Genomic DNA, 230,686 nt, shown 5'->3' on the forward strand with positions numbered 1-230,686 from the left:
CAGATCCTTGAGCGATTCATCCTGGCCGAGTACCGTTATATCGGTACCATGCAGGGTCGTAACGACCTTCATATCATTGCCCAGCATCTGCTTGGCAAGAAAAGCGCAGACCGCATGCGGTACAGCGTAATGGACATGCAGCAGATCCAGTCCCTGCATTTTGGCTACCTGGGCCATCTTGGTTGCCAGCGCCAGATCATAAGGCGGGTAACGGAATACATAATAATCGTTAACCTCAACCTCATGATAAAATATATTCTTTTGAAACGTTCCAAGCCGGAACGGGATACTGTGTGTAATAAAATGGACTTCATGGCCCTTTTCGGCCAGAAGCTTGCCCAGTTCAGTCGCCACTACGCCCGAGCCGCCCAGAGACGGATAACAGGTGATGCCTATTTTTAGCCGGTTCATAGCTCCGTCCCCTTCGTAGACTGATCTCTTACTTTAAGTAATGTCATGGATTTATTATAGTTGCATCTCGGCACGAAAGAAAGCTTATTCCGGTTTATTCCCGTTCAGAAACAAATCGACGGCATGGGGAACCTTGGTGGCAAAGCCTTCGGCAAATGGAATCAGCCGGCGCTGGCCGAGCAGCATATCCCGCGAACAGACGCGTTCGATATATCCTTCATTAAGCGGTGTTGATACCACATCTTCACCGGGTGCCTTCTCAAACTGGGAACGGTAGCAGGACAGCGCCTGCTTCTTCACGTCATATTGCTCCGTTACATCCACAATAAGGTCGGTGCGGCCCAGATCGTTAATGAAATAAAAATACAGCAGCGGCGCAGGCACCGCAGGCTTGTCCGGCATATATTTGCGCAGCTTGGCATTAAACACAGCCTCTTCCACCAGCTTGCTGCAGGCGATATGATCGGGATGCCGATCCTCCCAGTAAGGCGCGAACACAACAGCCGGAGCAAAACGGCGGATTTCTGCAGTCACAGCCGCCAGATGCTCCTCTGTCATGTACAGGCCGCGGTCAGGCAGTCCCAGATTTGTCCGCACAGCAGCACCCAGCACATCGGCCGCCTGCTGCGCTTCCTGCTTGCGGCGCTCCACTGTGCCATTCGACGACATTTCCGCAGCGGTCAGGTCACACAGGCCTACCTTCAAACCTGCTGCAGTATGCTTGGCAATCGTTCCTGCCATGCCGATCTCGGCGTCATCTGCATGCGCCCCGAATACAAGAATGTCCAGCTTCATTATTCGCCCACACCCGGTTTATATTTATGTACCAGCTCCCGCCAGCCGAAATCCCCGCGGTCAATGGCCTTCACTAAAATTTCTGCGGTAGCGATATTAGTCGCCACCGGTATGCCGTATACATCGCACAAACGGAGCAGTGCCGTAATGTCCGGCTCGTGCGGCTGGGCCATCAGCGGATCGCGCAGGAAAATAATCAGGTCCAGCTCATCCTTTGCAACCAGCGCACCGATCTGCTGGTCCCCGCCCAGCGGACCGGACATAAACCGGTTGATCTGCAGCTCGGTTGCTTCCATAATCCGCTGGCCTGTTGTACCTGTCGAATATAGCTCCAGTCCGGTAAAAACATTCTCGTAGGCCGTAACGAAATTGACCATTTCTTCTTTTTTACGGTCATGTGCGATAAAGGCAATCTTTAGCATGTTGGTTTCTCCCCTGTCTATTCAATAAAATGCTCAAAGCCGTAGATCAGCCCTGTATAACCCATTACCTTCTGGATCCCAAGCTTCACCCCAGGCATGTAGCCTGCCCGTTCGTACGAATCATGACGGATTTTGAGAGACTGCCCGTAGCCGCCAAACACCACTTCCTCCTGGGCAAAAACACCCGGAAGACGGACGCTGTGAATACGGAAGCCGTTATAATAACCGCCGCGCGAGCCCTCAATAAGCTCTTCCTCGTTAGGATTCCCCTGGCGGAGCTCTTCTCTGGCTTCAGATATCATTTCCGCCGTCTTAATCGCTGTACCCGAAGGGGCATCCAGCTTTTGATCTCCATGGTACTCGATAATTTCCAGATGCGGGAAATATTTCGCTGCCTGCGCGGCAAATTTCATCAGCAGAATCGCACCGATAGAGAAGTTCGGGGCAATCAGCCCGCCGATTCCCTGCTCCTGACATTGCTTGTCCAGCTCGGCAATCTGCTCCGGAGTGAATCCGGTTGTCCCGATAACCGGCCGCACCCCGTGTTTGATTGCAAGCGAAGTATTGGCATAAGCCGATTGCGGAATGGTAAAATCAACCATCACATCTCCACGGCTCCCTGCTAAGGCAGCTTCCAGATCGGAAGTAACGGTTATTCCGCATTCCTCCAGCCCTACCATACGGCCCGCATCACGCTCGCCTGCGGAACGGTCTACCGCTGCTGCCAGCTCCAGTTCTTCATCCTGCAGCACCAGCTTAACAACCTCTTTACCCATTCTGCCTCCTGCTCCGGAGACAATCACTCTGATCTTGTCGCTCACCTTTAAGTCCTCCTCGCTTTTACTGGTTCCATTTTTAATGGATATATTTTTGCAATGATCTTTGCAGGTCTTTCATCAGCTGGCGCAATCCGCTGTCATCCGGATGAAGGGCAATGACTTCTTTCATGGCAGCTATCGCCTGTACATGCTCATTCATCCGGCTGTGCGCAATCGCCAGCCATACATAGGCGTCACCATATAAGGGGTCCAGCGTAATCGCTTCTTTAAGAAGTGTAACCGGATGATACGGATTGAATGTCCCGCCTGCATCTTCTTCCAGCAGATGTTTGGCTTCCTGTACAAGCTGAAGCGCCTGCAGATGCTGGAGATGCAGACTGTATTCGGGCTTTGTACCATCAAGTTTCACCGCTGCGACCGCATGCTCCAGCGCCTTCTCCGCCATTCCGCTGCGGGCATAAGTAATGGAGCACCGGTATCTGACCTCGGCATCATCCGGACTGGCCGAAATTGCAGCCTCAAAAAAATCAATCGCCTGCGCGAAATCACTGCGCAGAATGGAGCGGTATGCCGCTTTGACATAATCGTTATGATTCATATGATCACCATCCTTACGGCTAAATCCCGTTCGTTTGGTACAGCATATGATATAAGGGCCTAATCGGTGTTTTTGGGAGTCCAGCGGTTTGCATCACGGGTATTGAACTTATGCATCACTTTATTGTGAGCTTCGGCCAGGTCAATGCCAAGTGAATTAGCAAAGCACACCGTAATAAACAAAATATCGCCCAGCTCCAGTTCAATGGAGTTATCGGCTTCATCGGCTTTTTTAGGCTTTTCACCAAACTGATGGTTCACTTCACGCGCCAGCTCCCCCACTTCCTCGGACATCCGGGCCAGCATGGACAGCGGGCTGAAGTAACCTTCCTTAAACTGTGAGATATAAGCGTCAACTTCACGCTGAATTTCGGCTAGACTTTTTTCCATAATTTGCAGCTGCGCCCCCTGTATGATCTTGCCTTATGTTTGCCCCTATGTTATCGTAAAGACGTTTTGAAGACAAATCTTTTTTATATTTACAGCTTCACCCCATGAAAGCCAAGCTAGAATATTCTGCCCTTATAAGGGCTTAGGCGAGGGATTAAATGAATTCTTCAAAAGTTATGAATATCGGTAAAACCATAGCCCCCATCATGCTGGGTACGGCGGTTTATGCGTTCGGGCTCCTCTACTTTATTGTACCCAATCAGCTGATGGAGGGCGGCGTAACCGGGATCACCATCCTGCTTAATTACGCATTCAGCATTCCGATCTTCCTCACAACGCTGCTGCTGAACCTCCCGCTGTTCCTGCTGGGCTGGAAAGTACTAGGCTCGAATCAGATCGTCTATACCGGACTAGGCATCGGGTCCCTGACTTTCTTCCTCTGGGTATTCGAACAGGCAATTGACAAGGGCTGGCTTGTCCCGTTCAGCACAGAACATGATTTTATTCTTGCTTCATTATATGCCGGCGTGACGCTCGGCCTTGGTCTGGGCATTGTTTTCCGTTACGGCGGGACTACCGGTGGAGTCGACATTGTTGCACGTATTCTGGGCCGTAAATTCGGCTGGAGCATGGGCCAGATCATTTTGGCTATCGATATTATCATTATCGGCGCTTCCCTGTTCTACATACCCCGTGAAAAGATTTTGTACACCCTGGTGGCCGTCTTCATCTCATCGCGGGTGATCGACTTTATCCAGGAGGGAGCTTATGCCGCCAAAGCGTTCACTATCATCAGTGACGATGCGCCGCAGATTGCCGACCTGATTACCGCAGAGATGGAACGCGGCGTAACGCTGATTCCGGCCATAGGTGCATATTCCAAGCAAGCCAAGCACATGGTCTACTGCGTAGTCTCCCGTCAGGAGATCCACAGGCTCAGCCAGCTGGTCAAATCCATCGACCCTACGGCGTTTGTTATCATCAGCGATGTTCACGATGTGATGGGCGAGGGCTTCCGGGAGTCCTGAGTCGGGGTTAGAGATAGGGTCGGAGTTGGGTCGTTGAATTGAGGTTGGTGTGTTAATTGGATTTTTTGTCTGATAAAGCTGCGTTAGACTGGTATGATTAGCAGGCTGTGCGGAATTAGTGTTGGTTTGAGTTGGTGCTAGATGAGTTTGGCGGACTAAACGAGTTTAGACGAATTTGTTAGAGCTAGACGCGTTGGTGAGTTAGACGAGTTTTGGTTGAGCTTGACGAGTTTTGGTTGAGCTTGACGAGTTGAGTTGTTTTTTACCTTTATAAAGTCTCGACCCCGCCGTTTTAGTGTAGTTTGTACAACTATATCTCACGTTTTTAAGCCTGCAGCAACTTTAAGTGTATTCTGTGCAACTAAATCCGGTCTTTTTAAGTAAGAATTGCTTTTTCGGCCGCTTTAATTGCACGAAATACACTTATTCCTGTATTAGCGGCTTTTTCGCCACTTTTAGTTGTACAAAATACACTTATTCCATCAAAACCTACCTGGAATCTACTAGACATATCCGGTCGTCCATACCCGCCAGAAGTCTCACACTATAGTACACCGCACAAGATTACCATAAAGATCACCATGTGGATTACCATAAAGATGACAAGCAAAAGCTCCCCTTCCCGCGCCTAACGGAAAGGGGAGCTTTTCTTGTAGAATCAGCTGGTTTATAACTCGCACCAATGGGAGCAACTCGTGCAGGCAAGCCAGCACAAAAGCACAACATCTGTGGTTACACTAGCTTCAGATCCTCACACTCGCCCCGGTACTCCTCTAAGCCTTCATCAGCTTAAGATCCTCACACTCTACCAAGGTACTCTCTAAGCCTACACCGGCTTCAGATCCTCCTGCTCACCCCGGTACTTGCGGTAAGCGGCGTAGGCCAGGGCGGTGATAATGAAGGCACCGCCCAGGAGTCCCCAGGCCCCGTATTCTCTCGGAGCCAGCGGCAGGGATAACGCCGGTTCATCGCGTTCCTTGCCGAATAGCACCCTTACTGCGTCCTGGCCGTAGGAGACAATCTCCAGCAGCCGGGAACGGCCGGGAGGCTGCGAGGAGGCGGAAACTCCGGCTGCATAAGACAGCCAGGAGTCAAACGCATTAACCACTTCCGGGCGGCTGGAGATGACGACCGCCGGGCGGATTGTGTCATACCTGCTCTGCAGCCGGGAGACAGCAGAGTTCCAGCGTTCCGGATTGCCGGCCGCAGCGCTTTGCTCCATATCGTTCAGATCCTCGCGGATCAGCTTATAATACTGCTGCCACATCGGCTGGCGCGGGTGATTCAGGCTGTTGGCGGCGAGCCGCAGCCTGGCCGCAGCCGCTTCCCACTTCCCGGGATCGATCTGGGCTGCCGACAGGGTTGACTTGAGGTCCATAATAACCCCGGACAGCGCATTTACGCCTTCGACTGAAGTCAGGCCTTCAAAAGAGGAAGACACAAAGATCTCCGAGATCTCAGCGCTCTTCTGCCTTGCCTTCACCACATCGCCTTCCAGCACGTAGCTGTATAAGGCTTCAGCCGCCTGCTCCAGCCGTTCTGCCCCGTTCCTGCCGGTCAGCGCCGGCGCTTCACTCCCGGTTACAGCTGTCTGCCCGGCTTCACTGCCTCCGGCGGCACGGCTGCCCTCAGCAGATACTGCCACGCCGTTCACGCCGGCAAGCAGCCAGCATAATATGAATCCAGTCAGCATCATATATCTCTTGCGCGGCATGAGACATCCCTCCTGCCTTTAATGTATGGCAGGAGGACAAGAGTTAGAACAGCCTGTCAGCGCCGGATTCCGGTCCGCTGCAGCGGCTCGTACCGCCTTACTTTTGGACCTGCTATCCAAGCTGCCGCAGCACTCAGCAGAGTCAGGAGAATCGTAAGATACTGCACCTGGGTAACATCATCGTCCAGAACGGACGGCAGCCAAGGATAGACTCCGGCCGAATAATCAACCATATCATTGGCCAGCGTCCAGAGCAGCGCCACCGGCAGCATCCGCCGGAACGAGAAGAACCGCGCATAGATCAGCGCCTCAACCGCCATTCCGGTGTGCGACACTACCAGCATCCAATCCTTCCAGTTCAGCGTATCCCCCTGGTATCCTCCGGCAAAAATAACACTAACCGCCCAGATCCCGTACTTAACAGAGGTTACCACAGCAAGCGCCTCAATCAGTTCCCGTACAAGCGTCCCCTTCAGGCCTTTAGGAGGATACAGCAGGAGGAACAACGCAAGGGTAAAGAACAGGCTTGCCGTCGGACTGTCCGGTACGAACGGCAGCAGCCAGGCCGGGTAATTCTGCGCTGTATACTCCAGCTGATTGCCATACCATATGTATCCGTAAATCGTGCCGAGGACATTGACGATAAACAGCAGCCATATGATTCCCCGGTGCTTGAACAGCTTGTCTAACATGTTAACCGGCATACACAGTTTCACCCTCCCAGGTCAGAACATTTCACAATCTATACACGACAAAAACCTGACCGCAAGAATACGATCAGGTTCGCGTTATCATTATTTTACTGTTCGCTTTTTTGTTTGGCAAGCCAGGCGGCCAGCGAATCGATATCCTGGTCCGTCAGCCCTGCACCAAGTGCCGTTTCATACATTGGCGGCATTTGGCCCTGACCGTCCTTGATAATTGCAAGAATAGCAGCCTGGTCATGAGTATCTCCTACACCACGCAGCGACGGCCCGCCTCCGCCTTTAAGATCTGCAGCATGACAGCTGATACAGGTCGCCTGCTTAAACAATGCCATCGCCGGGTCATCCTTGTCCACGATTGCGATATCCTCGGTCTGTATAGCGCTGGTGGTGGGCAAGCCTTTGGCCCTGTTCTCCGCCGCCTTTTCCTCACGCTGCACATCTTCCGGGATCTGGTTCGTTTCAGCCATTTCATGCTTGTACTCAGTCCAGGCCGTATTGGTTAAATAGACGATGGCTGCCAGTGACAGGATCATCAGCGACGAAGCAATCGGCCGTCTGTAGAAGCGCCGTTCATGGCCGGTGTCCAGAAACGGGGCGAGCAGGAGTGCTCCGAACGCCACACCCGTGACTCCCAGAGTTCCCAGTACGATATAATCACCCGAAGCATAAGGCAGCTTCAAATATTGATAGAGAAAAAGAAAGTACCAGTCAGGAATCGGAATGACGGTAGCCCTGGCATCTGCCGGGAATCCGAGCGGTGCAGGCTCTGAAATCGTGAGCACGAGAATGCCTACCAGCACAACTACCCCGACCATCCATTCCTTGAGCAGAAAGTTCGGAATGAACGCCTCCGACTTACCAGGGTAAGCCGTATAGTCAGGCGGTGTAATAAATCCGCTGCCTTTTTTCACACGCGAGTCTCCGACATACACAACCTTTTCCCCGGAGCCCTCCTTGCCTTTATGTGCCATTCCGTATTCCCTCCTTTCGTCGTTTGGCTTACAGCGGTCCGGATATACCCTGTCTGCGGATCATAATAAAGTGTCCAACGAGCAGTATAAGCAGCACTGCGGGGAGGAAGAATACATGAAGAGCGAAAAAGCGGGTCAACGTCTCTGCACCGACAATCGTTCCGCCCTGCATCAGCTCTTTTAGCACAGGACCCATAACCGGCACGGAATTGGCGATTTCCAGCGTTACTTTGGTAGCAAAATAAGCTTTGTTGTCCCAAGGCAGCAGATAACCGGTCAGACCCAGGCCCAGCATGACAAAAAAGATCAGCATCCCCACTACCCAGTTCATCTCACGCGGCGCTTTGTACGAGCCGGTAAAGAAAACGCGCATCGTATGCAAAAACATCATAACAATAACCAGACTTGCCCCCCAGTGGTGCATACCGCGGACGATTTGCCCGAAAGCAACTTTGGTTTGCAGATATTCCACACTGGCATAGGCATTAATAATATCCGGTACATAATACATAGTCAGAAACATGCCTGACAGAATCTGAATGACGGTGATAAAAAAGGTAAGACCGCCGAAGCAGTACACGAATGCCGAGAAGTGATGGGCCGGGTTGACGTGCTCGGGGACCTCATGATCCGCGACATCTCTCCAGATCGGCGTAATATCCAGACGTTCATCAATCCAGTTGTAGATATTTTTAAACATCAGAGTTACGCCTCCTTGTTGGCTTCCGTATTAGGGACGATATCGCCCAGATACACCCATCCGCCGTCAATCTTGGTCTTGTACTGATCAAGCGGCTTCGCCGCGACCGCCAGCTGCTTACCGAGTTTCGTGTAGCGTGCACCATGACAGGGACAGTGATATTCATCGGGGTAAGCCTTATCATTGTTCCAGCCCACCGTACAGCCCAGATGCTTGCAGATCGGTGAAAGCGCATAAATATTCCCGTTCCCGTCTTTGCGGATCCACGCCGTCAGTGTAGCTGTACTGGCATACCACCCGTCCTGCTGCTTAAGCTCAAAGTTAAATTCCTGCGGAACATCGGTAATTTGCGAGACTTCTGCGACCTTGATGAAATCCCCTTCCCCCCGCTTATGTAAAATAGGGTCTACAGCAAAACGCGCCATTGGAAGAATGACTCCGGCTCCCATAAAGGCAGTGGCTCCGCCAAGGGTGTAGGTCAGAAACTGCCTGCGGGACATCTCCTTGCGGCTGGGCGGTTTGGGCGGATTAACTTCAGGCTCTTCATTGTAACTGCTCATACGGTGTGTAACCCCCTTATCAAAAATGGAGAAGGCACCTGCAGGTAAATATACAGTAAATTAATGTAAAGAATCCGGTTACAATGACATAAATCACATGTCATATCAATTCACCCTTATCATAGCTTAGCCCCCAATACCCGTCAAGAATTTTGTCTATTTTGTGACAGGCACTTTTCCTGACTTTCATAAAATTGTTGTTTTTCTGTCACATTTAACCTATGCTTCACCTTGCCATAACGTCTGGATTTTCTCCTTTATTTCTGATCTTAACGGGATCATACGATCCGTACTAACCTTAGGCGGGTAAAGGACTAAATCGCTTTCATAAAAATCCTCAACCGATACTCCCGGCACTGCTGAAGCTATAATTACGTACTGGAACAGATTGGATTTGACTTTACGGCAAACCTCGTTTACATATTGTGAATTTTGCCCTGCTGCATACTGTATAGCCGGATATATTACGATACGCCCCCGGAAGGGCAGTTCTATCAGATCCAGCAAATCGCGGAGTCCCTCCAGTGCAGCTGCCGCCTCAGGCGGACTTTCCATTCCCGACAGTCCCGTATACGGGATAAGACAGGTATCATAATATTCTCCGTTTTCTTTCCAGCTTTCTTCCGTAAACTCGCTGAACTTCATTGCTGTCACTCCTTCTGCTTGAATGCCTTTTTATATATTTAATATGGCCTGCCCGGATAAGTCAAAAAAAAAGAAATGCGCTTAGCGCATTTCTCTGCATTTCTTATGCGAGACTCTTCAGTTCTTCAGTCAGATAACGGAAAGCCGCTTTGTCTCCGGCCGCCAGCGCCGTGTCGATCTCCCGGTACAAGATGTCGGTACGACGCTTTCGTAGCGCTTCATCCCACACCATTTCTGCCGCAAGCCCTAGCATCACTTCATAGGTAGCCTTCATTTTGTCCATTCGATACACCTCCGCTGTTTAGAAGATTCCATATTCTTTGGCTTTGATCACATAACTTTCATTGGTCTGCTTCATCCGGAGCAGATCCTGCTCCGTCAGTTCACGGACGACTTTTGCAGGAGAACCCAGACACAAGGTGTACGGCGGGATCACTTTGTTTTCGGTTACAATTGAACCGGCTCCTATTAAAGCATATTCACCAATTTCAGCTCCGTTCAAAACAATTGCACCCATTCCGATTAATGTGCCTTTGCCTATCCTACAGCCGTGGATAATAGCGGAATGCCCGACCGATATCCCGTCTTCCAGAATCAGCGGCAGGTTATTGCCGACATGTCCCACAGCCCCGTCCTGAATATTGCAGCGTTCCCCGATGACTACCGGAGCAAGATCTCCCCGCAGCACAGCATTAAACCAGATGCTTGAATGCTGTCCAACCGTCACATCGCCTACCAGCTTTGCGCCTTCTGCCACGTATACAGATTCGTCAGTCCGCGGTATGTACTTCCCGTAAGCAATCCGCATGTTCCTCCCCCTTACTTAGGCAGCCGCTTTGGTGTAGCTGCATCCATTCCCCATGGAGTCATCATGACAGCCGGCCCGTCAGGGGTCTCCCCCAGCCGGATCATCCCCAGATGAAGCATCATTCTCAGCACACGCTGCTCCAGAATCGATGCGGCATCATCATAGTAGAAGGGCTTGATCAGCCAGCTTATTCCTTCCGTTAAGGAAGAGATGCTTACCCACCCTCCTGCGCTCTTACTAATCCAGTATACGATTGATGGAAGATTTGGAATAGCACCTTTATAGAGTTTTAACCAAAAGAGGAATATCTGCATCAGTCTTTCGGTTTTTCCTTCAGCGAGCAGTGTCTCTCCGGCAGCTGTCAGCTTCAGGCGGAAGCCTTCTTCGGAAATAAAACGGCGGTGTCTGGCATAATCATACAAAAGGGCCATTCTGGGCGGATAATGCTCACATGCTCTGCCGTAACCGAATCTCCACCCGCCTTTTCCAAGCAATGGCTCCGGGATTTGGAGCGCATTCATCAGTCCCTGCTGATAGCGTTTATAGAGAGCGCCCTCCTGGTTCAGCTCAGGTTCATTCTCCTTCACGTAACGCAGAAACAGCAGCAGATCACCCTCCAGCAAATTACCCTCACCCCGGTACACCGGCGGCTCACTGGCACAAAACACTTTTTCGCGGATATAACTGCCCATCGTCTCAAGGAACCGGCGTTTCAAATCTTCCGGAACCCGGTACAGGTACTTGCTTTGCTGTGATGCACCGCTAAACAGCCAGCCTCCGTTTTTGAACCTGCTGACCATTTCACGGGATCCGCCGTTTTTACCCTCAGGAATATCGAAGGTAGCCTGCTTTGCTGCGGCCAGCAGATCCTCCAGACTAAAGTGGCTGCGTTCGTCAAAAAGCAGTGTGTTCAGAAACCGCAATTCCTCCGGCTTACAGCTCCGGATATGGGAATCCATGAAATCCCGGCTTCCAAGCAGGATGAGAAGACTCTGGATCAAATCATGTTTTGAGTTTCGTTTACAATCGCACTGGTAGCGTCCCGCTATCGCGGTAAGCTGGCCAATGTCTGCATATGTGAGCATATCCGCCAGATTCATCATTCATCGCCTCACTGTTTTACTACCATTATGGGAAATACAGCCCTTTTTATTCCTTTTTTCTCAAAAAAAAATAACCCGAAAACTCGGGTTACCGCTGATTCTGCAAAATATGGCGTGTACAATTATACAAAAGCGCGTTCCATTCCTGCTCGCTTTTCTCAATAATGGTCAGGGACAGATTGCCAAGACGTTCTGTGTACTTGTCTTTGTATAGCGCTACATAGAGCTGGGCCAGGAATCCTCCATGGGAAATGACCAGGATGTTACTGTCCGGATAACGGGCGGTAATGTCCTCCACAAACGCAAGACCGCGCAGCTGCAGCTGGGCATCGGTCTCCTGCCCGAGCTCAAGCAGATTCCACTCCTTGCCCCACTTAGCCTCGCGCTCCAGCGCCGTCATGCCCTCAACCTGTCCGTAAGCACGCTCCCGGATCCGCGCATCCGGCTCAATCAGCGGGATACCCAGCTTCCCGGCAATAATCTTCCCTGTCTCTTCTGCGCGGGACAATCCGCTGGTAATACAGAAATCCCACTGGTAGGGTTCACTCAGCAGCCGCTCACCCAGCATTTCAGCCTGCCTCCGGCCTTCATCATTAAGCGGAATATCACTTTGTCCCTGAATTCTACCTGCTGCGTTCCAATCCGTCAGTCCATGGCGTATCAAGCCGATCAGCATCGCCTATCACCCTTCCATCCAGTATGTTTGCTTTATAATGTATCATGAATGCAAACAAATGTCTTCTTTTTGAAGTATTATCAGCGTTTCTAAAAAGATTTCAAGGACAAGACCAACAAAAAAAGTCCCTTTTACCAGAGGTAAAGGGACCTTGTCATTGTCTGCGGTAACGGTTAAGCCGGGTTAGTAAAAAGATGGACAACGCCACACCCAGCATAGATAATACCATCCAGTATTGCGGATGCGTCGGCCCAATGTTCACCACCAGCGGCTCAATGATGCCGCCTCCGGATTCTGTAGCGGGATAGGAAGAAGTCCACTCCAGTGTTAGTCCCGCTACACCTGACTCAATAATACCGCTCTGTGCCGAGCTCGTATTGGCAGGCGTCTTGAACAGGGTAAAGTATAAAAAGCTTGATAAAAATACGGCCAGAAAGCAGGCGATCCACAGGCTCAGCCGGCGGCGGAACATGGTCGTGCTGCCGGCGGATTTCCCGTCCCCGGGCATCAGCCAAGGACTCTCCAGATAAATCCGCTCCATAACCTTCTGATTAACAGCTTCAGCACGTTCCGCACTGATTTCCATCCTCAGGTCCTGCATAAGCTCGTTGCTCTCCTGCCATATAGCCCATTCAGCAGCACAATAAGAACAACCGGCGATATGCCTTTCCAGCTCAATCCGCTTAGGATCAGTGGGGGGAGCGTCCCACAACAGCGGAATGAAATCCTGCGCTTCCCTGCAGTTCATAGGCCTTACACCCTCTCAGCCTGCTCTTCCACTTCAGGCTCATAAAAATAGGATTCGAGTTGGAGCTTCACACTGCTCCTTGCACGAAACAACAGTGATTTCACGGAGCTGACACTCTGATCCAAAATGACGGCAATTTCCTGATAGTCCATCTGATCGTATTCACGCAAAATCAGCGCCGAGCGCTGCTTCTCCGGGAGATTATTAATCGCTTCGCGGACCAGATTCATCCGTTCCTTGCGCAGTGCAGCCTGTTCGGGCGCTACCTCCGCCGGTGCCACAGGCGTATATCCACTCTCCTCAAGCGAGACATTCCCCGCACGGTTCTTGCGCAGCTCACTGAGCACGGTATTGCGGGCAATCGTATACAGCCATGTAGAAAACGATGCGTCCACTTCGCGGAAGGAATGGAGGCTGCGGAATGCTTTATAAAATGTCTCCGAGCAGAGATCCTCTGCGATTAGCTCCATATGCGAATTTTTGAGCATATGATACACAAAAGCCAGTATCTTTCGTTGGTATCTTCGCATCAGTTCCGAATATAGCTCTGTGTTTCCTTGCTTGATTAACTGGATCAACTGGGAATCCGTCATGGTGAGTTCGGCCCTCCTCGCCCTTGCACGTTTAGCCCCGTCCGGTCCGTAATTGTATATACCGGCCTGGGATGAAAAAGTTGCGGTGAATCCTCTAAATTTGCAATACCATAAAACGTGCAGTCAGGTTCATATAAACAACGCAATACTTCTATGTATATTCAGCGTTCCGGCAAATAAGATATGCTGTATGTAAATACAGAAATAAAAACGCATATTCATAAATTTCCAAATGAAATCTATAAACATACTTAACCAAGTATAGCATACATTCTATCAGGATGAAATTAGTAGAGATATGTAGATCCATTCTTTACCATAACGCTGAAAAAGTCGAAAGCCGGAAAAGCCCTGCCGCTTTAAAATAGTTTTAAGAAAGTGTTGACAAAATGTAAACGGATACATATAATAAAAGTACAGTATGGTTTCTCTCCACTCCTATCCAAACACTGTACGATTCCAATACCCATTGTGAATTGTAGCCGCTTACTTTGTAAGCGGTTCTTTTTTTTGTTAAAAATCTTTTTCCAGCTCTCCCCCTTGCCTTCTCTTGGTCATATAATTAAAAAGAGCGCATACCGGCTTGGACCGGCATGCGCTCTTTTTTTACGACGACAGCTATGCTGTCCTCTATACGTATACTGTGTAATCGTTATGCTGCAGAAGCACCTTGGCCCGCTCCATGTCGCTCTCCTGGCGGAACGACAGGCGCATGATCCCCGGCACATCCTCCCGGCTCTCAATAATCTGCACGTTGCTGAGGTTGATGCCCTGATCCCCGAGCTCGGTGGCGATCCGGCCGATAATCCCCGGATGATCGGGAACATCGATATGCAGATCGAACAGCGGGGCAATCATACCCTTACGCCGTTCCGGCAGCTGGCTGCGGAAGCCGCCCGCTTCATGGAAGGCTTCCTCTATGCCGGCCCCGTCTGAGCGCTCCAGCATCTGAATGAAGGAGGAGACCTCCTCGTTCCAGTCCTTAAGCAGCCGCAGCATCACCGAACGGTTATTCAGCAGGATATCGCGCCAGATAATCGGATCACTGGAGGCAATCCGGGTTATATCGCGGAATCCCCCGGCAGCCAGCGTGCTGTATAGCGAATCCTCAGAATCATAAGCATGTACCTGATTCACAAGAGCAACAGCGATAATATGCGGCAGATGGCTGATAGCCCCGACAATTTCATCATGACGTTCCGGATCGAGCCGGACGATCTGAGCTCTCGTATGTATTAACAGGGATTTCAGCGCCTCATAGGCTTCGTCCGGCACGCCCGGCGGCGGGGTCAGCACATAGTAGGCATTCTCAAACAGCAGGGATGAAGCTGCTTCCACACCGGACCGTTCCGAGCCGGCCATCGGATGGCCGCCAATGAAATGAACACCGGGAATATCCAGGGATACCGCACAGGCCGCGATGCTGGCTTTGGTGCTGCCTACATCTGTAATGATACAGCCCGGCTTGAGCGGAAGCCTGCTCAGCTGCTGCAAATACTCTTCCAGCATACCGACCGGTACGCACAGGAAGATATAATCGGCGTCAAGCGCCGCTTCCTCAACAGAAAGCGTAGCCTGATCCACTACGCCCCGGCTGACATATTTAACTGCAGATTCAGGACGGTGGGCATGGCCGACGACGGTCAGGCCCTCCTTGCCTTTGAAGCAAAGGGCCAGTGAGCCTCCGATCAGACCGACACCGAAGATTGCTATTTTTGTCGTCATATCTAAGCACTACCTGCCTTCTATTGTTTCGTCTAAGAATGTATGCTGTTACGCCCGCACTTCCTGCTCGGACAGCGTCTGCTCCAGGGCAGTAATAAATGCCTTGTTCTGCTCGGCAGATCCGACAGTCACACGGATATAATTCGGGTACAGGCGGTGGCCGGCCCGGACAATAATACCGAGACGCAGCAGCGCATCAAATACCTCTACTGCCGGTTTACGTACATCCACCATGATGAAATTGCCGTTCGCCGGGAAGGAGCGGAGACCCAGACGCCGGAATTCACCCTGCAGCTGTACAATCCCCTCACTGTTAAGACGGCGGCATTCAGCCACATAATCCTGATCAGCCAGCGCGGCCAAGGCTCCGGCCTGAGCCAGACGGGATGTGTTGAACGGCTCGCGCACCTTGTTGATCAGATTGATAATCTGCGGGCTGGCCACACCATATCCGATGCGCAGGGCTGCGAGGCCGTAAATCTTGGAGAAGGTCCGCAGCACAACCAGATTAGGATATTGCTCCAGCAGCTTGATACCATCCGAGTAGGACGCATCTGTCACATATTCAAAATAGGCTTCATCCAGCACTACCATTACTCCGGCAGGTACTGCATCCAGGAACTTAACCAGTGCATCGTGCGGGACGATCGTTCCGGTCGGGTTGTTCGGATTGCAGATCCAGATGACCTTGGTCTTGTCTGTAACACGGGCAAGCATGCCGTCAAGGTCGTGAGTTCCGTCTGCCAGCGGGACTTCAATGGTCACAGCCCCTTCAATATCCGCATTGCTCTTATATACGGAGAAGGTCTGATCAGCCATGATTGTCTCGTCACCCGGCAGGAAAAAGGCACGGCAGATCAGCGCAATAATTTCGTCCGAACCGCAGCCGAAAATAATATTCTCGCTCTGCACGCCGAGATGTCCGGCCAGTGCGGCTGTCAAATCAGCAGCTGAGCCGTCGGGATACAGAAACAGATTATCGAGGTCTGCGATTATGGCTGCTTTGGCACTCGGCGAAGCCCCGTAAGGATTTTCATTGGATGCAAGCTTGATTACCTCTTCCAGGCCAAGCTCTTTTTTTACCTCATCAATGGGTTTTCCCGGTTTGTAGACAGGAAGGTTAACGATATTTGGTTTCGGATTCATCTGTAGTCCTCACTCTCCGTGAATAGTTAAGGCCTGTATCAGATCAGGCTGACTGTTATGCTTTTAATTGTGCCACAAATTCACGAATTTGCAACAGCCCGTCACTGCGGGTGGCAGGGTTATCCAGCAGCGGGATGACCTCTTCCACCTTGCGGACGATTGCACTGCCTACTACAACACCGTCGCAAATCTGTGCAAAGCGGGCTACCTGCTCGCCGGTGGATATTCCGAAGCCTACAGCTACCGGCAGATCTGTTGCACGGCGTACTGAGGCAATAAACTCATCAACACCGCTATGAAATGAGGACCGTTCCCCCGTCACACCAAGCGAGGAGACGCAATAAACAAAACCGCTCGCGCCGGATACGATCCGTTCAATCCGCTCACTGGAGGTTGGCGCAACCAGCGGAATGAGATTCACGCCTGCTTCACGGCTGCGCCGCCGCATGTCCTCTGACTCCTCTACAGGGAGATCAGGAATGATCAGTCCGCTGATCTCATGTGTATCCAGCTCGGCAAAAAAGGTATCGAGGCCCATCTGCAGCACCGGATTGTAATAGGTGAACAGGATGAAGGGCAGTTTGCTGCCATTCTGCCGGGCTCTCAGTGCAGTCTCCATACAGGTGCGGAGGTGAACCTTGCCGCGCAGCGCTCTGGATGAAGCCCGTTGGATCACCGGACCGTCGGCCAGCGGATCGGAATAGGGAACGCCAAGCTCCAGGACATCCGCTCCGGCTGCCTCAAGCTCAGCGATAATATCAAGCGTGGTTTCAAGATCAGGATCACCTACGGTCAAAAAAGGGATCAGGGCCGTTTTGCCTTCCGCCTTAAGCTTCCGGAAAGCCACATCCATCCGGTTTGTCGTTTCTGTGGTCATTACAAATCCGCCCCTTCCGTATAAGCCATAATGGACTCCACGTCTTTGTCCCCGCGTCCGGAAAGGCAGATTACCACGATGTCATCCTGTCTGAGGCCGGGAGCTATCTTCGCAACGTGAGCGATGGCATGCGCCGATTCCAGTGCCGGGATGATGCCTTCCGTTACACACAGCAGCTTAAGCGCGTCGAGCGCTTCCTTATCGGTAACAGGGACATACTCAGCCCGTTCGATATCCTTGAGATAAGAATGCTCCGGACCAACTCCCGGATAATCCAGACCTGCCGAAATGGAATGGGCTTCGGTAACCTGACCGTATTCATCCTGCAGCAGATAACTCATCGAGCCCTGGAACACCCCGTGGGAGCCTTTGCTCATGGTTGCCGCATGGAACGGAGTATCGACACCCTTGCCGGCAGCTTCCACCCCGATCATGCCTACACGCTCATCTTCCATGAACGGGTAGAACATGCCGATGGCATTGCTGCCGCCGCCGACAGCGGCCACCAGCAGATCCGGCAGACGGCCTTCGGCCTCCAGGATCTGACGCCGCGTTTCATCGCCGATAACACGCTGGAAATTACGGACCATCATCGGGTAAGGGTGAGGGCCGACTGCCGAGCCCAGAATATAGAAGGTATCCTCAACATTGCTGACCCAGTAACGCAGCGCTTCATTACCCGCATCCTTAAGGGTACGTGAACCGGAAGTCACAGGGATAACCTCAGCGCCAAGCAGCTTCATGCGGAACACATTAAGCGCCTGGCGGCGGGTATCCTCTTCGCCCATGAACACTTTGCATTCCATACCCAGTAGTGCCGCCACCGTTGCGGTAGCTACCCCATGCTGGCCGGCGCCTGTTTCGGCGATAACCTTGGTTTTGCCCATCTTTTTGGCCAGAATCCCCTGCCCGATTGCATTATTAATTTTATGGGCTCCGGTATGGTTGAGATCCTCACGTTTAAGATAGATCTTAGCCCCGCCGAGTTCCTTAGTGAGCCGCTCAGCATAGTACAGGGGAGTTTCACGTCCGGAATACTGTTTCAACAAATACTCTATTTCTTCCTGAAAAGCCGGGTCTGCCGAAAATTTGGCATAAGACTCCTCCAGCTCAATCAGTGCATTCATCAAGGTTTCAGGAACGAAGCGGCCTCCGAAAGAACCAAAACGGCCGAATTTGTCCGGTACTTGTATCATGATTGCTTCACCCTTTCCATGAAAGAAGTCATTTTGGCAATATCTTTTATTCCGCTGCTCTCCACACCGCTGGAAACATCCACTCCGTCAGGACTGTAGCTCTTCAGGAGTTCACCCACATTATCCGGATGAAGCCCGCCGGCGACAAATAAAGGCAGGCCGTGCCTGGCGGCAGCCTGCTGGAAGAAGGGAATCCGGTCCCAGTCAAAGGTACGGCCGGAGCCGCCGCTTGCCTGCGGATCATACGTGTCCAGCAGCAGTCCGTCAACAGTGTCCGCATAGCTGTCCACAATGCTTCCGCTCTCAGTGCCTGCCGCTTGTCCGCTGCCGGTCACAGTAATCGCTTTCCACACCTTCGCCTGAGGAAAAGCCTGCTTGACCTTTCTGCAGTACTCCGGACTCTCCTGACCGTGCAGCTGGATGACATCCAGCGGGACAACGGCCAGGAGCTCCTGCAGCTCCTGCAGCTCAGGATTGACAAATACTCCGGCCGCTCCGGGAGGCTTGCCATTCTCCCAGCCGGACAGCTCGGCAGCCAGCAGAGCTGCCTGTTCAGCTGTGACTCTGCGGCGGCTGGGCGCAAATACAAAGCCAATGTAATCGAGCGGTAATGACTTCATAGATTTTAGCACTTCAACGTCCTGAAGTCCACAGATTTTTACCAGCGCTTCAGCCATGCAGGGCACGATCCTTTCCTGCAGTAACCGGTCCGAGCAGCCCGTATACGGCTTTTTCCACATTATCCTGCCGCATCAGGTATTCCCCGACGAGCACGCCGATAGCACCGCTTGTGCTTAAATAATCAATATCAGCAGGACCGGCAATTCCGCTCTCGCTGATTACAGGCACACCGGCCGGCACCAGAGCCGCCAGCTCTGCCGTTGTCTCCAGACGTGTCTCAAACGTGCGCAGATTACGGTTATTAATGCCCAGCAGCACGTGCGGCTTTTCTATTTTACCGGTGCTTATCACCCTTTCGAGTTCACTCTGGTCATGGATCTCAATCAGCACATCCAGACCGAGGGAAGCTGCCAAATCTGTGAAGAAAGCCAGCTGCTCTGCTGTCAGAATCGCCGCAATCAGCAGTATGGCATCCGCACCCAGTATCCGCGCTTCGTAAATCTGGCGCTCATCAATGATAAAATCCTTGCGCAGCAGCGGAAGGCTCACCGCTTCTCTCACCTGCTGGAGGAATGTATTGCTGCCCTGGAAATAGTCCTGATCCGTCAGCACCGACAGACAGTCGGCTCCGCCAGCTTCATATCCCCGGGCAATAGAGACCGGATCAAAGTCCTCACGAATCAGACCCTTGGATGGTGAAGCCTTTTTCACCTCGGCAATCAGCCCCATCTCCCGGTTGCGGCGCTTCACCAGCGCCTCCCGGAACCCCTTCGTAGCCGGTAGACCGGCTATAACCTCCTCAGCCGCTGTTATAGAGAACACCTTGCCCAGAGCTTCAACCTCTTTCACTTTGGTAGCGACAATTTTATCAAGATACATAGTCAAGCTCCTTTGTCATGGCTTTCAGCTGCTCCAGCTTGAGCAGCGCTTTGCCGGAATCGATCATCTGGCGCGCCTGCGCCACACCTTCACTCAGGCTATCCGCCAGCCCGGCAACATAGATGCAGGCTCCCGAATTGGCCAGAACAATATCACGGTACGGGGTAAGCTCTCCCTGCAGCACAGCTGTAATGATGGCCGCATTCTCGGCTGCATCACCGCCGAGCACAGCCTCCAGCGGATGACGGCTGAGGCCGAGGGCTTCCGGCGTAATTTCATACGTGGTTACTATCCCGTTCTTTAACTCCGATACCTGTGTAGGTGCCGATATGCTGATTTCATCAAGGCCGTCCAGACTGCTTACGATCATCGCCCGCTTGGAGCCCAGCTCCTTCAGCACATTAGCTACAATCTCCGTCTTATTCCGGTCATAGATGCCCATCAGCTGCCGGTCAGCGCCCGCCGGGTTGGTCAGCGGACCCAGCATATTGAATACGGTCCGCACGCCAAGCTCACGGCGCGGAGCTGCGGCATACTTCATGGACGGATGATAAATCTGCGCGAACAGGAAGCAGATTCCGATAGTGTCCAGGCACTGGCGGGCCTGCTCTGCATTCAGATGAATGTTCACACCCAGCGCTTCCAGCACATCCGCACTGCCTGCTCTGCCGGAGGCGGAGCGGTTGCCGTGCTTCGCGACGCGTACAGAAGCCGCTGAGGAGATAATGGCAGAAGCCGTGGAAATGTTAAACTTGTGAATGCCTGATCCGCCGGTACCGCAGGTATCCAGCAGCCGGGTGCGCTCTGTAAGCACCGGCGTTCCAAATCCGCGCATCGCCTCGGCAAAGCCGGTAATCTCTTCAACGGTCTCGCCCTTAATCCGCAGTGCGGTCAGCAAGGCGCCGATCTGCGCCGCCGAGGCGGTTCCGTTCATAATAGTTCCCATTATTTCACGGGCCTGCGCCCGGCTGAGGTCGTTTCCTTCGATCAATCCCGCAATTCCTGATTGTATTAACTGGCTTGCTTCCATAGTTTTAGTCCTCCTAAAAGTTTTATGGAGCATTCTCTGCTCGGCTCTTCTTCGTAATAAAACTAGCTTCGAAAGCATCAGCTTAGTTTTATGGAGCATTCTCTGCTCGGCTCTTCTTCGTAATAAAACTAGCTTCGAAAGCATCAGCATAATTTTATGGAGCATTCTCTGCTCGGCTCTTCTATTTGCACTGACTCTCTCACTTACGGGGTATATTCGTACATGTAATCCTGATTGATTACCTGGGGCTCTCTGATCTCTGCCGGGAACATGGCCTCTGCCATCCGGATTGCTTTTAACATTGCCTTCGCTTTGTTCAGGGTCTCTTCATATTCCTTCTCCGGCACCGAATCCCAGACAATACCCGCTCCGGCCTGCACATAGGCCCGGCCTTTACGGAAGATGATGGTGCGGATCGTGATGCAGGAATCCATATTTCCGGAGAAGCCGAGGTAGCCGATCGCTCCGGCGTATGCACCTCTGGCTTCCCGCTCCAGCTCCGAGATGATCTCCATCGCCCGCAGCTTCGGCGCACCCGAGACGGTTCCGGCCGGCAGGCAGGACAGGAAAGCATCAAAGAAATCTTTATTGTCGTCCAGTGTTCCGGACACGTTGGATACCATGTGCATCACATGGGAGTATTTCTCTATCTCCATAAAGGAGTCGCATTTCACTGTGCCGAACTTCGATACCCGGCCCAGATCATTGCGGCCCAGGTCAACCAGCATCAGATGCTCCGCCCGTTCCTTTTCATCCTCCAGCAGCTCCTGGGCCAGCGCCCGGTCCTCCGCTTCATCTGCTCCCCTCGGCCTGGTTCCCGCGATTGGCCGGGTTGCCACCCGGCCGCCGTCCACCTTCACCAGCGCCTCCGGGGAAGTGCCGACGATAATCTCTTCATCCATCTTGAGATAATACATATATGGCGAAGGGTTCAGCGTACGCAGCATCCGGTACACATGCAGCGGGGATACCTCTGTCTCGATATGCAGCCGCTGCGAAAGCACTACCTGAAAAATATCACCCGCCCGGATATACTCTTTGGCCTGTTCCACATTGGCAATGTATTGCTCTTTGGTCAGGTTGGAATGAATCTGCCCCAGTCCGATATCTTCCGGGATACTGCGGCGGTTGACGTTTTCTTTGGGACCTTCCTTTTGCAGTTCTTCCGCGAAATCTTCCAGCTTGCGGTTCAGGACTTCATAGGCAGCGCGGATATCGGAGTCCGTGTCGCCGTCCTTGATATGCAGGTTGCCTATCAGCAGGATCTGCTGCTTCACATGATCGAATACAATGATGCGGTCGCAGAACATAAACCGGATATCATCCGTTCCCAGATCATCAACCGCGTGCGGGGACAGCTTCTCGTAATATTGCAGCAGGTCGTATCCAAAGAATCCGATCGCCCCGCCGGTAAAAGGAGGCATCCCGTCCAGCTTGGGGCTGCGGTAGGAGCGGAGCAGCGCTTTTAGCTCCTCAATCGGTTTGCCGGTGAGCCGTCTCTGCTCCTCTCCCACTTTTACATGGATGACGTTCTTTTTTCCCGAAATGGTCAGAAACGGGTTACTGCCGATAAAAGAATACCGGGCCCATTGGATGCCGCCCTCTACACTTTCCAGCAGGAATGCATGCGATTCTTCGGCAAACCGCTGAAACAGCCGGATCGGTGTCTCCATATCAGCCAGCAGTCTTTTTACAACAGGAATCAGGTTATACTCCCGCGACAGCTTTACCGCTTCTTCAATGCCAGGGTTCGTCATTTGGGATACCTCCTTGGAATGGTTAAATATATAATCCGAAATACAAAAAAACCTCTACCGGAGTAGAGGTTGTGTAGGCAAGTATAAGAAAAAGCGCACTGGATCAGGCCTATTCTCCGCAATAAACATAATTGTCCACTTAAGGATAGACGGGTAGCGCAAACACTACCGGAATATAATCCATACAGACATATGCAAATAAACGGAATGCCTCAGATGTAACATCCTGCACTCATCTCAGCTATACTCAACTAGGCTCAAACTAAACTCTACTTCTCTCGGCTAACTACACTATACATGATGACGGTGTTCATTGACAACCCGCAGCAGCAAATTAATTACTTACTCTGTGAGAGATCAGGACGAAGCTTCTTCGCTTCATTGAGATAGACGTGGCGGATATCCCGCTGCGACTTGTCCGTATTGACCTGTACCATCAGGCGTATACACTTCGGCAGCCCGCCTTTGACAGGAATCTCCACGGAACACATGAGCGGTACCAGCTCCCAGCCTTCAATTTCACGGATTGCCCGTGCAGGGAATGTCGCATCCAGATCACCGGTCACAGTAATCCATACGCTGCAAATATCCTCGGCAATCACATCGTTACGCTCCACGATTTCCCGCAGCAGCACTACGGTTTCACGCAAAATTTCATTTTCCTCATTATTGACAACGGTTGTTGCACCGCGGATCCCCCGGTTTACCATGGGCTCCCCTCCTTCTTAAGCTGTGCGATAACTTCACGCACATCACTCTGCTGTATATCATTAATGATGCTCACAGCACCAATTGAATCCGGTATGATAAAGGTCATTTTACCTTCTTTGAACTTCTTGTCATGCATCATCGCTTCCATCAGCTCGTCTTCGCTGTACTCCGCCGGCAGTTTGACCGGCAGTGACAGCGCGGACAGCATGGATACGGTATCCTCATAAATACCGCGGTCCTTGCCCAGCTTGGCCGCCAGCAGCGCCGAACCGGCCATGCCGATGGAAATCGCTTCTCCATGCAGGAACACACCATAGCCGCCTACTGCTTCAATGGCATGGCCGATTGTATGCCCCAGGTTAAGAATAGCCCGAAGGCCGTTCTCGCGCTCGTCTGTACCGACCACCCTGGCCTTAATCGCACATCCGCGTTCCAGCGCATAGCCCAGTGCTTCCACATCCAGAGCCAGCAGCTCTGAAGCATGCTCGCGGCACCAGTATGCAAATTCCTGATCAAGAATAAGGCCATGCTTCACCACTTCAGCCAGCCCGGAAGACACCTCGCGGGGCGGAAGCGTACGCAGTGTATCAAGATCATACAGGACCATCGACGGCTGATAAAAGGCTCCGATCATGTTCTTGGCCAGCGGATGGTTAACGGCTACCTTGCCGCCTACGCTGCTATCATGAGCCAGGATAGTCGTCGGAATCTGGACGAATCCGATTCCCCGCATATAGGTAGCGGCAACATAACCAGCAAGATCGCCGACCACACCGCCGCCAAGCGCCAGAACCGCAGAGCTGCGGTCCAGCCCGGCCTGAATAGCCGTTGTAATGACTTGTTCGTATACTGCAAGCGACTTGGATGCCTCCCCGGACGGAATAACATGGCTAACCACGGTATATCCCTGTCCGCGCAGCGAGGCCTCGACCACGCCCAGATAACGCGGGGCTACCTCGCTGTCACTGACCACCAGCAGCGGGCTGCGCAGCGGATAACCCGCATCCTGACAGCGCGAACCGATTGTCTTCAGCAGTCCGCTGCCGATCAGGATCGGATAGGAGCGCTCGCCCAAATCCACCGTAATGCTGCGCATCTCAGTAGCTCTCCAGCTGAGCCAGATAATTGTTGTAATTGGCTCTAATCTCCTCAAGCGAATCCCCGCCGAACTTATCGAGGAATGCCTTGGCAAGCTCCCAGGCTACAACACTCTCCAGCACGACACAAGCTGCTGGAACTGCACAGGCATCGGAACGCTCCACCTGAGCCGTGAACGGCTCCTTCGTGTCAATGTCCACGCTCTGCAGCGGCTTGTACAGTGTCGGGATCGGTTTCATGACGCCGCGCACGACAACCGGCATTCCGTTGGTCATGCCGCCTTCAAAGCCGCCCAGCCGGTTGCTGGCCCGGTAGTATCCGCGGGACGGATCGTACATGATCTCATCATGCACCTGCGAGCCGCGCAGAACGCCTGCTTCAAAGCCGATGCCGATTTCCACGCCCTTGAACGCGTTAATTGACATAACCGCTCCGGCAATTGCCGCGTCCAGCTTGCGGTCATACTGCACATAGCTGCCGAGGCCGATAGGCAATCCCTCAACGACGCATTCCACAATCCCGCCGATGGAGTCGCCTTCCTCCTTGATCTTGTCTATGTATGCTTCCATCTTCTGCTCGGTCTCTTTATCTACGACTCTTACAGAAGATTCTTCCGTCTTGGCAATCAGCTCATCGATCGGCAGATCATTCGCCGGCGCTTCAATCTCGCCGATCCGGATAACCTGTCCGGCAATTTTCACACCGAATTCAGCCAGCAACTGTCGGGCTACAGCCCCTACAGCTACTCTTGCAGCTGTCTCACGGGCACTGGAGCGCTCCAGCACATTGCGCAGATCGGTATGGTTATACTTAAGTCCGCCGTTAAGGTCCGCATGTCCCGGACGCGGGCGGTTCACACGCCGTTTCTCCTCATCACTGCCGGGAATCGGTTCGATGTTCATAATATTTTTCCAGTGTGTCCAGTCCTTGTTCTCGACTATAAGGGCGACCGGGGCACCTGTTGTATACCCGTGGCGTACTCCGCCGGCGATTTGTGCGGTATCCTTCTCGATCTGCATGCGGCGTCCGCGGCCGTAGCCCTTCTGTCTGCGGTGCAGCTGAAAATTAAGCTCTTCGAAATTAAGTGTCAAATTGCTGGGCAATCCCTCGATAATAGCTGTAAGCTGGGGGCCGTGCGTTTCCCCTGCTGTTAAGTAGCGTAAACTCATGACGCGTTCCCCTTTCGCACTTTTAAACTGTAAACCGCTAAAATATTAAAACTCTTGACTCATTATAGTATAGCCTACACGCTTTGACAAGAAAGGATAGGCTCCTGAAGGCCGGAACCTTCCCATTACAAGAACAGCGCCGCCCTACTCTTTCGAGCTCAGGGCGGCGCTGCGGCACACTACGGTTCAGAGCTTCCAATCAGCTTCCGATCCTCTGCTGCGCCTCAGGTATGCTCTGCCTGCCTTCCTCCTGCCTGAGCAGGCTCTGCAGCTGCAGCTCTTCGACGCCAAGAATTTGTCCGCACTCGCGGACGGTCAGAAACCCGCGTCTGTACGCGGCAATGACCTTGCTTTTGTCCATGTGGATTAACGACCTTTCGCTTAGCATACGTATCTACTTTTCAGTATCACTGAAAAGAGGATAAAGTATACCCGGCTCCTGGAAGAACGCCGGCTGGACGGGACCCGGCATTATTTTTTGCGGTAGAAGAAGGTCTCTGTCGATTCAAATCCGAATTGTGCCGGAGTAAAAATCTGCTCCGTACTGCCCACAAACAAATATCCGCCGGGGCGCAGACTGGCTGAAAATTTGTGATACAGCTTGTTCTTCGCTTCCTCTGTGAAGTAAATCATCACATTACGGCAGATAATCAGGTCAAAGCCGTCATCAAATTTGTCGAGCAGCAGATTCTGCTTGCGGAATTCAATGCTTTTCTTGAGGCCTTCATCGACTTTAAATACCGGACCTTCCGGCTTAAAATAGCGGGCGGCGACATCCTTCGGCACATCCTTCAAGGAACGCTCCAGATAGAGGCCCTGCTTGGCCTTGGATAGCGCCCCGTCATCAATATCGGTGGCGAGGATACCCGTCTGGGTCAGCAGATTTTTGTCCGACAGAATCATAGCCAGTGTATACGGCTCCTCCCCTGTAGAACAGGCGGCACTCCACAGCTTCATCCGGCGGCCGGAACGCTGAAGCTCGGGCAGAATGACATCCCGCAGCACCTCCCAGCGGTTCGGATTGCGCCAGAATTCAGAGACGTTAATTGTCATCCGGTCCAGAAATTCATAGAATAGAGCCTTGTCCTTCATCATTGCGGCAAAAAAATCAGTAAAGGTATGATATCCGTTCTTCATCCGCAGCGTTGTGAGACGGCGCTTCATCTGTGCTTCCTTGTATTGGGCAAGGTCAATTCCGGTGCTTTGCTTCACGTTATGAATAAAGCCGGCATAATCCGGGTCTTGCACGGTTGTTGTTTCTTCACGGTCAGCCATTATTTATCCCTGCCTCCTGCCCGGATTTACATCCAGACTGCGATGTCTTTATTGTAGTCGGTCAATTCATCAGGAGCAAAGAAGTTGGCTATTTCCCGTGCTGCACTTTCCGGGGAGTCCGAACCATGAATCAGGTTAAGCGGAGTGTGGCTGGCAAAATCACCACGGATCGTTCCCGGGAGCGCTTCGCCCACTTTGGTTTTGCCGATCAGCAGACGGGACAGGGCGATTACATCATCGCCTTCCCAGACCATGGCGAACACTGGACCGGAAGTTATAAAGCCAACAAGCTCAGGGAAAAAGTCCTTGCCTTCATGCTCTGCATAATGCTTCTTGGCCTGTTCTTCCGTAACCTTAATCAGCTTGGCAGCAACCAGTTTAAATCCCTTATCTTCCAGACGGGTTACAATACGTCCGATTAATCCGCGCTGTACACCATCAGGTTTGATCATCAGATACGTCTTTTCCATAAGGCCACTCTCCAATTTCGCTTTTTATTTTCTGATATTATCAGAAAGCATGCCATCTGTGAACGCTTAATATTCGCCTGCCTGGCAATTAGTAAGCACGTCCGGTCACAAAATAGGCAATATCGCGCAGATTGCGTCTGGTCTTGTTGCTTGGAAGCTGCTCCAGCGCGGCCAGCGCCTTGTCGATATAGCGGGACGCCAGCTCCTCTGCCCGGGTAATCCCGTCACCGGACAGAATCAGATCGATAGCCCGGCCGACTCCGGCCTGCTCATTACGGATCAGTGCAAGCTCGTCCAGCAGCGGTGAACGCAGCCGGCTGTCTTCCAGACTGTAAATGACCGGCAGCGTAATATTTCCCTGCCGCATATCACTGCCCGGAGGCTTGCCGATTTGCTTCTCTGTTCCGGACAGATCCAGCAGATCATCCCGGATCTGAAAGGCCATTCCGACGTTATATCCATAGTTGTAGAGCAGCCGGGCCGTTTCCGGCTCTGCGTCTGCAGCCAGCGCACCGAGTTCACAGCTGATGGCGATCAGCAGCGCTGTTTTGCGGCGGATCCTGCGCAGATAATGGCGTACGCTCTGCCCGCTGTTAAAGAAGTCGCGGATCTGCTCCATTTCACCGATCGACATCTCCACCATTGCCTTGGACAAAATGTGATGGATCCGCGGATTCGGGAGCTCCGAGGCAATTACCAGCGCTTTGGCATAAATATAGTCACCGGTGTACATGGCGATCTTGTCGCCCCATTTGGCCTTGACGGTTGGCTCGCCGCGGCGCAGCTCGGCATCGTCGATTACATCATCGTGAACCAGCGAAGCACTGTGTATAAGCTCCAGCGGAATGGCCACTCGCTTCAGCTTCTCCAGATCATACTTCCCGAACTTGCCGCCCATCAGCACAAACACCGGACGCAGCCGCTTGCCGCCTGCTTTCAGCAGATGGAGCGAGGTCTCCTCCAGCAGCTCATCATCACCCTGGACACTGCGGTACAGCTCTTTCTCAATATGATCCATGTCCTTACTCAGCATTCCGAAAATTTGCATTCGCTTCATTCTTTCACCCGTGTCAGCAGATTACGGCTCCATAGCTCCATCTTCACTTCCTGCGGCAGCAGGCCCATTTCATAGGCATAGCGGAAATAGAGGTTCAGACCTTCCTGCTGCCTTTCCCCAAAGTCATAACATAAATTACTGAAATAGCCGCCCCAGTATCCGGCAGTGCCGCCGACCCGCGAGCAGGCCTCCTGGATAATCGGCGCAGGATTGCGCACACCGCGCTGTTTGCTCTCCACAAAGGCTGCGGCAATCTCGGCAATAGCCTCCGGATTGTTACTCGCCGCTTCACGGTTAACTGCCCAGACGGCGAAGGTCATGCTGTGTCCCGTCCAGTCTTTCCAAACCTGCCCGAGGTCAGTAACCAGATAACCCTGATCCTGCCAGGCTGCCTTGATGGCATGGTCACCAATCAGGAGACAGGCATCCGCCTGGTCCATCATACTGTCCAGCTCAGGTTCAGCAGTAATGTATTCCGGTTTGCCGCCAATGGCCTTTTCCATCAGAATCTTCAGCAGATTTACCGAGGTGGCCGAGGTATTCGTGACGGCAATCCGGCCGTTGCCTATTTGCCCCGCCGGAACTCTTGAGAAGAGCAGGATGGACTTGACCGGCCCGTCTGCACTAACTGACAGATCCGGCAGCAGCAGCAGCCGGTCGCTTGCCTCCGCATACGCAAAGGAGGATAAGGCACCGACATGGATAGTTCCCCTGGACATCCCCTGATTAAGAATGGCAGGTACTTCACTCACCATCTCTGCCGGATGCTTAAGCGCAGAGGGGTTAAAATTGTGAAATACCGGCCATGAGTTGGTGTAGCTGATTTTACCGATTACCGTATGCTGCCGGCCCTTCATTCTTCTTCCCCCCATCTGCGGAATAGGCTGTGTTCAATGCCAAAGCTGTCGAGTACCTTGCCGACCATGAAGTCGACCAGATCATCCATGCTGCGCGGGCCGAAATAAAAGGCCGGCATCGCCGGAATCAGCTTCACGCCAAGCCGGGACAGCTTCAGCATGTTCTCCAGATGAATGGCATGCAGCGGGGTTTCGCGCGGCACCAGCACCAGAGGGCGCCCTTCCTTCAGCATGACATCAGCAGCCCGGGTCATCAGATTGTCCGAGCTCCCATGTGCTACAGCAGACAGGGTCCCCATTGAGCAAGGCATAATGATCATTCCCTCCGTACGGAAGGAGCCGCTGGCTATGGAAGCCCCGATATCTGCAACCGGGTGGTAAAGCAGAGAACCGGGATGCCCCTTGAACTGTTCGTTCAAAAAGCCTTCCCGGTCTGAGACGCCAAAACCCAGCTCTTCCTTGAATACCCGCCAGCCTGCATTGCTGACTACAAGATGAACGGTGTATCCCAGCGACAGCAGGGTTTCTGTCAGACGGATTCCATAAATTCCGCCGCTTGCACCGGTAATGCCAACTACGAAGTGTTTAGGTTTCGGTCCGGTCATCTGAACTGCACCACCAGGTCAATCAGAGTGAACGAAAAGACAACAATGCTGAGCACACCGTTCATTGTGAAGAACGCTGTCTGCAGACGGCTCAGGTCGCTAGGTGACACAATATGATGCTCATAGAACAAGATGATATAAGCGATGATCATGCCGGCCACATACCACCAGCTCAAGTCCGCCATAAAGAGCAGCGAAATGAATCCGATTCCGGTTAGAAGGTGGAACGCCTTGGCAATCAACAGCGCACGGGCAACCCCGAAGCGTACCGGAATGGAATAAAGGCCCTCACGTTTATCAAACTCGACATCCTGGCAGGAGTAAATAATATCGAAGCCGGCGGTCCAGAACACAATCGTGAAGTAAAAGATCATCGCCGTCCAGTCCACATTGCCCGTAACCGCTACCCAGCCGCCCAGCGGGGCAAGTGCAATCGTCAGCCCGAGAATCAGATGACAGGCCCAGGTAAAGCGTTTGGTGAAGGAATAGAACACAAGCAGAAAAACAGCAACCGGCAAAAGCTTCGCCGACAGAGGATTCAGCTTGAAGGCAGCCCAGAATAATAAGAAGAAGGAAATGGCAATAAATACCGATACTTCTCCGACCTTGAGCAGGCCGGCGGGGATAGCTCTTCCGGCAGTCCGGGGATTCTTCGCATCACTGATCCGGTCGATCAGCCGGTTCAGCCCCATGGCCGCGCTTCTTGCTCCGAACATGGCCACAATAATCCAGCCGATCTGCGGCCATGACGGCAATTTGCCGAACATCACGACCGATCCTAAGAGTGCGCCCATAAAGGCGAAAGGCAATGCAAAAACAGTGTGTTCAAACTTGATCATTTGCAGAAAAACGCCGACTTTTTTAAACATTACAGTTCTCCTTGAACCCAATATGTAGTGCTGCGATACCTCCGGTCAAGGGGAAGGATTCCACTTTTGTCAGTCCGGTTTCACGGAAAATCTCTGCAAGCTGCTCTCTGTCCGGGAAGAGTGCCAGTGATTCGGGTAGCCATTTGTACTGCTCATACCGCTTGGCAAACAATTTGCCGAGGAGCGGAAGCACCTTTTGGAAATAAAAATAATAAATACCCTTGAACGGCTGCTTCATCGGCTTGGACAGCTCCAGACAGACAACCATTCCTCCAGGTTTCACCACACGCTTCATTTCGTTCAGCACTTGAACGAGATCAGGCACATTGCGAAGCCCGAAGCCGATTGTTGCATAGTCAAAAGAATTATCGCCGAACGGCAGATCCATCGCATTGCCCTGAATCAGCGAAATTCGGTCCTGCAGTCCCTGCGCCTCAACCTTGCCCCGGCCGACCTCCAGCATGCCGGCACTGAAATCCAGACCCACTACAGAGCCGGTGCGGCTTGCTTCAGCCAGTGCAATGCTCCAGTCACAGGTACCGCAGCACAAATCGACCGCCGAATCCCCGCGCTTCATCGCCATCTTGCGCATTGTGAATTTACGCCAGGCTTTGTGCCGGCGGAAGCTCAGAATATCATTCATCAGATCATATTTGCCGGCGATGCTTTCGAAAACAGAGTGCACAAACTGCTCTTTCGGTTTGGCGTTCGTATCTCCCAAATTCGTATCTCCCAAAGCGGAAGTTTTCTCTATAGTCATCCTTTACCCCTCCACGGCTGCTTGTCCGGAAATTTTCATCTGCAGGAGGAAGCGGTCCAGGGCAGTGCTGAGCCCACTGGCCAGATGCTCATCCTTAATACCCTGTAGTAGTCCTTGGATGGACTGAATCGACTGGTGCAGCTTGTCGGTCAGCAGGGTGTCGCATTTATATTTCATTTTGAGCTTTTTCCAGTCCTTCAGATCCAGCTCCTGTTCCTGGAGCAGCAGCGCCTCATCTTCAGAAGCATTCTCCAGTATCCTCCAGTAACTATAACCGTCCCGTGCAGCCGCCGGGTCATTGCCGCGCCGCAGCTCGGAGCATAAGGTTTCACAATGGCTGAACTCGGCCAGCAGCTTCTCCCACAGACCTGCAAAGCTCTCTTCAATGTGCGGTGTAAAAGAAAGGAACAGCCGCATATTGAGCTGTACCGAATGCCGCAGATATTGTTCTGAGGAGAGCAGCGACTCCTTCATCTTGCTGTACAGCCGGGCTTTCAGCACATTAAAATCGGCGATAGCTGAGCTCAGGGTCCCCACCATGGCGATCTGTCCGCTCTTGGACAGCAGGCGGTAGAACCAGCTGCTGAAATAATCGCCGGCCAGCACCTTCAGCTGCCGGGAACGCATGACGTCCCCTCCGGGATCATGACTCAGATGCTCAATGCTCTCATGCGTGTCAAGAGCAAGCTGCACCAGACCTGTAACGAGCGTATAGAGCTCCTTGTTACGGTCTTGGTCTGCACTTCCGTAACTCAGAAAAATATATAACAAATGACTGCGGCCATCAGAAAACGGCGGCAATTCCGTATGCCGCTGAATCATGTCGTAGTCGGTGTAGGGTTTAGCTAATTGCGGTATACGGTACGGTATCATTTCAGCCTCCGAAGCCATTCGACGTTATTACAAATATCTTTGTTCACAATCTTGTCTATTATATCACATGTTTTTTTGTCACGCACATGCACGTCCTAGTTTCTTTTACCCACATCAGGGATGAATGAACTGCTTGCGCCACAGCTCGCTTTCACTAATGCGGAAGCCTTCCTTCAGAACATCCGGCAGCGGCCGGTTACCCGTGTTCTGCAGCAGCTCCTGCAGCTGGAGCGACCACTCCGTACGGCGGATATCCCCGGCAAGCAGCAGCCGGCGGCTGTCCAGCCACTTATCCTCCGCAACAATCCGCAGCAGCAGCTGATTGACGTTGTCCGTCTCCTGAAAGGCAAAGGATACTGCCAGGGCCATGTTCCGGTACAACTCCTCCGGATCATGGTCATTACCGGTTACCTTGAGGTCAAGCGACAGGATCCCGGTTTTCCAGCCGGCGCTCCCGACAGTCAGGCTAAAGGGCAGGCTGCTGATCGTATCCACGATATTCTCATCTGCAAGCGTGATTCCGTCCGCACCAAGCGTCTCCACCGCATGCTGCGGCAAGACTGAATCAAGAGAAGCCGCCTGCGGCAGAAGTACAGCAGAAGCAGCAGTCACCAGCAATACGGTTCCAATCAGCCAGCTCCGGTTCATAGCCTGCCCCCTTATCCATCGTTTCCGCCAAGCCGTGACATTATACGAATATGCCGGCTTGCCTATATCTAGTTATATTTTGAAAAAAAGCAGGCTATGCCTGCTTTTCAGCTTTCACTTTCCAGTTGTCCGTGTTTGCTCCAGATTTCTGCCTTGCCGCGGATTTTCATTGCTGAGGTATGGTCGGTAAACTGGGCGATGAGCACCTCGCCTTTATCCAGCTTCTCCGTGTGGTGAAACCGTGTATCCAGTCCCCGGGTAAGACCGATGACCTGTACGCCGTTCTCCTTGGCTTTGATTACGATGTACTCGCTGCCTGCAGGTGCCGGAACCGCACCGGTGTTCTTCTCAGTCATGGCTGATCCTCCTAAAAGTTTTGTGAGCTTGGCTTCAAGAGCAGCTTCGTACAAAACTGGCTTTGGAAGCGTACGCTTGGTTGAGACTTCGGAAAAACAAATGCCGCCTTGAAGGGCGGCATCGTTATAACTCGGAAAGACTATAGGATCGATATGTAGAAATCTCTATTTGATTCCGTCTTTGAGTGCTTTACCTGGTTTGAAAGCAGGCACTTTGCTGGAAGGAATTTCGATTTCTTCACCAGTCTGCGGGTTGCGGCCTTTACGTGCGGAACGTTCGCGCACTTCAAAGTTTCCGAAGCCAACCAGCTGTACTTTGTCACCGCTCTGCAGGGCATTGGTAATTGCTTCGAAAACGGCATCTACCGCTTTAGTAGCATCCTTCTTGGGAAGTTCAGTTGCTTCTGTAACCACGTTGATCAAATCTGATTTATTCATGTCTTCTCACCTCCCTGGGTAAAATTCCGGTATCATACACTGTTTCCGTTTCAACGCAAAATATACGTGATAATCCCGTTAATTACTAGATACGGACGCCTCTCTTCCAGAAGCGCAACAAACTTATAGTAATACAGCCCACCCATAATTTCAAGGCGTTACTCAAAAAAGGAGCAGAAAGTATCATTTCAGTGGGCCTCTTTAAAAGAAATGATAGACTAATAATGTTAGATTCTTCTACGAGAGTACAAAAAAGAGAGCAGATGATTCCGCTCTCCTGATTGTGTGCTGTCTTGCTCTTCACTTGCCTTATAAAATGATGGCGATCAGTCCGCCAGAGCCCTCGTTAATAATCCGGCCCAGCGTCTCCTGCAGCTTATAGCGGGCATTGTCCGGCATCATAGCGATTTTGCCCTGAATGCCTTCACGGACAATGGAATGCAGCGAGCGGCCGAAAATGTCGGACTCCCAGATTTTGATCGGATCGTTCTCGAAGTCCTGCATCAGATAGCGCACCAGCTCTTCACTCTGCTTCTCTGTACCGATAATCGGCGAGAACTCCGATTCCACATCGACACGGATCATATGAATGGATGGCGCTGTCGCTTTCAGCCGGACCCCGAAGCGCGAGCCCTGGCGGATCAGCTCCGGCTCATCGAGGGCCATTTCAGCCAGCGACGGGGCGGCGATGCCGTATCCGGTTGTTTTGACCATCTCGAGCGCCTCCGAGAAGCGGTCATATTCACGTTTGGCATGCGAGAAATCCTGCATCAGCTGCAGCAGATGATCCTTGCCGCGGATTTCCACACCGACCACTTCCATCAGCACCTGATCATACAGCTCTTCCGGTGCGTAAAGGTCAATTTCCGCCACGCCCTGGCCCATATTCATGCCGCTGAGGCCGGCACGGTCAATGAAGTCGTATTCGGTAAACTGGGAGACCAGACGGTCTACATCCCGCAGGCGGCGGATGTCTTTTACCGTATCCCGGACAGAGTTCTCATAGGCGCTGCGCAGCCAGTGGTTCTCGCCCAGCACCATCACCCAGCTCGGCAGATTGACGTTGACTTCATGTACCGGGAACTCATAGAGCACTTCGCGCAGCACGCCGGTCACATCATCCTCCGACATATTGGCAGCGCTGAGTGTCATTACCGGAATATCATATTTGGCAGCCAGCTCACCCCGGAGCTGCTGGGTCTCCTCGCTGCGCGGACGGGTGGAGTTAATCACAAGCACAAACGGCTTGCCGACCTCCTTCAGCTCTGCAATTACACGCTCTTCTGAGTCAATGTACGAGTGCCGCGGAATTTCGGCGATGGTACCATCCGTAGTCACAACTACACCCAGTGTGGAATGCTCCTGGATGACTTTGCGGGTGCCAATCTCTGCCGCTTCCTGGAAGGGAATCGGTTCCTCAAACCAGGGGGTGGAAATCATGCGCGGGCCGTTTTCATCCTCGTAGCCCTTGGCGCCCTCAACAGCGTATCCTACACAGTCGACCAGTCTTACGTTTACTTCAAGGCCCTCCGCAACCTTGATCTGCACCGCGTTGTTCGGCACAAATTTCGGCTCGGTGGTCATGATTGTTTTGCCGGCTGCGCTCTGAGGCAGTTCATCCACAGCTCTTACCCGGTCTGCTTCGCTGGTAATGTTCGGCAGAACAATTGTCTCCATGAAGCGCTTAATAAATGTCGATTTTCCCGTGCGAACCGCGCCGACGACGCCAAGATAAATGTCTCCGCCGGTACGCTCGGCAATGTCCTTGAAAATATCCACTTTTTCCAAAAGAGATCCCCTCCTCATATTACTCCGAAGAAAAAATGCCTGAAGAGCATCGACTTCGCGTTCCGCCGGTAAACGGACCCTTGCAGGACATCCACCGGACTTTGGCATTGCCCGCCAGGGAGCCTAGCCTGCCTTAGCGGAACAATCTTGCCCCGCGCTAAACTCCGAATGCTCGGACATGCATTTGGACTAGTATCATCATATGTATCCGGAACGGATTTATGACCCGCAGCTGCGCATTTTATGCAGGAATTTCACATGTGTCAGCAAATGCGCACGGAAAGGGCGTCTCGATGCCCGGAAACCTTCTCATCCAGCATATGAATGGAAAATAGCAGATAGAACTTACCATAGCTCATCGATTGAAAGATAAAAAAGCCCCCGGTTAAGGGGGCTACGGGAACATAACTATAAATTGCCCTCAGGCTGTGGGACCGGCTCGCCGCCCATCCACAGATAAGGCAGGGATTTCACCGGCACATAATAGGATGCTGCCTCAAGCACCGTCCGCAGATCCTGGTCTGCCGCGGGAGTGCTTCCAGACTGTTCTACAGCGTACATAATATCAGCCGAATAATCAGCATAGATGTTGCCGTTGCCATCCATAATGAATTCCTGCGGCTGGCCGGAATAGACACTGCTGAGGGCAACGGCTGTTGTCCCCGCTGATTTGGCGTCAACCGTGTAGATCCCGGGATAACGTTCTTCCCCTGCCGGAAGACTGCCTCCGTGAGCAGATTTGTAACGGTTCACCTGACGCTGCACATCATTAACCTTCTGGACGGTGACCAGATCCATCAGTTTCACTGCAGGTGTAGTCTCCTCATCCAGAATCAGAAAATAAGCATTTCCGCCCTGCTCAAACGCTGCGGACGGAATCTCATCCAGGTAACCTTCTGAGCGCAGCTTCTCCAGATCAACTACGAACTTCTCATAACGCGGTGTATCTGCATCACTGTTAAGAATCGGCAGCAGTCCTTCTTTTCCCTGATACTCATCTACAGCAGCCTGCACGCGCCGGACGCTCTCACTGCTGCCGCCCCCAGGCCGCTGTTCTTCCCCCGGATACATGCAGCCTGCAAAGACAGACAGCAGCACCGGCGCTGCCAGGTGCAGGATGAAGGATACTACGCTGCGCTGCCGCAAATTATCGTTCACAAACATCGCCTCCCGTCCGCTCAATAGGTGATGTATTACTATATTTGATATATCGTATTATCCATTAACGGTAACGCCCTACCACAGCTCGTCCATTCCGCCGCGCCGCGCTGCTTCGAGCCTGCGGCGTACAGCAGCCTTAAGCGGGTCTTCAGGCACAGTAACGCTCAGATCCTTCCACACGGCCGTCTGGCAGGCCAGACGTATCCCCTGCTCCAGCAGGCTGCCCAGCTTGCGGCTCTCCGCCTCATCCGGCGGACGTACTGCATCCTTACTGTCCTGGCTGACTGTAACCTTACACATCAGACAGGCTGCTTTGCCGTCGCAGCGTGTAGGGATCACAACACCGGCTTTGCGTGCTGCCTCCAGCAGCGTCGTGCCTTGCTTGACTACAGCCCTGCGTTCATCCGGCTGAAACGTAACCGTAATTCCTTTTTGCGATTTCATCGTGCAGTATCCTTCCTGATTTCTGTTTCCGGCAACTGGCCCAGCAGGCCGTACAGCTCCGCGCGGCAGGACGGGCCGAGCCCGTTTCGTTCAGCCAGCTGATCCAGCAGTGCTGCATGCAGCGGCAGGCTGCTGTGCATTCTACCGGCAATGGCCCGGCAGCGTTCGGTTCTGCCCCGCAGCATGTTAAACAGCAGCTCATGAGCCAGCGGCATCAGCCGGATCAGGCTGACGCCGCTGATCCCGCTGACAGGGGCATGGCCGAGCAGCGAATGTACATCCACGGTGTAACCATACGGCGGAATGCCGATCCGGAACCCGCAGACCAGCTCCACCTTGATTCCTTTTACTATATATCGGCTCCTTCTGGAGTAGCAATTGCTGCTGTAATCCTCCTCAGGGCCATCGCCCTCCGAATAACCGCTGAGTGCCCTATGCAGCACTTCAGCATCCTCCAGATCAGCGTAAAGATCAATATCTACAGGAGGCTTGCTTAATAGAACACCCTGCAGCAGCAGACCGCAGCTCCCGCCCAGCAGCCAGACTGGCGGCTTCTCCATCCAGCTTAGATCAAGGGCCTCCGCAACCTTTAATACGGCTGTCCCCTGTATGTATGACATTTCCGTCCCTGCCATCTGCACACGCCCCATTCTGAGAAATCGTCAAACGATAATCCAGAAATACATCTGACTGAGCCAGGCTGTAAATGCTTACATAATTGAAGCCGCTCCGCTGAGCAAACCGATCAGCATGATGACAAAAGCAATGATCGATAATAACGCTCTGAGCAGGCCCTTCGTCCTGCTGCGGGCAAATGTGATCAGAAATACGGATACCCCCATAATCAGTATCGCAATCAGCGACAACCACATCTTAGTCATCGGGTCCATAGCCACTCCGCCTCCTGCCGATTATATTGAATTGCAAATATTATAGCATGAACTATAAACCGCGAAAGCTAAAAAGTGTTATCAGCAGAAAAAAAGAGCAAAAAAACCGGAATCTGTTAGATACCGGTTCTTTGCTCCTTGATTGACAAAGAGGGCAAGCTATTTTTTCATCAGCATTTTCATTAAAGACTCCATTGTACCGGAATTTGTGCCGCCTTTTTTGACCGCATTTACAATTTCCTGCACAGTAGCTTCAGTGACCGGCACTTTTGCCATTGCTGATACCTGCTTGATCAACTGGCGGAGCTGGGCTTCATTCTGCGTCGTTCCCGGCTTCACTGTACTTGCCAGTTTTTTGACTGCGCCAGGTGTTATATTCTTGCCAGTCTTTTTGTTGATGGCATTCAGGGCATCCTTGGAAAAATCTCTGTTCACTCTTCTTCCCTCCTCCGTCAATCCCCACTACAACATATGAGAATCTCCGGCAAAAGGTGAACATTCTCAGGAATGCCACTGCTCCCATGTTTCCTGTGAAATAGCTTCCATCTCCGTTTTACGGTCACGGCCCATCAAGGCTTCCACTGCATTACGGGGTGTTCTGCCCTTGAACAGCACATGATAGATCTGATCCGTTATCGGCATCTGTACGCCCAAATTGACAGCAATGGCGTAAGCGGCCTCAGTTGTCCTGATTCCTTCAACCACCATGCCCATGGATTCCAGTACCTCCGCGAGCGGCTTGCCCTGTCCCAGCATCGATCCGGCCCGCCAGTTACGGCTGTGCTGGCTCGTTGCTGTCACCACGAGATCGCCGAGCCCGGCCAGACCGGAGAAGGTCAGCGGATTGGCGCCGAGCTCGACCCCGACACGGGAAATCTCGGCGAGCCCGCGGGTGAGTAGTGCTGCCTTGGCATTATCACCGAAGCCCAGACCATCGGATAATCCTGCCCCCAGGGCGATAATATTCTTCAGCGCTCCCGCCAGCTCGACACCAAGTTGATCGCGGTTGGTATACACCCGGAAATCGTTGTTGATGAACAGTCCCTGTGCAGTGACAGCGCGCGCTTCATCCGCAGAAGCGACAACAACCGTTGTCGGACACAGCCGGACGACCTCCTCGGCATGGCTCGGTCCCGAGAGGACAACAACCTCACCCTCCCTGCAGCCGAGCTCCTCGGAAATAACGGTGGACATCCGTTTCATCGTCTCCGTCTCGAAGCCTTTGGTGGCATGGATGCAGAGCATATCATCCTTCCAGTAAGGCTTCAGGCTGCGCGCAACCTGCCGCATACCGGAGGAGGGCGAGACGATGACTACCGCCTTGGAGCCGGCAACCGCCTGTTCCATATCCGTAGTGGCGATGATGTTCTCAGGCAGGCTTATGCCCGGCAAAAAGTGTTCATTTGTATGGTGTTCATTAATCTCGGCAGCTTGTTCGGGCCTGCGTGTCCATAGATAAACTTCCTTGTGGTTAGCCGCCAGCACAGAGGCCAGCGCAGTTCCCCAACTGCCTGCGACCAGCACGGTTACTTTATCAGACAACACGATTCCCCTCCTTGGCCTTAGAGCCGATTTTGTTCTCTCTTCCCTGTGAGAGCTTCACGATGTTGCTGCGGTGCCTCCAGAAGGCAAAAACTGCGATAATCAGACTGCCCCACAGCTCCGGCGATGTATAATCAGCGAACAGCAAGAATACGGGAGTGAGCGCGACAAAAATAAGCGAGCCGAGTGATACATAGCGGGTGATGACGATAGCCGCAATGGCAAGAACGCCCGCAGCCAGCGCGGGCCAGAAGAACAGTGTCGCCATGACGCCGATCGCCGTAGCAATCCCCTTGCCTCCGCGGAAGTGGAAATACACCGGCCAGTTATGACCGATAATCGCCGCAATCCCGCAGATGACCGCAACCCAGCTTCCCCAGCCGCCGGCCCATGTTCCCAGCCAGACTGCGCCGATGCCCTTCAGCACGTCCAGAACCAGCACGAGAATCGCCGGTCCTTTTCCAAGCACTCTCAGCGTATTGGTCGCTCCGGCATTCCCGCTGCCATATTGGCGGATATCAATCCCCTTAAGCAGACGGGCAAGTAATACGCTGAAGCTGACAGAGCCAAGCAAATAGCTTACTAGGATAACCAGAAGTTCAAACGCCACTACTCTTCTCCCCTAACCTTCGTTATCAGATTTACGCCGCGTAAAGAGACGGATCGGTGTGCCTTCAAAATTGAACGCTGCACGGATTTTGTTCTCCAGATAACGCTCGTAGGAGAAGTGCATCAGCGACGGATCATTTACGAACACCACAATCGTCGGCGGCTTCACGGCAACCTGGGTTACGTAGTTAATACGCAGACGGCGTCCTTTATCGGTAGGCGGCGGATTAATAGCCACGGCATCGGATACTACATCGTTAACCAGATGGGTGGTAATCCGCAGAGCATGCTGCTGCGCAACATGCTGCACGACCGGCAGCAGCTTCTGCAGGCGCTGTTTCGTTAATGCTGACAGGAATACAACCGGCGCATAGGTCATGAACAGGAAGTGATCGCGGATTGTATTTTCAAAATTCTGCATCGTCTTGTCGTCTTTCTCCACAACATCCCACTTGTTTACGACAAAGATAGAAGCTTTACCCGCATCATGGGCATAACCGGCAATGTGCTTATCCTGATCGATGATGCCTTCCTGGCCGTTAATGACAACCAGTACAACATCCGCCCGCTCTATAGCACGCATTGCCCGCATAACACTGTATTTCTCCGTACTTTCATAGACCTTTCCGCGCTTACGCATACCTGCTGTATCGATCAGGACATACTTCTGGCCATCCCGCTCAAAAGGAGTATCAATTGCATCGCGAGTGGTTCCCGCTACATCACTGACAATAACGCGTTCTTCACCAAGAATGGCATTCACCAAAGAGGATTTGCCCACGTTTGGACGTCCAATCAGCGCTACACGGATAACATCTTCATCGTATTCTTCATCGGCTTTGTCCGGCAGCTTCTCAACAACCGCATCCAGCAGATCGCCGACACCTGTACCGTGGCTGCCGGAAATTCCGATCGGATCGCCGATACCGAGGCCGTAGAATTCGTAAATATCTTCTGCACGCTTCATATTATCCACTTTATTAATCGCCAGTACGATCGGCTTGCCGGACCGGAACAGAATCTGAGCTACCTCTTCGTCCGCATTTGTAAGTCCGCTCTTGGCCTCACACATGAAAATAATGACATCTGCTTCCTCAATCGCCAGCTCCGCCTGAACCCGGATGGATCTCAGGATGAAATCCTCTCCATCGACCTCAATCCCTCCGGTATCAATCACGCTGAAGGATTTACCGTTCCAATCGGAAATACCGTAAATCCGGTCACGGGTAATTCCCGGTTTATCTTCTACAATGGCCAGTTTATCACCAATCAGCCTGTTAAAAATCGTCGACTTTCCGACGTTAGGCCTGCCTACTATGGCCACAACGGGTCTTGCCATAATCCATTCCTCCTGTCTTCCTTACGTCTCTCATCATAGCAAAAAACATTACAATTGGCTAACTGCCTTGAAAACACAATCGGCGAACCCTCAAATGAGGGCTCGCCGATTACTTTACCCGGTATGACACCACATATAAGAGGACATAAGTCGCCTTATGCAGCATTCTTAGATTGCGGTGCAAAGCTTAATTTAAGGGATTAGTTATTGCCCTTGAATTTATCAAGCTTGTCTCCGAAACGCTCAGCCAATGTGAAGCTGAGGCCTTCGTTGCTAAGCGATACGTTAGGATTGTTCAGCACTTCTTTAGGAGCTCTGTCCTGTCTCTCTCTGCGTTCAGGTCTAGCCGTAGGAGCCGGAGCTTCTTCGGTTTCCTTGATGCTGAGGCTAACACGTTTCTCGGATGGATTGAAGTCCAGAACCTTAACCTGAACCTCTTGTCCTTCTTTAAGCACCTCGTGTGGAGTACCAATGTGCTTGTGGGAAATTTGCGAGATGTGCACAAGGCCTTCTACTCCTGGAAGCAGCTCAACAAATGCGCCGAAGTTTACAAGGCGTTTAACTTCGCCTGTTACTACATCGCCAATGTTGATTTTGCCTGCAGCGGAATCCCAAGGACCTGGAGCAGCAGCTTTGATGCTGAGGCTGATTTTGCCTTTTTCCGGATCAACTTTAAGTACTTTAACAGTAACTTTGTCGCCTTCGGATACAACATCGGATGGTTTCTCAACATGGTTCCAAGCGATCTCGGAAACGTGAACCAGACCGTCAACGCCGCCCACATCAACAAATGCGCCGAATTGGGTCAGACGTTGTACTGTACCTTCGATGACCTGTCCTTCAGTCAGCTCGGACATGATCTTCTGTTTGTTAGCTTCGAATTCTTCTTCCAGCACTTCTTTGGCGGAAAGAATAACCTTGCTGTTCTCACGGTCAAGTTCTTTCACTTTTACGCGAAGTGTGCGGCCTTTATAGTCGCTGAAATCTTCTACGAAGTGACGTTCAACCATGGAAGCAGGAATAAATCCGCGCGCGCCGACATCAGCTACGAGACCGCCTTTGACAACGTCAGCCACAGTAACTTCGAACGCTTCCTGGGAAGCAAAGTACTTCTCAAGATCTTCCCATGATTTTTCGCTGTCAATGGCACGTTTGGAGAGCACAAGGCTTTCCTTGTTGTCGTTGACGCTTACTACTTTGCACTCCACTTCTTGTCCAACTTCTACCGCTGCAGCAGCGTTGTCAAGCTGTACGGAAGAAAGTTCGCGAATCGGAATCACACCGTCGTATTTATATCCAATGCTTACATAAGCTTGGTTATCTTCGATTTTGACGATTGTTCCTTTCACGGTATCGCCTTTTTTCACAGAAATGATTTCCAAACCTTCTTGGCTAGTCACTTCTTCTTCGTTGCTGGCAACAGGTGCAGCGGTTTCCACAGCTTCTGTCGCTTCTACGGCTTCGTTGTTCTCAACATTAGCCGCAGCTTCCTGATTTTTAATTTCTTCAGACATGTGATTACCCTCCTCGATTCAAAACCCCATTTATTTAAACCCGCGTAAGAGCAGGGTTCAAAACAATCACTACCTGTATAACATTTACAGTATTAAAATAGTATGTGCCAAAAAATAGCGGTTATGCCGTTATCCTTAAGCAACTGTAAAAACCTTAAATTTACCGGAATTATCTTACGCTGGGCTTGCCGGTCTTGATCATCTCATGAATCCGTCCCATAATGACATCGGTAACTTCTTCAAGAGAATCACTTCCCGCTCCGTCAAAGGCACTCAGATCAATAGGCTCTCCGTAAATAACGGTCATCCGGCGGAACGGCTTGTAGGAACCGATAATAGCGGCCGGGACAACTGCTGCCCCGCTGCGGAGCGCAAAGCTTGCCGCACCCTTCTTCGCTACTCCTGTATCGGAGTTGCGTGTTCCTTCCGGAAAGATACCCATAATATGTCCGCCGCGAAGCGTATTAAGGGCCGTTTTAATGGATTCTTTGCTTACGCCGCCACGTTTGACAGGGAAAGCGCCCAGCTTCCCGATAAGCCAGCCCAGCACCGGAACTGTAAACAGCTCGGCCTTGGCCATATACTTGACCTGTCGTTTCAGCTTGATCCCGATCGTAATCGGATCGAGCAGGCTGATGTGGTTCGCGCAGAGCAGTACCCCGCCCTCCTTTGGCACATTTTCTTTTCCCACAATTCTAAGCGGGAACAGGATGGCATAAATCAAGCGAAGCAATCCACGGCAAATTACATAAATCATGAATGATTTCTCTCCCCGTCAACATGAGATCTGCAGTGGGAGACAATGGCTTCCACGGCTTGATTGATATCCATAAAGGTCGTGTCCAGAAGAATAGCATCCTCTGCACGGCGCAGCGGTGAGATTTCCCGCCCTTCATCAAGACGGTCACGCGCCGCAATATCGTGTTCAAGCTGCTCGAGTGTCACTGTTTCCGTATCCTTCAGCTCTTTGTAACGCCGGAGAGCCCGTTCCTCCACACTTGCCGTCATGAAAATCTTCACTTCGGCATCCGGCAGTACGGTCGTACCGATGTCACGGCCGTCCATGACTACCCCCTTGCGGAGTGCCATCTGACGCTGCAGATGACTAAGTCTGGCGCGTACCCCTTCAAGCTTGGAGTACTGCGACACCTGGCCGCTGACCTGCAGACTGCGGATATGCGGGGTTACGTCTTCCCCACCCAGCAGCACCTTCTGCACATCCTCCTCCGGAATAAGCTCAATCACCAGGTCCCGGACAATCCGGTCCACCTGACTCTCATCCTCGGGCGGTATGCCTTCACGGAGCATATACCAGGTAATTGCACGGTACATGGCACCGGTATCAACATAAATGTAAGAAAGCTTGTTTGCTACCAATCGGGCAACAGTGCTCTTACCTGCCCCGGCAGGTCCGTCAATGGCGACGTTAATTCTGTCGTAAGTATGTGTACCCTGCCTGTCCAACGGGGCATTCCTCCTCAAACACTCTTTCAGCCGTAAATAAGGCTGGCTGCAAATTCCCGAGGAACCTGCTATATTATCAAGAAAAAAGCAGGCATTGCCTGCGACTTATAAAATTATACCACAGTTTGGAACGCAGTGCAAAACAGCATAATGCGATAATCATCTAAATTTATATGAAAAAATGTTCAGCGGTTGCGGAAATCGAACTGCCGTTCGAAACAATAGCGGATAATTTTTTGCCGTTCGGTATCTGAAATCGACGAGAACTTCAGCATGATCAGGTTGCGGCTGTTGTCAAGCTGCTTCATCCTTACAATCTCCGCCTCAAAATAAGCGTGCTCTATACTGCCGTTGCGGTATGGCAGAAGAATCCAGCAGCTCAGCTTGTCGGCCACCGCAAACTTAACCTTGCCGTCGCTGAGAAAAGAAGTCCCTCCTCCGCCGACATCATCAGTACGGACAAGAACCCGGCTGCCCAGCGCATCCTTGACGGCCAGCTCCAGCTCAGCGCTAACCCGCAAAAAGCTGCGGCGCTGAATTTTGAAGATATCCTCCTCTTCCGGCTTGCGGATTTTGATCATCCGGATCACGTCTTCTTTAAACCCGATCACATGGGTATTGAAATAATTTTTGATGCCGCCTTCAGTCAGAAAATAAACGGAGAGCTCATCCCCCATATACAGCTTTTTCAGCCGGGCTTTCCCGATCTGCATCGGAATTTCAATCAGAATCGCATCATCCTCGATGTCGGCAATTCTGGATCTGTATTCGATCTCAGCTTCCGCGGCATCGCTTGAAGCTACCTGTATGTAAAGATGCTCATTAATTTTGGGATACAATCCGGTCACCGCCACAGAGTTAGTAATTAATCACATTACCGATTATAGCATGGCCTTTTGGCACCGGGTTAGTAAAAGTTACAGAGAAAACAGCTAAATGTCCAGCCGCAAAAAAGAAGGAGGGCTCCCCGCGGAAGCCCTCCTCACTTATTTTATTTATCCTGTGCTCCGGAGGAGGTACGCACCTCTTCCACCGCTTCTTCGTTCCCGTCGGCGGCATTCAGGTAAATCCGGTACTGGGAACCGTTGATTTTGCCCCCGAATTCATAAGTCAGCAGTTCCACCGAATCTTCATTCTCGATCCAGGCAAGCCGGTGGTACAGCTCCCGGAACTCAGGATTCAGATGCGTTCTCGCCTCTGCAAGAGATAAGCCGGGCTTAGGAATCTCCCGCTTGTCCTCATGCTCCTTGGCATAATCGCTGGCCTGAAACCCTGTCGGCTCACCGGTGTCCAGCCCGACGCGGACCGTTATTTTCTCCGGATAGACCAGCACTCCATCCTGGCTGCCCACAAAAGTCAGGTTGCCGAGGTTATCGTATCTGTCAGCGCTGACTGCAGTCATGCCGGGGTACCCCTTTTTGTCCAAAAACTCGCCCGCCTTAACCACTGCCTGTCCAAGGGATACTTTCGCTGCGCCAACCTCCCGGTTATCGTTGTAGCCGATCAGCAATCCGCCCTCTTTGGTGAAATTCATGGTGATAGGCTGCTTATGGCCTGGGCTGGTCACTGTCGCGGTATAGGATGCCCATTCGGTTCCTTTCCCGTTCTCGCGGATTTCCACCTGCCCGTTGCCGCTGATGCCTGCAAGCTTCAATGCCTTGGCCTTGATTTCCTCTGCACTGACCGGCTTGCCGCCGAGCTTCTTCACAGAGCGCTTGTCATAGATACTTGCAACAGAAGGGCCCCAGTCAAGCTCGGGATATGCGGCAACCCGTTTGTCTACGGTCTTGAACCCGTCAATAATCGTATTATCCTCAGCCTTCTCCTCGGTGGCCAGCGCTGTCTCAACATCCATCCAACGCAGCTTTTTGCCGATTACCTTCTGCTGCACCTCCTGCAGATCCTTAGAGATCTCACCGGAGTTTTTGTAGAGGGCCATGAGGTTGGCCATTTCTCCTTCAGTCAAAGGCTTTTTGGTGAAATCACGCACAGCAGCTTTGTATGAAAAGTTGGAGATTTTGGACAGAAACTCCTCGGTTTCACTGAACGGCAGCAGCGTAAGCGGCAGCTGGTTGATTTCATTCTGCGCCTCGCTTGTAAGCCGCCACACATTGACCAGACCTTTGCGGTGCATTCCGTTAGATGCTGAATTTACGGCGAGAGTATTCCCCAGTTCACCATGAAGCCGCTCCACGTGATAAGACAAATCATGAAACGCACGCTGGTACTGGTTTTCCGCCTTGATCAGAATCGAATTTTTCTCCTGGTTCTCCTGATACCCCCAGACCAGCGCTCCAATTAGCAGCAGCGCGGTAAGCGGGAACATTATGGCACTTAATCTTCTGTACATAGGGCTGCAAGACTCCTTTCAGTAGCTTATTGCCGTTAGTTTGACAATAACTGAGAAGAGTTATGCACCCGAAGGGCCCGCAAAAAAAAGAGAATACTTCCAGAGCAGCAGGGTCAGGCCCGCTCCTCAATATCAAAGCCGCTGTTGCTGCTGCACAGGCACTGTTTGAAGCCGGTCTGGACAACCCCTTGTTCCTTGCTGCCTCTCAATATGTAGGATTCGCCACACTGTCTGCAAACAATCCGGACTTTTACACGCAAAAAAGACACCTCTCTCCTCTCTGGAATCCTTGTCAGGAACTTTCCTCGTAGATTTAAGTGTGTCCATCTCTTTTAAAGGTTAACCTCTTCTTCACGTTTCAGAAAACGGAAGGGTGAGCGGCTGTTGGCCAGCGCCACTTTCCCCATGCCTCCATACCACAATACCGCCATCAAAGGCACGATGAACCAGATCCAGTAGTTCGCCGTTGTACTGAGTATGAAATCATAGATTCCATGCCACAGCCAAGGCAGCAGCAGTGAGACCAGCAGGATGCCTCTTGTCCGGGTTCCTTTTGTGAACTTGGCCCGGCCCATGTGATAGCCCATAATAACACCAAACATCGCATGACCCGAGACCGGAAGCAGCGCCCTGATAAACATGGAGCCAAGCGAAGCATGGCTGTACCAGGCATACATCACATTCTCAATTGTTGCAAAGCCGAGCGAGATCGCTACAGCATATAGTATTCCATCATAAGGCTCGTCAAATTCGGTATGATTGTAGATCATATGGTACAGCACAAACCACTTCAGGCACTCCTCGACTCCCGCAGAAATCAGGAAAGAATCCACGTATGCTCCGCCGCCAAGCCCCAGTACCATGCCCCGCTGAATAATCATAACCGGAAAAACAATCAGCAGCCCGAGCAAAAATACCTTGAGGACCATATGCAGCGGTTCCTGGTCATACTTGTCTTTCAAATAGAAAAAAGTCAGCAGTGCAAGTCCAGGTGCTACTGCCGACGTAATAACCGATAACAAAAGCACCCAACTTTCCTCCCCCGAAACTTTCTCCCCAGCACATCTTCACAAAAGGGGCCCGGCTAATGCCCAGGCCCGCTTCCGCTCTTTATTCCTGGCGTTTGAAATGAGTGCACAACAGCCCTATAGCATTCTCAGCCATTACCGTCTTCCCGTATTCGTCCAATACAGCTTCCGTTACCGGGGAAGAATCCCCGAACTCGGACAATACGGCAATCAGTCCCGTAAGCACAGATTCCTCATATTCCTTTGGATCGAAATAGAGATACCATTTATCATTATAAGAATACAGCTTTCCTTGGGAAGTAATATTGCCGATGAGTACATGTGCCGCTTCGACCAGAATCTCAAAATCGCGGAATGCATACACAATGGAGTCGCTTTGTTCTAGTGTAACTTCCATTTCGTAAATCTCTTCAGGCATTTCTTCTTCCCCGGCTCCACCGTATTGATGGTGATCATATTTTCCCCGGGTCACAATAACGACCATACCTTGCGCAGGCAATGCGAACACTTCAACGGCAAGCGGACCGGTAGCGTCAAAACCTAATTCACTGTAAGCCTGGTCCATCATTTCCGTGAAAAGGTCATGCACCTTGGGAACCTCCTGCCACATATCTTCCTTCTGGATGCCCCGCTCGCTCAGGTCGTCAAAAGTGAGGAAAATCCGTATCTTATCTTGACCTAATCGCTCTATTCTCATGACAGGATCCTCCTTTTGCAAGCTCATTTAATATTAATGTATGATGAGTCCCGAGTAATGAGCCAAAAATGGTTACTATGTAAGTATGTTATCATTTTGGCGCATTAATTGCACGCAAATAAATATATTTAATCATTCATTACCACTATACCTCATTTTTGAACAAAAAAAGAATCATTCTGCGGATGGAATCATCCCCAAAATGATTCTTAGCTGCTGCCTTGCGGTTACAAACCCGGTATGACTGTATGCGTATCCTTTAGAATCTGCTCCACTTCATGTTTTACATCGGGATTTGTACGGATAAAATCCTTCAGCATGTTCAGGTTGGATTCCTTGGACTGTAGCGCCGTGTCGTCTTTAAGCGCGGACTGTCCTGCTGTCTTATGCTCCGGTTTGTCTGCTTGGTCATGTGATCCGTCCGCTGCCGTGCTGCCAAACCCGGTCATCGCCATGCCCACAATTTTGTCCCGCGCCTTTTCCCCGGCCCCCTGGAACTGGCCGCCCGGCTGCATGAGCGAGGACATCATGGCACTGCGCTTTTTGGACATAATCATACTGGCGGCTGCACCAAGCACTACTCCGCACAGAAATGACGAAGTATTCATATCTCTAACCTCCTTGTATGGTAAAATCATGCTTAGTGTTCGCGGAAAGATTACGGCTCATACAGCCAAACAACAAGAAAGCGAGATGAAAAAAGTGGGTAAAGCAATTTCAGCACTGCTGCTGGCAGCTCTGCTGCTGTCAGCCTGCAGCAGCGGCAACAACAACGGAGACCTTGCACAGGGCAGCACTGCAGCTCCGGCAGCAACAACAGAGGCGTCAGCCCTGCCGGCATCCGATGCCGCAAGCACCACGGCGCCCGCCGCAACCCCAAGTCCGGCAACGGCGGAGGGAGCGGAAGCAACCGGCACACCGGCGGCTCAGTCAACCAGTACAGCCATTCCTCCAAGCAGTGAAGCGGCGGCTGCCGAAATTCCGCTGCTGTACCATATGAACAAAAATTACGATATTGTCCCCAATGTGGAAGGCACGAACAAAAAGGTTGTCCTGCTGACATTTGATGACGGCCCCAAAGAAGCGGAAATGATCAACGCGTTGATGGATACGCTGGACAAGCACCAGGCTAAAGCCATCTTTTTTGTTAACGGTTACCGGGTGAAGGAGCATCCCGAGCTGCTGGAGCTGCTGCATGAACGCGGCGGCATTATCGGCAATCACAGCTGGGACCATATTGTGCTCAAAGATAAGAGTTTAGGAGAAGTGCAAAAACAAATCGGGGATGTCCAGACCATCGTCAAGGATATTACCGGAGAAGCTCCTGTATTCTTCCGTCCGCCGCATGGTGCAGGCGGAGATGTCGGCAAGCAGGTAGCCGCCGAGAACGGCATGCTCTACATGACCTGGTCTGTCGGCTCACTGGACTGGGAGATGAAGGAAAAGGACACAGCAAAAACAGAAACATTAATCAAGAATGTGACCGATCAGCTCCACTCCGGGAGCAACATCCTGATGCATGAGTTGCCCTGGACAGTCGAGGCACTCGACACGCTGCTGACCACGCTTGAAGGCAAAGGCTACAGCTTTGTCGATCCGCGCAGCATCGAACTGAAGATGCGCTGAGCACAAAATACTCATATGTTTCCATAAAAAGGGACCCCTGGCACTATTGCCAGGGGCCCCTTTTTTACGTTTACATTAATATCATACATATAGCTTTATCCAGATAATGCAGGTGCGGGCTTTTTTAGGCGCCGCCTCTGCCGCTGTCTTCGCCCCGGCGCAGGGTAAGCACATGAATTTCTGCCGGACTCCGCCACCGCAGCGGAAGATGTGCGGTGCCAAAGCCCCGGCTGATCAGCAGCCTGGCCTCTTCTCCGCTGCCGTCTTTCCTTGGGATGCTGAACTTGCCGGCATTGTATCTGCGGTAGAACGGATCAGCATGCATCTGCAGGCCGAACGGGAGCACAACCTGGCCGCCGTGGGTATGGCCGGCAAGAATCAGGTCGCAGGGAACGGTATCCTGACTGGTGAGCCACAACGGGTCATGTACAAGGATGATCCGGCATAACTGAGTTTGCCGGGAAGGTACAGCCGGTAAAGGGGCATACCCCTTCTTGCCTCCCTGCCGTGGGAAATCAACTCCTGTCAGCACCAGCTTCTGCCCATTATGCTCAATAAAGACATTTTCGTTGATGAGCAGTCTTGCTCCGCTCGCCCGGATGACATTATCCGCCAGGTTAGTCTTTGCCTTGTAATCATGATTGCCGTGGACCGCGTAGACCGGGGCCAGGGAGGACACAAGCTTCATATTATCTGCAAGCCTGGACAGCGGATTGCCCTTTTCTGTCATATCGCCGCCAAGGAAGACTGCGTCAATCTTCCCGGCCAGCGGTGCAAGCAGTGCTTCAGGAAGCCGCCGGCGGTGGATGTCGGTAATAAACAGGATACGGAAGCCGTCAAATTCCGCCGGCAAGGCTTCCAGGGATATTTCCTCGGCAATAATGTTGCGTCCAAAGGCGGAGAACACCATGATTATCCCCAGAATAAACAGCCCAAGCAGAAGGGCTGCGGCTGCACCGAGAACCCAGGCGGTTACCATAACGTCCTCAGATCAGGGGCGTCTTCGATCCCCCACCAGACAAGGAAACCCAGCAGCAGGATAAACAGCACACTCAAGGTGTTGACAAATATTTTGCTCCAACGGACACGCTCGGAGGAATAGCTCTCGGAACGGGAAGGTGTCTCCCCATCCTGGGCGGTGTTCAGCTGCTGTGAATCTGTTTTTGCGGAGCCCTTTGCCGCATATCTTGCTTTTCTGGATAGGCCTCCTGACGCTTTGACACCTTGTTCCTGGTAAACTTCAGTTGTTGCGGTTGCGCGGACCGGTTGCGCTTTACTGGCTCCTGCCGGCGGCCGGCTTTGGCGGTCTGCAGACTTGCGGCGGGATTTAACCCTGCTTAATTCTTCGTTCATGACTCCCTCCTGTAGCGGATGATCAGACCGGAGAACAAATCGATCAGAAAATGGCACAGGATCGGTGCCCATAATGTTCCGGTATGAATGTAAATATAGCCAAGCCCGTAGCTGCTGAGAAACACCCAGGCGGTCGGAATCCAGTGGCGGAGATAACGCACATGAATGACTGCGAACAGAATACTCGTCCAGTAAGGACCGAAAGTATGCTGTATGGCACCGCGGAACAGCAGCTCCTCGCACACGGCAACCATTGCCGCAATGATGATAATATGCCAGAACGGTCGGTTGCCGAACAGGAGCTCGTTTATCCCTCCGTCATCCATGCTGTCCTGCGGGACAATATGCGTTAACACAAAATCCACAACCAGCATAATACCCGCCAGTCCAAGGCCCCAGAGCACGAATTGTGCATTGTCCGGAAAATTTAATATGTCAATGGGATTTCTTTTCTGCAATAATATCCATATCAGACCGATAAATAAAGTAAGGCCCTGTGTAATATAGAGATTCAGCAGAAGCAGCTTGTCCGTCAGCTGCTGCGGATCGGCCTTTTTGATTTTGATGTTGCCAAATTTGAATTTTTTCATTGTAACCTGCCTGTTCTAATTTGTTTTTACATAAGATAATTTCCCCACAAGAAGGAGCACTAAATTATGAATAGCCGTAACTCCCGCACTCAAATGTTATACACACTAGGCTTTCTGTTTTTCCTGATCTGCGCATTTGCCGCATTTTTTACGGGAGTGAAGGTTGGAGCTGACAAGACCGAGGCGAAGTACGCCCACTTGAACGATGCTGAAGGGGCTGTGGAGGAATTTTCCGGGTCGTACCAGCAGCAGGATCTTGTTGCTTTCTATCATAACGTATTTTTGCCTTACCGGGAATTCAAGCGAAATTGGAATAACGAAGTGGATAATCTGGCCCGCAGCACGGATGCCCGCACAAACGCGGCAGCACTGAAGAATCTCAGTCTCCTGGCTGACAAACAGTATGATAAGGTCAGCAAGGATTCCCTGTTCACCAGTTCACCGCTGCTGTCCCAGTCCCAGCTGAATATCCTTAAAAGTCTGACGCTCTTCTCCCAGGCTTCAAGCAAGGTGACTGCGGGCACTTCAGGCTCCGAAACCGCCAAAGCGCTGAAGAATGACAATTTTACAGCAAGCGCCATCAAATTCGGGCTGCTGGCGCAGAAAGACTTCTATGATTCCATGCTTAAATGGGGCTCCAAAACGAGCAGCAGCATTCCTGCTGAGACAGGTGCGCTCAAGACAATGTCCTTTGTAACGTGGAAAAAGATGCCTCTCCTGCTCAAGAACGCAACGGTTGCAAATATCATGCTGAACCGCAAAATATACGGCGCGTACGATCCGCAGGATATTACAGCCAAAGTCGATGATATGATTTATTCCGGCACTGCTAGCTCGCTCGGCCTGAAGGACGTCCAGGCCTCCATCACGCTGCTCATCTCCACTGGCGCAGTGCAGGAGCAGGATTTCGTAAAGTGGCGCGAGCAGTATTACGGCAAGGAAATCGTGCCGCAGCTGCCGTTCTTTTATGAGTAGAACCAGCTATTGCATCATAACGAAAAACAAAGCTCACTTCAAGGCAAGCCGGCTAGAATAAGCCTATTGACACAGTTGGCATCACCATGTTACATTATGAAAAATTAATCAAGCAAAACCGATGAAGGAACAAAGATTCTGAAAGTCTACAGAGAGCCGGTGGATGGTGCAAACCGGTGGCGGACAGTGTTCTTTAGCGCTCCCGAGATATTGTATCGAACGAATAGTAGATGCAATCGGATCATCTCCGTTATCAGTGTGGCCTTCTAGGCCAATGAGGCTGCTTCTTTAACCGTTGCAGTGAATTAGGGTGGTACCACGACAACTCTCGTCCCTTACTACGGCAGTAGTATGGGGTTGGGAGTTTTTTTGTTACCCGGATTCCTAACAATTGGTCTAAAAGGCCCATATCCCGAGCTACGCGTACATCTGCATCCTCTTTCTTTTATGCGACAACGCGTTGCCCCGTTATTTCGGCAATGGTTGTCAGCCAGTTTGACCGCTTCCGGTACTGCGGCTGCCTTTCGAGGGCATCCTTAGGCATATTAAGCTTTTTAACTTTTAAGGGGGATAAGAAACCATGTTTAAAGTATTAGTGTCGGATCCGATCAGCGATTTGGGTATTCAGCAATTGATGGACGCAAGCGATGTAATTGTGGATAAGAAAACAGGACTGAGCGAAGACGAGCTGATTGCCATCATTGGCGAATATGACGGTCTGCTTGTCCGCAGCCAGACAACGGTTACTGACAAAATAATCGCTGCCGGCACCAACCTGAAGGTTATCGGCCGTGCCGGAGTCGGAGTTGACAACATCAAGCTGGAGGCGGCTACACAGCACGGTGTCGTAGTTATAAATGCTCCGGACGGAAACACCATCACTACCTGTGAGCATGCCTTTGCGATGATGATGGCTCTGGCCCGCCACATTCCGCAGGCTTATGCCAAGACCATCAACGGTGTCTGGGACCGCAAAACGTTCCTCGGCGTTGAACTGCGCGGCAAGACACTCGGTGTACTCGGCATGGGACGGATCGGCAGCGAGGTAGCCAAGCGTGCCAAAGCGTTCGGCATGGACATTCTCGCCTATGACCCGTTCCTGACAGCTGACCGTGCGGAAAAGCTGGAAGTGAAGCTGGCCTCCGTTGACGACATCGTGCGCGGTGCTGATTTCATTACTGTACACACTCCACTCACACCTGAAACACGGCACATGATCTCCCGTCCGCAGTTTGAGGTTATGAAAAAGGGCATGCGCATCGTAAACTGTGCCCGCGGCGGTGTTATTGATGAAATGGCGCTGGTTGAAGCGATTGACAGCGGCATCGTTGCCGGAGCTGCCTTTGACGTATTTGAGAAGGAGCCGCCGCAGGCTGATCACCCGTTCCTGTCGCATCCAAAAATCATTGTAACGCCGCATCTCGGCGCTTCGACTGTTGAGGCCCAGGAAAACGTGGCGATCGACGTATCGGAGCAGGTTCTGCATATCCTGCGCAACGAGCCGTTCATCAATGCCGTCAACATTCCGCCGGTTGCTCCGAGCGTAATGAACAAGCTTCAGCCGTACTTTACGCTCGGTGAGAAGCTGGGAAGCTTCGCAACACAGCTTACCCACGGCGCAATCAGCGAAATCAACGTCGAGTATGCCGGTGACCTCTCCGATGTGGATACCCAGCCGCTGACCCGTTATATTGTCAAAGGCGTGCTGTCCCGTCACTTCGCCGGCGATGTCAATATCGTCAATTCGATGCACCTGGCCAAAACCCGTGACGTGAACGTTGTCGTGACCAAGTCGCCTAAGACCAAAGGCTTCACGAACCTGATTACCGTTACACTGAAAGCCGATCCGGACGAAGTACGCCTGGTAGCCGGCACGCTGCTGCAGGGCTACGGTGAACGCATTGTCAAGGTAAACAACTTCCCGGTTGATATTGCGCCTGAAGGTCATCAGATTCTGATCTCCCACAACGATAAGCCGGGGATCATCGGTCTCGTCGGAACCCTGCTCGGCGAAAATGACGTCAACATCGCATCCATGCAGGTAGGCCGTAAAATTGTCGGCGGTGCCGCGATCATGCTGCTGACCGTAGATAAAGCGGTACCGCAGGATGTGCTGGTGAAGCTGGCCGGACTTCCGCAAATCAACACCGCTGAAGAAGTTATTCTGCTGTAGAAGAAACGGCTTATATCTATAAAATAATGCCCGTCCGGAACGTGCTCCTGTCAGCACTGTTCCGGACGGGCATTTTTACTAACCCGGTCTTTCCCCTTTATTCTGTCAACTGAAAGACAGGAATTCTGCGCCCGTCCGAATCCGTGAAGCCGTACTTCTCAGCCAACGCTCCCACCTGCTGGGTTATTCCCGAGAGCGCCAGCTTGTCAGCATCTGCGGCCAGCGCCACAGCAGCGCGGCCGACATAAGACGTCGATTCAGTGTTCTTCAGTTCCTCTACCTGCTGCCAGTGCTCCTCATCCGTCCCGAAGGCCTCCAGCACCAGCTCAGTCCGCATCCAGCCCGGCGACAGCGGCACGACCGTAATGCCGTCAGCTGCAAGCTCGATAGACAAACCGTAAGCCATGCGGATCAGTGCATTTTTGGCCAGGTCATAATACAAATTACCGGTATAATTATCTCTGTCCCAAAAGGTGGTATGGATAATCAGCCCGCCGCTCTCCTTAGTCCTGCGCATCAGCGGAACCGCATAATAGTTCGTCATCAGCTGTGCTCTGACCCCGGCATCAAACATATTGTCCCAGTGCGCCGGCGGCTGCTCCCAGAACGGCTCGTTGCTGATCGGAAGCTGATTGCCGCCCCAGACATTGTTGACCAGGATGTCCAGCCTGCCTTTTTCTTCAGCAATCTGGCGGATTGCTTGCTCCGTTTCCTGATCGTTGGTATGGTCGCAGCGGATAATGGCCGCCTCACCGCCGCTCTCCAGAATCTCTTTGTGAACCGTATCTAATGTCCCATTAAGCTGGCTGGCCTGCTGAATTCCCGTGCTTCTGCCGGTGATATAAACAAACGCGCCCGCCCGGGCCAGCTCGATGGCGATTCCCCGTCCTGCCCCTCTGCTTCCGCCAGTAACCAGTGCCACTTTTCCTTGCAGTGCTGTCATCCTTCATCCCGCTCCTCTCGGTTATCATGCCTAGTTTGCGCTTCCCTGCTGTCTTTCATCATTATAACCTTTATATATGTCACCAATTGTCATATATAAAGGATACAATGAAATAAACTGTCCGCTTCAGGACAGCATTCGGAGAGGAGAAAGGAACAATAATGAGGGCAGACCGTTTATTATCCATCGTGCTTCTTCTGCAGGCCCGCGGCAAGCTCAGCTCCCGCGAGCTGGCCGGACTGCTTGAGGTTTCCGAAAGAACCGTTATGCGTGACATGGAGGCGCTTAGTGCCTCAGGAATACCGGTCTTAGCTGAAAGAGGCCGTGACGGCGGCTGGTTGCTTCCTGAAGGCTACAGAACGACTTTAACCGGCATGAAGCCCCGGGAGATCGGTTCACTGCTCCTGACTGCGGACACTGCCGTTATAGAGGCACTGGGGATACAGGAGGACTTTTCTGCTGCTGTCCGCAAGCTGGAAGCGGCGGCGGCAGTGAGGCCGCAGGATTCCCCGCTGCAGCTGCTTACTCAGCGCATTCATATCGACGGTGCAGGCTGGCACCCTTCCGGCGAAGCCTACCCTCACCTTGCCCTGCTGCAGGAAGCGTTATGGACAGACCAAAAGGTCGCTATGGTCTACAGCAACAATGGTGAGCATAAGGAGCGGCTGATTGCGCCGCTTGGTCTGGTAGCCAAACGCGGTGTCTGGTATGTTGCTGCCCAATGCGGGGGAGAGATGCGGACCTACAGGGTCTCGCGCATAACAGAGGCCCGCATGACCGGCGAAGCTTTTATCCGGCCGGCAGGATTTGACCTGGCACACTACTGGGAGGAGTCCACCGCTTCTTTCAAGGCAGCCCTGCCCCGTTATCCTGTTACCCTGCTGCTTAGCAGCTCCGGCCTGAACGATCTTCAGCGGGAGCGTTACGTTACCATCCTTACAGTGCAGCAGTCCTCCAGAGCAGACTGGGTAGAGGTTCAGGCAGAGTTCAACACCCTGGAATCTGCCTGCAAAATAATCTTGTCTTTGGGGCAGACAGCTATGGTGGCTGAACCCCGGGAACTGCTCGACAGGCTGATAACCGCTTTGCGGGAGACCTGTGTTTTATATGAAAAGGTTACGCAAAACTATCCATCCGGGGAAATGGAATTTTGAAGTTTTATGTCAGTTTTTACAGTAGACTGTTCCCCCGCATATCACCTATACTATACCAATACACACCATTTTTTTAGGGGGAACTTTATTATGGATTGGATGACCAAGCTTCCATTAAAGCAGAGAATTGTAGCCGGCTGTTATCTTGTCGCCGCTTTGTTCGCTGTTCCGGTTTTGATTACATTGGTAATCATGGGCAAAATCATTCTCGGCATTATTCTTATTGCAGCACTTGCCGGACTTACTTATCCTCTGGCACGTTTTGTCGAGAGAACGCTTACATCTTCTTTTGACGAGTTCTCCAATGTTACCCACACTATTGCCAAAGGCGATTTTACAAGCCGCGCGGATGAAAGCGGGTCAATGGGTGAAGTAAGCCGCTCCTTCAACATTATGATCGACAAGCTCAAGAAAATTTTGACCGAAGCCTCACAGATCACCCGCCATGTTATGGATGCCAGCAGAGGGATTGAAGACAAGAACCACAGCCTCAAAATCGTAATGGCCCAGGTTGCCTCCTCCTCCAATGAACTGGCTGTCGGTGCCAACGAAATTTCGGCAGATATCGCCGACATGACGGAATCGATCAAGGACATTGAGACCAAAGTAGCCAACTATACGCATTCCACCAAAGAAATGAATAAGCGCTCTATACATACGCTCGAACTGGTTGAACAAGGACGGCTGTCGGTAGATACCCAGGCTGAAGGCATGCGCAAAAATATCGAAGCTACGAACAAGGTCGCGGATACGGTTGAGGCCCTCTCGCAGAATGCCCGCGGCATTTCCATGATTGCCAAAACCATCAATGAAATCGCAGAACAGACCAATCTGCTGTCCTTGAATGCTTCGATTGAGGCAGCACGCGCCGGTGAGCACGGCCGCGGCTTTGCCGTGGTCGCCCAGGAGGTGCGCAAGCTGGCCGAGGAATCGACAGCATCCACCAAAGAAGTATTCAGCCTGATCCGCAGCATCGAATCCGATATCAAGCAGGCTGTGGAGAATATCGCCATCAATGAAGAAGTTGTACAGGTGCAAAATGAGCTGATCGTAGAGACTGCCCACATCTTCTCGCAGATTGTACAAAGCGTCCAATACATAACGGAGCAGATCTCCTCCTTCTCGCAGGAAAGTGACCTGATGCTGGAGAGCGCACTCAAAATATCCGGCGCCATCGAGAATATATCCGCGATTACCCAGCAGACAGCAGCCGGCACCGAGGAAGTATCCGCGGCAATGAACGAACAGATCAACGCCCTGCAGTCTGTAGCCGATGAAACCGATAAAATGACCCAGGCAGTGTTCCAGCTGCAGAAAACTATCCATATTTTCAAATTCTAAGCTGGTTCCCAAGCCCTAAAGCTGCCGCTCAAAATGAGCGGCAGCTTGTTTATATTTAGGCTCCAGGATTCACCAAATCGTACTGCAATTCGTCAAATTTCGTATATTTCCGCATTATTGTATTGACAATGATAGAGCTATAAATATATTGTAAAAGTAAATTTAACCAATAAATATTATCCATAGACCCAAATCAAATATCAGCAAAATTCTCCGAAAGGAAATGACGCAAAGCCATGGATCTACAGTCTCAGTTTCTGGGACCAGGATAGCCAGGTTGCAGCCGGGACGTTAGAATCATTACGTCCCTTAAGGTTATATGTGCAACTGGCCTGTGCTCATTTGAGCACAGGTATTCTATTGTCTGTCGCTAGAGTCGCTAGAATCGCTAGAAAAATACACAACGGATAGGGTGGAGCATTTGAAAACAGTCGCAGATTATATGGCAGAGGCGCTTCGCAGCCTCGGCGTTACACATTCCTTTGGTATTATCGGCAAATCTATTTGTCCTATAGCTCTTAAGATGGTTGATTACGGCATCGAATTTATTCCGAGCAGACATGAGTCCAGCTCCGGCTTCGAAGCCGCCGGCTATGCACTCAAAACCGGAGGACTCGGAGTTGCCTTCGGTACATCAGGTCCCGGAGGCACTAACCTGCTCACCGCAGCAGCACATGCCAAAGCCAATAATCTTCCTGTCCTCTTCATTACTGGACACCAGTCGATTAAAGAGCTGGGAATTCCGCAGTGCCAGGATTCCTCTTCATATCTCGCTGATCTGGCGGATATGTTCAGACCCGCTACGCTCTTCAGCAAGCTGGTAGAGCGCGGTGATCATTTCAGCACTATTTTTAATCATGCCATTTCTATTGCCCTTAGCGGCAAACGCGGTCCGGTGCATCTGTGCATTCCATTTGATGTCCAGACAGAAATGCTCGAAGAATGCCGGATTGTTATTCCTGAACACGAGAAGCTGGTCAGCATCGGTAATTTTGAACGCGTAATTGCAGCAATCAACGAATCTTCGCGTCCGCTGATCATTGCGGGTAAAGGTATAAACCGCTCCGGTACCCACCAGGAGCTGGTACAACTGGCTGAAACCTTCAACATTCCTGTCGTCACCAGTCCTGGAGGAAAAGGCGCCATCGCCTGGGATCACCCGCTGTATCACGGTCCGGTAGGTGTAGGCGGCTGCAAGCACGGGGATGACCTGCTGAACAACAGTGATCTGTATATTGTGCTTGGTTCCCGTCTGAGTGATATGACGATCTGCAACCTCAAAGCAGAGAATCATCCGGCCAAGCTGATCCAGTTCGATTCCGACCCTACCTTTGTCGGCAAGATTCTTCAATCGCAGACCATATCGGTCAGCGGGGACTTGCGTGACAATCTGAGCTATTACCTGGAGAAGATCGACAGAGATACGGTTGTCAGACATGAAATAACAGTAGAAGCTAATTACCGGGACGAGCTGCCAGAGCTGCCTAAGCTCTCCATCGCTTCAGTCCTGAGCACTTTAAGCGATCAGATTCCTTATAACAGCTCGGTATTTGTAGATGACGGCAGCCACGGCTTCCATGCTGTGAAATGGTACAACGTCAAGAAGCCGGGAAGCTTTATCTTTGATGCCTACTTTGCCTGCATGGGCAACTCCATCGGCATGTCAATCGGGGCCAAGGCTGCCGCCCCTGACGAAACTGTCTTCTGCATTACCGGTGATGGCTGCTTCATGATGCTTGGTGCTGAAATTAACACCGCTGTGTGCAAGGACCTTCCGGTTATTTTCATCGTGGTCAACAACATGCAGCTTGATATGGCCCTTAAAGGCATGGAGAAGACAACCGGCAGAATCGACGGCACCCTCTTCGAGGTTCCGATGGATGCAGCGAAATTCGGTGAATCCCTTGGAGCTGTAGGCTTCAAGTGTGAAACGGCGGAACAATTCGCGGCAGCTATTGAAGATGCGGTAGCCTTGAACAAAGTAGCCGTAATCGAGCTGCTCACTGACCGTGACGAGATGCCTCCGACAGCGCACCGTGTATTGAATCTTTAATTAACATCATTCAGGGGGTTTTTTAAGTGGAAAGTTCAGTGAACAGCGGACTTAAGCATTTTACCAATCTGTCCGGGGATTATGGCAATAAACAGCTGGCGCCGATCAAAGAGCATTTTCCGGAGCTGGCTGAATATATTATGGGCAATGCCTATGGCGATATTTTTCAGCGGACCACAATCGGTGCCGACTGGAAGGAAATTGCTGTCATCTCGGCCCTGATTACGATGGGCCAATATGAACAGCTGGGTGTTCATTATGTAATGGCACTGCGTGTCGGCATGACGGTCGACCAGATTAAGGGCATTCTGCTGCACCTGGTACCGGCAATCGGCGCTCCGCGGATAATCTCGGCTTTTAATGTATTGCTTGCTACTCTGGAAGAAATCAAGTAATTAAAGAACCGGCAGTCTGATTGTATATCTTTCGTTTTGGGGGCTGGAAGGAATGGGCAGGTTTGTTCTGAAAACAGATTCCGTGAGTAAGATTGTTCATATACAACTGGAAGGTACCTTCTCCAACGAGGATGGCCTCAAAACAATGCAGGCCTATCAGCAGACAGTCAATCCGATTACAGCTTCTGAGTATTCCCTGCAGATTGACTGCCGCAAGCTGAATGTCACCGCTCCGGATGTTGTGCCTCTGCTGGAGAGCTGCTTCAAAATGTACAAGTCGGACGGCTTTCAGCAGGTGACTTTGGCGCTTGAGAATAACCCGCTGCTTAAGATGCAGCTATCCCGTCTTGGCCGCAGAGCGGGACTGGAGAACATGCAGATCGTCCCTTCCTTTCCGGGATAGCTGCATCTGCAAATGTCGGCTTAATCAAAAAGCAACCTGCAGGCAAGGAAAACCTTGTCCGCAGGTTGCTTTTGTCTGTAATTCTAAATTATAAGGTTCCAAGTATGATATCCTGTGCTAATGCCGTGCCTCATGCTTCTCCCAGCCCATAGTCCGTTCTACAGCATCCTTCCACACGCTATAGCGGTGTTCCCGCTCTTCTCCGTCCATCCGGGGCATAAAGTCCCGCTCGGCTTTATTAAAGCTCTCCAGCTGCTCTCTTGACCAGACTCCGGAAGTTAATCCGGCCAGCAGTGCAGCGCCGAGCGCCGTTGTCTCCGCATAGGTCGTACGGGTCACAGTACTGCCGAGGATATCTGCCTGGAACTGCATCAGCAGGTCGTTACGGACAGCACCGCCGTCTACACGCAGCCCGGTCAGGGGCATGCCGGCATCCTTCTCCATTGCGCCAATGACGTCACGGGACTGGAAGGCCAACGCTTCCAATGTTGCCCGGACCAGGTGTCCCGCCGTTGTCCCCCGGGTCAGGCCAAAGACAGCCCCGCGGGCATACATATCCCAGTACGGAGCACCAAGACCCGTGAAGGCCGGCACCACAACCACACCTTCACTATCTTCTACTTCTGCAGCCCGCTGCTCGGAGTCAGCCGGTCCTTCAATCAGGCCAAGCCCTTCATGCAGCCATTGTACTGCCGCTCCGGCAACAAAGACGCTGCCTTCAAGCGCAAAATACAGCTCGTCCCCCATACCCCAGGCAACGGTTGTCAGCAGGCCGTGTTTGGAGACGACCGCTTCTGTTCCTGTGTTCATAAGAATGAAGCAGCCGGTACCGTAAGTATTTTTGGCACTGCCTGCTTCAAGGCATGTATGGCCGAACAGCGCTGCCTGCTGGTCACCGAGTACAGAGCGGATCGGAATCTCCGCACCGAACCAGCGGGCATCCGCTGTACCAAAGTCACCGCCAGACATCCGGATTTCCGGCAGGATGGCACGCGGAATGCGCAGCTCCTGCACAAGCTGGTCGTCCCAACTGCGTTCATGCAGGTTAAACAGCATGGTCCGTGAGGCATTAGTCACGTCTGTAGCGTGCACAGCGCCGCCTGTGAGCTTCCAGATAAGCCAGCTGTCAATCGTCCCTGCCAGCAGCTCCCCGTGCTCTGCACGGTCCCTTGCGCCCGGCACATGATCGAGAATCCAGGCCAGCTTGGTGGCAGAGAAGTAGGCATCCACAACCAGTCCCGTCTTGTCCGCAATCTCCCGGTCCAGGCCCAGGCGCTTGATTTCCTCACACTGCTGTGCGGTCCGCCGGTCCTGCCATACAATAGCCGGATAAATCGGCTCTCCCGTCTGCCGGTCCCAGATCAGGGCGGTTTCACGCTGGTTAGTAATACCGATTGCCGTAATATCCGCTGCAGCTGCCCCGCTGGCCTGAATAGCATCTCTGGCTGCAGCCAGCTGGCTTTCCCAGATCTGCTCCGGATCATGCTCTACCCAGCCGGGGCGGGGAAAGGACTGTCTGATTTCATACTGCCCCTGGGCAACCATCCCTGCGTCCAGATTGAACAGTATAGCCCGGGAGCTCGTAGTCCCTTGATCCAATGATAAAATCATGAATAATGCCTCCTAAAGTGACGGGTATTGTGTTCCACGATGAACAAGATTAAAGGAGTCCTTTCAACAAAAAGCACCTCTGCATTCAGAGGCGCTGTCAGTCTAAGTCTGCATTTACTGTTTTTCGACAGGAAGCCGTAGCGTAAAGATCGTGCCTTCGCCAAGCCTGCTGGCAGCAAAAATCTGTCCATGGTGTGATTCGACGATATTTTTGACAATGGCCAGTCCAAGTCCGGTGCCGCCGGATTCACCGCGTACACGGGCCTTATCGGCCTTGTAAAAGCGTTCAAAGATGTAAGGCAGGTCATCCGGATGAATTCCCGCTCCCTGGTCACGGATTGCAATTTCCAAGTAACGGCGGCCTTCAAGCACAATAGAACCGGTAATGATCGAAATCTGCTTGTCCGCCGGCGTATGCCGGAACGCATTGTCCAGCAGATTCGTCAGCACCTGCTCCAGCTTATCCATGTCTGCGGACTTCAGCAGCAGCAGTCCATCAGGTCTCTGCAGTTCAAGTAAAATGTCACGTTCCTTGGCACGGACAGAGAATTTGCGGTAGATCCGGTCGAGCAGCTCGCCCATATCCACCTCGCCCATCATCATGTCCGTATGCCCGGCTTCCATCCGCGCCAGATCAAGCAGATCCTTGACCAGCCGCCCCATCCGCAGTGATTCATCATGAATGACCTGAACCAGCTCATTTCGCTCCTCAGGGGAATCGGCCATGCCGTCCAGCAGCGCTTCACTGTAGCCCTGCATCATGGAGAGCGGCGTGCGGATCTCATGCGATACATTTGCCACAAAGTCACGGCGCATCTTCTCAAGCTTTACTTCCTCCGTTACATCCCTGAGTACAGCTACGGCCCCACGGATGTGATCCTCAGAATAGAGCGGGGCCATATGTACAGACCATACGCCCTGGCGGACATGCACATTGGCACGCTGATCCCCGCCTTGACTGAGCGTATCCATGAGTAATGGCCGCAGGGGAACCGGAACTGCGCTGAAGACGGCCTGTTCCGCTCCAGGCCCGCCGTCGCCCTCCTCCTGATGCTCCAGGTTCAAATCGCTCCAGGTTTCCAGCAGCTTCTGCCCGTGCGGATTCGTGAGGATAACCTGTCCTTCATTATCAAAGGTAATCACAGGATCGGTCATACTGCGCAATACGCTGGACAGATGCCCCTTTTCATGATTCAGGCTGCGGATATTCTCTTCCAGCTCTGCCGCCATATGATTAAATGAGGTAGCCAGCTGGCCGATTTCATCACTGGTGCGGAGCGTCAGCCTTGTGCCGTATTGCCCGCGGCGGATATTGTTAGCCGCTTCAATGACCTGCTGCATCGGCTGTGTGATTTTGGTGAACAGGAACAACGCAAAAAACGTTGTCAATGAGAACCCGATCATACAGGCATACGTAAATAAACGTTTGATCGCCCCGGAATTGGCGAAGTTACTGTCGATATAAGGGAGCAGAAACAGCCCTACAGTTATGAGTACGACAGCAACAAGGCAGATAATCGTAGCCCACAGCTTGCCGACAAGGCTTCTCCAGAAGTTCACCTATTTGGGTACCTCAAGCTTGTAGCCTACTCCCCATACGGTGGTGATCATTGCTGCCGATTCCGGTGATACTTTATTCAGTTTCTCGCGGAGTCTTTTCACATGTGTGTCCACGGTACGTAAATCTCCGAAGAACTCGTAATTCCATACATCCTTGAGCAGCTCCTCGCGGGAGAATACCTTATCAGGCGAAATGGCCAGATAATGAAGCAATTCATATTCCTTTGGAGTCAGGCTTACTTCCTGTCCGCCGGCCGTTACACGGTGGGCATCATGCTCAATAATCAGATGCGGAAACACAATATTGTTGCTGGAGTTGCTCTCTTTGGATAAAAAGGCAGTCGCCGAGGAACGGCGCATAATCGCCTTAACCCGATAAATCACCTCACGCGGACTGAACGGCTTAACCACATAATCGTCAGCTCCCATTTCAAAGCCCTGTACACGGTTGATTTCTTCGCCCTTGGCAGTCAGCATCAGAACAGGTGTGGATTTGACGCCTCTAAGTCTGGTCAGCACCTCGATCCCGTCGATTCCAGGCAGCATCACATCCAGCAGGATCAGGCCGTAATCATTAGCTGTAGCTTTGCGCAGAGCCATTTCGCCGTCTTCCGCCTCGTCGATTTCATAGCCTTCTTTTTCAAGATACATTTTTAGCAGGCGGCGAATGCGCTCCTCGTCATCCACCACCAGAATTCTATTCAGATGCTCAGCCATTAACAACAACCCCTTCATCAAATACAGTTGAACAATACCCTAGTACGCATCACGCCTGAGGCATGGAATTTACATTCATGGATTTACATTAATATAACGCAAAATAAAACCGGATAAACGAATGATTCTAAACTTGCAGGTGTACATGACTCCTGTTCAAGGGCTGAAGGCCCTGTTGATTTAGTCCGTCCCCGCATAGGAATGAAGTCCGGCAATCACCAGATTTACGCCTACCAGGGTGAACATGACTACCAGAAAGCCCAGCACGGCCAGCCACGCCGACCTGCGTCCCTGCCATCCGCGCGCCAGCCGCAAATGCAGATAAGCACTGTAAAACAGCCAGGTTACCAGCGCCCAGACCTCCTTAGGGTCCCAGCCCCAGAACCGTCCCCAGGCAATCTGCGCCCAGATCATGGCAAAGATCAATGCCCCCAGCGTAAAAATCGGAAAGCCGATGGCGATGGCCCTGTACGTAATCTCATCCAGGTCATTTTCGTCAATTCCATCCATTACCGGATGAATGGCCTTGCCCAGCGGCTTGCGCACGATCAGCCGGAGTATGAGATATAAGACCAGGCCGGATAAAAGCGACCAGATTACGGTATTGAACTTCCGTCCGGCGTTTACACCATTCATCCAGGAGGGCGCTTCAAACAACGGCTCCGTTAAGCCGAGAAAAGGCTGGAAACGCTCTGTTTCGCTCTGGTAGGGTGCCACAATAGGCGGCATTTTATAGCTCACCGTCTCTATTGTACTATCTCCCTGCACTGCGCTGTCAATCGTTACGTTGCTGCGGACAAAAACAGATTCATACCCGGCTCCGCGGAAGGCAAATACACTGCCGAGAAACCCAATTATAACAATGATTGAGAAGAGAGTAAATTCAACCAGCCGCTGCTGTTTGCGGTCCTCGCGCGCCTTACTGTTAAAATCCACTGTGCGCAGCAGGTACATTAGCCCTGCCGCAAAGCCGACAGCGAAGAAGGATTCTCCAAGCGCCGCAAGCGTGACATGGATATTCAGGTAGATGGATTTCAGCGAAGGAATCAGCGGCTGGACCTCCTGCGGGAATACCGCCGCGTAAGCCATCACTATGATTGAAATCGGAACCGCAAAGACGCCGAGAATAATTTTGCGGTAGATGGCAAATATTACAGTGAAGGCCACCATAATCATCATCGATAAGAAAGTCATGAACTCATACATATTGCTGACCGGAATATGGCCTGAACCCATCCAGCGGGTTATGAAATAAGCGAGATGGCAGAGAAGCCCGAGTGATGAGGCGATAAACGCAATCCTGCCAAAACGGGCAGTATGCTCCTCCGGCTTGCGGCCGGACCAGCGGCGCCCCATAATAGCAATCGTGAACAGCATAAAAGCACCGCTGTACAAAAAGAAGGCAACAATAAACACATCACTGCTGAAATCAAGCAGGCTCATGCCAGACCTCCCCCGTTGTCCAATGATTTTTCATCGACTATCAGGTCTACCTTATGCAGAATTGCAGCAATCTCCCGGCGGAAGCCGAACCAGTTCTTGTTGGTGTGACCGCCCAGCACCAGCTCCCCGTCCTCTACACGCAGCCAGATGCGTCTGTGCTGCCAGTAGAAACCGAGAATAAGCCCCAGCATCACAATCCCTGCCCCGACCCATACAAACGGCATCGCCCGGTCTATCCGGATATTAAGATACGAGGTCGATACCGCAAAATCAACATCGCTCATATCCTGTACCGCAAGCTCCAGAAAACGCCCGTCTCCGCCAAGCCTGTCATTGATCGCCTGCTGCTGAAACTGTTCCTTATCCACCTGCTTCGGAAAATAAAAATACTGCTGGCCTTCTTCCGGCAGCCCGGGTCCGGTTATCAGAAACAGAAAAGCCGGCGCATTCGGATAAGGCGACTTGGATACCGGCTGTCCCTCATCATTAAGGCCGAAATCCATGTATTTCTCTTTCAGGGAAAGGGTATATGGTCCAGACTTGAACGCACGCTCTGTATCCTTCATATCCAATTTGAATTTGCCGTAGCCTTCTCCGGTGGCGGCATTTACAAGCTCCGGCTGCACCGAACGCAGCACAGGAGTCAGATCATAATCAAACTGATACGCTTTCAATCCTTTGTAGCTTAATGGAGAATTCACTCTGATGTCATGACTGGCGGCCTCCGCGAGCTCAGGCTCTTTGGAAGGATCTGTACAGTCCGCCGTACACTCATACAGCACCGCCTTGGTCTCAAAGAGCTTAGGCAGCACTTTTTTCCCGCGGAACTCCTCAGGCATTTCTTCATCACTGTAAAATTCCACAGTAAACTGCTCATTCTTCAAATAGTAGGTTGTATCCGGAATCCGTGTGATCTCACCCTCCTGAAAAGCAAGATGCTGATCCATATTGAGTCCCGGCAACCCGCGCGCCAGTACGGCGAGTAAAAAAATAATAAGTCCGATATGTATTACATAAGGTCCCCAGCGGCTGAAACGGTGCTTCTCGGCCAGCAAAGCTGCCCCGTCCGTTTTGACACGGTACCCTTTTTTCTTCAGCGGTTCGATCAATCCTGACACCCAGGCTTCCGGCTCTGTAATTACTGGTGCTACCAGCACGGCCTTTTGACGGGTCAGAAACTGGCGGTGCTTGCGTACCTTTTGACGGGTAAGCGCCTTATACAGCGGAAGCACACGGTCCAGACTGCAGATCACGAGCGAAGCTCCGATCATCACCAGCAGGGTAACGAACCACCAGGATTCATAGGTGTGCGAAAGGCCGAGTCTATAATATATATTCCCGGCTGTTCCGTACATCTCTTTGTAGTAGGTTGATGCATCAATGTTAAGAAAAGTACTCTCCTGCGGAAAAACCGTTCCCAGCATGGAGCCCAGCAATGTCAGCACTATCAGGTAGATTGCTATTTTGACGGAGGAAAAGAAGTTCCACACCCGGTCAATCACACCCGGATTGACACGCTGCGAGCGGCGGGCAACACCGTCATAGCGCATCTCCAGGTTCCCCTCAGCTCCCAGCTCCTTCTCATCGAGCGGTTTGCCGCAGGCCTCACAGAGCACCGTTCCAACCGGGTTCTGATGGCCGCATTCACACTTGGTGTTACTGACAAGAGGTTCCCTAGGGGTCATGGGTCCACCAGCCTTCCGATTTGAGACTCAAGCGAGTCCAGATCCAGCTGCCCGATATGAATGCTGTCTACTTTTCCCTTGGCATCAATGAAAAAGGTAGTCGGTAGCGGGGAGACACCATAGCTGCGCACCGCGTCACGTCCGGTATCCATTACAACAGGGAAGTTGATATCGACCTGCTGGACGAAATTCTCCACAGTCATCTTGTCTTCCCCGACATTTACGCCTACAACAACTACCCCCTGCTCCCTCCACTTCTCATACTGGGCCTGCAGAGCAGGCATTTCCTTCACACAGGGACCGCACCAGGAGCCCCAGAAATTCAGCACGACCGGCTGCCCCTTGTATTCGTTCATTGTATGAGTCAGCCCGTCAAGCCCCAGCAGCTCAAAGGAGGGTGCTTTACTGCCTTCATGCGGTTTTCCGTCTCCACCGAACACCGAAGTGCCGATTGCATAGCCTCCAAGCAAAAGTATCAAAAACAGAATTACGATTTGAATCGGCTTTCTCGCTTTGCCCACACGCGAAGCCCCCTTCTGTGACGCAATTCATACTTTAGTTGTCAGGTGTGAACATCCTATGAACATTATACCGAATATTGTCACAGTTTTAGGAGAGGGAATTGTGAACTTTATGTGTCTTTGCGGGTCTGATTTGTCTTAAGCGCCCCGGCTTTCGCAATCTGCTGCAGATGGTTAATTTCATCTTTGGTCAGATGGCGGTAGGAGCCGCGCTTGAGATTCTGCAGCAGGATATCGCCGAAGGAAATCCGCTTCAGCCGGATTACAGGATGGGAAATCGCCTCAAACATCCGGCGCACCTGACGGTTGCGTCCTTCATGGATGGTAATGCTGATTACCGTTTCCTTGTTAGCTTCATCGACATCCTTGTACTCTACTTCAGCCGGTGCCGTCATACCGTCTTCGAGCTTGATACCGGCTTTCAGCTTGTCCAGAGCAGTACCGTGCGGGACACCCTTGACCGTGGCCAGATACGTCTTCGGCACATGGTGCTTCGGATGAGTCAGCAGATTCGCAAATTCGCCGTCATTCGTCAGCAGCAGAAGCCCTTCCGTATCATAATCCAGCCGGCCTACAGGGTATACCCGCTCTTTAATTCCTTTTAAATAATCCGTTACTACCTTGCGGCCCTTGTCATCGGATGCGCTGGTAATGACACCCTTGGGCTTGTTGAACATAATGTAGATTTTATTTTCGCCCCGGATCAGTCTTCCGGCCACCTTAATAATATCCTGTTCGGGGTCCACCTTTGTGCCAAGCGTAGTTACGAGTTCCCCGTTGACCTCCACTTTACCGGCCAAAATCAATTCTTCACACTTGCGTCTGGACGCAACACCTGCTTGCGCCAAAATTTTCTGTAATCTTTCCATTTTCGACTACTCACCTCAGGTTAATGATAACCATCAGCGGGATAAATCACAAGTTCATTCCACGGAAAAAATGCTCCCGGACATGTTTTATTATGCGGCTCGATCAAGAGCGGTGAAATCTGATAGCGTGCAGCCAGCTCCAGAATGAGCTTTCCGGCGGCAAAAAGCTGCTCCCGCCTGCCCGGCAGCTGCGGAATGGCATCCTCTTCCCCGTAATTTCCTTCCAGACAGATGTGGATATAATCCGGGTCCGTCAACAGCGGAGCAGCGTAAATCCCGCCATCCGTCCCTACCCAAAAATCAAATCCCTTGCCGTTTATCGACGGACAGCGGGAATGATGCAGAATAAATCCTTTATATTCCAACGCATGCCGGCCTCCCTCCGTATTGCTGCAATAGCATATGATTTGGGGGAGGGCGGGGTGACGGGTTGTTTTTTTTAAAAATGGGGTGGATGGGCGGGGATGGGCTGCAGCCGTAACTGCGGGAACTTTTGGACTTCCAGCCGCTGTTAGGTTTGGATTTCCTGATTAAACAGCTGTTCGCGGTAGAAATCTGCAGACTAACCATGCTTCCGTAGCGAGCTTTTCTCCGAAAAGCTTTCAGGCGGACGCTGCGCTCCTACAGTTCCAAAATCCCCTCCGTTACTCCCGCCCATTCGCTGCGCTTGAAGGCAAAAACAAACCCTCACTCCGCCGAGGGGTGAGGGAAGAATGAGGGCAAGCGGCTTGGCAGTGTTTGCCGGAACCACGCAGGCAGAGTTAAAGTTCCTCTGCCTGTGAAGACACAAGATGTAACAACAGCAAACTCCAAAGATTCAGCTGAGTGGCCTGCAAGTCCATGCGGTGATCACTACCTAATCCGCACGTATTATCAGAAGAAAGCATCTACCATACCTAAGTGCGAATAAGACAACTAAATTACTCTTTTTCAGACAAATCCAGCATTTAGGTGGAAAAAGCACACTTAGATCATCGAAAAAGCATCATTTTAGCCAAAACAGGGGGAATTAGATGTCTTTTTTCCAACTAGGTCCAGCAACTGGGTGAGAACGCATAATGTAAGTGGTTTAATTCCAACTAATACAGCTCACACCAAAAACTGGTGCCCGAATACCCGCAAATGCAGGTACCGGAACACCAGTATTTCATCCGTCTGTGACAAGGTCAGTGTGATGCGCGGGCGGCACTCAGCCAGCTTACTCCTGCACCTCTCCCAGCCCTTCCTTAATCATAACGTCCTGCAGCGCGCTCAGCGCTTCTTCAGCCTGGCCGCCCTCAGCAATCAGGCTCAGCGTATCGCCGGGCTCCAGGCCGAGCGACAGTACGCCGAGAATCGATTTCAGGGTTACCTTCTTGCCGCCGCTCTCCGCGAAGACCTCGGTATCTTTAAATTGGGTTGCAGTGTTAACCAGTGCTGTGGCCGGACGGGCGTGGATACCGTCCTCATCAACGATTTTGAATGTTTTTTGCATAACAGATTCACTCACTTTCTTCTATTGGAATGGTGTAGGGTTTAGGCCTGCACGGTGTAGAGCAGCTCCTGCTCCTTCACTGTGGAACGGCCTGCAGGCTTGATGGAGCTGTACTCGGCAATGTTAGTGATAATCACAGGTGTAATGGTGCTGTAGCCTGCTTTTTCAATTTCGGCACGGTCGAATTCCATCAGCAGGTCACCAACGGATACTTTGGTGCCGGCAGTCACTTTAGGCGAGAAATGCAGTCCTTTCAGCTTCACGGTATCGATGCCGATGTGAATCAGCATTTCAGCACCGTTGTCGCTGACAAGACCAATGGCATGTCCGCTCTTCGACAGGGAGAATACCGTACCGTTTACAGGAGATACTACCCGTCCTTCGGACGGCTGAATCGCAAAGCCTTTACCCATAATTTCTTCAGAGAATGCCGGATCGTTCACTTCGCTCAGCGGTTTAACTTCACCGGTAATCGGGCTGTAGATCTCTTCTGTAACCTTTGGAGCCGCTTCAGCTTCCAGCGCATCAGCAATTACAGCTGAATTGGAAGAAACATTTGCATCAGCCGTTGCAGCCGGAACCGCTGCTGCTGCTGCTTCAGGCTCATCTTCAAAGCCCAGAATGTAAGTTACAATGGCTGCCACAACAATACCGATAGCAAAGCCGATCACGGAGTAGACAAAGGTTTCACCAATAACCATCGGAATACCGGACAGACCGGCCAGACCGCCGATAACATAAGCTTTTACTTTAAACAGGCTCAGGAACGCTCCGCCCGCTGCTCCGCCGATCAAAGCGCCGATAAACGGCTTTTTGAAGCGCATATTAACACCGTACATGGCAGGCTCGGTAATCCCCATCAGTGCAGTTACACTTGTCGAAAGGGCCAGCGGTTTCAGCTTGCTGTTTTTCGTTTTCAGGAAGACTCCGAAGGTTGCACCCGCCTGGGCAAAGTTGGCAACCATCATGATTGGAATGATGTAATCATATCCAAGGCTGGCAATGGAGGCGATCATGATCGGAATCAGCGCATAGTGCATACCTGTAATAATCAGCAGGGACATGGTACCGCCCAGCAGGAGGCCGGCGAACAAGCCTGTATTGTTAAACAGCCAGGAAATACCGTCAGTCAGACCGTTACCGATGATAACGCCCAGCGGACCTACAGCAATCAGGGTCAAAGGTACAATTACGAGCAGTGTAACGGTTGGAACAATAATCAGCTTAAGCGAAGCATGCGTAATTTTATCGACTGCTTTTTCCACATAGGAAGCCAGCCATACCGCGATAATGATCGGAATAACCGACGAGGAATATGTTGCTGCAACAACCGGCAGGCTGGCAAAAGTAACCGGCTCACCTGAGCCCAGCAGCGTCGTTACCGTCGGGTGTAAAATGGCAGCACCTATTGCGGCACCAATATACATATTGCTTCCCAGCTTACGGGCCGCGCTAACCGCCAGAATGATCGGCAGGAAGTAGAAGGCACCGTCACCGATCGCCGATAGAATGGTATAGGTTGAACTGGTGGTGCCCATCCATCCCGCTGCTACCAGCAGGGCGATGATCCCTTTGATCATACCTGCGCCGGTAATCGCCGGCAGAATCGGCGTGAAGCTACCGGAGATGAAATCGAGTATGCTGCTAAACGCATTCTTTTTCTTCTTGGCTCCGGCATCAGCTGAGGACGAGCTTACTTTCCCCTCAGGAGCCCCCTTCATATTCTTTACCAGCTCGTTATATACGACCGGCACATCGTTACCGATGATAACCTGGAACTGGCCCCCGTTGATCATGACACCCATAACACCATCCGTTTTCTGCAGAGCCGCTTTATCCGCTTTATTGTTGTCGTTAAGGTTAAAGCGCAGGCGGGTCATGCAGTGGGTAACCTGTTCAATATTCTCTTCTCCGCCCACCAGCTTCAATATGTCTTTGGAGAGTGCTGTTTTATCCATCTTGATATGCTCCTTCAATCCGAGTTTTTTTGGAACAAAAAAACCTAAACACCCATAGTATCGCGATAATATCGCATATACTATTCAGCGTTTAGGTTTTGCCTGCTTAGAGTAACAATCCCGTCCTTGCTCTTATTCAGTTGTTTCTTCATTTCTGACAATCCGCTCAATGTGAATCGTCATGTACAAGATTTCTTCCTTGGACAAATTCCGCTTATAAATTTTGCGGGTGTAATCCGCAATCTTCTCTGCACAGGTGTAGGCTTCCGGATATTGAACGCGGACCAGATCGTGCAGCGTATGATCCCTGTCCCGGTCGTCAACCGGTGAGCCCTGAACCACGCGCTGGGCAAAAAACTTCAGATGCGTCAGAAAGCGGTAATAGCTGAGCGACTCCTCGTCGAGCTCGATTAAAAAGCTGCGTCTCACGATATTCGAGATGTCCTTCACGATATTCGTGATGCTGACCGTTTCACGCATTTCCCCGTTCAGCTGGGCGTTGACCAGATGCATCGCGATGAAAGCGCACTCGTCTTCCGGCAGCAATACACCGAGCCGGTCTTCAATAATTTGCAGCGCTTTGAGGCCGATCGAGAATTCTTTGCGGTACATTCTCTTGATCTCCCACAGCAGCGCATTCTTGAGCTGAAGCCCCTGACGGTGCCGGTCGATGGCGAAATGGATATGGTCTGTAAGCGAGATATACACGCTGTCGTGGAGCTTCTCGCCCAGCACCGTCTCCGCATAGCGGATCACTTCATCGGAGCACTCAACATATTCAATTGGAATGTCCGACAGCAGCGTCATAAGCTTTTGTGAGACTTCTTTGTTATCCAGTGAGAATACCTTTTCAATCTTGTCCTCATCAATGGCGTCGCCGGTATGCTTCTTAAAGGCAATTCCCCGGCCCATGATGACCAGCTCATTCTGGCTGGCATCCAGCACGGTCACGACATTATTGTTGAGCACCTTCTCAATTTTCATTCCATCACCTTACGCCGTCAAAGTAGTAAAAAGGCAAAACCAAAACAGGCACTTAATACTTAATGCCAGCTTCTGGTTTTGCCTGAAAGTTCAGTAACAATCCAGCTTTAGTTTTCCCGTAAATGCATATTATCACATTGCCGGCAGATTGACAACAATATTATGAAAACGTTTTATAACACTTCACCATTCGATTCAATCACCTGTTTATACCAGTCAAAAGAATCCTTTTTACTGCGTGCGAGCGTACCGTTGCCTTCATCATCCAGATCGACATAAATGAAGCCGTAACGCTTGGACATTTCGGAAGTGGACATGCTCACCAGGTCAATCGGACCCCAGGCTGTATACCCCATCAGCTCAACGCCGTCCTTAACTGCTTCTTTCATCTGGATAATGTGCTGCTTCAGGTAGTCGATCCGGTAAGTATCATGGATGGAGCCGTCAGCTTCAACATGGTCGATGGCGCCCAGCCCGTTCTCAACAATAAAGAGCGGTTTCCGGTAACGGTCATACAGCGTGTTGAGAGTGATGCGCAATCCTACAGGATCGATCTGCCAACCCCAGTCGGAAGCTTCGAGATAAGGGTTTTTGACGCCCCCGATCAGGTTGCCTCCGGTCACATCACCTTCCGGTCCGGCTGTTACTGTAAGTGTCATGTAATAGCTGAAGGAGATGAAATCGACAGTGTGCGCTGCAATGATCTCGTCATCCCCAGGCTCACGAGCGATCACGATATTATTTTCGGCAAAATAACGGTTCATGTAGCTCGGATATTCACCGCGGGCATGCACATCAGTAAAGAACAGGTTCATCTGGCTTTCGAGCTGGCTCTTACGGACATCTTCAGGGTTACAGGTATGCGGGTAGGATTCAATGCGGGCCAGCATGCAGCCGATCTGTGCACCCGGTATGATCTCATGACCCAGCTTTGTCACCCTCGCACTTGCCACAAATTGATGATGCAGCGCCTGATAGATGGTCTGCAGCTTGTGCTCAACCTTGTCAGACAGGATGCCTCCGCCGGTGTATGGGCTCATTGTCATCACATTAATTTCGTTAAACGTCAGCCAGTATTTCACCTTGTTCCGGTATCGTGTGAACACGGTTTCGGCGTATTTTACATAATGACCGATCACTTCACGGCTGGCCCATCCGTTATATTTCAGGGTCAGACCAAGCGGAGTCTCATAATGGGACAGCGTTACCAGCGGCTCAATACCATATTTAAGCAGCTCATCGAACACATTGTCGTAGAACTGTAAGCCAGCTTCGTTCGGCTCGGCATCATCACCGTTCGGGAAAATACGCGCCCAGTTGATCGACATGCGGAATACTTTGAAGCCCATTTCGGCAAACAGGGCAATATCCTCTTTATAACGGTGGTAGAAGTCAACCCCTTCACGTTTGGGGAAACGCTCGCTGAGGTCACCCGCCAGAATCTCGGCAATACGCTCCGAGGAAATCTCCATCGAGTGATCCCCTTTACGCAGCGCCTTCGGCACATGGGCAATCATATCGGCGGTAGATAAGCCTTTGCCGTCCAAGTCAAAACCGCCTTCAAGCTGATTGGCTGCCGTAGCGCCGCCCCACAAAAAATTCTTCGGGAATCCTGTGTTTGCTGTAGCCATGAACATAACCTCTTTCTGTTATTTTATAGGTATGATGCCCGAAAACAAGAAAAACCTAAACCGCTAGTAAAGAAATCCGCCACCTCCAAATAGAGAAGACAAATGCTTTACCATCAGTTTAGGTTTTGCCTGGCCCGGCCAGTAACAATCCATTAAACGATGAATTTAAGGATTATTTAATTACGTTAATCCTAACACAGCCATTCCGGAATTTCAAATCCTCATTTTCAACCGCCCAGCTCCCGCTTAGCCGAAGACCAATAAACATACGGCAATCGCGGCAATGAAGCCGACTATGTCGGAGAACAGGCCTACTTTAAGCGCATAACGCCCGTTGCGGATTCCCACAGCTCCAAAATAGACTGTCAGCACATATAATGTGGTGTCTGTGCTCCCCTGAATGGTGGATGCGATCATGCCGATCAGAGAATCCGGCCCGTGGACCCGGATCAGATCCGTTGTGTAGGCCAGCGAGCCGGTGCCGGTCAGCGGACGCAGCAGGCCGAGCGGCAGCACCTCCGCCGGTACACCGAGCCCTTCCAGCGCCGGGGCAATAAAGCCCATCAGGAAATCCAGTGCCCCGGAGGCCCGGAACACGCTGATAGCCACAAGCATGCCGACCAGATGCGGGATGATGGCAATCGCCGTGCCGAAGCCGTCCTTGGCTCCTTCTACAAAGGATTCATACACGGGAACCTTGCGGGTAAAAGCATACAGCGGGATAAAGGTGATCATGACCGGAATGGCCCAGGCCGATATGAGGCTGATTAGCTGGAACAAGGCAAGCTCACCCCTTCATCGAAGTATGCGGGAGGGCGCGGCCTCCGGCGGCATGATCACCCGGCCTGACGGCCGGCGGCTTCGGCGGCCTGCGCAACAAGGTCAGCCTGCGCATCAGCCTGTCCGCGCCGATCGCGGCCAGCGTTGCTACGGCAGTTGCCGCCAGTGTCGTGCCGACAATGCCGGCCGGGTCAGCCGAACCGTAGTTGAGCCGGATCGCGATCAGCGTGGCCGGAATCAGCGTAATGCTGGCTGTATTCAACGCAAGCAGGGTGCACATAGCCGGAGTTGCCGTCTCCTTGTCCGGATTCAGCGTCTGCAGCTCCTGCATCGCTTTGATACCCATCGGCGTCGCCGCATTGCCAAGACCAAGCAGGTTGGCGCTCATATTGGACAGAATATAGCCGATCGCCGGATGGCCTTTGGGCACATCCGGGAACAGGAAGCCTACCACCGGCCCGAGCAGCCGGGCTATTTTGCGCAGGAGGCCGGCATCCTCGGCCACCCGCATCATTCCCATCCAGAATACCAGTACACTGATCAGCCCGAAGCTTACTGTTACCCCGTTCTTGGCGCCGTCAAAGACAGCAGCGGTAAAAGCATCCATCCGGCCGTTCACGGCTGCAAATACAAAGCCGATCACGATCATCCCCAGCCAGATTCCATTAATCATCCCGGTCCCTCCTCTGTCCTGCTCTCTCATTGCCCGGTGCGTTTACTATCTTCCCATCTGCAGCAGTGCCCGCAGTGCACTTCCCAGCGCCTGCAGCCAGTTGTCTGCCGGATATACAGCCGTTCCCGCCGGGCTATAACGCTTCGTATAAGACGATTCTTCAGGCGGGAGCCGGTCCGGCTCATAGACCGGCACCCGGCCGATCTCCTTGCCGCCAAGCTGCAGCACCACTGTGCCCTTCAGTCCGAAGCTGCTGCTGCGGACTGTCTTATCACCGCGGGCTGCAGGCTCTTCGTTCAGCACCAGTTTTGTGGTGATTCTCGCTTCTTCCCCCTGGCCCAGCGGGTAAGCGAATTTACGCGACGTAAGCAGGCTGTAACCGCTGATGCCCTCCCCGCGTTCGATTAAGGTTTTGAGCGGGTAGTGGTTAAATCCGAAGTTCAGCAGGGCGGCATGGTCATTCCAGTCATTGCCGTCATTCAGCGTCACCGCAACCAGCTGCTGGCCGCCGCGGGTAGCGGAGCTGACCAGGCAGCGCAGCGCTTTTTTGGTATAGCCGGTCTTAACCCCGTCTGCACCTTCATACAGGCGCAGCATTTTATTTTTATTGGCCCATTTATAATCCCACTTCTCGTACGGATTGTCGGCCGTTTTCTCCTGTGTCTTCACTATTTCCTTGAATACAGGATTATGCATGGCATAAGCGGTCAACACAGCCATATCATTGGCACTGGAGAAATGCCCCTCTGCATCCAGCCCGTGCGGATTGGCAAAATGGGTATTCTTCAGCCCCAGCTCCTCCGCCTTGGCGTTCATCAGATAAACGAATCCCTGTTCTGACCCGCCGACATGCTCGGCGATTGCCGTGGCCGCATCATTTCCCGAGCGCAGCATCAGGCCGTAGAGCATATCCTCCAGCAGCATCTCTTCGCCCTGCTTCAGATACAGCGACGAGCCCTCCTTGGCATAAGCATTTTTGCCTACTTTGACTTTGGAAGTCAGGTCTCCGTTCTCTATCGCCACGATCGCTGTCATGATTTTGGTCAGGCTGGCAATCAGCATCGGCTCATCCCCCCGGCTGCTGTACAAAAGCCTTCCGGATTCAACATCAATAAGTGCTGCCGCCCTGGCATGGGTTGAGATGGAAGCATTCTCCGCAAAGGCCGGATGAACCGGAACAAGCACTGCCAGCAGCATGCACAATATCAGAATTAACGACGGCTTCACAGTTATCACAGTTAATGGTTTCATGTTCATCCTCCGGTTTTGATCAGTTCACCTGTCCTTATCCTCCTGCCTGTACAATTGTATGCAGAGCGAAAGGCAGGTATGTCCTTCCCCTGAATAGCAAAAAGGGATACCGCCTCCAAAAGGCGGTATCCCGGGCAACGGATATGCAGCTCCATTTTTGTTACAGCCGCATTCCGTCAGTAGTCACAGGCCGCTAGTGGGCTGATGAATTCGGATGCACGGCTTCTGTTTTTACCGGTGTCGCTTTTGCTGCCGGAGTTCCTACGATCTCTGCCCCGACCGGTGTACCGTTACTGTTCGGGAACATGTTCTGAATTTTGTCGATCAGGTTTGGAGCAGCATCGATGATTTTTTCAAACAGATGTGTCTGATTATCAAGCGGCACAATATGTACCCCTTCTTTGCCGACAACGAGAAAAGCGATCGGACGGATCGATACCCCGCCCCCACTGCCTCCCCCGAACGGAAGCATTTTGACTCCGCTGCCGCTGCCGTTGATTCCGGGAGCATCATCCTCTACCCGGTAGTCACTGCCCCCTGCAGCAAACCCGAAGGCCACTTTACTGATCGGCAGAATGACACTGCCGTCCGGAGTCTCCACCGCATCTCCTACAATCGTATTTACATCCACCATACCCTTGATATTTTCCATCGCCGTCTGCATCAGACCCTGGATCGGATGGTCGCTCATATTGATATCCTCCTTTGGCTTCTAAAGACTTCTCAATCTTTCACAGATGATATCATCCCCCATGCGCCGCATTTGTATGTAAGATGTTTCTTAGGATAAGCTTCCGGTCCGTAATCAGCCACTGCGTTTAAGGAGGCGTTTCCAGCGGGACAGCCCGCCCTTCACCCGGACAATACGCCACAGCAGCTGAAATCCCGCATACAGGATATAGGCGAGCGGTATTTTTCCGGTACAGACAGCTTCTGTAGAAAAACACATCTCATCGCGGAACACAGGGACCACGAACATCCGCGGGCTGCGCTGCAGCCTTACAACACGCGACATCCAGCCGACCAGACCCCATTTCAGTCCGGACGCTACACCTGTAGCTATGGCAGTCGTGGCCGCATCGCCCAGTGAGAAATCTGTCGACCAGTCGAACCGGGTGATCCGGACATGGGAAAGAACCTGTTTGCTCCAGCTTTTTAATCCGCGGGTTGCCTTCAGCGCCTCCTTCACTTCCTCTCTCCAGCCCTCCACCTTATCCTTGTCGATTTGTTCTTCTGAATCATTCTCCTGACGAACCGGGGTAACCCCGCTTTGTTCGAGCTTCACCTTCACACCCCGTGCAATCCCCTCATAGACCAGCTTGGGCAGCTCATAATGGAATTTGACCAGTCCGAACAAGGCCTTAATATCGAACTCCACGCGGTCATCCTTGCCGATTCTGTTTAAACGGAAGTGAAAATGAATAGAAGAAGACAGCACCAGTACGATCACAACCAGCAGCAGGGCTAAGGGTATAGCAAGCCATAAAGTCACGGATTAACCTCCAAGCAGCCTTTTTGTAGAATCCTTGGATTAGTATGGCAAACTGGACTGGAAAACATTCGGATGAAGACAAATAGCAGCTGAATAATGTTGAAAAGCCCAAAAAACCGTTGCCCCTTAACGGGACAACGGCTTAAAAAGAAGGATAATGGCTCTATTGCTCGACATCAGCGTTAACATCATCGAACGACATCTGGCTGTCCAGCTTGTTGAACAGCAGCTGTGTCTCTTCTTCCAGACCCTCAGAGGTATCAAAGCTCGACGGTTCCGGCAGCTCCTTCAGGCTGGCCAGCCCGAAGCTGTCCAGAAAGGATTTGGTCGTTCCGTACAGAATAGGCCGGCCTACAGCCTCTGCCCGCCCGACCTCATGGATCAGATCCTTGTTGTTCAGCGTCTGGATCGCCCGTTCCGACTTCACGCCGCGGATTTCCTCGATCTCCACCCGGGTAATCGGCTGACGGTAAGCCACTATGGCCAGTGTCTCCAGCGCCGCCTGGGACAGGGAAGACCGTGCCGGCGAATAAGCCAGGCGCTCGAAATACGGGGCATGATCCGGCAGAGTTGCCAGCCGGTAATTCCCGGCAATCTGCACCACCTGCAGACCGCGCTCCTGAGTCACATAGTCGTCTTTGAGTTCCTCCAGTGCTCTGGAGGCCAAGTCCGGGCGCTGCTCGGTGATATCGGCAATTTGCCGGGCGGACAGCCCCTCATCCCCGGACAGGAACAGCAGACCCTCAATAATTGATTTCAGCGTTTTGTAGTCCACCGAAGTCCTCTCCTCCTCTCCACTCCATTACAATGTCTTCAAACAGATTTTCCTGGTAGCAGAAAATCGCCTTCATCTTCATCAGCTCCAGAATCGCCAGGAAGGTCGTTACGATCTCATGCCGGTCCATACTCTCATGCAGCAGGGCTGAAAAACGCAGCCGGCCGCCTATTCCTTTGCGCATCAACGCCTCCGACACATCGCGGATCCGGTCTTTGACCGAAATTTCATCACGGGTAATCCGCTGGTAGGATGTTCTTTTGGCAGCCTTGCTGAGCGCCTTGCGGAAAGCGGCTATAAGATCCGAGGTATGCAGGCCTTTGAGCGTATGATCAAGATTGGCGGGCACAAAGGGGCCCAGATCCTCAGGCTCTTTTGTAAAAATCAGGCTGCGCTCGCTCTCCATATCCATGAGCTGCACGGCAATGCTTTTGATTTTGCGGTATTCGATCAGCCGCTCCACCAGCTCTGCACGCGGGTCATATCCGTCATCCTCGTAGTAATCGAAATCTTCAATTTCAATCACCGGAGGCTTCGGCAGCAGCAGCTTGCTCTTGATCGACAGCAGCGTTGCCGCCATAACGAGAAATTCACTGGTGATGTCCAGCTCAAGCTCCTGCATGCTGTGCAGATATTCCATATACTGCTCGGTGATCTCGCTGACCGGAATGTCCTGGATGTCGATTTCCGCCTTGTCAATTAAATGTAAGAGCAGATCGAGCGGACCTTCGAACGTCTCCAGCTTGTACAATACAGTCACGCGATTTCCCCCTGCTAAAAAAAGTAAAGTGCAGCGCCGCTAAAAGGACGCTACACAAGTAGAAAGATTTCTTATAGTCCATGCTTTCTTCTTATACATATAAATAAGCACGAATCCGGTTAATCCGTCAAGAGGGGGAGCTTACTTCCGCTTACTTAAACAGCTTGTTCAGGTTAGCCATCTCGATCGCCGAGGTAGCTGCATCCCAGCCCTTATTGCCGGCTTTGGTTCCGGAGCGCTCAATTGCCTGCTCGATATTTTCGGTAGTTACCACACCAAAGATCGTCGGCACGCCTGTCTTGAGGTTGATGGCAGCTACACCCTTGGCTACTTCGTTGCATACATAGTCATAATGCGTTGTTGATCCGCGGATAACCGTACCCAGGGCGATTACAGCATCATATTTGCCGCTTTCGGCCATCTTTTGGCAGATCAGCGGGATTTCAAATACGCCTGGAACCCAGGCCACATCCACCTCATCATCAGCAACACCATGGCGTTTGAACGCGTCAAGTGCGCCGGACAGCAGCTTGCTCGTAATAAATTCATTGAAACGTCCTACCACGACACCATAACGCAATCCTTCAGATACTAAATGTCCTTCAAAATAATTCGGCATAATTCATCATCAACCCTTCATTTATAAGTTGGTATTATATAGTAAAATAATTAAGCTTTGGAATCTTCATTCTGTTCAATATTGTCAAAAGACAGCAGGTGGCCGAGCTTGGCCTGCTTGGTATGCAGATAGCCGGTGTTATCTTTGTTCTCCGGCATCTGGATCGGCACACGCTCAACCACCTCAAGGCCGTAGCCTTCGAGCCCTTTGATTTTGCGCGGATTGTTGGTCAACAGCTTGATCTGGCGGACACCCAGGTCCTTCAGAATCTGCGCACCGATGCCGTAATCCCGCAGATCAGCCGGGAAGCCGAGCCTCAGGTTGGCATCCACTGTATCCAATCCCTCTTCCTGCAGCTTATAGGCACGCAGCTTGTTAATCAGCCCGATGCCTCTGCCCTCCTGGCGCATATACAGCAGCACACCCCGGCCTGCCTCCTCGATCTGGCGCAGCGCTGCCTCGAACTGCGGGCCGCAGTCGCAGCGGTGCGAATGAAAGACATCGCCGGTCAGGCATTCGGAATGGACACGCACGAGCACCGGCTCATCACCGGAGATGTCTCCTTTTACCAGAGCGACATGCTCCTTGTCATCCACTTCATTTGTGTAAGCAATGGTCTGGAAGATGCCGAAATCGGTCGGCAGATTGACGGATACTTCACGGGTGACCAGCTGCTCCTTCTCATTGCGGTAATGGATCAGATCCTGGATACTGATCAGCTTGAGATCATGCTTCTTGGCGATTTCCACGAGATCGGGCAGACGGGCCATCGTGCCGTCCACCTTGACGACTTCGCAGATCACGCCGGCCGGATAGGAGCCGCACATGCGGGCCAGATCGACAGCAGCCTCGGTATGGCCGGAGCGGCGCAGTACGCCGCCTTTTTTGGCGATCAGCGGGAACATATGGCCGGGTTTGCGGAAATCCGCCGGCTTGGCATCCGGGTCCATCAAGGCTTTGATCGTCAGAGAACGCTCGCCTGCAGAAATACCGGTGGTCGTACTGGCATGGTCAACCGAAACCGTAAAGGCTGTACCGTGGTTATCGGTATTATGGGTAACCATCGGCTGCAGATCCAGCTCTTCCGCACGCTCTGCCGTAATCGGCACACAGACCAGACCACGGCCTTCCGTAATCATAAAATTAATAACCTCCGGTGTGGCCCGTTCGGCCAGGGCGACGAAATCGCCTTCGTTCTCCCGGTCCTCGTCATCGACTACAATGACAACCTTGCCGCGCATCAGATCATAGATGGCATCTTCAATCCGGTCCAACACGCTGTCCTGCTTGCTGTGCTCGCTCATGATTCTGTCCTCCTGTCAGCTCTATATTTGACTTATTTTATCCTTCTCACAGAACCGGACACTATCCTGTTCAGGACGGCGCAGCCGCTTCTGCTTGTTATACAAACCCGTTGGCCGCCAAAAAATCATGGCTGATCCGGGAGCTGCTCTCTTCTTCCTTATTATCCGCTCCCCTGTAGTGCAGGAGATGATCGACATATTTGCCCAGCACATCACATTCAATATTGATGCTGTCACCAGGCCGCTTATGGGCAAGCACCGTTTCCCCCAGTGTATGGGGAATGATGGATACGGTGAAGGCCGAGGACGAGGTGCCCACTACAGTAAGACTGATGCCGTCAAGCGTTATGGAGCCTTTGGGAATGATGTATTTGAACAGTGATTCCCGGTCCGGTGTAATCTCGAAAACCACGGCATTCTGGTCACGCTTCACGCTGCGGATCTCACCTGTCCCATCCACATGTCCCTGGACGATATGCCCGCCAAAACGGCCGCCGGCCGCCATCGCCCGTTCCAGATTCATCCGGCTTCCGCTGCGCAGCTCCTTCAGGTTACTGTTACGGTAGGTTTGCGGCATGACATCCACGGTAAAAGAATGCTCACTGATCGTAGTCGCAGTCAGGCAGACGCCATTGACCGCTACACTGTCGCCGATCTTCAGATCACTCATAATCAGCGAAGCCCCGATATTCAGTACCATCATCTCTCCTCCGCTGCTGACGCCCCGCAGTACCCCGATCTCCTCAATCAATCCGGTGAACATGTTATCCCCTCCCGAAAGATTACTTCTGTGACATTTGCTAAATCGATAACTTTTTGCCAAAATACCCGTCTGTCCTAGCGCACCGGGGTTCCGCTGATACAGACATTATCCCCGAGCACTTCAACTTCCAATCCCTCGAGCGTGATTGCCTCCTTCATCAGGGCCACGCCCGGGAAATCAAAGGTCCCAGGAGCTTCGGCTCCGCCGCCGACAATCTTCGGCGCATAGAACAGAACCACCCGGTCCACCAGTCCGCTCTCCAGCATTGAGCCGTTCAACGTCCCGCCGCCTTCAAGCAGAATGGAGCTGATCTCCATTTCGCCGAGCTTGACCATCGCCACCTTGAGGTCTACGCGCGGCCCGTCTCCGCTGATTACAACCGTAACGCCAGCATCTTCCAGTGCCGCTTTCCGGGCTGGATCAGCTGCTGCTGTCGTCACGATTACCGTCGGCGCCTGTCCGTCGGCAACAACATTTGCATCAAGCGGGGTACGCAGGCTGGAGTCAATAACGATGCGCACCGGATGAAGCCCCGGAACCTCCAGGCGTGTAGTCAGTGAAGGATTATCGGCGATTACTGTGCCTACCCCTACCATAATCCCCTGATGGCGGTGCCGCAGCGTATGTACAATTTCCCGTGCCTGTCCGTTTGAGATCCATTTGCTGTCCCCGGTTCTGGTAGCCAGCTTGCCATCCAGCGTGCTTGCACTCTTCAGGGTTACAAACGGCTGCTTGGTCAAAATATACTTGATGAACCGTTCATTGAGCCGCAAGGCACGGCTTCTGAGCAGCCCGACCTCAACCTCGATTCCCGCTTCCCGCAGCATCTCAAAGCCCCGTCCCGCCACCTGCGGGTTAGGGTCCTCACAGGCAACAACTACCCGGGCAACCCCTTCGTCAATCAGCCGCTGGCTGCAGGGCGGCGTCTTGCCGTAATGGCTGCACGGCTCCAGTGTGACATAAGCGGTGCTCCCCTGTGCCTTGCCTGCAGCCATATTTAATGCGTGCACTTCAGCGTGTCCCGTACCGCGCTGCAGATGTGTACCCAGGCCGATCACAGCCCCGTCCTTTACAACTACACAGCCGACAACCGGGTTAATACCTGTCTGTCCCTGTGCTCTTTCCGCCATGTCCAGCGCAAGCGACATGTAGAACTCGTCATTTAAAATATCCATGATCTGCCTCCCACCCTGATAAATTACCTTCAGTAAAAACAGAAAAACCCGTCTTAATCTCCAGGCGGAGTTCAAGACGGGATATACGAGAGTTTGCCGGTAATCCTAATAAAATGGTGCGTAAATAAACCCCTTCACCAATGATTGTGAAAGTTCGCACATAATATTATGAAATACACCATCACGCCTGCCCGTTCAGGGGCAGAACGCTATTCTCTCCTTCTTCCATCCAGACTATACTGTCGGTCCCGGAATTGCACCGGGTCCACCGTCCGTATCCGAAGGATACGACGCGGGTAGCGGACTAAGCACGTAAAGGCTGTAACAGCCATTACAGTGACATCACCGCCGGTAGGGAATTACACCCTGCCCTGAAGGATCAAACCAGTATGAAATTAGTAACATCTAAACCTGCACGTCATTCTCTATGACTAACATAAAGTTAGCACTATACGGTGAAAAAAGCAAGCAGATCGTAGACTGCGGGCAATACTACAGCATAAGCAGCCCCCTGCCGTCTATACCTCACCTTGCTTATTCACTTTCAGCAGATCGCGGATTTCCGTCAGCAGGGCAATTTCAGGATCAGGTGCCGGAGTCTCTACAACCTCAACTTTTACCGTCTCCTTATGCTTGAAGCGGTTGGCCACTTTGACCACCATAAAAATCGAGAACGAAATAATAAAGAAATCCACTACACTCTGCAGGAATATCCCGTATTTCACCTCGGCATCGAGATAGGTAAAGGTCAGTTTTCCCAGATCTATCCCTCCGCTAAGTAAACCCACAAGAGGCATAATAATGTCGGCAACCAGCGAAGAGACGATTTTGCCGAATGCTGACCCGATGACTACGGCAACTGCCAGATCCAGCACGTTCCCCTTGATCGCAAAGCTTTTAAATTCCTTCCACATTCCATTTCCCCCGATCATTGAATTTTAGTTATTATAGCATTACCGCAATGAATGACCAATAAGCCGGCCTCAAAAATGCTAAATCTGAAGATTTGTTAAGAATATATTAAGCTTTTATACAGATGCGCTCCTGCCGGCGTTAAGATTCCCGCGCTACAATGAACAGGCGGCGGCAGATCATGTATAATCCGGATAGGCAAGACAAGGCTGTCTGGACAAGCAGGAAAGGATGTTGAACCATGAATAACGGAACACTGCTGCTCGTGGATGATGAGCCGGGCTCAGCGTGGGCGCCGACGATTATGTCACCAAGCCGTTCAGCCCGCTGGAGCTGGTAGCCCGCATCAAATCACAGCTGCGCCGGACAAGAAGTTATCTGGGTGAGGCTGCCGCCAGAGACAGCGAGATGATTATCGACGGACTGTCGGTTAACTCCGCTACACATGAGGTAAGTGTCGATGGCCAGCCGGTCAAGCTGACACCGCGGGAATTCGCCATTCTTGAGCTGCTGGCCCGAAACAGCGGACAGGTGATGAGCATGGAGCAGATTTACTCCAAGGTCTGGAAGGAGCAGTATCTGGACAGCAACAATACACTGATGGTCCATATCCGCAAAATCAGGGAAAAAATTGAAGACAACCCGCGCCAGCCGAAATATCTGAAAACAGTCTGGGGCGTCGGCTACAAATTGAAAAGGGAGGTTAAGCTGCTCTGAATACGAAGCGGTTCAATACATTATCCTGGCGGCTGGCCGGATTTGGCCTGGCCAGCATTGTGCTGGCTGCATTCATCATTATCCTCCTGTTCTGGGGGGCTTCCATGCTGCTGTGGCTCAATCCCTCCCGCTCCTTCTGGGGGGTCAAGCTGATCCGCTGGGTGATTAACAATATCGGCTCCCTTCCCGTTGTGCTGATTATCGGCCTCCCGCTCTACACTTTCTTCTTCCTGAAGCTGACCAGAAACACAATGAGCTATCTGCGCAATATATCAACCGGCGTGCAGCATATCGCGGGCGGCAATCTTTCGTACCGGATCGCCGTCACAGGCACAGAGGAGCTCGGAACACTCGCCGATAACATCAACAAGATGGCCGGAAAGCTCAAGTCAGCAATGGATGAGGAACGGGCGGCAGCCAAAGCCAAGGATGAGCTGATCACCGGCGTATCGCATGACCTGCGGACACCGCTGACCTCTGTGCTGGGTTTTCTCGAATATGTCGAAAAAGACCGCTATGCCGATGAAATTGAGCTGCGCTATTATGTCAACATCGCTTATGATAAATCGCTGACGATCAAAAAGCTGATCGACGATCTGTTCGAGTATACCCGCATCACCTCAAGCGGCCTGCCTCTCCGCCAGGAGCCGGTCAATCTAGGCAACCTGCTCGAACAGCTTGCCGAGGAATTTGTCCCTGTACTTGAAGCAGCGGGCATGAGCTACAGCATCCGGATAGATCCTGGTCCGCTGGTCATTCAGGGGGATGCCGATGAGCTGGTCCGGCTGTATGAGAATCTGTTCACCAACGCGGTGCGTTACGGAAAAGAAGGCAAGCAGCTCGATATCTCCGTCTTCAGCAGGCAGGATCAGGTCGTAGCTGTCTACACCAACTACGGGCCGCCAATCCCGGCTGAGGATCTCCCCCATCTGTTCAAACGCTTCTACCGGGTGGATAAATCCCGCTCACGGAAGACTGGCGGCAGCGGACTCGGCCTGGCGATTGCCAAGAGCATTGCCGAGCTGCACGGCGGGGTTATTACCGTTAAAAGCTCACGTAAACAAACGGAGTTTGAAACAAGCTTTCCGCAAAGCAAACCGTAAAGTCATCTTCAATAGCCGAGCTTCCGCCAGCACAAAAAGAGCAGAGCCGGTATTTTTCCGGCTTGCTCTTTTCGTACTGCGGTTATACTTAACTCTCCTATGTGCTACTGCTGATGCAGCTCACGGTAAGTATCGCGGATGAACGTGCAATAGACGGAGGGCGGATAATGCTGCACACGCTCGTAAGCGATCTGCGACTGCTGGCGTGCTTCCTCCATCTTCCCCGCCCTGGCATAGATTCTGGCTTTATAGGCATAAGAAGTGAATACGGCCGCCCGGTCCAGCGGATGGTGGACGTCATCAGTCAGTGTCACCCTGGACAATGCCGCCAGCGCCTCATCATCACGTTGCAGATGATACAGCGCTATGCCCGCCGTTAAGTTACGGCTTGATAAATAACGGTCCCCCGTAACGTGGAAGCTGCTGCCCAGCTCAAGCGCCTCTTCATACCGCTGCTCCGCATTCGCCAGCCTGATCTCAGCCAGTCTGAGCAGCTGTACAGACTCTTCATTCTCCGACAGCTCCACATACAGCCGCGCCTTCTCCAGATTCTGCTTCGCCCCGTCCAGGTCTCCCGACATGAGGGCAAGATTGGATAACACCCGGTACAGGTGGTCTGTCAAATAAAAGACGTTTTCCTCGCGGGATAATGCAACAGCTGCCTGGGCAGCTTCCTTACTTCCGTTGTAATCACCGAGGGCGGACAAAGTCACACTCTCTGCATAATGGAGGTCGAGCTCGAACAGAAAGTTGTTGCCTACCTTTTTGCTCCTATACTTTTCCCGTACACTCCGGATCAGCTCAAGGCTTTCCTTGTACCTTCCCTGCGTGAACAGCAGTGCATACGTCAGATATTGTACTTTGGCGCTCTCCACAAATAAGCCGAAGCGCTCGTATATTTCTGCCGCCCGGGCAACCGCTTCTTCTCCTCCGGCACTCCCGGTATAGTAACAGGCAGCCACATAGAACTCCATCAGCCGGGCGGCATCAACGGTTACCGGCAGCTTTCCGTCCAGCAGCGGCTGCACCCTGGCGATAACTGCCTTATAATTTTTCTGCTTGAACTGTACTTCGATATCACGCGCCATTGTGGCCAGCTCTGCGCTCTGGTCATCCTCCAGGAAGTAGCCGGCATCCACCCCAAGGCGTTCGGCCAAAATCTGCAGACTGCGCATGGAGGGCAGTGCCCGGCCGTTTTCAATCTGGCTGAGCATGCTTTTGGTCATATCTTCTCCGGCCAGCTCGCTCTGTGTAAGCCCTTTGGATAGACGCAGCGCTTTTATCTTATCCCCGATCGCCTGCTTATTCGTCATCTGTTTAGCCATCCTTCTGTCTGTCTTTCTCCCAGTATAACTTAATGTACCGTGAAGAAAAAACAAAGTTTAATTAAATTAAACTTATAGTTGCACTCTAGAGTTTAAAATTATACAATTAGTTTAATATAATTTAACTTTTTCTTCTGAAGGAGTGCTGTTAATGGTTAAACTAAGAAGCTTATGGGCTAATCCAGGCAACCGTAATATGCTGCTGTTCTTCACAGCCAAACTAGCTTCAATCCTCGGCTCCGGCATGTTTACGTTTGTAGTCTGCTTATACATTCTGAAAGTGACAGGCTCCGGAAGCAGCTTCGCGGTTACGATGGTCTGCGGAATGCTGCCCCGGATTATACTGGCCCCTTTTGCCGGGGTGATGGCCGACCGGATGAACCGCCGCAGGCTGCTGATCTGTTCTGATCTTGCCGCTGTAGTGTCACTGCTGCTTGCGTATCTGGCCGTCTCGCTGAACGGCGTTACCCTGACGCCTGTTTATGTCACCCTCGTTCTGCTGTCTGTATGCTCCACCTTTTACAGCATCGCCGTCTCCTCTTCCCTGCTCCAGCTTGTAGAGCCTGACTCCCTCCAGCGGGCGGGTTCACTTAATCAGATTGCCGGCTCCATCGGCAATTTGCTCGCCCCTGTGCTCGGCGGCATGCTTTATGCGGTGATCCCGCTAAAGCTGTTCCTGCTGCTGAATGCTGCAGGCTTTGCTGTCTCCACCCTCATGAGCATCGGTCTCAAGTTCAATTCGGCGGCTGACCCGGCTGATCCCGCCGAGCAGCAACAACCGCAGCATCCCGCCCGCACTAGACCTCAGGTGTGGGCAGAGTTCCGCAGCAGTCTTGCCGAAGGCATGTCTTACGCGTTTAAGAAGCCCGTTATCCGCTCTGTCCTCGTTATTGTTTTCTGGGTTAATTTTTTCGTCGTCGCCTTAAATGTAGTGCTTCCATATGCCGTTGTGCAGACCCTCTCCCTCGGCTCCGGACAATACGGCACCATTAACGCGATGCTCGCTGCCGGCATGCTGGCGATGTCTCTGCTGCTGACCGTCCGCCGGCAGGGCAGCAGTCCAACCGGCTCGCTGATCCGCGGACTTTTCATGCTCGGACTGCTTTTCCTTGCCCTGGCCGTGCCGCTGATTCTGGATTTGAGCCGCACCGGGGCTTATGTTTATCTGATGGTCATGCTGTTTATGGTCGGCTGCACAGTGATGAATATTAACATACCTGTGCAGGTGTATCTGCAGCAGAGTGTTGAACCGGCATATCTCGGAAGAGTGTTCGCAGTGGCGGAAACAGCTTCAGGTGCGATTGCACCATTAGGAATGGTCCTCTATGGTGTGCTTGTGGACCGGGTTCCCTCCTTCCTGCTGCTGGCGGCTTCCGGCATGTCGATCCTGCTGGTCACTCTGCTTGGCTCCAGAAATTTAAAGCAGGGCACCCGGCGGGAAGAACAGCAGATGCTCGAAGCAGGGGTACAGCTTCGTCCCTAAGAAAACCTTTATACCTGTTAAGGAAATGATAAGATTTCTACCCGGCCGCTCTTAAAAACTGTCGCTTATAGTGAATGCTATACGTACTTCTGCTGCCAATAACAGAAACGGGATTCATTACGTGCTCACTTCATCGGACCCTCTCCTGCGCTAAAAAAAGAGCCTGCGGCATTCTTCTGCCGCAGGCTCTTTGCTATAGATGATCATAAGATCAGTTTGTTTCTCAGCGCTATTCCTGATTACGTCTGCGTCTGAACACCCGGTTCAGCATAACACCTGCCGCAATCAAGCCCAGCCCTGTCAGATAAATCGGAAGCGGACTGTTCTCACCGGTCTGCGGCAGCTGGCCGCCAGTGCCCGGATCCGTTACTGTTCCCCTTGGAATACTGTCATCTGTAATATCGATTTCCGGGGTAGTAGTATCCGGGGTACCAGGGGTACCGCTATCCGGATCACCGCCTCCGAGCGGAATCTCTCCGGCCGGGATATCCACCGGACCTTCACCCGGAGTTCCTGTCTGTCCCGGCGTTGCCGAAGGTATGATTGCCGGACCGCCAGGAATTTCGTCATCCACTACAATTACACCAGGTACTTCAGTCCCTGGAGGCGGCGTTCCCGGTGTCCCTCCCGGAATTGCCGGGGACGGAGCCGGAGACGGTGTTACTCCCGGTGAAGCCGATGCAGTAGGTGCAGCTGACTCTGTAGGAACCGGTGATTCCGTTGGCACCGGTGATTCCGTCGGTGCCGGTGTGACTGTTGCTGACGGAGTTTCGGTCGGCGCAGCCGTCGGTGACGGCGTCGCTGTTGGCGTTACTGTCGGAGTTGGCGTTACTGTCGGTACCGGTGTAGCTGTCGGCTGCACAGCGGTATTGTATACCGTCAGATTAATACCTGCCACCGAGCCAATGGTCACCGGATATTCCTTAGTATCCAGTACATACCCGCTCGGCGCTGCTGTTTCAATCAGGATATAGCTGCCCAGCCAGATGTTATTGAACACTGCACTGCCTGCCGCGTCTGTAGTGCGCGTGTTCACCAATACGCGCTCCGGCCCGTTCAGCCGGTACAGCTCGAAAGTCGCGCCAGCTAGTACTTTACCCGTGTTCTGGGCATCCAGCTTGCTGACGGTAAGGGTTCCCCGCTCCCCGCTGCCTGTGCCCGAACCGCTGGATACGCCGACAATGACCTCTGTCGTAGTATTCTTTTCAACATTAACTACATTATTTCCGGTGAATGTCGCAGTATTGGTCAGCTTGTCGCCTGTCTTCGCTGCAATCAGCGACTGATATTCCAGGATATAAGCCCTGTCGATGTCACGGGCAAAGCTTAGCTCAAAGCTCTGTCTGCCGTCATCATCGGCCAGGATCTGCAGTGCATAGTCCACACCCTTAACCAGCTCTGTGCTGCTCTTTGTGATAGTACCGTTTGCAGCTGCGGTTCCGGCATAGAGATGGAAGGAATCCGGCAGCAGAATCTGGTTAATGCTTGGTGTGTCAATAATTTTGGCATCTCTGACATGAGACTGGCTGCGGTTCACCGCAAGGCTCCAGTCGACCTTTTCCCCGCTTTGCAGCCCGCTCTTCAGGACATATTCCCCGCCGTGCGGAATATTTACGGTAGCGGTCAAGTCTTTGGATACCTTTTTGTCACCATCCAGCAGATGCGCTGTATTGACTACGGTATTGCCGATCAGCTGACCGGCCAGACTGGTCTTAAAGACAACAACATACGCTTCGCTAATGCTGTCAGCGAACACGATTCTGAGCTTGCCATCGTTTCCTACGCTGTAGGAATAAGCACTTCCGGCCAGTTCAGCCCCTTGTTTGTAGTCTCCCTTGGCATCCAGATTCAATTTATAAATCTTCAGTGAATCCGGCACCAGCTTCTGCCCGGCAGTCAGAATATCGGATACGACAGGAGCTGCAACAGCTTTGGATGTATAGTTCACGCCTACAGTCCAGGTCAATTCCTTGCTGGAAGCATCGTATACTCCGGTCTTGAATCCGTTGTTCTTCCACTCGGTCCGCGGAATAAACTTCCCGTCTGCACTTGTGCTCTGCTTGACGCCTTCAATATCAGTCCAGTCAATCTTGGCTGTGTTAATAAAATCATCCGTGTTGCCGTTCAGCCAGTCATTGCTGAATTGGGTAGTATAACTGATTGTGTAGGAACCGGTAATCGAAGTTTTGAATTTCACTTTGAAGCCGGCATTCGGGACAACCGGAGTAGCATATTCCAGCGTATATGCTGAAGCTTCAAGCACGGTATTGCTGCTGTTCCGCACAACGATTGTTTCCGGAAGCAGCTTCTGGCCGCCCTGAGGGAACAGATCAGTAACCACAACATTCTTCATCGGATAGTTGTCGCCGTTCAGCGTGATTTTCCAGTTAGCGGTGTGATCAGAATAATTCGCTCCGGAAAATGTTTTGTAAACAATGATCGGTCTTACAAGCTGGGTTGCGGATTGGCTGTACGTGCTGTCTGAAACGGTATTCGTAACCGTATGATCCTTGAATACCCGGCCCACCGCTCCTGTTTTGTATTCAATCAGGTAGGCGGAGGTGATGCCTCCGGTAAATTGCAGCCTGAAGCCCTGCTTCTTCTCTCCGGTAATGGCCGTTACTGTATAATCGGTGTTCTCGGTTAAAACAGTTCCCTTAGTGGCCTTTCCGGAGGAATCCAGCGTTACCGGATATACCTTTAGGGATCCCGGCACAAGCTGCTGCGTATCATCAAACAAATCATTCAGCACAGCGCTCTGCTGCGGAATATTTTTCAGGTTATAATTGTATTCGATGGCCCAGGTAATCACCTGAATACCCCAATCATAATTTACCGCTTTTTTCTTCAGGCTGCCGCCGCGCTCTACGGTAACTGTCGCCGATGCACTGGCCGGATCACGCCCGTCTCCCGTAAAGGTGGCACTGTTCGTATAGCTCGCTTCATCCCCGGTAATTAACGTAGTATAGACAATCCGGTATGCGCCGTTAATGACCGGATCGGCAAAACGCACGGAAAGCACGCCTCCGGCTACTTCGGCAGTATACTTCCCGGAATCCACAAGATCACCCTGCAGCACTGTACCGTCAAGCTGTACATTCAGCTGATAAACGGCCAGCGAAGCAGTGTCGTCCAGCTTTAGGCCGGCCGGGACAGGATCGGTGACAACTGCATTTTTTACCGGCTCCAGCCTCTTGTTTACATCAACCGTCCAGTCAATCTTGCCGGCATTAAACCCGCTGGCTACGCCTGTCTTGGCGATGGTTGAGCCCACCTCAGGCTTGAACGTAACGGTTATGGTCTGCGAGCCGCCGTTAACAGGGAAAATAATCTGTTCGGTGGTGCTTCCGCTGACTGTCGTACGGTCAAACTTCGTATTCACCCTTAGCGTTCCTTTAACATTGCCGTGATTTTCAATATAGCTGCTAAAGGTCATCGTCACTTGATGCGTTGACTTGCTGACAACAAATTCGCCTGCCTGCCCGTCATCCGAGACCAGCGCTCCGCTGATGTCGTTATACAGCTGGAACTGTTCCGGCAGCTTAAAGGTAAAGGTATCTCCGGCGCTATAGCTGTGTCCGTCTTGAAGCGCCCACGTATAGTCCAGCGTTACATTTGAGTTCACATCATAGACGCTGTCCGTTACCGTGCTTCCGTCAGGTGCGTATACTGCCATAGACACGCTGGTAATGATGTCTGCCTCTTTTTCGATGGCTCCTGCATTAACCTGTGTAATAAACCCGATTCCATTAGCGTACTGCACAAACAGCATAAGAATCACAATAGCCAGACTGAACCTCTTTTTGATCATTCCCCGGTAGCCCCCCAATCCTGATATTCGTTTCAGCTCTCACCAAGGCTTCTGTTCAAGATGGCGCCGAACCTGCTGGTAATGGCACACTCCGCCCCAAGTCCAGTTATGTAATTCGGTCGCAAAGCGTCCACCTTATGTAAACTTGCAGAATTCCTTCCTTTTCTGGTCAGAGTGAGCGTTATATACTTATATCACCTAAGTATAGAAGCTTAGAATCAGATTCATGTTTAAAATCAGAATATTTATTTTAAAAAGCAGGCTTTATCAAAAGGGAGAGAAACTCGTGGATCTGATAAGCTTTTTTGCACGGCAGCGTGAGACCGATTTCATCATGTTCTCGGCGCCGCATTTCATTGCTCTGGCAATAGCTGCAGGACTCTGTCTGCTGCTGTTTGCCGCAAGGTTTGCCCTGCGGACCCGCCCGGTTCTGCGGAATTCGGTCCGCTGGCTGCTGATTATTGTGCTGCTGGCTTCAGAAGGCGGGCTGCATGTGTGGTATTTGTCCCATGATATCTGGACCAGCCGCAATTCACTGCCGCTGGAGCTCTGCGGAATTACGCTCCTGCTGTCAGCGGTCATGCTGCTCACCCGCAGCCGGCTGCTCTACTCTTTTCTCTATTTTGCCGGGATCGGCGGAGCCTGTATCGCTCTCCTGACACCTAATCTGGTCTACCCCTTTCCGCATTTCCGCTTTCTGCTGTTTTTTACCGCACATATTGCGATTGTACTGGCTTCCCTGTTCATGACCTGGGCTTACGGATTCCGTCCTGTCTGGCGTTCTCTGCTGTTCACCATGCTCTGCCTCAACCTGATCGCCGTTATAGTGTTTGGACTCGACAAGCTGCTTGATGCCAACTACATGTTCCTGGCCCATAAGCCAAGCACCTTCTCCGTCCTTGAATACTTCGGCCCTTATCCGTACTACCTGCTTGTAGAAGAGGCCTTTGCCTTTATCATCTTCCTGCTGATGTTCCTCATTTTCTTCAAGCTGCCGGAGATGATCAGAAGCCGCCGGAATACCTCCCGAAGCAGAAATTTATAAGCTTGTACGTCAAAAAAGCACCACGCCGGAATAACCGGCATGGTGCTTTTTAATGATCCGAAAAGGGCCTCGCCCTCATCCGGAATGAATTAAGCTTCGATGATTTCGACCGAAGTCATTTTGTCGCGTCCCTGGAAGGTGTCAACCAGCTCCATGCCTTGGACAACCTTACCGAATACAGTGTGGACTCCGTCAAGGTGCGGCTGCGGTGCATAGCAGATGTAGAACTGGCTTCCGCCTGTGTTTCTGCCGGCATGTGCCATTGCCAGGGTTCCGCGCTCATGCTTGTTCGGGTTGATCTCGCAGTTGATGGTGTAACCAGGACCGCCTGTGCCTGTTCCGTTCGGACAGCCGCCCTGTGCTACGAAGCCAGGGATGACACGGTGAAATACCAGACCGTTGTAGAAACCGTCGTTAGCCAGCTTCTCGAAGTTAGCTACAGTATTAGGAGCATCGTTTTCAAACAGGTCGATCAGCACTACGCCGCCGTTTTCGAGTGTAACTTTCGCTTGCTTTGCCATATGTAAATGACCCCTTTCAAATTTTCAGATATAGAACACGTTTATTAGTTTACTATGAAACTCCGTACAAAGCAAAAGCAAAGCAAGCGGGAGGGTTTCCCGCTTGCTCAGCAAACGTACATAGCCTGAAGGCCTCTCAAGGAGCACCTGATTTATTTCGTTACAGCATTCTTTGCAATGCGCTCTGGTACAATATCGTTAGCTACAATGTCACCATGACTCTCACGGCGCACAACTACATCGCTCTGGCCGTTCTGTACAAAGACTACTGCCGGACGGCGGATCCGGTTGTAATTGCTGGCCATCGAATAGTTGTAGGCTCCTGTGCAGGCAACAGCTAGCAGATCCCCGCTGTTAACGGCCGGAAGCTCTACATCCCAGATCAGCATGTCGCCGCTCTCGCAGCATTTGCCGGCGATGGAAACCGTTTCTTCGTTAGCTTCTGTAGCCCGGTTAGCCAGCAGCGCCTCGTATTTGGATTCGTAAAGCGCCGGACGCGGATTGTCTGTCATACCGCCGTCAACGGCTACATATTTGCGTACACCCGGAATTTCCTTGTTTGTGCCCACTGTGTACAGCGTAGTCCCGGCATCGCCGACGATGCTGCGGCCCGGTTCCACCCAGATCTGCGGCAGGGAGCTGCCGATTCCGCTGAAATGCGTCTTCACGGCATCTGTGATGGCAGCAACATATTCCGATACGAGCAGCGGCGTGTCACCGTCCACATAACGGATACCAAAGCCGCCGCCGAGATTGACGACAGGGAAATCAATGTTCAGCTCTTCCTTCACCTTGCGGGTGAAATCGGCAATCCGTTCAACTGCCAGCTGGAAGCCTTCGGTTTCAAAGATCTGTGAGCCGATATGCGAATGAACGCCCAGTAATTGCAGATTGGCTTTGTCCGCCGCCTGCTGTACGGCAGCATAAGCGGAGCCGTTGCCGATATCGAAGCCGAACTTGGAATCAGTCTGGCCGGTAGAAGCATAGGCATGGTGTGCATGGGCTTCTACGCCTGGCGTTACGCGCAGCAGCACATTCACAGTCACTTCCTTGCTGGCGGCAATAGCCTGCAGTAGGCTCAGTTCAACCAGGTTATCGACTACGAAGCAGCCGATTCCCGCATCAATTGCCATTTCAATCTCGTCCGGCGTCTTGTTGTTACCGTGGAAGTGAATGCGCTCAGCCGGGAATCCGGCCTGGAGTGCTGTGTACAGCTCCCCGTCAGATACTACGTCCAGTGACAGCCCTTCTTCATCAACCAGCCGGCACATAGCCATGATCGAGAACGCCTTGCTCGCATAAGCAACCTGGAAGCCCAGACCGGATGCTCTGAAGGCATCCATGTACTCGCGGCAGCGCTGACGGATCAATTGCTCGTCCATTATATATAGCGGGGTACCATATTCCGCCTTCAGTTCGGTCACATCACATCCGCCGATTTCCAGATGTCCTGCATCATTAATCCGGCTCGTCCCGTGTAAAAACATTGTCCAGTCCTCCAATTTCCGTGGAACGTCTTGATTCCACCCTGTCTATTGTATGATTTTAAGCCCCGCAGAGTTCCATAATCAGGCTTCAGGCTGAAACCCGGACTTCACAGGGGCTATTTAGTGTATTCAGTATAACAGACAGTGGGAACTTCATAGAATGGACTAATTTGCAGTTGATTTGTATTTTTTGTACGGCTACTTTTCATTCTCCTGAACAGGCGGCATCCTTGTGTTATCGCGTGTTTTGTTAAAAGACGGCCTTGCTTTGGAGCTAAGCACCGGCTGCCGCACCAGAATGGCCCCCATCGCCTTTGCATTAAATGGTATAAACGGCCACAAATATGAGGAGTTATAGGACCGGTGCGTAGTCAGCAGTATGACAAGAAGCGTTGACCCGATCATAAAGCCCTGCACCTGGAAAGCGGCCACAGCAAGCAGCAGCGCAAGCCTGACAATCCGGTTGGCGAGTCCGAGCTCATAGCTCGGGGTTGCGAACATCCCGATTGAGGCAACCGCCATATACAGTACGACCTCGTTCACAAAAAGCCCGGTCTGCACAGCAATGTCTCCGACCAGTATCGCGGCAATCAGACCCATCGCCGAGCCCAGCGGTGTCGGTGTATGCACGGCGGCCATACGCAGCAGATCGACCCCCAGCTCAACGATCAGAAACTGGGCCAAAATCGGGATTTTCGCCATTTTCTGCGGGCCGATGAACTCCAGCATGGCCGGCTTGAGCTCGGGATGGATAACCATCAGCATCCACAGCGGGAGCAGAAACATGGAGGCGAACACGCCGATAAACCGCACCCAGCGCAGATAGGTGCCCATGAACGGGGTCTGCCTGTTCTCCTCGGCATGCTGGCAGAGATCAAAAAACGTCGTCGGCAGGACAATAACGCTCGGCGAAGTATCCACAAAAATGACAACCCGGCCTTCCAGCAGGTGCGAAGCCACGGTATCAGGGCGTTCTGAATACCGGACAAGCGGATACGGATTCCAGCCTCTGCCGACAATCGCCTCCTCCAGCTGTTTGTCCGCCAGCGGAATACCGTCAATATCAATGCTTTTGATTTTGTCGGTAACGGCCTGTACCTGTGTCTTGTCCACAATATCATCAATATAGGCTACACAGACATCAGTCCGCGTCCGCCGGCCGACCTGGTGCATCTCATATTTCAATCCGGGATCGCGGAGCCTTCTGCGTACCAGTGCTACATTGCTTAGCAGTGTTTCGGTAAACCCGTCACGGGCTCCGCGCACCACCCGCTCAATTGAGGGCTCATCCGGGCCGCGTGCCGGATAGGCACGGGTGTCCATGATGATAACCTGGTCTTCACCCTCAATAAAGAATACACTCATCCCCGAGAGCACTTTATTGATGCTCTCGCTCAGCAGCTCGCCTTTTTCCACCTGAATATGAGGGATGTATTCGGTCATAAAGCTGCTTAGCGCACCAGTCGATACCTCATCAGGGGTCAGATAGGTCAGCCTCTTCAGGATTTCGTCAATGATCGTATCCTTGGCGAATCCGCTGATGCACAGCAGCGCCGCTTTACGGCCCCCAAAGGTCATTTCGCGGAAAACGATATCAAAGGAGGACCCCAGTCCTAACACTTCTGTCAGCGTCTTCTTCGTGTCCTCCAGACGCTCGGGAATTTTATCATTCCCCTGCCAGTAGATAATGGATTGCTCCAGCGAATCTGAACGCTCTGAATCGCGCTTTTTTTGCAGCGGATCATCCTTTTTCTCCTGCGGCTCTGCTGCCTGCTTCCGCGGCTTCTTCGCCTTTTCCCCGGCCTGACTCTGCCTTTTATCCGCCTTCATCCCCTGCTCCGCTTCAGACTCCCCGTCCTCGTCCTCCTCATCCGGTTCCTCACCGAACAGTCTGGCGAAAAAGCCTTTCTTCCCGCTTTCAGGCTCCTCTGTACCGAGTTCACTGGAGATCTCGGAATCCTGCGGGCCGGAGTCTTCGGTTTCCTGTTGACCATTGGCAGCAGCAGCATCCTGACTATTCGAAGCTTCAGCATCCTGATTACCGGAGTTTCCGGAATCCTGTGTGCTAGATCCGGCTGTGCCGGATGCTTCTGCCGGGTCACTTTCATCGCCGAACAGCGTAGACAAAAAGCCTTTTAGTCCGCCGCCTTTCTCCTCCGTATCCGCAGGTTCATTTGATTCGTCTGATCCCTCTGATTCCCCGGACTCTTCTGTGTCCTCCTGCTGCTGTGCATCCTGCGGCTCCCCGCCGCCGTTATCCGCAGCTCCGGTATCACCAGCACCGGAAACAGCCTGCGTCTCTGTATCCTCTGCCTTAGCCCCCTCCTGATCCGGCGTGCCTGCTCCGTCAGAGGGCTGCAGATCATGGCCGCTATACCCTGTCACACCAGCGTCCACACCGATATCGGCCTGCTTGCTGTTCTCCGCGTCTGCCGTCCCTTCAGCCGGCCCTCCGCTGCTGTCCGCATAGCTGGGATGAACATCCCTGCCGCTCTCTTCTCCGCCGCTTTCAGCTGCAGACGGTCCGGCTCCGGCTTGCGGAAACGACTGCCCCTGCTTAAGCAGAGCGCCAAGCTCATCTGATGACTCGGACTTATCATCCGGCCGTCCCTTAGTCCCGGAAGCAGCAGCCTTTATTTGCTCAGACTTCACCTGATCCCCGCTGTGAATATACCTCGCCACTTCATTACCCCCTAATGTTCAATATGCCTTTAGACCTTCAAAGACCTTCCCAGTTCTATCAGCAGCCCGCTTAACGCTGGTACACAAACCAGTCGAACAATGAGCCCGCAACCTTCCCGCAGACCATCGCCATCAGCAGGCCAAACAGATAATGCGTCATATGCAGCCGTTTAGCCAGAATGGGCAGCACGTTCAGAACTTCCGTCAGGGCAGCAGCCAGCATGCCGACAAAAACCCCGTCAAGCAGGCCCACTCCCAGCTCAGCCAGCGGACCGGCCGCTATTTTCCAGTTCCAGAAATCACTAACCGTTCCAAGCAGCGAGCCCCCGACCATCGCTCCCTCATACCAGTGCACCTTATCGTAGGATGAAGTCAGCTGGGCAAGGCGCGGTACCATATCGAGTACGATAAAAAGAGCAATGACCCCACCGCCTACGGCAATTCCGGCCGCCACCCCAAGCAGCAGATGAAGGCCAAGGGAGAGCGGCGCGGTCATGGCACTTCCTCCTTCTTCCCGGAAGAACCACTCCGGTGCTCCAGCTTGCTGTATTCCTCATGCACTACGTAATGATCGATATTTTTCTGATACAGGAACATTTCCACTTCCAGCGGTGTCGGCTCCTCATTCCATTTTTTCTTGAACAAATGATTAAAAAAAACGACCATCCCAAACCCGATTCCCAGCGAATAAGCTACCTGAAAAACATAAGGATGCTCATCGCGCCGCCCGGTCAGCATCTCCACGATCCGTACATGCACCTCCTGCATGCTGACATCGGCATGAAAATTCATAATCGTCAGCGCCGAGCCGAAAAACAGCAGCAGCCAGACCAGCACAAACAAGGCAATGGACGGCTTGCGCGCCTCAAGCGGGCCTTTAATCTGGACAATCGTCCGGCCCTCGCCGATCGGCTGGATGTCGGCACCGGGCACCAGCTCATGGATCCGCGGGATAATGGTCAGCAGATCGATCAGAATCAGATTTCCGTCACTTTGCTCCGGCTGGAACAGCAGAATTGAGTCCAGTTGCTCTCTGAGCTCAGGAACGGCTATCAGATAGGCCACATCACGCAGCATAACCCCCCGGCCTTTGGGTACCGTAACCCGGTTCTTCAGCTGTATGTAAATTGCGGGTGCCGGCTTATCGTTCATCTTCATGCACCTCCTCAAAGGATGACAGCAGAATAACGGTAGTATGGGAGAAACGCCTTATTTTTACTCTAAGGGAGCAGATTTCATCTTGAGGGGAAGCCCAAAAAACCGCTCTTTGAAACAGGGCGGCCAAGGCCAACCCGTGAACAGCGTGATTGTAGCGATCGATGGCAGCGAGATCGGCAGATAGATATTGAACAGGGTGCGGAAATGGCCGGCCCCGTCAATCAGCGCCGCTTCCTCCAGCTCTTTTGGAATGCCGCGGAAGAAGTTCAGCATCGGAATGATCAGGAAGGTGTCGACCGCCCCCGGCAGCTGCAGCCTGACTGTACACCCGGATTGTTCATCATAAAAAAGACAGGACCGTCTTCCGCAAGCGTAAATGTCCCGCCGCAGAAAACAGTCCTGTATTCATCCCGAGCTTCTGCCCAGCGCTTATTTTATGCTGTCATACCACTCATTGACTTCACTTGTAATTTGCTCGCCGCCGCCTGATTTCCAGGTTTCGACGAAGTTGTCGAACGCATCAATCGGCTGTTTGCCGTAGATGATTTCGTTAAACGTCTGGTTCTCGATTTTGTTCAGGTAATCCAGCTTGGATTTCATGGTTTCAGTAGTCGGACCTGTGAACATGTTCTTGAATGATTTATCTTCCTGCTGCAGCAGCACTTTGGCAGCCGCAGGCGTACCTTCACCATAGTTAACCGCTACATCCTTCTCCAGTCTGGTAGCAGGCTCAGCGCCTTCTGCCAGGTTCAGCAGGGATTTCATCTGGGCATCCGGAATACGTGCGCCGTCACGGACGAGCAGGTAACGGATACTGTTGACAAAACCGCCTGAGATCTGATCATTGGCTACCATTTTACCGCTCGCATCCAGCTCATAGTCATAGCCTGCGAACATACCGTTGTCCAGCTCACCGCCCGGCTGCGGGTTAGCGTAGTTATCATAGAGATAATTCTGGTAAGTGAAGAAAGCCTCCGGATTCTTCATCTTGGTGCTGATCAGGGTAACCCCGTTGGTGAACTGAGTGCCGTGACGCATTACTGTACCATCTGGTCCGGCCGGAATGTTGATTGGAGCCCAGACTGCATCCGGAGCCTTCTTCAAAGTATCCTGCAGCGGCCAGCCGCTCATCCAGTATGGTCCAGGGATAATGCCTGCTGTGCCGGCAACGGCCGGTTCAGCAGTCTTGTTCTCATCCCAAAGCGCGGCTTCCTGCGGAATGTAACCCTTGCCGAGCCAGCTCTTCAGCTTTTCAAGCCCCTGCTTCATGCCTGCATTGATGGAGCCGTATTCCAGCTTGCCGTCAGCGCCCGCATTCCACTGCTGCGGAAGGGTTCCATAAGCGCCGAAGATCCAGGAAGGATCGCCCATCCAGGTGTTCATCGTTGTTTTGAAGCCGATGCTGAGCGGTACTACTTTATCCGGAGCAACTCCGTCCGGGTTCCGGTTCTTGAATGCATCCATAACCGTCTCCAGCTCGTCGATGGTCGCTGGCGCCTTCAGGTTCAGCTTGTCCAGCCAGTCCTGGCGGATCCAGAGAATGTAGTCATGGTTATAGGCATAATCGAGTACCGGAATCCCCATCTTTTTGCCGTCACGGCTGTACTGGTTCCAGACATTAGGGTCCTGGGCCATTGCTACTTTCCAGGTGTCGGAGGCATATTGATCAAACAGTGTGCCTACCTCGCGGTACATTCCGGAATCAATCAGATCCTGGGCGATGGTAGCGTCGCCGGTACCGATAGTTACAACATCAGGCATTTCCTGTCCGGAGGACATGGCCAGACGCAGCTTGGTACCAAACGCGCCGTTCGTATCCGTAATGGACCAGAGCGATTTGATGTTGATCCCGAATTTTTCCTTGGCCCATTTGGTAGCCACATTGTTTTCGATGGTCTCCCCGTTCTTGAACTTCAGCTCCGGGTCAACACCCCATACCGTCGTGATTGTAACTTCGGGATCGTATTTATCCTTGTAGGCGTTTTCAGTTGTTGCCGGTGTATTTGCGGCATTGCCGGAAGCGTTATTTCCCCCGGCATTATTGTTTCCGGAGCAGCCTGCAATACCTCCTGCCAGTATAACGCTCATGCCTAGAAGCGGCAGCAATTTTTTTCTCTTCATGCTTCTGTCTTCCCCCTTGAGTTCCTTAAGTATTGGTGATGTCTTCATTATAAGGAACGGGCCGGACGCGAATACGTCATTAAAACAAGGTTTCGGCACCTATGCCAACCTCTATCTGTCACGGAATTCATTTGGTGTCATACCGTAGTGCTTTTTGAACATTTTGCTGAAATACTGCGGATTCTGATAGCCCAGCTCCGTTGTAATCTCATAAATTTTCTTGTTGGTGTTCTTCAGCAGGTAGAGCGCACGCTCCATCCGCATCCGGATGATATAGTCGCCCAGCCCCTCGCCCGTCTCGGCCTTATAAATCTTGGAGAGATAGACGGGATGAAGAAAGACATGATCGGCAATCGTCTTGACTGAAAGATCATGGCCGGTATTGCTGCCGACCAGCTCATGCACCTGCTTGATAATGTAGCTTTTGGTATACTGGTCACTCTCCGACAGCTCATTCTGCAGCCTGGCGAGCATGTCGAGCGCCCAGTCCTGCAGCTTGTCCAGGGAGACAATGTTACTCTGGGTGAGCAGCGGATCAAGCGCATACTGGTCAATCTGCGATATGAACTGGCCGCCCTTGTGGGCGATGTACATAAAAGCATTGGTAACCGAAAGGAATACTTCGTACAGATGCTCACGCGAATACCGGGTCTTTCCGAGCTCCCTGAACACATCCGTAATCTTCTCGCGGGCCGAATCCCACTGCTTCGACTCCAGCAGGTGGATCAGCGTCGACGGACGGTACAGGCTCTCCAGTGCTTTGCTGGCCGCCTGCTCCTGAATCTGGCTTTCTTCCAGATACAGCACGGAGCCGGCTTCATTATGTGCAGTCAGGAACATGGAGCTGAGTCCGCTGCGGTAGGCGGCTGGCAAGCCGTCCGGGAAACTGAACCATCCGGTAATAATGAGTGAGATGTCTCCCTTGAGATAGTTACTCACGCTGTCGCGGAAGCTGCTGATCAGACCTTTTAGCATCTGCTGGCGGAGCCGTTCATACTCATCTGACTGCTCCATTAGCTGCTGTGTCTGCGCATTCGGTTCCACCAGCAGAATCAGGCAGTCATGCGGCGCTTTGCAGAACCAGACGTGGAAGCTTTCCTTGAACAGCTCCTCCGCGATATTGCCGATCGCATACTCCATCAGCGGGATGGAGTGATGATCCATTGCGGTATAATGGTTACCGAGCTGGATCAGCAGCATTGCTGCCTGTGTCTCTGTGTCAAAAGCAATTTCATATTCCTGCAGCTTCGCAGCAAACGCACGCCCGGACATGACCCGGCCCAGCAGCAGATCGTGCATCAGACTGGCGCGCAGCACACTGTAGCTTGCTTTGCGGTTATACATCAGCATCTGGTATCTGTCATGCAACTCCCATTCATCCCGCAGCGATTCAATGGCCCCGGTTACACTCTCGATGAACTCATCGTCGTTGACCGGCTTTAGGATGTAATCAAACGCCTGCAGCTGAATCGCCTTCCGGGCATAGGAGAAATCGGAGTATCCGGTCAGCAGAATGCTGCGCAGGTTCGGCCAGCGCTCGCTGGCCGTTTCAATCAGCTGCAGCCCGCTCATGCCCGGCATCGAAATATCCGTTACGAGGATATCAATCTCCTGCTGCTCCAGAATCTCCAGCGCCTCGGCGCCTGAAGCCGCCTGATGTACCTTCGTAACCCCAAGCTCCTCCCAAGGTATCGTCAATGCCAGACTCTCCGTTACATAGGATTCGTCGTCAACCAGCAATATTTCAATCATGATGTCCCCTCCACTGATTCTTCTCTGTTGTCTGCAGCGCTCCCCGGAAGCTGCCACTGCAGTCTGGCCTGCAGCCCGCCAAGCGGCGAAGGCGCGAAAGTCAGGCCCGCTTCTTCGCCGTAGCGCAGGCGCATCCGCTGATGCACGTTCCATACGCCGCAGCCCATCTCTTCATCCATTGCGTGGACCAGCTTCTGCTCAAGCTCCGCCATTTGCTCCGGCAGCATGCCTTGACCGTCATCCTCAACGGTAAGGATCATTGTCCTGCCGCTGCAGGAGCCCGTGATCCGCACAATTCCTGCCGCTGCCAGCGGCTCGATCCCGTGCAGCACCGCATTCTCCACCAGCGGCTGCAGCACCAGCGGAGGAATCTCCAGCCGGTGCATCTGGCTCGGAATGCTGATGGTATACTGCAGCCGGCTCATCCGCATGTTCTGGATCTCCAGATAGTGCGTCACGAACTCCACCTCCTCAGACAGGGAGACAAGGTCCCTTTCCTGACGGGTGGTATATCTGTAGTAACGGGACAGGTTATGCGCCATCCCGACGACCGCAGCCTGGTTGCCCAGCTTGGCCATACTCGTTATAAAAGAGAAGCAGTTATAGAAGAAATGCGGATTAATCTGGGACTGCAGCTGCTTCAGCCGGGCTTCGCGGACATGGATTTTTTCCATCAGCACATTCTCAATCAGCTCCTGAATCTGCTCCACCATGGTGTTGAAGCGGCCGGACAGAAAACTGAATTCATTTTTCCCCTTGATCCCGATCCGTACGGAATAATCCCCCTGCTTCAGCCGCTGAAAGCCGCCGACCAGCTGCCGCACCGGAACCTGCACCTGCACATACAGAATGTAGGCAACCACAAAGCTCATCAGCAGCAGTGCGCCCATCGAGATGTAGAACAGCTGGTTCGACTTGTAAATCGGCTGCAAAATATCCGACAACGGCATGTAGTCAATAAGATACCAGCCCATTTTATCGGAATAGACGATATTCACACTGTAGGATTGCCCGTCCATCTGTAGCGTCCGGTTCTCGCTGCCCTTCAGCTGCTCCTGCTCAAGCCGTTCAACCAGTTTCCCGGCAAGCAGCTTGTCGGCACTGCGGTTAAAAATCAGCCCGGCCCCCTGCTTGTAATAGAAGGGATCTCTTCTGCCGTCGCTTTTGAACTGATCGAGCATGTCCTCTATATTCTGGCTGTCAAATTCCACCTTCATAATGGTCGTTGCCTGCTGCGGCGAGAATTCGGACAGATAGGGAGTGAACGAATACCAAGAAAATAAAAAACGCTCTTCAAACTGGTCTTCCAGCCGTTCTACATGCCAGCCTGATTTCACCTTCTGTACCAGCTCCGCATCCTCATAGGGTCTGGCGTCGTTTTCAGTGACTACCCGGTGTATAGCCGGCGAATAAAGGGACAGCTTGCTTTTCCAGTTGGATGAGCTCTCTTGAATGCTGAGTTTAGTCTGTATACGTTTGACGAGGTTAATCCCGTCCAGATTCAGATAATCGGCTGAGATCGCGGAGTCCTTAAGGCTGAGAATATCCGGATCATGAATCAGCAGAATCGGCCATGAGGACAACAGCTCCATATTCGTCTCCACCTGGTTCTGGAAAAAGCTCAGCTGGTTGCTGTTTGAGGTATTCAGCTCACTGCGCAGCACATCGGTCGTTGTTTTGTTAGAGTAGAAATACAGGAACGTTATCGGAATGAGCATGATGACCATGATACTCATAATTTTGCTGAACAGGTTATATCTATACATGGGCTCACTCTCCGTAATGGTTGCAGCTCGTATTGTATACAGAATGCCTGGCTGGCACAGGTAAATCCTTCACGACGGGGCGTTTGAGGCAGTTTGAATTTTAAGCAAAACGATGAGCAGGCAGACCCTGAACGCCTGTCGAAGCACGGTCAAAGCCTGCCCTGAGTTACAGCTCAATCCATTTGGCGCGGCCGGTGTCTATTTAGTAACGAAAAAATAGCCGCACACTTTTCCTCTACCATTGTAAACGCTTTATATCTTTTGGCATACAGCATTCATGCAATATTTCTGCAGCCTGTTTATTCTTTTTGCAGCATCCCCTATAACTTATCATAAAAAGTCAGCTTTGTTGTAAAAAAAGAGGATGCCTTCTCAGCCCGTTACGGCTGCATGAAGGCATCCTCTTTTTTCAAAAGCCCTGGGGTCGCTCCCCTCAGGCTTATCTATTTAAGCGGCCTGCTTCACTTCCGCCAGCTGCTGCTTGTTCTGCTGGCTGGAAATATAGAACAGCGCCGTCCAGATCAGGGCAAATCCGACAACCTGAGACATTGTTACCAGCTGATGATAGACAATCCAGTTGATCAGAATCCCGGTCATCGGGAAGCTGAGCTCTGCCAGTGTGGCAAAAGAAGCTTTGGTCGTATTCAAACCTTTGTAATAGAGCAGCATACTGAGCAGTCCCGGCAGCAGCGCCTGCAGCAGCAGGTTGATGGCCACGAGGGAAGTCTCTCCGATTCCGCCGTTCAACTGCCATGGGGCACCTTCCAGTGTGGTGACCGCAAACAGCAGCGGCAGTGCCAGAATGAACCGCAGGGAGGTTACTGTTTCATAGCTCATTGAGCCAAGCAGATACCGGCCCATAACGGTGGACCCGCCCCATAGGGCAGCAGCGCCCATTGCCATCAGGCTGCCTACGCTGATGAAGTTATTTACATGACCAAAAGGAACCGTCCAGCCAAAAGTGAGCAGATAAGTACCGGCCAGCGCCAGCACAATCAGCACGCCGAAGTTACGCGGCAGCCGTTCTTTCAGAATAACAGCCGCCAGCCCGATAGCAAACACCGGCTGGAGCTTCTGCAGCAGCAATACAGCATTCAGATCACCGCTGGACAAAGCCTTGGTGAACAGGATCGTGGCCACGGCGGAACCGCCCCAGGAAACCACCAGCAAGGCTCCTGCCTGACGGAGCCGGATACCCTTTAATTCAGCACGGTGGCGCCAGAGTACAGGTGCTGCTGCGAGAAACAGCACTACATGCTCCAGCAGAACGATCTGCGAGGAGGTCAATGATTTCAGCAAAATAATCCGGAACAGCGGATCAACGCCCCAAAGCGCTGCCCCCAGTACAACCAGCCAAAAACCGCTGCGCATTGGTGCTATGCGCATACCTGATGATGAAGCCGATACATTACTCATAACTCATTCTCCTTGTCGATACAAACCCTCGATAAGAGACCAAAAAGCCCCCGATCCGCCCTGCAAAGGGCAATTATCGGGGGCATTGCGAATAAAAGCCAGCAGGAATACACCTGTGTCCTTATTCTTTGATCCTCTCCCATCCGGACTTTACCGTCGGCTCTGGATTGTCACCAGATCAGTCAATTCCGCCTAACAGCAGAGATTGAGTCGCGGGCTTAGTTCGCTTTGAACATCACCGCCGGTCAGGAATTTCACCTTACCCCGAGAATCTTGTATTCCGTTATTATTTTCACAATCTCAGAATAACTCTGTTCTTCCGTTTCGTCCAGTGTTTTTATGAAAATTGTTTGTTTTATTTCATGTAGCATAGCAAAGCCTGTTCAAAATTTCAAGATATTTGGAAGAAAATACTGATTTATTAAGGTATAATAAAACCATCTTTTTTTTCCATACTCTAGCATATAGAAAGAGGTTAGCTGTGAAAAGATCAATCTGGTTAAATTTGCTGTTTTCCATTGTAGCCGTAGTTCCGATCGCCCTGGCAGCTTTTGTCACCTATTTCATCATTGCACTGCTCGGCGGGTTCCAGTTTTATGCCCCGCTCTCTGCCGTTGTCGCTGCTGCGCTCTGCGCTTATAGTGTATGCTCTATCTTCGGCTGGTTCACCTCCCGCACCCGCGGCATTGCTTTTGCCTCGTTTGTGGGACTCTGCCTGCTGGCAACCGGAGGATATGAGGTGAATAAAGCCTACGTGAACAGTCTCGCTGAAGTCAGCGAGCAGGAGGTCTCTCTGGAGCAATATCAGCCGTTTCATCCGGAATCCAAAGCTGCTGTGCTGGGACAGCCGGCGGCCTATAAGATTACTGACAAGCCGCCTCGGCTGGATGGGGCAACTGCACTGTATCCGCTCTACTCTGCATTTGTGCAGGCTGTATATCCTGAGGATGAGTATGATCCTTATGATTTTGCCGGTAATCCGGTTGTGTGCTCCTCTACGGCTTATGCTTATCAGCGGCTGCTCTCCGGTGAGACGGACATTATCTTTACAGCAGCCCCTTCGCTTGCCCAGGAAAAGGATGCCAAGCTGGCGGGCCGCGAGCTTGTGCTGACACCGATCGGCCGTGAAGCGTTTGTCTTTTTTGTCAACAAACGCAATCCGGTAGACAATTTGAGTACAGAACAGATTATGGACATCTATTCCGGTGAACTGACCAACTGGAAGCAAGCCGGCGGCCGGAATGACCGGATCAGGGCTTTCCAGCGTGATGAGGGCAGCGGCAGCCAGTCGATGCTGCAAAAAATCATGAAGGACCGCACCCTGATGCAGGCCCCGTCCGAAGATGTGATGGACCTGATGAGCGGGATCATTTCCCGGACGTCCAATTACCGCAATTATAAAAATGCCATTGGCTTCAGCTTCCTCTACTATGCCTCCCAGATGAACCGGAGCGACGAGCTCAAGCTGCTCGCCATCGACGGTGTCAAGCCGGAGAAGGAGAGCATCCGTAGCGGAGCTTATCCGTATACGGTGAACTTTTATGCGGTAACAGCGGGCACACCTAGTCTTAAGCAGCAGGAGTTCCTCGACTGGATCGTATCCCCTGAGGGACAGGAGCTGGTGGCCAAAACCGGTTATGTGCCGGTTAACTGACCGGGGGTTCTCTGCAAGCAGAGAAACAGGGAATTGATAAGGAGTGCTCACTGGCATCTTGTCCGTGAGCACTCCTTTTTTTGAGGCGGCGCCTGCCTATCTCTTTGAATATATGAAAAAAACCGGATAACACCTTTAATTTGGTAAATAGTAATGATAGCGCTGTTATTTTATAATCATCTCGTATTCCAGCAAATATGCCAAGAAACCTGCGGGAAGGAGATGAAGCGGCGGCAACGGAGAAGTTTGAGTATTAAGGATTAAAGGAAGCCTATACTCCATGAGACTCTGCAGATGTGAAAGCAAGGGATAAGCGCAAGTCCGCATTCCGACAAGCACATTCTCAGGCAAGAAACAACCAATCAAACTCTAGGAGGAATTCCCATGTTCAAATTTAAAAAGGCAGTGACAGCACTTCTTACCGTCTCAATGGCTTTTGGCATGTTTGCAGCAACGGCAGGTGCAGAAGCGACGGATTACTGGCAAAATTGGACTGACGGCGGAGGAACTGTAAACGCTGTTAATGGTACAGGAGGTAATTATAGTGTTAATTGGTCTAATACAGGTAATTTTGTAGTAGGTAAAGGCTGGAATACCGGATCGGCCAGCCGGACTATCAACTACAATGCCGGGGTATGGGCACCGTCAGGCAATGCCTATTTGACGCTCTACGGCTGGACCCGGAACTCGCTGATCGAATACTACGTCGTTGACAGCTGGGGCACCTACCGGCCTACCGGCACTTACAAGGGCAGCGTGACGAGCGATGGCGGCACCTATGATATCTATACTACTACGCGGACCAATGCGCCTTCCATCGACGGCACAGCGACCTTCACCCAGTTCTGGAGCGTCCGCCAGTCGAAACGGGCAACCGGCAACAACGTCGCGATCACCTTTGCCAACCATGTGAATGCCTGGAAGAGCAAGGGCATGAATCTGGGCAGCAGCTGGTCTTACCAGGTGCTGGCAACGGAAGGCTACCAGAGCAGCGGCAGCTCCAATGTAACGGTATGGTAAGGATATAATCACAGATTGAGCGGGAACCGTCCGGCTTTGCAGCCGGACGGCTTGCTGCCGGGGAAGGACACGGCAGTCCGCAGCATTTTCTATCCGCATAAAGGAGAATGATCAATGAGCAAACTGTGGCATATCCCCGTAATCGCCCTGATAGCCCTGCTCTGCGCTTGCTCGCAGAAGTACTCCGCCCCTCCTGGACCTACGGAAGAACCTGTCCAGAAGGACAGCTTGGTCTTCATTCAAGGCGGAACGTTTGTCAGCACGCAGACCAGCTATACCGGTGAAGCCGTCTCTCTGCCTGATTTTTATATCGGCAAGTATGAGGTTACACAGCAAGAATGGATGGAGGTCATGGGTAGCAACCCGTCCTTGTTCAAGGGCAGCCGCCTGCCGGTGGAAATGGTGAGCTGGTATGATGCTGTTGAGTATTGCAATAAACGGAGTACTCATGAAGGGCTTGAACCCTACTATAAGATAGACACACAGACCCCGGACCCGGCCAATAAGAGCGGTAGCGATACGCTGAAATGGACAGTAACGGTGAAGGCTGAAGCAGACGGTTACCGGCTGCCGACAGAGGCGGAATGGGAATATGCCGCAAGCGGCGGACAGTTAAGCCGCAGCTATATATACAGCGGCAGCAGCAATGCGGATGAGGTAGCCTGGTACTGGCGGAATGCCGGTGACCGTTATTTGTCAGGAGACTGGCTCTGGCCCGTCATTGAACAAAATAACAACCGCACCAAAACCGGCGCAAGCAAAAATCCCAATGAGCTCGGGCTCTATGATATGTCCGGGAATGTACGGGAGTGGTGCTGGGACTGGTACAGCGAAGCGGACGCCGGCGGCGGAACCTACCGGATCGTAAAGGGCGGGGGCTGGATCGGTGATGTGAGCAACAACGCGGTTTCGTTCCGGGGCAAATTCGAGCCCGCCGGATACGGTCCGGATCAGGGGTTTCGGGTAGTTCGTAATGCCAGGTCTGAAACGCAATAAATCCGCCGGGATCATCCCTGGCGGATTTATTGTTCAATCATACCCGCCGGGAAACGGCAGCTCATTACTCCGGCTTCTCTCCGGACTCCAGCGCAGCGGCTTGCCCGAAAACGGTCTGCGCGGACAGCAGCCGCTCACGCTTCTCCCGGTCCGGGTCAGTCTGCACATGAACGTGCTGCCCGAAGATGAGCGTGGCACGCTCGTCCACAGCATAGGCCGGCCAGCTCAAGCCGGCCGCTTCCGGGCTGCCCCGGTGTGCAAAAGCGGTCCAGGCCGCCTGCATCTGCTCCGCGAGCGCCGCCATCTCAGGGTTGACGGATACACCAAACTGATGCAACAGGTCTATCGTATTAAAGACATAATAAATCTCTGCCCCATGAATCGCCTTGTCCAATAACGGATGGCCGGGGATCGTCCAGTCGAACCGGTACATCCAGACAGGGGCATGCGGCAGCTGCCGCTCGGCAAACGCGATGGAGCTGTCCCAGAAATACAGGTCCGTCATTAACGCCGCCTGGCCCTCCCAGTTCTTGGGATAGTGGCTGGCCAGCTCCTCCAGATTGCCGACACCCAGCATCAGCTCCAGCGCCTTCAGCGACTGGTCAAAGCCCGCCCCCTCCCGGTCGCCCCGGAAGAACAGATGGCCCTCATGCAGATTCGTGCCGATCATCAGCGGAATCCCGGCGGCGCAGCCGCCAGCCACCGCTTCCGCCGGCTCCACCGGCAAGGTTGCCGGATCAATAAGCGGCTGGAACAGCATGCTGAGCGAATCGCCGGACAGCTTGTAGGCCGTCCGTGCGGCCGCAGCCAGGATGTCCTGCGCTGGAGCCGCCTGCAGCAGGTTCACATCGCCGCCAAGCTCGGCGAGGAAGGCCGCTGCGATTTGCGCACCCAGCTGCGGCTTCAGCGTCTGTGCTGCACCGCTCTGCATAATGGCGCCGGAGAACAGCCCCTGGGCAGCCGGCATCGCCAGCAGGGCGGCAATGCTCATGCTGCCGGCTGACTCGCCGAACACCGTCACCCGCTTTGGATCGCCGCCGAAGCCGGCGATATTATCCTGCACCCACTGCAGTGCAGCGATCTGATCCAGCAAGCCGAGATTAGACTCAAAGGGCCCAAACGATGAGAGATGCAGGAAGCCAAACGGTCCCAGCCGGTAATTGACAGTCACCACAATGACGTTTCCGGCTTCCGCCATCCGTGCTCCTTCAAACATCGGCTGGCTGCCGGCTCCGGTCAGGAAGGTGCCGCCGTGAATCCAGACCATCACTGGCAGCGCCTCCTGCTCTCCGGCCGGTGCCCAGACATTCAGATACAGGCAATCCTCCGAAAAGACGGGCTGTGTGCCGCCAAAGCGGATGCTGCTGGAGCTTGGAGGCTGATGCGCTGCCGGTCCGAACTCCACGGCTTCCCTTACGGAATCCCAGGGCTCCGGAGGCTGCGGAGCACGAAAACGCAGCTCTCCGACAGGTGGTGCAGCAAACGGAATGCCGCGCCAGACGTTCACCCCGCCGCTTTGCGCTCCCTGTAGTTTTCCATATGTAGTATCAGCAACGGGTCTTGTCATTTCCGATCTCCTTTCAGGCTGTCCTTATCTGGTTCTATCACTTCTTCTATAGCTTCTTCTATTGTTTTTTCCGCTGCTTTTGCCGCTCCTACACTATATAGTCCGGAACGGAACCGGAACCATTGAAAGATATGGGTGACGATGACTTTGAGCACGGCATACCCCGGAACCGCAAGAATGATACCGAGTACACCGAACATTTTGCCGGCAAAAATAATGACAAAAATAATCGTAATCGGATGAATCTTCAGCGATTTACCCATGATCTGCGGCGAGATGAATTTGCCTTCAATAAGCTGGACAGCGGTCCAGACAATAATCATCTTCAGCAGCATAAAAGGCGAAGTAACCAGCGCCACAATCAAAGCCGGTGTAATCGCGATTGCCGGCCCCAGATAAGGGACAACGGCAGTACATGCAGCCACAATGGCCAGCACCAGCGAATACTCCAGGCCGATAATCAGGTAGCCTATGTACAGCAGCGCACCAATACAGCAGCTTACAATGATCTGTCCCCGGATATAAGAGGCCACCTGGCTGTTCATTTCCTTCATGACAAGCCGGCTCTGCGGCTGCAGGGCGTTCGGGATGAACCGCATCAGATAGTCAGGCAGACGTTTACCGTCACGCAGCAGATAGAACAGGATGAACGGTGTTGTGACGACAGCCAGCACGACCTCAGTCAGCGCACCGACGAAATTTCCGACTCCGCTCACTGCATTATTAAGGAACGAGGTAGCCCATGTGGTTACTCTGCTTGTCAGATCCCCAAAATCAAGACTGGTGCCTACCCCTACATTTTCCTGAATCCGCCCGAACAGCTCACTCCCGGTCAGATTGATGAACTCATCCTGAATCTGGGCGCTGTATTTCGGAAAATTATCGATCAGCCCGATCAGCTGGGTACGGATAATCGGAATTACCGTCAGCAGGATCAGCGTGACAATCCCCGCAATAATCAGATACAGGATCACAATTCCGTATGCCCGTTTAATCCTGCTTCTGGACTCCATGCGGTCTACCAGCGGATTAAGCAGATAATAGGCAATCCCCGACAGCAGCAGCGGAGCAGCCACCGTATGCAGCAGCACCGATATAGGCTTGAAAATAAACGGAACATGGGAAAACACCAGAATGTTGATCCCGATCAGCAGAATAATCAGTAAAGACACAACAAATCTGTTATTCAGAAAAAAACGTTTAAACCGTTCAGGCCATACCTGCAGCCTCTCCATTACTACACTCCCCCTGGCAACAAACCTTCATCTAATTGTGATAAAAAGCACTGCTATAAGCATAGTCAACGCATAGCCTGCAAGTCAAATTTCAGGCGGGAAAATCGTTTAATTATGGAGTCATCCCGCGCCCCTAATCCTATGTATCCGAAATATCCCCTTTTACTTCTTCTTTTTGCCCTTGGCTCCTTTAGCCGAAGCCGCGATGAGCTGACCGTCATACGTATAAAGGATATTGTCCTCCAGCTGTTCTCCTTCCAGCAGCTTGCGCACAAGCGCCTTGCCCGATTTCGGGGTCATCTCCCGGTACCATATACCATCCGGGTAGGAAATGACTACACATGCATCAGAGCATCTGCCGTTGCAGCGGGTAACCGTCGTATGAATGAGGCTTCCGGCACCCTGCTTTTCGATTTCGTCTTCGATCGCCTCAGCTATCTCTTCGCCTTTGTTCTTTTTGCAGCTGCTGCCGTTACAGATCAGCAGGTGGTTTACTGTCCCTTGCAGATTCCAGGTCGTCACAGGTCATCCCTCCTTTTATTACTCCTTTTTACCCTGATCGCGGATTAAGTTAAACTCTACGGTTCTGCCCGGGGATCGTCAATAGTCCAAAACCTTGATATACTCTAATTGAGAATGATTATCACAATAGAGATGAGTGAATGTTCCTATGACCAGCCTGTACTCCGGCAGTCCGCCCCAGCATGCCTTAAGCTTCCATTTTCCCTGCCGGATTCTAAATCTTGCAGGGTTCTCTGTTAGCACTGGGCCGGTTGCCCCGTCCCCCTCCTCCATCCTGATGATTGTAACCGGCGGCAGCGGTACTATTGAAATAGAAGGCTTCAAGCATGTTATCTCCAGCGGAGCTATGCTGTGCTGCAGCGGCAGTCTGCCCCTCTCCCTGGATGCCCAGTTTAATCTGCAGGGAGTATGGATTGAGTATGCGTCCGTCTCCCCTTCCGGGCAGGCAGACGCCGGCCCGTTGAATCACGGCAGGCTGTATAAGGGAGCCCCTGCGGTCATCTGCAGCCTGGCATGCCGGCTGCAGACAGAATGGACTGGGCCGGCGGCGGACAGCCCTTTTGCGGTTCAGCTTCTTTTCACCGAGCTGCTGGCCGGTGTGCACAGCCTGTACTCCAAAAATCTCCAACCCCAGGAGCACTGGCTTGACCTTGTCCTGCAGCATATCGAAGCCCATTACAATGAAGATTTGACCCGAAGCCAGCTGGCAGAGCTGGCACAGGTCAGTCCCGAGCATTTCTCGCGGACCTTCCGCAAAGCGACCGGACGTTCCTTCAGCGAATATCTCACTCTACAGCGGATCCGCCGGGTACAGCAGCGTATGCTGACAGAATCGCAGAGTCTCGGTACCCTTGCGCTTGAAGTAGGATACAGCGAGGGGACCTATCTGAGCCGCAAATTCAAGCAGGTGGTGGGCGTCTCACCGGCTGTCTACTACCGTAAGCCCAAAAAATTCGCCTCGCTGAATTTTAACCATACCGCCAGCCTGAGAGCACTGGATATTCTGCCCGAGTTGGGCGTATATTCCGGCTGGATGAGGCAGCTTGAGCTTGTTCCTCCCTGCCCCGGATTACGTGCTGAAGGCACCAATGGGGCTTCGCTATACCGCTCCGTGGCTGCGGCTCAGCCGGATGTCATCATAAGCTACGCGCTATCAGAAGAGCGCGGGCAGCTGCTGCCGGTTGCACCGGTAATCGAGCTGCCGTTCATGCAGATGGGCTGGCGGGAGCAATTCCGGGTCATTGCCGAAGTGACCGGCCGCATACACCGGGCTGAGGAATGGCTGAGCCGGTACGACGAGCTATGCTGCCGGGCCAACCGGGAGCTTGACCGGCTGATCGGGCCGCGCGGGACAGCTGTTGCCTGGGAGATCAGCGAAGCAGCAACCTACTGCTATAGCAGCAGCTACGGGCATGGCTCCCAGATTCTTTACGGCGAACTCGGGTTCCGTCCGCCCGCAGCCGTCCTTGACCAGGGTCTGCTAAACAACGGCTATCTCGAATCAACAATTGAAGCCCTTCCGTACTATCCCGCAGACCACATTTTCATCACCAGCAGCCCTTCTACACCTGCCGGACACGAACGCTTCAGCAGCATGCGGCAGTCCCTGCGCTGGAACACGCTTGATGCAGTCCGCCACAACCGGGTTTACACCCTGGAACAGCCCGAAATGTTCTATGGCTTCGACCCCCTGTCCTCGCTGGCACAGCTGAATACGCTAATGCAGGCCATCACATCACAAATTTACATAGACAGTAATCACATCCGGCCATAGTCTTCCGGAGCGGAAATCTGTAAAGTGTAAATGAGAATGAATATCACTAGACATAAGGGGGCAATTTCTTTGATTAACCGGCAGCACTGCAGTACACGCAATACTAAACGAAAACACTGGATCATCTATCCGCTGCTGTTAACGCTGGCTATGGTAGCTTCAGCCTGCGGGAACGGGAACAGCAGCAGTAATACCGGCACAGCCAGTACAGGGAGCAACGCTTCCGCCTCCGCATCACCGCAGCCGGAAGCAACAGCTGCACCCGCTGCCTTCAAAACCGTTACTACCATCAACGGGGATATTGAAATTCCGGCAGAACCAAAACGGATTGTGGCCGAAGAATACCTGGGCAGCCTGATCGCCCTTGGCACTATACCGGTAGGGGCACCGGGCCTGACCCTGGAAAATGTCTATTTTAAAGAAGCGCTTGCCGGTGTTACAGATACCGGAACCTACGGGAAGATGTCCCCGGAGAATATTATTGCGCTGGAGCCTGACCTGATTATCTCCGGTATGGCTGACAGCTATGAAACGCTGAGCCAGATTGCGCCGACCGTAATCGTACCTTACGGGGATTTGAAGAACGCGCATGAGGAGCTGACTTATTTCGGTGAGCTGCTGGGCAAGGAGCAGGAAGCCAAGGACTGGCTGGCAGATTTCGATAAGCGCATTGCCGCAGCCAAAGCCAAAGTGGATGCCGCCATTCCGGCCGATGCCACCTTCAGCATTCTGGAGCATGCCGATAAGTCTACCTGGGCTTACGGGGACAACTTCGGACGGGGCGGACAGGCAGTCTACCAGGCGCTAGGACGCAAGCCTCCGGCTGCAGTAGCAGATGAGATTATGGAGAAGCAGTGGGCAGAGATTTCTGCAGAAATGCTGCACAGCTATGCCGGAGATTATCTCATCGTAACCGACAACAACCAGACCGCTGAGGATTTCAGCACTGATCCGATCTGGGGCAGTCTGCCTGCCGTCAAAAACGGCCATCTTTACGTGTGGAAAGAAGAGCGCTCCTGGTATTACGATCCGATTGCCGTACTCTCGCAGACAGAGGAACTGGCGGATTGGCTGACTTCAGGGCAATAATGCTGCATGGCTGACGGGGCTTTTCTGGCCCGGCGGCCTTTTTTTTGACTACCTTTCTCAGCAAATGGGGATAATACCTTTAGTTTGCCGCTCCGCCGGGATTTTAAAGTTAGGTAAGGGAGGAATCTGAGATATGAAAATCATCGGCATCTATATCGTGCTCGCTCTCCTGACACTGGGGATGATTGTTAGTGTGGATATGATTTCGGGGACCAGCCTAACCCGTTCCTTGCACTCCGTTACCGCCTCATTTGCCACCACTACCTTTCCGGAAGCCTGCTGCATGATTGCGTTCGCAGTCCTTCCGGTTCTTTTTGCCGCCGCAGATCTGATCAGACCCCGCAAGTCCACACGCAAATAAGCTTACCGGTACCAGCCGAACCTGCGCCGCACCCGGTGCACTACGAATAGCAGAATCGGAATCACCGCGCATAGGAACGGCAGGATGTTCTCCAGAAATACTTTCCCGTCATTCATATGCACAGGGAAATTCTCGGCACTGACAAACGAGCTGTATAGCACCACCGACCCTACAGGAATAACCAGCCTCCGGGGTTCTTTGACATGAAATAAATCCGCTGCAATCGAAACGGCCGCATAGCAGTAGATGGACATTTTGAAAAAGACCCCGATAATCAGCGTCAGAATGACCAGCGCGTCGAGCCGCTGCAAAAAGTTGGCTACATTGACCAGCGTAATTGTCGTAAACATCGGGAAAGTAGTCCGGCTGTAAATATCCGGGCCCAGCACTGACATTTCAATGGCATGTGTAAAGCTAAGCAGCAGGGCGCTCAGGGCGATGGCGCCAGCTCCTGTTTTGCGGACTTTACTCCGTGAATTAAAATGCGGAAGAACAGCGGTGAAGCATACAAGCTCTCCATAAGGAAAAATCCAGATGTTAGGATAGGCTGAGCTAAACACCTCACCCCACTCGCCCGGATGTACCGGAAACAGATTTTTAAACTGGACCAGACCGGCAATGATCACGACAAAATTCGAAATCATCCCCATTATAACAATCAGCCAGAAGTAAATTTCCGAGGTTCTCGAGAATACTTCTATGCCCTGATACAGGATAAACATTACGGCAACTACCATAATGGAGTTAATAATAAAAATCGGTGTCCGGTCATAGGAAGAGGAGATCAGCAGATCTCCCGCCTCCCGCAGATTTCTGGAACCGTTGTAGGTGAGAACCGGCAGGTAGAGCAGACTCAGCGGCCAGCCGATCCATTTCCCTAGAATTTTCCGGGTATATCCGCTGATTACGAGATCAGGGAACTGGCGGTACAGGTAGGCATAGACCATAAACAACAGGATGCCGCCCGGCAGCGCCATCAGGATGGAGATCCAGACCGCATGACCGCTTTCCAGACCAATCGGGACAACAACCGCTGTTCCCAGTTCAAACAGAACGATCATGGCGAACAATTGAAACGGACCAATGACTTCCTTTCGCATAAATCGGCTACCCCCGTTCGTTGACAGACCTTTATTTTTTGGCTGGAATATACGGCTTGAGCCGCATTCCCGTACTGCGGATGTAGGCATCCACCCTGAGATCAAGCTCCCCTTCGGCAAAAGCGGCGCTCCAGTCCTGCTGTACCCTTTCCCATTCCTTTGGATGGGTCCGCTTCAGCTCATTGCCGAAGTTAAAAATATCCGTCTTCATTTCCTGCGCAGTCTTCACCGCCAGTCTGACTTCAGCCGCTGTCTTCTCCGCAATCCCTTGTTCAATTCTTTTCAGCTCCTCCTCCTTGCTCAGATCCACAAATCCGCCTGTTTCATTGAGGATTCCTTCTTCCCGGATATGAACATGGAAAACCGGCTTACCCTCCCGCAGCTCTACCCTAACCTTTGTCTTGGAATAGAAAATATTGATTGCAATATCCTCTTCCATATCCGGAGAATTCACATTTACGCTGGTCTCGTTGACCTTATCGAGCACCCACTGTGTGCCTCTGGATTCAGGTCCGTTAAGCCAGCCGATCAGCTGTCCCTCCTTAAAGACGCCCAAACCGCTCATAAGCGACCCGACCATAGGATCAGACTGCTCCAGGCTGCTTTTTATCTGGCCTTCGATAGCATCACCCACAATTTGTACCCCGTTAATGGTAAAATCGCTTTCCCCGGTAATTCCGTTAATTACATCAAACACAGTAATCCTGCGGTTCTCGCCCCATACACTGGATGTATTCTGCATTTTCTTCAGCAGCCCCATGGATGGCATCGTTTCAAGTGTTGTCAGAAGTTTAAGGACGGAGGCCGCATCCGTACCCTTGGAGACCAGGACAGCTGAGTTTAGCCGCAGCTCATGCGACCGTTCAAAAATATCAAAGATGCTGGTAATCCCGCTCTTGGCCAGAGACTCTCCAATCAGTACCAGCTGGGTATGGGCAAAAAACAGCTGACGGGTTGCCCGCCTTGATGCCTTGCGGAGCGCTCCAAAGATGGTGCGGTCCGTTGCCGAGACTATTACGATCGGAGGCTGGTTGCTGGCAGATCCCGTTGTCTGCGCAGATGAGGACGGATTAATAATCTGAAAGGTCACCTTGTACCCCGGCTTTCCGTCCAGGGTATCAATACCGATACCGCTGACGATCGCCAATTCGTTAAGTTCCCGGCTGTTCCAGCATCCGCTCAGTACCAGGGAGCAGCCCAGACAGACCGCGAGCAGCAGCGCCAGTTTACTTTTCATGACGGCTGCCCTGGCCATGCTGAGCGGAAGTATCCCGTGCTTTTTTCTTGTTATTCAGCAGACGGCGGCGGGTCTTCATGAAATGCAGCGGTGTCCGCACAAAAATATCCTTCTGGTCCCCTGGCGCAAACGGGGCAACCGGAGACATATAAGGCACACCCATGGAACGGAGGCTGCACAGATGTGCAACCAGAATAAGCCCGATGATGGCAATCCCGTACAACCCCATGTAAGCCGCGACAAAGGTAATCACAAAGCGGAGAATGCGGATGGACAGGGCCATATTGAAGGCAGGGGTCGCAAAGCTGGATATGCCCGTCAGTGAAACGACGATGACCATCGCCGGGGAGACAATCCCTGCCTGAACCGCCGCCTGACCCAGAACAAGACCGCCGATGATCGAAACGGTCTGTCCGATCTGCGAAGGCATGCGGATACCCGCTTCACGGATAATTTCAAAAGTGACCTCCAGCAGCAGCACTTCAATCACGACCGGAAACGGCACCCCTTCCCGCTGGGAAGCGAAATTAATCAGGAGCGGCGTCGGAATCATCTCCTGGTGAAAGTTAAGGGCAGCAACAAAAATCGCCGGACCGAACAGCGACACCAGCAGGCATAAAAAACGGAGCACCCGGATGATGGAGGTAATATCATAACGCTGGTAATAATCTTCAACCGTATGGAAGAACATAAAAAAAGTAGCCGGAAGAATCAGCACAAACGGAGTGCCGTCCACAAAAATGGCAATTCTCCCCTCCAGCAGATTTCCGGCTACACTATCCGGGCGCTCGGTATTGTACAGCGTAGGGAAAGGCGAGTAGTTATTTTCCTCGATCAGCTGCTCAATATAACCGGATTCCAGAATCGAATCCACATGAATATCCCCCAGCTTTTTCCTGATCTTCTGCACCGTTTCTTCCTTGGCCAGACCATGGATATGTACAATCGACACATCTGTTTTGGTTACTGCCCCCATCGTCAGCGTCTCGATCCAGAGATTCGGATTTTTAATCCGTTTGCGTACAAGCGCAATGTTCGTCCCCAGTGATTCGGTGAAGCTGTCTTTTGGACCGCGGATATTAACCTGTGTGGTCGCTTCGGTAACGGACCGGCCTTCACCTCCGCTTGTGGTTACGCTGATGCCCTTATCCAGTTTGTCAAAAAGAATGAGGGTATCCCCGGACAATAGTCCTTCCAGCAAGCTGTTCTGGTCTTCTACCACCTTCTCTTTACCGATACTCAGGGCTTTTTCCTTGGCAAAAAGAAAGAGGTCTCCGGCTGAAGGATCTGACTCTTTAATCATTTCAAACGACAGGGCATGGGTAACATACTCGTCTACCAGCTCTTTATCTATAAGCCCGTTTATATACAGGACCGCTACATGATGCTCATGATTCAGGGTCTCATATTTCCGCACATTCAAGTCTGGGCTGTTGCCGAGTCTCTCCCGGATTTGCTTGAGGTTGTCTTCCAGATCCGTGACAATAGGCGGACTCTCCTGTCCGCTGTTCGATATCTCGCCGGGACCCGATTGTGTTTGTTGTTTCGGCATGCTCAGCACCTCCCCGCTTACTATTCGCCTGTAAAACTCTTTTTATACAGCTTATGGAATGAAGGGGGCTGGATTTAAAAAAGGCTGCCTGCCTACAGAATAATCTGCAGGCTGACAGCCTCATGCTTCAATTGTCTTCTAGTGATCGTCAACAACGCCGAGCGCTTTATTCTTCTCTTTGAAGCGGTCATTATGCGAGGACACATAGGCGTATTTAGGCGCTTCCGGGTCCATAAACAGCTTGGCGCTGTTCAGCGCCAGTACCGCATCGGTAAACGTACCGGCGATCAGGCGCACCTTGCTGTCATAATCAACGAAATCTCCGGCGGCAAAAATACCAGGCAGGTTCGTCTCCAGCTTGGGACTGACCTTGGCCCACCATTCGCCCATTTCCAGACCCCACTCACGCAGCGGACCGAAGTCGCTCTTGAGCCCATGGTTCACTATGACTGCATCCACAGCAAACTGCTCGCTCTCACCGGATTCGACATGAGTGATCGTTACCTGATCAATCGTTTCACCGTTGCTGCTGTGCAGCTGGCTTACTGTATAAGGTGTACGTACCTTAACCGACGACGCCTTCATGCGGGAGATATTTTTCTCATGTCCGCCGAACTGGTCTCTTCTATGCACGATTGTCACGCTTGCTGCGATTTTCTCCAGCTCATTCGCCCAGTCTACCGCCGAGTCGCCCCCGCCGGAGATCAGCACATGCTTGCCGCGGTAAGGCTCCAGCTCCTGTACCGTATAGTGAAGGTTAGTCACCTCGTAGCGGTCAGCGCCTTCAATCTCAAGCTTCGCCATCTGCAGAATACCGTAGCCGATAGCCAGAATGATTGTGCGTGTCCAGTGCTGCTCTCCGGTGGCCGACGTCAGGATAAACGTGCCGTCATCCTGGCGCACCTGCTTGATAATCTGCTGTCCGAACACAATAGTTGGCTCGAACGTACGCGCCTGCTCCTCCAGCCGCTTGATCAGGTCGCCGCAGAGCGTAGGGGTAACGCCGCCCACATCCCAGATCATCTTCTCCGGATAGATCAGCATTCTTCCGCCCAGCTCTTCCTTGGCTTCGATCAGCTTGGTCTTCAAATCTCTCATGCCGCTGTAAAAAGCTGTATACATCCCGGCAGGTCCCCCGCCGATTATCGTCACATCATATAATTCCAGTTCCTGATCACTCATGTTATCGCCTCCGGTTAGATGTTGTTCGGGCTCTTTATGACTATGACTTCGTACGTGCCAGCAGATACAAGAAATAGGGTGCGCCGATAACGGCGACGACGATGCCGGTCGGAATCTCCGACGGCTGCAGGATCCAGCGGCCGATGGTATCGGCCGTGATAACCAGCAGAGCGCCCAGCAGAGCTGAGGCCGGCAGCATCAGCTGATGCTTCGGGCCGACCAGGCGCCGGGCCAGATGCGGCCCGACGAGGCCGACAAAGCCGATCCCGCCGCTGACGGCAACGCTGGCGGCAGCAAGGCCGACGGCGGCAGCGAGCAGCTTGAACTGCTCTCTGTTGACATTGGCGCCAAGGCCGACCGCCGTCTGTTCACCCAGATTGAGCACATTCATTACCCGGGCCTTGTAGATGACATAGGGTACCAGAATGACAATCCACGGCAGCAGGGAAAGAACAAACTTCCAGCTGGTTCCCCAGATGCTGCCCGCCAGCCAGGTTGCGACAAACTGATATTTGTCGGGATCCAGCCGCAGCGTAAGTACAATCATCGCTGCACTGATCCCGGCGGCAACGGCAACGCCGGTCAGCAGCAGGCGGATCGGCTTGATGCCCTCATGCCGCTTGTAAGCCAGCACATAGATCAGGGCGGCAGTCAGTCCGGCTCCGACAAAGGCAATGACCGGCAGGAAATAGACCGGGGCCGCATTGGCTGTCGGGTAAAAGGAAACCATCAGCATGACCATCAGTCCGGCACCGGCATTGATGCCAAGAATACCGGGGTCCGCCAGATCATTACGGAAGACGCCTTGCATTACTGCGCCGGAAACAGCCAGCCCGGCACCGATCAGCAGGGAGATGACGATGCGCGGCAGCCGGAAATCGAACAGAATCAGCTCCTGCTTATCCGTGCCCTTTCCCAGCATCGTATTGAACAGCTCCATCGGAGTTAATCTTATGTATCCTGTGTTCACACTAATAATAAAAGCAATAACGATCAGTACAGCTATCGCAGCCAGAATCGCAAGTCCGCGTCTGCGTCTGGAGGATTCGTAGGACATTACGTTTGTTCTCTGCATAACTACAGCTCCCTTCTTTCCTTGCGGGCCAGATACAGGAAGAAAGGCACGCCGATCAGCGCAATAATCGCACCAAATGGAGTCTCATGCTTGGGAATAATCATTCTGGCCGTCAGATCGGCAAGGATGGCGAGCAGACTGCCAAGAACGGCCGAGCAGGGAATAATCCATTTATAATCGACACCAACCAGATAACGTGTCAGATGGGGAATAATCAAGCCGATAAAGCCAACGGCCCCCACAACCGATACTGACGCTCCGGCCAGAATCAGCACAATCATTGCCCCTGCCAGTTTAACCAGCCCTGTACGCTGTCCGAGTCCTCTGGCGACATCCTCACCCAGACTGAGCATGGAAATCGATCTGGACAGGAGAAGTGCACCGATAATCGCTGCGCCAATCCACGGGAACATGATCTTGAGCTGGAACCATTTCGTTCCGGCCACCCCTCCGGCATACCAGAAGGCCAGGTCTTGTCCGATGTTAAAATACAAGGCGATCCCTTCACTGAGCGCCGAGAGCAGCGCACTGAAGGCCGCACCGGCCAGCACCAGTCTGGCAGGCGTCAAGCCGCCTCTGGACAGGGAGCCGATCCCGTAGACAATGCCCGCCCCCATACCTGCACCTATAAAGGAATACATAATCAGGTACATAAACGGCAGCTGCGGGAAAAAAGCAAAACAGACCGCCAGCGCAAAGCCGGCGCCGGAATTAATCCCCATAAGGCCCGAGTCCGCAAGCGGATTACGGGTCATCCCCTGCATAATAGCGCCTGCAACGGCGAAGCTTGCGCCAACCATCGCAGCGCCGAGCACCCTCGGCATCCGCAGCTCACGTATAATCTGATGATCCGTCAGGTCCGGATTAAAATGAAACACAGCGGTCCATACCACTGACAGCTTGATATCCGCCGCTCCAAACGATACTGAAACTGCAATAGCGAATACCAGGGCAATCAGACCGCCGATCAAAATCAGCGTTGCCGCCCACGGGCGTGAACGAAACTTCACGTGATCCGCAGTCCGGATCTGCCCTTTGCTGGCAGTTGCCTGTTGATTCATGAATCTCTCACCCATTCTCTTGAAATTGATTCTCATTATCATTATAGTATTGTAAAATAGATTGTCATGGTTTGGCAATGGACAAATCCAAAATTCTGCCAAAAATAAATCTATTGCCAAGACCTTTAAGCGTAAAGCGGCATATTAAAACAGCCCCGTTATTCCCCGGAGCTGAGAATAACAGGACTGCGTGAAGGAAAAACATCTTATACATTTTGCAGGGAGCCGCCGAATATCTTGCGGATTAAGCCCTGCATTTTGCCGATATGCGGGACAAAAGGACTTTTATCATATACATAGCCCGACTGGGTCACCAGCTGCGAATATACCAGGAACAGCTGCGCCGCCAGCTGTCTGTCAATCTGCTGCTCCTCGCGGATCAGCAGCTCTACTTCTTCAAGCAAGGCATACAGCCCGGCAAAAGCAGGCTCATTAATGATTTTCCGGCGCAGCGGCCCCATGATATCGGTTACAAGTGCATCGACGGACTCCGTAAGAGTCTTAATCTTCTCATCCATTCGCAAACCTCCTGCTGCTATAGAGTAGATGATGGCTTATACCATTCTATGTACACTATTAGCAGAGCAGACCTTGTTCTGCCCCTGTCTATCCTCTCCGGACTATGCGTTACCTTGTATATTGTTCATACTCTTCCCTGGCGCTGCGTCCGCTGCCCGGTCCGTCATACATATACTCGTCATTCTTCAATTTATAAATGGCCCCCATACCGCCAAACACAAACAGCAGCAGGATCATAAGGCTGTAGGCATAATTAAATTGACCGATATAAAAGCATACTCCTATTGAAATGATGAGCAATAGCAGCAGCCCAAGCCCGATTCTGGACAGTATTTTTTTCACAGCCATGACCTCCGTTTTTTTACTAACCATAACATGCAAAAAGAGAAAATATTGTCGAAATCTGTACATGGCCGCCTGAAAATATGGATGGGAACCGTTAGGGTCTGTTGCTACGCAGCTTCATTGTGCGTTGTGTCCATCCCTAATTCTGCCAGCATGCGTTTTGTGTATCTCCGCGTGTACAGCAGATAAAACAGCAGCTGGAGCAGGATAAACAAGACGCTGACAATCAGGGCAGTTAAAATAATCATGATGACGCCAGGAGCAGCTTTTGCTTCCAGCCTAGCCGTGAGGCTGCTGAAAATGAATCCGGAAGTCCCTGCAGCAAGCACATACGGCAGAAAAAAGATTAGTCTGAGCGGACGCTTCATCTGCTGTACTGCTTCTTTCGCAGTCATCCCGATCCTGTTCAGCCTCCGGTATTTGCGCTGTTCCGCTTCAAGCTCGCCCAATATGCCGGAATGCAGTACTACGCAGGATGAAACATAAAAGATCAGGCCGACAAAGCTCATTATGACCAGACCGAATATCCCAGACTGCTTCCACTCCTCATATTCCGCAAATCTGGAGCTGGTTTTAAACGCAAACTCCTCAAGCTTGGCCGTATTATACCAGGCCTCGGTATGCTCCCGGTTATAAGCAGCCAGCGCCTCATTCAGCCTGCTGTTCACATCGCCGGTCTTGCGCCAGTCAGCAAATTGCAGCAGATGAATTTGTCCCAGACCGTTCCGGATATCCGCTTTAATGAATTCATAATCGGCAGGGTTCACAATCAGAAAATGGTATCCCATAACCGGAATCATATTAAACAGCATCCGTTCTACTGTACCGGCCGAAACCAGATGCAGCTTACCGGAGAGTACCGATGCATCATAATCTGCAAAGGACTCGTTGACCTGGTTATATCCGTTTTTGTCCGAGACGAGGAACAAATTCAGAAAGCTTCCGCGCTTCACCTGATAATCCGTGCCGGTAACAGCATTAAGCAGCCCGGAGGAAAGAATCTTCGGATGCGGCATATTGAGCACTTCCAGTGTCTGAGAGGATAGAAGCTCTGTCTTGGAGGAGCCGGTTATACTCTGCAATGTCAGCGGGGAGATGGCATTTTTGCCGTACAGCTCGGCATAAGCGATACCGTAAGGATTATTATCTGCTGCACTATCCCATGACCGGAAATAAAGGTCCAGCATCAGACTGCCCAGAAATATAGCAATCGTCATCAGCAGCGTAATCAAAAAGCTGATGTTGCGGAAGCGGACAAAGCTGTGCTTGAGGTCGGAAATAAACAGCAAATTTTTGTATCTCCGTGGCGTTTTCCGTTCCTGTGAAGCGGCCGTCCATGCTCCCAGACCAGTAAGCAGCAGGTAGAGCGCAGGCCAGCACAGCAGCATACTGAGCTGAAACACCCATTCAGCGTTAATGAACCAGCCGGATAACAGGCAGGCTGCCAGCAGCAGCACACCGGTCAGACCGGGAAGTTTACCGCGCAGCAGCGGACGATCAGCGCTTCGAACGGATTTGAGCAGGGAAAGAATGCCGGGCTGAAGCGCGGACAGCACACTGACGGTAATGACCAGCATATAGAGAACTCCAAAAAATAAGGCAGTGTCCAGATAACTCTCCCGCGAGAAGGTCAGCGGTATGCTGCCCAAGTCGACAATCCGGCCAATGAGCAGATAAAAGATTTTCATAAACAAACTGCCTGACAGGAACCCTGCCGCCATTGAGCTTAGTGCAAGCAGGACATTCTCCATTAGAATCAGCCTGCAGATATTTCTGCGGGTCATTCCCAGCACCATAAAAAGCCCGAACTCGGCTTTGCGGGACTTCATTAATGAGGACTGCGCATACAGCAGAAAGAGCACGGCGAACAGCATCAGCGCTGACCGCGGTGCCATCAGATTACTGGATATTCTGCCATTCAGCAGAGACGGATCATTAAAGCCCGGATTGGTATAGAGCGTATTGAAGGTAAACAGAATCATAATACTGAAGCTGCTGCACAGAAAATAGAGCAGGTACTTACGGAAATTGGCTTTGAACATCCGCAGCAGAATCCTGTTAAAAGTCATCTTCCCCGCCTCCTATGAACGCCAGACTGTCCAGAATGGTTCCGAAAAAGGCTTTTCGCGTAGCTCCCTGCTCTCTGCTGATCTCTAGGCCGATCTCCCCGTCCTTAATAAATACGACCCTGCTGCAATAGCTCGCGGCAAAAGGGTCATGAGTAACCATTACAAGGGTCACCTGCTGATTCCTGTTAAGACCGGCTAAAGTCCGCATCACCGTGCCTGCCGATTTGGAATCCAGATTGCCGGTAGGCTCGTCTGCAAACACAATTTCCGGTCCGTTAATAATGGCCCGTGCAATAGCTGCCCGCTGCTGCTGGCCGCCGGATACGGTATACGGGTACTTGTCCTGGACTTCAGCGAGTTCGAACAGCGTGAGCATGTCCGCCATCTTTGCTTCGATCTCCCCCGGCTCCAGCTCATCCAGCACCAGAGGCAGCATCATATTATCCCGCAGAGTCAAACTGTCCAGCAGATTATAATCCTGAAAAACAAACCCCATTCTCTGCCGCCGCAGCAGCGCCAGCTGATCCTTTTTCATACGGCTGAGGCTGCTGCCGGCAAGCTGAACCGAGCCGCTATACTCTGTATCAATGCCGCTCAGAATATTAAGAAGTGTCGTCTTCCCGCTGCCCGACGGCCCCATCACCGCCACGAACTCCCCGTTCTCCACCGTAAAGTTCAGCCCGTTTAATGCCGGGAACAGATTGCTTTTGCCCTTACCTTTATATTGCTTCACCAGATTCTGTACGGTCAGTATCGCCATACCGTTAGCACCCCGTCTGCAGCGGATTTGGAGCATGCGTGTGATTTGAAGTAACTTTGCTGGCTGCTTGCGCTTAGTGGCTCGATAGCCTGCTGGCTCACTACTTCACAATCCGCGCTCCAAACCTACTATAAATCCATCAGCAGGAAGAATATGTATAATTTTTCACAAGGTAGAGTGTTGCGCACATGAGAACATTAACTTAACTGCACTCTGTACAACTATTCCGGCCCATTTTCGCATAATCAGCACAATAGCTGCACTCCATACAACTAAAGTCAGCAAATCCCCTCCAATCACCAATAATCGCTGAATATAGCTGCACAAAGTACATCTAAACTCTATTTAGTCTGAAAAAGGCCGGATTTAGATGTACAAAGTGCAGTTATTCCCATACGCACACTCCTCAGCCACCCGCCGCAATAAAAAACCTTGAAGGAATAATTCCCCCAAGGTCAAAAGGTCAAGCAAGTCTTATTTAAATTCTGTTTTGCAAACATTATCTTTGCGTTCAATCAATCCATCATAGCTGGCCAATAAATTAAAATCATCCACATCAAAGACTCTATTCGGTGAACTTTTTTGTCATCGCTAAAATGTAATTATTCACGGCCGCTCTCACCCAGCCGCACACTATAGCTCCTATACCCGTCCTCACTAATCTCCAGGCAGTTCATCTGCTCGCCGTAGGCGCAGCCGCCGTCTATGCCGATTTTGTCGCCATGGGGGCTGAACCAGAGGCCGGGGTCGTCCTGGAGCTCGAAGGTTGAGGTGTGGCCGAACACCACGGTTTTACTGGTACTCGTTACCGGATGATTGTAGAACGGTTCCCTGATCCAGATAAAATCATAATCCTTCTGCGTCCGCCAGTCCGCCAGCGCCGGGTCGATTCCAGCGTGAACAAACAGATGGTCTTCCGTCTCATGATACAGCGGCAGTGAGCTCAAAAAATCCAGATGCTGCTTGTACGCCTGCCTGATCCAATGCTTGATCCGGATATACTCCGCCCAGCCCAAATCCTGCTGCACAAAATCCGCATCCGCTCCTACATAGCTCGCCAGGGTATGAAACCCGCCGTTGTTCAGCCAATGCAGGTCGAGCTTGTCCTCATCGTCACTGAGCAGCGCGTCACAGGCCATTTTGTCATGATTGCCCTTCAGTACAACTGCACCATACTCTGCTTGGAGGGACATCACCTGCTCCACTATAGCTTTGCTGTTCGGCCCCCGGTCCACATAATCGCCGATAAGCACCAGCTTGTCCCGTTCCGGGACATAGTCTGCTTTTCGCAAAACCGCGTTAAATTCCCGGTAACAGCCATGAATATCGCTAATCACTAAGGTTCTGATGATCTTCTCCTCCTTCCGGTAAATATCAGAACCTTATTATAGCATCAAAAGCTAACCTCGCACGGGTCTTTGCACAGCGCTGTCCCACCGCCAAGGCACCGAACGGCCATGCAGATGCAGCCCGCCATACCACACATCAATCCCCTGCGCTGCCACCCGGTCCGCTGTACCCTCCTGCACCTGCCAGCCAAGCTTGGTCACCGTTACTTTGCGGTTCAGAAAATCCGGTACCTGCCTGAAATCCCAATTGTCCACAGCCTCCGTACCCTCAACCTGCAGCAGCGGATTCGACCCTTGCACCATTTCCCGCAGATACAGCCAATACTCCAGATCGCCCATACCCAGCATATGCAGCTCGTCCGTCACCTGCCGGAACAGCTTCATTGGTGTGTCCGCTCCGCTGCACAGCTTGAGTAAAGTCGTCTGCTCGACGATACCCAGCCCGTTCTCCACAGATGGCAGACGCGACAGATGAGCCTGGAATGCAGTATAGGCAAAAGGGAGCGCGGATGATGCCAGCTGTTCTTTTTTCAGCTCAAGCAGGTCAGCCATTTGTTCGGGATCTGCTGCAGTATAAGCCTGCCACAGCTCGCTGCCCAGCTCCAGCTCCTCAGCTCCGATACTCCGCCATGTCCCGTTCAACGTACTAAGCTGCTCCGGAGTCAGCTGGCCGAGACCATGAAAGAGCTCTATTCCGGGAAATTCCCCGATGCAAAGGAGGCTGAGTCTGGTCTTGCCAAGCCTTTGCCCCTTGAACCAGTGCAGCAGATAGGCCAGCATGCTCTGATCAAAAAGATCATGCTCAAACCACAGCACCACTTCCTCATAGCGGCTGAAGCTGCGCAGCTTCCCCTCCTGCTCTGCGCAGGCTGCAATGTATTCTGCTGAAGGAATGCCCATTGATTGTTCGAGTGTTTTGGCACGGAAGGCACGCTCCTGGTCTCCACCATGATTCTCTATATTCGGCCCTGCCGAATATATCTCGCGCCAAACCAGTACATCCCCCTGCACAATGCCCTGCTTCAGCATATTCCCTACACTATCTCCGTTCACAATATGCAGCATGTTCCTGCCCCCTTCATATAAGCTGTTGAACACGGAAGCCAGGTCAATGACCGGCAGTGCCCCGCGGAGCTTGCGCCGTGCGTCGAATAGCCGCTTTTTGAGCGCGGATTGCGGAATGTCCAGGTATGCGGAAATTTCCTGCAGGGAATAGCCGTAAAAATAAAACAGCTGCAGCGGCACCCGCAGACGCTCGCTCAGTTCCGCCACCGATTGCTGGAGAATGCGCGCGCCCTCTTTTTGCTCGGCTAGCTCTGCTACAGTTTGTGACCCGTCCATCAGATGGGATGCCTCTTCCAGCGGAATGCTGGCATGCCGTTTGCGCCGCAGCGCCCGCTGGCACTGTCTGACGACAATCGTCTTGAACCATCCCGGGAAGGCTGCCGGCTGATCCAGCTTACCAATATGCGTATAAGCTTCCAGGAACGCCTCCTGCACGGCATCCTCCGCCAAATGCATATCCTTCAGCCTATCATATGCCACCGCAAACGCCATCCCGCGAAAATGCGCCGCCAGCCGCCCGAACGCCTCCGTATCCCCTTGCTGTGCTTCCTCAATCCACCGCGTCTCCATGCCTGCCGGACCTCTTTTCACATGTTCTTATTTATAAGTGCCTTCCGGGCGGGAAAAGGTTACTTTGTGTTTGATTAAATGTAGCATACGGATTGTGATGGGCAAAATGGCATGCGAAGGGACCCGGGGATCGGGGATGTGCTGCGGTAATGGTCAGAGGTTTGTATCGTGGAGGGTGCCGTTAATATTTCTGCGTTTAAATGCTGCTGCTTCATTATGAAATGCTCTTCCGGAAAAAAGGGTCTCTAACTCGGCTACATGCTGCGGATCAATCCGGTCAGCTTTCAAACAGACTATAACGATGCTCTCCAATGCTAAAAAGGTATACTGCCGGTAGCTAGAGGAAAGCTCATCCAGCAGTCGCCGGCTCAGGTATGCGGATTGTTGACATTCGTCTCTGACTTTATCATTGAAGTACTTCCAGGTAATATGTTCTTTAGCGGAGAAATTAAAAGATAATGAAGGCAATAATTCGTAGAGTCTTACTAACTGAGTTTTATTTAAATGGCCATGTAATTCGGCTTGCTCCCCTATTTCTAATAAAGAAATTAGTCTGTTAAGTTGGTTTGTCAGTTCCTCTTCTTTTAAAGAATGGTCCTCTAAAAGAGGCTCAATTTGTGTTAGAATCGTTTCGTTCATTCGTACTTCCTTACTCCTTTCTTTCTAAAATCCCCCTAACCTGCCGCTCCAGCTCCGATTCCTCTTCACCGGGATTTCTATCTGTGACCATGTACAAGTTATTATGTATAACCTCTGTAACTTCTGCGTCAAAATAGGCTTCCTTAAACCTTTCAAGCAAAGCCTCACGCTCATCAGCCAAATCCTGCGCATTCTCAAACTCATACACATGCAGGGTCTGGTAGGTGAGAGGGAAAATAAATGTTACTTGTGCAATTGCAGATTGGCTTTTAATTGTGGAAGGGTTCGCGGCACTGGCTTCAGTAAAAGTCATTTTATGTTTAATCAGCAGATTGGTAACATCGCTCAAGCTCATCCGTTCTTCCTCGGCTGATGGCTGGCTCAATTGACAGGAGGTTAGTAGAATCAGGGTTAGGACAAGCGTACTGAGAGTTACGAACACTTTTTTCATAGCGCTATCTCTTCCTCCTTTTCCTCTAAATCCGGTCCTTCAAAATATTTAATATGTAGTGTGTTGTTTACGATATCCGCCTGATACACTGCATTTGAGGGCACGGCTGTCTCGGAAAAATCCCTGATAAATTCCCTGTACATTTTAGAAGCGTCGAACATATCCCGGTAGATCAGCTTTCGCTCATCATGTACATACAAAATATTAGTATCCTCAGTCAGAATCGGATTGTAGTAAGTATCAGAAATTTGCGTATTCTCTGTATCAAAATAAAACACATACCTGCTTGGACTGCCCAGGCTCAACGTAATTTGAATCAAATGGGAACCCCGTAACTCGGTCGTCGGTTCTACCGGATACTCTGCTTCGAAAATGGGCTGATGCTGCTTTTAGAAGGTTATGTAACATCTTTTTTTCCTCATATAGGTTATTTTCTTCTTCAATTTCCGGGAAATGCTCTAGACCCCAATCAACGGAGATATATCAACGGAATGTGTTAGCAGAAGCTGATAAATCAAACCAAAAATGAACAGAAGCAGGAATGAAATTAATACGTATTTTAAGACAAGAAGTTTAGCTATGTGATGGGGCATCTTTTTAACGGAGATATTGTACATACTGTTTCCTGCAATTATCATTAAACATAACGCAATTAGTTTGAACGGAAGCAGGTAATACCAATGAGGAACACCTGTGACCCATATGGATAGGCAATATCCAAAAGAATAAACAGGAACATAATATTTAAGCCTCTCCTTAATTCCTCTCACCTCCGTTACTCCTGCCCTGTTTGTAATCCCTCTTAAAACTACCTCTCCACATCAAAATAAAGAACATCCCGCTTCTGATCAAAATAAAAATGGCCTATGTAGCTGGAGCTTTTGATATAGGCATCAAAATCATCACTGCTGCTCCAATGCGGCGGCCTGCCTTTAAAATCATACTGCAGTTGTGGAGTGATCCGCTCGTGCTCCCATGTATAGTTCTGTTTTAATGCTGCCGCTTCCGCCCGGCTCAAAAACACATACCCTCTCATCGAATAATTAGTCGGCCCAAAATCACCGCCAACGGTGCTCCCGCTCCAATAGACTTTATCAATGCCTGTCAGATTGGGGAACCGCTCACGAATGGGTTTAATATCTGTCCTATAGCTAATCTCGGCATGGCCCGAGGAATACCCGGAGTACAGTGAAATACCAAGAAGCAGAACGAGAATAACACTTAGTGAGATCAGCTTTTGCATCGTGGGTGCTTTTAAATTCAGAGCTCTCTGCCTCCTTTTTCAGGTAAGTTATGCCTCATCATGGATCTCTTGTATCAGACAAAGCAGCATCTCCCTGGCACGTTCATGATCCTCCAGTTCGGCAGAAATCGCCGGATAATCAGACAAGCTTGGCTGTATAAAAGCATACGCCGGATAGCGCTCAAAAAAGCTTTTTTGCAAAAGCTTCAGCTGCCTCACAGGAATCTCGGGAATGGAGCTATGCATAACATAACTGACCGTTCCGGCGATTAGTGCACAATATTCACTAAAGTCTCCGTCAAACCATCCCTCTTTTAAATGTGCAAAGGCTTCTGCAAAATCCTCCTTTAGACGTGCTGAGTCATGAAAAGGAAAAGAGCGATGTAACGTTTTATAGAGCAGTGCCAGTTCTTTACTAGCTGCTGATTGGTCTGTCATACCGGACTCCTCTCTAAATCCCCATACACGCGGCTCCTCCAGTAAAAGCCAGCCATTAACCTCATCATATCCGCTGACAGTTGCTTCAACTAACAAGCCTTTATGTATACTGTGGTTCCTCGAGTGTGCAGCACATTCGTCATAGTTGGCAAGTCCAAGGGCTTTAGTATCCGGTATGCTTACAATAACTCCATGCGGATATAGCACTTCTAGATAGCCAAATATTGTGGTGCCCTGTGTAAAGGTACGTTTGGTTTCGAGCCAATCCGGCAGCTGCTCTTTAGTTAGTTCATCCCAGACTGCCTCGAATGCAGCTTTGGGGATAGGCTCCAGTTCAGGATCGTCCAAAGACAATTCTCCCTCAGCCAGGAAAAAAACATCTTTTTTCACATTAGAAATCCTGCTCGCCTTGCCCTCTTCCAAAAGCATTTGTCTATAGACTACGCCCTCTTCATCTGCTTCAAAGTACCATTGTTGACCGTCTGAATACAGCAGCAAGTAGATCATAGCAGCCCCGCTTCAGCGTCTATTTCGAGCAACTCTCCAAACATCTGCTCAATTAAGTCCCTACGTTCTTCTAATTTAAGCGTCCCCGGATCAAAATTAACCCGTACCGCTGATGCTTCACAGTCCAAAGCTTCAACAGCTTCTTCGTCCAGATATATTTCGATTGAGCCTGCTTTAAGCAACACTTTTTCGATTCCGCCATACTGCGATTGTGATTCATCGTTGTAAGTAATATGGATTTTATCAAAACCCAGCGCCAGGTCCTGCTCATCCGGGTGCATGGTTTTTTGGAGAAGGATATACGCTTGAGGGTCAAACTGATCATCAGCGAAGCCTATCATTAGAACATCATTCTCATCATCAACCTGTGCATAAATAAAATTCCCAGTAAATGTGCTCATCCTATCTGCCTCCCGGGTTCCCAGTTTATTCAACTAAAAATGTCATTGTAAATAATTTCAACATCCATACAGGATAACCCTTCTCTTGGACGGATTTATAGTCAGAATAGGGTGAATGAGGGTGTAAGTATGCATAAAAAGAGCAGCGTTTCTCCGTTTCCGGGGTACACTGCTCTGATATAACAACATTAAATTAATGATTCGGCTCCGTTTCCAGCCTTTTTCTGATAAAAGCAGCACATTCTTGTACCAGCTCGTGTAGTTGTTCCGGCGCATTAGAGGTTCTTTTTATAAATAGCACCTTGCTGTAACGGGTCAAATCCCTCAGGCCAAATAGTCAATTCATCGAAAAAAGCTCCTTGCAGGCTCGCACAATCTAACTCAATACATCTGAGTACAGCGCCAAACAGCATCGTACCTTGAAAATCAGCATCTCTAACATCTGCGCCGGTTAAATCTGCTTTTATCAAACTTGCATTTTTGAAGACAGTGTAGTGACATGTTGTATTCATTAAGTTGGCACCGTCCAAAACCGCATTGCTCATTTCACACATAATCAGTGAGGCCTCAAAAAGATCCGCTTGTGAAAGGTTGGCGCCGTCAAGATCAGCATTTCTTAAACTTGTTTTACGAAGACTCGATCTCATTAAATCGTAATTGTTCAAAATCGCCCTGTGTAAATCATAGCCATCTAAGTTTGCTTCAACAAGTGAGTCTGCATTTACGATAATTGGATTTTCGTTAGCTAATGTATGTATTTTTACTATGTTCCCCTCCTCCTTTGACTCACTCTGCCGAGTTCATCCGCAATAGTCTCTTGCACTAACTTATAAGTTTTATTATCCAGTGTTAAAAGCCGCAAAAGCACACGCATCGTCTGCCGGAAGCTCACCGGACTTGATCCAACTTCGCCATGGGCCCCGGTATGAATCGCAATCGTTCCAGATGGCAGCAGATAAGACGGATCTTTAGATAACATATGTATTTCATCGAGCATTGCAGCAATATATTCCTGCGGAATTCCGCGTCTGACTACCTCTGGCTGTAAGGCAATCACATCTTCAATGATCTCATCATCGTTGCAGCCGATCCCGGCTTGAACTACCAGTTCGCCAGCATCAGACGGAAAATATGAAATTCCAATACAGGCATAATTACTAATCATCCGGGCAGCTAGCACGAGCTCTACTGTGAGTATGGAATGCTTTTTACATGTATAGTTTATCAAAGGAAAAGCGCGCTCGATCCTCTCCTTCACTGGGTACGGGGCAAATGGGAGTTCATCCAGCCAAACTCGGGCACTCCGATAACTGCCAAGGTCGTTGAAGTTCATCAGCATCATGGGTTCCTCCGGGATGTTGTTGTATATGGTCAATCCGGTTCTTGGCTGTAACCCCCTCTGTTAATCAGCAGTTCCTCAAAATCACACGAGGCCACTGCCTTATAACCTCTATTCCATAATCCTTCGAGCAGAAGTGATATTGTAGTAATGTATGTTTCTGTGCGCACACCTTTACTCGGTTCGATCTCGACTAAATATTTTGAGAACAAAAATCCGTCAGGGGCCACTTTCCTTCTCTGCTCATGGAAATAATCATTTCTAATTACATCGAGATCACAAATCCCATGGACTAAACTCGAATACGGCCCCGGTTGGCCTCCAATAACTCTGCTAATATCAGACAATATGATAGCTCTATCAAGATCAGTGTCCAAATATATTTTGCAAAAAAGATTTAAGTTGTCATGTGGCATCTTTGCACCTCGTCCGACCCTATCCAATCCTAATTATTCAGGCAACCCTTGAAAGAACCCGTTATTTGATTTCTTTTTCCAACTCTATTACATCTTCTGTCACCCAGTCTCTACCATACAACTCCTTCAGCACTTTTCTTGAAGCGTCTGCTATTGATGTTTTTAATTGAGCAAATTCAGTGTCCATGGACGCTATAACCTCCGAACCAGTTCTTTTACTTTGAGTGAAATTTAATGAGAGGTGTAAGCTATCTTTTTTCACTACATGTACATAGAAGGGGCCATCCATAAAATCAAAGTCCTGCGAACTCCCGATGGCTGAAGCTTCGAGCAAATGTATTGATTTATTCCACCAAGACAAAATAACCACAATAAAATCATTCCAGTTCAATTCAGGAAAAAAAGAATCTCCCATTTGAAAATAGATATCTCCGGTAATAGAGTTCCGGTTGCTCATTTTGATTGAAGTTTCATTCATTACAATATTGATCAACTCTGTGCCACCCCCGATTAAGAGTTAATAATTGCGTTGTATCTCCAATATCAGCTCAGCTTCATCCATTGTTAACGGGAACAAATCAGCATCTTCAAAAAGGTTCTTCTCGGCTTCGTCATAACTGTCCGCATATTCTAAAACGAATGATTTTAACCCACTAATAAAAGTTAGTTTTAGATACTTCCCTTCAGATGTATAAACAACGGTATTATTGATTATTACTTCTTTGTAGTTCAGTTCTTTAAGCAGTGAGATTATTTTAGTTTCCGTTTCCTTCATTATGCGCCTTTGTTTATTCCAAACCCGCATATTAATTATGTTTATCATAATCCACCCCCAAAGCAACTTCTATCGCTTCACTTATCTTCCCCTCGCCTAAAAATTGAATAATACCAGCTGCCTCGTCCTCCCAATCTGGGCCATAAAATGATAAATAGCCGGCAAATTCTCGAAGATGGTCTGGCACTTTGTAGTCCAGGATAATGATCTGCTGGTACACCATTCTTTGATACTCTTGGGCATCCATCCTTACCTCTACCGAGAAAGCAATTTCTTTAAATAACCTTCACCAGCACACCTTCTAGTTTGAAATTCTCCAAATCATCAATATCTATCCATGGCAATTCATGTTCTCTCAAGTTATAAAACCTTATCACAACTTCCTCGCCATCATATGACAATATTAAATGAAAACTTCTTTCAGGATACTCTGATTGAAGTAGAGATACCGGCGTTACTTCCTGCGTAAATAGTGTATTCATATGGAGATGGTTGATATCTGCTTCCAGTGAAGTCCGGTCATCGTAACGCGTTGCGCTAAAACTCACCGGTAACTTTTCATTCTGTAGACTGTTCTCGAGTAATACACAATCCTCCCATAGTGTGAAAGAAAACCAATGGGGTGCGACTTGCTGGACGGGATCGCTTGTATTAACACCTTTTATATAGCTCTTCATTAGTTGGTTCAGTAGCAAATTTCAGGCTTCCTGCAAGTTATTTACTTAAGGTTTGCATAGCATATCATCGCCACTACTTGAATCATAATACCGTATCCGCAAATAATACAGCTCTAACGGACTCAGATGATCTTATTTTCGCTAAAATCCACCTTTGGGGAATCTAACGGACTCAGATACTCTTATCTGCGGTGATTTACGCCAAAAACGTCTGTTTGGGAGGAAATAACGGCGCTGGGGTCCGTTAGAATTCTGAAAGGTGCCCCAGAGTAAAAATAAGGGCTGTACGGTCCGTTAGCCACCTCCGTCATCTGCCTCAGCTACTGGAGTAGCCAAATCAGCCCGGATGCAGCCCGGATACCGCGTCGAATCAGTTACTAAAGCGCGTAACCGACAGCACAGACTCCCATCCTACGCACCAAAAGCAAAAAAACCGCCCCTCCCGAGGCGGTTTAAACCATACCGTATACTGCACCCGTCACATCATTCTCCATACTCTGCCCCAAGCACCATAAAGTGCACTCGGCTTTTCAATAACTGGTTACTCTCACTACTTACGCTACTTACTACTCTCATCCCGACTGCCCGCCATTGGCGCTCACTTCTGCCCTTGACCTAAACGCACTCGGCCATTCTAATTACTGGTTACTCTCACCACTTACACTACTTGCTACTCTCATCCCGACTGCCCGGCATTGGCGCTCATTTCTGCCCTTGACCTAAACGCACTCGGCTTTTACACTTATTCGTTACTCTCACTACTCACACTACTTGCTGCTCTCATCCCGACTGCCCCGCCATTGGCGCTCACTTCTGCCCTTGACGTAAACGCACTCGGCCTTTCCAACTACTTGTTACTCTTTTCCTTACCCGCTCAGTCTAGCGCTTTCCTACTACTTTACGCTCGATCTCAGGTTGTTACGCGCATAATATTCACCTGTACACACGTTCCCAACCCTGCACTCACTTTCACTTTTTGCATTTGTTCCTGGTACAACCCTCACCCCGCCACACCACTACTGAGCAATCTGCTCCCGGATGTTCGCGAGGATCTTCTTCTCCAGTCTTGATACCTGCACCTGCGAGATGCCAAGGCGGCTGGCGACTTCGGACTGGGTCTGGTCGCGGTAGTAGCGCAGGTAGACGATCAGGCGCTCGCGTTCGGTGAGCGCGCCGATGGCTTCGCTCAGCGCCAGCTTGTCGAACCAGCGCTCCTGCGACTCGTCGGCGATCTGGTCGATCAGGGTGATCGGGTCGCCGTCGTTCTCGAAGACGGTCTCGTGGATCGAGGTCGGCGGCTTGTTCGCCTCCTGGGCAAACACGATTTCTTCCGGTGTTACACCAAGCGCCTCCGCAACCTCGCCGATGGTCGGCAGGCGGTCCAGCGTTTTGGACATCTCGTCCTTCATCTTGCGCACCTTGTTGGCCATCTCCTTAAGGGAGCGGCTGACCTTCAGGGTTCCGTCGTCGCGCAGGAAGCGCTGGATCTCGCCGATGATCATCGGCACGGCATAGGTGGAGAACTTGACCTCATAGCTGAGGTCGAATTTGTCGACGGACTTGAGCAGTCCGATACAACCGATCTGGAATAAATCATCCGGCTCGTAACCGCGGTTCATAAACCGCTGCACCACCGACCAGACGAGCCGGATGTTGCAGCTTACGAGCGTGTCACGGGCCAGGTTATCCCCGGCCTGACTGAGCGCGATAAGACGTTTGACCTCCGCATCGTCCAAATAGGTCGGCGGAGCTTTTTTTGACTCTGCTTCCATGGCTCCAACCCCTAATTGTATAAAGCTTTTTTGGAGACGATTGTTTTCTTCATAGAGATGGAGGTGCCCCGGCCCGGCTCGCTGGTCACTTCGAAACCATCCATGAAGTTCTCCATAATGGTAAAGCCCATTCCCGACCGTTCCAGCTCCGGCTTGGACGTATACAGCGGCTGCTGCGCCAGCTCCAGATCCTCAATCCCGTTGCCCTGATCCTCAATGGTCAGATGTACGGTTTCATGCTCAATTCTCGCCGAGATGCTGACAATCCCTTCCGGATTGCTGTCATAGCCGTGAATAATGCAGTTGGTGACCGCTTCCGACACGACTGTCTTCAAGTCATTCAGTTCATCCATGGTCGGATCAAGCCGCGAGACGAAGGCCGCTACGACAACACGCGCGAACGATTCGTTCTCCGAGAGGGCGGCAAACTGGACACTCATGAAGTTACCAGCTTCACTCTTTGTCATAACGCAACCTCCAAATCCGAGAGCGCTGCACTCTCGTCGTCATATAGGGACATGATTTTGAACAGGCCCGACATTTCCAGCAGCCGCTTCACGGGTGCTGTGGCATCACAGACTGCCATTTTGCCGCCCTTGCTGCGGATCAGCTTGTACCTTCCAAGAATAACACCGAGACCGGAGCTGTCCATGAACTGCAGCTCCTTCAGGCTGAGAATCAGATGCTCGACCTGGCCCCGCATAATCGCTTCATCCATTTCCATCCGAACATAATCGGCTGCGTGATGATCCAGCTCTCCGTACAAACGGACAACCAGCACACTCCGGTGATGCTCCATCTCCACATGGGAATTCATACTTGCCACTCTCCTCTTCGTTGCTTTCAAACCGCCCTGTAACGACTTCTTTCCCCTACAAGGACAAGGTTTTCTACATCGCAAAGAGTGATTCCTGCCTCACGACAAAACTAGAAGAAAACCCCTATGAATCTACAGAAGTCACAGGGGGAATCTACAAAATATACGCTATATCAATCAATCGTAAACAGCGAGCCCGCCGTACGCTTGAACAGCTTCCAGAAGCCGGCCTTCGGCACTTCTTCGCCTGCCTTCAGCTCATATTCCTTGATGACACTCGTGCCCTGGTAGACAACCAGCTTGCCGATGGTCTGATCTGCAGCGACCGGTGCCTTGATGTTATCCTGCAGCACCACTTCGTTACGGATGCCTTCCTGGGTAATGCCTTTTTTGAGCAGCACGCTGTACGTTTCCTTGGCAGTGATCGGCAGCTCTTTTTTCACGCCTTTTTCAATCTTCAGGGTGCCGATGGCATCTCCGGATTTGTAGATGGTGTGCACCTTGTACTGGGAAAAGAGATAGTCGAACATGCCCGACACCTCGCTGTTGCGTGTCTTGGTGTTCGGTTCACCCAGCACCACGGCAACGGCGCGCAGTCCGTCTCTGGACGCAGTGGCCGAGAGGCAGAACTTGGCTTCAGACGTATATCCGGTCTTCAGGCCGTCAGCGCCGGTATAAAAGCGTACCAGCTTGTTCGTATTGACCAGCCAGAACGGCTTCTCCGTATCCTTGCGCAGATAGTCCTGGTAGGAGCCGGTGTATTTGATGATCCGTTCATGCTTCAGCAGCTCGCGGCTGATGACGGCAATGTCATGAGCGGATGAATAATGGTTCTCCGCAGGCAGCCCGTTACAGTTGGCAAAGTGAGTATCCTTCAGGCCCAGCTCTTCCGCTTTGCTGTTCATCATGTCGACAAAAGCGCTCTCCGACCCGGCAAGCTTCTCCGCCATCGCCACAGAGGCATCATTACCGGAGGCCATCGCGATGCCCTTGAGCATCTCGTCAACGCTCATTTCTTCGCCGGGCTCCAGGAAGATCTGCGAACCGCCCATTGAAGCCGCATATTCACTGGTCCGCACCATGTCGGTCAATTGCAGACGTCCTTCATCCAGCGCCTCCACCGTCAGGAGCATTGTCATGATTTTGGTGATACTGGCCGGCGGCAGCTTGTCGTGACTGTTTTTTTCGTAAATGATTGTGCCGGTGCCCGCATCCATCAGGATGGCGGAACGCGCATTCGGAGCAAGATCAGCAGCAGCAGAGGTATTGCCGGTACTTTTAGCTTTTTCCTCTGCCGATGCTCCCGCAGCCGCCCCCAGTACGGAAACAGCCATACACAGCACAAGCGTCAATACACGTATTTTCCTCAAAATAGTTCCCCTCCTGAACATTACCTTCATTTCACAGGTACTGTATTCCAGTGTGGCCATAAAGGCAGGAAATTATTCCATTTATCCGCACAAAAAAGGCCTTCCCTGCATCCTCACGGATTCTGCAGAGAAAGCCTCTTTGCTGTTTATTCATCACATACGGGACGGGTTAGCCCCCTATAGCCATTGCGCTGAAAATAACCGGTCCAACCACAGTTGCAGTAGAGTTAGTATCCTGGTTCTCAACAATCAGCTGATAGTTTTGCGTACCGGCCGGCACGTTGACATCTACCATGTGCAGAGAGATAATCCCGTCGTCATTGAAGAAATCCTCATATTCGGCACGCGCGTAAAAAATTTCCTTGCCTGCACGCCAGATGCGCACAAGGATGTTCGGCGTATCCAGCAGTACATTCACACCGATTGTTGCCTTGAGTTCAACCTTGTTCGGAAAATGTGCCGGAACCGCCGGATCGATATACACTCCTACTCCGGCAATCTGTACACCAGCAGGAGAAATCGGAACCGGGATGGAAACTCCGTTAGTAATGGGGGTAACGACATGAGCATTGTAGTCCAAAAGTGTTTTTACCACAATCTATCACTCCTTTTCATAGGTATGCTTCAGTATATGAAGACTATGAAAAAGAGCTTGTGCACATCTATTGATAGATTTGCCTAAATATTTGACAGCGTCATCTGCGGGCAGCACCGTATTGTACTGCCGGCGGGCTGCTGCCCCGTCCCAGATAGAGCCTGGACACCTGCGGATACCGTCCCGCCCATTTGGCTGCCAGCAGCGGCAGCATTACACCGACCAGAGTAAACGGGATCAGACCGTAATCTGCACCGAGCAGCACTTTGAGGCTGTAGTTCAGCGGCAGATGCAGATACATAATGGCAATCGTGTTGCGTCCAAGCCTGCCCATGAAGCCCAGCGGCAGCCGTTTGGACAGCTGATATACGACAGCACAAATGGTTAGTGAGATTAGCAGCGGGACCGCCAGATCAAGCAGCAGCGCATCGTACTCCTTATACTTCATGTCAAGGCTGTAGCTGATGTATCCGCTGCGTTCCAGCCATAACACAAATGCACACATCGGCAGCAGCAGCAAGAGCACGTAAGCACGGCTGATCAGTGCAGGAATGGCTTTTTTACCGTAAAATCCGATCGCATAATAGGTAACCGCAAGCAGGGCAACGTCGATGTTCCAGGGGAGGTTGAAGGTTTTTAGCGGCGTCAGAGCGATCAGATGGGACAGAAGGTAAGCGGAGGCGATCAGAAGGAATTGGGTGCGGCGGCTGTACCTGACAATGTATCCAAAGAGCAGCTGCGTGAACAGGAGACAGGTGATAAACCAGAATACCCCGTAAGGCCCGGTCAAGGACAGTCCCCCGTAGAGCAGCCTGGCGATATTTTCGAGGAACCCGGTGAAATTGAGGCTATACAGCAGCATTCCGGCCGCAATCAACAACCCGTAGGCAAAATAAGGCGTCATTAGACCCTTCGTCCGCTTAACCGCCCAGCTGGTATACCGCTCAGGCAGGATCGGCTTAAACACCAGACCGCTCAGCAGAAAAAACAGCGGCATCCGGAACCAGGACAAATAATGATTCGCAGCGGCATCGCCGGAATGGCCCATCACTACAAAAATAATGCTGAAGCCCTTGGCGGCATCAATCCATAACTCACGTCGTTTTTCCACTTTTCCCTTCCAACTCCTCCCAATCCAGTTTTATTTTTAATATAATTATAGAATGGTTATATCGCTTGTTCAAATTTTAATGAAATATTTCAGGATGTTTCAGAAAGATAAATTCAGATAACAACGTTGTATATATGCGAAAAATAAGGCGTTGAGCCTAGAACCGGGACTTTTCCGTTTATATCTGCTGTTTGTCATAAATCACTCAACAAAAAAGCCCCTCCATCTTCCTGTGCGGAAGCGAAAGGGCACCATTAATCCTCTTATTGTCTAACCGAATCCTGCCACCGGGCATCTGCCGGCGGAAGCTCATCTCCTGCGGTCAGATAAATCCGGTCTATCCGGAGCTGGGATTCACAGGCCAGGATGGACAGCACATGCTCGCCGGAGCTGATCTTCAGGTCGGAGATTGCACACCAGTAATATACTTGAGCGGTATTGTAGGTGTGAATCCTTCCGCCGCCGAACTGCTCGGACAAAGGCTGCACATTGCCGTCAAGCGCCAGATAACAGGAATCAGACTGGAAGTTGTGATGTCTGATCAGCAGCCATGCGTGATATACTCCTGCTGTCTGTACGTTGATCCGGTAATGCATGCCAGGCGCGGCAGCAGGCTCTTCCCACTTCAGTCCCGCATCAGCTACGTGCATCGCGAAGCCTGTTCTGCCGTTCGTCTCAGCCTGCAGGTGGCTCCAGGTAAGGGTGCTATTGTCTGCGGCAGGCGTCAGGTATGCATTGGCAGAGTTCTCCAAGGCGTATTCAGCCTCAAGGGCGATAACGCCGTCCTGCTCTGTAAAGCTGCCGGAACCGAAAGCGTCGATAACCTTCTTTTCATCCGTACGCTTCCAAAGGTCATCATAACGTGCACTTCCCAGCTCCGTCTGCGGCTTAGGCTGGCACTTCTCGAAGATCAGATCAAACCGCTCCCCGAAAAAGGCTCTGTCCGCGTACAGGACCGATGGCAGTGTTACCTCTTCCTTCTGCGTACTGTAAAACCCGCTGCATAGCGCCTCTACTTCTTTCCAGTCTACCTGCGGACTCTCCGCGCCGTAATCGGTAGCTGTTTCATGCCCCAGAGCGCTGATGGCCGGACCCAGATTAGATTCAACTCTATCACTCGTATATAGTACCAGCTTGGAAATTGTTACATAATTATCCGCGGTGTACAGCTTGAGCGAATGGGTGCCAGCCGTGATACACGGGAGCTTCACCAGCAGCTTTTCCCCGTTATCCATAATGCTCTGCTGCCAGCTGCCCTTCCATTCGTCATTCGTTTCCGATTCCACCAGCATTGGCTCTCCGTCATCTATGCCTACGCCGAAACGGATGCGGCCTGTGGAATTCAGCGTCAGGAAGCGGTGGACTTCCAGAACATATTCTCCGCCCTGCTCGACGTAAAGGTCATACCCAACGGAGGCATTGTTCTGCAGCGCCCCTTCCGGCGGCTGCCCGGCCGGATGCCAGGCCATCAGCGCAGCTCCCTCGTACCGGGCCATGCCCGGCACCGTTAACCAAGCCGACTGAACAGCCCCGGCGTCGTTCGTTGCATCCAAGCTGTGCTGATAGCCCTTAGCCGGAATAGATACATAGCCGTCTGCTTCAATATATCCGGCGAAGCCCTCCGGAACGGCCGGAGCGGCTTCAACCTCCACCTTAACAGAGATGACAGCGCCGTTTCTGTGATCACGGATGACGATGAGTCCGCGTTTGCCGGCATGGGCTGCGGGCTCCTGTACCGTAACCAGAATCCGCTGCTCGGTCTGCAGTGTCCCTTCCGTCTCGGATAAGTCGATCCAGTCCGCCCCCTCCTGAACCTCAAGGGTATACGGAATACTGCCCGCTCCCTGGTTGCCCAGCTCAATCCACTTCTCCCGCCGTCCATAGACCGAGAAGCGCAGCGTTTCCTCCCCGTTCCAGAGATCAGCACGCAGGCCGCTTCCCGAAATCTGCAGCGCAGGCTTACGCACCGGATAGAGCGCTGTCGGCGGAGGCGGGAAGCTCTCCGGAGTCAGCATGCCTTCCCATTTGCCGCCGCTCAGCTTCCGGTCGTAAAAATGCAGCATCCGCCGCTTATTGTCCAGCATCTCCGCCGATAACTCCGTATACCGGTCAGCCGCCTGCATGTTTCCCCGTTCATAGGACAGCACGCTGCGGTCGGCATAATAAAACTCATGATTGGTATAGTAGGAAGCATGGACTTTCATCAGGAACAGCTGGAAGAAGGCGGCGCGCTCCTCCTCAGGCAGACTGTCCAGTATGGCATTGCCCCGTCTGTACAGATCCTCCAGCAGCATCAGCCTGCGGCCGGCTTCATCCCCGTAAGCCGTCTGCGAGAACACGCCTGGCTGCATATGCTCAATTTTGCGCACATTGGTCGCCTGGGCAAAGGCTGTGTACAGCTTCGCAGCTTCTGCCCCGTGTCCGCCGGTGAACTTGGCGTTGATCCAGTGCTCTGTGAACATCTGCGGGTCCTTGGTAATACCCTCCGTTTTCCCTGCTTCCCAGCCGTACCGCACAAAATACTCCAGATCCTGCTCCACCGGCTTCAATCCGCCGACATTCAGCACCCACACCTTGCGGATGCCTGACTCCCAGGATTTCTTCAGCTCATTGCCCGTCTGCGCCAGCGGGATGGAATTGATAAATAAGTAGCTCATACCTGTACCTCCAGCAGCCCAGTATGAGTTATGAAAGTACAATCCGTTCCCGCCGCTGCGGCTGCGTTCGGCTACCGAAGGATAACGCCGCATATGGCCGAAATTATCGTTCGCCCAGATCAGAGTCAAATCCTCCGGCAACTCCAGCCCCTGATCATACAGTGAAAGTACCTCTTTATAGGGGACGAAGGTCTGCAGCGCTGCCAGCCCTTTTTCCTCACCCAGTACGTCTATAAGCAGCCGCCGCTGATCTCGGACCACCTGTCCGAGCAGCTTGACCTTGGCCTCCTTCTTCTGCTCCTTACTCAGGGAATCATCCTCATCAATAGCCCGGGTATGAAAGCCGGAATCATGAATGCCCCGCATCCCCATCGTGAAACAAACCTCGTAATTCCGGTTCTGCTCGATGCTTTCCCGCCAGTATTCCAGCAGAATCTCCCGATTCCGCCCTTCAATCGAATAATCGTATTCGGCATCTGTGTAGCCTTTACTTTCAAGCCAAGGCGTCCACTCATTCTGGTTGCTGCGCAGCAGCATATCACAGTGGGAGGTGCCGACAACAATGCCCATCCGTTCAGCCAGCGCGCCGTTCTCCGGATTGCCGTTGAAATAATTGACATGCATCGCCGGCCAGATATAGTTCGCCTTCAGGCGGAGCAGCAGCTCGAAAATATGGCTGTAGGCCACCGGCCCGATCGTCCCGTCTGGCGTATGCAGCCTGGCCCAGTCGTCCAGCTCCTCTTCATCGTTGAGGAAAATACCCCGGTACTGCACAGACGGCCAGTCTGCTTTGCTGAAATCTGCCGGTATACTATACGAGTCTTTGGTTTTAGCCGGGACATCCCCCCAGTAATGCCAAGGGGATACGCCGATCGCCTCACACAGGTCATAGATGCCGAAGATTGTGCCCCGGCGGTCTGTACCCACAATGTAGAACACACCATCCACAGCCTGCTGGAGAAAGGCTTCCCAGCGCCAGACTCCCGCTTCACTTTTTAACTGCTCTAGGGGCAGCTCTGCCTTCTGCACAGCAGCAGGAACCTGCCCGTTCTTCTCCAGTGTAGCAATAATGATGGCGCATTCATGAATCTCAGCCGATAGAACCGCTTTACAGCCGAAGACCCGCCCGATGTCCGTAATCAGGTTGGCTGCGGCGATCTGTACTGCACTATTTTCCTGATCAGACACATAGATATGTAACGGCTTGCTGCCTGTAAACAGCTCAATACGCTGGTCTGCTGCATGGATAGTATTCAAAGTATATTAGCCTCCTATTTGCTGGCGGCACGGTGGGCTGCCTGCTTTCTGTGGGTTAACTATACCTCAAGATATAACAACTATCTTTTATTATGTTGCTTTTATCGCTGTTTGTTATACTATATTGCTATAAAAGACGGAGGTTATATCCATGGGCGCAGATCTGTTTGTTCCGCATCCTTTATTCTATATTGAATATATGAAGCATGACGCCGGGCACCGGATGCCTAATGTTCATTACCATAACTGCTATGAGCTGTACATTCTGGAAGAGGGTCATCATAATATGCTGATCAATGACTCCATGCTGACGCTGGCGGTACATGATACGGCGCTGTTCAAGCCCAATCTGTTTCACCAGAGCTACCGGAATAACGGCTGCGCCAGAACCTGCATCTATTTCACAGACCGGTTTCTGCGGATGTATTTTACGGAAAAAGCCATCACCTCTCTGCTGGGCTGCTTCGACAGAGGTGTCATATCGATTGACAGGGAGCTGTTTCCGCGGGTCAAAAAGCTCCTGATCCTGCTGGAAAAAGAGAATGTCGCGGATAACAGCAACCGGATTTTTATCTATCTGGCTGAAATACTGGATATTCTGAACCAGAGTAAAAGCACGCCAAGAACCGCGCAGACCACCGCCTCACCCGATCAGATCGATCTGATCCTCTCTTACATCAACCAGAATTATGCTGCCATCCGCAAAATCGAAGAGATTGCCGGGCAGTTCTACATCTCCAAATACTATCTGTGTCACATCTTTAAGGAAGCGACCGGGCTTACCCTTGTTCATTATATTAATAACATCAGAATCCAGCATGCCTGCAATATGCTCGTTAATACCGACCGCTCGATTCTGGAAATCGGGCTGGCCTGCGGTTTTAATTCATCCATGTATTTCTGCAAAACCTTCAAGCAGGCGCTGAACGTAACGCCAAGCGAATTCCGGAGGACGGCGTTGTAACAGCTTGTATGGAAAAAGAGAGCAGCCCTCTCCCCTGGCGGGAAGAAAAGCTGCTCTCTTTGTTGTGACCGGCCTGTTGTATGGCCCGGCCGGTTAATACAAGTGGCAGGACACCTGATGTCCGGTGTCCAGCGTGCGCAGCGCCGGCGCCTCCGACCTGCATCTGTCCATGGCATAGGGACAGCGTGGGTGGAAGGCACAGCCGGTTGGCGGCGTCTCCGGGTTCGGCACATCGCCGGTCAGGACGATCCGCTGCTTTTTCTGGGCCGGATTCGGCACAGGGACAGCGGACATCAGCGCCTGCGTGTAGGGATGCAGCGGCTTGGCAAAAAGATCTTGGGTCGGTGCCAGCTCGACAACCCGGCCAAGATACATTACCGCTACGCGGTCGCTGATAAATTTCACGACCGACAGGTCATGGGAAATGAACATATAAGTAAGGCCATACTGCTCCTGCAGATCCTGCATCAGATTCAGCACCTGGGCCTGGATGGATACATCCAGCGCCGATACCGGCTCGTCGCAGACAATGAATTTCGGATTCAGCGCAAGCGCCCGGGCAATCCCGATCCGCTGCCGCTGGCCGCCGGAGAATTCATGGGGAAAGCGGTGAGCCTGATAGGGGGACAGGCCCACCACCTCCATCAGCTGTTCGACCCGGCTTTTCAGCTCGCCGGAGGACGCGGAACCATGGGTCCGCAGTGGTTCCTCCAGGATACGCTGGACAGTCCAGCGCGGGTCAAGCGAAGCATAAGGGTCCTGGAATACCATTTGCATATCGGTCCGGAAGCGTCGCAGCTGCTCTGTGTTCAGGCTGCGCACATCCGTACCGTTAAACATAATCTCTCCTTCAGTCGGTTCAATCAAGCGCAGGATCGCCCGGCCGGTGGTGGACTTGCCGCAGCCGGACTCGCCGACAACCGCCAGCGTTTCGCCCTGCTCGACGGATAATGTAATCCCGTCCACCGCTTTGACAGCGCCGACCTGCTTCGAGAAGAAGCCTTTGCGGATCGGGTAATGCTTTTTCAGATTGCGGACCTCAAGTAATGTGCTCATAGGACTCCCTCCTCCTGCAAAAGACACCGGCAAGTGTGGCCTGGCTGGATTTCTACCAGCTCCGGACGTTCTACCCGGCAACGGTCAACCGCCACCGGACAGCGCGGCGCAAACCGGCAGCCTGCCGGCAGGTTGGCCGGGTTCGGCACCTGGCCGGGAATTGAGGTCAGACGGTCGCTGTCTCCGGCAAGCTGAGGCAGTGAAGCCAGCAGCCCCCGGGTATACGGATGCAGCGGATTACTGTAAAGGGTAGCGACATCCGTCTCCTCGACAATCTGGCCGGCATACATAATGACAACCCGGTCGCACATCTCGGCAACGACGCCGAGGTCATGGGTGATCATCAGGATGGACATGCCTTCCTTCTCCTGCAGCTCTCGCATCAGATCGAGAATCTGCGCCTGGATCGTTACGTCGAGCGCCGTCGTCGGCTCATCTGCAATCAGCAGCTGGGGGCTACAGACCATTGCCATCGCGATCATTACGCGCTGGCGCATCCCGCCGGAGAGCTGGTGGGCATACTGTTCGGCAATTTTTTCCGGACGGGGGATGCCGACCTTGCGCAGCATGTCAATCGCCCGCTCATTTGCTTCCTTCTTACCCAACTTCAGATGATAACGGGCCGACTCGGAAATCTGCCGTCCGATCTTGAACACCGGATTGAGCGAGGTCATCGGCTCCTGAAAAATCATCGCAATCCGGTTGCCGCGGATACCGCGCACCTCTTTGGCCGGCATCTCCAGCATATCCTTGCCCTCAAAACGGATCTGGCCGGAAGCAATCCGGCTGATCCGCTTGGGCAGAAGCTGCATGATCGACAGCGAGGTGATGCTTTTGCCGCAGCCGGATTCACCGACAATGCCCAGTGTCTCCCCTTTGCGCACTGACAGACTGATGCCGTCCACCGCGCGGATTGTACCCGCCGCTGTTTTGAACTCGGTGCATAGCCCTGATACTTCCAGCAGTTCTGCCATGATTGCCCCTCCTTTATTTCTTTATCTCGCTTATATTAAAATTCCGCTATTATTTGCTTTCTTCCACGCCCAAATATTTGAGCGCAGTGAGTGCATAAACCTTTGCGCACTGGATGATCTGCCAGACCGGCGCTTTTTCATTGAAGTTATGGATGGTGGACAGCTCGGCCGGGCCGTATTGCAGCACCGGAATGTTATGGGTCCGGAAATGGCGCGCATCGCTGGATGCCCATTGCAGCACGCCGTAGGCTTCTTCGCCGCTGACTTCGCAGATGCTCTCCACCAGGTCGCTTACAACCGGCTCCTCAGGAGCCGTCCAGTTGGCGTTGCCCTGGAAGCCGAAGCCTTTTACCTCGGACTCGATACCTGCTTCAAGCAGAAGGGAGCGGGCACGGTCCAGCACATCACGGTAATCCACACCAAACGGCACGCGGGAATCAACCTGGATCGTGCAGCGGTCAGCTACAACGTTCACCTTGGTTCCGCCCTGAATCGTTCCGATGTTTACCGTTACGTGATCGAACACCTGGTAAGCAACCGCTCCGTACTCTTCACGCTGCTTCACATAATCCTGCGAGATGCGGATGATTTCTTTGACTTCCTCCGGAATATCCGGCTTGATGTCCCACAGGCGCTGCAGCGCCTCGATTCCTTTAGCAGCCTTGACGATCGCGCTGTCTCCGACAACCGGCGACAGGCTGCCGTGGCCCGGCGTGCCTTCTACGGTGAATTCAAACCAGCAGCTGCCCTTCTGCCCGATGGTCGGGTTCAGCGGACCGGACGGCTCGGCGATAACTGCAGCCGTGCCAGTAATCAGCCCGCGCTCCAGTACCCACGGCACACCCAGATGGCCGCCTGTTTCCTCATCGGGTACGATCAGCAATGACAGGTCGCCTTTTAGCGGAACACCCAGCTTGGCCAGCAGCGTGGTCGCGTAGATCAGTCCGGCCAGCCCGGCTTTCATATCAGAAGCGCCGCGTCCCAGCAGATAACCGTCAACAATATCGCCGCAGAACGGATCGAAGTCCCAGCGGGAGAGGTCACCGGCAGGCACAACGTCGGTATGTCCGCAGAAAATCAGATTTTTGCCGGACGGCTCTTCTGCTCCTGAGCTCAAAGTAGACACAAGGTTCAGCATCGTATCGGTCGCCGGATGAATGGCGGTGTCAATGCCGGCCTCTTTTAAATAGTTGATAATAAAAGCGCTGATGTCGCGCGAATCGCCCGGCGGGTTCTCTGAAGGGAAACGGATCAGCTGTGAGCATAGCTCCAGGAGCTGGTCCTGCTCATCGTCAATCGCCTGCAGTATCTTGCTTTTCCAGTCTGTCATTGCCTGTTACGCTCCTTTAGGTTCTCCTTGCTGGCACTCGGGGCCAGAGAGGTTTATATTTTTGAAATAGAGCAAGCAGAAACGGCTGTACCGTCCTTTATAGGACGGTACCGTTTCAGCGGGAAATAGAAGGATAAGTTATCGTGTGAAACATATCATTTCTTATATTTGGACCGCAGCCTGTGGCCCGTCCGCTCTTTTTTATCAGCCGGAATGCTTATTGTTCAAATGACAGCGGGTAGAAGCGGATAACCTCATCCGGATAGAACGCATAGCCGCTGATCTTATTGCTCATGCCGACAATGCGGTTATATTCGTACAGATACGCCCAAGGCGCTTCAGTTGTAATGATCTCCTGTGCCTGCTCGTAGAGTGCAGTCCGTTTGGCCGCATCTGTCTCTACGTTCGCTTCTTCCCACAGCTTGTCTACCTCGGCATTGCTGTAGTTGATGTAGTTGGACGAACCTTTGCCGTAGAGCAGGAAGCCGAGGTGGTAGCCAGGGTCATTAACAAAAGATGTCCATTTCGAGATATAGGAGGTCAGATTGTTCGTTTTTTGCTGCTCCAGGAACTGGGCACGGGCCAGCTTGTTGATGTTCATCGTTACACCGATTTTGGACAGCTCAGCCTGAATCAGTACAGCATCATCTTCCCAGTCGTCAAAACCGGAGCCCAGCGTGAAGTCAAAGGTAAAGCCGTCAGCATAACCCGCTTCGGTCAGAAGCTCTTTTGCTTTGTCAAGATTGTGCTCGTAAACGAAGCCTGCATCGGTGAAGCCCGGCGTGTTGCTTGCTACAGAGCTCTTCATTTGTTTGGCTTGGCCATACATAACACCGCTCAGCAGCTCATCGTAAGGGATCGCATAGTTGATTGCCTGGCGGACCTTTTCATTGTCAAACGGCTTCACGTTGTTATTCATGGCGAAGAAGAGAATCCGGTTACTTGCATTGGAAGCAACAGTCAGGTCCGTATTGCTCTCCAGGGAAGCTACATCCTTAGGAGGAATCTCGATCGCCATGTCCACATCACCCTTATCAAGCAGCAGCACACGGTTGGAGGCTTCCTTGGTGAATTTCATAGTAACCTTGCTGAGGCTTGGCGCACCCTGCCAGTAGGATTCGTTAGCGGTAAAAATGGCTTCCGTTGCCGGGTCCCATTTTTCAAGTGTGAACGGGCCGGAGCCTGCTGCATTTGTCTTGAGGTAGTCAGCGCCCTGCGCTTCTACGGTCTTCTGATCCACGATGGAGAAGGTATACATGGCGATAATCTGCAGGAAATTATGATTGGCATTAGTCAGTGTAATTTCAACTGTGGAGTCATCCACTACTTTGACGGATTTGATCGCAGCCATTCCATAAAGGAAGCTGCCGGAGCTAGAATTTGCCACACGCTCATAAGAGTAAGCAACCGCCTCGGCGTTAACCGGATTGCCGCTCTGGAAGGTCACGCCTTCCTTCAGTTTAAAGGTGTACACGGTATTGTCATCCGATACTTCCCAGCTCTCAGCCAGCATCGGCTGGATGTCTTCAGTGTTGGCAATGTTAGCGCCGCCTTCGGTTTTTATGCCGTAGGTAACCAGCTGATCGTATGCAGCAAGTACAAGTGTGTCGGAGGTGAGGTCGTTGGCTTCCGCAGGGTCAAGCGTGGTGCCGCCTTCGGAGTAGGCAACCGTCAGGTTGCTTTTGGCCGCAGCCGCTGTTGTTCCTGTGTTCCCTGTAGCCGCTGTAGAAGCGGGGTTTGTCGGGTTGGCGCTGCTGGCGCAGCCGGCAAGCATGATAGAAAAAGCAACGAGCGTGGACATCAGTTTGAATCTTTTCATCAGTAATTCCTCCCTTTTCTATATCCTGCCTAATTTATATTTACCGGGATTCTGCGTAAGCTGAGGAAGGTTCTCCCCGGCCCCGCTTTATTTGCCCGAACGCAGCCTTGGATCAAGCACATCCCGGAATCCGTCACCCAGCAGGTTAAAGCCTAAAATTGAAGTGGCAATGGACAATCCCGGAAACGTAACCAGCCACCACTGCCCGGAAATGATGTATTCCCGTCCTTCGGAGATCATTGCGCCCCACTCGGCAATCGGCGGTTTCACACCAAGCCCGAGGAAGCTGAGACTGGAGGCTGTCAGAATGGCAAAGCCCATCCCGAGCGTCGCCTGCACCATAAGAGGTGCAAGGGCATTGGGCAAAATGTGGCGGTACAGGATGACTGTATTCTTCACGCCGATTGCCCGGCTTGCTTCAATATATTCCTTCTCGCGGAGCGAAACCGTCTGCCCGAACATTAGCCGGGCGAATTCCGGGATGCCGACGATGCCGACGGCGATCATTGCACTGGTCAGGCCTGCTCCGATCGATGCGGCAATTGCCATGGACAGGACCAGCGACGGGAAGGACAGCAGAATGTCCATCAGACGCATGATGATCGTTCCCGTGCGGCCGCCATAGTAAGCGGCAATTCCGCCGAGCGGCACACCGATGATGAAGGAGATGCCGACCGCAATCAGACCGGTCCAGATACTGATTCTTGCTCCGTAGAGCACCCGGCTGAGAATATCACGGCCGAAATTGTCGGTTCCGAACCAGTGGCTGGCCGAAGGTGCCTGAAGCTTGTTAGCCATATTAGTCGCATAAGGATCATGCGGAGCAATCCACGGGGCAATAATGGCAATGACTGTCCAGATGAAAATAAAGGTTAGCCCGAGGGCGGCAAGCCGGTTACGCAGCAGCAGGGACCATAAGGTTTTGGGCTTGGCGGCAGCCTCCGGCCTGACCGGTTTGCCTTGTGCCGGATGTGCTGAATGTGCTGCAGTGCTCAACAGAGATCTCCTCCTTTCTTACAAACGGTACTATTCATAGCGGATCCGCGGATCAATGAAGCCATAGATCAGATCGACAGCCAGGTTAATCCCGCAGTAGAGCACGGCACTGACCAGGGTAAAGGCTTGAATCGGCGCATAATCCGCTGCCAGGATGGAATCTGTAACGTAACCGCCGATTCCCGGCCAGGAGAAGATCGTCTCCGTAATAACCGCTCCGCCCATCAAAAAGCCGAACTGTAGTCCGAGTACAGTTAATGTAGGGATCAGTGCATTAACCAGTGCATGCTTGTACACGACAGCGGATTCCCGTAAGCCTTTGGCCCGTGCAGTACGGACAAAATCCTGATCCACCACCTCCAGCATACTCGAGCGGGTCATGCGGGCTACGATGGCCATGGTGCCTGTACTCAGGCAGATCGCCGGGAGCAGCAGGTGAGCCAGACTGCTTTTGAGGGCAATGATATCTCCGGACAGAATACTGTCCAGCACGTACAATCCGGTCAGATGCACCGGCGGGTTGAGATCACCGCTGATCCGGCCCATCGGCGCCGGAGCCCAGCCGAGGATCGAATAAAAAATGTAAATGAACATGAGTCCCAGCCAGAAGATCGGTACACAGGCCCCGATCAGCGAGAACACCCGGGAAATATGGTCCAGGATCGATTCCTTCTTGGTAGCGGCCACGATTCCGACAGGGATAGCTACCAGAACCGCAATCAGAATGCTGGCCAGTGTCAGTTCGATTGTGGCCGGGAAACGTGAGGCCAGATCGCTGGCTACCGAATGCCCGGTGTGATACGCATAACCGATATCCCCCTTGAACAGCTGTCCGATGTAGGAAAAGAACTGAATGTACAGCGGCTTGTCCAGCCCCATATCCTGGCGGATTTTGTTCACTGTCTCCTCGGGCGCCTGTTCTCCGGCCAGCATAATGGCAGGATCCCCGGGCAGCACTCTTGAGAGAATGAAGGTGATGATGATTATGCCGAGCAGCGCCGGAATCATCTGCACCAGTCTTTTTAATGTGTACGCAAACAATGAATCAACCCCCTTACGGCTTCTGTAACCATCCTTGCTGCTCTGCTTTGAGCCTTTTCTTTACGGCAGAACCTGCAGCTCCATGTCAGGTACTGTGCTGTTTAATGTTGTTCTTAGTGGTTGTGCTAATTCTACATAGAATTTAACGCCTGCTCTACGTCCCGTTTAACTAAAAAAATGCACAACCGTTTGTCGGTTGTGCACTACTGCAACGCGTAAACGTCACTTTATCTAACATTGTTTTCCGTAAATATTCCAGTCCCGCCTATTTTTCCTGCAGATAGTAGTAGATCAGGCACAAATGGCAGACAAACTGCTCACGGGGATCATTCAGGTCAAAGCCGGTAATGTCGCGGATCCGCTCCAGCCGGTATTTGACCGAATTGCGGTGAATGTAGAGACTGTTGGCTGTGTCAATCAGACTGCCCCGGCATTCCAGATAATGATAGAAAGTCAACAGCATATTGCTGTCATGCTCCTGATCATATTGCAGCAGCTTGCCCAGCTTGCGCTCGAACAGATGCTCAAATCCCGGTCCGCTAAGCCCCTCCAGCAGATGGTATACCTCCATCTCCTCATAGCGGGTGACGCTGCCCGAACCCTGACCCAGCCGTCTGGAGACAGACAGTGCCTTACGGGCCTCGTTATAGCTGGTATAGATGTCCCACAGGTATTCCGGTGTACCGACGCCGGTCCGGTAATTCGTGAGGCCGTTGCTTTTATCCAGCAGCCAGCCTTCCAGTGTCTTGGACCAGGATTCCTCCCCATTTGCGGGATTGCCGCCGGACTTTCGTGCTTCAGGTGTCGGCAGGAACAGTACAGCCCGGCTGGAGCGGTACTCGGCATGAGGGGTGACGCCGCGCTTTTTTGCTTCCCGTTCCAGCAGCCGGTTTATTGTCTCCTCACTTGGTGCAGTCTCCCCTTCGATAACGGCAACCTCCCATTTATGCTCGGGGTTCATCCCAAGCTGTCTTGCCCGGCGCTCCACCTCATGGCGCGCAGGCAGGGGCGGGGTCAGCAGCTCATCGATGAAATTGCCGCGCAGCCTGAATTCCGTATCCTCGGCGACCTTTCTGCGCATCAGCTCCAGCGCAAATACCAGCCGGGCCTGCTCGATTCCTACCTCCTCCATATCGTCCAGCTGCTCTTTATCAACCAGCAGCTTGGCTACCGTGCGCCGGTCCACATGGATGCTCCAGTTCAGCGCTACCGACTCCTGCTGCCATTCATAATCTGCCGGGGAGGAGACGATAATCTTCCGCTCCGGATCGACCAGCGCCACCGGGGCCTTCAGAAACTCCGCCACATTGTCTGTCACGGCCTGGATGCCGCTGTTCTCCAGCACCATCGTCGTCAGTGTGCGGTAGACTTCCTCCGCACGGCGCAGCAGCATCGCCTGCCGGCCGAGCAGCAGCTCCGTCACTGGCTGAGTAATGTCCGTATAGGGAATCTCCGGCGGAATTTCCACAATCGGCAAACCGCAGGCATTGCTGGCATCAATTGCGCTTTGCGGAATCTCCTTCAGGAACCGGGCCGGCTTGATCGCCAGTGCCGCTGCGCCCAGATTATCAAGTGTATAGATCAGCTCCGCCAGCAGCGATGGATCATGACGGATCGAGTAGGCGGTAGTCAGCAGCATAACACCCTCGCTGATCCACCCCTTCAGGTCAGGGACCTCCATAATATCTACAAACCGGACTACCCGTTCCAGCCCCTGCTCACCGCTGATTACCTTTGCTTTGCCAAGCACGGACAGCTGCATTAGTTCTCTTAAAGTAATTCCACGTGTCTTCAACGCTTCTGCCTCCCTCTGCTGTCTACAGTATTTCATGAAATTTCCTGAAATATGCCGCGTTAATTGCTCATGTTAGTTTATCAGACATCAGCCGTTTACCACAGGAAAATATAGCAAAATGCTTATATTTTCCTGTCTTTGATGGCATGTCGTCTGCCGGGAGGGGACTTTTCATGTTAGGTTTTTGGCCTAAAGGTCAGTGAGGCGGGGGGATTTTGGCGGGATCAGGGGGATTTTTGCCTTTTATTTTGCCCGGCTAGGCCATTTTACCGGATTCAGAGGCTTTTTTGTCTCTCATTTCGTCCGGCTAGGCTGTTTCGCCGGATTCAGAGGCATTTTTGTCTCTCATTTCGCCCGGCTAGGCTGTTTCGCCGGATTCAGAGGCATTTTTGTCTCTCATTTCGCCCGGCCAGGCCATTTCGCCGGATTCAGAGGCATTTTTGTCTTTCATTTCGCCCGGCTAGGCTGTTTCGCCGGATTCAGAGGCATTTTTGTCTCTCATTTCGCCCGGCTGGGCTGTTTCGCCGGATTCAGAGGCATTTTTGTCTCTCATTTCGCCCGGCTAGGCTGTTTCGCCGGATTCAGAGGCATTTTTGTCTCTCATTTCGCCCGGCCAGGCCATTTCGCCGGATTCAGAGGCATTTTTGTCTTTCCTGGTGAGCTTCCGAGGGTTACCCCCTACCCTACCCTACCCTATCCTACCTTGCCCATACCTGTTCATCTGCAAATTCATGTGCTTTTATCGGACTAAGTGGAAAATTGCCACCTAATTTTTAGATTCCCCGCTGTTCTTTAGAATCCAGGTGGAAAAACAGCACTTAATTGCTCCAAATTCACCCTGATGGGCATTTTCCGGACGAATTAAGTATCCTTTTTCCAGCTAGATTGCTCGGATGATGCCAAATGGCGAAATTAAGTAGCGAAAATCCACTTAGTTTTTGGCAGCTTCGCTTTTAACACTAGCACCACCAATTAACTCCCGGGTAGCAGAGCAGGACAACATACTAGTTACTTGAAATTCGCACATATCACAACCCTTTTCAGGAAACCGGCAGTTATACCATACTCTTCATCCCAGGAAGCCTAATATTACTCTCACACCGATATCACGCCCCCAATCCCGCACCGCTACAACGACATTTCTCCTTCACCCGCCAAAGTAAGTCAAGTTACCTTAATAACTCTCCCGGCATGTCCAACGCAGAAACATAAATTTGTCTGAAAAGCATAAAGACGTCCCCCGGATTAACGTTCCAGGGGACGCCTTAACAGCAAACTGTGCAGCTAGCACAACAGCCGCGAATATAAATTACATAGCATGCATCAGGTGGTCTGCGGCATTGAGCACGTACGCGGTGCGATCAGCGCCGCAGCTGGCCCGGCAGAGACGCGGCCGAAGCTGCGGCTGCGCCGAGGGACAGGATCGGGTCAAAGGCACGGATGCCGAGCTGTTCCTCAAGCTCGGCCGCAAGCCCGATGGTGGCGAAGCCCGTGCATGCCAGCACGATCGCATCTGCTCCGCGCTCGACGAGCCTCGCCGCACCGGCAAGTGCGCCGGCTCGTCCCGCTGGCGTACCTAGATCCAGCGTAGTCGTCACGCCGTCCGGCCGGTCCATGCCAATATAGGCGTCGCCGAGAATGCCACGGATCAGCGGCGGCACCTCGGTAAGGATCGTGAGGACACCGATCCGGCTGCTGCAGGTCAGTGCCAGATGCGCGGCACAGGAGCCTGCGCCGAATACCGGAACGTTGACCTCCGCCCTTGCTTCCGTAAGCGCCGGGTCTGCCGCACAGCTGATGCCGATCGCTGTGCAGCCCTCTGCTGCCAGCTGCCGGGCGAGTTCAATAATCTTCGGCACGGACTCCGCTTCGGTCTCATCATTGTACACGCCCCGGGGCTGATCCGGAATGCAGCGGCTGAGCACCGGCAGGCCGTAGCGTTCTTCAATCAGCGCCCCGTGCTGATTGACCGCAGACTCATCCTGCAGCGTAATTACACGTATCATTCCAAGCATCGTTATCCCTCCCCCTGATCAGACAACAAATAGTCTGTCTTTTTTGCTGCCCCGTTCAATCACCCACACAATCTGTCTTCTTTCCTGTCTCTTTAACCATCCACACATGTCTTGGTTGCTATTCCCGTTCAGCCATCCACACAGCTAGTCTTATCATGCTTCTTATGGATGATAGCCGTGTCACACCACGTCACACTATTCCCGGCCAAACCGAAGCCCAGCTGTCTGTCTTGTTCCACCGCGCTCCCGGCTCGTTCCGCTACCAGCTCAATGTGCAACACTGCTCCTACAAAAGCTCTCCGGCTCGCATAATAAGCTTATCATCGATATACACATCCGGCTTCATAACTACAGCGTCGATATGTACGCCTGCTGCTACCGTTCCGCCGAAGGTGTTGTTGCTGCCAAACGCAACGTGAATCGTGCCGTAGACCTTCTCATCTTCGAGCACCACGCCGGTAATTCTGGCCTTGTTATTCGTTCCAATGCCGAATTCCCCGAGCAATCGGCCGTCGCCTGCACCAAGCATCTCCAGCAGCTTGTCCCCGCCTTCACCATCGGCTGCAGTCAGACGGCCCTGCTCTACGGTCAGCACCAGCGGACTGTTCAGTGCGCCGATGCCGGCGATTGAACCGTCTACAACAATCTGCCCGGCTGCAGTGCCTTCCAGCGGTGCAATATAAGCTTCACCGGACGGCAGATTGCCTGATTCGCCCGGATTCAAGTACAGCCCGGTGCTCAGCACCCCATCTCTGCCGTTAATCGAGAAGCTGAGGCTGAGCCCGTCCTTCTCGACCCGTACCTGCTGGCCTGCGGACAGCAGCGCGGCAACCTGCTCCGTCAGCTCCTTGACCTGTGCATAGTCGGCAGTAATCGCTCCATGGCTGAACATATCATCTGTCATCCCCGGCATGGTCGCCACCCGGGTTCCTGCTGCGGCCGCCTGTTTACGGGCCGCCGTATGTGTCATGGAATGTGTTGTTATGCATACCGCCACATCTGCCTTGGCCATCGCCTCGGCAACCGGAGCAGGCGGCTCTTCACCGGATTTGCTGCGCAGCTGCATGACCAGCAGCATGGATTCAGCCCCGAGCCGTTTGCCTGCTTCGTAGACGGATTCGGCAAGCTCACGCTTGTCATCATCGGCCACAACGGCAAGCAGCTCGCCGCTGCGCAGGCCCAGACAATCCTTAAGTACATTCATACTGATACCTATTCTTGCTTCACTCATGTTAACTTCCTCCTGATTACACCATTTCTGCTATCAGCTTGCCCATCAGGGCGTTTGACAGTACAGCGGGCACTCCTGCTGAAGCGGCCCACTGTCTATGCTGCTCCACATAGCCCATACAGTCAAGTACCAGGACATCAGCCTCGTCCCGGAGCCGCTCTGCAGCGGCGCGAAAATCGCTTTCCGTTCCGGTATAAGGCGAAGCCGCAGCAAAGGGAACCCTCGCGCCGGAAGCGGCGAATTTCTCATTCATGGCCTCCTCCTGCTCCGGCAGCGGACCGATCAGCCCCAGCCGGCGGCCGCCCAGCATAGCCTGCACAACAGGCGGAATAATCTGATCCGGCTCCAGCAGATGGGCACGATTCGTATGCAGCCCCGGAAAAACACCAGTGCAAAGCAGCAGAATCGTAGTGATTCCGTCTGCCTCCATCGTATCAATCTTCTCCTGCAGCACCGGCGCAATCCGCTCCCGTGAAATAACAGCCGCCGTACCGTCGGCCATCCGGGTAGTCAGCACATACTCTCCGGCCTGCGGACTAAACAGTTCATACACCTGCTCAGCAGTATAGCCGTCCAGTACCCCGGCCTGGACAAGCCCTGCCCGGCCTTCCAGACATTTCTCAAGAATGGGCGCGACATCCGAACGGGGAGTCTGGCCGATTGTAATCATGCCGATATTATTCATGCTATTCCCTCCTGACAATCCCTGTCTCTTTATCACCCTAGTTCCAAAATTCTCCTCCGCTGTTCTTCCCTCAGCTTAAAATCCGATATACAAATGGCGCTGAACAGCTTCAGCGCCACCGTCTCCTAAATATTAAAGGGACGCCACTGCCGGCCGGCCCAAGGTCTGCAGCACATTCATTGAACCATACAATTCTGTAATCCGCGCGAACTCTTCCTCGTTATAAAAGGAACATGTCCCCTGAGTCACTTCTTTGGCCGTTTCAATGGCAAAACGCACAGCCTGTGCGATATCTACTTCATGGCTTGCACCAGTTCCGCAGCCGGGAACCATGGACTGGGCCGTAATAGCGAGACCCACAACCGGAGCTGATGTTGCTACTGCCGGCTGGAGGATCGAGTTGATGTGGTACAGCCCGTTTCCGTAAGGTGTAATATCCTGAGTTGTCACCGGGAAAGTAACCGGATACTGGCCGGTCGTCATTTCTTTAATCCGCAGCAGATCCTCGCTTACCCGCAGAATGTAGCCTTCCTTAACTGTAGGCGAAATAGCGATACCTTTGTGGTTGACCACACGGTTGCCTTTGGTCGTGTCGATCGACAGGACGGCTTCCATCTCAGGCAGCACCTCATGCTCGTTCATCTGCAGAATATCTACAGGAGAATCCATGAAATCTACCGGCTCATGCGGCAGCGTCGGTGCATCCGGGCAAATATGGGTTGTAATCAGCACATCGCCTTTTAAAACATCCCCTTTGGACTGCATGTCCGCCAGCTTGAGCGCTGCTGCTACAGCTGCAACGGCCCCGTCTGCATCAGAGACAATTCCGATCCGGCTTGGCCGGGCGCCGATTCCGCCGAGACGGCCGACAATGCCAAAAGTAGGCGCGCTGCCCCCATTTAATTTCCCCTCGCTGCCCGGAATCGTGATTTTAACGAATTCTGTGCTGCCTTTTTCTCCCTCCACCTTTTGAACAAGGACCTCAATCCCCGGATATGCAGAAAATAACTGTCTGATCTGCTCCCCGTTCACATATGCACTGTCCATTGTGTTCATTACCGTAATCGTTTGCTGAAGTGCCATTCCAATTCCCTCCCGGATGTCGTTCTTAAGATTGTGATGTTAGCATTTATACTATCGCAAAGTCAGAAATGTCCACAATGTACCGCCCTGCCAAAACTGAAGCCGGTTTCTTGTGCTTTGCAGATAAACCTTACGTCCCGCGTATGCTCTCTTCCTTGCCGCAAATATTTTATAGAAGAAGTAGGCATACCCTTTTGAAAGCAGCCGTGATATGGTAGCTTAAGACGCACATAGACAAGAACTTTTACCGAAATGAATACAGATCAGGAGGTTTTTTTATGCTACAGCAACAGCTGGCGGCGGCATTGCAATCAGAGGCGGAGGCGGCGGGGTTCTCGGGTTCTTTTCTCGTAAAAAGCACCGGGGCAGCTGTGGTCTCCGGCACATACGGGTACGCTAACAAATCAGACCGGACCTTCAACCGTCCAGATACAAGGTTCGGAATTGCCTCCGGCTGCAAGCTGTTCACCGCCATTGCGGTCTGCCAGCTGATTGAGCAAGGCAGGCTTGCACTCGATAGCAACGTCATGGATATTCTGGAGCGGACTCATTTCCCCCGTTTCAGTGCCGAATTTACGGTGCATCAGCTGCTGACCCACAGCTCCGGAATTCCGGATTATTTTGATGAAGAAACGATGAACGATTTCACTGAGCTGTGGAGAACCCGGCCGATGTATCTGCTCAGACGGCTTGAGGATTTTTTGCCGATGTTCCATGAACTTCCAATGGCTTCAGAACCGGGCGCCAGATTCCATTACAACAATGCCGGATACATTCTGCTTGGACTGCTCGTTGAGAAGCTCAGCGGGCTTACCTTTACGGACTATGTGGAGCAGCATATTTTTGCCGCATGCCAAATGGAGGCTTCGGGATACTTCGAACTGGACGCGCTGCCCGGTAACACGGCTCAAGGATACATTGTAAAAGACGACGGCACATGGACCACCAACGTCTATTCCATCCCGGTTAAAGGGGGCGCCGACGGCGGCGCATTCACAACGGCTCCTGATATGCTGCTGCTGTGGGAGGGACTGCTTCAGCACAAGCTGCTTGGCCCGGAAATGACCGCCCGGCTGTTAACGCCGCATATTCATGTAGATAAGGACGACCACTATGGCTATGGGGTGTGGATTACGAAGCGGGACGGCGAAGTGTATAAATATCATGTGATGGGCTATGATCCCGGCGTATCCTTCCACTCTGCTTATTATCCGGCCGGCAAAGCGATAGCTACCGTCCTCTGCAATGAGAGCCGGGGAGCTTACCGGATGCTGAAGACTATAGAGAAGTGTCTGGACAGATAAGAAAGCTGAGGCGACAACACTTTGAAAAATAAAATAATAATGGCCATCATGATCCTGTCACTTGTCACTTCGCTAATGACCTTTACGCAATCTTACTTACATTCAGCCAATGCCGGCCAGCAGATCCGAAGCGACATATTTGATCTGTCCGAGCGGCAAATGAAGGATGCTATCGCTATTGGACAGGTTGATCTGCAGACGATTACGGAATTTCGCTCAGAACAGAGCCTTCCAGTACTCGAAAATACCATGCCAGGCCGGCAGCCGGCAATCAGCGTCAACACCCCCTATTACTACATCGCGATGATGTCTTACAATGCTTTTAGCCAGGGCCGGCAGTACACACTTAATGATGCAAAAAAGATCAACGAACAATTTTCCGGTCTTGGGCAGCTGGGTTTCGGCGTAAAAGCATCCGGGGATAACGCAAATTTTACTGACCATATCACCATTACGCTGAAGCAAGGTTCAACGATACTGCTGCCTGACAGCATAACCGGAAAAGGCGGACTGGCTGAGGCGGACGGAGCCGGCAGCTCCAGCTACTCTACAATGCTGATTCCCTATTTCGATAACAGCAGAATCGACTTCAGCCAGCCCGCCGAGCTGATCTACCTGGATGAAGAACAGAGACAGTCCGTAATCTATCAGGTGGATTTTGCCAAAATAAAATAAAAAGGCCGCCGGGTATCCCCCGGCAGCCCAGACGTACGGAACAGCTGCTGTCCCGTACGTTTTTATTTAATTGCGGATCTAGTACCGTGTAACGCCGTCCTTCGTCACCAGCGCGAACACCAGCGGCTGCGGCGGAACCGGCTCACCTGAGATGCGGTAAGCCTCCAGCACCTTCGCCTCCGCTTCCCGTACCTTGCTCTCGCTGGCATCGTTCACATGCAGCACGGCAAGCGTATCGCCTGCGGCAACAGTATCGCCGACCTTCAGGGACAGCTGGATGCCGACAGCCAGATCGATCTGCGATTCCTTGGTCTCGCGGCCTGCACCGAGCAGCATCGCGGCAACGCCGATCTCCTCAGCTTGGATGCTCTCCACGTAGCCTGCGGAAGCAGCCTTCACTTCGAGGAAGCGGCTGGCCGACGGCAGCGTATCCGGCGCCTCAACCTGCGTTACATCCCCGCCCTGCGCAGATACCATCTGCTTGAACTTCTCCAGGGCACTGCCGTCCTCGATGTGCGACAGCAGGATCGAGCGCGCTTCCGCCTCATCCTTCGCCTTGCCGCCCAGCACCAGCATCTGGCTGCCCAGAATGAGGCAGACCTCCTGCAGATCCTTCGGACCCTGGCCCTTCAGCGTCTCGATGCCTTCCTTGATCTCCAGCGCGTTGCCGATGCCGAAGCCCAGCGGCTGATCCATATCGCTGATTACAGCCACGGTGTTACGGCCGAGATGTGTGCCGATATCAACCATCGCCTGCGCCAGAGCAATCGAATCGTCCAGTGTCTTCATGAAGGCGCCGCTGCCGGTTTTGACGTCCAGCACGATGGCGTCGGCGCCGGCGGCGATTTTTTTGCTCATGACGGAGCTGGCAATCAGCGGAATGGATTCCACTGTTGCGGTCACGTCACGCAGCGCATACAGCTTCTTGTCGGCAGGCGTAATGTTGCCGGACTGGCCGATAACGGCCGCGCCGATCTCCCCGACCTGGGCGAAGAACTGCTCACGGCCCATCTCCACCGAGAAGCCGGCGATGGACTCCAGCTTGTCCAGTGTACCGCCGGTATGGCCCAGCCCGCGGCCGGACATTTTGGCGACCGGTACTCCGGCAGAAGCCACCAGCGGTGCAAGCACCACAGTCGTTTTGTCGCCGACACCGCCGGTGGAATGCTTGTCCACCTTGATGCCGGCAATCGGGCTAAGATCCACCTGGTCTCCGGACATTGCCATCTCCAGCGTCAGATCGCCGGTTTCCCGCGCGTTCATTCCCCGGAAGTACACAGCCATAGCCCAGGCGGAAATCTGGTAATCCGGAATCTCGCCTTTGCTGTAACCCTGGATCAGGAAAGCAATTTCTTCACGGCTCAGTTCGCCGCCGTCTCTTTTTTTCTGAATCAGATCAACTGCACGCATTAGTTTTGCACCTCACGGATAATGGCTCCTCTAACGAGCCCGATAATTTAGTTTTCAGCTAAACAGAACACGACGGTAACGGCTCAGCCTACATCTTAGGGATAAAGGCCAGCACCAGCTTCAAAAAGCGCTCACGTACACGCTCTGCCGTCTCCATAACCTCAGCATGGTTCAGCGGCTGGTCCAGGATACCGGCAGCCATGTTGGTGATACAGGAGATGCCCAGCACCTCAAGACCAGCGTGACGGGCTACAATGGTCTCCGAAACGGTAGACATCCCTACAGCATCCGCACCCAGAACGCGCAGCATCACAATCTCGGCCGGGGTTTCATAGTTCGGTCCGAGCAGACCGGCATAGACGCCTTCCTTGAACTCAAAATTCTGGGCCGCCGCTGCTTCCTTAGCCACTGCAATCAGACGGGGACTGTAAGCAGCCGACATGTCCGGGAAACGTACGCCGAGTGCGTTATCGTTCGGTCCGATCAGCGGATTGCGGCCGGTCAGGTTGAGATGATCGGTAATCAGCATCAGATCACCCGGGGTATAGTCCTTGTTCACACCGCCGGCGGCATTGGTTACGAGCAGGCTGGTTACCCCAAGCTCCTTCATGACCCGTACCGGGAATGCCGTTGTCTCCGGGCCGTAGCCTTCATACATGTGGAAGCGGCCTTTCATCATGACTACACGGCGTCCTTCAATCAGACCAATCAGCAGCTCGCCCTCATGGCCTTCAACGGTCGATACCGGGAAATGCGGAATTTCATTATAAGGAATGACTACTTCATCTGTGATGAGATCTGCCAGCACACCCAGTCCGGAACCCAGAATCAGGCCGATTTCCGGAGCTACGGTACATTGGTCTTTAATATAGGCTACTGCCTCTTGAATGTGATTTTGAGTTACTGCCATGGTTTGTTGCCTCCTTGAGGATATAAGGTTCGTTATTTAAGTTCTGCCAAAAAGCTTGTCCCGTACTGCGGCGCCTTTGCCCCGAAATTGTCGGCAATCGTAGCGGCTACGTCAGAGAAGGTCTGGCGGATGCCCAGATTTCCGGGGGTCTTGAATCTCGGGCTGTACACCAGCAGCGGCACATATTCGCGTGTATGATCCGTTCCGCTGTGGATCGGGTCATTACCGTGGTCAGCGGAAATAATCAGCAGATCGTCTTCGCCAAGCGTGGAGAGCAGCTCAGGAACCGCCTCATCAAACACTTCCAGCGCATGTCCGTACCCTTCCGGATCACGGCGGTGCCCGTACAGGGAATCAAAGTCTACCAGGTTGGTAAACAGGAAGCCGTCAAACGGCTTGCGCAGCTCATCAATGGTGATCTGGATGCCGTGCTCATTGCTCTTGGTAGGATACGAGGCAGTAACCCCTTCCCCGGTGAAAATATCGTTGATTTTACCGACAGCAATGACATCCTTGCCGATATCCTGCAGCGCGTTCATCACAGTCGGCTCCGGCGGCTTCACGGCATAATCATGACGGTTCGGCGTACGCTTGAAATCTCCCGGCTGGCCGACATACGGGCGGGCAATGACGCGTCCTACCGAAAATTCGGGAGCCATGGTCAGCTCGCGGGCGATTTTGCAGGCGCTGTACAGTTCTTCAAGCGGGATAATATCCTCATGGGCAGCAAGCTGGAATACACTGTCCGCAGACGTGTACACAATCCAGGCACCGGTCTTCATCTGTTCTTCGCCGTATTCCACCAGAATCTCCGTACCGGAAGCCGGCTTGTTTCCGATGACTTTGCGGCCGGTCGCCGCTTCGAATTTCTCAATCAGCTCTGCCGGGAAGCCGTCCGGATACACGTTAAAAGGAACCTCAATCTTCAGCCCCATCAGCTCCCAGTGTCCGGTCATCGTATCCTTGCCTACGGATACCTCCTGCATTTTACCGTAATATCCGGCTGGTTCAGCTACGGGCTCAAGCGGCGGCAGGGCAGCAATGTTGGCCAGGCCCAATTTTTGCAGGTTCGGCAGCTTCAGGCCGGGTACCCGCTCCAGAATGTGTCCCAGCGTATGGGAACCTTTATCTCCAAAACTTTCGGCATCCGGCGCTTCACCGATGCCTACACTATCAAGCACAATAAATCCGATCCGTTTAAATGAGGACATTACATCATTCACTCCTTCGCAGTATGCATAATCTGAAGTCTTAATAAAAGCAGGAAGAAACGGCTCTACCTTCTTCCGCAGGGCTAATCCCCCGGGGAAACCAGCGGTCTTACAACCCGCTTGTCAGGTACCCGTTTTTTTCGCCGAAAGAACCATCCGGAGACTCTCGTGTCCGGCCATTCTTTCAGTATGATTCCATCATAACTATCTTACTCATAAAAAGCATCTTTTTAACACGTTAATGCACCAGGCAATACAGTAAGCTCCGGCCATCATCCGCGGGCCTTTCCTTGTCAGGCCCGCGGATGATGGCTCTCATAGACTTCCTTCATATTTTTGCGGGCAATGCCGCTGTACACCTGGGTAGTGGAGATATCGGCATGGCCGAGCATCTGCTGGACCGACCGCAGATCTGCTCCGCCTTCCAGCAGATGCGCGGCAAACGAATGCCGGAGGGTGTGAGGCGTAATATCCTGGCCAATCCGGGCTTCCCGCGCATATTTTTTTATGATTTTCCAAAAGCCCTGCCGGGTCAATCGCCCGCCGAGACTGTTCAGGAATAGCGCCGGCTCCTCTTTGCCGCTGCGCAGCAGCTTGTCCCGCCATTCGTCCGTATAACCCGCTACACTGTCTGCGGCAAGCGTTCCAATCGGAATAATCCGCTCCTTGCCTGAAGCTGCGCTGCAGCGGACAAACTTCAGCCCGGTCTGCACATCTCCGACATCCAGCGAGATCAGCTCGGAGACCCGGATACCGGTAGCATACAGCAGCTCCAGCATGGCCTTATCCCGCATTCCCTGCGGCCCCGTTATATCAGGAGCAGCCAGCAGCCGTTCCACTTCCTCAATGCTGAGGATTATCGGCGGCTTATGGCTGGGCTTTATTTTGTCCATTTCCAGCGTCGGGTCCTGGCTGATCTGCCTGGTCTTCAGCAAATAATGAAAAAAGGCACGCAGCGATACCGTGCTCCGGTTAACAGTAGCCGCTGCCCTTCCGGCTCCGCGGAGTGCGGCAAGATACTGGAGAAGATGCGATCTTCTTATTTCATCCGGTGAAGGGATTCCCCGCTCGGCTGCAAAATCCAGAAACTGCGAAATATCCCGCCCGTAGGATTCAAGCGTGCTTGAGGACAAGCCTTTATCTTCGGTTAGATAGTGCATAAAAGACTGCAAGTGCGACTTCATTCATTCACGCTCCCGTCTGCTCAGGCTGCTCATCGCGGCTATGCAGCATTTAGGCATATGATTTTCAAATATCATCTACAAGGCTACATTCGACAGACTTCTTGTTTTTCCCTGCTTTTGTCCCGGGTCTTATTCCCCATACCAGTAATATAGCCGCAGACGTTCGCCTGCATTAAGCCCGTCACTGTCAGATGGAGCATCCTGAAACGCCCGGACGGCTGAACCTTCCGGAATGTCATAATGATCAACCGGACTGATCCAGCCGCCGATCCAGTTCAGCGCATAATAGAGCAGACAGCTAAAAGCAACCAGCAGGGTCATAAAATACAGCCGGCGCACCGTTTTCGGTATAGAGACTATCATTAGGATACCTCCCGTAGGTTTGGTCAAGGTCAATCGACTCGTCCTACACTTTATGCGCCGGCCTTCAGGGTTATGTATTTCCGGATTGAAAAAGCCCCCTCCGGCTGATACCGGAGAGAGCTTGTGCGGTAATTCCTCATCTATAAGCTTTATTCGGGAGCGCTGCCGTCCGCTGGATTTTTGTCCTTGCAACGGTGGCAAATCCCGTGAAAATCAAGTCTATGATCAAGCACCGTAAAATTAAATTCGTTCTCAAGCCGCTCTTCCAGCGGTCCCAGCCAGTCCTCACGAATCTCGTCCATGGAGCCGCACTGCACACAGATCAGATGATGATGATGATGCTTGGCCGTATCCGTCCGCAGATCATAGCGGGCAACGCCGTCGCCGAAGTTAATCTTCTCCACGACGTGAAGCTCGCTGAGCAATTCCAGGGTACGATATACGGTGGCAAGACCGATCTCGGGAGCCTTTTCTTTTACAAGCATAAACACATCTTCCGCGCTTAAATGATCCTCTTCGTTCTCCAGCAGCACTCTTAAGGTTGCTTCCCGTTGGGGCGTAAGCTTATATCCTTGGGATTGTAGCTGTTGTTTAATCTTGTCTATCCGGGCTTCCACCTATCTCCCTCCCCCTTGGAAAATTACCGCACCGGGCACAAAACCACTTCTATATTATAGGGTGTGTTCCTTTGAGAAGTCAAACGCTTTTAGAATCATTTTAAATTAGGAGTATTCGCATAAAAAAGGACCCCGCCAGCGTCCGGCAGGGCCAAAGTCTATAATAAGGGGGTCATGGGATTACTATAAACCCCGAAGCTTAAAATTGGATGAATGAGAGATAAAGGTTTGCTGAAAAGGAACAGGAAAAAGCTTGAATCCCGCAGGTTCCTGCAAGATAATGGAAGTGTGTATCCGCACAATCGGAGCAGTCACTAACATTATTGAAATGATAGGCCTGGGAAGCATCCTTTTGTTGACTAAAAGTTGCAGCACTACACTGACGGCATTCTTTAATTTTGCTCACCGTATACCTTTATCTAGCCTATGAGATCCTTGCACACTCTTCCAGCCACCTCTTCCATGCCAGCGGCCAGCCTGAGCGCAATGCTGCTTGTGAACTTGTATGTTTAGTTGCACTTTGTACACTTAAAACCCTTATTTTCCCCTCACAACGCCGGTTTAGTTGTACTTTGTGCAGTTATATGAGCTATTTAAGGCCTGTTTGGGTCAATATTGGCAGATTTAGTTGTACAAACTGCAGTTAAACACCTGCAATAGCAAAATGAGGGCGTTTTAGTTGCACAAACTGCAGCTATTCCACCAAAGGGCTGCTGGAGGATGGGCATACAGCAGCTCCAGCGGACCGGTAGGACTGGCTAAGCAGTCTAAGAAAGGTTACACAGGCGCTGTAAAATTAACGTCCATTATAAAAATTAAACCAGCTTGTCCGGACATTACCCGGCAGGCTGGTTTGTTTATAGCTGCATATGTGATGCCCTCGATTACAGTGAAACCAGCATCGGCGTAACCCAGCGCATCATAGCCGGCGTCACCCAGGCTTCAAACCCGGAAACACCGAGAACGAGCACGGCCATCCCAAGTGACAGCAGCGTATACATGGCAAACGGCCGGGTCACCGGAGTGCGTCTTCCGCCAAGCACACGGCTGCGGATCATCAGCAGAGAGAAGGCGATCGCAGCAGCACTGCTGACCAGCAGCACCGGAATCAGCACCAGATTATGCGGGGCGACGGAGACAAGCGCGAACAGCATTCCATGCCAGGAATATTCGCTGACCATGCAGCCGACGGTAAAGCCGATCAGCACGCCTTTGAGAAAATCAAGAATGAGAATCCCCGGCAGCCCGATCACCGACAAGCCCAGAATCCAGATCAGCCCCACCCATTTCAGGTTCAGCGCGGCTATGCTCCAGTAGGAATCCGGGGCTGCCGGCAGCCCCTGCTGATCCACGGTCACAAAGAAATTACCGAGATAATCCCCCAGCTCCTGCTGCTGATCGAGCGTCAGGCTGCTGACAATCAGCGCCCCGAACACAACCCCGACCAGAAATAATACCGCTACAAAAATATAAAGAGGCGTCTGTTCCTTGATCATCAGCCGCAAACTGCGCATAGGGACGTTCTCCTTTCAGGTCACATGTTACACCTTATGAGAAAACGTCCCGTTCTATGACTTGTCCTGCGGACAAGTCAGGACTAGCTTTGCGATTTGTCCACTTTGCCGTAGGTTCCGCCCCCGCCTGAAGTCAGCGCAAGCCGGCCGCTGCGGGCCAGAACGATTTTCGCCGCCAGCTCAGGCCCTGCCACTCCGGCCAGCTCAGCTTCATCCGCCCGGTGCAGGATATTCATCTCGGTCCCGAAAGCAGCCAGCAGCGCGTTCATCTTGGCCTTGCCCAGTCCCGGGATGAACTCCAGCGGGACCTGGTAATGGTATGGCGGGCGGTGGGCGGGAACAAGCGGCTGCTCCCGGTCCGCGATGTGCAGGATGCGGTCAAATACGCCCTGTACAAGCTTCGTGCTTCCACAGTAAGGACAACGCTCCGAGGTAGCTGCCGCTTCATCAATAATACTGCCGCAGCTGGAGCAATAACTGCGGTGATATTTGCCGAGCCGCGGATTAAGGCCGAAATTGGCACTCACGCTCCGCCCTTCCTGACGGGCAAGCGCCAGCCGGAATTCGTTAAACGACGGGGCGGCCAGTTCAAGCACATTGTATTCGCGGCCGATTTTACCGAGAGAGTGTGCATCGGAATTGGTCAGAAAGGAATAGCGGTCCAGCTCAGAGATATATCCGGCCATCTCCGAGTCCGCGCTTAGGCCAAGCTCCACGGCGGCAATCTGCTCCAGATCAAACAGCTCCGCCATCCGTTCTGCTGAACAGCCGTACAGTCCTTTATGCGGCGTAAAAATATGAGCCGGAATCAGCAACCCGCCCCGGCCGTAAATCTCCTCCTGCAGCACTCTTGAGGAGGCATACAGCCGCTGCGAGCTGAGGTTGACGTTGCGCATATGCCGGCTCATCCACGCGCTGAAGTCTTCCATTGCCGGAAGATCCGGCATGAAGGCCAGCACATGGCATTCTTTGCGGCCCGGTTCGCGGATTTCAATTTCCGTACCGAGCAGAATCGTCGTTCCCCGGTAAGTAACGCCCCCGCCCTCTGCTTCAGCCATCTCACCGGACATCAGCAGATCGCGGATATCCTGCATGACACCTGGCGAATGGCTGTCAATGATGCCGATCAGCTCGATGCCTTTGAGTTCAGCAGCTTCTTTAGCGATATTGGCGAAGGTGAGGTCGCGGCTTCCGCTGATTTTGACAGCTGCTCCTGCAGAAGTCCTGCCGATGTGGACATGCAAATCGCAGTAAAAGCTGTGCAGCTTGGGTTCTAGTGCCATTGGCCGGTTAAGGTGTACAGGTGCCAGGCATAGACGGCCATCATCGTTTTGGCATCAGCAATCCGTCCGTCTGCAATGTACTGGTATGCTTCTTCAAGCGTCAGCTCGGATACCTCAAGAAACTCATCCTCATCCAGTGCCATTTCCCCCGGCTGGGCATTTTCCGTCACATACAGGTGAATGATCTCATCCGCAAAGCCCGGCGAGGTATAAAAAGACTTCAGCAGCTTCAGCTCTCCGCTATGAAAGCCTGTCTCCTCCTGCAGCTCACGGCCTGCGGCTTCCAGCGGATCTTCGCCTTTATCCAGCTTGCCGGCCGGAATTTCCACCTCTGTACGGTGCATCGGCTGACGGTACTGCTCCACCACCAGCATTTTATTGTTATTCAGCGCAAGTACGGCCACGGCTCCGGGATGCTTTACAACTTCACGTGTAGCACTGTTGCCGTCCGGCAGCTTCACCGTGTCTACCTGCAGGCTGATGATTTTACCTTCAAAAACCGGCTGTGTTGACAACGTTTCTTCATCCAATGCGGGATTGCTGAATTTTTCATTCTTTTTCATAGATTCATGGTCTCCTTTGGCTGAGTTCTGCATAGGGTGTATTATAGCAAACTTAAGGGGAAAGAAGGAATGCAAGCATGAACAACATCCTTATCCGTACCAGCAGATCAGCCGTTACAGTCGCAGGCAAGCCTGAGCAGGTTAAAGCCGTTATTGCAGGATGGATCGAACGGTACGGGCGCGATATGCCCTTGTCCTATGTCCTTCTGCTGCAGGCAGAAGCACGGAAGAATCCGTCAAAAGCCGGCTGACAGCCGCCCTCCTTCACCCGCCGTAATAATAAGGAGCTGCTCCAGGATTTTCACGGAAACAGCTCCTTTTTTCATTTAGCGCACCCGCCGGCAGCGGACAGGCTTTATGGTTTTACACTTTCCTTAACAATGGCTACCACAAGCTCAGCCGCTTTGACGAGGTCATCGGCTTTGATCCGCTCCTTGGTGGTATGAATATGCTCATAGCCGATCGCCAGGTTCACCGTAGGTACCTTTAGGCCGTTAAACACATTGGCGTCACTACCGCCGCCGGACGGGAACAGACGGGTTGTCAGGCCCAGTGAAGTGATGGCACGATCCGCCAGCTTCACTACCGTATCATTCTCATTAAAGCTGAATGCCGGATAAATAATCTCACTGCGGAACTCGCATTCCGCACCGTATTCGCGGACGGTCGTTTCGAGTGCTTCGCGCATCGAAGCAATCTGGAGCTCCACCTTCTCCTGCACAATGCTGCGTGCTTCCGCATCCAGCTGCACATGGTCACAGACCACATTGGTCGGGCCGCCGCCGGCAAATTTGCCGATATTCGCGGTCGTTTCGCTGTCGATCCGGCCCAGCTTCATCGCGGAAATCGCCTTGCTGGCAACCTGAATCGCACTGATCCCGTCTTCTGGGTTAACGCCGGCATGGGCCGATTTACCCTTAATCTGCATTGTAATTCTAGCCTGTGTCGGTGCAGCTACTGCAATGGAGCCGACCTCACCGTTGGAATCCAGAGCAAAGCCCATATCAGCATCCAGATGGCTCGCATCCATTGCCCGTGCGCCAAGCAGCCCGGATTCTTCACCTGCGGTGATGACGAATTGAATCTGACCGTGCGGAAGGTTCTGCTCCTGAATGACACGGATCGCTTCGAACAGAGCCGCAAGGCCTGCCTTATCATCTGAGCCGAGAATCGTTGTGCCGTCGCTGGTAATCCAGCCGTCTTCGCCGAGCGAAGGCTTAATGTTTTTGCCTGGGACAACAGTATCCATATGGCAGGTGAACAGCAGCTTAGGTGCAGCAGCACCGCTCTCTGCCGCCCAGGTCACGAACAGATTACCCGCTCCGTGTCCGGTACGCTCCATGGAATCGTCCTCGATGGCAGTCAGGCCAAGGGCGCTGAATTTTTCTTTTAACACATCGGCAATCTGCCGCTCATTTCCGGTTTCGCTGTCCACCTGGACAAGCTCCATGAACTCTTGAATCAATCGGTCTCGTACTATCACTGGACTTCCCTCTCTTTCTCAGATACGTTACAATGGTGGTAATGCTCTTAACTTACACTAATCCTAAAGGAGTCACACATGAATCGTCAAAAATGGTTCCGCATTGTCATTTATATCATGCTGATCGCAATGGTCGCCTCAACCCTGCTGATGGTAGTTGAGCCTTTCCTGGCCGGTTAAGGACAGGCCTTACAAGCTTAATAACAGCGTCCGGCATTGCCGGGCGCTGTTTGCTGTGTCACGGCAGATGTGCTGCCGCTGATTAATATATCTTCGTATCCGGCGTGTAGCTTTCCAGATTATCTTTTACGCGCTGCAGGAACCGGCCGCAGATGACCCCGTCCAGAATCCGGTGATCCAGCGACAGGCAGATGTTCGCCATCGAGCGGACAGCAATCATGTCGTTGATGACGACCGGCTTTTTGACAATGGATTCAAACGTCAGAATCGCCGCCTGCGGGTAGTTGATAATCGGATAGGACAGGATGGAGCCGAAGGAACCGGTGTTATTGACTGTAAAAGTACCGCCCTGCATATCATCCAGGCGCAGCTTGCCTTCACGGGTCTTTTGGGCCAGCTCGTCGATCTCACGGGCGAGGCCGGCGATGTTCTTCTGATCGGCTTTTTTGATAACCGGCGTCATAACGGAATCCTCGGTGCCGACGGCCAGCGCGATGTTGATGTCGCGTTTGACAATGATTTTGTCCACGGCCCAGACGGAGTTCATAATCGGGTAATCTTTAATCGCACTGACGACTGCCTTCATCATAAAGGCCAGATAGGTCAGATTGATGCCTTCCTTGCGCTTGAACTCATCCTTGACCTTGTTGCGCAGAATGACCAGATTGGTCACGTCTACTTCGATCATCGTCCAGGCATGGGGAATTTCCGAAACGCTCTGGCGCATTCTTGTCGCAATCGTGTTGCGGATCGGCGTAACGTCGATCAGGTACTCGGAGCTGCTGCCAAGCCCGCCCTCGACCTCAATGGTCGGAATGCGCGGGGATTCACTCAGGTGAAGCCCCGAATTGCGCACCGGCTCCAGCTGCTCCTGCGCCTCCGCCTGAATCACCTGCAGCGCAGGCTGCTGCTGCGCTTCAGGCACCGGCCGGCCGGCTTGCCCCGCGCCGGCTGCGCCCGGATGTGCAGGTACCTGCTGGACGGCGGCCGCGCCGCCGTTCTCCAGGAACGCCAGCACATCCTTGCGCGTAATGCGCCCGCCGAGCCCGGTGCCCGGCACGGCGCTTAGGTCAATGCGGTGCTCCGCTGCCAGCGTCTGCACCGCGGGTGAGTAGCGGGAGCGCATAGGCGCGTCCGCTGCTGAGAGAGACAGCGCTGCCGGCCGGACCGGCGCGGCTGGCGTGCCAGACGCAGGCGCGGCGGCTGCCGCCTGCGGGGCAGTGCCCGCTGCCGGTGCGGAGCTCCCGGCAGGCGCAGCTACAGCGATGCGGGCGATGACTTCGCCCACGCTGATGACCTGGCCTTCCTCGGCCAGCAGCTCAACCAGCGTGCCTTCCACAGTGGAAGGCAGCTCGGCATTGACTTTATCCGTAATCAGATCGCAGATCGGCTCATATTCCTCCACACGGTCGCCCGGCTGCTTCAGCCACTTGCCGATCGTAGCGGACACCAGCGATTCCGCCAGCTGCGGCATCACCACATCCGTCAGCTTTGTATTGTCAGACATATTGTCACTCCTTAAAGTTTTGTAAGCATAGGCTTCCTGTACTGACTTCGTACAAAACTCGCTTCGCAAGCATACGCTTAAAGTTTTGTAAGCATAGGCTCCTTAAAATTGTCCGGCACTGGGCCGGGAAGCATGTGCCTAAGAGATTTGATAAGTAATGGATTCCCTGTATGACCAGGGTTCCGCCAAAAACATAAGTATAACCGGCACAGTAACGTACCTAGTTGGATTTTCACCACTTAAATCATTCTTAAACGTCCGCAAAACCAAATTAGTTGGAAAAACGTCACTTAAAAGCTCACATATCATCGCTAAAACCCCATATGGGCGAAATTAGATAGCGTTTTTCCAACTAAATCTTCAAAGTAGCTTACTTTAGACAAAATAAGTAGCAAAAATCCACCTAATGTGGGGACTTGAACGTTCGAGCAGGTGCGGCGAATTCCCGCGGGATGGCGTTTAGGCAACTGATGACGCATTCCCACGGAATACCGGTTAGGCAACTGCTTACGCTCTCCCGCAGGTTGCCGTTTGGACAGCCGGAGACGCCTTCCCACGGACACGGAATGGCATTTGCCCTGACGCATGGCATGCTACCTTCATTTCACCCATACCAGCCTTAACCTGAGCTCATTGCCCCTAGTACTCCGCCTTCACCTTATCCTTGCTCAGCAGCATAGTCCCACCCTAGTACTGCGCCAGCCGCAGCATTTCAGCCTTCACTTTGTCCTTGCTCAGCATGAAGAACTTCTCCATCGGCGGGCTAATTGGCATCGCCGGTACATCAGGGCCGCACAGCCGGAAGATCGGCGCATCCAGCTCGAACAGGCAGTGCTCGGCGATGATCGCCGCCACTTCGCCGCCGATGCCGCCGGTCTTGTTGTCCTCGTGGACGATCAGCACCTTGCCCGTCTGCCGGGCAGCGGAGATAATCGCGTCACGGTCAAGCGGCTGCAGCGTGCGCAGATCCAGGATATGCGCGGAAATGCCTTGCTCGCGCTCCAGCTCTTCCGCTGCCTGCATCGCAAAATGCAGCGGCAGACTGTAACCGATCACCGTAATATCGCTGCCCTCACGCAGGAGGTTCGCTTCACCGATCGGGACGATATAATCGCCCTCAGGCACGTCTTCCTTGATCAGCTTGTAGCATTTCTTGTTCTCGAAGAACAGCACCGGATCAGGGTCACGTACTGCTGCCTTCAGCAGGCCTTTGGCATCAGCTGCCGAATACGGCGCTACAATTTTCAGCCCCGGCGTACCGAAAAAGATCGATTCCGGACACTGGGAGTGATACAGTCCGCCGAAGATCCCGCCGCCGATCGGCGCACGGATAACTATCGGACAGCTCCAGTCGTTGTTGGAGCGGTAACGGATTTTGGCCGCCTCGCTGATAATCTGGTTGGTTGCCGGCAGCATGAAATCAGAATACTGCATTTCGGCAATCGGCTTCATGCCGTACATCGCCGCACCAATAGCTACACCGGCAATTGCCGATTCGGCCAGTGGTGTATCCATAACACGTTCTTCCCCGAACTGGTCCTGCAGCCCTTTGGTGGTGGTGAACACGCCGCCCTTAACGCCGACATCCTCGCCGAGCACAAAGACCGACTCATCGCGTTCCATTTCTTCCTTCATCGCCAGCCGGATCGCATCGATATATTCCATCATCGCCATGTTTATGCTCCTCCTTTGAGGCCGGATTCGTCGTACACATGCAGCAGCGTATCTTCCGGTTTCGGGAACGGCGCATTTTCGGCATATGCAATAGCCTCTTTCAATTCCAGATTGTATTCGGCAACGAGATCCGACTCTTGTTCGTCGCTCCACAGCCCCTGCTCGGTGAGATAAGTCCGGAAGGAGGCAATGCCGTCCTTTTTCCAGTTCTCATCCACTTCCTCCTTCGTCCGGTAAGCCAGATCATTGTCGGAGGTGGAGTGCGGCGACAGGCGGTACATCATCGCTTCAATCAGTGTCGGCCCTTCGCCGGCCAGTGCGCGCTCGCGCGCTTCCTTCACTACACGGTAGACCTCAAGCGGATCATTGCCGTCCACACGTACACCCGGGAAGCCGTAGCCCAGTGCGCGGTCACTGACCTTGCCGCCAAGCTGCTTGTGAACCGGAACAGAGATCGCATACTGGTTATTTTGGCAAAAAATAATGACCGGCAGCTTGTTCACACCCGCGAAATTGCAGGCCTCATGAAAATCCCCCTGGTTGCTGGAGCCCTCGCCAAAAGTCACGAACGAAACAAACTTTTTCTTCTGCATCTTTGCAGCCAGTGCAAAGCCGACCGCATGCGGAACCTGGGTAGTTACAGGACTTGAGCCCGTTACAATACGCAGACGCTTACTGCCGAAATGGCCCGGCATCTGCCGGCCGCCACTGTTAGGGTCCTCCGCCTTGGCGAATACGGACAGCATCAGCTCACGCGTAGTCATCCCTACCGACAGCACAAAGGCATAATCCCGGTAGTAAGGTAAAAAATAATCATTTTGCCGGTCCAGTGCAAACGCCGCAGCAACCTGAGCCGCTTCCTGGCCGATCCCTGATACGTGGAAGTTGATCTTTCCTGCCCGCTGCAGCAGCAGGCTGCGCTCATCGTATTTCCGTCCCAGCTGCATATATCTGTACATGTCAATGACCTGGCCGTCTGTCAGTCCAAGCTGTTTATGTCGGCTAATCGTGTTTGCAGTAGTACCTTGAGATTCCATACAGAGGTACCTCCTAAAAATTTTGTGGGTAATGGCATGCACGCACGCTGCCATCTCGCCGCCTTTAACCTGATCTTATAACCAGGTACTAAGACTAGACTAAATACATTATAATCCCTTTCCCTGCAAAAAGAAAAGAGAGGAAAAGCCGGAAAAGAGCTGTTTTGCGCATGTCTCGCGGCGCTTGCTCTCTCCGGCATTCCATTTATTCCCCAATGCTTATATTAGAAACCGATTGCTCTGCCATCCACGGCCAGCATCGCCTCTCCGATTACCTCAGACAGGGTCGGATGAGCATGGATCGCTTCACCGATCTCCCAAGGTGTCGCATCCAGCAGCTGTGCCAGCGCCGCTTCACCAATCAGGTCGGTCACATGCGGGCCGATCATCTGCACACCGAGAATATCACCGCTGCTGCGGTCAGCCACAACCTTAACGAACCCGTCCTTCATCCCGTGCACAATCGCCTTACCGATGGCCGAGAACGGGAATTTCCCGGTCACAACATCATGACCCAGCCCCTGCGCTTCCTTCTCGGTATAACCCACACTGGCCACCTCCGGCCGTGTATACACACAACGCGGCACAAGATGGGCATGATACGGATGAAGCTGCTCCCCTGCAAGGTGATTGACGGCGCGAATGCCTTCATGGGAAGCGGCATGGGCCAGCTGCAGCCCGCCGATCACATCACCGATCGCATAAATATGCGGCTCGCCGGTCTGCATGTTGGCATTGACCTCGATCACGCCTTTGTCGAAGCGGATATCGGTATTTTCCAGTCCAATGTTCTCGATATTGGCTACTCTGCCAACCGAAACAAGCAGCTTCCCGGCTGACAACGTCTGGCTCTGCTCCCCTTTGCGGGCCTCAATGCTGATCCCGTCCTCTGAAATAGTGCTGGTCTCCGGATCAACCGTTGTGCCGGTCAGAACCTTGACTCCGCGTTTCTTAAGCAATCTGGTCAGCTCACGGGCAATCTCGGCATCCTCCTGCGGCAGCAGCTGGTCTGCGGCTTCCACCACTGTAACCTGAACGCCAAAATCAGCCAGCATCGACGCCCACTCCACTCCGATCACACCGCCGCCTACAATAATCATAGAAGCAGGCAGCTGCTCCAGTGTCAGCGCTTCTTCGCTGCTGAGGATAACTTTGCCGTCGGGCTTGAGGCCCGGCAGCACGCGCGGGCGGGAGCCTGTGGCCACGATGAGATTAGTAGAGACTACTGTCTCCATCTCTCCATCCTCCAGCTCAACGGCAACCGCACCGCTGCGCGGTGAGAAAATCGACGGACCGATAATACGCCCCTTGCCCTTGACCACCTGAATTTTATTTTTGCGCATCAGATACTGTACGCCCTGGTGCAGCTGCTCCACGACCGCATCTTTTCGTGCCTGAACCTTCGGGAACACCAGCTTGACGCCTGATGTTTCAATGCCGTAGCTTTCGCTCTCCTGTATTTCAGCGTATACCTCTGCACTGCGCAGCAGCGACTTGCTTGGAATACAGCCGCGGTGCAGGCAGGTTCCGCCCAGCTTGTCCATTTCGATGACGACGACAGACTTGCCGAGCTGGGCAGCGCGGATCGCCGCCACATATCCTCCGGTTCCTCCGCCCAGAATAGCCACGTCACAGGAAATTGTCATATATGTATCCTCCAGTCAATACTCAAAAGTTCTGCATAACTTCCTACATTGTACTCTCTTTTGGACTCAATTCAAAACTTATAAACGTCATATAGGCATGGACTTTTACCATTTGAAGCGTTATCATATTGATGAATTCAATAGGCTGCGGGGAGAGTGTTGCCTGTATGAAACTGATTATTTCACGCTTCATTGCCATTATCATTCTGGTCATTCCGGGACTTCTGGCGATGAAGGGCTTCCTGATGATGAAGGACGATTTGTTCAATTATCTCTCCATGCACGGCGATGATAATGTAACTCCGGTGTTTGCCTGGCTGCATTTTGGCGGCGGGCTGCTGCTGTTTGCGGCGGGCATGAGCTTTCTTGGCGGCTGGATTTTGACGCGTGACCGCAAGAAGAACTACGTCGGTCCCCGGTTTAGGGAGAGGCAGAAAGCTGAGCAGCCGGCGGCTAAGAACACTTTATAAGATTGTTATTTACTACCCCATACACAATAAGAGCATTTTTACCCTTCATTCCACCAACTCAGCTCATTCTTCCGAAATCAAGGGCGTTTTTGCCCTTCATTCCACCAACTCAGCTCATTCTTCCGAAATCAAGGGCATTTTTGCCCTTCATTCCGCTAACTTGCCTTATTCCGCCGAAATCAAAGGCATTTTTACCTTTCATTCCGCCAACTTGCCCCATTCCGCCAACTTCAAAGGCATTTTTTCCCTTCAATCCGTCGACGTGTCCCATTCCGCCAGCCCCCCCCACCATTCCTGCTCCTCACCCAGCCTATATCCCGCAACTAGCAGCGGTAGATGCCCCACATCAACGCATATCAAAAAAGCAGCAAGCCCGCTTCACCGGCACAATAGATTCCGGGAAACGTGAATTGCTGCTTTTCATGTTTCTATAATCCTAAGCACCGCCCGGCGCTGCCTTGCGCGCTCCGTGCACCAGGTCGCTGTACAGCCCGCCCTGACGCATCAGTTCGTCATGCGGGCCCTGCTGAAGCAAGCGGCCGTCCTGCAGTACCAGGATGCGGTCAGCGGCACGGATCGTACCGAGCCGGTGGGCGATGACAAAGCTCGTCCTGCCTTTCATCAGTGTCTGCAGGCCTTCCTGGATTTTGATCTCAGTGACCGTATCAATGCTGCTGGTTGCCTCATCCAGTACCAGCATCGCCGGATCGGCCAGAATGGCCCGCGCGATCGCCAGCAGCTGCTTCTGCCCCTGGCTGATGCCGCTGCCGTCCACAGACAGCATCCGGTCGTAGCCTCCGCGCATCCGCATGATGAAGGAGTGGGCGTTGGCCAGCTTCGCAGCCTCCTCTACCTCAGCGTCGGTAGCATCCAGCCTGCCGTAACGGATATTATCGCGGATCGTCCCCTTGAACAGGAAGGTATCCTGCAGCACAAAAGCCATCTGGCTGCGCAGACTTTCCCTTCGTATAGAAGACAGCTCCCTGCCATCCAGCGTGATGCTGCCCTTGCTTGGATCATAGAACCGGGAGAGCAGACCGATCAGCGTTGTTTTCCCGGCGCCTGTCGGTCCGACCAGGGCGATCATTTCGCCCGGCTTCGCTTCAAAGCTGATGCCATGCAGAATATCCTTTCCTTCATCATAGGAGAAGGATACCTCCTTAAAGCTGACTGCCCCTTCCACCTGGCTAAGCGATACGGCTGCCCCCTCATCCTTAGCCTCCGTCTCTTCATCCATTACCTCAAACACCCGCTCTGCCCCGGCAATCGCCGACAGCAGCGTATTCCACTGGTTCGCCAGATCATTCAGCGGTCTGGTGAACTGGCGGGTATACTCCACAAAAGCGATGATAATCCCGACAGTCACAATATCACGGACAGCCAGGAAGCCGCCGATACCCGCGACAATGGCAAAGCTCAGGTTGTTCAGACCGTTCATCAGCTTGGGAATGAAGCCAGAAATCGCCTGAGCCCAATACCCTGACAGCATGATTCGTGTATTGCGCTCACGGAAGCCGGAAATCACCCTCTCCTCCTGTGAAAAAGCCTTGATTACCCGCTGGCCCGACAGTGTCTCCTCAATGTAACCGTTCATCTCGCCCACATTGCGCTGCCGTTCCTTGAACAGGGGTCCTGTACGGCGGGTAATCCAGCGCATGCCGAGGAACATCAGCGGCACGACAATAAAAGTCAGCAGCGTAAGCAGCGGGCTGAGCCACAGCATGACCCCCACTGTTCCTACCAATGTCAGTACACTGGAAAAAATCTGAATAGCCGAGCTGTTAAGCGTCGAGCTGATATTCTCAATATCATTGGTCAGCCGGCTCATAATTTCACCCTGCTGCCTGCGGTTAAAGAACGAAATCGGCAGCCTGTGCAGATAAGCGAACAGGTCGGTGCGCATCCGGTATACCGTCTCCTGGGCGATTTCAATCATCCAAATATTTTGGAGCCAGGTCGCCAGTGAAGTGAACAGGTATACCAAAGCAAGCGTGATCAGGAAAACCACCCAGCTCCGGCCCCCGTCACCTTCCAGATAGTCATCTACCGCCAGGCTGATCAGATAAGGCCCCAGCAGCGCCAGACCGGTACTGACCAGAACAAGGAGCAGTACAAGCGTAAGCTTCGCCTTACGTTTAGCCAGATAGCTCCAGATCCGTCCCAGAGTGGCTGACCAGTTCTTGGGCTTGGCCTTCGGCCTCCGCCCTCCGCCTGCTGCGTCAGCCGGCCCCAGTTCAAGCCTGGGATGGCGGAAAGGCTCAAGTAATGCTTTGAACATGCTGTGCTCCCTCCCCTGTCTGGGATTCGTATATTTTGCGGTATAGAGGCGAGTCCGCCAGCAGCTCCCGGTGGGTTCCCTTGGCAATTAAACGCCCTTCATCCAGCAGCAGAATCAGGTCAGCCGAAACCGTCGAGCTGATCTTCTGGGTAATCAGCACAGTGGTGCAGGACATTGATGTAAGCTCCTGCAGCAGCAGCCCCTCTGTTACAGCGTCCAGCGCACTCGTACTGTCGTCAAGAATCAGGATCGCCGGCTTGCGTACGAGAGCCCGGGCAATGGTCAGCCGTTGCTTCTGTCCGCCGGACAGGTTAACCCCGCGCTGGCCGAGCATTGTATCATAGCCCTGCGGCAGCCCTTTAATCGTTTCCCGGATCTGTGCCGCTGCAGCCGCCCGCTCAATCTCTTCCATCGAGGCATGCTCGTTGCCCCAGGCAATATTGTCCCGCACAGAACCGCTGAACAGCAGCACCTCCTGCGGTACATAACCAATCGACCGGCGCAGCCTGGAAATATCCATGTCGGCACTGTCTATACCGTCAATCCGGATGATACCGCTGCTCTGTTCATACAGCCGGGGAATCAGTCCCACCAGCGAGGACTTGCCAGAACCCGTCGCTCCCATAATGGCTACCCGTTTGCCGGGCTGAACTGTGAATGAGATCTTTTCAAGCGCAGCAATGTCGCTTTCCGGATAACTGAAGCTGACTTCGGCGAACTCAATTTTTCCCTGGAGGGCCTTTCCGCTGTTGCTGTTTTCCTCTGCGTCTGCAGATTCCAGCTCCCCTTGTCCGTCTGGTGAGGCCATAACCTCCGATATCCGCTGCTCTGAGGCAACGGCCCGGGAGAAGGTGGCCATAATCCAGGACAGGGCTGACATCGCCCCGATCGTCCGCAAAGCGTAGTTAATAACCGCGACAGTCTGTCCCAGCGTAGCGTCCCCGGCGGCAATATCAATCCGGCCGAACCACAGCACTGCGACAATTGCCGCGTTAACAATCAGCATAATGAGCGGTCCCATCGTTTCGGTCAGCCGCAGAGCGGTGATGGTGGATTTCATCAAGCCGCCGCTGACCGAGGCAAAACGGCCGATCTCATGGCTCATCCGCACAAACACCCGGATCAGCCGGATGCCTGTAAGATTTTCTTGAATGACACCGTTTACACCATCGAGCCTGCCCTGCACAATCTTGAACAGGGCCGAAGACCGGCGCATCACCCAGGCCAGGAACAAAATCAGCACCGGCAGCGTCACTGCCAGCAGCAGACCCAGCTTCACATCCACCACCATCGCCATCACGACACTGCCCAGCACAACCAGCGGAACGCGGGTCATAAAGCGCAATGCCATAAAAATCGTATCCTGCAGCTGGGTTACATCCCCGGTCAGCCGCGTAATCAGCGATGAAGTCGGAAACCGGCTGAACACCTCATACGTGAAGGACTGTACCTTTTCGTACAGCTTTTCCCTCAGATCAAAAGCAAAGCTCTGACTGGTATGGGAGGCAAAAAAGGAGCTCAGTATCCCTGCAGCAAACGCTATAATCGCGCTCAGGGTCAGCACACCGCCCCACAGCCAGACTACTGACAAGTCTTTTTCTACAATTCCGTGATCGATAATCTTGGAAATCAGAAGGGGCTGCGACAGCTCCACTGCCAGCTCAATCCCCATCATGGCCAGGGCGGCAATCGCGGCTACCCTGTATTTTTTGAGATAGGAGAATATTAAGTTCATCTGCTGTACCTCGCCTGTTTATTCGTAAAGAGCATCCCGTAATCGTGTTGACATTGCCGATCCCTGCCCGTTCTTCAGAATGACCCGGCGCAGCGCCTTGTTGCTGCGGTTCAGCTCCGCCAGCTCCTCCAGCATGTCCGCCAGCAATCCCTGCACCTCCTCTGATAAACCGCCGTCTTCGCGGACAGCGGCTACCCGTTCCTTATACTGCTCCATTTTCTCCGACACTTGACATAACTTCCTTCCTCATAAAAGGTTCTCCCGCTGAAAACACACGTGCAATCATTATAGCATAACCTGAGGACTGGCCCTAAGACGGGAATCACCTACAAGAAATATGCCGAATCCGGCACTTTTTTCACTGGCTACTTTAAATGCACATATGATACTCTAATAAGGTCGCTTTTTTAGGCATACTACACTCTTGGGGACAAGAGCGAAAGGATAGATGGACGTGGCACAGTTGTTTTTCAGATATGGCGCAATGAACAGCGGAAAATCCATAGAGATACTCAAGGTAGCCCATAATTACGAGGAGCAGGGCAAATCGGTGCTCATCTTCACTCCCTCCCTTGATGACCGGGACGAGGTCGGGTACATCTCCTCCCGCATCGGACTGCGCAAGCAGGCCATCCCTATTGATGAAAAAACAGATATTTTCGGCATCGTAAGCAGCAACCTGCCCAAACCCCACTGCGTGCTGATTGACGAATGCCAGTTCCTTACCAAAGACTGCATACTGCAGCTCGTAAGGATTGTGGATGAGCTGAACGTCCCTGTCATGGCCTTCGGTTTGAAGAATGACTTCCAGAACAATCTTTTTGAAGGCAGCAAGTATATGCTGATCTATGCCGATAAAATCGAAGAAATGAAGACCATCTGCTGGTTCTGTGAACGCAAAGCAACCATGGCTCTGCGCGTGGAGAACGGCAAGCCGGTCTATAGCGGCAAGCAGATCCAGATCGGCGGCAATGAGGCTTATTACCCCGTCTGCCGTAAATGTCACAAGAATCCCCCTTTGTAGCAGCAAAAAAAAGCATTCCACTACCGTTCGAATGGCGGCTGGAATGCTTTTTTATTGAGAACCTGTTTAAAATCGTTACTTCTTAATGGCCTTGATTGCCCGTTGTTCATCATCTTTACTTACAAACAGCTCATGTCTGGATGACAGGTTGCCTCCATAATGATTACGGCTGGAAATGACGCGCATCCCTCCGTTAATTTTGGAGCGGTGCCGGATGCCTGCCGCACTAAGGCGGTTCTTGATGACGAAATATTCCCTTTGGTCAAAAGTCGTATAGAGCAGCGTCCGTTCCGGCGGTATGAAGAAATGCAGTAGGCTTCTGGCAATTCCCATCCATGCTCCCTCCCGTCTGTGCTGTTCCAAGATTAAGCCACTACACCTGATTCAGGTACCGCTCCTGCAGAATATTCATGTGATGTCTTTCATGTCCGGTAATCATGCAGGCCTGGGCTCTGACTGTCACGGGAACCGAATAGAAATTACCAGCCCGGGTCCAGACGTCATCCGCCAGGCTCTCCAGCAGCGCCAGTGTGGATTCCCGGACAATCCGGTAATGCAGCACCAGCTGCTTCAGCGTGAAGCGGTCAAAATTTCCGGCGGCAACATAATCCTTCTCTTCATAACCCGGCAGCGGTGCCTGCTCGCCTCTGGCAAAACAGAGCAGCCGGTAAGACATAATGCGGTCATTATCGGTCAGGTGTCCGACCATCTCCTTGATGCTCCACTTCTCCGGCGCGTATCTGTAATTCCCCTGTTCTTCGCTGAGCCCGTCCAGCAGTGCAAAAACCTCCTTGGACTGCTCACGGAGAATTGTGACGATGTCGCCTTCCGGCGGCACTTGAGAGATATAAGCCTCCTGAAATTCCATATACTCGCCTTGCTCTGGACGCTGGTTCATATAAACTGCCCCTCTCACCTAAAATAATGAATTTTTTGTTGATTTGTGTAAATCTCTATTGTTGTATTTTAGTATATTATGTATAATATTTGCAAGAATAAGGAAGAGTCAACTTGTTCACCGGGAGTGTCGGCATGCTGGAATTTGGGCTTTATATGATCTTTTCTGGAATGGAAACATTCGCGATGTTTTTCTTAGCTTTCAGTTTATTTAAAATTGATATCTACCCTATTGAAATGATATTCGCAGGTCTTATCATGGCCTTCTTTTCCTTTGTAATCAGGGTTAATTATCAATGGGTAGAAGCAGATATCATTGTGCAGTACGCTCTAATGTTTTGCTTCTTCTGGATGTTATTTAGAATACATATGTTTTATGCAGCAATATTAACCGGCATGATTTATCAGGCTTATACTTTCGTTCAAATTGTCTTTATTATATTGTTTCAAAAGATAGGTTTCTTTTCAACACATACCTTTTATGGCATTGATGTCAGTGCCTATTTTATGCAGCTATTAACTGCAGCTACTATTATTAGTATAGGGCATTACATATCAAAAAGGCGTAAGGGATTTGATTTTGTTCCAGACAAGCCCAACGGATTAATTAAAGTAAGCAAACGTGAGAAGCTCTTGTTTATCCTGAATCTTCCCACTGCCGCGATTCTGATCTCTATTATGTATCTTTTTAACTCCAGATATTTCTTGGCTGTACCTCTAATATATGCTTTTCTGCTTTCTTGTTATATATATCTATCCTATGCAAAGGACAGATCCGAAGATGAATATACTAAGTCATAAGCTCGCATTAGCAATTAAACAAGCGAACCCTCAAGAAACCAGTTCAGTTGAAGTCATGCAGTATGCCCTGAACATTATTCTGAACAGTCTGCTGATCGTCATTATCTCACTGCTGATCGGCTGGTTTACAGGGAAGCTTCCTGGTACTGCTCTTTCTCTGAGCTGCTTTGCTGTATTAAGATTTTTCAGCGGAGGAAGACATTTAAAAACAGCTGCTGCGTGCAATCTTTTCTCCATCAGCTTATGCTCCCTGCTACCTCATATTTCGTATCTAATCCAGGATCAATTATGGATATATACAGCTTCATCTTTAATTTTAATGCTAATCTTCGCTCCAAATCCTGACGTTAATGCTCAGATTCCGCTTCATTGGTATCGATGGATGAAGCTGGCTTCTGTCATAATGGTCACTTCCAATTTTTTCATTTCTTCGTCTGTCATTGGATTGGCCTTTTTGGCCCAGTCCTTAACAGTAATCACCTTTAAGAACAGGAGGAGTCTACAATGAAGAAAACAATCGCACGCTATGCTTCCAAATCCTTAACTTCATCCGCACGCTTTTTTTCAACAGTATTGAAACCTTGGGCTCACAGCCCAGAAGCACCGCAAGAACTCCGTAAGTAATCCAACAAGGATGGGGAAAACATGCGTGTCTTACATAACGACGGTTCTTCCCTGGACATCAGGGAGGAAGACATATTGTATTTTTCCAGCTATAAAAATGCAATATTCGTCCATACGAAAGAAGGCGAGTTTGTTTTCCCCACTACTCTTTCCGATCTGCTGATTGCTTATAAGGGTAAAGGATTCGAACGCCTTGACCGTAACAACGTCGTTAGCCTTAACAAGGTGAACGCGTACGATGCCGAGCGCAAAATCGTCCACTTCACTGAGGGTGAACAGTTTGCCACTGTATCAGAGTCCAATGAACCCCGTATCAAGCGGTTTCTTGCTGCAGAGGAATCAGCGGATTGAATGAGTTGCTGTATGCTTAACCTTCTTCACCATCCCGGTATCGATTTGGATACCGGGATTTTTGACGATAAAACGGCCAAATATTATGACATAATCACCATGTTCTGTAAAGAGTAATTCGCAGGGTGAATGACAGGAGACGGTTTTCCTTCCAAATGGTACCATTTAAAGTAGTTAGCTATAATTTGGATCATTATACCTATTGATGGAGGAATCTAATGGATCATTATTTTCATCCTTCTCCGCGCCCCTCATCTCTCGAACTACTATCTGACGAGCAGCTACTGAACATCTACGAATTGGCGGTGGAGGCTAAGGCTTCGCCTGATTTTATTGAAATAATCATGAATATTCTGACTGGAAGAGATTTGATCCCTTCTTCAAATCATTTGGATGCATGAGCTCAATAAGAATATCAGGATACTTCTACATATATTGTTGTCACAGTGCATATTTCCCGCAATGCAAAAGCCATCCTCTTCTTTAGAAGGGATGGCTTTTGTGCAGGACCGGCTAATTCCAGTCCCATGTACTGCTATTCAATAACTTCTGTCTTGAACACATTGTCCAATTTGCCGCCAAGTCTTTTCTTCAGCGGTACTTTGATGTCACGGCTCAATTCCTTGAAGAAGGTATCCACATCACAGTTCACATTCTGCGCCATGACAACGACCGTTCCGTCTGCCACGATATTGTTGTTGACTTCATGCGGTACATCAACCTCAATGTCGTACTTCTTGGTCAAAGTCTTCAGGTAACGCGCAAAAATTTCTAGCAGCTCATCGTTGCTGAAATTTTCAACCGCCACTTTTCCCTTTGGAGTAAATTTAACGTTAATTCTCATTCGTGGACTCCCCTTTTCTGTCGAACCATTTTTTGTTAGCTTATGGATCAGGATGAATAGATGGCTGCAAGAAAGGGCAACATTATTCATTTTGATAACTGGCGCGTTGAATACTCTGTAAGAATATCTTTCACAACTTTTTTTAATACCATACAGCCCCGTCTGAATTCAACTGCAATGATGACGCCCATGAGGAACACATCTACTACTATCATAACACAAAAATAAAACACTCCTCCATTGGATTTTCATTTCCAATAAAGGAGCGGCGGAAAAAGAGGCAGAATTAGCCTATTTTATTGTTTCTTAGTACCACAAAAGCAAATTTGAATAAATGGGCATATAGCCGTTTGTTGAAGAACAGCAGGCTGATGCTCATTTTATTTTTGAAGCCGAGGGTGTTGTCCTGGAAGAACGGATTGATATTGTTTTTGAGAAAACCAATGAATTCCTCGCAGCGCTCATCATTTACCTTCATGCCTTTTTTAATGTAATAATTGTAGTAATTAAAGCCGTACTCCACTACATCATCCAGATACTGCTTGGATATATCATGATAAGCGGTATTTTTCCCTTCAGACTTGAGATCGTTATACCGGTCAATTACAGCCAGATAGTAGTTATAGAAGCTGTTATCATCCCATACCTGCGTAATACTGCCGCCTCTTTGCAGATAATAATACTTCGGGTCCCAGACGCGGACGGACTTATTGGCGTGTTTGAACAGGAAGTACATGGCCCACAGATCCTCATAAATTTTACCGACCGGGAAGCGGAGACTTTCAAACAGCTCTCTTTTGAACAGCTTGTTCCATAAATAGCTTTGAATTTCAACATCCTCGACGATTTTTTGCACACCTTCCACATTGCTGTAAATAATTTCGCCTTCAAAATATTCGTACAGCGGTTCGGTTGAATCATCTGTCACAACATAATGACCACAGATAGAAATATCAGCGTCATGCTTTTCACTTAAGTTGTACAAGAGCTCAAACATGTCGTGGGCCAGCCAGTCGTCACTATCTGCGAACCCGATATATTTGCCTCTGGCAATATCAAGACCGCAGTTTCTGGCTTCCGAGACACCGCCGTTCTTTTTGTGAATGACACGCACCCTGCTATCCTGACTTGCATAATGGTCACAGATCTGAGGGGATTTGTCCGGAGAGCCGTCGTTAATCAAAATCAACTCAAAGTCCGTAAAGGTCTGCGCCAGTATCGACTCGATACACTTTGGCAAATAGTCAGCTACATTATACACCGGAACAATAATACTGATTTGCGGTTCCATTCTTATACCCCCATATTCCTTTAGTATTGCCGTCCTGCTTTGCGTATTTTGAATTTGGCGAGGAGCGGACTAAGCATTTCCTGCAGCATGTCGGTATCCGATCTGCTCGACCAGAGACCTGCTATAAAAAACAGCGGGACCAGCGTAACCGATAATACGGCAGCGTCTAAAATGAACATTACGTATGAATGCGGAGTAACCATAAAATCAAATTGTTTTGTCACGGCAATGATAATAACGGCAACGAGCAGATTAATAATCCACTTTTTGTAGGTGATCCAGGAATTTCTCTTCAATAATTTGCTGTTAGTGTACCATATTATATCAATTAGCCGGTAAGTTAAAGCGACCATGGTCCCAAACAGCACTCCGTAGGCGCCAAAAGGAAATACCAGTATCAAGGAGAGAACAAAGTTAATAGTTGTCTCCAGAATCGATCTCCACTGCGTTTTGCGGAAATGGCCGACGATATCAATCACCAGGTCAGAAGATAACCGGGCATTAAACAGCAGCTTCACCGCTGCAAACAACAAAGGCAGGAGCGTATCAATATAATTGGTATCTTCGATTCCTGAAGTGTACAGCCTCATAAAAGGCAGGATTAAGATCGTAGTAATGGTCAGCAGGGCAAACACCAGCGAGATGTAGGATGATTCAAAGAGATTGAACATCTTGACGAACTTCGGAAAATTATTATTGTATTTTTGGCCTAAGGCGAATTTGAAGCTGTCACGAATGGTAAAGGTTACTCTCTCCACCACACCAAAGATCATATTGTACATCATATATACACTTACAACCTTCAGGTTTGTGAACAGGGTGAGCAGGACAACATCTGTATTCTTAAATACCAGATAAGACAGCTCGTGGATCAGAACGGAATTTTTTTGGCTGATGGCCTGATAATCCGGTGTAGTTTTAAAGTTGATCCATTTGTAGTGCTTTTTCATGTAAATCTGGTACACAATAATCTGAACAATGGTGATTACAAAATAAACGGCCTGAACGACAATAATATCAAAGCCATTCAGCATTAAAACGATACGGATGACGTTGTTGACAATCGTGGACAGCGCGGTTACGGAAGCCTCAATGTAGTTCTTGCCCTCAGCAAGCAGCAGAACTCTGAATTTTCCCTGAAAATAATAATTCACCGCTCCGCCCAGCCCGCTCAATAATACAATAGCCATAACTGTGAAATTGCTGAAGCCTGAGCTGACAACAAGGGGATATCCGATCGAGATCAGGATGACCGCGATAAAATAGTACCAGCCTGTTTTGCGGTAATAAGACGAGGTTGCTGTGAGAATTTCGTTGATTTTGGACTGATCGTTATTTCCGATATGCTTGTATAGAGCCTGTATGGAGGCGGCCCCTACACCTGCTTCCAGCAAAGATAGGTATGTAATAACCTGTACAACAGACGTGATCAGGCCATTAGCCTCCGAGCCATAGGTAAGGATGATTAACCGCGGGATATAGAACCCCAGTCCGATCACAATTAATTGGCTTAGAACACCGACCAATACATTTAATATGCTTTTTTTGGCCATCCGACTCTTTCCCCTTCACACTAATGTGATTGCTACAATGTATTGGTGTTCTTTTGAAACTTGCTGAACCTTTCATTTTTTACAATGATTATACACGTGTGATTCAACTTTTCTTGTCGAAAAATGTAATAGCCTTAAATTTAGATGCGCAAACGTTAAACCCATATGTATTTGCCCGGCTTGTATGCCTTGTATGTAGGGTAAACTGTTAAAAATACGCCGCTCCCCCTTGTTCATCTCATAATTAGCTGCTTTGTAATTAACCACTTTACGGCGGGGTAGAATCACTAGCCTGTGTCAGCATACCAAATTATTCTGAAATGAATTGCTGTTAGCTGAAAACAGTGTTATTCTAACAACTTGATGCTACTTTAAAAATCTTTAACAATTGTCAATATTCCAGTTATAAAGAAAGGTACCACTATGATAAAAGTTGATAACTTATCCTTCTCGTTTCCGCAAAAAGAGCTATACAACAACATTACCTTTACGCTCGAAGAGGGGCAGCATTGCGCATTTATCGGGACAAGCGGCAGCGGGAAAAGCACACTGATCGATATCCTGATCGATCCGGAGAAATATTTGTATGATGGCCGGTTAGAGATCGATCCAACCTGCACAATCGGGTATGTAAGCCAGTTCTCACAACTGGACAAAGCGGAGGAAACAACCGTTTTTGAATATATAGGGGCAGCCTTTATTAAGATTCAAAATGAAATTAACGCTATTCTTACTGAAATGGAGACTTCCGCCGACATCGAGCCGTTGCTGGAACAATATCAGCTTGCCTTGGACGCGTTCGCATCCATTAACGGGGATGATTTTGAAAGTAATATTAATAAGAAGCTAAATCTGGCCAACCTCATGAAGCTGAAGGACCTCAAAGTATCCGAGCTGAGCGGCGGGGAATTCAAGCTTATCCAAGTCATGAAGGAAATGCTGAACAGTCCGGATCTGCTGATTATGGACGAGCCGGATGTATTTTTGGATTTTGAGAATCTAAATGCGCTTAAGAACCTTATCAATTCCCACAAAGGCATCCTGCTGGTCGTTACGCATAACCGCTACCTGCTGAATCATTGCTTCAACAAAATCATTCACCTCGAAAACACGGAAATTCAGGAGTTTGACGGTCGGTACATTGATTATAATTTCTCCTTGCTTCAGACTAAAATCGAGGCTCAAGAGCTCGCTATCGCTGAAGAGGAAGAAATGAAGAGAAACGATACGATCATCGACAATCTTAGAGCGATCGCCACTTATAATTCAGAAGCCTCCAGAGGGAGAGCCTTAAAAGCCAGAGTGAGATTCCAGGAAAGACTTGAAGCGCGCAGAATTAAAGCTCCTTTCGTCGATATTAAGCAGCCGAAGATCTCTTTCGGTATGGAACACGAGATTGAAGAAGACACCGTTGTTATAGAGGTTAAGGACTACGGTATTTCCTTTGATGAACTGCTTTTAGAAAATGTCAGCTTCGAAATCAAATCTAAGGATAAAGTAGCCATCATCGGTCCAAACGGTACAGGAAAAACGACCTTACTCCGGGAGATTGTTAATAATCATCACGAATCCATTGAAATAAACCCTGATGTTAAAGTGGCATACTTATCCCAGCTTCAAGGCGAAGTCCTCAACGATTCGAATACAATGCTGGAAGAATTCATCGAGGCCGGGTTCAACACTTATGATGAGATAAGATCGTATCTCTCAAACTATGGCTTTACTGGTGAAATCCTTACTCAAAAGATAGCAGCTCTATCCGGCGGAGAAAAAAACATGCTGCAATTAGCCAAGGTTTCAGCCAGCAAAGCCCACGTCCTGCTGCTGGATGAGCCGACAAGCCATTTGGACACCTATACCCAAATCGCGCTGGAGAAAGCAATTCAGGAGTATAAGGGTGCCATTCTCATGATTTCTCATGACTTCTATTCTGTCGTAAACGGAATGGATTATGTCTTGATCATTGAGGATAAGACGGTCAGAAAAATGAGCATGCGCAAATTCAGAAAGATGATTTATGCCAGCCATTTTGATAAGGACTATCTGGAAATGGAACAAAACAAAAAAGCGGTTGAAATGAAAATCGAACTGGCCCTGAAAGAAAAGAATTTTGAATTGGCTAAAGTATTGGCGGAAGAGCTCGAAGGGCTGATTAAGCTGCTGTAGAGGGGTTTAATTAGCGAAATAAACAGACACTGATGAGATCTCAGTGTCTGTTTGCTGTTAACCTGCAAAAAACAAAACCCAATAGATCATAAAGATCTATCGGGCGGATGGGAAATGTATATGGGTTTAGACACAGATTTATCGTTTTTAGTGTACTGGATGGATGCCACTTCCAATCCCCTTTATTCATTCTACGTATCCTGATCCTTACCCCTTCAAGACACCTTATGCTCAATCCGCAGCTTGTCGGCTACCATGGCAATGAATTCGGAATTGGTCGGCTTGGATTTGGAGATATTAATCGTATAGCCGAATAAGTGGGAGATGCTGTCGATGTTACCACGGGTCCAGGCCACTTCAATCGCATGGCGGATAGCGCGTTCTACACGGGATGGTGTAGTTTTGAACTTTTCCGCGATTGCCGGGTAGAGCGTTTTGGTAATAGCGCCGAGAATTTCAATATTGTTGTACACCATGGTGATCGCTTCACGCAGATACTGGTAGCCTTTAATATGTGCTGGCACACCGATCTCATGAATAATGGAGGTGATATTCGCATCCAGGTTCTTGCCTTTGGAGAGCGGAACCACGTTGCCGGATGAAGACGTTGAAGAACGGGAGCCGGCAAAGTTAGACATGCTCGGGGAGCTGCTCATGCTGCCCTGCGTACCGACGAGCTGACGTACACGGTTGGCCAGTACCTCCATATCGAACGGCTTAAGAATATAATAAGACGCGCCTAGCTGCACAGCTCTTTGAGTGATGTTCTCCTGACCGAATGCAGTCAGCATAATGATCTTAGGCTGCGGATTCAGATCCATATCACGCAGGCGTTCCAGAACGCCAAGTCCGTCCAAATGCGGCATGATAATATCAAGGATCAGCACATCCGGAATTTTTCTTGCCCCGCTAAGCATCTGAAGCACTTCTTCACCATTATAAGCGATGCCTGTTACGGTCATGTCTTCCTGTTCCGTGATGTACTCAGCAAGCAAGTTTGTGAACTCCCTATTATCATCGGCCAACAACACTTCAATATTCTGCACTGGCTGCTTCCTCCTTATTCATGTCTGCTTTTCTTAATCACATTTTATCGCACTCCTTAGGTTTTCGACATGCTGATCAAATATCCTTCTGTCGAAAATTATTTTTCTTTATTTTTTTTGAGTGTTGAATTATAATTAAATATTTTATTTCATCTTTCGATTTATATCGCTGCGCTTCGACAAAAAAATCTTAAGGCTATACCGCCTTAAGATTATATGGGGAAAGTTCAGTTTGTCCGGTGACCCCGGAGTCCTTTAACATCCACTCGATAAAACAGCCGTAACCTGACTTGGGATCGTTAACGAAGACATGGGTTACCGCGCCGATCAGACGGCCGTTCTGGACAATCGGACTGCCGCTCATGCCCTGGACAATACCGCCGGTCTTATCGATCAGTCGAGGGTCAGTAATGCGCAGCACAAGCCCTTTGGTGGCCGGAGTCTGCTGGTGGGCGACATGGATAATCTCCACATTGAACCGCTCCACCTGCTGGCCGTCAACCACAGTGAGAATCTGCGCCGGCCCTTCTTTTACTTCACTGCTCTTGGCAATTGGAATCGGCTGCTTGTACAGGCTGTGCTCAGGGTTTTTGGTCATTTTACCGAAGATACCGAAGTCCGTATTGCTCTGCACATTACCCAGCACCTGGCTTTCCTTGAGAAAAACAGCCCGTTTCTCCCCGGGATCGCCATCCTGGCTCTTGGAGATTGAGGTTACAGTGGACTGCACAATATGCCCGCTGCCGACCACAATCGGAGTTCCGGTGTTCATGTCCGTAATGACATGGCCCAGAGCGCCATACACTCCCTGCTCCGGAGCATAGAAGGTTAAGGTGCCTACACCAGCCGCAGAATCGCGGATGTACAGCCCCAGTCTCCATACCTTGTCATTACGGTCATAAGCGGGCTTCAGCTTGGCTGTATGCTCCTTGCCGCCGCGTTTGTACACGATGTTAAGGGTTTCGCCTGACTTCCCTGCCCGCTCGACCAGCTTCGCAACCTTGGATACCTCATTAAGCTTCACACCGTCAATGGAGACCATTAGATCACCGGGTATCAGCCCGCTGTTCTCTCCGGGGGAAAGCTTGGACTGCTCAGAAACTTCAATTAGATGATGGCCTACAACAAGAACACCTGCCGACTTTACTTTCACGCCGATCGTCTGGCCTCCCGGAATAACCATGAGCTCCTGATCTGCCGCTTGCACTGCCGGTTTGGCCGGCTGAGGATCAAGCGGGGCGGCATAACTCTGATGAGATCCTGCTATGCCTGTTAAGCTGAGAAAGAAGGTGAATAAAAGGCCGGGCATTAACTTCCTGAGGTTCGGCTTCAATGGCTGTCACGCTCCCTTTTGCTTCTTTCGCTTGACGAAAAAGGTGGTCGCCAATTGCGTACCTATAAGATAACCTTGCCCCCGGGCTTTTATTACTGTCAATCATTGTTCCGCCTAGCTTATGGCTGCTTTGCTGGCCTCGGCCAGACTGAGCATTTCCTGGGCGTGATGCAATGTTTTTTCGGTGATTTCGACACCGCCCAGCATCCGGGCAAGCTCCATCACACGTCCGTCTTCGTTCAGGGAATCGACTTCCGTCATCGTCCGGCCTTCCTCGACCTTTTTGGCGATCAGGTACTGATGATCGGCCATGCAGGCCACCTGCGGCAGATGCGTAATCGAGAACACCTGGCATATGGATGACAGCTTGTACAGCTTATCCGCGATGGCCTGGGCTGCGCGTCCGCTGACCCCTGTATCCACTTCATCGAAGACCAGAACCGGAATAGCATCCGTACGGGCAAAAATACTCTTCATCGCCAGCATAATCCGCGACAGCTCACCGCCGGAGGCGATTTTGCCGAGCGGCCGCAGCGGCTCTCCCGGGTTCGGCGAGATCATAAATTCCGCACTGTCGATACCCTGGCGGGTCAGCCGGTAACGGCGCTCCTGGTACTCGACACCACGCGGATCTTCCATAATATCGAGCTTAACCTGCAGGGAGGTCCGTCCCATCTGCAGATCTTTAAGCTCACCTTCGACCTGGGTTGCCAGGTCAGCTGCACATTGTCTGCGCGCTTCACTGAGTACCTGTGCCGCTTCCATTAATGTAGTGAGCAGGCCGTTGCGCTTGAAGCTCAGCTTCTCGATGTATTCATCCTTATTCTCCAGCAGGTCCGTCTCCCGGTGTATCTGATCATAATACGCCAGAATCTGCTCCACACTGTCTCCATATTTGCGGCGGAGGCCGTTGATCAGATCGAGACGGTTCTCAATTTCCTCCAGTCGCGCCGGATTAAACTCGATGTCCTCCCGGTAATCCCGCAGCTGAAAGGCGGCATCCTCCAGCTGGTAATAAGACGACTGCAGCTGTTCCAGTACAGCCCGCAGCCCCTTCTCGTCATAACGTACCGCATCCTCCAGCTGTGAAATGACTTTGTTAATGGATCCCAGCCCCTGTTTGTCATACAGCAGGTCATATGCACCGGATACCGAATCCATCATTTTCTCGCTGTGGGATAGTTTGACCCGTTCTTCGGCAAGTAATTCATCTTCTCCCGGTTTTAACCCTGCCGAAGAAATTTCCTCTAGCTGAAAACGGTACAAATCCAGCATTTGATAAGCCTTCTGGCTGGATTCCTGAAGTTCCCGCAGCTCCTTCTCGACCTTGGCAAAAGCGGTATACTTCTCCTGATAATCCGCCTTCAGCGGACCGATTACCGCTTCCCCGTAAGTATCGAGCAGCCCCAGATGACGCTCTGCCTTCAGCAGGTTCTGGTGCTCATGCTGTCCATGAATATTAACCAGCTGTTCCCCGATTTCCCGCAGCATGCTGAGGTTGACCATCTGGCCGTTGACCCGCGAAATGCTTTTGCCGTTTGAAGTGATCTCGCGGCGGATGACCAGATGCTCCTCCCGCTGGGCATCAATGCCCAGGCGCTCCAGCGTCTCCCATACCGGATGGCCGGCTGGAAGGCTGAACAGCGCTTCCATTTCCGCCTTGTCACAGCCGTAGCGGATGGAGTCTGCAGAGCCCCGCCCGCCGGCTACAAGGGCAAGCGCATCAATGATTATGGATTTCCCGGCGCCCGTTTCCCCGGTAAGCACATGAAATCCGGGATAAAAATGCACATCCACCGCTTCAACAACGGCCAGATTGCGGATCGATAACGTTTCTAACACAATAACTGCACCTCCGAAAAGATGATTCCCATGAATGGAATTATGCTGCCTCTATTCCGTTCAGGAAATATATCCCATAATCTGTGAAATAACATCCTTGCTGTCCTCCGGCAGGCGGCAAATGAGCAGAATCGTATCGTCACCGGATATCGTACCCATAATTTGCGGCCAGTCAATATTGTCAATCAGTGCTGCCACCGAATTGGCAGTTCCCGGAAGACATTTCATGACCACAAGGTTGCCCGAGGAATCGATATGGACAAAGTTATCCACCAGCACTCTTTTGAGCTTCTGAGTCGGATTATAACGCTGGTCCGTCGGCAGAGAATATTTATATCTCCCGTCATCCATCGGCACCTTAATGAGCAGCAGCTCCTTGATATCACGCGACACGGTCGCCTGAGTCACCTGAAACCCTGCTTCACGCAGCTCCTCCACCAGTTCATCCTGGGTTTCGATTTCTTTGTGTGTAATAATTTCACGAATCTTGATATGCCTGTGTCCCTTCATTGTTGCCTCCTGTATTGTAAAAATGAATATTAAGCGGACTCGCCGTCATCCCTGCCAAAAGAAATCACATGGATAGCGGACGATGCCGTGTTGACATACAGCACCCCGCTGCAGTCAGGATAAATCAGCAGATAGGGCAGAAGTGCATCCCGGAGTGCGCTCCCTGTAAACTCCAGCTCCTTGCGGGGCCTGGACAGAATGACCAGATAATAGGAGCCGTCCTCTTTACCGGCTACATAATCAATAAACAGCCGGCTGTACATAGGGGCACCGTCTACATTAAAAGATAACGGGATTTTGAGCTTGCCGCCAATCACCTCATATCCTGCTGCCTCCAGCCACTCAATGGAAGGGTGGGGAGCAATATCATTGTTGATCGGCACCCGGTCCTTTAAAAAGGAGCTCGGTGAGCTCTGCAGCCAAAGATAAATCCGGTATACCAGAAATATCGCAACTGCCAGTCCAATAAGCGCCACAACGGCTTTGTCAGAGCTTGCCACGCAAATCACCTCGGTGATTTATTCGCCCAGCCTGCCGGGAACTCCTGCTTCACGTCACCGCTTACTGTTCTTTAGTCTTGGGTAAAAAATGACTTTTCAAGCAAAAGAAACTCATCGTTTCTTCGATGAGTTTCCGTTAGCGGCCGTAAAGGTCGCTGCAGCTTCTTTGATGACGGTATCAGCCAGCAGCGCGAAGCTGTCACCGGAATAGCGCGGAGCCGGATGCGCTTCAGCCCCGCCCGCTTCCTCCTCCAGCTTCCAGTGCGCCAGGAATTCAATATTCCCTTCGCCGCCGGTAATCGGCGAGAAGGTCAGGTTCTCAAGCCGGTACCCGAGCTCTTCCGCCATAGTCAGTACTTTGACCAGTACTTCCTTATGTACTGCCGGATCGCGCACAACGCCGGATTTACCGACCTTTTCGCGGCCGGCCTCGAACTGCGGCTTAATGAGTGCAGCAATATCCGCCGGACGGTTCAGCAGCGCTTTGAGCGGGGGAAGGATGATTTTGAGTGAAATAAAGGAAACATCAATGCTCGCAAAATCAGGCACCGGACCCAGCAGATCCTGAGGTGTCATGTAACGGAAATTCGTCCGCTCCATTACGCTTACCCGCTCATCGTTGCGCAGGCTCCAGTCCAGCTGGTTATAGCCGACGTCAATGGCATAGACATGACTTGCCCCGTGCTGCAGGGCACAGTCGGTAAAGCCCCCGGTGGAGGAGCCGATATCCAGCATGACGCGTCCGGTCAGGCCGATTTCGAATTTGCGCAGTGCCTTCTCCAGCTTGAGGCCGCCGCGGCTGACATAAGGATGCACAGCTCCTTTGACCTTCAGAACAGAGCTGCGGAGCACCTTCATCCCCGCTTTCTCGATCCGCTCCTCATCTGCGAGCACCAAGCCGGCCATAATGGCTGCCTTGGCCTTCTCACGGCTCTCATAAAAGCCCTGTTCCACCAGTAATACATCAATCCGTTCTTTAGGGTGTTCCATGTTCATCTCCTGATCATTCTTGAGTCAACCGCTCACTGCCTTAGTTATCAGGATGTGGAAGTTGACTTATAAGTATATTTGCTCAGCGCCTTCATGGCTTTGATCCGTGAACACAGCGACTCTACGGTCAAACCGGTCTGCTGGCGCTGCTCTTTAACGGAACCATGCTCAACAAAGATGTCCGGTACACCCATCAGATGCACGCGTGCATCATAAATCTCCTGCGATGCAAAAAACTCCAGCACTGCGCTGCCCAGACTTCCCGCCTCACTGGCTTCTTCCAAGACGACCATTGAGGTTCCGGCATGGGCCAGCTCCAGCAGCATTGAATTGTCAAGCGGCTTCTGGAAGCGTGCGTTCACGACTCCGATCTGGATTCCCTCGCGCTTTAACAGCTCTGCCGCTTCTTCGGCAACCTGAACCATCGGCCCGCAGGCAACCACAGCGTAATCGTCGCCGGTACGCAGGCATTCCCATGAACCGATCGGTATGGTGTGCAGCTCCTTATCCAGAGCCACACCTGTTCCGTCAATCCGCGGATAACGGTAAGCAATCGGCCCGTCATTATATTCCAGAGCCGTCTTCATCATATGGCGCAGCTCGTTCTCATCCTTAGGCATCATGATGACGATATTCGGCATATGACGCATAAAGGCGATATCATAAACCCCCTGATGCGTCTCGCCATCTGCGCCGACAAAGCCCGCACGGTCAATGGCGAACATTACGTTGGCATTATGGCGGCAGATGTCGTGCAGAATCTGATCATAGGCACGCTGCATAAAGGTGGAATAAACCGCAAAGACCGGCTTCATTCCTTCCATAGCCAGCGCTGCGCAGAGCGTTGCCGCATGCTGCTCGGCAATGCCGACGTCGATCATCCGGTCAGGGAACTCCTTCGCGAACGGGAACAGGCCGGAGCCTCCCGGCATGGCCGGTGTTACTGCGATCAGACGTTTGTCCTCTCGGCCCAGCTCAATCAGCGCCTCCCCGAACACTTCTGTGTACATAGGCGGCTTACCCACCGCTTTCAGCGGCTGGCCGGATTCGATTTTGTAAGGAGAAATGGCATGGGATTTGTAGAAATCGGTTTCGGCTGGCTTATATCCTTTACCTTTGGTAGTCAGCACATGCACCAGAACCGGTCCGTTGACATTGTCCGCCTGATGGAAGGTGTCAATCATCTTCTCGATATCATGCCCGTCTACCGGACCGAGATAGGTGAAGCCGAGCTCCTCAAACAGCACGCCGGGAACCATCATATATTTAAGGCTGTCCTTCAGCTTCTCCGCTGTCTTGGCCAGCTTGCCGCCGATAGCCGGAATTCTCCGGAGCAGCCCTTCCACTTCGTCCTTGGCCCGCAGGTAATGGCGGTCAGAACGGATTTTGCTCAGATAATTGTGCATAGCTCCGACGTTAGGCGCAATGGACATTTCATTATCGTTCAGGATCACCATCAGCTTGCGGCGCTCATGCCCGATATGATTCAGCGCTTCAAAGGCCATCCCGCCGGTCAGCGCACCATCACCGATCACAGCAATCACTTTGTTGTCTTCACCCTTCAGGTCACGCGCCATGGCCATGCCCATAGCCGCAGACAAGGAGGTGCTGCTGTGCCCGGCCTCCCAGACATCATGCTCACTCTCTGAGCGCTTTACAAAGCCGCACAGTCCGTCCTTCTTGCGGAGCGTGTCGAAACGGTCCTGCCGGCCGGTCAGAATCTTGTGGACATATGCCTGGTGTCCTACATCATAGATCATTTTATCCCGGGGACTGTCATAGCAGTAATGCAGTGCCAGCGTAAGCTCCACTACCCCCAGGTTGGACCCCAGATGTCCGCCTGTTACAGTGAGCTTCTCAATCAGAAACTTGCGGATCTCCTCTGCAAGGGCGTCCAGCTCTGGCACTGATAAATTTTTCAGTTGCTCCGGATCATTTATATTTGGAAGCAGCACGAGTCTTCCCCGCTTTCCTAGATGTTGTAAAATATAAACCCCATTATAACACAAACGAAACGGCTGTCGAAATACAGCCGCTTCCGAAATTTGCCTAATGATCTCTTGACATCAGATAGGATGCGATTTCCAGCAGCCGCGAATTGTCCTTAAAGCCCCCTGCCAGTACGGCGCTGCGGGCAGCTTCCGTCAGACGCTCCACTTCAGCACGCGAGGCTTCAAGCCCGATAAAATAAGGGTAGGTCACCTTCTGCTGCTTGATATCGCTGCCTGTCTTCTTGCCGAGCTTGCCTTCATCGCCGACCAGGTCAAGGATATCATCCTGCACCTGGAAGGCCAGCCCGATCTGTGTGCCGAATTCGCGCAGCGCTTCAAGCTGCGCCTGGTCTGCACCGGCAATCCGTCCGCCGGCCAGCAGGGAGAACACGATCAGATCGCCTGTCTTATGGCGGTGGATATACTGAAGCTGCTCCAGGCTGGTAAGCCCCTGCTCGCCTTCCATATCGGCCACCTGTCCGCCGACCATGCCGCGCGGGCCGGCCATTTCAGCCAGCTCCTCGACAATGGAGAGAACCTGCTCTGCAGGCACGCCGTGACGGCGGGAGGCCTGGACTACGCTGTAAAACGAGTGAGTCAGCAGGGCATCACCGGCCAGAATAGCAGTCGCTTCGCCGAACACTTTATGATTGGTAAGCTTGCCCCGCCGGTAATCATCGTTATCCATAGCAGGCAGATCGTCATGAATCAGTGAATAGGTATGCACCATTTCGATAGCCGCCGCGACCGGCAGCGCAGCCTTACGGGCACCGCCAAGCGCCTCGCAGGCTGCAACAACAAGCAGCGGGCGCAGGCGCTTGCCGCCGGCCTGCAATGAATAATTCATTGCATCCTTCAGATGACCCGGGACCGTCCAGTCCGCCGGAAGGGTAGCTTCCAGCTCCTGCAGAACAGCTTCAGTCACAGTGGCGATATATGCCTCAAGCGGCTGGCGTACTCCGCCTGCCGCCTCTAGCTCCGGGCTATGCTCAGACCTGTTCATCGCTGTCCCCTTCCAGCCGGGCGCCGAAAGGCTTTTTGCGCAATTCCCCGTCCATCTCGGTAATCATTTCGATCTTGCGTTCCACCTGCTCCAGCTTGCTGCCGCACAGCTGCGACAGCTTCATGCCCTGCTGAAACAAATCAATGGCTTTCTCCAGGGGAACGTCGCCGTGCTCAAGCTCACGGACGATTTCCTCCAGCTGCTCCATGGCTCCTTCAAAATCCAGTTCCGCTTCCTTCGTCATCGTCTTTGCCATCCTCCTTCATTCCCCAGACCTGGCAGCTTAGCTGTCCGTCATTCAGCTTTATGTTGACCACATCGCCGAGCTCCACTTCCTTCAGCGATTTGATTAAATGCTCTTCCTTCTCGTCGTAGACGAGGCTGTAGCCGCGCGACATGACCTTCAGCGGGCTGAGCGCGTCGAGTGAGCGCAGCTCCGAGACGTAGCGCGCACGCTTGTCCCGCAGGCGCGCCTGCATCGCCCCCGTAAGCTGGCGGGTGATGCCCTCGGTGCGCTGCCGGGCCGCATTCACGCTGGCCTGCGGGTGGAACCGCTGCAGCCGTGCACGCACCACCGCCTGGCGCTCCTGCGCGCGGCGGTGCCGGGTCTCGGCTGCGCGGCTCAGCGCCGTGCGCAGCATGTCCAGCCGCTGCGCGTGCTGGGCCAGCTGGCGGCGCGGGCCGACCAGCGCCAGCGAGCGCTGCAGCGAGGCGAGGCGCTCGCCGCCGCGCTGGGAGCGGCGCAGCAGGCCCTGGCGCAGCCGCAGCTCAGCCGTGCGCAGCTGCGAGGCCAGCTCGGCGGCATGCGGCACAGCCAGCTCGGCCGCCGCGGTAGGGGTCGCCGCCCGCAGATCGGCGGCGAAATCGGCGATCGTGAAGTCGGTCTCATGACCGACTGCCGAGATCACCGGAATGCCGGAGCCGGCGATCGCCCGCGCTACGGCTTCTTCGTTGAAGGCCCACAGTTCCTCCAGTGAGCCGCCCCCGCGGCCGACGATCAGCACGTCGGCCTCGCCCATGGCGTTCAGGTTCTGGATCGCCTTCACGATCGAGGGCCCAGCCCCTTTGCCCTGCACCAGCACGGGGTACAGCACCACCGCTACCTGCGGAAAGCGCCGCTGCAGCGTAATGATAATATCCCGTACAGCCGCGCCGGTCGGTGAAGTTACAACCCCGACAACGCGCGGAAAGCGCGGCAGCGGACGTTTGCGGTCCGCTGCGAACAGCCCTTCCTGCTCCAGCTTCCGCTTCAGCTGCTCGTAAGCCATATACAGGCTGCCGATGCCGTCAGGCTGCATATGGGTCGCATAGAACTGGTACTGCCCGTCCCGTTCATATACCGTTACATTGCCTCTGGCTATAACCTTGGTCCCTTCCTTCGGAACAAAGGGCAGCCGCTGGTTATGCGAGGCGAACATGATCGACTTGATCCGGCTGCTCTCATCCTTCAGCGTAAAGTACATATGCCCGCTGCCGTGATGCGTGAAGTTGGAGATTTCCCCGCGGACCCATACATCCGACAGGAGCACATCTGAATCCAGCTTCATCCGGATATATTTGTTCAGATCCTTGATGGATAAAACTTGCCGTTCTGCCGCCATAAGCAGTTCCTATTCCAGGCCGCGGCGGCGTTTGGCCGCAATCAGCGTGTTGCTCATCAGCATGGTAATGGTCATCGGGCCTACGCCGCCAGGTACAGGTGTAATGTATCCGGCAACTTCCCGCGCGCTCTCATAGTCCACATCTCCGGCAAGCTTCCCGGAATCCAGCCGGTTCATCCCGACATCGATGACAACGGCGCCCGGCTTCACGTATGAGCCGTCGATGAAATTAGCCCGCCCAATCGCTACTACCAGAATGTCCGCCTGACGGCAGATTTCGGCCATATTCGCTGTACGGGAGTGGCACATGGTTACGGTAGCATTCTCACGCTGCAGCAGCAGGGAGACCGGCTTGCCGACAATGTTGCTGCGGCCGATTACTACGGCATGCTTGCCGGCAATACCGGTGCCTGTCCGCTTGATCAGCTCAATACAGCCCGCAGGTGTACAAGGCAACAGGCTGTCATCACCGATAACAAGGTTGCCGACATTGATCGGATGGAAACCGTCCACATCCTTCTCCACAGCAATGGCATCGATAACCGCCTTCTCCTCGATATGCTTAGGCAGCGGAAGTTGTACGAGAATACCGTCAATATCATTACGGCTGTTCAGCTCTGCTACCAGGGCGAGCAGCTCCTCCTGGGTTGTGTCTGCATCGAGTCTGTGCACTTCCGAGTGGAAGCCAAGCTCTGTGCTGGATTTCTCCTTGTTCCGCACATAGACCTGGGACGCCGGATCTTCACCGACCAGAACGACAGCAAGACCAGGCTTTACGCCGTGCTCTGCCAGGTCTTTCACCTGCTGTGCGATGTCAATACGAATTTCTTCGGATACCTGTTTACCGCTGATGATTGCTGCTGTCATGTAAGTCTCTCCCCTTTTATCTACTCTAGAAGTGTGATTAAAACACGATGGCTGGTATTACGGGCTACTGCTTGTCTGCTGTTAGAGTCCTTTTTTTAAAAAAGCTGGCTTACAGCTCGCTTTTCAGCTTATCGATTTCCTGGATCATTTTGCCGAGCACACCGTTCACGAATTTGCCGGAATCCTCTGTGCCGAAATGCTTGGCCAGATCAATCGCTTCGTTGACCGCAACCTTGGCAGGCACATCGTCAGCGAAGACCATTTCAAAAGTAGCCAGGCGCAGGATCTGCCGGTCTACCCGGGACAGACGGCTCATCTGCCAGCCCTTAAGGTAATGCTCCAGCATATCGTCGATAGCCACCTTGTGCTCCCATACGCCGTTCACATGCAGCACGACATAAGCCTTCAGTTCAACCTCATCCGTAATAACATGCTCGCTTTCATTCTCTTCGGATGCCTCCGCGATCAGCATTTCTACCGCTTCCGCACTATCCACATCGTTCATTTCCATCTGGTACAGGCTCTGTACAATAATCTCTCTCGCTAAACGTCTCTTCATGTGTTCCTCCTACAATCTTATCTCGCATTTTATATCGTAAAGCATTGTTTCCGGCAAATCATTCATTACAGTGCAATCACAATTATTCTCAGCATAAAACCGTCTGCTTTATCCCTAATTGTATTTCGTACAGTCAAAAACCGGCCGGGGCTGTACCGGGGTTCATATGTCGGTATCTAATTGTACGAAATACAGTTAAACGGATTGTAGGTCCATCCAGTAACCAAAAAAACCGCACAGCCCTCACCCGGCAGGCCAGATAACGCAAAAGAAACGGGTTCCAGGCTCCGGGAGAAAGGCTATCGCGGTTCATTTGAAGGGACGCCAGCGTCCGGACAGCCGCTCCACCAGCTCCTGCCATACAAACAGGGGCGGCTGCGCCGTATCCTTTCTTTTGCCAAGCGTATATCCGATGAACACTACCAGTGCAAAGAACAGCATATCCCAAAAACCGCTAATCAGATAAATCAGGCCAAGCACAATACCGAAGGTAACTCCGGCGATTCTGCCCCCGTGACTTTCCCATACTTCTTTCCAGGGCATAAGGGAAACTCACCTCTATTCCACTCGACTTTTGAAGCTTGGAGACTGTGTGAGGTTGGCAATATAGACCGAAACGTCTGCAACCGGAATTCCGGTCGTCTCCTGCACGAAATCATGCACCTGACGCTGAACCTCATTAGTCAGCAGCGGGAGCGAATGCTCGCCGTCCACTACCGCACGGATCATAATCTCAAGTCCGGCCTGCGACACGCGGATACGCGACTTCAGGTCCCGGATCCCCTTGACCTTCCCTGCTGCCTTCAGGCTCAGGTTCTCAATGGTTTCCATGGAAATCTGAATGTCCCCGTACTCCGTACGCTGGTCCACCGACGGCTGGGAGGCCCGGTCACGGCGCAGAGAGATATAGAAGAAGCGGATGCTGAGCAGAAACAGAACGACTGCCACTGCAATGGCTGCAATGTAGGCGGCCGGACCGTCCTGAATCTCCACCGTATCCGGTATTGCGCCGCTCAGGAGGAGAATGGCAATTACAGATAATATTCCGATGCTTAGGCTGTAGATAAACAGCAGAAGCCTGTCCAAAATTTTTGCCACTGGTCTCATAACCTCCTTAAATTAGAGTAAACCCTCGACGGTGCTGTCGGGGGTTTATAGATAAACGAGGGCCCTTATTTCACGCGGTGAACCGCTTCTGTATCTTCACTCTTGTCCGTGCTTACGGTAGTTTTGAACTGAACGTCATGGACATGCACATTCACTTCCACTACAGTCAGACCAGTCATAGTCTCGATGGAACGCTTGACATTACGCTGAATCTCTCCGGCTACTTCCGGAATACGGTTGCCGTACTCGATAATTACGGAGACATCAACGGCAGCTTCACGTTGTCCAACCTCTACCTTTACTCCTTTGGACAGGTTCTTGCGGCCGAGCAGCTCCACAATTCCTCCGGCGAATCCGCCGCTCATGCCGGCCACGCCTCTGACTTCCACGGTAGCCAAACCTGCGATAACCTCGATTACTTCCGGAGCAATCTGGATCTCGCCGATCTCCGTACGTTCGAATTCCGTCGGCAATGTACTCATCTTGGACTTCAACCCTTTCAATAAAAAAGTTGTTCAATATTTATAACGGAGAGCACGTCTCTTATTAAACATACTATATCATTTGCCGAACTTTATGACAAACAATGAGAATCCGTCCTAAATTTCATACTCTTCCAGGAACTTGATATCAAAATTCCCGTCCAGGAATACCGGATGCTCCAGCAGCTTCTGGTGGAACGGGATCGTGGTATGTATACCTTCCACAGCAAATTCAGCCAGCGCCCGCTTCATCTTCGCCACTGCCTCCTGGCGCGTCGGCGCCCAGACGATCAGCTTGGCAATCATCGAATCATAGAAAGGTGAGATTGTATAGCCGGGATAAGCCCCGCTGTCCACACGTACACCCAGTCCGCCCGGAGGTAGGTAAAAGCCGATTTTGCCAGGTGAAGGCATAAAGTTCTTGTCCGGATCTTCGGCATTAATGCGGCACTCAATCGACCAGCCGTTGATCACGATATCCTCCTGGGTAAAGGAGAGCGGATTGCCTTCTGCCACCGAGATCATTTCCTTGATCAGATCCACGCCGGTAACCATCTCTGTTACCGGATGTTCAACCTGGATTCTGGTGTTCATCTCCATGAAGTAGAACTGTCCGTCAGGGCCCAGCAGAAACTCCAGCGTACCTGCTCCGGAGTAATTCACGGCCTGCGCTGCACGTACAGCCGCCTGGCCCATCGCTTCACGGATCTCCGGCGTCAGCACGGAACACGGAGCTTCTTCGACCAGCTTCTGGCGGCGGCGCTGCACGGAGCAGTCACGTTCGCCCAGATGGACGACATTACCATGATTATCTGCGATAATCTGAATTTCCACATGCTTCATTCCGGTCAGGAATTTCTCCAGGTAGACACCGCCATTGCCGAAGGCCTTCTGAGCTTCCTGCTGGGCAGCGGTAATCTGCTTCACCAGGGATTCCTCATCTTCAGCGATCCGGATGCCCTTGCCTCCGCCGCCTGCAGTAGCCTTGATAATGATCGGGTAGCCGATGTCACGGCCCAGCATAACAGCCTCCTCCACATCGCCCACCAGCCCGTCAGAGCCCGGAATAACCGGAACACCGGCCAGCTTCATGGTGTCCTTAGCTACAGCCTTGTCCCCCATCCGGGTAATGGCATCCGGGGAAGGACCGATAAAGGTGATATTGCAGGATCCGCAGATTTCGGCGAAATCGGCATTTTCAGCCAAAAATCCGTATCCGGGATGAATGGCATCGCACTCCGTTAAGGTAGCGACACTCATAATATTGGTAAAGTTCAGATAACTGTCCTTCGACAGCATCGGACCGATACAGTAAGCCTCATCTGCCAGCCGGACATGCAGTGAATCCCGGTCAGGCTCCGAATAGACCGCGACGGTGGAAATGCCCATTTCGCGGCAGGCTCTAATGATGCGCACCGCGATTTCACCGCGGTTGGCAATCAGCACTTTTTGAATGTTCATGCGTTTCCTCCCAAAGTTTAACGAGGCCAGCTAGCTCCTCTTGTTCTAGTACTGCGGCAATTACTCCGGCTTTACCAGAAACAGCGGCTGGCCGTATTCTACAAGCTGGCCGTTCTCGGCAAGCACAGACACGATTTCGCCTCTTACTTCCGCTTCCAGCTCATTCATCAGCTTCATCGCTTCGATGATGCAGACGGTCGATTTCTCATTTACACGGTCCCCTACCTTAACAAAGGACGGGGATTCCGGAGAAGCGGCACTATAGAAGGTTCCTACCATTGGAGATACAATTTTATGTAATGCTCCTTCGGCAGGGGAAGACTGCGGCTGTAATGCAGCCGGGATCTCACTTGGGGCCGTAGGTGCAACGTGCTGCGGGCTGAGCGGCTGTGGTGCTGGCGTAAAGGGATAGACATAAGGAGCCGCCTGGATTGCATTGCCATCAGCTTCAGCGCGATCCGGTTTACGTATAGCCAGCTTCATTCCTTCGCTTTCAATCTCCAGCTCATGTACGGAGGAGGTCTGGTCCAGCAATGTAATCAATTCCTTAATCTCGCTTAACTTGAACATTTAATCGTTCACTCCTTCAGCTTTCTCTCGAAGTTACTTTTCTGGTACGGATAAGTTGAAACGGTTACGCCGTCCTTAAAAGGACGCTATTCGTTTCTGCGAAAAAGATAAGGATAGAGGATAGTGTGAAATATATCCTTTCTTATCTTTCAAGCAAAAAACGGCCTCACCGTTTCTCTTTTGAAGCATAGCTTCAGGGATAACGCAAATCTGAGGTCGCTTTCATCATGATAACTTTATGTATTATATCACAAACGCTAGAAATGGAAAGAGCCCGGGACTCACCCGGGCTCTTTCGGCATTATCTGCTTTTTTATGCTGGAAATTATTGCTCAGATACATATTGGACGCGGATTTTGTCCTGGGTAACGCTCAGTTCCTTCATCACCAGATCCACAATGCCTACGGCCTGCTTCACATCCAGCTTCTCGCTGAGTACAACCACTGTGTAGCTGTTCCCGGTTTCCTCCTTGACGATAGCCTCACCATATTTCTGCTGGAGCTGGGTTTCGATATCGCTGATTTTGGATTCTTTTTCCTCAAGCTTGCCGAGCTGCTCCTGGGCAACTGCATTCTCGGCCGGTGTCTTGCTCATATCGTTGATCTGGGCGATCAGGTCATTGTAATTCTTCAGGTTCTGCTGGTCGCGTTCGAACAGGTAGTTGGTGAACATACTGCTTGCAGAAGCGCTCTGTGCGGCTACTTCCTTCAGGATTTCATCATCGCCCTTGGCTGGCGTGCCTTCAGTGGAAGCTGTGGCACTGTCTGCAGAGGTGTCAGCTGCTGCTTTATCACTGCTTGACGCTGTCTGCTCACCGGCTGTTTTGTCCGTTACGGCAGCAGTATCTTCCTTGGCGCTGTCCGTGCTGCTCTTATCCGGTGCAGCCGCCGTTTCGCTGCCGGCTGTGTCCGGAGCCGGGTCAGTGACAGCCGCTGCTGCAGCATCTTCAGCTGCAGTGTTTTCTGTTGCAGCCGCTGCTTCAGAACCGGCATCCGTGCTGAGTGCGCCCTGAGTATCCACTTCATTGATAACCAGGCCGTTGTCAAGCACTGTGGAATCCGCTGTACCTGTGCCGTTATTCGCACTGTCTACCTGGATGGTACCTGCGGTTTCCTTGGGAATGGAGGCCCCGGTGTCTTCAGTGAATAAGTAGTAAGCCGACAGCACCACCATCAAGCTGAGCATGGAAACCAACCAAATCGTTTGTCTTTTGCCCTTCATTTTTGTTTCCTCCTAAAAATAATATTGGATTTATGTGATTTGTCCGCCTATTCCTGCTTGCGCGGCACGACGGAAATACGGTAGCTCGGAACATTCAGGCCTTTCTGGATGGCCTCTTCAATCAATCCGCGGACAACCTTGTTTTCCGCGCCTTTGGCTACAACGAGCACGCCGCGTACTTGCGGCTTGATCCGTTTTGTAATGATCGGGGTCTCATCACCTGACTGGCTGTAAGTGACAATTTCACCGTCCCTGGTGTATTGCGTAGTATGCCGCTTGCCGCCGCTGGCATCGGTCTCTTCACTGAGCTGCTGCGAATCATTCATATTCCGCGTCACAACGATTTCCTCTGTAGACTCTACAGTAACCATGATGTCCACCGTTCCGACACCGACGATTTTCTCCAGGATTTCCTTGGTGCGTTCCTCCATCGCCTGCTCAATACTGTCAAACGTGCCGGAGTTATTAAGATCCCCCTGCTGCAGTGTGGTCTGCGAAGACTCAACAGCCGGCGGTTCCCGCCCCGTATTCTCGCTGTCGAGCTTCTTCACGTTCACGAAGGAGTTGAACAGCATGATTGCCACACCCAGCAGTCCCAAAATGATCAGCCAGCGGAAGGTATGACTCCTTTTCGGACTGCCGGAGCCCCCGCCTGCCCATTGCTCCAGCTTTTTTAACCAGTTGGCCACTTCTTATTCCCCCCTCATCAATAACGCTGCCTCAGGATTTACCGCTGCCTGCCGGGCTGCCCGAGACCCGGATGATTCCGTGTTCCAGATTCCAGTTTGCCTCCAGCAGCTTTATAATTTCATCCGCCTCTGCCTCCTGCCCGCCAGCTCCGGCACCGGACGCCCCGTCTGCTGATCCGGCTGTCACTTCCTGTACCGCGCCGCCAGTACCTTCGCCGATCTGCACCTGCACAGGCTCCACCGGTTCAATCCGGATCGGTTCACTTCCTGTAGAACTGCCGTCTGAGGTCCCTGTTCCTGCTCCGGTGCTGCCGGCCTGACCCGCTGCAGCTGAAGCCGGCAGGGACACGTTAACCGCGGTAATTACAGGAACGGCTTCGCCGCCGGAGCCGGATGCTTCGCTCAGCCCGAGCTTCACGGTCACCTTGACTCCCTGCAGCCCTGTGCTGCCGGTGACCTGCTCCCGCATCTGGCCGGCTACTTCCTCCGCAGCCAGCTGCAGGCTTTGCTCCTTCGCCCCTGCGGCCAGCAGCCGCCCGTCCGCCAGAATCTGCTCCAGCTCCCCGGCGCCCTGGCCTGCACCGGAGAACAGTCCGCCCTGCTGTTCCTGCTGTCCCAGCGCCACGCTCAGCTCCTTTGCGGCATCCCCTTTCAGCAGGGAGACAATCGGGCTGAGCATTGTCAGCAGGACCAGCAGGCTGAGTACCAGCCTGGCGTAGCGCTCCATCGACTTGCCCGGGAGCAGCATTTCTACAAAGGCAGCCATCAGGACTACCAGAATGAGCTCACGCAGCCAATCGCCTAACCAGCTCATATTCTTAACCCCCTGGACGTTAGTAGGCATCCGCTTTTTTCCCGTCCCGCAGGCCTCACCTCATCATCACCGTGACATTGCCTGCGGTCAGCATGATCGTAACGGCCAGGAAGAACATCAGGGATACGGCGGCCAGAGCGGCAAAGACATAAATCATGCTTTTGCCGATGGTCTGCAGACAGGATACGATCGGCGTCTCGCCGAGCGGCTGCATGACAGCTGCGGCCACATTGTAGATCAGCGCCAGAATCAGAATTTTGATCGCCGGAAACGCACACAGGAACAGGATGATGATGACGCCCGAGAGCCCGATTGCATTCTTTACCAGCAGTGAAGCCGAGATGACGGTATCGGTGGCATCCGCGAACATTTTGCCGATGACCGGTACGAAATTTCCGGTAATGTACTTGGCGGCGCGGATCGTCACACCGTCTGTCACCGAGCTGGTGATGCCCCTGACCGAAATGACGCCGAGGAACACAGTCAGCAGGACTCCCAGCAGCCCGGCCCCGACATTGCGCAGCAGGTTTGCCAGCTGGGTCAGCTTGTATTTGTCCGACATGGCGCTCACCAGATGCAGCACCGCCGAGAAAAAGAGCAGCGGGAACACAATCGTGTGAATCAGCGTGCCGACTGTATGAATCATGAACACAATCAGCGGATGCGTAACGGAAACGGTAACGATGTTGCCCATTGAGGCGAGAAGCGCGAACAGCAGCGGAATCATCGCCATCATGAAGTCAATCATCCGGTCGATCGCATCCTTCGCGTAGCCGATGGCAATGTTGAAGCTGTTGACGGCGATGACGAGCACAACCATGTAACAGAGCATATAAGCGATTTTGCTGACAGCCTTGCGTTCAAAAGCGGTCTGCAGCGTCTCCAGAATCATGCTGAGCACGCTGACCATAACGATCGTAACCAGCAGCTTGCCGTTGTAGAGCACCTCATGCCACATGAATTTACCCAGTCCGGAAAGGACACTGGCGAAGCTGAGACCGTCCTCGCCGGGAAGCAGCATATCCATCAGCGACGGGGTCTGCCCGTCCGGGAAGAATCCGCCGTACTCCGTCATCAGCTGGTCCCAGTAAGACTCCACTCCGTCCAGCGGCAGATTCTCCACCTGTCCCTTGACCCAGCCGTCTACGGGTGAGGAGGTGCCTCCTGAAGCCTGCGGAGCGCCGGTTGCCGCGGCCGTTTCCCCGCACCAGAGCAGCAGCAGAAAGGGCAGAAGCAGCAGCAGTATTTTTATTTTAGGAATCTTGTGCACCTGCACTCCTCTCTTCCCGCCTTTCTCCGGCTGCTCCCGCTCCGCCCGGGATTCAGGCAGGCAGCAGCTTCATCACGGTTTCGATAATAATGCTGATGATCGGCACCGCCAGCACCATAATCAGCACCTTGCCGGCCAGCTCGATCTTGGAGGCGATGGACTCCTGCCCGGCATCACGCACAATTTGCGCTCCAAACTCTGCTATATAGGAAATTCCGATGATTTTGAACACCGTTTTGATGTAGATCATTTCCATTCCCGAGGACTCCGCCACCCGCTCCAGCGTCCCAAGGATTGTGCCGATCTTGCCGATCAGGAACAAGAAGATCAGAATGCCCGCTGCCGTAGTCAGCAGAAAGGCGAATATCGGCTTTTGCTCCTTCAGCACGAGGATCAGCACCGTCGACAACAGCCCGATTCCGACTACCTGAATAATTTCCATACCGCCTGCCTACTGAAAAAGAAAAATCGTTTTGATTTCCTGCAGCAGTCCGTCCAGCATCCGGATCACCATAAACAGCACGATGATAAATCCGACGATCGTTACCCAGTGGGCGATATCCTCTTTGCCCATCTGCTTGAGCACCGTATGGATCATGGCAATAATGATGCCGATGCCGGCGATTTGAAAAATCGCGTTGACCTCAATATTCATTCCTGGCACCTCGCTAAAAGATCAAAATGACGATCAGTACTCCAAGCAGCAGACCCAGGCTTTTGCTCATTTTTTCATATTTGCCCTGATCTTCTCTGGCCGCTGTCTCCTCCTGCTTCAATTGCTGCAAAGCCAGCGCAATATGCGTGCTCTGATTCGACCTGTCGCTTGTGCCCAGCGTGCAGCTCAGCTGGCGGAGAATTTCCTTCTCCGCACCCTTCAGGGCGGCAGACCGGAAATGCAGCTCCATCGCCCGCTTAAAAGCCTCCTCGGCACTATGGTCCAGCGGCGGGCTCATCTCATCGGCAGCGGCGGTAAAGAAGGCCTGCAGCGGCCCCTTTGACTGCTGCCCGATCCGGCGCAGCGCTTCCGGCAGCGGAGTGTAGCCGTAGAGAATTTCGGTCTCCAGCCGCTGCAGTGCAGCAATCAGCCCCCTGATGTTCCGCGGCCTGTCTGCATACTGGGCAGCCCGGGTGAACCCGGCCAGCGTACCGGCCAGCACGACCAGCACGGCACCCAGCAGTTTAAGCACGGCGTTCACCGCCTTGCTGCTCTTCCGGCGTAATGAGGAGCAGCCCGCGCTTCTGCCCGTCCAGAATGCGGAAGGTCAGTCCTGCCTCGGTGCGGTGCAGGATGACATACCGCTCGAACATCCGGTGCTCCAGCAGCCCCCCGAGGCCCGGACGCCGGGCCAGCTCGGCCACTTCTTTGCCGTGAGCCGTTGCTACCACGGAGATTCCGGCATGCAGCGCTTCCGTCACCGCCTCGGCATCCTCATGGCGGCCGATTTCATCGGCGACCAGCACCTCGGGCGAGAGGGAGCGGATCATCATCATCATCCCCTCTGCTTTCGGGCAGCCGTCGAGGATGTCGGTGCGCGGTCCGACATCAAAGGCCGGGATGCCGCGGCGGCTGCCGGCGATTTCAGAGCGCTCGTCGACGATGCCGACCTTGAGGCCGGGGCGGCTGCCTTCCGGGCTGCCGGCCGAGATCTGCCTGGCGAGATCACGCAGCAGCGTGGTCTTGCCGTGCTGCGGCGGCGAGAGGATCAGCGTATGCAGGATCCGCTGCCGCCCCCGCTCTACCAGATAGGGCAGCACGCTGTCGGCGATGCCTGGAAGCTCACGGGCAATCCGGACATTGAAGCCGGTAATGTCGCGCAGATGCTCCACACCGCCTCCGCTGAGCACCGTCCGACCGGAAAGGCCGATCCGGTGTCCGCCGGGGATGGTGATGAAGCCCTTGCGCAGCTCCTCTTCCATCGTATAGAGGGAGTGATTGCTGATGAGATCAAGCAGCCGGTGCGTATCCTCCCGGCTTGGCTTGTACGCTTCTGCGGGATGCTGGGTCAGGCTGCCGCTTTCGCAGAGGAAATGGTATCTGCCGGAGTAGTTAATCTCCAGCGGGCGACCTTCCCGGACTCTGATCTCCTCAAGCTTCGCCAGAAGAGGGGCCGGAAGTCCGCTCAATAGCACTCTTACTTTTTCGGGAAACAGGAAAAGCCAGTCGTTAGCCATACAATGTACCCCCAAGCTGTCCTCTACTTTTATAGCTTTATTCCATATTTATGCTTGTACCTGAGCTTTATGCCTATCATCTATCATTTTTTCAGAATCCCGATTAAGAGAAAGGCCACCCCGCAGCCGATCCAGCCCAGCTTGCCCCAGGACAGCTCCTGCGCCATCCCCGTAAGCCCGATAGCCGTCGTCAGAATCAGAATCGTCGGCCCTACCAGAGCCAGTCCTGAATTGACTGCCAGCGCCTTGTCCACCTGGTTCAGCCTCAGCATGATCAGCGCCGCCGTAATCTCTACACTGCCGGACAGCAGCCGTAATATCGCCATCCAGCTTACATACTTGTCCAATCTGTTCAGCTCCTTTTATTCCAAATCTGCTGTTACCCATGGATATGCGCAAGCTGGCCACTTTAGACAAGCGAAAATAGGATCCTCTGCAGCCGGAGTGTGAAAGAAATCATAGAAAAACTATCTATAAAAAAATATCATCAGTGTGATAAAATTATTTTGTTATTTTGTTGCCGGGAAATAGAAGCGTATAACGTTGGATAGACTAAGAAAAAAAGAGGGGAATTTCAGCATGCAAGTTCGTAATCTCGTAGTACCGCTAGTATCAAGCAGTGTAGCCAGGCAGGTTAAAGATGTGGCTGTTATTATTCTTTCAGCTTTTCTGGTAGCAAGCGGCCTCCGGCTGTTTCTTATTCCGCACCAGCTGCTGAGCGGAGGGGTGGCAGGGACGGCTTCCATTATCGGCTATCTTACGAATCCCAAATATATTTCGCTGTACTATTTTGCAATCAACTTTCCGATTCTGCTCTGGGGCTTTGTGGCCGTAGGCAAAAAATATATTTGTCTGAGCATGCTGTCCGTCATAGCGACGACCTGGTTCCTGACTGTCATTCCGGTCATCAAGCTGACCAAGGATCCGATTCTGGCCAGTATTTTCGGCGGGGTGATCATAGCCTGCGGGGTAGGGTTTTCGCTGCGCGCGGGAGGCTCTTCCGGGGGATTTGACATTCTTGGCTCGATTATTACACGCAAACGCGATATTCCGATGGGGACCGTACTGTTCGTGATGGATGGACTGGTGATCCTGAGCCTCGGCTTTTTCAAAAGCTGGGATTCCGCCCTCTATGCAATGCTCTGTATTTTCGTAAAAAGCCGGGTCGTGGATATGATTCATATCCGTCACGTCAAGCTGACCTGCTTCATCGTCACGAAAGAGCGGGAAAAGATGCTGAGCCGGCTCACCCAGCTGCCCCACGGGGTCACTGTAGTCAACGCGGAGGGCGGTTACAGCCATGAGGGCAATACGATGCTGATGACCGTAACGACACGCTATGAGCTGGCCGAGCTGCGCAAGACGATTCTTGAAACCGATCCGAAATCGTTCGTGAACGTGCTGGAGACGGTGGAGATCGTGGGCCGGTTCCGGCGGCTGAGTTAGCTGAATAGTGATTTTATAATCCAATTTAAGGGTTGAGCCGTGACTCCAGAGTAATTTGGACTTCCGGCCGCTGTTGTCTGCAGATTTCTTGATTTGTACAGTTCCAAATTCTCTTACTCCACTCCCCCTTTATGTAAATAAAAATAAACGCCTGCATTCCGCTATAAGTAGTGGTTTGCAGGCTTTTTCTTTTGCCAAATTCCTTTCATAGATATGTAACGGACTCAGATGACGTTATCTCCGTAAATTCCCGCTACTGCGGAAACTAACGGACACCAGGGGCGTTAGTTGCGACCCGAACGGTCATATCCGGGCTTTTCGGCGCAACTAACGTCATCTGTGTCCGTTAGAGCAGGAAATTGCTAGGAAAGTACGCAATAACGCCTCCTGAGTCCGTTACAGCAACCGGCGGCACAGCGCAGCACATTATTGCAGCATATTGACGGATACGCCGTCCTAAAGCGTATGGTATTTTCACCTAAAAAAAGATGCTCCCCCAGCCCTCAGGCTGAAGAAGCATCCCTATTTTAAATACTTATCTGCGGTCCTTAGGTCCGCCTACAAAGGCCTGCTCTTCTGTATCCAGGTTATAGGCAGTGTGCAGCGCCTGAATAATCTGCGGCAGGTTGCCTGATTCAACAACGCAGGAAACCTTGATTTCCGAGGTGCTGACCATCTTGATGCTGACGCCCTGGCTGGAGATTACTTCGAACATCTGTGCAGCTACACCCGGATGGCTGACCATGCCTGCACCGACAATCGATACTTTGACCAGGTTATCTTCCGAGGTTACTTCACGGTAAGGCAGCTCGCTGTGCAGCTCTTCAATCACTTCCTTCGCCCGGTCCAGATCGCCCAGCCCTACTGTAAAGGAAAAATCGGCTGTGCCGTTCTGGACACCGCTCTGTACGATAATATCCACGTCAACGCCTTCAGCAGCCAGCTTGCCGAATACCTGGGCAAGGACGCCCGGCACATCCGGCACTCCCAGAATACTGATCCGTGCCACGTTTTTGTCAAACGCAATCCCGCTTACTACAACTCCCTGTTCCATGCTTGCTTCCTCCTTCACAACAGTACCTTCATTATGATTAAAGCTCGATCTGACGACCAGCTTCACTTGATATCTCTTGGCATATTCTACAGCCCGGGGATGGAGTACCGCTGCGCCCAGATTGGCCAGCTCCAGCATCTCGTCATAGGAGATTTCCTTCAGCTTGCGTGCCTTCTTCACAATACGCGGGTCGGTGGAATAGATGCCGTCCACATCGGTATAAATTTCGCAGACGTCCGCTTTGATTGCAGCTGCCAGTGCTACTGCCGTTGTATCGGAGCCTCCGCGTCCCAGCGTCGTAATCTCGCCGTCCAGCGTCATGCCCTGGAAGCCTGCCACAATAACGATCTGTTCGCGTTCCAGCGACTCCAGCACACGCCGCGGCACAATTTCGTTAATCCGGGCCCGGCCGTGAGTTTCATCTGTACGGAAGCCTGCCTGCCAGCCTGTATATGAGACGGCATTTCTGCCGATCCCGTGCAGGGCGATGGACAGCAGCGCAACAGAGATCTGTTCGCCTGTTGTCATCAGCATATCCATTTCGCGCGCCGGCGGCTGTTCATTCAGCGCCTTTGCCTGATCGATCAGATCATCGGTAGTGTCTCCCATAGCGGATACAACCACAACGCAGCGGTGCCCTTCATCCTGCTTCTCTGCGATGCGCTTAGCGACCCGTTTCATACGTTCAATGTCGCCGACGGAGCTGCCTCCGAATTTCATGACATAAAGTGACAAAGTTCCATTCACTCCCTATTTCGCTCTATGTAGCTCATATTTTGGTTTACCGCTTTAACCCAGTATAATACGAAAATGACATCAAGCGTTAATGGTTTCACAAAAAAATGCGCCCATTTTCTGAATATCCGCAAACTATAGGATATACTTAGAGCCGGGCCCGCATACAGCCATGCGCTTTACAAGGAGGAATATCATGTCGCCGAGAAACGTCCAGAAGGACCTGCAGCTGAGAAAAGAACGCATTGAGCACATACTGGATGCCGCCCTGCAGACCATCGCCAAACGCGGAATAGATTCGACCAATATCAAGGATATTGCCCGGGAGGCCAATCTTAGCGTGGGCAATATTTATAACTATTTTTCCTCCAAGGATGACATTTTCAGCGAGGTGCTGCTGCGCGGGCAGACAGCGTACGGCACGACACTGGAGGATCTGGCTTCGCTTGATGCAGACCCGCGTATCAAGCTGCTTGAGTTCTGCAAAGGCTGGCTGTCCAATGAGAGCAACTGGGCCTTCACTATTATGCTGCAGAGCATCCGTACCAATCAGACCGTTAACCCGGAGATCAGGGCGGCCGCCACACAGCGGTTTACCGGCAATCTGGAGCCGCTGGCGGAGATTATCCGGCAGGGACAGGCCGATGGAACGCTCATTGCCGGAGATTCCCGGCAGCTGGCTTTTTATTTTGTCAGCCTGATCCAGGGCCTCACCCTGCAGCTTGCCCCCGGCTATGAAATCCCCGTCCACATTAACCCTTCCGGCATCGTCGCACTGTTTCTGGCGGCAGATACGCCATTGCCGGAGACGGATCCTCGTACTGCGGCCAAGCTGTTCCGGTTCCATAATAAAAAAATGTTTGACAAGTGAGAAATGTCATTGCTAATATATCGTCATAACAAAACGAATTGATGTTCAGTTTGTTAAAGACCATTATAATAGCGTGACTCTCTTTTTTTTAGCAATAATACCAAGTATTCATGTATGTATTATTAAATTAATGCGAAAGGAATGACTATCATGGCCTCAGAGCTGCTTGTGATCGACGGACTGAGCAAAACCTTCTCCGCCCCCGCGGGTGATGTGATTGCCTTGAACAACATCCGGCTGCAGGTCCGGAAAGGTGAATTTGTAACGATTATCGGCCCCAGCGGATGCGGCAAGAGCACCTTGCTCAAAATCGTCGCCGGGCTGGACACCCGTTACACGGGAACGGTTCTGCTGAACGGCAAGCCGATCGAAGGCCCAAGCATTGAGAAGGGGTTTATCTTTCAGGAGCCGCGGCTGTTCCCCTGGCTGACAGTGGAAAAGAACATCGCAGCCAATCTTTCCCTGAAAAATCCCCAGGTGCGCCAAAGGGTTAATGAGCTGATTGAGCTTGTACGGCTGCAGGGCTTCGAAAAATCCTATCCCCGGGAGCTGTCCGGCGGGATGGCACAGCGTGTATCCATTGCGAGAGCGCTGCTGCGTAACCCCGATGTGCTGCTGCTGGATGAGCCGTTTGGTGCACTGGATGCTTTTACCCGGACCCATATGCAGGAGGTTCTGCTTGATATCTGGCAGCGCAACGGGACGACCATGCTGTTCGTAACCCATGACCTGGACGAAGCCGTATTCCTCGGAGAACGGGTTGTCATTATGAATCCCCGTCCCGGGCATATCCGCAGCGTGCTGCCGGTCGATCTCTCTTTTCCCCGCAAAAGATCGGGCACGGCCTTCCAGGAGATGCGCAGACTGGTGCTGAACGAATTTGAAAAGGTGGAAGAACCGCTCTACGACGTAGGCGGCGGAATATAGCAGGCACTGATTCTATTATAAAAAAGCTACATATCTAAAGGAGCGATAAAAACCATGAAAAAATCGTCACTGATCCTTACAGTGCTGCTCGCTTTGTCCATACTGATTGTCGGCTGCGCCAACAACACTTCAGATGCGGGCAGCCAGGAAGCAGCCTCCAGTGAAGGCGTTACCGTTAAGATCGGCATTCAGGGCAGCGGCGGAGTGTTCGGCAAAGCCCGTGAGGAAAAATGGTTCGAGCAGGAGTTCGAAAAGCTGGGTGCAACCGTGGAATGGATTGAGTTCCAGAGCGGCCCTCCGATGACAGAAGCCATTGCTTCGAATAAGCTCGATATCGCAAGTCTCGGCAACATGCCGATTATCGCGGCCCAGGCGGCGAACATTCCTTTTAAAATCATCTCCCAGGCGCTGGACGGCAAAAATAACGTCGCTGTAATCGTGCCTGCCGGCAGCACTGCCGCCTCACTTGCGGATTTGAAAGGCAAAAAGATCGCAGTTACCAAAGGAAGCAATGCCTATAACTTCCTCTACCGCGGCTTTGAGGAAGCGGGCCTGCCAGACAGCGATTTCGAAATCATCCAGCTGCAGCCTGATGAAACGCAGTCTGCTTTTGAGAACGGCGGCGTTGATGCCTGGGCAACCTGGGATCCTTATATCACTTTGAATACGCTGACCGGTAAGGGAAAAGTGCTGACAGACGGCGAACAGCTCGGCGTACTCTCCCCTTCCTTTACCATTGCACGTACGGCTTTTGCCGACCAGCATCCTGATCTTGTCACGCTTTATCTGAAGGCCGTTAACAAAACGCTGAAATGGGAAACCGAAAACGAAAATGAGGCACTAGAAAGATATGCGGCGGAACGCAGTATTCCTGTTGAGGTGGTTAAAGGGATTTTTGAGCGCTCCCGGATTATTAACATCCCTGTAAGTGATGACATCGTTGCTGAAATGCAGATAACTGCAGACTTCCAGTACAAAATTGAAAATATCAGAAGCGAAATTGAGGTCAAAAAGATTACCGATAACCAGTACATTGAGGCTGCCCTGAAGGAGCCGCTGGAATAACAGGCTTTTATTTATCAGATCATCAGAGAAAAGAGGCGTTCAATCATGCAAGCAAGTGCGGAAAAAGCGCTTGTCCCACCTCTAACCCCCAAAAAGCGCACATTGAAAAGCAGCAGCCTGTCCATTATGACTACCAACCTGCTGCTTGGCCTCCTTGTTCCTGTGGGGCTGCTGATCGCCTGGGAGATTGCCGGGACGCTGGGTTACCTGAACCCCGTCCTGCTCCCGAAGCCCAGCAGCATATGGGCAGAACTGGTTGGTATGACCAGCTCCGGCGAGCTTGCTAAACATCTGGGCATATCAGCCTGGAGAGCCCTGCTCGGCTTCCTGATTGGCGGCGGCCTGGGCCTGGCGGCAGGCATCTGGGTCGGATTTTCCTATAAAACCGAGCGGCTGCTTGATCCGACCCTACAGATGCTGCGGACGCTGCCCCATCTGGCGATTGCCCCGCTGTTTATTCTGTGGTTCGGTTTCGGTGAAACCTCCAAGCTGCTGCTGATTGCCAAAGGCTCTTTTTTCCCGCTGTATGTCAATACATTTCTCGGTATCCGTTCTGTAGACAGCAAGCTGTTTGATGTAGGCAAGGTGCTGCAGTTCAGTAAGTGGCAGATGATCACAAGATTAATCCTTCCTGCCTCGCTGCCTAATATCTTTCTGGGTATCCGGCTGTCGGTCGGTGTAGCCTGGCTCGGACTGGTCGTTGCTGAAATGATGGGCTCCAGCTCGGGGGTGGGTTATCTGATCAATGACGCCAGATCCTTCTCCCTTACGACTGTTGTGTTCGTAGGCATTATCGTATTTGCGGTAGTCGGCAAGCTTTCCGATTTCGTGATCAGGCTGATTGAAGCAAGAATGCTGCGCTGGCAGGACAGCTATAAAGGGGAGGGTGCCAAATGAACAAGCCGCTTGCTGGCAGAACCAGCGAACGTCCGGGAGCCGCTCTCAGCCGTATACCGGCAGCTCTCCACGGGTGGATTGTACCAGTAGTCATTCTCCTGATCTGGCAGCTGGCAGCCGCCCTGCACCTTGTATCAGCTACCCTGCTGCCTGCACCCTCGCAGATCATCAGGCAAGCCTTCCGCCTGCTTGGCAATGGCGAGCTGCTGCAGCATATGGGTATCAGCTTCTACCGGGCGGGTGTGGGCTTTGCGCTTGGCAGCGCGGCCGGACTGCTGCTCGGCCTGTCTACAGGACTCGGCAAGCTGGCTGAGCGTACGCTCGATCCTTCACTCCAGATGCTGCGGATGATTCCTATGCTCTCGCTGGTGCCGCTGTTTATTTTATGGTTCGGTGTAGGCGAGTTTTCGAAGATTCTGATGATCTCGCTCGGGGCGTTTTTCCCTGTATATGTAAATACATTTCTTGGTATCCGGGGTGTTGAGCTCAAGCTGCTTGAGGTCACCGGGATCTACCAGTTCATCAGATGGCAGCTGCTCAGCAGGGTCATTATCCCGTCGGCACTGCCCAATATTCTGCTTGGACTCCGGCTTTCCCTGGGTACAGCATGGCTCGTTCTGGTCGTCGCAGAGATGATGGGAGCCAGCGCAGGCGTCGGTTACATGATTCAGGACGCGCGTGCTTACTCGCAGACGGATATTGTTTTTGTCGGTATTGCGATCTTTGCGATAGTCGGCAAGCTGTCGGATTCGGCTGTACGCCTGCTTGAGAAGCGCTGGCTGCGCTGGCGGGATACGTATAAAGGTTAAGTCTATTACCATATTCTTCAGTAACAGAAAGGGAGATTTATATGAGCGCCAGACAAGGGCAGCTGCATTTAGGGGCATTCATTTATTTTACCGGCCATCACCATTACGGCTGGCGGCGTCCGGACTCCGGAGCGGAAAATATGTTTGATTATAAATTTTACCGGGCAGTTGCCCAGACTGCGGAACGCGGAAAATTCGATATGATGTTTCTGGCGGATCTGCTGTATGTAATGGGCGCCGATCAATCTGCTGCAGGCATGCTGGACCCGTTAACCGTGCTGTCGGCCTTGTCAGCAGATACGGAAAAGCTTGGCCTCACCGCAACCGTATCGACCACCTATAACGAGCCTTATAACGTCGCCCGCAAATTCGCCACATTGGATCACATCAGCGGCGGCCGGGCCGGCTGGAATATCGTTACCTCCCAGCTGGACACTGAAGCCCACAATTTCGGACGCGCCGAGCACCCCGAGCATGGGCTGCGCTACAAGATGGCCCAGGAGTTTGTTGAGGTAGCTACGCGGCTGTGGGACAGCTGGGGAGATGACTCTCTCATTGTTAACCGTGAAGCGGGACAATTTGCCGACCCAGCCAAAATTATAGAGGTAGAGTATAAAGGGCAGTGGTATTCCACAAAAGGCACGCTGAACGTACCCCGGCCGCCGCAGGGCTACCCTGTGCTCATTCAGGCCGGCTCTTCCGAGCCGGGACAGCAGTTCGCCGCCAGCTTCGGCGAGGTGATCTTTACAGCCCAGCAGTCCCTTCAGGAGGCCAAAAAGTTTTATGAGAGCGTTAAATCCAAGCTTGCAGGCGCCGGGCGTGAACGGGACAGCATGAAGATCATGCCGGGCCTCTCCCCTATTCTTGGTGCTACCGAAGAGGAGGCCCAGCGCAAATACAACGAGCTGCAGGAGCTGATTCCGCCGGAAGCCGTGGTCAAGCTGCTGTCAGGTATGCTGAACTTCGACCTGAGTGTCTACCCGGTAAACGAGCCGCTTCCTGAGATTCCGGACCCGGTACAGGCCAGCAACGGCATGAAGAGCAGAGTACAGCTGATTATGGACATGGCCCGGAAGGACAATCTGTCGATCCTGGAGCTGGGGCGCAAGCTGATCGGCGCCAGAGGGCATCTGCAATTCGTCGGAACCTATGAGCAGCTGGCCGACCTGATGCAGCTCTGGTTCGGGGAATACGGCTGTGACGGGTTTAATATCATGCCTCCGGTTCTGCCTGGAGATTTGAATGAATTCGTGGATCATGTCATTCCAATCCTGCAGGCCCGCGGATTGTTCCGTGAAGAATACACGGGAAATACACTCCGGGAGCATCTCGGCCTCGTCCGGCCGCAGCTTCACCATTTCCAGAAAGAATTATCCCACAAATAAAAAAGCCTCACCCGCTGTATAAGCGGATGAGGCTTTTTTATTTGGCTTCTCCTACGCGCGGGAGATGTATTTACCTTCGCGGGTATCAATCAGGAGAACATCGCCTTCATTAATGAACAGCGGAACCTGTACAATATGACCAGTTTCCAGTGTAGCAGCTTTGGTTGCACCCTGCGCAGTGTTACCCTTTACGCCTGGCTCGGTTTCAGTAACCTTCAGCTCAACGCTGGTCGGCAGGTTGATCCCCAGAATCTCCCCCTGGTAGCTTACGATGCTAACCGTCATGTTCTCTCTCAGGAAGTTAAGCTCCCATTCAAGCTGCTTAGCGCTCAGCTCGAACTGGTCATATGTTTCATTATCCATAAATACGTGTTCAGCACCGCTTGCATACAGGTACTGTACTTTGCGGTTTTCGATGATGGCGCGGCCAATCGTTTCACCCGCACGGAAGGTACGCTCAACGGTATTGCCGTTGCGCAGGTTCTTCAGCTTGGAGCGGACAAATGCTGCACCCTTACCCGGTTTTACGTGCTGGAAATCAAGAACGGTAAAGATATCGCCTTCTACCTCTACGGTCAGGCCTGTTTTGAAATCATTAACTGAAATCACTAAAAATCCCTCCTGGATCATTAATCAACTTGGTGAAATGGTGCAGCAAAATCTAAAGTACCAGATAATCCTTTGACGAATGCGTCAGAATCGTAATCCCGCTTTCGGTGATCACAATATCGTCTTCAATCCGCACTCCGCCGAGTCCGGACAGATAAATCCCCGGCTCAACGGTAACCACCATCCCCGGCTCCAGAATCTCGTCCGCCAGCTTGGACAGCCGCGGCCACTCATGAACCTCCATACCAAGGCCATGGCCTGTGCTGTGGCCGAAATACTCGCCGTAGCCGTAACGGGTAATGATATCGCGCGCAAGCGCATCCGCTTCCCGTCCGGTCATACCCGGTTTGATATTCGCCAGCGTGTGAAGCTGTGCTTCCAGCACGACATCATAGATTTCCTTCAGCTTAGGGTCAGGCTTGCCCAGTGCGATCGTACGGGTTACATCCGAGCAGTACCCGTCCAGCAGCGCACCGAAGTCAAAGGTAACAAATTCATTGTTCCCGATTACCTTGCTGCTGGCTACGCCATGCGGCATGGCTGAACGTTCACCTGAAGCAACAATGGTGTCAAACGATGAAGAGGTTGCGCCATGGGTGCGCATGAAGAATTCCATTTCCAGATCCACATCACGCTCGGTCATGCCGGGCTTGATCACATTCAGGATATGGCTGAATGTTGCATCGGCCAGATCAGCCGCGCGCTGCATCACAGCCAGCTCATCCTCATCCTTGAACATACGCAGATTCTCAACTGCCTTGGACACCGGAACCAGCACTGCCGGCTGGAGTGCCTCGGCATAAGCCGTGTACGCACTGAAAGTAACGTCATCCTGTTCAAAGCCGACACGGGCATTTCCGCCCTGTGGAAGCAGCTCCCGTACAGTATCAATGAATTTCGGACCATGCTGTACAACCTTCAGGCCGGTAACCTGCTCAGCCGCCTGGGTCATATACCGGAAGTCAGTCAGCAGATAGCTCTCATCGCCGGTGACCAGTACATACCCTGAAGAGCCGGTGAATCCGCTCAGATAGCGGCGGTTATACCCGCTGGTAATTAACATAGCATCCAATCCCAGATCCTGCAAAACCTTACGCAGCTTGGAGACGCGCTTGTTGCCCATTTTCATTCTCCTCTCGAAATAGCCACATTGTATTTTAACATAGGGTTATGCCCTTGAGAAGTTTTTTCGGACGTTCAGGCCAGCTTTGTCCGCTGTTCGCGTTTTCTTTCATCCGTATATTCGATTGCCGCCGTGTAGCCGATGAATAATCCCCATAGCAAAAAGATGCAAAATTCGCTGACCACAGAGTTCCACGGGAGCTTAAACATCGGCTGCTGCAGGAACGGCCAGGAGCCGGCGATAAAGATTCCTGCCCACCAGATCATACCGTACACCATTCCCGGCCAGGGTCCCTTCAGCTTGCGGAAGAGTAAAACGTAGAGCAGTGAAGCAATTACCGAGAAC

The 230,686-nt window shown here is 52.2% G+C and carries 232 protein-coding genes, 3 pseudogenes, 3 riboswitches and 1 other annotated feature (2 of these 239 cut by a window edge); of the genes and pseudogenes, 39 read left to right on the plus strand and 196 right to left on the minus strand.

Features of this window, described 5'->3' with window-relative positions:
• The 6 genes from bshA to NST84_RS19330 all read right to left on the minus strand — a co-directional run.
• Positions 1–411, minus strand: partial view of an N-acetyl-alpha-D-glucosaminyl L-malate synthase BshA gene (gene bshA, locus NST84_RS19305; protein ID WP_342561787.1) — the start only. The gene continues 747 nt to the left of window position 1, outside the view; only the first 411 of its 1,158 coding nucleotides appear in the window; it begins with the start codon at positions 409–411; its stop codon lies off the left edge, out of view.
• 84 nt (positions 412–495) lie between these two features.
• Positions 496–1,206 (minus strand): bacillithiol biosynthesis deacetylase BshB1, encoded by a 711-nt coding sequence (bshB1, locus tag NST84_RS19310; RefSeq protein ID WP_342561788.1) that lies wholly within the window; start codon positions 1,204–1,206, stop codon positions 496–498.
• On the minus strand, positions 1,206–1,628 hold the full coding sequence (mgsA, locus tag NST84_RS19315; RefSeq protein WP_342561789.1) for a methylglyoxal synthase: 423 nt from the start codon (positions 1,626–1,628) through the stop codon (positions 1,206–1,208). The genes bshB1 and mgsA overlap by 1 nt, the downstream gene beginning before the upstream one ends.
• Before the next feature lie 17 nt (positions 1,629–1,645).
• A complete protein-coding gene (gene dapB / locus NST84_RS19320; protein WP_342561790.1) occupies positions 1,646–2,449 on the minus strand; it encodes a 4-hydroxy-tetrahydrodipicolinate reductase in 804 nt (267 codons plus the stop codon).
• Between the two features lie 34 nt (positions 2,450–2,483).
• On the minus strand, positions 2,484–3,005 hold the full coding sequence (locus NST84_RS19325) for a tetratricopeptide repeat protein (RefSeq protein ID WP_342561791.1): 522 nt from the start codon (positions 3,003–3,005) through the stop codon (positions 2,484–2,486).
• Between the two features lie 59 nt (positions 3,006–3,064).
• Positions 3,065–3,394: a nucleotide pyrophosphohydrolase gene (locus tag NST84_RS19330; RefSeq protein ID WP_342561792.1), complete on the minus strand. Its 330-nt coding sequence runs from the start codon at positions 3,392–3,394 to the stop codon at positions 3,065–3,067.
• Between the two features lie 158 nt (positions 3,395–3,552).
• On the opposite strand from NST84_RS19330, the gene NST84_RS19335 reads away from it, so the two are divergent.
• Positions 3,553–4,422 carry a YitT family protein gene (locus NST84_RS19335; RefSeq protein WP_342561793.1) on the plus strand — a complete coding sequence of 290 codons (870 nt, stop codon included), beginning with the start codon at positions 3,553–3,555 and terminating at the stop codon, positions 4,420–4,422.
• 826 nt (positions 4,423–5,248) lie between these two features.
• Here the strand turns inward: NST84_RS19335 and NST84_RS19340 are convergent.
• The 52 genes from NST84_RS19340 to NST84_RS19595 form a co-directional block, all read right to left on the minus strand.
• Entirely contained in the window at positions 5,249–6,136 is an 888-nt protein-coding gene (locus tag NST84_RS19340; protein ID WP_342561794.1) for a sporulation protein YpjB, read from the minus strand.
• A gap of 56 nt (positions 6,137–6,192) precedes the next feature.
• Positions 6,193–6,840, minus strand: a complete 648-nt coding sequence (locus NST84_RS19345) for a DUF1405 domain-containing protein (protein WP_342561795.1) — start codon at positions 6,838–6,840, stop codon at positions 6,193–6,195.
• 95 nt (positions 6,841–6,935) lie between these two features.
• Positions 6,936–7,814 (minus strand): c-type cytochrome, encoded by an 879-nt coding sequence (locus NST84_RS19350; protein WP_342561796.1) that lies wholly within the window; start codon positions 7,812–7,814, stop codon positions 6,936–6,938.
• 28 nt (positions 7,815–7,842) lie between these two features.
• Positions 7,843–8,514, minus strand: coding sequence for a cytochrome b6 (locus NST84_RS19355; protein WP_042178168.1), 672 nt, complete (start codon positions 8,512–8,514; stop codon positions 7,843–7,845).
• Positions 8,515–8,519: 5 nt separating this feature from the next.
• On the minus strand, positions 8,520–9,074 hold the full coding sequence (locus NST84_RS19360) for a ubiquinol-cytochrome c reductase iron-sulfur subunit (RefSeq protein ID WP_342561797.1): 555 nt from the start codon (positions 9,072–9,074) through the stop codon (positions 8,520–8,522).
• A 219-nt stretch (positions 9,075–9,293) separates the two neighbouring features.
• Positions 9,294–9,719, minus strand: a complete 426-nt coding sequence (locus NST84_RS19365) for a DUF2487 family protein (protein WP_342561798.1) — start codon at positions 9,717–9,719, stop codon at positions 9,294–9,296.
• Between the two features lie 103 nt (positions 9,720–9,822).
• Positions 9,823–10,002, minus strand: a complete 180-nt coding sequence (locus NST84_RS19370; RefSeq protein ID WP_038594463.1) for an IDEAL domain-containing protein — start codon at positions 10,000–10,002, stop codon at positions 9,823–9,825.
• Positions 10,003–10,020: 18 nt separating this feature from the next.
• Positions 10,021–10,527 (minus strand): gamma carbonic anhydrase family protein, encoded by a 507-nt coding sequence (locus NST84_RS19375; RefSeq protein WP_342561799.1) that lies wholly within the window; start codon positions 10,525–10,527, stop codon positions 10,021–10,023.
• Positions 10,528–10,538: 11 nt separating this feature from the next.
• On the minus strand, positions 10,539–11,486 hold the full coding sequence (locus tag NST84_RS19380) for a hypothetical protein (protein ID WP_342561800.1): 948 nt from the start codon (positions 11,484–11,486) through the stop codon (positions 10,539–10,541).
• 232 nt (positions 11,487–11,718) lie between these two features.
• Positions 11,719–12,306, minus strand: a complete 588-nt coding sequence (locus NST84_RS19385) for a histidine phosphatase family protein (RefSeq protein WP_342561801.1) — start codon at positions 12,304–12,306, stop codon at positions 11,719–11,721.
• 154 nt (positions 12,307–12,460) lie between these two features.
• Positions 12,461–13,054 carry a zf-HC2 domain-containing protein gene (locus tag NST84_RS19390; protein ID WP_342561802.1) on the minus strand — a complete coding sequence of 198 codons (594 nt, stop codon included), beginning with the start codon at positions 13,052–13,054 and terminating at the stop codon, positions 12,461–12,463.
• 5 nt (positions 13,055–13,059) lie between these two features.
• Positions 13,060–13,647, minus strand: a complete 588-nt coding sequence (locus NST84_RS19395) for a sigma-70 family RNA polymerase sigma factor (protein ID WP_090719818.1) — start codon at positions 13,645–13,647, stop codon at positions 13,060–13,062.
• Positions 13,648–14,277: 630 nt separating this feature from the next.
• Positions 14,278–15,372, minus strand: a complete 1,095-nt coding sequence (locus NST84_RS19400; protein ID WP_342561803.1) for a prephenate dehydrogenase — start codon at positions 15,370–15,372, stop codon at positions 14,278–14,280.
• Between the two features lie 48 nt (positions 15,373–15,420).
• Entirely contained in the window at positions 15,421–16,518 is a 1,098-nt protein-coding gene (hisC, locus tag NST84_RS19405) for a histidinol-phosphate transaminase (protein ID WP_342561804.1), read from the minus strand.
• Between the two features lie 55 nt (positions 16,519–16,573).
• Positions 16,574–17,395, minus strand: coding sequence for a tryptophan synthase subunit alpha (trpA, locus tag NST84_RS19410; protein WP_342561805.1), 822 nt, complete (start codon positions 17,393–17,395; stop codon positions 16,574–16,576).
• Positions 17,395–18,591 (minus strand): tryptophan synthase subunit beta, encoded by a 1,197-nt coding sequence (gene trpB, locus NST84_RS19415; RefSeq protein ID WP_342561806.1) that lies wholly within the window; start codon positions 18,589–18,591, stop codon positions 17,395–17,397. The genes trpA and trpB overlap by 1 nt, the downstream gene beginning before the upstream one ends.
• Positions 18,588–19,268, minus strand: coding sequence for a phosphoribosylanthranilate isomerase (locus tag NST84_RS19420; RefSeq protein ID WP_342561807.1), 681 nt, complete (start codon positions 19,266–19,268; stop codon positions 18,588–18,590). The genes trpB and NST84_RS19420 overlap by 4 nt, the downstream gene beginning before the upstream one ends.
• On the minus strand, positions 19,261–20,091 hold the full coding sequence (trpC, locus tag NST84_RS19425) for an indole-3-glycerol phosphate synthase TrpC (RefSeq protein ID WP_342561808.1): 831 nt from the start codon (positions 20,089–20,091) through the stop codon (positions 19,261–19,263). Before trpC ends, NST84_RS19420 begins: the two co-directional genes overlap by 8 nt.
• Positions 20,081–21,121, minus strand: a complete 1,041-nt coding sequence (gene trpD, locus NST84_RS19430) for an anthranilate phosphoribosyltransferase (protein WP_342561809.1) — start codon at positions 21,119–21,121, stop codon at positions 20,081–20,083. Before trpD ends, trpC begins: the two co-directional genes overlap by 11 nt.
• A gap of 203 nt (positions 21,122–21,324) precedes the next feature.
• Positions 21,325–22,878, minus strand: a complete 1,554-nt coding sequence (gene trpE / locus NST84_RS19435) for an anthranilate synthase component I (RefSeq protein ID WP_342561810.1) — start codon at positions 22,876–22,878, stop codon at positions 21,325–21,327.
• Positions 22,879–23,216: 338 nt separating this feature from the next.
• Positions 23,217–23,588 carry a chorismate mutase gene (aroH, locus tag NST84_RS19440; RefSeq protein ID WP_090719796.1) on the minus strand — a complete coding sequence of 124 codons (372 nt, stop codon included), beginning with the start codon at positions 23,586–23,588 and terminating at the stop codon, positions 23,217–23,219.
• Positions 23,582–24,685, minus strand: coding sequence for a 3-dehydroquinate synthase (gene aroB / locus NST84_RS19445; RefSeq protein ID WP_342561811.1), 1,104 nt, complete (start codon positions 24,683–24,685; stop codon positions 23,582–23,584). Before aroB ends, aroH begins: the two co-directional genes overlap by 7 nt.
• Before the next feature lies 1 nt (position 24,686).
• A complete protein-coding gene (gene aroC / locus NST84_RS19450) occupies positions 24,687–25,856 on the minus strand; it encodes a chorismate synthase (RefSeq protein ID WP_342561812.1) in 1,170 nt (389 codons plus the stop codon).
• 199 nt (positions 25,857–26,055) lie between these two features.
• The gene (locus NST84_RS19455; RefSeq protein WP_342561813.1) at positions 26,056–26,217 is read right to left on the minus strand and encodes a hypothetical protein; all 162 of its coding nucleotides are present in this window, start codon (positions 26,215–26,217) and stop codon (positions 26,056–26,058) included.
• A gap of 110 nt (positions 26,218–26,327) precedes the next feature.
• Positions 26,328–27,131 (minus strand): protein-glutamate O-methyltransferase CheR, encoded by an 804-nt coding sequence (locus NST84_RS19460; protein WP_342561814.1) that lies wholly within the window; start codon positions 27,129–27,131, stop codon positions 26,328–26,330.
• Positions 27,132–27,157: 26 nt separating this feature from the next.
• Positions 27,158–27,601: a nucleoside-diphosphate kinase gene (gene ndk, locus NST84_RS19465; RefSeq protein WP_342561815.1), complete on the minus strand. Its 444-nt coding sequence runs from the start codon at positions 27,599–27,601 to the stop codon at positions 27,158–27,160.
• 88 nt (positions 27,602–27,689) lie between these two features.
• A complete protein-coding gene (locus NST84_RS19470; protein ID WP_342561816.1) occupies positions 27,690–28,658 on the minus strand; it encodes a polyprenyl synthetase family protein in 969 nt (322 codons plus the stop codon).
• A complete protein-coding gene (locus tag NST84_RS19475) occupies positions 28,655–29,515 on the minus strand; it encodes a menaquinone biosynthesis protein (protein ID WP_342561817.1) in 861 nt (286 codons plus the stop codon). Before NST84_RS19475 ends, NST84_RS19470 begins: the two co-directional genes overlap by 4 nt.
• Positions 29,512–30,120, minus strand: coding sequence for a flavin prenyltransferase UbiX (locus tag NST84_RS19480; RefSeq protein ID WP_342561818.1), 609 nt, complete (start codon positions 30,118–30,120; stop codon positions 29,512–29,514). The genes NST84_RS19475 and NST84_RS19480 overlap by 4 nt, the downstream gene beginning before the upstream one ends.
• Positions 30,117–30,989: a UbiA-like polyprenyltransferase gene (locus NST84_RS19485; RefSeq protein ID WP_342561819.1), complete on the minus strand. Its 873-nt coding sequence runs from the start codon at positions 30,987–30,989 to the stop codon at positions 30,117–30,119. Before NST84_RS19485 ends, NST84_RS19480 begins: the two co-directional genes overlap by 4 nt.
• Positions 30,982–31,749, minus strand: a complete 768-nt coding sequence (locus NST84_RS19490; RefSeq protein WP_342561820.1) for a demethylmenaquinone methyltransferase — start codon at positions 31,747–31,749, stop codon at positions 30,982–30,984. Before NST84_RS19490 ends, NST84_RS19485 begins: the two co-directional genes overlap by 8 nt.
• Positions 31,750–31,752: 3 nt before the next feature.
• Positions 31,753–32,622 (minus strand): heptaprenyl diphosphate synthase component 1, encoded by an 870-nt coding sequence (locus NST84_RS19495; RefSeq protein WP_342561821.1) that lies wholly within the window; start codon positions 32,620–32,622, stop codon positions 31,753–31,755.
• Positions 32,623–32,736: 114 nt separating this feature from the next.
• Positions 32,737–33,270: a hypothetical protein gene (locus NST84_RS19500; RefSeq protein ID WP_342561822.1), complete on the minus strand. Its 534-nt coding sequence runs from the start codon at positions 33,268–33,270 to the stop codon at positions 32,737–32,739.
• A 107-nt stretch (positions 33,271–33,377) separates the two neighbouring features.
• Positions 33,378–33,626: a trp RNA-binding attenuation protein MtrB gene (mtrB, locus tag NST84_RS19505; protein ID WP_342561823.1), complete on the minus strand. Its 249-nt coding sequence runs from the start codon at positions 33,624–33,626 to the stop codon at positions 33,378–33,380.
• A 165-nt stretch (positions 33,627–33,791) separates the two neighbouring features.
• On the minus strand, positions 33,792–34,064 hold the full coding sequence (locus NST84_RS19510) for an HU family DNA-binding protein (protein ID WP_042178229.1): 273 nt from the start codon (positions 34,062–34,064) through the stop codon (positions 33,792–33,794).
• A 309-nt stretch (positions 34,065–34,373) separates the two neighbouring features.
• The gene (spoIVA, locus tag NST84_RS19515) at positions 34,374–35,852 is read right to left on the minus strand and encodes a stage IV sporulation protein A (protein WP_090719780.1); all 1,479 of its coding nucleotides are present in this window, start codon (positions 35,850–35,852) and stop codon (positions 34,374–34,376) included.
• Positions 35,853–36,260: 408 nt separating this feature from the next.
• A complete protein-coding gene (locus NST84_RS19520) occupies positions 36,261–37,010 on the minus strand; it encodes a hypothetical protein (protein WP_342561824.1) in 750 nt (249 codons plus the stop codon).
• 78 nt (positions 37,011–37,088) lie between these two features.
• Positions 37,089–37,457, minus strand: a complete 369-nt coding sequence (locus NST84_RS19525; RefSeq protein WP_342561825.1) for a 2Fe-2S iron-sulfur cluster-binding protein — start codon at positions 37,455–37,457, stop codon at positions 37,089–37,091.
• Complete coding sequence (locus NST84_RS19530; RefSeq protein WP_342561826.1) at positions 37,454–38,077, minus strand: hypothetical protein; 624 nt, start codon at positions 38,075–38,077, stop codon at positions 37,454–37,456. Before NST84_RS19530 ends, NST84_RS19525 begins: the two co-directional genes overlap by 4 nt.
• Positions 38,078–38,167: 90 nt before the next feature.
• Positions 38,168–38,347 (minus strand): DUF2768 family protein, encoded by a 180-nt coding sequence (locus tag NST84_RS19535; RefSeq protein WP_342561827.1) that lies wholly within the window; start codon positions 38,345–38,347, stop codon positions 38,168–38,170.
• A gap of 159 nt (positions 38,348–38,506) precedes the next feature.
• Positions 38,507–38,782 (minus strand): stage VI sporulation protein F, encoded by a 276-nt coding sequence (locus NST84_RS19540; protein WP_342561828.1) that lies wholly within the window; start codon positions 38,780–38,782, stop codon positions 38,507–38,509.
• 66 nt (positions 38,783–38,848) lie between these two features.
• Positions 38,849–39,889: an NAD(P)H-dependent glycerol-3-phosphate dehydrogenase gene (locus tag NST84_RS19545; protein ID WP_342561829.1), complete on the minus strand. Its 1,041-nt coding sequence runs from the start codon at positions 39,887–39,889 to the stop codon at positions 38,849–38,851.
• Positions 39,882–40,499 (minus strand): glycerol-3-phosphate 1-O-acyltransferase PlsY, encoded by a 618-nt coding sequence (gene plsY, locus NST84_RS19550; RefSeq protein WP_342561830.1) that lies wholly within the window; start codon positions 40,497–40,499, stop codon positions 39,882–39,884. Before plsY ends, NST84_RS19545 begins: the two co-directional genes overlap by 8 nt.
• A gap of 12 nt (positions 40,500–40,511) precedes the next feature.
• On the minus strand, positions 40,512–41,837 hold the full coding sequence (gene der / locus NST84_RS19555) for a ribosome biogenesis GTPase Der (protein ID WP_342561831.1): 1,326 nt from the start codon (positions 41,835–41,837) through the stop codon (positions 40,512–40,514).
• A gap of 200 nt (positions 41,838–42,037) precedes the next feature.
• Entirely contained in the window at positions 42,038–43,351 is a 1,314-nt protein-coding gene (gene rpsA, locus NST84_RS19560) for a 30S ribosomal protein S1 (RefSeq protein ID WP_342561832.1), read from the minus strand.
• 169 nt (positions 43,352–43,520) lie between these two features.
• Complete coding sequence (locus NST84_RS19565; protein ID WP_342561833.1) at positions 43,521–44,108, minus strand: lysophospholipid acyltransferase family protein; 588 nt, start codon at positions 44,106–44,108, stop codon at positions 43,521–43,523.
• Positions 44,105–44,815 (minus strand): (d)CMP kinase, encoded by a 711-nt coding sequence (gene cmk, locus NST84_RS19570; protein ID WP_342561834.1) that lies wholly within the window; start codon positions 44,813–44,815, stop codon positions 44,105–44,107. The genes NST84_RS19565 and cmk overlap by 4 nt, the downstream gene beginning before the upstream one ends.
• A 185-nt stretch (positions 44,816–45,000) precedes the next feature.
• Entirely contained in the window at positions 45,001–45,654 is a 654-nt protein-coding gene (locus tag NST84_RS19575; RefSeq protein ID WP_342561835.1) for a flagellar brake domain-containing protein, read from the minus strand.
• A gap of 152 nt (positions 45,655–45,806) precedes the next feature.
• The gene (gene ypeB, locus NST84_RS19580; RefSeq protein WP_342561836.1) at positions 45,807–47,165 is read right to left on the minus strand and encodes a germination protein YpeB; all 1,359 of its coding nucleotides are present in this window, start codon (positions 47,163–47,165) and stop codon (positions 45,807–45,809) included.
• Positions 47,166–47,497: 332 nt separating this feature from the next.
• Positions 47,498–48,193, minus strand: coding sequence for a glutamic-type intramembrane protease PrsW (gene prsW / locus NST84_RS19585; protein WP_342561837.1), 696 nt, complete (start codon positions 48,191–48,193; stop codon positions 47,498–47,500).
• Positions 48,194–48,275: 82 nt separating this feature from the next.
• Positions 48,276–48,890: a genetic competence negative regulator gene (locus NST84_RS19590; RefSeq protein WP_342561838.1), complete on the minus strand. Its 615-nt coding sequence runs from the start codon at positions 48,888–48,890 to the stop codon at positions 48,276–48,278.
• A gap of 227 nt (positions 48,891–49,117) precedes the next feature.
• Positions 49,118–49,498, minus strand: a complete 381-nt coding sequence (locus NST84_RS19595) for a hypothetical protein (RefSeq protein ID WP_342561839.1) — start codon at positions 49,496–49,498, stop codon at positions 49,118–49,120.
• Between the two features lie 94 nt (positions 49,499–49,592).
• On the opposite strand from NST84_RS19595, the gene NST84_RS19600 reads away from it, so the two are divergent.
• Positions 49,593–50,516, plus strand: a complete 924-nt coding sequence (locus tag NST84_RS19600; RefSeq protein ID WP_342566475.1) for a polysaccharide deacetylase family protein — start codon at positions 49,593–49,595, stop codon at positions 50,514–50,516.
• 124 nt (positions 50,517–50,640) lie between these two features.
• On the opposite strand, the gene NST84_RS19605 is transcribed toward NST84_RS19600, so the two are convergent.
• Genes NST84_RS19605 through NST84_RS19615 form a run of 3 tightly spaced genes read right to left on the minus strand, consistent with a single transcriptional unit; the run spans position 50,641 to position 52,459 of the window.
• On the minus strand, positions 50,641–51,495 hold the full coding sequence (locus NST84_RS19605) for a metallophosphoesterase (RefSeq protein WP_342561840.1): 855 nt from the start codon (positions 51,493–51,495) through the stop codon (positions 50,641–50,643).
• Complete coding sequence (locus NST84_RS19610; RefSeq protein ID WP_342561841.1) at positions 51,489–51,869, minus strand: hypothetical protein; 381 nt, start codon at positions 51,867–51,869, stop codon at positions 51,489–51,491. The genes NST84_RS19605 and NST84_RS19610 overlap by 7 nt, the downstream gene beginning before the upstream one ends.
• Complete coding sequence (locus NST84_RS19615) at positions 51,866–52,459, minus strand: CPBP family intramembrane glutamic endopeptidase (protein WP_342561842.1); 594 nt, start codon at positions 52,457–52,459, stop codon at positions 51,866–51,868. Before NST84_RS19615 ends, NST84_RS19610 begins: the two co-directional genes overlap by 4 nt.
• A gap of 66 nt (positions 52,460–52,525) precedes the next feature.
• Here NST84_RS19615 and NST84_RS19620 point away from each other — a divergent pair, with 66 nt between their 5' ends.
• Together NST84_RS19620 and serA are read left to right on the plus strand one after the other, a co-directional pair.
• Positions 52,526–53,434 (plus strand): hypothetical protein, encoded by a 909-nt coding sequence (locus tag NST84_RS19620; RefSeq protein WP_342561843.1) that lies wholly within the window; start codon positions 52,526–52,528, stop codon positions 53,432–53,434.
• A 112-nt stretch (positions 53,435–53,546) separates the two neighbouring features.
• Positions 53,547–53,773 (plus strand) — a binding site (T-box leader).
• Positions 53,774–54,014: 241 nt separating this feature from the next.
• Entirely contained in the window at positions 54,015–55,607 is a 1,593-nt protein-coding gene (serA, locus tag NST84_RS19625) for a phosphoglycerate dehydrogenase (RefSeq protein WP_342561844.1), read from the plus strand.
• Between the two features lie 97 nt (positions 55,608–55,704).
• Here the strand turns inward: serA and NST84_RS19630 are convergent, their stop codons facing one another.
• Positions 55,705–56,550, minus strand: a complete 846-nt coding sequence (locus tag NST84_RS19630) for an SDR family NAD(P)-dependent oxidoreductase (RefSeq protein ID WP_342561845.1) — start codon at positions 56,548–56,550, stop codon at positions 55,705–55,707.
• Between the two features lie 161 nt (positions 56,551–56,711).
• Here NST84_RS19630 and NST84_RS19635 point away from each other — a divergent pair, with 161 nt between their 5' ends.
• The 5 genes from NST84_RS19635 (at position 56,712) to NST84_RS19655 (ending at position 61,896) form a co-directional block, all read left to right on the plus strand.
• Complete coding sequence (locus NST84_RS19635) at positions 56,712–57,704, plus strand: YafY family protein (protein WP_342561846.1); 993 nt, start codon at positions 56,712–56,714, stop codon at positions 57,702–57,704.
• 90 nt (positions 57,705–57,794) lie between these two features.
• On the plus strand, positions 57,795–59,045 hold the full coding sequence (locus NST84_RS19640) for a methyl-accepting chemotaxis protein (protein ID WP_342561847.1): 1,251 nt from the start codon (positions 57,795–57,797) through the stop codon (positions 59,043–59,045).
• Between the two features lie 192 nt (positions 59,046–59,237).
• Positions 59,238–59,330: riboswitch (cyclic di-GMP riboswitch) on the plus strand.
• Between the two features lie 127 nt (positions 59,331–59,457).
• On the plus strand, positions 59,458–61,098 hold the full coding sequence (locus NST84_RS19645) for a thiamine pyrophosphate-binding protein (RefSeq protein ID WP_342561848.1): 1,641 nt from the start codon (positions 59,458–59,460) through the stop codon (positions 61,096–61,098).
• A gap of 26 nt (positions 61,099–61,124) precedes the next feature.
• Positions 61,125–61,493 (plus strand): carboxymuconolactone decarboxylase family protein, encoded by a 369-nt coding sequence (locus NST84_RS19650; RefSeq protein WP_342561849.1) that lies wholly within the window; start codon positions 61,125–61,127, stop codon positions 61,491–61,493.
• A gap of 82 nt (positions 61,494–61,575) precedes the next feature.
• The gene (locus NST84_RS19655; protein WP_342561850.1) at positions 61,576–61,896 is read left to right on the plus strand and encodes a hypothetical protein; all 321 of its coding nucleotides are present in this window, start codon (positions 61,576–61,578) and stop codon (positions 61,894–61,896) included.
• Between the two features lie 117 nt (positions 61,897–62,013).
• Here NST84_RS19655 and glpK read toward each other — a convergent pair whose 3' ends face one another.
• The 24 genes from glpK to mscL form a co-directional block, all read right to left on the minus strand.
• On the minus strand, positions 62,014–63,507 hold the full coding sequence (gene glpK / locus NST84_RS19660; RefSeq protein WP_342561851.1) for a glycerol kinase GlpK: 1,494 nt from the start codon (positions 63,505–63,507) through the stop codon (positions 62,014–62,016).
• A gap of 114 nt (positions 63,508–63,621) precedes the next feature.
• Complete coding sequence (locus NST84_RS19665; RefSeq protein ID WP_342561852.1) at positions 63,622–65,067, minus strand: ATP-binding protein; 1,446 nt, start codon at positions 65,065–65,067, stop codon at positions 63,622–63,624.
• On the minus strand, positions 65,068–65,784 hold the full coding sequence (locus tag NST84_RS19670; RefSeq protein ID WP_068730002.1) for a response regulator transcription factor: 717 nt from the start codon (positions 65,782–65,784) through the stop codon (positions 65,068–65,070).
• Between the two features lie 180 nt (positions 65,785–65,964).
• Positions 65,965–67,227, minus strand: coding sequence for a cytochrome c biogenesis protein CcsA (ccsA, locus tag NST84_RS19675; RefSeq protein ID WP_342561853.1), 1,263 nt, complete (start codon positions 67,225–67,227; stop codon positions 65,965–65,967).
• A complete protein-coding gene (locus tag NST84_RS19680) occupies positions 67,224–68,912 on the minus strand; it encodes a cytochrome c biogenesis protein ResB (RefSeq protein WP_342561854.1) in 1,689 nt (562 codons plus the stop codon). Before NST84_RS19680 ends, ccsA begins: the two co-directional genes overlap by 4 nt.
• Positions 68,909–69,433, minus strand: a complete 525-nt coding sequence (gene resA, locus NST84_RS19685; protein ID WP_342561855.1) for a thiol-disulfide oxidoreductase ResA — start codon at positions 69,431–69,433, stop codon at positions 68,909–68,911. The genes NST84_RS19680 and resA overlap by 4 nt, the downstream gene beginning before the upstream one ends.
• A 110-nt stretch (positions 69,434–69,543) precedes the next feature.
• On the minus strand, positions 69,544–70,302 hold the full coding sequence (locus NST84_RS19690; RefSeq protein WP_342561856.1) for a pseudouridine synthase: 759 nt from the start codon (positions 70,300–70,302) through the stop codon (positions 69,544–69,546).
• Between the two features lie 20 nt (positions 70,303–70,322).
• Positions 70,323–70,667: an N-acetylmuramoyl-L-alanine amidase gene (locus tag NST84_RS19695; protein ID WP_342561857.1), complete on the minus strand. Its 345-nt coding sequence runs from the start codon at positions 70,665–70,667 to the stop codon at positions 70,323–70,325.
• Positions 70,668–71,500: 833 nt separating this feature from the next.
• A complete protein-coding gene (locus NST84_RS19700) occupies positions 71,501–71,776 on the minus strand; it encodes an HPr family phosphocarrier protein (RefSeq protein WP_342561858.1) in 276 nt (91 codons plus the stop codon).
• A 41-nt stretch (positions 71,777–71,817) separates the two neighbouring features.
• Positions 71,818–73,734, minus strand: a complete 1,917-nt coding sequence (locus NST84_RS19705; RefSeq protein ID WP_342561859.1) for a beta-glucoside-specific PTS transporter subunit IIABC — start codon at positions 73,732–73,734, stop codon at positions 71,818–71,820.
• Positions 73,735–73,866: 132 nt separating this feature from the next.
• Positions 73,867–74,718, minus strand: coding sequence for a PRD domain-containing protein (locus tag NST84_RS19710; RefSeq protein WP_342561860.1), 852 nt, complete (start codon positions 74,716–74,718; stop codon positions 73,867–73,869).
• 173 nt (positions 74,719–74,891) lie between these two features.
• Positions 74,892–76,349 carry a glycoside hydrolase family 1 protein gene (locus NST84_RS19715; protein ID WP_342561861.1) on the minus strand — a complete coding sequence of 486 codons (1,458 nt, stop codon included), beginning with the start codon at positions 76,347–76,349 and terminating at the stop codon, positions 74,892–74,894.
• A 246-nt stretch (positions 76,350–76,595) separates the two neighbouring features.
• Positions 76,596–77,129, minus strand: coding sequence for a spore maturation protein (locus tag NST84_RS19720; RefSeq protein ID WP_342561862.1), 534 nt, complete (start codon positions 77,127–77,129; stop codon positions 76,596–76,598).
• Positions 77,130–77,136: 7 nt separating this feature from the next.
• Positions 77,137–77,802: a nucleoside recognition domain-containing protein gene (locus tag NST84_RS19725; RefSeq protein WP_342561863.1), complete on the minus strand. Its 666-nt coding sequence runs from the start codon at positions 77,800–77,802 to the stop codon at positions 77,137–77,139.
• Positions 77,803–77,847: 45 nt separating this feature from the next.
• Positions 77,848–79,053 (minus strand): D-alanyl-D-alanine carboxypeptidase family protein, encoded by a 1,206-nt coding sequence (locus NST84_RS19730; RefSeq protein WP_342561864.1) that lies wholly within the window; start codon positions 79,051–79,053, stop codon positions 77,848–77,850.
• A 193-nt stretch (positions 79,054–79,246) separates the two neighbouring features.
• Positions 79,247–79,744, minus strand: coding sequence for a GerW family sporulation protein (ytfJ, locus tag NST84_RS19735; protein WP_342561865.1), 498 nt, complete (start codon positions 79,742–79,744; stop codon positions 79,247–79,249).
• A gap of 114 nt (positions 79,745–79,858) precedes the next feature.
• On the minus strand, positions 79,859–80,545 hold the full coding sequence (locus NST84_RS19740; RefSeq protein WP_342561866.1) for a DUF2953 domain-containing protein: 687 nt from the start codon (positions 80,543–80,545) through the stop codon (positions 79,859–79,861).
• Between the two features lie 163 nt (positions 80,546–80,708).
• On the minus strand, positions 80,709–81,320 hold the full coding sequence (scpB, locus tag NST84_RS19745) for an SMC-Scp complex subunit ScpB (RefSeq protein ID WP_342561867.1): 612 nt from the start codon (positions 81,318–81,320) through the stop codon (positions 80,709–80,711).
• A complete protein-coding gene (locus tag NST84_RS19750) occupies positions 81,289–82,080 on the minus strand; it encodes a segregation/condensation protein A (protein ID WP_342561868.1) in 792 nt (263 codons plus the stop codon). The genes scpB and NST84_RS19750 overlap by 32 nt, the downstream gene beginning before the upstream one ends.
• A gap of 151 nt (positions 82,081–82,231) precedes the next feature.
• Positions 82,232–82,699 (minus strand): 6,7-dimethyl-8-ribityllumazine synthase, encoded by a 468-nt coding sequence (gene ribE, locus NST84_RS19755; protein WP_039879072.1) that lies wholly within the window; start codon positions 82,697–82,699, stop codon positions 82,232–82,234.
• A 50-nt stretch (positions 82,700–82,749) separates the two neighbouring features.
• Positions 82,750–84,003 (minus strand): bifunctional 3,4-dihydroxy-2-butanone-4-phosphate synthase/GTP cyclohydrolase II, encoded by a 1,254-nt coding sequence (locus NST84_RS19760; protein ID WP_342561869.1) that lies wholly within the window; start codon positions 84,001–84,003, stop codon positions 82,750–82,752.
• A 97-nt stretch (positions 84,004–84,100) separates the two neighbouring features.
• Positions 84,101–84,766 carry a riboflavin synthase gene (ribE, locus tag NST84_RS19765; RefSeq protein ID WP_342561870.1) on the minus strand — a complete coding sequence of 222 codons (666 nt, stop codon included), beginning with the start codon at positions 84,764–84,766 and terminating at the stop codon, positions 84,101–84,103.
• Positions 84,767–84,840: 74 nt separating this feature from the next.
• Positions 84,841–85,941, minus strand: coding sequence for a bifunctional diaminohydroxyphosphoribosylaminopyrimidine deaminase/5-amino-6-(5-phosphoribosylamino)uracil reductase RibD (ribD, locus tag NST84_RS19770; RefSeq protein ID WP_342561871.1), 1,101 nt, complete (start codon positions 85,939–85,941; stop codon positions 84,841–84,843).
• A gap of 213 nt (positions 85,942–86,154) precedes the next feature.
• Positions 86,155–86,324, minus strand: a riboswitch (FMN riboswitch).
• A 135-nt stretch (positions 86,325–86,459) separates the two neighbouring features.
• Positions 86,460–86,855 (minus strand): large conductance mechanosensitive channel protein MscL, encoded by a 396-nt coding sequence (gene mscL, locus NST84_RS19775; RefSeq protein ID WP_342561872.1) that lies wholly within the window; start codon positions 86,853–86,855, stop codon positions 86,460–86,462.
• 277 nt (positions 86,856–87,132) lie between these two features.
• Between mscL and NST84_RS19780 the strand changes: the two are divergent.
• Both NST84_RS19780 and NST84_RS19785 read left to right on the plus strand, forming a co-directional pair.
• A pseudogene (locus tag NST84_RS19780) lies at positions 87,133–87,570 on the plus strand (response regulator transcription factor); the annotation flags it as partial.
• Between the two features lie 59 nt (positions 87,571–87,629).
• A complete protein-coding gene (locus tag NST84_RS19785) occupies positions 87,630–88,673 on the plus strand; it encodes an ATP-binding protein (protein WP_342561873.1) in 1,044 nt (347 codons plus the stop codon).
• Positions 88,674–88,777: 104 nt separating this feature from the next.
• On the opposite strand, the gene NST84_RS19790 is transcribed toward NST84_RS19785, so the two are convergent.
• Positions 88,778–89,986: a helix-turn-helix transcriptional regulator gene (locus NST84_RS19790; protein ID WP_342561874.1), complete on the minus strand. Its 1,209-nt coding sequence runs from the start codon at positions 89,984–89,986 to the stop codon at positions 88,778–88,780.
• 163 nt (positions 89,987–90,149) lie between these two features.
• On the opposite strand from NST84_RS19790, the gene NST84_RS19795 reads away from it, so the two are divergent.
• The gene (locus NST84_RS19795; RefSeq protein WP_342561875.1) at positions 90,150–91,481 is read left to right on the plus strand and encodes an MFS transporter; all 1,332 of its coding nucleotides are present in this window, start codon (positions 90,150–90,152) and stop codon (positions 91,479–91,481) included.
• A gap of 229 nt (positions 91,482–91,710) precedes the next feature.
• On the opposite strand, the gene NST84_RS19800 is transcribed toward NST84_RS19795, so the two are convergent.
• Positions 91,711–95,292: a collagen binding domain-containing protein gene (locus tag NST84_RS19800; protein WP_342561876.1), complete on the minus strand. Its 3,582-nt coding sequence runs from the start codon at positions 95,290–95,292 to the stop codon at positions 91,711–91,713.
• Between the two features lie 286 nt (positions 95,293–95,578).
• Here NST84_RS19800 and NST84_RS19805 point away from each other — a divergent pair, with 286 nt between their 5' ends.
• Positions 95,579–96,337, plus strand: a complete 759-nt coding sequence (locus NST84_RS19805; protein WP_342561877.1) for a TIGR02206 family membrane protein — start codon at positions 95,579–95,581, stop codon at positions 96,335–96,337.
• Between the two features lie 89 nt (positions 96,338–96,426).
• Here the strand turns inward: NST84_RS19805 and NST84_RS19810 are convergent, their stop codons facing one another.
• The 10 genes and pseudogenes from NST84_RS19810 to NST84_RS19855 all read right to left on the minus strand — a co-directional run bounded on the left by NST84_RS19810 (position 96,427) and on the right by NST84_RS19855 (position 109,240).
• Positions 96,427–96,858 (minus strand): peptidylprolyl isomerase, encoded by a 432-nt coding sequence (locus tag NST84_RS19810; RefSeq protein ID WP_342561878.1) that lies wholly within the window; start codon positions 96,856–96,858, stop codon positions 96,427–96,429.
• Positions 96,859–97,010: 152 nt separating this feature from the next.
• Positions 97,011–98,345: a diaminopimelate decarboxylase gene (gene lysA / locus NST84_RS19815; RefSeq protein ID WP_342561879.1), complete on the minus strand. Its 1,335-nt coding sequence runs from the start codon at positions 98,343–98,345 to the stop codon at positions 97,011–97,013.
• A 198-nt stretch (positions 98,346–98,543) separates the two neighbouring features.
• A pseudogene (locus NST84_RS19820) lies at positions 98,544–100,103 on the minus strand (spore germination protein); the annotation flags it as partial.
• 994 nt (positions 100,104–101,097) lie between these two features.
• Positions 101,098–101,523 (minus strand): stage V sporulation protein AB, encoded by a 426-nt coding sequence (locus tag NST84_RS19825; protein ID WP_342561880.1) that lies wholly within the window; start codon positions 101,521–101,523, stop codon positions 101,098–101,100.
• Entirely contained in the window at positions 101,520–102,179 is a 660-nt protein-coding gene (locus NST84_RS19830; protein WP_342561881.1) for a stage V sporulation protein AA, read from the minus strand. The genes NST84_RS19825 and NST84_RS19830 overlap by 4 nt, the downstream gene beginning before the upstream one ends.
• Positions 102,180–102,320: 141 nt before the next feature.
• Positions 102,321–102,494, minus strand: a pseudogene (locus tag NST84_RS19835) (ABC transporter permease subunit); the annotation flags it as partial.
• 120 nt (positions 102,495–102,614) lie between these two features.
• Entirely contained in the window at positions 102,615–104,306 is a 1,692-nt protein-coding gene (locus tag NST84_RS19840; protein WP_342561882.1) for a sugar ABC transporter, read from the minus strand.
• A gap of 111 nt (positions 104,307–104,417) precedes the next feature.
• A complete protein-coding gene (locus NST84_RS19845) occupies positions 104,418–106,058 on the minus strand; it encodes a response regulator (RefSeq protein WP_342561883.1) in 1,641 nt (546 codons plus the stop codon).
• Complete coding sequence (locus tag NST84_RS19850) at positions 106,055–107,824, minus strand: histidine kinase (RefSeq protein WP_342561884.1); 1,770 nt, start codon at positions 107,822–107,824, stop codon at positions 106,055–106,057. The genes NST84_RS19845 and NST84_RS19850 overlap by 4 nt, the downstream gene beginning before the upstream one ends.
• Before the next feature lie 447 nt (positions 107,825–108,271).
• Positions 108,272–109,240 (minus strand): DMT family transporter, encoded by a 969-nt coding sequence (locus tag NST84_RS19855; protein WP_342561885.1) that lies wholly within the window; start codon positions 109,238–109,240, stop codon positions 108,272–108,274.
• A gap of 127 nt (positions 109,241–109,367) precedes the next feature.
• Positions 109,368–109,516, minus strand: a riboswitch (FMN riboswitch).
• 205 nt (positions 109,517–109,721) lie between these two features.
• Between NST84_RS19855 and NST84_RS19860 the strand changes: the two genes are divergently transcribed.
• The 3 genes from NST84_RS19860 (at position 109,722) to NST84_RS19870 (ending at position 112,910) form a co-directional block, all read left to right on the plus strand.
• Positions 109,722–110,894, plus strand: a complete 1,173-nt coding sequence (locus NST84_RS19860; RefSeq protein WP_342561886.1) for a substrate-binding domain-containing protein — start codon at positions 109,722–109,724, stop codon at positions 110,892–110,894.
• Between the two features lie 384 nt (positions 110,895–111,278).
• The gene (locus NST84_RS19865; protein WP_342561887.1) at positions 111,279–111,914 is read left to right on the plus strand and encodes a glycoside hydrolase family 11 protein; all 636 of its coding nucleotides are present in this window, start codon (positions 111,279–111,281) and stop codon (positions 111,912–111,914) included.
• A gap of 114 nt (positions 111,915–112,028) precedes the next feature.
• Positions 112,029–112,910, plus strand: coding sequence for an SUMF1/EgtB/PvdO family nonheme iron enzyme (locus NST84_RS19870; protein ID WP_342561888.1), 882 nt, complete (start codon positions 112,029–112,031; stop codon positions 112,908–112,910).
• 64 nt (positions 112,911–112,974) lie between these two features.
• Here the strand turns inward: NST84_RS19870 and NST84_RS19875 are convergent, their stop codons facing one another.
• The 3 genes from NST84_RS19875 to NST84_RS19885 all read right to left on the minus strand — a co-directional run bounded on the left by NST84_RS19875 (position 112,975) and on the right by NST84_RS19885 (position 116,234).
• A complete protein-coding gene (locus NST84_RS19875) occupies positions 112,975–114,477 on the minus strand; it encodes a carboxylesterase/lipase family protein (RefSeq protein WP_342561889.1) in 1,503 nt (500 codons plus the stop codon).
• Positions 114,474–115,712 carry an AI-2E family transporter gene (locus NST84_RS19880; RefSeq protein ID WP_342561890.1) on the minus strand — a complete coding sequence of 413 codons (1,239 nt, stop codon included), beginning with the start codon at positions 115,710–115,712 and terminating at the stop codon, positions 114,474–114,476. The genes NST84_RS19875 and NST84_RS19880 overlap by 4 nt, the downstream gene beginning before the upstream one ends.
• Before the next feature lie 162 nt (positions 115,713–115,874).
• Positions 115,875–116,234: a (2Fe-2S) ferredoxin domain-containing protein gene (locus tag NST84_RS19885; RefSeq protein ID WP_342561891.1), complete on the minus strand. Its 360-nt coding sequence runs from the start codon at positions 116,232–116,234 to the stop codon at positions 115,875–115,877.
• 136 nt (positions 116,235–116,370) lie between these two features.
• Between NST84_RS19885 and NST84_RS19890 the strand changes: the two genes are divergently transcribed.
• The 3 genes from NST84_RS19890 (at position 116,371) to NST84_RS19900 (ending at position 119,458) form a co-directional block, all read left to right on the plus strand.
• On the plus strand, positions 116,371–118,008 hold the full coding sequence (locus NST84_RS19890) for a helix-turn-helix domain-containing protein (RefSeq protein WP_342561892.1): 1,638 nt from the start codon (positions 116,371–116,373) through the stop codon (positions 118,006–118,008).
• A 150-nt stretch (positions 118,009–118,158) separates the two neighbouring features.
• Positions 118,159–119,097, plus strand: coding sequence for an ABC transporter substrate-binding protein (locus tag NST84_RS19895; RefSeq protein WP_342566476.1), 939 nt, complete (start codon positions 118,159–118,161; stop codon positions 119,095–119,097).
• Between the two features lie 133 nt (positions 119,098–119,230).
• Positions 119,231–119,458 carry a hypothetical protein gene (locus NST84_RS19900; protein ID WP_342561893.1) on the plus strand — a complete coding sequence of 76 codons (228 nt, stop codon included), beginning with the start codon at positions 119,231–119,233 and terminating at the stop codon, positions 119,456–119,458.
• Between the two features lie 2 nt (positions 119,459–119,460).
• On the opposite strand, the gene NST84_RS19905 is transcribed toward NST84_RS19900, so the two are convergent.
• The 31 genes from NST84_RS19905 to NST84_RS20055 form a co-directional block, all read right to left on the minus strand.
• Complete coding sequence (locus NST84_RS19905) at positions 119,461–120,558, minus strand: GerAB/ArcD/ProY family transporter (RefSeq protein WP_342561894.1); 1,098 nt, start codon at positions 120,556–120,558, stop codon at positions 119,461–119,463.
• A gap of 31 nt (positions 120,559–120,589) precedes the next feature.
• Positions 120,590–121,795 carry a Ger(x)C family spore germination protein gene (locus NST84_RS19910; protein ID WP_342561895.1) on the minus strand — a complete coding sequence of 402 codons (1,206 nt, stop codon included), beginning with the start codon at positions 121,793–121,795 and terminating at the stop codon, positions 120,590–120,592.
• Complete coding sequence (locus NST84_RS19915; RefSeq protein WP_342561896.1) at positions 121,785–123,347, minus strand: spore germination protein; 1,563 nt, start codon at positions 123,345–123,347, stop codon at positions 121,785–121,787. Before NST84_RS19915 ends, NST84_RS19910 begins: the two co-directional genes overlap by 11 nt.
• A 138-nt stretch (positions 123,348–123,485) precedes the next feature.
• Positions 123,486–124,529, minus strand: a complete 1,044-nt coding sequence (locus tag NST84_RS19920; RefSeq protein WP_342561897.1) for an NAD(P)/FAD-dependent oxidoreductase — start codon at positions 124,527–124,529, stop codon at positions 123,486–123,488.
• 40 nt (positions 124,530–124,569) lie between these two features.
• Positions 124,570–125,604 carry an iron ABC transporter permease gene (locus tag NST84_RS19925; RefSeq protein ID WP_342561898.1) on the minus strand — a complete coding sequence of 345 codons (1,035 nt, stop codon included), beginning with the start codon at positions 125,602–125,604 and terminating at the stop codon, positions 124,570–124,572.
• 2 nt (positions 125,605–125,606) lie between these two features.
• Positions 125,607–126,665 (minus strand): iron ABC transporter permease, encoded by a 1,059-nt coding sequence (locus tag NST84_RS19930; protein WP_342561899.1) that lies wholly within the window; start codon positions 126,663–126,665, stop codon positions 125,607–125,609.
• Positions 126,666–126,871: 206 nt separating this feature from the next.
• Complete coding sequence (locus tag NST84_RS19935; RefSeq protein ID WP_342561900.1) at positions 126,872–127,183, minus strand: hypothetical protein; 312 nt, start codon at positions 127,181–127,183, stop codon at positions 126,872–126,874.
• A 109-nt stretch (positions 127,184–127,292) separates the two neighbouring features.
• Positions 127,293–127,526, minus strand: coding sequence for a hypothetical protein (locus NST84_RS19940; RefSeq protein ID WP_342561901.1), 234 nt, complete (start codon positions 127,524–127,526; stop codon positions 127,293–127,295).
• 110 nt (positions 127,527–127,636) lie between these two features.
• The gene (locus NST84_RS19945) at positions 127,637–129,598 is read right to left on the minus strand and encodes an ABC transporter permease (RefSeq protein ID WP_342561902.1); all 1,962 of its coding nucleotides are present in this window, start codon (positions 129,596–129,598) and stop codon (positions 127,637–127,639) included.
• On the minus strand, positions 129,588–130,394 hold the full coding sequence (locus NST84_RS19950) for an ABC transporter ATP-binding protein (RefSeq protein ID WP_342561903.1): 807 nt from the start codon (positions 130,392–130,394) through the stop codon (positions 129,588–129,590). Before NST84_RS19950 ends, NST84_RS19945 begins: the two co-directional genes overlap by 11 nt.
• 566 nt (positions 130,395–130,960) lie before the next feature.
• Entirely contained in the window at positions 130,961–131,695 is a 735-nt protein-coding gene (locus NST84_RS19955; protein ID WP_342561904.1) for a metallophosphoesterase family protein, read from the minus strand.
• A gap of 63 nt (positions 131,696–131,758) precedes the next feature.
• On the minus strand, positions 131,759–133,342 hold the full coding sequence (locus NST84_RS19960) for a sigma-70 family RNA polymerase sigma factor (protein WP_342561905.1): 1,584 nt from the start codon (positions 133,340–133,342) through the stop codon (positions 131,759–131,761).
• Between the two features lie 153 nt (positions 133,343–133,495).
• On the minus strand, positions 133,496–133,981 hold the full coding sequence (locus tag NST84_RS19965; protein WP_342561906.1) for a hypothetical protein: 486 nt from the start codon (positions 133,979–133,981) through the stop codon (positions 133,496–133,498).
• A 10-nt stretch (positions 133,982–133,991) separates the two neighbouring features.
• Positions 133,992–134,432, minus strand: a complete 441-nt coding sequence (locus NST84_RS19970; RefSeq protein WP_342561907.1) for a hypothetical protein — start codon at positions 134,430–134,432, stop codon at positions 133,992–133,994.
• Complete coding sequence (locus NST84_RS19975) at positions 134,429–134,752, minus strand: hypothetical protein (protein WP_342561908.1); 324 nt, start codon at positions 134,750–134,752, stop codon at positions 134,429–134,431. Before NST84_RS19975 ends, NST84_RS19970 begins: the two co-directional genes overlap by 4 nt.
• 488 nt (positions 134,753–135,240) lie before the next feature.
• Entirely contained in the window at positions 135,241–135,675 is a 435-nt protein-coding gene (locus NST84_RS19980) for a hypothetical protein (RefSeq protein ID WP_342561909.1), read from the minus strand.
• Between the two features lie 48 nt (positions 135,676–135,723).
• Complete coding sequence (locus tag NST84_RS19985; RefSeq protein WP_342561910.1) at positions 135,724–136,620, minus strand: YxiJ family protein; 897 nt, start codon at positions 136,618–136,620, stop codon at positions 135,724–135,726.
• A complete protein-coding gene (locus NST84_RS19990) occupies positions 136,617–137,021 on the minus strand; it encodes an Imm10 family immunity protein (protein ID WP_342561911.1) in 405 nt (134 codons plus the stop codon). Before NST84_RS19990 ends, NST84_RS19985 begins: the two co-directional genes overlap by 4 nt.
• 275 nt (positions 137,022–137,296) lie before the next feature.
• Positions 137,297–137,788, minus strand: coding sequence for a pentapeptide repeat-containing protein (locus NST84_RS19995; RefSeq protein WP_342566477.1), 492 nt, complete (start codon positions 137,786–137,788; stop codon positions 137,297–137,299).
• Positions 137,785–138,363: a hypothetical protein gene (locus NST84_RS20000; RefSeq protein WP_342561912.1), complete on the minus strand. Its 579-nt coding sequence runs from the start codon at positions 138,361–138,363 to the stop codon at positions 137,785–137,787. Before NST84_RS20000 ends, NST84_RS19995 begins: the two co-directional genes overlap by 4 nt.
• A 474-nt stretch (positions 138,364–138,837) precedes the next feature.
• Entirely contained in the window at positions 138,838–139,269 is a 432-nt protein-coding gene (locus tag NST84_RS20005) for a hypothetical protein (protein ID WP_342561913.1), read from the minus strand.
• A 24-nt stretch (positions 139,270–139,293) separates the two neighbouring features.
• Positions 139,294–139,551 carry a hypothetical protein gene (locus NST84_RS20010; RefSeq protein WP_342561914.1) on the minus strand — a complete coding sequence of 86 codons (258 nt, stop codon included), beginning with the start codon at positions 139,549–139,551 and terminating at the stop codon, positions 139,294–139,296.
• Positions 139,552–139,582: 31 nt separating this feature from the next.
• Entirely contained in the window at positions 139,583–139,798 is a 216-nt protein-coding gene (locus NST84_RS20015) for a hypothetical protein (protein ID WP_342561915.1), read from the minus strand.
• 28 nt (positions 139,799–139,826) lie between these two features.
• Positions 139,827–140,246, minus strand: coding sequence for a hypothetical protein (locus NST84_RS20020; protein ID WP_342561916.1), 420 nt, complete (start codon positions 140,244–140,246; stop codon positions 139,827–139,829).
• Between the two features lie 998 nt (positions 140,247–141,244).
• Entirely contained in the window at positions 141,245–142,000 is a 756-nt protein-coding gene (sigF, locus tag NST84_RS20025; RefSeq protein ID WP_039875115.1) for an RNA polymerase sporulation sigma factor SigF, read from the minus strand.
• A gap of 11 nt (positions 142,001–142,011) precedes the next feature.
• Positions 142,012–142,467, minus strand: a complete 456-nt coding sequence (spoIIAB, locus tag NST84_RS20030; protein ID WP_342561917.1) for an anti-sigma F factor — start codon at positions 142,465–142,467, stop codon at positions 142,012–142,014.
• Positions 142,464–142,817 (minus strand): anti-sigma F factor antagonist, encoded by a 354-nt coding sequence (spoIIAA, locus tag NST84_RS20035; protein WP_042178445.1) that lies wholly within the window; start codon positions 142,815–142,817, stop codon positions 142,464–142,466. Before spoIIAA ends, spoIIAB begins: the two co-directional genes overlap by 4 nt.
• Positions 142,818–142,990: 173 nt before the next feature.
• The gene (locus NST84_RS20040) at positions 142,991–144,151 is read right to left on the minus strand and encodes a D-alanyl-D-alanine carboxypeptidase family protein (protein WP_342566478.1); all 1,161 of its coding nucleotides are present in this window, start codon (positions 144,149–144,151) and stop codon (positions 142,991–142,993) included.
• A 205-nt stretch (positions 144,152–144,356) separates the two neighbouring features.
• On the minus strand, positions 144,357–144,782 hold the full coding sequence (locus NST84_RS20045; RefSeq protein WP_342561918.1) for a hypothetical protein: 426 nt from the start codon (positions 144,780–144,782) through the stop codon (positions 144,357–144,359).
• 100 nt (positions 144,783–144,882) lie between these two features.
• On the minus strand, positions 144,883–145,893 hold the full coding sequence (locus NST84_RS20050) for an acyltransferase family protein (RefSeq protein ID WP_342561919.1): 1,011 nt from the start codon (positions 145,891–145,893) through the stop codon (positions 144,883–144,885).
• 263 nt (positions 145,894–146,156) lie between these two features.
• Positions 146,157–149,807: a glycosyl hydrolase 115 family protein gene (locus NST84_RS20055; protein WP_342561920.1), complete on the minus strand. Its 3,651-nt coding sequence runs from the start codon at positions 149,805–149,807 to the stop codon at positions 146,157–146,159.
• A gap of 151 nt (positions 149,808–149,958) precedes the next feature.
• On the opposite strand from NST84_RS20055, the gene NST84_RS20060 reads away from it, so the two are divergent.
• Complete coding sequence (locus tag NST84_RS20060; RefSeq protein ID WP_342561921.1) at positions 149,959–150,771, plus strand: AraC family transcriptional regulator; 813 nt, start codon at positions 149,959–149,961, stop codon at positions 150,769–150,771.
• Positions 150,772–150,864: 93 nt separating this feature from the next.
• Here NST84_RS20060 and NST84_RS20065 read toward each other — a convergent pair whose 3' ends face one another.
• From NST84_RS20065 to NST84_RS20115, 11 genes are all read right to left on the minus strand, one after another.
• On the minus strand, positions 150,865–151,827 hold the full coding sequence (locus NST84_RS20065; RefSeq protein ID WP_342561922.1) for a dipeptide ABC transporter ATP-binding protein: 963 nt from the start codon (positions 151,825–151,827) through the stop codon (positions 150,865–150,867).
• Entirely contained in the window at positions 151,824–152,801 is a 978-nt protein-coding gene (locus tag NST84_RS20070; RefSeq protein WP_342561923.1) for an ABC transporter ATP-binding protein, read from the minus strand. The genes NST84_RS20065 and NST84_RS20070 overlap by 4 nt, the downstream gene beginning before the upstream one ends.
• Positions 152,802–152,850: 49 nt before the next feature.
• Positions 152,851–154,131, minus strand: a complete 1,281-nt coding sequence (locus NST84_RS20075; protein ID WP_342561924.1) for an ArgE/DapE family deacylase — start codon at positions 154,129–154,131, stop codon at positions 152,851–152,853.
• A gap of 217 nt (positions 154,132–154,348) precedes the next feature.
• Positions 154,349–155,950, minus strand: a complete 1,602-nt coding sequence (locus NST84_RS20080) for an ABC transporter substrate-binding protein (RefSeq protein ID WP_342561925.1) — start codon at positions 155,948–155,950, stop codon at positions 154,349–154,351.
• Positions 155,951–156,037: 87 nt separating this feature from the next.
• On the minus strand, positions 156,038–156,859 hold the full coding sequence (locus NST84_RS20085) for an ABC transporter permease (protein WP_342566479.1): 822 nt from the start codon (positions 156,857–156,859) through the stop codon (positions 156,038–156,040).
• Positions 156,860–156,976: 117 nt separating this feature from the next.
• On the minus strand, positions 156,977–157,987 hold the full coding sequence (locus NST84_RS20090) for an ABC transporter permease (RefSeq protein ID WP_342561926.1): 1,011 nt from the start codon (positions 157,985–157,987) through the stop codon (positions 156,977–156,979).
• Between the two features lie 265 nt (positions 157,988–158,252).
• Entirely contained in the window at positions 158,253–159,782 is a 1,530-nt protein-coding gene (locus NST84_RS20095; RefSeq protein WP_342561927.1) for a PucR family transcriptional regulator ligand-binding domain-containing protein, read from the minus strand.
• 1,361 nt (positions 159,783–161,143) lie between these two features.
• Positions 161,144–161,797, minus strand: a complete 654-nt coding sequence (locus NST84_RS20100) for an aspartate/glutamate racemase family protein (protein ID WP_342561928.1) — start codon at positions 161,795–161,797, stop codon at positions 161,144–161,146.
• Between the two features lie 286 nt (positions 161,798–162,083).
• The gene (locus tag NST84_RS20105) at positions 162,084–163,028 is read right to left on the minus strand and encodes an aminopeptidase (protein ID WP_342561929.1); all 945 of its coding nucleotides are present in this window, start codon (positions 163,026–163,028) and stop codon (positions 162,084–162,086) included.
• A 16-nt stretch (positions 163,029–163,044) separates the two neighbouring features.
• A complete protein-coding gene (locus NST84_RS20110) occupies positions 163,045–163,713 on the minus strand; it encodes an AroM family protein (protein WP_342561930.1) in 669 nt (222 codons plus the stop codon).
• A 132-nt stretch (positions 163,714–163,845) separates the two neighbouring features.
• Positions 163,846–164,796: a DUF1177 domain-containing protein gene (locus tag NST84_RS20115; RefSeq protein ID WP_342561931.1), complete on the minus strand. Its 951-nt coding sequence runs from the start codon at positions 164,794–164,796 to the stop codon at positions 163,846–163,848.
• A gap of 278 nt (positions 164,797–165,074) precedes the next feature.
• Here NST84_RS20115 and NST84_RS20120 point away from each other — a divergent pair, with 278 nt between their 5' ends.
• Positions 165,075–166,100: a serine hydrolase gene (locus NST84_RS20120; protein ID WP_342561932.1), complete on the plus strand. Its 1,026-nt coding sequence runs from the start codon at positions 165,075–165,077 to the stop codon at positions 166,098–166,100.
• A 39-nt stretch (positions 166,101–166,139) separates the two neighbouring features.
• Positions 166,140–166,775: a hypothetical protein gene (locus NST84_RS20125; protein ID WP_342561933.1), complete on the plus strand. Its 636-nt coding sequence runs from the start codon at positions 166,140–166,142 to the stop codon at positions 166,773–166,775.
• 78 nt (positions 166,776–166,853) lie between these two features.
• Here NST84_RS20125 and NST84_RS20130 read toward each other — a convergent pair whose 3' ends face one another.
• The 9 genes from NST84_RS20130 to NST84_RS20170 all read right to left on the minus strand — a co-directional run bounded on the left by NST84_RS20130 (position 166,854) and on the right by NST84_RS20170 (position 175,830).
• Positions 166,854–168,185 (minus strand): pyrimidine-nucleoside phosphorylase, encoded by a 1,332-nt coding sequence (locus NST84_RS20130; protein ID WP_342561934.1) that lies wholly within the window; start codon positions 168,183–168,185, stop codon positions 166,854–166,856.
• An 88-nt stretch (positions 168,186–168,273) separates the two neighbouring features.
• A complete protein-coding gene (locus tag NST84_RS20135; protein ID WP_039875153.1) occupies positions 168,274–169,095 on the minus strand; it encodes a purine-nucleoside phosphorylase in 822 nt (273 codons plus the stop codon).
• 32 nt (positions 169,096–169,127) lie between these two features.
• Positions 169,128–170,306 (minus strand): phosphopentomutase, encoded by a 1,179-nt coding sequence (gene deoB, locus NST84_RS20140; RefSeq protein ID WP_342561935.1) that lies wholly within the window; start codon positions 170,304–170,306, stop codon positions 169,128–169,130.
• A gap of 293 nt (positions 170,307–170,599) precedes the next feature.
• Positions 170,600–171,490 (minus strand): site-specific tyrosine recombinase XerD, encoded by an 891-nt coding sequence (xerD, locus tag NST84_RS20145; RefSeq protein ID WP_342561936.1) that lies wholly within the window; start codon positions 171,488–171,490, stop codon positions 170,600–170,602.
• 129 nt (positions 171,491–171,619) lie between these two features.
• The gene (locus NST84_RS20150; protein WP_342561937.1) at positions 171,620–171,853 is read right to left on the minus strand and encodes a DUF4227 family protein; all 234 of its coding nucleotides are present in this window, start codon (positions 171,851–171,853) and stop codon (positions 171,620–171,622) included.
• 149 nt (positions 171,854–172,002) lie between these two features.
• Positions 172,003–172,470, minus strand: a complete 468-nt coding sequence (locus NST84_RS20155) for a Fur family transcriptional regulator (RefSeq protein WP_342561938.1) — start codon at positions 172,468–172,470, stop codon at positions 172,003–172,005.
• An 884-nt stretch (positions 172,471–173,354) separates the two neighbouring features.
• Positions 173,355–173,984: a stage II sporulation protein M gene (gene spoIIM, locus NST84_RS20160; protein ID WP_342561939.1), complete on the minus strand. Its 630-nt coding sequence runs from the start codon at positions 173,982–173,984 to the stop codon at positions 173,355–173,357.
• A gap of 83 nt (positions 173,985–174,067) precedes the next feature.
• The gene (locus tag NST84_RS20165; RefSeq protein ID WP_342561940.1) at positions 174,068–175,267 is read right to left on the minus strand and encodes an endonuclease Q family protein; all 1,200 of its coding nucleotides are present in this window, start codon (positions 175,265–175,267) and stop codon (positions 174,068–174,070) included.
• Positions 175,258–175,830, minus strand: coding sequence for an NUDIX hydrolase (locus tag NST84_RS20170; protein ID WP_342561941.1), 573 nt, complete (start codon positions 175,828–175,830; stop codon positions 175,258–175,260). Before NST84_RS20170 ends, NST84_RS20165 begins: the two co-directional genes overlap by 10 nt.
• A gap of 77 nt (positions 175,831–175,907) precedes the next feature.
• On the opposite strand from NST84_RS20170, the gene NST84_RS20175 reads away from it, so the two are divergent.
• Positions 175,908–176,081, plus strand: coding sequence for a hypothetical protein (locus NST84_RS20175; protein WP_342561942.1), 174 nt, complete (start codon positions 175,908–175,910; stop codon positions 176,079–176,081).
• 104 nt (positions 176,082–176,185) lie between these two features.
• On the opposite strand, the gene NST84_RS20180 is transcribed toward NST84_RS20175, so the two are convergent.
• Complete coding sequence (locus NST84_RS20180; protein ID WP_342561943.1) at positions 176,186–177,313, minus strand: M20/M25/M40 family metallo-hydrolase; 1,128 nt, start codon at positions 177,311–177,313, stop codon at positions 176,186–176,188.
• Positions 177,314–177,391: 78 nt separating this feature from the next.
• On the opposite strand from NST84_RS20180, the gene prli42 reads away from it, so the two are divergent.
• Positions 177,392–177,493, plus strand: coding sequence for a stressosome-associated protein Prli42 (prli42, locus tag NST84_RS20185; RefSeq protein WP_090719403.1), 102 nt, complete (start codon positions 177,392–177,394; stop codon positions 177,491–177,493).
• Between the two features lie 82 nt (positions 177,494–177,575).
• On the opposite strand, the gene NST84_RS20190 is transcribed toward prli42, so the two are convergent.
• The 4 genes from NST84_RS20190 to lpdA form a co-directional block, all read right to left on the minus strand.
• Positions 177,576–179,000: a dihydrolipoamide acetyltransferase family protein gene (locus tag NST84_RS20190; RefSeq protein WP_342561944.1), complete on the minus strand. Its 1,425-nt coding sequence runs from the start codon at positions 178,998–179,000 to the stop codon at positions 177,576–177,578.
• A gap of 687 nt (positions 179,001–179,687) precedes the next feature.
• On the minus strand, positions 179,688–180,674 hold the full coding sequence (locus NST84_RS20195) for an alpha-ketoacid dehydrogenase subunit beta (protein WP_342561945.1): 987 nt from the start codon (positions 180,672–180,674) through the stop codon (positions 179,688–179,690).
• 2 nt (positions 180,675–180,676) lie between these two features.
• On the minus strand, positions 180,677–181,711 hold the full coding sequence (locus NST84_RS20200) for a thiamine pyrophosphate-dependent dehydrogenase E1 component subunit alpha (RefSeq protein ID WP_342561946.1): 1,035 nt from the start codon (positions 181,709–181,711) through the stop codon (positions 180,677–180,679).
• Positions 181,712–181,935: 224 nt separating this feature from the next.
• Entirely contained in the window at positions 181,936–183,357 is a 1,422-nt protein-coding gene (gene lpdA / locus NST84_RS20205) for a dihydrolipoyl dehydrogenase (RefSeq protein WP_342561947.1), read from the minus strand.
• A 167-nt stretch (positions 183,358–183,524) separates the two neighbouring features.
• On the opposite strand from lpdA, the gene NST84_RS20210 reads away from it, so the two are divergent.
• Positions 183,525–183,827, plus strand: a complete 303-nt coding sequence (locus NST84_RS20210; RefSeq protein WP_342561948.1) for a DUF2627 domain-containing protein — start codon at positions 183,525–183,527, stop codon at positions 183,825–183,827.
• A gap of 109 nt (positions 183,828–183,936) precedes the next feature.
• On the opposite strand, the gene NST84_RS20215 is transcribed toward NST84_RS20210, so the two are convergent.
• The 4 genes from NST84_RS20215 to NST84_RS20230 all read right to left on the minus strand — a co-directional run bounded on the left by NST84_RS20215 (position 183,937) and on the right by NST84_RS20230 (position 188,068).
• Positions 183,937–184,098 (minus strand): hypothetical protein, encoded by a 162-nt coding sequence (locus NST84_RS20215; RefSeq protein WP_342561949.1) that lies wholly within the window; start codon positions 184,096–184,098, stop codon positions 183,937–183,939.
• 165 nt (positions 184,099–184,263) lie between these two features.
• Complete coding sequence (locus NST84_RS20220) at positions 184,264–186,105, minus strand: ABC transporter ATP-binding protein (protein WP_342561950.1); 1,842 nt, start codon at positions 186,103–186,105, stop codon at positions 184,264–184,266.
• Positions 186,086–187,840, minus strand: a complete 1,755-nt coding sequence (locus NST84_RS20225; RefSeq protein WP_342561951.1) for an ABC transporter ATP-binding protein — start codon at positions 187,838–187,840, stop codon at positions 186,086–186,088. Before NST84_RS20225 ends, NST84_RS20220 begins: the two co-directional genes overlap by 20 nt.
• Before the next feature lie 18 nt (positions 187,841–187,858).
• The gene (locus NST84_RS20230) at positions 187,859–188,068 is read right to left on the minus strand and encodes a hypothetical protein (RefSeq protein ID WP_342561952.1); all 210 of its coding nucleotides are present in this window, start codon (positions 188,066–188,068) and stop codon (positions 187,859–187,861) included.
• 226 nt (positions 188,069–188,294) lie between these two features.
• Here NST84_RS20230 and NST84_RS20235 point away from each other — a divergent pair, with 226 nt between their 5' ends.
• The gene (locus NST84_RS20235) at positions 188,295–188,864 is read left to right on the plus strand and encodes a thymidine kinase (protein ID WP_342561953.1); all 570 of its coding nucleotides are present in this window, start codon (positions 188,295–188,297) and stop codon (positions 188,862–188,864) included.
• Positions 188,865–188,939: 75 nt separating this feature from the next.
• Here the strand turns inward: NST84_RS20235 and NST84_RS20240 are convergent, their stop codons facing one another.
• Together NST84_RS20240 and NST84_RS20245 are read right to left on the minus strand one after the other, a co-directional pair.
• Positions 188,940–189,197 (minus strand): hypothetical protein, encoded by a 258-nt coding sequence (locus NST84_RS20240; RefSeq protein ID WP_342561954.1) that lies wholly within the window; start codon positions 189,195–189,197, stop codon positions 188,940–188,942.
• Between the two features lie 40 nt (positions 189,198–189,237).
• The gene (locus tag NST84_RS20245) at positions 189,238–189,762 is read right to left on the minus strand and encodes a DinB family protein (RefSeq protein ID WP_342561955.1); all 525 of its coding nucleotides are present in this window, start codon (positions 189,760–189,762) and stop codon (positions 189,238–189,240) included.
• Positions 189,763–189,896: 134 nt separating this feature from the next.
• On the opposite strand from NST84_RS20245, the gene NST84_RS20250 reads away from it, so the two are divergent.
• The 5 genes from NST84_RS20250 (at position 189,897) to sda (ending at position 191,938) form a co-directional block, all read left to right on the plus strand.
• A complete protein-coding gene (locus NST84_RS20250) occupies positions 189,897–190,562 on the plus strand; it encodes a hypothetical protein (protein ID WP_342561956.1) in 666 nt (221 codons plus the stop codon).
• Positions 190,543–191,070, plus strand: a complete 528-nt coding sequence (locus tag NST84_RS20255; RefSeq protein ID WP_342561957.1) for an accessory gene regulator B family protein — start codon at positions 190,543–190,545, stop codon at positions 191,068–191,070. The genes NST84_RS20250 and NST84_RS20255 overlap by 20 nt, the downstream gene beginning before the upstream one ends.
• Complete coding sequence (locus tag NST84_RS20260) at positions 191,067–191,186, plus strand: cyclic lactone autoinducer peptide (RefSeq protein WP_342561958.1); 120 nt, start codon at positions 191,067–191,069, stop codon at positions 191,184–191,186. The genes NST84_RS20255 and NST84_RS20260 overlap by 4 nt, the downstream gene beginning before the upstream one ends.
• A 21-nt stretch (positions 191,187–191,207) precedes the next feature.
• The gene (locus NST84_RS20265; RefSeq protein ID WP_342561959.1) at positions 191,208–191,537 is read left to right on the plus strand and encodes a LytTR family DNA-binding domain-containing protein; all 330 of its coding nucleotides are present in this window, start codon (positions 191,208–191,210) and stop codon (positions 191,535–191,537) included.
• Between the two features lie 218 nt (positions 191,538–191,755).
• Positions 191,756–191,938: a sporulation histidine kinase inhibitor Sda gene (gene sda / locus NST84_RS20270; RefSeq protein WP_342561960.1), complete on the plus strand. Its 183-nt coding sequence runs from the start codon at positions 191,756–191,758 to the stop codon at positions 191,936–191,938.
• Positions 191,939–192,072: 134 nt separating this feature from the next.
• On the opposite strand, the gene NST84_RS20275 is transcribed toward sda, so the two are convergent.
• From NST84_RS20275 to NST84_RS20285, 3 genes are all read right to left on the minus strand, one after another.
• Positions 192,073–192,381, minus strand: a complete 309-nt coding sequence (locus tag NST84_RS20275; protein ID WP_342561961.1) for a hypothetical protein — start codon at positions 192,379–192,381, stop codon at positions 192,073–192,075.
• A 286-nt stretch (positions 192,382–192,667) separates the two neighbouring features.
• The gene (locus tag NST84_RS20280; RefSeq protein WP_342561962.1) at positions 192,668–193,672 is read right to left on the minus strand and encodes a glycosyltransferase; all 1,005 of its coding nucleotides are present in this window, start codon (positions 193,670–193,672) and stop codon (positions 192,668–192,670) included.
• A 20-nt stretch (positions 193,673–193,692) separates the two neighbouring features.
• Complete coding sequence (locus NST84_RS20285; RefSeq protein WP_342561963.1) at positions 193,693–195,225, minus strand: sugar isomerase; 1,533 nt, start codon at positions 195,223–195,225, stop codon at positions 193,693–193,695.
• A gap of 423 nt (positions 195,226–195,648) precedes the next feature.
• Between NST84_RS20285 and NST84_RS20290 the strand changes: the two genes are divergently transcribed.
• The gene (locus tag NST84_RS20290) at positions 195,649–197,391 is read left to right on the plus strand and encodes an ABC-F family ATP-binding cassette domain-containing protein (protein ID WP_342561964.1); all 1,743 of its coding nucleotides are present in this window, start codon (positions 195,649–195,651) and stop codon (positions 197,389–197,391) included.
• Between the two features lie 215 nt (positions 197,392–197,606).
• Here NST84_RS20290 and spo0A read toward each other — a convergent pair whose 3' ends face one another.
• From spo0A to NST84_RS20420, 26 genes are all read right to left on the minus strand, one after another.
• Positions 197,607–198,437, minus strand: a complete 831-nt coding sequence (gene spo0A / locus NST84_RS20295; RefSeq protein ID WP_342561965.1) for a sporulation transcription factor Spo0A — start codon at positions 198,435–198,437, stop codon at positions 197,607–197,609.
• Positions 198,438–198,633: 196 nt separating this feature from the next.
• On the minus strand, positions 198,634–199,746 hold the full coding sequence (spoIVB, locus tag NST84_RS20300) for a SpoIVB peptidase (RefSeq protein WP_342561966.1): 1,113 nt from the start codon (positions 199,744–199,746) through the stop codon (positions 198,634–198,636).
• A gap of 138 nt (positions 199,747–199,884) precedes the next feature.
• The gene (gene recN, locus NST84_RS20305) at positions 199,885–201,612 is read right to left on the minus strand and encodes a DNA repair protein RecN (RefSeq protein WP_342561967.1); all 1,728 of its coding nucleotides are present in this window, start codon (positions 201,610–201,612) and stop codon (positions 199,885–199,887) included.
• A 60-nt stretch (positions 201,613–201,672) separates the two neighbouring features.
• Positions 201,673–202,122 carry a transcriptional regulator ArgR gene (gene argR, locus NST84_RS20310; protein WP_342561968.1) on the minus strand — a complete coding sequence of 150 codons (450 nt, stop codon included), beginning with the start codon at positions 202,120–202,122 and terminating at the stop codon, positions 201,673–201,675.
• A gap of 29 nt (positions 202,123–202,151) precedes the next feature.
• Entirely contained in the window at positions 202,152–202,622 is a 471-nt protein-coding gene (locus NST84_RS20315) for a hypothetical protein (RefSeq protein WP_342561969.1), read from the minus strand.
• Positions 202,623–202,733: 111 nt separating this feature from the next.
• The gene (locus tag NST84_RS20320) at positions 202,734–203,612 is read right to left on the minus strand and encodes a TlyA family RNA methyltransferase (protein ID WP_342561970.1); all 879 of its coding nucleotides are present in this window, start codon (positions 203,610–203,612) and stop codon (positions 202,734–202,736) included.
• Positions 203,613–203,659: 47 nt separating this feature from the next.
• A complete protein-coding gene (gene dxs, locus NST84_RS20325; protein WP_342561971.1) occupies positions 203,660–205,567 on the minus strand; it encodes a 1-deoxy-D-xylulose-5-phosphate synthase in 1,908 nt (635 codons plus the stop codon).
• A 94-nt stretch (positions 205,568–205,661) separates the two neighbouring features.
• Positions 205,662–206,606 carry a polyprenyl synthetase family protein gene (locus NST84_RS20330; protein WP_342561972.1) on the minus strand — a complete coding sequence of 315 codons (945 nt, stop codon included), beginning with the start codon at positions 206,604–206,606 and terminating at the stop codon, positions 205,662–205,664.
• Positions 206,593–206,850 carry an exodeoxyribonuclease VII small subunit gene (gene xseB / locus NST84_RS20335; protein ID WP_342561973.1) on the minus strand — a complete coding sequence of 86 codons (258 nt, stop codon included), beginning with the start codon at positions 206,848–206,850 and terminating at the stop codon, positions 206,593–206,595. The genes NST84_RS20330 and xseB overlap by 14 nt, the downstream gene beginning before the upstream one ends.
• Positions 206,822–208,207, minus strand: a complete 1,386-nt coding sequence (gene xseA / locus NST84_RS20340; RefSeq protein ID WP_342561974.1) for an exodeoxyribonuclease VII large subunit — start codon at positions 208,205–208,207, stop codon at positions 206,822–206,824. The genes xseB and xseA overlap by 29 nt, the downstream gene beginning before the upstream one ends.
• Positions 208,208–208,216: 9 nt before the next feature.
• On the minus strand, positions 208,217–209,074 hold the full coding sequence (gene folD, locus NST84_RS20345; protein WP_342561975.1) for a bifunctional methylenetetrahydrofolate dehydrogenase/methenyltetrahydrofolate cyclohydrolase FolD: 858 nt from the start codon (positions 209,072–209,074) through the stop codon (positions 208,217–208,219).
• 109 nt (positions 209,075–209,183) lie between these two features.
• Positions 209,184–209,633 (minus strand): transcription antitermination factor NusB, encoded by a 450-nt coding sequence (gene nusB, locus NST84_RS20350; protein WP_342561976.1) that lies wholly within the window; start codon positions 209,631–209,633, stop codon positions 209,184–209,186.
• 309 nt (positions 209,634–209,942) lie between these two features.
• The gene (locus NST84_RS20355; protein ID WP_090719125.1) at positions 209,943–210,176 is read right to left on the minus strand and encodes a DUF2273 domain-containing protein; all 234 of its coding nucleotides are present in this window, start codon (positions 210,174–210,176) and stop codon (positions 209,943–209,945) included.
• Between the two features lie 15 nt (positions 210,177–210,191).
• On the minus strand, positions 210,192–210,731 hold the full coding sequence (gene amaP / locus NST84_RS20360) for an alkaline shock response membrane anchor protein AmaP (protein ID WP_342561977.1): 540 nt from the start codon (positions 210,729–210,731) through the stop codon (positions 210,192–210,194).
• A 74-nt stretch (positions 210,732–210,805) separates the two neighbouring features.
• The gene (locus NST84_RS20365) at positions 210,806–211,222 is read right to left on the minus strand and encodes an Asp23/Gls24 family envelope stress response protein (RefSeq protein WP_342561978.1); all 417 of its coding nucleotides are present in this window, start codon (positions 211,220–211,222) and stop codon (positions 210,806–210,808) included.
• Positions 211,223–211,339: 117 nt separating this feature from the next.
• On the minus strand, positions 211,340–212,683 hold the full coding sequence (accC, locus tag NST84_RS20370) for an acetyl-CoA carboxylase biotin carboxylase subunit (protein WP_342561979.1): 1,344 nt from the start codon (positions 212,681–212,683) through the stop codon (positions 211,340–211,342).
• Between the two features lie 60 nt (positions 212,684–212,743).
• A complete protein-coding gene (gene accB / locus NST84_RS20375) occupies positions 212,744–213,253 on the minus strand; it encodes an acetyl-CoA carboxylase biotin carboxyl carrier protein (protein ID WP_342561980.1) in 510 nt (169 codons plus the stop codon).
• A gap of 325 nt (positions 213,254–213,578) precedes the next feature.
• The gene (locus NST84_RS20380) at positions 213,579–214,475 is read right to left on the minus strand and encodes a SpoIIIAH-like family protein (protein WP_342561981.1); all 897 of its coding nucleotides are present in this window, start codon (positions 214,473–214,475) and stop codon (positions 213,579–213,581) included.
• A 47-nt stretch (positions 214,476–214,522) separates the two neighbouring features.
• Entirely contained in the window at positions 214,523–215,164 is a 642-nt protein-coding gene (gene spoIIIAG, locus NST84_RS20385) for a stage III sporulation protein AG (RefSeq protein WP_342561982.1), read from the minus strand.
• A gap of 31 nt (positions 215,165–215,195) precedes the next feature.
• On the minus strand, positions 215,196–215,978 hold the full coding sequence (gene spoIIIAF / locus NST84_RS20390; RefSeq protein ID WP_342561983.1) for a stage III sporulation protein AF: 783 nt from the start codon (positions 215,976–215,978) through the stop codon (positions 215,196–215,198).
• 55 nt (positions 215,979–216,033) lie between these two features.
• On the minus strand, positions 216,034–217,248 hold the full coding sequence (gene spoIIIAE / locus NST84_RS20395) for a stage III sporulation protein AE (RefSeq protein ID WP_342561984.1): 1,215 nt from the start codon (positions 217,246–217,248) through the stop codon (positions 216,034–216,036).
• 52 nt (positions 217,249–217,300) lie between these two features.
• The gene (gene spoIIIAD, locus NST84_RS20400) at positions 217,301–217,690 is read right to left on the minus strand and encodes a stage III sporulation protein AD (protein ID WP_342561985.1); all 390 of its coding nucleotides are present in this window, start codon (positions 217,688–217,690) and stop codon (positions 217,301–217,303) included.
• Positions 217,691–217,699: 9 nt separating this feature from the next.
• Positions 217,700–217,903 (minus strand): stage III sporulation protein AC, encoded by a 204-nt coding sequence (spoIIIAC, locus tag NST84_RS20405; protein ID WP_020426549.1) that lies wholly within the window; start codon positions 217,901–217,903, stop codon positions 217,700–217,702.
• 13 nt (positions 217,904–217,916) lie between these two features.
• Positions 217,917–218,435 (minus strand): stage III sporulation protein SpoIIIAB, encoded by a 519-nt coding sequence (gene spoIIIAB, locus NST84_RS20410; RefSeq protein WP_342561986.1) that lies wholly within the window; start codon positions 218,433–218,435, stop codon positions 217,917–217,919.
• Positions 218,428–219,420, minus strand: a complete 993-nt coding sequence (gene spoIIIAA, locus NST84_RS20415) for a stage III sporulation protein AA (RefSeq protein ID WP_342561987.1) — start codon at positions 219,418–219,420, stop codon at positions 218,428–218,430. The genes spoIIIAB and spoIIIAA overlap by 8 nt, the downstream gene beginning before the upstream one ends.
• Before the next feature lie 83 nt (positions 219,421–219,503).
• A complete protein-coding gene (locus tag NST84_RS20420; RefSeq protein WP_342566480.1) occupies positions 219,504–219,746 on the minus strand; it encodes a YqhV family protein in 243 nt (80 codons plus the stop codon).
• 253 nt (positions 219,747–219,999) lie between these two features.
• Here NST84_RS20420 and NST84_RS20425 point away from each other — a divergent pair, with 253 nt between their 5' ends.
• Entirely contained in the window at positions 220,000–220,866 is an 867-nt protein-coding gene (locus tag NST84_RS20425) for a YitT family protein (protein WP_342561988.1), read from the plus strand.
• Between the two features lie 535 nt (positions 220,867–221,401).
• Here the strand turns inward: NST84_RS20425 and NST84_RS20430 are convergent.
• Complete coding sequence (locus NST84_RS20430; RefSeq protein ID WP_342561989.1) at positions 221,402–222,655, minus strand: aspartate kinase; 1,254 nt, start codon at positions 222,653–222,655, stop codon at positions 221,402–221,404.
• A gap of 196 nt (positions 222,656–222,851) precedes the next feature.
• On the opposite strand from NST84_RS20430, the gene NST84_RS20435 reads away from it, so the two are divergent.
• The 6 genes from NST84_RS20435 to NST84_RS20460 all read left to right on the plus strand — a co-directional run bounded on the left by NST84_RS20435 (position 222,852) and on the right by NST84_RS20460 (position 228,609).
• Positions 222,852–223,526, plus strand: a complete 675-nt coding sequence (locus NST84_RS20435) for a TetR/AcrR family transcriptional regulator (protein WP_342561990.1) — start codon at positions 222,852–222,854, stop codon at positions 223,524–223,526.
• 150 nt (positions 223,527–223,676) lie between these two features.
• Positions 223,677–224,453, plus strand: coding sequence for an ABC transporter ATP-binding protein (locus NST84_RS20440; protein ID WP_342561991.1), 777 nt, complete (start codon positions 223,677–223,679; stop codon positions 224,451–224,453).
• Positions 224,454–224,507: 54 nt separating this feature from the next.
• A complete protein-coding gene (locus NST84_RS20445; RefSeq protein ID WP_342561992.1) occupies positions 224,508–225,518 on the plus strand; it encodes an aliphatic sulfonate ABC transporter substrate-binding protein in 1,011 nt (336 codons plus the stop codon).
• 45 nt (positions 225,519–225,563) lie between these two features.
• Positions 225,564–226,415, plus strand: a complete 852-nt coding sequence (locus NST84_RS20450) for an ABC transporter permease (RefSeq protein ID WP_342561993.1) — start codon at positions 225,564–225,566, stop codon at positions 226,413–226,415.
• Positions 226,412–227,224: an ABC transporter permease gene (locus NST84_RS20455; protein ID WP_342561994.1), complete on the plus strand. Its 813-nt coding sequence runs from the start codon at positions 226,412–226,414 to the stop codon at positions 227,222–227,224. Before NST84_RS20450 ends, NST84_RS20455 begins: the two co-directional genes overlap by 4 nt.
• Positions 227,225–227,265: 41 nt before the next feature.
• Positions 227,266–228,609 (plus strand): LLM class flavin-dependent oxidoreductase, encoded by a 1,344-nt coding sequence (locus NST84_RS20460; protein WP_342561995.1) that lies wholly within the window; start codon positions 227,266–227,268, stop codon positions 228,607–228,609.
• Between the two features lie 51 nt (positions 228,610–228,660).
• Here NST84_RS20460 and efp read toward each other — a convergent pair whose 3' ends face one another.
• The 3 genes from efp to NST84_RS20475 form a co-directional block, all read right to left on the minus strand.
• Positions 228,661–229,218, minus strand: coding sequence for an elongation factor P (efp, locus tag NST84_RS20465; RefSeq protein WP_342561996.1), 558 nt, complete (start codon positions 229,216–229,218; stop codon positions 228,661–228,663).
• A 52-nt stretch (positions 229,219–229,270) separates the two neighbouring features.
• Entirely contained in the window at positions 229,271–230,341 is a 1,071-nt protein-coding gene (locus tag NST84_RS20470) for a Xaa-Pro peptidase family protein (RefSeq protein ID WP_342561997.1), read from the minus strand.
• Positions 230,342–230,415: 74 nt separating this feature from the next.
• A protein-coding gene (locus NST84_RS20475) for a YqhR family membrane protein (protein ID WP_342561998.1) crosses the window boundary here: on the minus strand, positions 230,416–230,686 show its 3' portion. 221 nt of this gene lie beyond the right edge of the window; 271 of the gene's 492 nt are visible here — the last part of the coding sequence; the start codon falls outside the window, past its right edge — the gene reads right to left on this strand; the stop codon is at positions 230,416–230,418.

It is taken from the genome of Paenibacillus sp. FSL R7-0345, from assembly GCF_038595055.1.
Lineage (GTDB): Bacteria > Bacillota > Bacilli > Paenibacillales > Paenibacillaceae > Paenibacillus_AQ.

What these genes read in the sequence shown, in the direction of transcription:
- bshB1 (WP_342561788.1), bottom strand. Translation starts at nt 1,206, where the DNA reads ATGAAGCTGGACATTCTTGTATTCGGGGCGCATGCAGATGACGCCGAG.
- mgsA (WP_342561789.1), bottom strand. Translation starts at nt 1,628, where the DNA reads ATGCTAAAGATTGCCTTTATCGCACATGACCGTAAAAAAGAAGAAATG.
- NST84_RS19325 (WP_342561791.1), bottom strand. Translation starts at nt 3,005, where the DNA reads ATGAATCATAACGATTATGTCAAAGCGGCATACCGCTCCATTCTGCGC.
- NST84_RS19330 (WP_342561792.1), bottom strand. Translation starts at nt 3,394, where the DNA reads ATGGAAAAAAGTCTAGCCGAAATTCAGCGTGAAGTTGACGCTTATATC.
- NST84_RS19335 (WP_342561793.1), top strand. Translation starts at nt 3,553, where the DNA reads ATGAATTCTTCAAAAGTTATGAATATCGGTAAAACCATAGCCCCCATC.
- NST84_RS19340 (WP_342561794.1), bottom strand. Translation starts at nt 6,136, where the DNA reads ATGCCGCGCAAGAGATATATGATGCTGACTGGATTCATATTATGCTGG.
- NST84_RS19345 (WP_342561795.1), bottom strand. Translation starts at nt 6,840, where the DNA reads ATGCCGGTTAACATGTTAGACAAGCTGTTCAAGCACCGGGGAATCATA.
- NST84_RS19350 (WP_342561796.1), bottom strand. Translation starts at nt 7,814, where the DNA reads ATGGCACATAAAGGCAAGGAGGGCTCCGGGGAAAAGGTTGTGTATGTC.
- NST84_RS19355 (WP_042178168.1), bottom strand. Translation starts at nt 8,514, where the DNA reads ATGTTTAAAAATATCTACAACTGGATTGATGAACGTCTGGATATTACG.
- NST84_RS19360 (WP_342561797.1), bottom strand. Translation starts at nt 9,074, where the DNA reads ATGAGCAGTTACAATGAAGAGCCTGAAGTTAATCCGCCCAAACCGCCC.
- NST84_RS19365 (WP_342561798.1), bottom strand. Translation starts at nt 9,719, where the DNA reads ATGAAGTTCAGCGAGTTTACGGAAGAAAGCTGGAAAGAAAACGGAGAA.
- NST84_RS19370 (WP_038594463.1), bottom strand. Translation starts at nt 10,002, where the DNA reads ATGGACAAAATGAAGGCTACCTATGAAGTGATGCTAGGGCTTGCGGCA.
- NST84_RS19375 (WP_342561799.1), bottom strand. Translation starts at nt 10,527, where the DNA reads ATGCGGATTGCTTACGGGAAGTACATACCGCGGACTGACGAATCTGTA.
- NST84_RS19380 (WP_342561800.1), bottom strand. Translation starts at nt 11,486, where the DNA reads ATGGATTCCCATATCCGGAGCTGTAAGCCGGAGGAATTGCGGTTTCTG.
- NST84_RS19385 (WP_342561801.1), bottom strand. Translation starts at nt 12,306, where the DNA reads ATGCTGATCGGCTTGATACGCCATGGACTGACGGATTGGAACGCAGCA.
- NST84_RS19390 (WP_342561802.1), bottom strand. Translation starts at nt 13,054, where the DNA reads ATGAACTGCAGGGAAGCGCAGGATTTCATTCCGCTGTTGTGGGACGCT.
- NST84_RS19395 (WP_090719818.1), bottom strand. Translation starts at nt 13,647, where the DNA reads ATGACGGATTCCCAGTTGATCCAGTTAATCAAGCAAGGAAACACAGAG.
- NST84_RS19400 (WP_342561803.1), bottom strand. Translation starts at nt 15,372, where the DNA reads ATGACGACAAAAATAGCAATCTTCGGTGTCGGTCTGATCGGAGGCTCA.
- hisC (WP_342561804.1), bottom strand. Translation starts at nt 16,518, where the DNA reads ATGAATCCGAAACCAAATATCGTTAACCTTCCTGTCTACAAACCGGGA.
- trpA (WP_342561805.1), bottom strand. Translation starts at nt 17,395, where the DNA reads ATGACCACAGAAACGACAAACCGGATGGATGTGGCTTTCCGGAAGCTT.
- trpB (WP_342561806.1), bottom strand. Translation starts at nt 18,591, where the DNA reads ATGATACAAGTACCGGACAAATTCGGCCGTTTTGGTTCTTTCGGAGGC.
- NST84_RS19420 (WP_342561807.1), bottom strand. Translation starts at nt 19,268, where the DNA reads ATGGCTGAAGCGCTGGTAAAAATCTGTGGACTTCAGGACGTTGAAGTG.
- trpC (WP_342561808.1), bottom strand. Translation starts at nt 20,091, where the DNA reads ATGTATCTTGATAAAATTGTCGCTACCAAAGTGAAAGAGGTTGAAGCT.
- trpD (WP_342561809.1), bottom strand. Translation starts at nt 21,121, where the DNA reads ATGGAAGCAAGCCAGTTAATACAATCAGGAATTGCGGGATTGATCGAA.
- trpE (WP_342561810.1), bottom strand. Translation starts at nt 22,878, where the DNA reads ATGACGAACCCTGGCATTGAAGAAGCGGTAAAGCTGTCGCGGGAGTAT.
- aroH (WP_090719796.1), bottom strand. Translation starts at nt 23,588, where the DNA reads ATGGTAAACCGGGGGATCCGCGGTGCAACAACCGTTGTCAATAATGAG.
- aroB (WP_342561811.1), bottom strand. Translation starts at nt 24,685, where the DNA reads ATGCGCAGCATTACGGTGGATTTGGGCGAGCGCTCCTATCCGATCCTG.
- aroC (WP_342561812.1), bottom strand. Translation starts at nt 25,856, where the DNA reads ATGAGTTTACGCTACTTAACAGCAGGGGAAACGCACGGCCCCCAGCTT.
- NST84_RS19455 (WP_342561813.1), bottom strand. Translation starts at nt 26,217, where the DNA reads ATGGACAAAAGCAAGGTCATTGCCGCGTACAGACGCGGGTTTCTGACC.
- NST84_RS19460 (WP_342561814.1), bottom strand. Translation starts at nt 27,131, where the DNA reads ATGGCTGACCGTGAAGAAACAACAACCGTGCAAGACCCGGATTATGCC.
- ndk (WP_342561815.1), bottom strand. Translation starts at nt 27,601, where the DNA reads ATGGAAAAGACGTATCTGATGATCAAACCTGATGGTGTACAGCGCGGA.
- NST84_RS19470 (WP_342561816.1), bottom strand. Translation starts at nt 28,658, where the DNA reads ATGAAGCGAATGCAAATTTTCGGAATGCTGAGTAAGGACATGGATCAT.
- NST84_RS19475 (WP_342561817.1), bottom strand. Translation starts at nt 29,515, where the DNA reads ATGAAGGGCCGGCAGCATACGGTAATCGGTAAAATCAGCTACACCAAC.
- NST84_RS19480 (WP_342561818.1), bottom strand. Translation starts at nt 30,120, where the DNA reads ATGACCGGACCGAAACCTAAACACTTCGTAGTTGGCATTACCGGTGCA.
- NST84_RS19485 (WP_342561819.1), bottom strand. Translation starts at nt 30,989, where the DNA reads ATGTTTAAAAAAGTCGGCGTTTTTCTGCAAATGATCAAGTTTGAACAC.
- NST84_RS19490 (WP_342561820.1), bottom strand. Translation starts at nt 31,749, where the DNA reads ATGACTATAGAGAAAACTTCCGCTTTGGGAGATACGAATTTGGGAGAT.
- NST84_RS19495 (WP_342561821.1), bottom strand. Translation starts at nt 32,622, where the DNA reads ATGATACCGTACCGTATACCGCAATTAGCTAAACCCTACACCGACTAC.
- NST84_RS19500 (WP_342561822.1), bottom strand. Translation starts at nt 33,270, where the DNA reads ATGAACCGGAGCTGGCTGATTGGAACCGTATTGCTGGTGACTGCTGCT.
- mtrB (WP_342561823.1), bottom strand. Translation starts at nt 33,626, where the DNA reads ATGACTGAGAAGAACACCGGTGCGGTTCCGGCACCTGCAGGCAGCGAG.
- NST84_RS19510 (WP_042178229.1), bottom strand. Translation starts at nt 34,064, where the DNA reads ATGAATAAATCAGATTTGATCAACGTGGTTACAGAAGCAACTGAACTT.
- NST84_RS19525 (WP_342561825.1), bottom strand. Translation starts at nt 37,457, where the DNA reads ATGAAATCGCAAAAAGGAATTACGGTTACGTTTCAGCCGGATGAACGC.
- NST84_RS19530 (WP_342561826.1), bottom strand. Translation starts at nt 38,077, where the DNA reads ATGTCATACATACAGGGGACAGCCGTATTAAAGGTTGCGGAGGCCCTT.
- NST84_RS19535 (WP_342561827.1), bottom strand. Translation starts at nt 38,347, where the DNA reads ATGGACCCGATGACTAAGATGTGGTTGTCGCTGATTGCGATACTGATT.
- der (WP_342561831.1), bottom strand. Translation starts at nt 41,837, where the DNA reads ATGGCAAGACCCGTTGTGGCCATAGTAGGCAGGCCTAACGTCGGAAAG.
- rpsA (WP_342561832.1), bottom strand. Translation starts at nt 43,351, where the DNA reads ATGTCTGAAGAAATTAAAAATCAGGAAGCTGCGGCTAATGTTGAGAAC.
- NST84_RS19565 (WP_342561833.1), bottom strand. Translation starts at nt 44,108, where the DNA reads ATGATTTATGTAATTTGCCGTGGATTGCTTCGCTTGATTTATGCCATC.
- ypeB (WP_342561836.1), bottom strand. Translation starts at nt 47,165, where the DNA reads ATGTACAGAAGATTAAGTGCCATAATGTTCCCGCTTACCGCGCTGCTG.
- NST84_RS19590 (WP_342561838.1), bottom strand. Translation starts at nt 48,890, where the DNA reads ATGAGAATAGAGCGATTAGGTCAAGATAAGATACGGATTTTCCTCACT.
- NST84_RS19595 (WP_342561839.1), bottom strand. Translation starts at nt 49,498, where the DNA reads ATGAATACTTCGTCATTTCTGTGCGGAGTAGTGCTTGGTGCAGCCGCC.
- NST84_RS19605 (WP_342561840.1), bottom strand. Translation starts at nt 51,495, where the DNA reads ATGGTAACCGCCTGGGTTCTCGGTGCAGCCGCAGCCCTTCTGCTTGGG.
- NST84_RS19610 (WP_342561841.1), bottom strand. Translation starts at nt 51,869, where the DNA reads ATGAACGAAGAATTAAGCAGGGTTAAATCCCGCCGCAAGTCTGCAGAC.
- NST84_RS19615 (WP_342561842.1), bottom strand. Translation starts at nt 52,459, where the DNA reads ATGAAAAAATTCAAATTTGGCAACATCAAAATCAAAAAGGCCGATCCG.
- NST84_RS19620 (WP_342561843.1), top strand. Translation starts at nt 52,526, where the DNA reads ATGAATAGCCGTAACTCCCGCACTCAAATGTTATACACACTAGGCTTT.
- serA (WP_342561844.1), top strand. Translation starts at nt 54,015, where the DNA reads ATGTTTAAAGTATTAGTGTCGGATCCGATCAGCGATTTGGGTATTCAG.
- NST84_RS19630 (WP_342561845.1), bottom strand. Translation starts at nt 56,550, where the DNA reads ATGACAGCACTGCAAGGAAAAGTGGCACTGGTTACTGGCGGAAGCAGA.
- NST84_RS19635 (WP_342561846.1), top strand. Translation starts at nt 56,712, where the DNA reads ATGAGGGCAGACCGTTTATTATCCATCGTGCTTCTTCTGCAGGCCCGC.
- NST84_RS19640 (WP_342561847.1), top strand. Translation starts at nt 57,795, where the DNA reads ATGGATTGGATGACCAAGCTTCCATTAAAGCAGAGAATTGTAGCCGGC.
- glpK (WP_342561851.1), bottom strand. Translation starts at nt 63,507, where the DNA reads ATGATTTTATCATTGGATCAAGGGACTACGAGCTCCCGGGCTATACTG.
- NST84_RS19670 (WP_068730002.1), bottom strand. Translation starts at nt 65,784, where the DNA reads ATGGCTGAGCATCTGAATAGAATTCTGGTGGTGGATGACGAGGAGCGC.
- ccsA (WP_342561853.1), bottom strand. Translation starts at nt 67,227, where the DNA reads ATGAGCCTGCTTGATTTCAGCAGTGATGTGTTTATTGTTGCCTTCTTT.
- NST84_RS19680 (WP_342561854.1), bottom strand. Translation starts at nt 68,912, where the DNA reads ATGACCCCTAGGGAACCTCTTGTCAGTAACACCAAGTGTGAATGCGGC.
- NST84_RS19690 (WP_342561856.1), bottom strand. Translation starts at nt 70,302, where the DNA reads ATGGAAAGATTACAGAAAATTTTGGCGCAAGCAGGTGTTGCGTCCAGA.
- NST84_RS19700 (WP_342561858.1), bottom strand. Translation starts at nt 71,776, where the DNA reads ATGCAAAAAACATTCAAAATCGTTGATGAGGACGGTATCCACGCCCGT.
- NST84_RS19705 (WP_342561859.1), bottom strand. Translation starts at nt 73,734, where the DNA reads ATGGATAAAACAGCACTCTCCAAAGACATATTGAAGCTGGTGGGCGGA.
- NST84_RS19710 (WP_342561860.1), bottom strand. Translation starts at nt 74,718, where the DNA reads ATGAAAATTGAGAAGGTGCTCAACAATAATGTCGTGACCGTGCTGGAT.
- NST84_RS19715 (WP_342561861.1), bottom strand. Translation starts at nt 76,349, where the DNA reads ATGGCTACAGCAAACACAGGATTCCCGAAGAATTTTTTGTGGGGCGGC.
- NST84_RS19725 (WP_342561863.1), bottom strand. Translation starts at nt 77,802, where the DNA reads ATGATTAATGGAATCTGGCTGGGGATGATCGTGATCGGCTTTGTATTT.
- NST84_RS19730 (WP_342561864.1), bottom strand. Translation starts at nt 79,053, where the DNA reads ATGAAACCATTAACTGTGATAACTGTGAAGCCGTCGTTAATTCTGATA.
- ytfJ (WP_342561865.1), bottom strand. Translation starts at nt 79,744, where the DNA reads ATGAGCGACCATCCGATCCAGGGTCTGATGCAGACGGCGATGGAAAAT.
- ribE (WP_039879072.1), bottom strand. Translation starts at nt 82,699, where the DNA reads ATGCCGAATTATTTTGAAGGACATTTAGTATCTGAAGGATTGCGTTAT.
- NST84_RS19760 (WP_342561869.1), bottom strand. Translation starts at nt 84,003, where the DNA reads ATGAGCGAGCACAGCAAGCAGGACAGCGTGTTGGACCGGATTGAAGAT.
- ribE (WP_342561870.1), bottom strand. Translation starts at nt 84,766, where the DNA reads ATGTTCACCGGATTGATTGAGGAGATCGGGGTACTGCGGGGCGTCAGC.
- ribD (WP_342561871.1), bottom strand. Translation starts at nt 85,941, where the DNA reads ATGGATATTTTAAATGACGAGTTCTACATGTCGCTTGCGCTGGACATG.
- mscL (WP_342561872.1), bottom strand. Translation starts at nt 86,855, where the DNA reads ATGTGGAAGGAATTTAAAAGCTTTGCGATCAAGGGGAACGTGCTGGAT.
- NST84_RS19790 (WP_342561874.1), bottom strand. Translation starts at nt 89,986, where the DNA reads ATGACGAATAAGCAGGCGATCGGGGATAAGATAAAAGCGCTGCGTCTA.
- NST84_RS19795 (WP_342561875.1), top strand. Translation starts at nt 90,150, where the DNA reads ATGGTTAAACTAAGAAGCTTATGGGCTAATCCAGGCAACCGTAATATG.
- NST84_RS19800 (WP_342561876.1), bottom strand. Translation starts at nt 95,292, where the DNA reads ATGATCAAAAAGAGGTTCAGTCTGGCTATTGTGATTCTTATGCTGTTT.
- NST84_RS19810 (WP_342561878.1), bottom strand. Translation starts at nt 96,858, where the DNA reads ATGGCAAAGCAAGCGAAAGTTACACTCGAAAACGGCGGCGTAGTGCTG.
- lysA (WP_342561879.1), bottom strand. Translation starts at nt 98,345, where the DNA reads ATGTTTTTACACGGGACGAGCCGGATTAATGATGCAGGACATCTGGAA.
- NST84_RS19825 (WP_342561880.1), bottom strand. Translation starts at nt 101,523, where the DNA reads ATGACCGCGCCGCTCTCCCTTGGCCTTCATCTGCTGCTTGGGGTGGCG.
- NST84_RS19830 (WP_342561881.1), bottom strand. Translation starts at nt 102,179, where the DNA reads ATGAACGATAAGCCGGCACCCGCAATTTACATACAGCTGAAGAACCGG.
- NST84_RS19840 (WP_342561882.1), bottom strand. Translation starts at nt 104,306, where the DNA reads ATGAAGAGAAAAAAATTGCTGCCGCTTCTAGGCATGAGCGTTATACTG.
- NST84_RS19845 (WP_342561883.1), bottom strand. Translation starts at nt 106,058, where the DNA reads ATGATTGAAATATTGCTGGTTGACGACGAATCCTATGTAACGGAGAGT.
- NST84_RS19850 (WP_342561884.1), bottom strand. Translation starts at nt 107,824, where the DNA reads ATGTATAGATATAACCTGTTCAGCAAAATTATGAGTATCATGGTCATC.
- NST84_RS19855 (WP_342561885.1), bottom strand. Translation starts at nt 109,240, where the DNA reads ATGAGTAATGTATCGGCTTCATCATCAGGTATGCGCATAGCACCAATG.
- NST84_RS19865 (WP_342561887.1), top strand. Translation starts at nt 111,279, where the DNA reads ATGTTCAAATTTAAAAAGGCAGTGACAGCACTTCTTACCGTCTCAATG.
- NST84_RS19870 (WP_342561888.1), top strand. Translation starts at nt 112,029, where the DNA reads ATGAGCAAACTGTGGCATATCCCCGTAATCGCCCTGATAGCCCTGCTC.
- NST84_RS19875 (WP_342561889.1), bottom strand. Translation starts at nt 114,477, where the DNA reads ATGACAAGACCCGTTGCTGATACTACATATGGAAAACTACAGGGAGCG.
- NST84_RS19880 (WP_342561890.1), bottom strand. Translation starts at nt 115,712, where the DNA reads ATGGAGAGGCTGCAGGTATGGCCTGAACGGTTTAAACGTTTTTTTCTG.
- NST84_RS19895 (WP_342566476.1), top strand. Translation starts at nt 118,159, where the DNA reads ATGGTAGCTTCAGCCTGCGGGAACGGGAACAGCAGCAGTAATACCGGC.
- NST84_RS19900 (WP_342561893.1), top strand. Translation starts at nt 119,231, where the DNA reads ATGAAAATCATCGGCATCTATATCGTGCTCGCTCTCCTGACACTGGGG.
- NST84_RS19905 (WP_342561894.1), bottom strand. Translation starts at nt 120,558, where the DNA reads ATGCGAAAGGAAGTCATTGGTCCGTTTCAATTGTTCGCCATGATCGTT.
- NST84_RS19910 (WP_342561895.1), bottom strand. Translation starts at nt 121,795, where the DNA reads ATGAAAAGTAAACTGGCGCTGCTGCTCGCGGTCTGTCTGGGCTGCTCC.
- NST84_RS19915 (WP_342561896.1), bottom strand. Translation starts at nt 123,347, where the DNA reads ATGCCGAAACAACAAACACAATCGGGTCCCGGCGAGATATCGAACAGC.
- NST84_RS19920 (WP_342561897.1), bottom strand. Translation starts at nt 124,529, where the DNA reads ATGAGTGATCAGGAACTGGAATTATATGATGTGACGATAATCGGCGGG.
- NST84_RS19925 (WP_342561898.1), bottom strand. Translation starts at nt 125,604, where the DNA reads ATGCAGAGAACAAACGTAATGTCCTACGAATCCTCCAGACGCAGACGC.
- NST84_RS19930 (WP_342561899.1), bottom strand. Translation starts at nt 126,665, where the DNA reads ATGAATCAACAGGCAACTGCCAGCAAAGGGCAGATCCGGACTGCGGAT.
- NST84_RS19935 (WP_342561900.1), bottom strand. Translation starts at nt 127,183, where the DNA reads ATGGATGAGAAGATTAAGACTCTTACGGAGTCCGTCGATGCACTTGTA.
- NST84_RS19945 (WP_342561902.1), bottom strand. Translation starts at nt 129,598, where the DNA reads ATGACTTTTAACAGGATTCTGCTGCGGATGTTCAAAGCCAATTTCCGT.
- NST84_RS19950 (WP_342561903.1), bottom strand. Translation starts at nt 130,394, where the DNA reads ATGCTCCAAATCCGCTGCAGACGGGGTGCTAACGGTATGGCGATACTG.
- NST84_RS19960 (WP_342561905.1), bottom strand. Translation starts at nt 133,342, where the DNA reads ATGGAGACGCGGTGGATTGAGGAAGCACAGCAAGGGGATACGGAGGCG.
- NST84_RS19965 (WP_342561906.1), bottom strand. Translation starts at nt 133,981, where the DNA reads ATGAACGAAACGATTCTAACACAAATTGAGCCTCTTTTAGAGGACCAT.
- NST84_RS19970 (WP_342561907.1), bottom strand. Translation starts at nt 134,432, where the DNA reads ATGAAAAAAGTGTTCGTAACTCTCAGTACGCTTGTCCTAACCCTGATT.
- NST84_RS19980 (WP_342561909.1), bottom strand. Translation starts at nt 135,675, where the DNA reads ATGCAAAAGCTGATCTCACTAAGTGTTATTCTCGTTCTGCTTCTTGGT.
- NST84_RS19985 (WP_342561910.1), bottom strand. Translation starts at nt 136,620, where the DNA reads ATGATCTACTTGCTGCTGTATTCAGACGGTCAACAATGGTACTTTGAA.
- NST84_RS19990 (WP_342561911.1), bottom strand. Translation starts at nt 137,021, where the DNA reads ATGAGCACATTTACTGGGAATTTTATTTATGCACAGGTTGATGATGAG.
- NST84_RS20000 (WP_342561912.1), bottom strand. Translation starts at nt 138,363, where the DNA reads ATGATGCTGATGAACTTCAACGACCTTGGCAGTTATCGGAGTGCCCGA.
- NST84_RS20010 (WP_342561914.1), bottom strand. Translation starts at nt 139,551, where the DNA reads ATGAAGGAAACGGAAACTAAAATAATCTCACTGCTTAAAGAACTGAAC.
- NST84_RS20015 (WP_342561915.1), bottom strand. Translation starts at nt 139,798, where the DNA reads ATGGATGCCCAAGAGTATCAAAGAATGGTGTACCAGCAGATCATTATC.
- sigF (WP_039875115.1), bottom strand. Translation starts at nt 142,000, where the DNA reads ATGGAAGCAGAGTCAAAAAAAGCTCCGCCGACCTATTTGGACGATGCG.
- spoIIAB (WP_342561917.1), bottom strand. Translation starts at nt 142,467, where the DNA reads ATGACAAAGAGTGAAGCTGGTAACTTCATGAGTGTCCAGTTTGCCGCC.
- spoIIAA (WP_042178445.1), bottom strand. Translation starts at nt 142,817, where the DNA reads ATGAATTCCCATGTGGAGATGGAGCATCACCGGAGTGTGCTGGTTGTC.
- NST84_RS20040 (WP_342566478.1), bottom strand. Translation starts at nt 144,151, where the DNA reads ATGGCTGTTTCCGTACTGGGGGCGGCTGCGGGAGCATCGGCAGAGGAA.
- NST84_RS20060 (WP_342561921.1), top strand. Translation starts at nt 149,959, where the DNA reads ATGGGCGCAGATCTGTTTGTTCCGCATCCTTTATTCTATATTGAATAT.
- NST84_RS20065 (WP_342561922.1), bottom strand. Translation starts at nt 151,827, where the DNA reads ATGAGCACATTACTTGAGGTCCGCAATCTGAAAAAGCATTACCCGATC.
- NST84_RS20070 (WP_342561923.1), bottom strand. Translation starts at nt 152,801, where the DNA reads ATGGCAGAACTGCTGGAAGTATCAGGGCTATGCACCGAGTTCAAAACA.
- NST84_RS20075 (WP_342561924.1), bottom strand. Translation starts at nt 154,131, where the DNA reads ATGACAGACTGGAAAAGCAAGATACTGCAGGCGATTGACGATGAGCAG.
- NST84_RS20080 (WP_342561925.1), bottom strand. Translation starts at nt 155,950, where the DNA reads ATGAAAAGATTCAAACTGATGTCCACGCTCGTTGCTTTTTCTATCATG.
- NST84_RS20100 (WP_342561928.1), bottom strand. Translation starts at nt 161,797, where the DNA reads ATGCTTGGAATGATACGTGTAATTACGCTGCAGGATGAGTCTGCGGTC.
- NST84_RS20105 (WP_342561929.1), bottom strand. Translation starts at nt 163,028, where the DNA reads ATGAGTGAAGCAAGAATAGGTATCAGTATGAATGTACTTAAGGATTGT.
- NST84_RS20110 (WP_342561930.1), bottom strand. Translation starts at nt 163,713, where the DNA reads ATGAATAATATCGGCATGATTACAATCGGCCAGACTCCCCGTTCGGAT.
- NST84_RS20115 (WP_342561931.1), bottom strand. Translation starts at nt 164,796, where the DNA reads ATGGCACTTCAGCAAACGATTACGGTAATGAACACAATGGACAGTGCA.
- NST84_RS20120 (WP_342561932.1), top strand. Translation starts at nt 165,075, where the DNA reads ATGCTACAGCAACAGCTGGCGGCGGCATTGCAATCAGAGGCGGAGGCG.
- NST84_RS20125 (WP_342561933.1), top strand. Translation starts at nt 166,140, where the DNA reads ATGGCCATCATGATCCTGTCACTTGTCACTTCGCTAATGACCTTTACG.
- NST84_RS20130 (WP_342561934.1), bottom strand. Translation starts at nt 168,185, where the DNA reads ATGCGTGCAGTTGATCTGATTCAGAAAAAAAGAGACGGCGGCGAACTG.
- NST84_RS20135 (WP_039875153.1), bottom strand. Translation starts at nt 169,095, where the DNA reads ATGGCAGTAACTCAAAATCACATTCAAGAGGCAGTAGCCTATATTAAA.
- deoB (WP_342561935.1), bottom strand. Translation starts at nt 170,306, where the DNA reads ATGTCCTCATTTAAACGGATCGGATTTATTGTGCTTGATAGTGTAGGC.
- xerD (WP_342561936.1), bottom strand. Translation starts at nt 171,490, where the DNA reads ATGAAGTCGCACTTGCAGTCTTTTATGCACTATCTAACCGAAGATAAA.
- NST84_RS20150 (WP_342561937.1), bottom strand. Translation starts at nt 171,853, where the DNA reads ATGATAGTCTCTATACCGAAAACGGTGCGCCGGCTGTATTTTATGACC.
- spoIIM (WP_342561939.1), bottom strand. Translation starts at nt 173,984, where the DNA reads ATGCGCAGTTTGCGGCTGATGATCAAGGAACAGACGCCTCTTTATATT.
- NST84_RS20165 (WP_342561940.1), bottom strand. Translation starts at nt 175,267, where the DNA reads ATGGCACTAGAACCCAAGCTGCACAGCTTTTACTGCGATTTGCATGTC.
- NST84_RS20170 (WP_342561941.1), bottom strand. Translation starts at nt 175,830, where the DNA reads ATGAAAAAGAATGAAAAATTCAGCAATCCCGCATTGGATGAAGAAACG.
- NST84_RS20175 (WP_342561942.1), top strand. Translation starts at nt 175,908, where the DNA reads ATGAACAACATCCTTATCCGTACCAGCAGATCAGCCGTTACAGTCGCA.
- prli42 (WP_090719403.1), top strand. Translation starts at nt 177,392, where the DNA reads ATGAATCGTCAAAAATGGTTCCGCATTGTCATTTATATCATGCTGATC.
- NST84_RS20190 (WP_342561944.1), bottom strand. Translation starts at nt 179,000, where the DNA reads ATGTCTGACAATACAAAGCTGACGGATGTGGTGATGCCGCAGCTGGCG.
- NST84_RS20195 (WP_342561945.1), bottom strand. Translation starts at nt 180,674, where the DNA reads ATGGCGATGATGGAATATATCGATGCGATCCGGCTGGCGATGAAGGAA.
- NST84_RS20200 (WP_342561946.1), bottom strand. Translation starts at nt 181,711, where the DNA reads ATGGAATCTCAAGGTACTACTGCAAACACGATTAGCCGACATAAACAG.
- lpdA (WP_342561947.1), bottom strand. Translation starts at nt 183,357, where the DNA reads ATGACAATTTCCTGTGACGTGGCTATTCTGGGCGGAGGAACCGGAGGA.
- NST84_RS20210 (WP_342561948.1), top strand. Translation starts at nt 183,525, where the DNA reads ATGAAACTGATTATTTCACGCTTCATTGCCATTATCATTCTGGTCATT.
- NST84_RS20215 (WP_342561949.1), bottom strand. Translation starts at nt 184,098, where the DNA reads ATGGGACACGTCGACGGATTGAAGGGAAAAAATGCCTTTGAAGTTGGC.
- NST84_RS20220 (WP_342561950.1), bottom strand. Translation starts at nt 186,105, where the DNA reads ATGTTCAAAGCATTACTTGAGCCTTTCCGCCATCCCAGGCTTGAACTG.
- NST84_RS20225 (WP_342561951.1), bottom strand. Translation starts at nt 187,840, where the DNA reads ATGAACTTAATATTCTCCTATCTCAAAAAATACAGGGTAGCCGCGATT.
- NST84_RS20240 (WP_342561954.1), bottom strand. Translation starts at nt 189,197, where the DNA reads ATGGGAATTGCCAGAAGCCTACTGCATTTCTTCATACCGCCGGAACGG.
- NST84_RS20245 (WP_342561955.1), bottom strand. Translation starts at nt 189,762, where the DNA reads ATGAACCAGCGTCCAGAGCAAGGCGAGTATATGGAATTTCAGGAGGCT.
- NST84_RS20250 (WP_342561956.1), top strand. Translation starts at nt 189,897, where the DNA reads ATGCTGGAATTTGGGCTTTATATGATCTTTTCTGGAATGGAAACATTC.
- NST84_RS20255 (WP_342561957.1), top strand. Translation starts at nt 190,543, where the DNA reads ATGAATATACTAAGTCATAAGCTCGCATTAGCAATTAAACAAGCGAAC.
- NST84_RS20260 (WP_342561958.1), top strand. Translation starts at nt 191,067, where the DNA reads ATGAAGAAAACAATCGCACGCTATGCTTCCAAATCCTTAACTTCATCC.
- NST84_RS20265 (WP_342561959.1), top strand. Translation starts at nt 191,208, where the DNA reads ATGCGTGTCTTACATAACGACGGTTCTTCCCTGGACATCAGGGAGGAA.
- sda (WP_342561960.1), top strand. Translation starts at nt 191,756, where the DNA reads ATGGATCATTATTTTCATCCTTCTCCGCGCCCCTCATCTCTCGAACTA.
- NST84_RS20275 (WP_342561961.1), bottom strand. Translation starts at nt 192,381, where the DNA reads ATGAGAATTAACGTTAAATTTACTCCAAAGGGAAAAGTGGCGGTTGAA.
- NST84_RS20280 (WP_342561962.1), bottom strand. Translation starts at nt 193,672, where the DNA reads ATGGAACCGCAAATCAGTATTATTGTTCCGGTGTATAATGTAGCTGAC.
- NST84_RS20285 (WP_342561963.1), bottom strand. Translation starts at nt 195,225, where the DNA reads ATGGCCAAAAAAAGCATATTAAATGTATTGGTCGGTGTTCTAAGCCAA.
- NST84_RS20290 (WP_342561964.1), top strand. Translation starts at nt 195,649, where the DNA reads ATGATAAAAGTTGATAACTTATCCTTCTCGTTTCCGCAAAAAGAGCTA.
- spoIVB (WP_342561966.1), bottom strand. Translation starts at nt 199,746, where the DNA reads ATGCCCGGCCTTTTATTCACCTTCTTTCTCAGCTTAACAGGCATAGCA.
- argR (WP_342561968.1), bottom strand. Translation starts at nt 202,122, where the DNA reads ATGAAGGGACACAGGCATATCAAGATTCGTGAAATTATTACACACAAA.
- NST84_RS20320 (WP_342561970.1), bottom strand. Translation starts at nt 203,612, where the DNA reads ATGGAACACCCTAAAGAACGGATTGATGTATTACTGGTGGAACAGGGC.
- NST84_RS20330 (WP_342561972.1), bottom strand. Translation starts at nt 206,606, where the DNA reads ATGAACAGGTCTGAGCATAGCCCGGAGCTAGAGGCGGCAGGCGGAGTA.
- xseB (WP_342561973.1), bottom strand. Translation starts at nt 206,850, where the DNA reads ATGACGAAGGAAGCGGAACTGGATTTTGAAGGAGCCATGGAGCAGCTG.
- xseA (WP_342561974.1), bottom strand. Translation starts at nt 208,207, where the DNA reads ATGGCGGCAGAACGGCAAGTTTTATCCATCAAGGATCTGAACAAATAT.
- folD (WP_342561975.1), bottom strand. Translation starts at nt 209,074, where the DNA reads ATGACAGCAGCAATCATCAGCGGTAAACAGGTATCCGAAGAAATTCGT.
- nusB (WP_342561976.1), bottom strand. Translation starts at nt 209,633, where the DNA reads ATGAAGAGACGTTTAGCGAGAGAGATTATTGTACAGAGCCTGTACCAG.
- NST84_RS20355 (WP_090719125.1), bottom strand. Translation starts at nt 210,176, where the DNA reads ATGCCCTGGAAAGAAGTATGGGAAAGTCACGGGGGCAGAATCGCCGGA.
- NST84_RS20365 (WP_342561978.1), bottom strand. Translation starts at nt 211,222, where the DNA reads ATGAGTACATTGCCGACGGAATTCGAACGTACGGAGATCGGCGAGATC.
- accC (WP_342561979.1), bottom strand. Translation starts at nt 212,683, where the DNA reads ATGAACATTCAAAAAGTGCTGATTGCCAACCGCGGTGAAATCGCGGTG.
- accB (WP_342561980.1), bottom strand. Translation starts at nt 213,253, where the DNA reads ATGTTCAAGTTAAGCGAGATTAAGGAATTGATTACATTGCTGGACCAG.
- NST84_RS20380 (WP_342561981.1), bottom strand. Translation starts at nt 214,475, where the DNA reads ATGAAGGGCAAAAGACAAACGATTTGGTTGGTTTCCATGCTCAGCTTG.
- spoIIIAF (WP_342561983.1), bottom strand. Translation starts at nt 215,978, where the DNA reads ATGAGCTGGTTAGGCGATTGGCTGCGTGAGCTCATTCTGGTAGTCCTG.
- spoIIIAD (WP_342561985.1), bottom strand. Translation starts at nt 217,690, where the DNA reads ATGGAAATTATTCAGGTAGTCGGAATCGGGCTGTTGTCGACGGTGCTG.
- spoIIIAC (WP_020426549.1), bottom strand. Translation starts at nt 217,903, where the DNA reads ATGAATATTGAGGTCAACGCGATTTTTCAAATCGCCGGCATCGGCATC.
- spoIIIAA (WP_342561987.1), bottom strand. Translation starts at nt 219,420, where the DNA reads ATGGCTAACGACTGGCTTTTCCTGTTTCCCGAAAAAGTAAGAGTGCTA.
- NST84_RS20420 (WP_342566480.1), bottom strand. Translation starts at nt 219,746, where the DNA reads ATGGCGATATTACGGCTGCTGTCCGGCAGTGTAGAGATTACGGCGGCG.
- NST84_RS20425 (WP_342561988.1), top strand. Translation starts at nt 220,000, where the DNA reads ATGCAAGTTCGTAATCTCGTAGTACCGCTAGTATCAAGCAGTGTAGCC.
- NST84_RS20435 (WP_342561990.1), top strand. Translation starts at nt 222,852, where the DNA reads ATGTCGCCGAGAAACGTCCAGAAGGACCTGCAGCTGAGAAAAGAACGC.
- NST84_RS20440 (WP_342561991.1), top strand. Translation starts at nt 223,677, where the DNA reads ATGGCCTCAGAGCTGCTTGTGATCGACGGACTGAGCAAAACCTTCTCC.
- NST84_RS20445 (WP_342561992.1), top strand. Translation starts at nt 224,508, where the DNA reads ATGAAAAAATCGTCACTGATCCTTACAGTGCTGCTCGCTTTGTCCATA.
- NST84_RS20450 (WP_342561993.1), top strand. Translation starts at nt 225,564, where the DNA reads ATGCAAGCAAGTGCGGAAAAAGCGCTTGTCCCACCTCTAACCCCCAAA.
- NST84_RS20455 (WP_342561994.1), top strand. Translation starts at nt 226,412, where the DNA reads ATGAACAAGCCGCTTGCTGGCAGAACCAGCGAACGTCCGGGAGCCGCT.
- NST84_RS20460 (WP_342561995.1), top strand. Translation starts at nt 227,266, where the DNA reads ATGAGCGCCAGACAAGGGCAGCTGCATTTAGGGGCATTCATTTATTTT.
- NST84_RS20470 (WP_342561997.1), bottom strand. Translation starts at nt 230,341, where the DNA reads ATGGGCAACAAGCGCGTCTCCAAGCTGCGTAAGGTTTTGCAGGATCTG.